Annotated in this window: 193 protein-coding genes and 3 pseudogenes (2 of these 196 cut by a window edge); 90 read left to right on the top strand and 106 right to left on the bottom strand. The window is 69.5% G+C overall.

Annotation, left to right across the window (positions count from 1 at the left end; translation table 11 throughout):
- Window positions 1-218, top strand: partial view of a TetR/AcrR family transcriptional regulator gene (locus F9C11_RS16990; RefSeq protein ID WP_409185839.1) — the end only. Its footprint begins 379 nt before the window's first position; only the last 218 of its 597 coding nucleotides appear in the window; the start codon falls outside the window, past its left edge; the stop codon is at window positions 216-218.
- Between the two features lie 4 nt (window positions 219-222).
- Here F9C11_RS16990 and F9C11_RS16985 read toward each other — a convergent pair whose 3' ends face one another.
- Window positions 223-1,422 (bottom strand): MFS transporter, encoded by a 1,200-nt coding sequence (locus tag F9C11_RS16985; protein ID WP_409185838.1) that lies wholly within the window; start codon window positions 1,420-1,422, stop codon window positions 223-225.
- A 97-nt stretch (window positions 1,423-1,519) separates the two neighbouring features.
- On the opposite strand from F9C11_RS16985, the gene F9C11_RS16980 reads away from it, so the two are divergent.
- Complete coding sequence (locus F9C11_RS16980) at window positions 1,520-2,161, top strand: hypothetical protein (protein WP_409185837.1); 642 nt, start codon at window positions 1,520-1,522, stop codon at window positions 2,159-2,161.
- Between the two features lie 446 nt (window positions 2,162-2,607).
- Here the strand turns inward: F9C11_RS16980 and F9C11_RS16975 are convergent, their stop codons facing one another.
- A complete protein-coding gene (locus F9C11_RS16975; protein WP_409185836.1) occupies window positions 2,608-3,927 on the bottom strand; it encodes a carboxylesterase/lipase family protein in 1,320 nt (439 codons plus the stop codon).
- A gap of 14 nt (window positions 3,928-3,941) precedes the next feature.
- The gene (locus F9C11_RS16970; protein WP_409185835.1) at window positions 3,942-4,847 is read right to left on the bottom strand and encodes an MBL fold metallo-hydrolase; all 906 of its coding nucleotides are present in this window, start codon (window positions 4,845-4,847) and stop codon (window positions 3,942-3,944) included.
- A gap of 102 nt (window positions 4,848-4,949) precedes the next feature.
- On the opposite strand from F9C11_RS16970, the gene F9C11_RS16965 reads away from it, so the two are divergent.
- On the top strand, window positions 4,950-5,819 hold the full coding sequence (locus tag F9C11_RS16965; RefSeq protein WP_409185834.1) for a helix-turn-helix domain-containing protein: 870 nt from the start codon (window positions 4,950-4,952) through the stop codon (window positions 5,817-5,819).
- Window positions 5,820-5,843: 24 nt separating this feature from the next.
- On the opposite strand, the pseudogene add reads toward F9C11_RS16965, so the two are convergent.
- Both add and F9C11_RS16955 read right to left on the bottom strand, forming a co-directional pair.
- Window positions 5,844-6,865, bottom strand: a pseudogene (gene add / locus F9C11_RS16960) (adenosine deaminase).
- Window positions 6,866-7,003: 138 nt separating this feature from the next.
- Window positions 7,004-7,402 carry a hypothetical protein gene (locus F9C11_RS16955; RefSeq protein ID WP_409185833.1) on the bottom strand — a complete coding sequence of 133 codons (399 nt, stop codon included), beginning with the start codon at window positions 7,400-7,402 and terminating at the stop codon, window positions 7,004-7,006.
- Window positions 7,403-8,336: 934 nt separating this feature from the next.
- On the opposite strand from F9C11_RS16955, the gene F9C11_RS16950 reads away from it, so the two are divergent.
- The 4 genes from F9C11_RS16950 (at window position 8,337) to F9C11_RS16935 (ending at window position 12,261) form a co-directional block, all read left to right on the top strand.
- Complete coding sequence (locus tag F9C11_RS16950) at window positions 8,337-8,567, top strand: DUF397 domain-containing protein (protein ID WP_409185832.1); 231 nt, start codon at window positions 8,337-8,339, stop codon at window positions 8,565-8,567.
- Window positions 8,568-8,714: 147 nt separating this feature from the next.
- Window positions 8,715-9,617 (top strand): Scr1 family TA system antitoxin-like transcriptional regulator, encoded by a 903-nt coding sequence (locus tag F9C11_RS16945; protein ID WP_409185831.1) that lies wholly within the window; start codon window positions 8,715-8,717, stop codon window positions 9,615-9,617.
- A 30-nt stretch (window positions 9,618-9,647) separates the two neighbouring features.
- Window positions 9,648-10,535, top strand: a complete 888-nt coding sequence (locus F9C11_RS16940) for an SAM-dependent methyltransferase (protein ID WP_409185830.1) — start codon at window positions 9,648-9,650, stop codon at window positions 10,533-10,535.
- 145 nt (window positions 10,536-10,680) lie between these two features.
- Window positions 10,681-12,261, top strand: coding sequence for a hypothetical protein (locus F9C11_RS16935; RefSeq protein ID WP_409185829.1), 1,581 nt, complete (start codon window positions 10,681-10,683; stop codon window positions 12,259-12,261).
- On the opposite strand, the gene F9C11_RS16930 is transcribed toward F9C11_RS16935, so the two are convergent.
- The 3 genes from F9C11_RS16930 to F9C11_RS16920 all read right to left on the bottom strand — a co-directional run bounded on the left by F9C11_RS16930 (window position 12,236) and on the right by F9C11_RS16920 (window position 16,321).
- On the bottom strand, window positions 12,236-14,434 hold the full coding sequence (locus tag F9C11_RS16930) for an ATP-binding protein (RefSeq protein ID WP_409185828.1): 2,199 nt from the start codon (window positions 14,432-14,434) through the stop codon (window positions 12,236-12,238). The two genes, F9C11_RS16935 and F9C11_RS16930, sit on opposite strands and share 26 nt — an antisense overlap.
- 140 nt (window positions 14,435-14,574) lie before the next feature.
- Complete coding sequence (locus tag F9C11_RS16925) at window positions 14,575-15,210, bottom strand: response regulator (protein ID WP_409185827.1); 636 nt, start codon at window positions 15,208-15,210, stop codon at window positions 14,575-14,577.
- On the bottom strand, window positions 15,203-16,321 hold the full coding sequence (locus tag F9C11_RS16920) for a sensor histidine kinase (RefSeq protein WP_409185826.1): 1,119 nt from the start codon (window positions 16,319-16,321) through the stop codon (window positions 15,203-15,205). The genes F9C11_RS16925 and F9C11_RS16920 overlap by 8 nt, the downstream gene beginning before the upstream one ends.
- 183 nt (window positions 16,322-16,504) lie before the next feature.
- Here F9C11_RS16920 and F9C11_RS16915 point away from each other — a divergent pair, with 183 nt between their 5' ends.
- Entirely contained in the window at window positions 16,505-17,086 is a 582-nt protein-coding gene (locus F9C11_RS16915; RefSeq protein WP_409185825.1) for a GlcG/HbpS family heme-binding protein, read from the top strand.
- Window positions 17,087-17,185: 99 nt separating this feature from the next.
- Here the strand turns inward: F9C11_RS16915 and F9C11_RS16910 are convergent, their stop codons facing one another.
- A complete protein-coding gene (locus F9C11_RS16910) occupies window positions 17,186-17,794 on the bottom strand; it encodes a TetR/AcrR family transcriptional regulator (RefSeq protein ID WP_409185824.1) in 609 nt (202 codons plus the stop codon).
- An 81-nt stretch (window positions 17,795-17,875) separates the two neighbouring features.
- Here F9C11_RS16910 and F9C11_RS16905 point away from each other — a divergent pair, with 81 nt between their 5' ends.
- The gene (locus tag F9C11_RS16905) at window positions 17,876-18,610 is read left to right on the top strand and encodes an oxidoreductase (RefSeq protein WP_409186922.1); all 735 of its coding nucleotides are present in this window, start codon (window positions 17,876-17,878) and stop codon (window positions 18,608-18,610) included.
- A 135-nt stretch (window positions 18,611-18,745) separates the two neighbouring features.
- Here F9C11_RS16905 and F9C11_RS16900 read toward each other — a convergent pair whose 3' ends face one another.
- The 5 genes from F9C11_RS16900 to F9C11_RS16880 all read right to left on the bottom strand — a co-directional run bounded on the left by F9C11_RS16900 (window position 18,746) and on the right by F9C11_RS16880 (window position 22,152).
- On the bottom strand, window positions 18,746-19,201 hold the full coding sequence (locus F9C11_RS16900) for an NUDIX hydrolase (RefSeq protein WP_409185823.1): 456 nt from the start codon (window positions 19,199-19,201) through the stop codon (window positions 18,746-18,748).
- Window positions 19,201-19,698, bottom strand: a complete 498-nt coding sequence (locus F9C11_RS16895) for a nitroreductase family deazaflavin-dependent oxidoreductase (RefSeq protein WP_409185822.1) — start codon at window positions 19,696-19,698, stop codon at window positions 19,201-19,203. The genes F9C11_RS16900 and F9C11_RS16895 overlap by 1 nt, the downstream gene beginning before the upstream one ends.
- 73 nt (window positions 19,699-19,771) lie before the next feature.
- Window positions 19,772-19,948, bottom strand: coding sequence for a hypothetical protein (locus F9C11_RS16890; RefSeq protein ID WP_409185821.1), 177 nt, complete (start codon window positions 19,946-19,948; stop codon window positions 19,772-19,774).
- A 69-nt stretch (window positions 19,949-20,017) separates the two neighbouring features.
- Window positions 20,018-20,602, bottom strand: coding sequence for a TetR/AcrR family transcriptional regulator (locus F9C11_RS16885; protein WP_409185820.1), 585 nt, complete (start codon window positions 20,600-20,602; stop codon window positions 20,018-20,020).
- Between the two features lie 164 nt (window positions 20,603-20,766).
- Complete coding sequence (locus F9C11_RS16880) at window positions 20,767-22,152, bottom strand: cytochrome P450 (RefSeq protein WP_409185819.1); 1,386 nt, start codon at window positions 22,150-22,152, stop codon at window positions 20,767-20,769.
- A gap of 80 nt (window positions 22,153-22,232) precedes the next feature.
- Between F9C11_RS16880 and F9C11_RS16875 the strand changes: the two genes are divergently transcribed.
- On the top strand, window positions 22,233-22,814 hold the full coding sequence (locus tag F9C11_RS16875; RefSeq protein ID WP_409185818.1) for a TetR/AcrR family transcriptional regulator: 582 nt from the start codon (window positions 22,233-22,235) through the stop codon (window positions 22,812-22,814).
- A gap of 284 nt (window positions 22,815-23,098) precedes the next feature.
- On the opposite strand, the gene F9C11_RS16870 is transcribed toward F9C11_RS16875, so the two are convergent.
- The 8 genes from F9C11_RS16870 to F9C11_RS16835 all read right to left on the bottom strand — a co-directional run bounded on the left by F9C11_RS16870 (window position 23,099) and on the right by F9C11_RS16835 (window position 31,122).
- Window positions 23,099-23,476, bottom strand: a complete 378-nt coding sequence (locus tag F9C11_RS16870; protein ID WP_409185817.1) for a Rieske (2Fe-2S) protein — start codon at window positions 23,474-23,476, stop codon at window positions 23,099-23,101.
- Window positions 23,473-23,757 (bottom strand): hypothetical protein, encoded by a 285-nt coding sequence (locus F9C11_RS16865; RefSeq protein ID WP_409185816.1) that lies wholly within the window; start codon window positions 23,755-23,757, stop codon window positions 23,473-23,475. Before F9C11_RS16865 ends, F9C11_RS16870 begins: the two co-directional genes overlap by 4 nt.
- Before the next feature lie 2 nt (window positions 23,758-23,759).
- The gene (locus tag F9C11_RS16860; RefSeq protein WP_409185815.1) at window positions 23,760-25,025 is read right to left on the bottom strand and encodes an amidohydrolase family protein; all 1,266 of its coding nucleotides are present in this window, start codon (window positions 25,023-25,025) and stop codon (window positions 23,760-23,762) included.
- Between the two features lie 22 nt (window positions 25,026-25,047).
- Window positions 25,048-26,211, bottom strand: a complete 1,164-nt coding sequence (locus tag F9C11_RS16855; RefSeq protein WP_409185814.1) for an ABC transporter ATP-binding protein — start codon at window positions 26,209-26,211, stop codon at window positions 25,048-25,050.
- A gap of 38 nt (window positions 26,212-26,249) precedes the next feature.
- Complete coding sequence (locus tag F9C11_RS16850) at window positions 26,250-27,365, bottom strand: ABC transporter substrate-binding protein (protein ID WP_409185813.1); 1,116 nt, start codon at window positions 27,363-27,365, stop codon at window positions 26,250-26,252.
- A 16-nt stretch (window positions 27,366-27,381) separates the two neighbouring features.
- The gene (locus tag F9C11_RS16845) at window positions 27,382-29,142 is read right to left on the bottom strand and encodes an ABC transporter permease (RefSeq protein WP_409185812.1); all 1,761 of its coding nucleotides are present in this window, start codon (window positions 29,140-29,142) and stop codon (window positions 27,382-27,384) included.
- Window positions 29,143-29,303: 161 nt separating this feature from the next.
- The gene (locus F9C11_RS16840) at window positions 29,304-30,353 is read right to left on the bottom strand and encodes a pyridoxal phosphate-dependent aminotransferase (RefSeq protein ID WP_409185811.1); all 1,050 of its coding nucleotides are present in this window, start codon (window positions 30,351-30,353) and stop codon (window positions 29,304-29,306) included.
- A gap of 88 nt (window positions 30,354-30,441) precedes the next feature.
- Window positions 30,442-31,122 (bottom strand): FadR/GntR family transcriptional regulator, encoded by a 681-nt coding sequence (locus F9C11_RS16835; RefSeq protein WP_409185810.1) that lies wholly within the window; start codon window positions 31,120-31,122, stop codon window positions 30,442-30,444.
- Between the two features lie 165 nt (window positions 31,123-31,287).
- Here F9C11_RS16835 and F9C11_RS16830 point away from each other — a divergent pair, with 165 nt between their 5' ends.
- A complete protein-coding gene (locus F9C11_RS16830; protein WP_409185809.1) occupies window positions 31,288-32,478 on the top strand; it encodes a M20 family metallopeptidase in 1,191 nt (396 codons plus the stop codon).
- A 200-nt stretch (window positions 32,479-32,678) separates the two neighbouring features.
- On the opposite strand, the gene F9C11_RS16825 is transcribed toward F9C11_RS16830, so the two are convergent.
- Window positions 32,679-34,331 (bottom strand): thiamine pyrophosphate-binding protein, encoded by a 1,653-nt coding sequence (locus F9C11_RS16825; RefSeq protein ID WP_409185808.1) that lies wholly within the window; start codon window positions 34,329-34,331, stop codon window positions 32,679-32,681.
- 32 nt (window positions 34,332-34,363) lie between these two features.
- Between F9C11_RS16825 and F9C11_RS16820 the strand changes: the two genes are divergently transcribed.
- Together F9C11_RS16820 and F9C11_RS16815 are read left to right on the top strand one after the other, a co-directional pair.
- Window positions 34,364-35,515 (top strand): PucR family transcriptional regulator, encoded by a 1,152-nt coding sequence (locus tag F9C11_RS16820; RefSeq protein WP_409185807.1) that lies wholly within the window; start codon window positions 34,364-34,366, stop codon window positions 35,513-35,515.
- A gap of 74 nt (window positions 35,516-35,589) precedes the next feature.
- Complete coding sequence (locus F9C11_RS16815) at window positions 35,590-36,966, top strand: aldehyde dehydrogenase family protein (RefSeq protein ID WP_409185806.1); 1,377 nt, start codon at window positions 35,590-35,592, stop codon at window positions 36,964-36,966.
- Between the two features lie 60 nt (window positions 36,967-37,026).
- Here the strand turns inward: F9C11_RS16815 and F9C11_RS16810 are convergent, their stop codons facing one another.
- The 10 genes from F9C11_RS16810 to F9C11_RS16765 all read right to left on the bottom strand — a co-directional run bounded on the left by F9C11_RS16810 (window position 37,027) and on the right by F9C11_RS16765 (window position 48,518).
- On the bottom strand, window positions 37,027-38,637 hold the full coding sequence (locus F9C11_RS16810) for an FAD-dependent monooxygenase (RefSeq protein ID WP_409185805.1): 1,611 nt from the start codon (window positions 38,635-38,637) through the stop codon (window positions 37,027-37,029).
- A gap of 11 nt (window positions 38,638-38,648) precedes the next feature.
- A complete protein-coding gene (locus tag F9C11_RS16805; protein ID WP_409185804.1) occupies window positions 38,649-39,611 on the bottom strand; it encodes a flavin reductase in 963 nt (320 codons plus the stop codon).
- 4 nt (window positions 39,612-39,615) lie between these two features.
- Complete coding sequence (locus F9C11_RS16800) at window positions 39,616-40,254, bottom strand: 4-carboxy-4-hydroxy-2-oxoadipate aldolase/oxaloacetate decarboxylase (protein ID WP_409185803.1); 639 nt, start codon at window positions 40,252-40,254, stop codon at window positions 39,616-39,618.
- On the bottom strand, window positions 40,251-40,898 hold the full coding sequence (locus F9C11_RS16795; RefSeq protein ID WP_409185802.1) for an RraA family protein: 648 nt from the start codon (window positions 40,896-40,898) through the stop codon (window positions 40,251-40,253). Before F9C11_RS16795 ends, F9C11_RS16800 begins: the two co-directional genes overlap by 4 nt.
- The gene (locus F9C11_RS16790; RefSeq protein WP_409185801.1) at window positions 40,898-41,566 is read right to left on the bottom strand and encodes an RraA family protein; all 669 of its coding nucleotides are present in this window, start codon (window positions 41,564-41,566) and stop codon (window positions 40,898-40,900) included. Before F9C11_RS16790 ends, F9C11_RS16795 begins: the two co-directional genes overlap by 1 nt.
- Window positions 41,567-41,568: 2 nt before the next feature.
- Window positions 41,569-42,585: a hypothetical protein gene (locus F9C11_RS16785; RefSeq protein ID WP_409185800.1), complete on the bottom strand. Its 1,017-nt coding sequence runs from the start codon at window positions 42,583-42,585 to the stop codon at window positions 41,569-41,571.
- Between the two features lie 11 nt (window positions 42,586-42,596).
- Window positions 42,597-43,598 (bottom strand): amidohydrolase family protein, encoded by a 1,002-nt coding sequence (locus tag F9C11_RS16780; RefSeq protein WP_409185799.1) that lies wholly within the window; start codon window positions 43,596-43,598, stop codon window positions 42,597-42,599.
- A gap of 18 nt (window positions 43,599-43,616) precedes the next feature.
- Window positions 43,617-45,071, bottom strand: a complete 1,455-nt coding sequence (locus F9C11_RS16775; RefSeq protein ID WP_409185798.1) for a 4-hydroxyphenylacetate 3-hydroxylase family protein — start codon at window positions 45,069-45,071, stop codon at window positions 43,617-43,619.
- 151 nt (window positions 45,072-45,222) lie between these two features.
- Window positions 45,223-46,671, bottom strand: a complete 1,449-nt coding sequence (locus F9C11_RS16770) for an aldehyde dehydrogenase family protein (RefSeq protein ID WP_409185797.1) — start codon at window positions 46,669-46,671, stop codon at window positions 45,223-45,225.
- Between the two features lie 227 nt (window positions 46,672-46,898).
- Window positions 46,899-48,518 carry a thiamine pyrophosphate-binding protein gene (locus F9C11_RS16765; protein WP_409185796.1) on the bottom strand — a complete coding sequence of 540 codons (1,620 nt, stop codon included), beginning with the start codon at window positions 48,516-48,518 and terminating at the stop codon, window positions 46,899-46,901.
- 157 nt (window positions 48,519-48,675) lie between these two features.
- Here F9C11_RS16765 and F9C11_RS16760 point away from each other — a divergent pair, with 157 nt between their 5' ends.
- Window positions 48,676-49,584 carry an SAM-dependent methyltransferase gene (locus F9C11_RS16760; RefSeq protein ID WP_409185795.1) on the top strand — a complete coding sequence of 303 codons (909 nt, stop codon included), beginning with the start codon at window positions 48,676-48,678 and terminating at the stop codon, window positions 49,582-49,584.
- 242 nt (window positions 49,585-49,826) lie between these two features.
- Window positions 49,827-51,521, top strand: coding sequence for a bifunctional diguanylate cyclase/phosphodiesterase (locus F9C11_RS16755; protein WP_409185794.1), 1,695 nt, complete (start codon window positions 49,827-49,829; stop codon window positions 51,519-51,521).
- A gap of 575 nt (window positions 51,522-52,096) precedes the next feature.
- Here the strand turns inward: F9C11_RS16755 and F9C11_RS16750 are convergent.
- Window positions 52,097-52,618, bottom strand: a complete 522-nt coding sequence (locus tag F9C11_RS16750) for a phosphoribosyltransferase family protein (protein WP_409185793.1) — start codon at window positions 52,616-52,618, stop codon at window positions 52,097-52,099.
- Window positions 52,619-52,667: 49 nt separating this feature from the next.
- The gene (locus tag F9C11_RS16745; protein WP_409185792.1) at window positions 52,668-53,066 is read right to left on the bottom strand and encodes a VOC family protein; all 399 of its coding nucleotides are present in this window, start codon (window positions 53,064-53,066) and stop codon (window positions 52,668-52,670) included.
- Between the two features lie 84 nt (window positions 53,067-53,150).
- On the opposite strand from F9C11_RS16745, the gene F9C11_RS16740 reads away from it, so the two are divergent.
- On the top strand, window positions 53,151-54,149 hold the full coding sequence (locus tag F9C11_RS16740; protein WP_409185791.1) for a helix-turn-helix transcriptional regulator: 999 nt from the start codon (window positions 53,151-53,153) through the stop codon (window positions 54,147-54,149).
- 423 nt (window positions 54,150-54,572) lie between these two features.
- Here F9C11_RS16740 and F9C11_RS16735 read toward each other — a convergent pair whose 3' ends face one another.
- The gene (locus F9C11_RS16735) at window positions 54,573-54,992 is read right to left on the bottom strand and encodes a MarR family winged helix-turn-helix transcriptional regulator (protein ID WP_409185790.1); all 420 of its coding nucleotides are present in this window, start codon (window positions 54,990-54,992) and stop codon (window positions 54,573-54,575) included.
- 67 nt (window positions 54,993-55,059) lie between these two features.
- Here F9C11_RS16735 and F9C11_RS16730 point away from each other — a divergent pair, with 67 nt between their 5' ends.
- The 8 genes from F9C11_RS16730 to F9C11_RS16695 all read left to right on the top strand — a co-directional run bounded on the left by F9C11_RS16730 (window position 55,060) and on the right by F9C11_RS16695 (window position 65,373).
- Window positions 55,060-55,821, top strand: coding sequence for an alpha/beta fold hydrolase (locus F9C11_RS16730; RefSeq protein ID WP_409185789.1), 762 nt, complete (start codon window positions 55,060-55,062; stop codon window positions 55,819-55,821).
- 323 nt (window positions 55,822-56,144) lie between these two features.
- Entirely contained in the window at window positions 56,145-58,223 is a 2,079-nt protein-coding gene (locus F9C11_RS16725; RefSeq protein ID WP_409185788.1) for a hydantoinase/oxoprolinase family protein, read from the top strand.
- Window positions 58,220-59,932 (top strand): hydantoinase B/oxoprolinase family protein, encoded by a 1,713-nt coding sequence (locus tag F9C11_RS16720; RefSeq protein ID WP_409185787.1) that lies wholly within the window; start codon window positions 58,220-58,222, stop codon window positions 59,930-59,932. The genes F9C11_RS16725 and F9C11_RS16720 overlap by 4 nt, the downstream gene beginning before the upstream one ends.
- A gap of 40 nt (window positions 59,933-59,972) precedes the next feature.
- Window positions 59,973-61,301, top strand: coding sequence for an MFS transporter (locus tag F9C11_RS16715; protein ID WP_409185786.1), 1,329 nt, complete (start codon window positions 59,973-59,975; stop codon window positions 61,299-61,301).
- A complete protein-coding gene (locus tag F9C11_RS16710) occupies window positions 61,298-61,849 on the top strand; it encodes a cysteine hydrolase family protein (protein WP_409185785.1) in 552 nt (183 codons plus the stop codon). The genes F9C11_RS16715 and F9C11_RS16710 overlap by 4 nt, the downstream gene beginning before the upstream one ends.
- Window positions 61,846-63,009: an aminotransferase class I/II-fold pyridoxal phosphate-dependent enzyme gene (locus tag F9C11_RS16705; protein WP_409185784.1), complete on the top strand. Its 1,164-nt coding sequence runs from the start codon at window positions 61,846-61,848 to the stop codon at window positions 63,007-63,009. Before F9C11_RS16710 ends, F9C11_RS16705 begins: the two co-directional genes overlap by 4 nt.
- Window positions 63,006-63,800, top strand: a complete 795-nt coding sequence (locus F9C11_RS16700) for an SDR family NAD(P)-dependent oxidoreductase (protein WP_409185783.1) — start codon at window positions 63,006-63,008, stop codon at window positions 63,798-63,800. The genes F9C11_RS16705 and F9C11_RS16700 overlap by 4 nt, the downstream gene beginning before the upstream one ends.
- A gap of 85 nt (window positions 63,801-63,885) precedes the next feature.
- Window positions 63,886-65,373: a CoA-acylating methylmalonate-semialdehyde dehydrogenase gene (locus F9C11_RS16695; RefSeq protein WP_409185782.1), complete on the top strand. Its 1,488-nt coding sequence runs from the start codon at window positions 63,886-63,888 to the stop codon at window positions 65,371-65,373.
- Between the two features lie 45 nt (window positions 65,374-65,418).
- Here F9C11_RS16695 and F9C11_RS16690 read toward each other — a convergent pair whose 3' ends face one another.
- Window positions 65,419-66,222: a GntR family transcriptional regulator gene (locus F9C11_RS16690; RefSeq protein WP_409185781.1), complete on the bottom strand. Its 804-nt coding sequence runs from the start codon at window positions 66,220-66,222 to the stop codon at window positions 65,419-65,421.
- A gap of 63 nt (window positions 66,223-66,285) precedes the next feature.
- Between F9C11_RS16690 and F9C11_RS16685 the strand changes: the two genes are divergently transcribed.
- Both F9C11_RS16685 and F9C11_RS16680 read left to right on the top strand, forming a co-directional pair.
- The gene (locus F9C11_RS16685; protein ID WP_409185780.1) at window positions 66,286-67,431 is read left to right on the top strand and encodes a pyridoxal phosphate-dependent aminotransferase; all 1,146 of its coding nucleotides are present in this window, start codon (window positions 66,286-66,288) and stop codon (window positions 67,429-67,431) included.
- An 84-nt stretch (window positions 67,432-67,515) separates the two neighbouring features.
- The gene (locus tag F9C11_RS16680) at window positions 67,516-68,361 is read left to right on the top strand and encodes an SAM-dependent methyltransferase (protein ID WP_409185779.1); all 846 of its coding nucleotides are present in this window, start codon (window positions 67,516-67,518) and stop codon (window positions 68,359-68,361) included.
- 78 nt (window positions 68,362-68,439) lie between these two features.
- Here F9C11_RS16680 and F9C11_RS16675 read toward each other — a convergent pair whose 3' ends face one another.
- The gene (locus F9C11_RS16675) at window positions 68,440-70,035 is read right to left on the bottom strand and encodes an MFS transporter (protein WP_409185778.1); all 1,596 of its coding nucleotides are present in this window, start codon (window positions 70,033-70,035) and stop codon (window positions 68,440-68,442) included.
- Window positions 70,036-70,078: 43 nt separating this feature from the next.
- A complete protein-coding gene (locus F9C11_RS16670; RefSeq protein WP_409185777.1) occupies window positions 70,079-70,705 on the bottom strand; it encodes a TetR/AcrR family transcriptional regulator in 627 nt (208 codons plus the stop codon).
- Window positions 70,706-70,800: 95 nt separating this feature from the next.
- Between F9C11_RS16670 and F9C11_RS16665 the strand changes: the two genes are divergently transcribed.
- The 5 genes from F9C11_RS16665 (at window position 70,801) to F9C11_RS16645 (ending at window position 74,591) form a co-directional block, all read left to right on the top strand.
- Entirely contained in the window at window positions 70,801-71,430 is a 630-nt protein-coding gene (locus F9C11_RS16665; RefSeq protein ID WP_409185776.1) for a DUF5701 family protein, read from the top strand.
- 52 nt (window positions 71,431-71,482) lie between these two features.
- Entirely contained in the window at window positions 71,483-72,091 is a 609-nt protein-coding gene (locus tag F9C11_RS16660; RefSeq protein ID WP_409185775.1) for a CatB-related O-acetyltransferase, read from the top strand.
- Window positions 72,092-72,109: 18 nt separating this feature from the next.
- Window positions 72,110-72,949 (top strand): hypothetical protein, encoded by an 840-nt coding sequence (locus F9C11_RS16655; protein WP_409185774.1) that lies wholly within the window; start codon window positions 72,110-72,112, stop codon window positions 72,947-72,949.
- A 128-nt stretch (window positions 72,950-73,077) separates the two neighbouring features.
- The gene (locus F9C11_RS16650; protein WP_409185773.1) at window positions 73,078-74,109 is read left to right on the top strand and encodes a MerR family transcriptional regulator; all 1,032 of its coding nucleotides are present in this window, start codon (window positions 73,078-73,080) and stop codon (window positions 74,107-74,109) included.
- Window positions 74,106-74,591, top strand: coding sequence for a hypothetical protein (locus F9C11_RS16645; RefSeq protein ID WP_409185772.1), 486 nt, complete (start codon window positions 74,106-74,108; stop codon window positions 74,589-74,591). Before F9C11_RS16650 ends, F9C11_RS16645 begins: the two co-directional genes overlap by 4 nt.
- 225 nt (window positions 74,592-74,816) lie before the next feature.
- Here F9C11_RS16645 and menC read toward each other — a convergent pair whose 3' ends face one another.
- Both menC and F9C11_RS16635 read right to left on the bottom strand, forming a co-directional pair.
- The gene (menC, locus tag F9C11_RS16640) at window positions 74,817-75,926 is read right to left on the bottom strand and encodes an o-succinylbenzoate synthase (protein ID WP_409185771.1); all 1,110 of its coding nucleotides are present in this window, start codon (window positions 75,924-75,926) and stop codon (window positions 74,817-74,819) included.
- Window positions 75,923-76,777, bottom strand: a complete 855-nt coding sequence (locus tag F9C11_RS16635) for a hypothetical protein (RefSeq protein ID WP_409185770.1) — start codon at window positions 76,775-76,777, stop codon at window positions 75,923-75,925. The genes menC and F9C11_RS16635 overlap by 4 nt, the downstream gene beginning before the upstream one ends.
- Window positions 76,778-76,869: 92 nt before the next feature.
- On the opposite strand from F9C11_RS16635, the gene F9C11_RS16630 reads away from it, so the two are divergent.
- A complete protein-coding gene (locus tag F9C11_RS16630; RefSeq protein WP_409185769.1) occupies window positions 76,870-78,444 on the top strand; it encodes a PucR family transcriptional regulator in 1,575 nt (524 codons plus the stop codon).
- Between the two features lie 390 nt (window positions 78,445-78,834).
- Here F9C11_RS16630 and F9C11_RS16625 read toward each other — a convergent pair whose 3' ends face one another.
- On the bottom strand, window positions 78,835-80,196 hold the full coding sequence (locus F9C11_RS16625; protein WP_409185768.1) for a serine hydrolase domain-containing protein: 1,362 nt from the start codon (window positions 80,194-80,196) through the stop codon (window positions 78,835-78,837).
- A gap of 530 nt (window positions 80,197-80,726) precedes the next feature.
- Entirely contained in the window at window positions 80,727-82,346 is a 1,620-nt protein-coding gene (locus F9C11_RS16620) for a sigma-54-dependent Fis family transcriptional regulator (RefSeq protein ID WP_409186921.1), read from the bottom strand.
- Between the two features lie 184 nt (window positions 82,347-82,530).
- Between F9C11_RS16620 and F9C11_RS16615 the strand changes: the two genes are divergently transcribed.
- The gene (locus F9C11_RS16615; RefSeq protein WP_409185767.1) at window positions 82,531-84,867 is read left to right on the top strand and encodes a molybdopterin cofactor-binding domain-containing protein; all 2,337 of its coding nucleotides are present in this window, start codon (window positions 82,531-82,533) and stop codon (window positions 84,865-84,867) included.
- A gap of 14 nt (window positions 84,868-84,881) precedes the next feature.
- Entirely contained in the window at window positions 84,882-85,358 is a 477-nt protein-coding gene (locus F9C11_RS16610; protein WP_009081955.1) for a (2Fe-2S)-binding protein, read from the top strand.
- Here the strand turns inward: F9C11_RS16610 and F9C11_RS16605 are convergent.
- The gene (locus F9C11_RS16605) at window positions 85,333-86,298 is read right to left on the bottom strand and encodes an EamA family transporter (RefSeq protein ID WP_409185766.1); all 966 of its coding nucleotides are present in this window, start codon (window positions 86,296-86,298) and stop codon (window positions 85,333-85,335) included. The genes F9C11_RS16610 and F9C11_RS16605 overlap by 26 nt on opposite strands.
- 135 nt (window positions 86,299-86,433) lie before the next feature.
- On the opposite strand from F9C11_RS16605, the gene F9C11_RS16600 reads away from it, so the two are divergent.
- Window positions 86,434-86,913: a carboxymuconolactone decarboxylase family protein gene (locus F9C11_RS16600; RefSeq protein ID WP_409185765.1), complete on the top strand. Its 480-nt coding sequence runs from the start codon at window positions 86,434-86,436 to the stop codon at window positions 86,911-86,913.
- Window positions 86,914-86,992: 79 nt separating this feature from the next.
- Here F9C11_RS16600 and F9C11_RS16595 read toward each other — a convergent pair whose 3' ends face one another.
- The 5 genes from F9C11_RS16595 to F9C11_RS16575 form a co-directional block, all read right to left on the bottom strand.
- Window positions 86,993-87,226 carry a biotin/lipoyl-containing protein gene (locus F9C11_RS16595; protein WP_409185764.1) on the bottom strand — a complete coding sequence of 78 codons (234 nt, stop codon included), beginning with the start codon at window positions 87,224-87,226 and terminating at the stop codon, window positions 86,993-86,995.
- Complete coding sequence (locus F9C11_RS16590) at window positions 87,223-88,257, bottom strand: alpha-ketoacid dehydrogenase subunit beta (protein WP_409185763.1); 1,035 nt, start codon at window positions 88,255-88,257, stop codon at window positions 87,223-87,225. The genes F9C11_RS16595 and F9C11_RS16590 overlap by 4 nt, the downstream gene beginning before the upstream one ends.
- Window positions 88,258-88,280: 23 nt before the next feature.
- Window positions 88,281-89,261 carry a thiamine pyrophosphate-dependent dehydrogenase E1 component subunit alpha gene (locus F9C11_RS16585; RefSeq protein WP_409185762.1) on the bottom strand — a complete coding sequence of 327 codons (981 nt, stop codon included), beginning with the start codon at window positions 89,259-89,261 and terminating at the stop codon, window positions 88,281-88,283.
- A gap of 89 nt (window positions 89,262-89,350) precedes the next feature.
- On the bottom strand, window positions 89,351-90,088 hold the full coding sequence (locus F9C11_RS16580) for an IclR family transcriptional regulator (RefSeq protein WP_409185761.1): 738 nt from the start codon (window positions 90,086-90,088) through the stop codon (window positions 89,351-89,353).
- Between the two features lie 318 nt (window positions 90,089-90,406).
- Entirely contained in the window at window positions 90,407-90,808 is a 402-nt protein-coding gene (locus F9C11_RS16575) for a RidA family protein (protein ID WP_409185760.1), read from the bottom strand.
- 92 nt (window positions 90,809-90,900) lie between these two features.
- Between F9C11_RS16575 and F9C11_RS16570 the strand changes: the two genes are divergently transcribed.
- From F9C11_RS16570 to F9C11_RS16560, 3 genes are all read left to right on the top strand, one after another.
- A complete protein-coding gene (locus F9C11_RS16570; protein ID WP_409185759.1) occupies window positions 90,901-91,875 on the top strand; it encodes a helix-turn-helix transcriptional regulator in 975 nt (324 codons plus the stop codon).
- A 105-nt stretch (window positions 91,876-91,980) separates the two neighbouring features.
- A complete protein-coding gene (locus tag F9C11_RS16565; RefSeq protein WP_409185758.1) occupies window positions 91,981-93,288 on the top strand; it encodes a lipase family protein in 1,308 nt (435 codons plus the stop codon).
- 447 nt (window positions 93,289-93,735) lie between these two features.
- Window positions 93,736-94,104, top strand: coding sequence for a hypothetical protein (locus F9C11_RS16560; protein WP_409185757.1), 369 nt, complete (start codon window positions 93,736-93,738; stop codon window positions 94,102-94,104).
- Between the two features lie 215 nt (window positions 94,105-94,319).
- On the opposite strand, the gene F9C11_RS16555 is transcribed toward F9C11_RS16560, so the two are convergent.
- From F9C11_RS16555 to F9C11_RS16535, 5 genes are all read right to left on the bottom strand, one after another.
- Window positions 94,320-97,058 (bottom strand): bifunctional YncE family protein/alkaline phosphatase family protein, encoded by a 2,739-nt coding sequence (locus F9C11_RS16555; RefSeq protein ID WP_409185756.1) that lies wholly within the window; start codon window positions 97,056-97,058, stop codon window positions 94,320-94,322.
- A 4-nt stretch (window positions 97,059-97,062) separates the two neighbouring features.
- Window positions 97,063-98,418 (bottom strand): ABC transporter permease, encoded by a 1,356-nt coding sequence (locus F9C11_RS16550; RefSeq protein ID WP_409185755.1) that lies wholly within the window; start codon window positions 98,416-98,418, stop codon window positions 97,063-97,065.
- On the bottom strand, window positions 98,415-99,344 hold the full coding sequence (locus F9C11_RS16545) for an ABC transporter ATP-binding protein (RefSeq protein ID WP_409185754.1): 930 nt from the start codon (window positions 99,342-99,344) through the stop codon (window positions 98,415-98,417). Before F9C11_RS16545 ends, F9C11_RS16550 begins: the two co-directional genes overlap by 4 nt.
- A gap of 131 nt (window positions 99,345-99,475) precedes the next feature.
- Window positions 99,476-100,429, bottom strand: coding sequence for an MsnO8 family LLM class oxidoreductase (locus tag F9C11_RS16540; RefSeq protein WP_409185753.1), 954 nt, complete (start codon window positions 100,427-100,429; stop codon window positions 99,476-99,478).
- Window positions 100,430-100,504: 75 nt separating this feature from the next.
- Entirely contained in the window at window positions 100,505-101,896 is a 1,392-nt protein-coding gene (locus tag F9C11_RS16535) for an APC family permease (RefSeq protein ID WP_409185752.1), read from the bottom strand.
- Between the two features lie 163 nt (window positions 101,897-102,059).
- Here F9C11_RS16535 and F9C11_RS16530 point away from each other — a divergent pair, with 163 nt between their 5' ends.
- The 14 genes from F9C11_RS16530 (at window position 102,060) to F9C11_RS16465 (ending at window position 116,958) form a co-directional block, all read left to right on the top strand.
- Window positions 102,060-102,671, top strand: coding sequence for a TetR/AcrR family transcriptional regulator (locus F9C11_RS16530; RefSeq protein ID WP_409185751.1), 612 nt, complete (start codon window positions 102,060-102,062; stop codon window positions 102,669-102,671).
- Entirely contained in the window at window positions 102,668-103,741 is a 1,074-nt protein-coding gene (locus F9C11_RS16525) for a P1 family peptidase (RefSeq protein WP_409185750.1), read from the top strand. The genes F9C11_RS16530 and F9C11_RS16525 overlap by 4 nt, the downstream gene beginning before the upstream one ends.
- Before the next feature lie 683 nt (window positions 103,742-104,424).
- Window positions 104,425-105,870, top strand: coding sequence for a fumarylacetoacetate hydrolase family protein (locus tag F9C11_RS16520; protein ID WP_409185749.1), 1,446 nt, complete (start codon window positions 104,425-104,427; stop codon window positions 105,868-105,870).
- A complete protein-coding gene (locus F9C11_RS16515) occupies window positions 105,858-106,550 on the top strand; it encodes a GntR family transcriptional regulator (RefSeq protein WP_409185748.1) in 693 nt (230 codons plus the stop codon). The genes F9C11_RS16520 and F9C11_RS16515 overlap by 13 nt, the downstream gene beginning before the upstream one ends.
- On the top strand, window positions 106,547-107,491 hold the full coding sequence (dapA, locus tag F9C11_RS16510; RefSeq protein WP_409185747.1) for a 4-hydroxy-tetrahydrodipicolinate synthase: 945 nt from the start codon (window positions 106,547-106,549) through the stop codon (window positions 107,489-107,491). Before F9C11_RS16515 ends, dapA begins: the two co-directional genes overlap by 4 nt.
- A 2-nt stretch (window positions 107,492-107,493) precedes the next feature.
- Window positions 107,494-109,002 carry a 5-carboxymethyl-2-hydroxymuconate semialdehyde dehydrogenase gene (gene hpaE / locus F9C11_RS16505; protein ID WP_409185746.1) on the top strand — a complete coding sequence of 503 codons (1,509 nt, stop codon included), beginning with the start codon at window positions 107,494-107,496 and terminating at the stop codon, window positions 109,000-109,002.
- Window positions 108,999-110,051: a 3,4-dihydroxyphenylacetate 2,3-dioxygenase gene (gene hpaD, locus F9C11_RS16500; protein ID WP_409185745.1), complete on the top strand. Its 1,053-nt coding sequence runs from the start codon at window positions 108,999-109,001 to the stop codon at window positions 110,049-110,051. The genes hpaE and hpaD overlap by 4 nt, the downstream gene beginning before the upstream one ends.
- Before the next feature lie 83 nt (window positions 110,052-110,134).
- On the top strand, window positions 110,135-111,076 hold the full coding sequence (locus F9C11_RS16495; RefSeq protein ID WP_409185744.1) for a helix-turn-helix domain-containing protein: 942 nt from the start codon (window positions 110,135-110,137) through the stop codon (window positions 111,074-111,076).
- 155 nt (window positions 111,077-111,231) lie between these two features.
- Entirely contained in the window at window positions 111,232-111,999 is a 768-nt protein-coding gene (locus F9C11_RS16490) for a MoaF C-terminal domain-containing protein (protein WP_409185743.1), read from the top strand.
- 11 nt (window positions 112,000-112,010) lie between these two features.
- Window positions 112,011-112,397, top strand: a complete 387-nt coding sequence (locus F9C11_RS16485; protein WP_409185742.1) for a nuclear transport factor 2 family protein — start codon at window positions 112,011-112,013, stop codon at window positions 112,395-112,397.
- Between the two features lie 94 nt (window positions 112,398-112,491).
- Window positions 112,492-113,670, top strand: coding sequence for an ABC transporter substrate-binding protein (locus F9C11_RS16480; protein ID WP_409185741.1), 1,179 nt, complete (start codon window positions 112,492-112,494; stop codon window positions 113,668-113,670).
- A 30-nt stretch (window positions 113,671-113,700) separates the two neighbouring features.
- Window positions 113,701-114,561, top strand: a complete 861-nt coding sequence (locus F9C11_RS16475; RefSeq protein ID WP_409185740.1) for an ABC transporter permease subunit — start codon at window positions 113,701-113,703, stop codon at window positions 114,559-114,561.
- Window positions 114,548-116,266, top strand: coding sequence for an ABC transporter permease subunit (locus F9C11_RS16470; protein WP_409185739.1), 1,719 nt, complete (start codon window positions 114,548-114,550; stop codon window positions 116,264-116,266). The genes F9C11_RS16475 and F9C11_RS16470 overlap by 14 nt, the downstream gene beginning before the upstream one ends.
- A complete protein-coding gene (locus F9C11_RS16465; protein ID WP_409185738.1) occupies window positions 116,263-116,958 on the top strand; it encodes an ABC transporter ATP-binding protein in 696 nt (231 codons plus the stop codon). The genes F9C11_RS16470 and F9C11_RS16465 overlap by 4 nt, the downstream gene beginning before the upstream one ends.
- A gap of 46 nt (window positions 116,959-117,004) precedes the next feature.
- Here the strand turns inward: F9C11_RS16465 and F9C11_RS16460 are convergent, their stop codons facing one another.
- Together F9C11_RS16460 and F9C11_RS16455 are read right to left on the bottom strand one after the other, a co-directional pair.
- Window positions 117,005-117,334 carry a nuclear transport factor 2 family protein gene (locus F9C11_RS16460; protein ID WP_409185737.1) on the bottom strand — a complete coding sequence of 110 codons (330 nt, stop codon included), beginning with the start codon at window positions 117,332-117,334 and terminating at the stop codon, window positions 117,005-117,007.
- Window positions 117,335-117,361: 27 nt separating this feature from the next.
- A complete protein-coding gene (locus tag F9C11_RS16455; protein WP_409185736.1) occupies window positions 117,362-118,117 on the bottom strand; it encodes an SDR family oxidoreductase in 756 nt (251 codons plus the stop codon).
- Window positions 118,118-118,197: 80 nt separating this feature from the next.
- On the opposite strand from F9C11_RS16455, the gene F9C11_RS16450 reads away from it, so the two are divergent.
- Window positions 118,198-118,875 (top strand): TetR/AcrR family transcriptional regulator, encoded by a 678-nt coding sequence (locus tag F9C11_RS16450; RefSeq protein ID WP_409186920.1) that lies wholly within the window; start codon window positions 118,198-118,200, stop codon window positions 118,873-118,875.
- A 115-nt stretch (window positions 118,876-118,990) separates the two neighbouring features.
- On the opposite strand, the gene F9C11_RS16445 is transcribed toward F9C11_RS16450, so the two are convergent.
- From F9C11_RS16445 to F9C11_RS16435, 3 genes are all read right to left on the bottom strand, one after another.
- Window positions 118,991-119,404 carry a hypothetical protein gene (locus F9C11_RS16445; RefSeq protein WP_409185735.1) on the bottom strand — a complete coding sequence of 138 codons (414 nt, stop codon included), beginning with the start codon at window positions 119,402-119,404 and terminating at the stop codon, window positions 118,991-118,993.
- 75 nt (window positions 119,405-119,479) lie between these two features.
- Window positions 119,480-120,277 (bottom strand): SDR family NAD(P)-dependent oxidoreductase, encoded by a 798-nt coding sequence (locus F9C11_RS16440; protein ID WP_409185734.1) that lies wholly within the window; start codon window positions 120,275-120,277, stop codon window positions 119,480-119,482.
- A gap of 15 nt (window positions 120,278-120,292) precedes the next feature.
- Window positions 120,293-121,009: an SDR family NAD(P)-dependent oxidoreductase gene (locus tag F9C11_RS16435; RefSeq protein WP_409185733.1), complete on the bottom strand. Its 717-nt coding sequence runs from the start codon at window positions 121,007-121,009 to the stop codon at window positions 120,293-120,295.
- A 142-nt stretch (window positions 121,010-121,151) separates the two neighbouring features.
- On the opposite strand from F9C11_RS16435, the gene F9C11_RS16430 reads away from it, so the two are divergent.
- From F9C11_RS16430 to F9C11_RS16420, 3 genes are read left to right on the top strand one after another with little or no spacing between them, the layout of a single operon-like run.
- Complete coding sequence (locus tag F9C11_RS16430; protein WP_409185732.1) at window positions 121,152-123,023, top strand: primary-amine oxidase; 1,872 nt, start codon at window positions 121,152-121,154, stop codon at window positions 123,021-123,023.
- Between the two features lie 23 nt (window positions 123,024-123,046).
- On the top strand, window positions 123,047-123,835 hold the full coding sequence (locus F9C11_RS16425; RefSeq protein ID WP_409185731.1) for a molybdenum cofactor biosynthesis F family protein: 789 nt from the start codon (window positions 123,047-123,049) through the stop codon (window positions 123,833-123,835).
- Window positions 123,836-123,838: 3 nt separating this feature from the next.
- On the top strand, window positions 123,839-125,449 hold the full coding sequence (locus F9C11_RS16420; protein WP_409185730.1) for an amidohydrolase: 1,611 nt from the start codon (window positions 123,839-123,841) through the stop codon (window positions 125,447-125,449).
- Window positions 125,450-125,464: 15 nt separating this feature from the next.
- Here the strand turns inward: F9C11_RS16420 and F9C11_RS16415 are convergent, their stop codons facing one another.
- A complete protein-coding gene (locus tag F9C11_RS16415) occupies window positions 125,465-126,952 on the bottom strand; it encodes a hypothetical protein (RefSeq protein WP_409185729.1) in 1,488 nt (495 codons plus the stop codon).
- Between the two features lie 30 nt (window positions 126,953-126,982).
- Window positions 126,983-128,422 carry a GMC family oxidoreductase gene (locus F9C11_RS16410; RefSeq protein WP_409185728.1) on the bottom strand — a complete coding sequence of 480 codons (1,440 nt, stop codon included), beginning with the start codon at window positions 128,420-128,422 and terminating at the stop codon, window positions 126,983-126,985.
- Between the two features lie 141 nt (window positions 128,423-128,563).
- Here F9C11_RS16410 and F9C11_RS16405 point away from each other — a divergent pair, with 141 nt between their 5' ends.
- Entirely contained in the window at window positions 128,564-130,009 is a 1,446-nt protein-coding gene (locus tag F9C11_RS16405; RefSeq protein WP_409185727.1) for an aldehyde dehydrogenase family protein, read from the top strand.
- 45 nt (window positions 130,010-130,054) lie between these two features.
- Here F9C11_RS16405 and F9C11_RS16400 read toward each other — a convergent pair whose 3' ends face one another.
- The 5 genes from F9C11_RS16400 to F9C11_RS16380 form a co-directional block, all read right to left on the bottom strand.
- The gene (locus tag F9C11_RS16400) at window positions 130,055-131,029 is read right to left on the bottom strand and encodes a hypothetical protein (RefSeq protein ID WP_409185726.1); all 975 of its coding nucleotides are present in this window, start codon (window positions 131,027-131,029) and stop codon (window positions 130,055-130,057) included.
- Window positions 131,026-132,306 carry a hypothetical protein gene (locus F9C11_RS16395; RefSeq protein ID WP_409185725.1) on the bottom strand — a complete coding sequence of 427 codons (1,281 nt, stop codon included), beginning with the start codon at window positions 132,304-132,306 and terminating at the stop codon, window positions 131,026-131,028. Before F9C11_RS16395 ends, F9C11_RS16400 begins: the two co-directional genes overlap by 4 nt.
- Window positions 132,303-136,079: a tetratricopeptide repeat protein gene (locus F9C11_RS16390; RefSeq protein ID WP_409185724.1), complete on the bottom strand. Its 3,777-nt coding sequence runs from the start codon at window positions 136,077-136,079 to the stop codon at window positions 132,303-132,305. The genes F9C11_RS16395 and F9C11_RS16390 overlap by 4 nt, the downstream gene beginning before the upstream one ends.
- 60 nt (window positions 136,080-136,139) lie before the next feature.
- Window positions 136,140-137,495: a serine hydrolase domain-containing protein gene (locus tag F9C11_RS16385; protein ID WP_409185723.1), complete on the bottom strand. Its 1,356-nt coding sequence runs from the start codon at window positions 137,493-137,495 to the stop codon at window positions 136,140-136,142.
- 84 nt (window positions 137,496-137,579) lie between these two features.
- Entirely contained in the window at window positions 137,580-138,767 is a 1,188-nt protein-coding gene (locus F9C11_RS16380; RefSeq protein WP_409185722.1) for an amidohydrolase, read from the bottom strand.
- Window positions 138,768-138,913: 146 nt separating this feature from the next.
- Here F9C11_RS16380 and F9C11_RS16375 point away from each other — a divergent pair, with 146 nt between their 5' ends.
- A complete protein-coding gene (locus F9C11_RS16375) occupies window positions 138,914-139,783 on the top strand; it encodes an oxidoreductase (RefSeq protein WP_409185721.1) in 870 nt (289 codons plus the stop codon).
- 191 nt (window positions 139,784-139,974) lie between these two features.
- Window positions 139,975-140,526, top strand: coding sequence for an HAD family acid phosphatase (locus F9C11_RS16370; RefSeq protein WP_409185720.1), 552 nt, complete (start codon window positions 139,975-139,977; stop codon window positions 140,524-140,526).
- A 39-nt stretch (window positions 140,527-140,565) separates the two neighbouring features.
- On the opposite strand, the gene F9C11_RS16365 is transcribed toward F9C11_RS16370, so the two are convergent.
- Window positions 140,566-141,300: an SDR family oxidoreductase gene (locus tag F9C11_RS16365; protein WP_409185719.1), complete on the bottom strand. Its 735-nt coding sequence runs from the start codon at window positions 141,298-141,300 to the stop codon at window positions 140,566-140,568.
- Between the two features lie 133 nt (window positions 141,301-141,433).
- On the opposite strand from F9C11_RS16365, the gene F9C11_RS16360 reads away from it, so the two are divergent.
- From F9C11_RS16360 to F9C11_RS16340, 5 genes are all read left to right on the top strand, one after another.
- Entirely contained in the window at window positions 141,434-142,300 is an 867-nt protein-coding gene (locus F9C11_RS16360; RefSeq protein WP_409185718.1) for an RNA polymerase sigma-70 factor, read from the top strand.
- A 20-nt stretch (window positions 142,301-142,320) separates the two neighbouring features.
- On the top strand, window positions 142,321-142,683 hold the full coding sequence (locus F9C11_RS16355) for a DUF5313 family protein (RefSeq protein ID WP_409185717.1): 363 nt from the start codon (window positions 142,321-142,323) through the stop codon (window positions 142,681-142,683).
- Window positions 142,684-142,725: 42 nt separating this feature from the next.
- Entirely contained in the window at window positions 142,726-143,082 is a 357-nt protein-coding gene (locus F9C11_RS16350; RefSeq protein WP_409185716.1) for a metalloregulator ArsR/SmtB family transcription factor, read from the top strand.
- Window positions 143,079-143,582, top strand: coding sequence for an SRPBCC family protein (locus F9C11_RS16345; RefSeq protein WP_409185715.1), 504 nt, complete (start codon window positions 143,079-143,081; stop codon window positions 143,580-143,582). Before F9C11_RS16350 ends, F9C11_RS16345 begins: the two co-directional genes overlap by 4 nt.
- Before the next feature lie 212 nt (window positions 143,583-143,794).
- Window positions 143,795-144,592 carry a sigma-70 family RNA polymerase sigma factor gene (locus tag F9C11_RS16340; RefSeq protein ID WP_409185714.1) on the top strand — a complete coding sequence of 266 codons (798 nt, stop codon included), beginning with the start codon at window positions 143,795-143,797 and terminating at the stop codon, window positions 144,590-144,592.
- 313 nt (window positions 144,593-144,905) lie between these two features.
- Here F9C11_RS16340 and F9C11_RS16335 read toward each other — a convergent pair whose 3' ends face one another.
- Both F9C11_RS16335 and F9C11_RS16330 read right to left on the bottom strand, forming a co-directional pair.
- A complete protein-coding gene (locus F9C11_RS16335) occupies window positions 144,906-146,198 on the bottom strand; it encodes an IniB N-terminal domain-containing protein (protein ID WP_409185713.1) in 1,293 nt (430 codons plus the stop codon).
- Window positions 146,199-146,701: 503 nt separating this feature from the next.
- Window positions 146,702-150,145 carry an indolepyruvate ferredoxin oxidoreductase family protein gene (locus F9C11_RS16330; RefSeq protein ID WP_409185712.1) on the bottom strand — a complete coding sequence of 1,148 codons (3,444 nt, stop codon included), beginning with the start codon at window positions 150,143-150,145 and terminating at the stop codon, window positions 146,702-146,704.
- Between the two features lie 174 nt (window positions 150,146-150,319).
- On the opposite strand from F9C11_RS16330, the gene F9C11_RS16325 reads away from it, so the two are divergent.
- Together F9C11_RS16325 and mftR are read left to right on the top strand one after the other, a co-directional pair.
- The gene (locus F9C11_RS16325; RefSeq protein WP_009082060.1) at window positions 150,320-150,778 is read left to right on the top strand and encodes an Lrp/AsnC family transcriptional regulator; all 459 of its coding nucleotides are present in this window, start codon (window positions 150,320-150,322) and stop codon (window positions 150,776-150,778) included.
- A 95-nt stretch (window positions 150,779-150,873) separates the two neighbouring features.
- Window positions 150,874-151,506: a mycofactocin system transcriptional regulator gene (gene mftR, locus F9C11_RS16320; protein ID WP_409185711.1), complete on the top strand. Its 633-nt coding sequence runs from the start codon at window positions 150,874-150,876 to the stop codon at window positions 151,504-151,506.
- Window positions 151,507-151,549: 43 nt separating this feature from the next.
- Here mftR and F9C11_RS16315 read toward each other — a convergent pair whose 3' ends face one another.
- The 5 genes from F9C11_RS16315 to F9C11_RS16295 form a co-directional block, all read right to left on the bottom strand.
- Window positions 151,550-152,359: a vWA domain-containing protein gene (locus tag F9C11_RS16315; protein ID WP_409185710.1), complete on the bottom strand. Its 810-nt coding sequence runs from the start codon at window positions 152,357-152,359 to the stop codon at window positions 151,550-151,552.
- A 125-nt stretch (window positions 152,360-152,484) separates the two neighbouring features.
- Window positions 152,485-153,423, bottom strand: a complete 939-nt coding sequence (locus tag F9C11_RS16310; protein WP_409185709.1) for an AAA family ATPase — start codon at window positions 153,421-153,423, stop codon at window positions 152,485-152,487.
- Entirely contained in the window at window positions 153,420-154,541 is a 1,122-nt protein-coding gene (locus F9C11_RS16305; protein WP_009082064.1) for an NDMA-dependent alcohol dehydrogenase, read from the bottom strand. The genes F9C11_RS16310 and F9C11_RS16305 overlap by 4 nt, the downstream gene beginning before the upstream one ends.
- Before the next feature lie 28 nt (window positions 154,542-154,569).
- Complete coding sequence (locus F9C11_RS16300; protein WP_409185708.1) at window positions 154,570-156,069, bottom strand: aldehyde dehydrogenase family protein; 1,500 nt, start codon at window positions 156,067-156,069, stop codon at window positions 154,570-154,572.
- 63 nt (window positions 156,070-156,132) lie between these two features.
- A complete protein-coding gene (locus F9C11_RS16295; RefSeq protein WP_409185707.1) occupies window positions 156,133-157,776 on the bottom strand; it encodes a sigma-54-dependent Fis family transcriptional regulator in 1,644 nt (547 codons plus the stop codon).
- Window positions 157,777-157,904: 128 nt separating this feature from the next.
- Between F9C11_RS16295 and F9C11_RS16290 the strand changes: the two genes are divergently transcribed.
- The gene (locus tag F9C11_RS16290) at window positions 157,905-158,474 is read left to right on the top strand and encodes a YdcF family protein (protein ID WP_409185706.1); all 570 of its coding nucleotides are present in this window, start codon (window positions 157,905-157,907) and stop codon (window positions 158,472-158,474) included.
- A gap of 518 nt (window positions 158,475-158,992) precedes the next feature.
- On the opposite strand, the gene F9C11_RS16285 is transcribed toward F9C11_RS16290, so the two are convergent.
- Window positions 158,993-160,030: a TetR/AcrR family transcriptional regulator C-terminal ligand-binding domain-containing protein gene (locus F9C11_RS16285; RefSeq protein ID WP_409185705.1), complete on the bottom strand. Its 1,038-nt coding sequence runs from the start codon at window positions 160,028-160,030 to the stop codon at window positions 158,993-158,995.
- An 82-nt stretch (window positions 160,031-160,112) separates the two neighbouring features.
- On the opposite strand from F9C11_RS16285, the gene F9C11_RS16280 reads away from it, so the two are divergent.
- From F9C11_RS16280 to F9C11_RS16230, 11 genes and pseudogenes are all read left to right on the top strand, one after another.
- Window positions 160,113-161,579: an FAD-dependent oxidoreductase gene (locus F9C11_RS16280; protein WP_409185704.1), complete on the top strand. Its 1,467-nt coding sequence runs from the start codon at window positions 160,113-160,115 to the stop codon at window positions 161,577-161,579.
- 380 nt (window positions 161,580-161,959) lie between these two features.
- Window positions 161,960-163,582, top strand: a complete 1,623-nt coding sequence (gene abc-f, locus F9C11_RS16275) for a ribosomal protection-like ABC-F family protein (protein WP_409185703.1) — start codon at window positions 161,960-161,962, stop codon at window positions 163,580-163,582.
- On the top strand, window positions 163,579-165,195 hold the full coding sequence (locus F9C11_RS16270) for an ABC-F family ATP-binding cassette domain-containing protein (RefSeq protein WP_409185702.1): 1,617 nt from the start codon (window positions 163,579-163,581) through the stop codon (window positions 165,193-165,195). Before abc-f ends, F9C11_RS16270 begins: the two co-directional genes overlap by 4 nt.
- Window positions 165,196-165,274: 79 nt before the next feature.
- Window positions 165,275-166,402, top strand: coding sequence for a serine hydrolase domain-containing protein (locus F9C11_RS16265; protein WP_409185701.1), 1,128 nt, complete (start codon window positions 165,275-165,277; stop codon window positions 166,400-166,402).
- Window positions 166,403-166,467: 65 nt separating this feature from the next.
- Entirely contained in the window at window positions 166,468-167,649 is a 1,182-nt protein-coding gene (locus F9C11_RS16260) for an SPFH domain-containing protein (RefSeq protein ID WP_409185700.1), read from the top strand.
- Between the two features lie 25 nt (window positions 167,650-167,674).
- The gene (locus tag F9C11_RS16255) at window positions 167,675-168,808 is read left to right on the top strand and encodes a hypothetical protein (protein ID WP_409185699.1); all 1,134 of its coding nucleotides are present in this window, start codon (window positions 167,675-167,677) and stop codon (window positions 168,806-168,808) included.
- A gap of 175 nt (window positions 168,809-168,983) precedes the next feature.
- The gene (locus F9C11_RS16250) at window positions 168,984-170,081 is read left to right on the top strand and encodes a methyltransferase (RefSeq protein ID WP_409185698.1); all 1,098 of its coding nucleotides are present in this window, start codon (window positions 168,984-168,986) and stop codon (window positions 170,079-170,081) included.
- A 63-nt stretch (window positions 170,082-170,144) separates the two neighbouring features.
- Window positions 170,145-171,413, top strand: coding sequence for a sensor histidine kinase (locus tag F9C11_RS16245; protein ID WP_409185697.1), 1,269 nt, complete (start codon window positions 170,145-170,147; stop codon window positions 171,411-171,413).
- A 215-nt stretch (window positions 171,414-171,628) separates the two neighbouring features.
- On the top strand, window positions 171,629-172,003 hold the full coding sequence (locus F9C11_RS16240) for a helix-turn-helix domain-containing protein (RefSeq protein ID WP_409185696.1): 375 nt from the start codon (window positions 171,629-171,631) through the stop codon (window positions 172,001-172,003).
- An 86-nt stretch (window positions 172,004-172,089) separates the two neighbouring features.
- A pseudogene (locus tag F9C11_RS16235) lies at window positions 172,090-172,719 on the top strand (NB-ARC domain-containing protein); the annotation flags it as partial.
- 562 nt (window positions 172,720-173,281) lie between these two features.
- On the top strand, window positions 173,282-174,055 hold the full coding sequence (locus tag F9C11_RS16230) for a tetratricopeptide repeat protein (protein ID WP_409185695.1): 774 nt from the start codon (window positions 173,282-173,284) through the stop codon (window positions 174,053-174,055).
- 221 nt (window positions 174,056-174,276) lie between these two features.
- Here F9C11_RS16230 and F9C11_RS16225 read toward each other — a convergent pair whose 3' ends face one another.
- A complete protein-coding gene (locus F9C11_RS16225; protein ID WP_409185694.1) occupies window positions 174,277-175,497 on the bottom strand; it encodes a hypothetical protein in 1,221 nt (406 codons plus the stop codon).
- A 191-nt stretch (window positions 175,498-175,688) separates the two neighbouring features.
- On the opposite strand from F9C11_RS16225, the gene F9C11_RS16220 reads away from it, so the two are divergent.
- Window positions 175,689-178,670 carry an AfsR/SARP family transcriptional regulator gene (locus F9C11_RS16220; RefSeq protein ID WP_409185693.1) on the top strand — a complete coding sequence of 994 codons (2,982 nt, stop codon included), beginning with the start codon at window positions 175,689-175,691 and terminating at the stop codon, window positions 178,668-178,670.
- 310 nt (window positions 178,671-178,980) lie between these two features.
- On the opposite strand, the gene F9C11_RS16215 is transcribed toward F9C11_RS16220, so the two are convergent.
- Genes F9C11_RS16215 through F9C11_RS16195 form a run of 5 tightly spaced genes read right to left on the bottom strand, consistent with a single transcriptional unit; the run spans window position 178,981 to window position 182,001 of the window.
- A complete protein-coding gene (locus F9C11_RS16215) occupies window positions 178,981-179,178 on the bottom strand; it encodes a ferredoxin (RefSeq protein ID WP_409185692.1) in 198 nt (65 codons plus the stop codon).
- Window positions 179,175-180,272: an NADH-ubiquinone oxidoreductase-F iron-sulfur binding region domain-containing protein gene (locus tag F9C11_RS16210; protein ID WP_409186919.1), complete on the bottom strand. Its 1,098-nt coding sequence runs from the start codon at window positions 180,270-180,272 to the stop codon at window positions 179,175-179,177. Before F9C11_RS16210 ends, F9C11_RS16215 begins: the two co-directional genes overlap by 4 nt.
- Before the next feature lie 12 nt (window positions 180,273-180,284).
- Entirely contained in the window at window positions 180,285-180,848 is a 564-nt protein-coding gene (locus F9C11_RS16205; RefSeq protein WP_409185691.1) for a ferric reductase-like transmembrane domain-containing protein, read from the bottom strand.
- Complete coding sequence (locus F9C11_RS16200; protein WP_409185690.1) at window positions 180,845-181,762, bottom strand: FAD:protein FMN transferase; 918 nt, start codon at window positions 181,760-181,762, stop codon at window positions 180,845-180,847. The genes F9C11_RS16205 and F9C11_RS16200 overlap by 4 nt, the downstream gene beginning before the upstream one ends.
- A complete protein-coding gene (locus F9C11_RS16195) occupies window positions 181,759-182,001 on the bottom strand; it encodes a hypothetical protein (protein WP_409185689.1) in 243 nt (80 codons plus the stop codon). The genes F9C11_RS16200 and F9C11_RS16195 overlap by 4 nt, the downstream gene beginning before the upstream one ends.
- 104 nt (window positions 182,002-182,105) lie before the next feature.
- Here F9C11_RS16195 and F9C11_RS16190 point away from each other — a divergent pair, with 104 nt between their 5' ends.
- The 3 genes from F9C11_RS16190 to F9C11_RS16180 all read left to right on the top strand — a co-directional run bounded on the left by F9C11_RS16190 (window position 182,106) and on the right by F9C11_RS16180 (window position 186,521).
- The gene (locus tag F9C11_RS16190; protein WP_409185688.1) at window positions 182,106-183,194 is read left to right on the top strand and encodes a glycosyltransferase; all 1,089 of its coding nucleotides are present in this window, start codon (window positions 182,106-182,108) and stop codon (window positions 183,192-183,194) included.
- A 157-nt stretch (window positions 183,195-183,351) separates the two neighbouring features.
- Window positions 183,352-184,800, top strand: coding sequence for an argininosuccinate synthase (gene argG / locus F9C11_RS16185; protein WP_409185687.1), 1,449 nt, complete (start codon window positions 183,352-183,354; stop codon window positions 184,798-184,800).
- A 119-nt stretch (window positions 184,801-184,919) separates the two neighbouring features.
- The gene (locus F9C11_RS16180; protein WP_409185686.1) at window positions 184,920-186,521 is read left to right on the top strand and encodes a DUF885 domain-containing protein; all 1,602 of its coding nucleotides are present in this window, start codon (window positions 184,920-184,922) and stop codon (window positions 186,519-186,521) included.
- On the opposite strand, the gene F9C11_RS16175 is transcribed toward F9C11_RS16180, so the two are convergent.
- A complete protein-coding gene (locus tag F9C11_RS16175; RefSeq protein ID WP_101438277.1) occupies window positions 186,518-186,940 on the bottom strand; it encodes a Fur family transcriptional regulator in 423 nt (140 codons plus the stop codon). The two genes, F9C11_RS16180 and F9C11_RS16175, sit on opposite strands and share 4 nt — an antisense overlap.
- 118 nt (window positions 186,941-187,058) lie before the next feature.
- On the opposite strand from F9C11_RS16175, the gene F9C11_RS16170 reads away from it, so the two are divergent.
- Window positions 187,059-187,457: a Fur family transcriptional regulator gene (locus tag F9C11_RS16170; RefSeq protein ID WP_409185685.1), complete on the top strand. Its 399-nt coding sequence runs from the start codon at window positions 187,059-187,061 to the stop codon at window positions 187,455-187,457.
- 3 nt (window positions 187,458-187,460) lie between these two features.
- Here F9C11_RS16170 and F9C11_RS16165 read toward each other — a convergent pair whose 3' ends face one another.
- A complete protein-coding gene (locus F9C11_RS16165) occupies window positions 187,461-187,586 on the bottom strand; it encodes a hypothetical protein (protein WP_409185684.1) in 126 nt (41 codons plus the stop codon).
- An 83-nt stretch (window positions 187,587-187,669) separates the two neighbouring features.
- Here F9C11_RS16165 and F9C11_RS16160 point away from each other — a divergent pair, with 83 nt between their 5' ends.
- The 3 genes from F9C11_RS16160 (at window position 187,670) to F9C11_RS16150 (ending at window position 189,995) form a co-directional block, all read left to right on the top strand.
- Window positions 187,670-188,536: an alpha/beta fold hydrolase gene (locus F9C11_RS16160; protein WP_409185683.1), complete on the top strand. Its 867-nt coding sequence runs from the start codon at window positions 187,670-187,672 to the stop codon at window positions 188,534-188,536.
- A 4-nt stretch (window positions 188,537-188,540) separates the two neighbouring features.
- A complete protein-coding gene (locus F9C11_RS16155; RefSeq protein ID WP_409185682.1) occupies window positions 188,541-189,134 on the top strand; it encodes a TetR/AcrR family transcriptional regulator in 594 nt (197 codons plus the stop codon).
- 345 nt (window positions 189,135-189,479) lie between these two features.
- Window positions 189,480-189,995 carry a lytic polysaccharide monooxygenase auxiliary activity family 9 protein gene (locus F9C11_RS16150; protein WP_409185681.1) on the top strand — a complete coding sequence of 172 codons (516 nt, stop codon included), beginning with the start codon at window positions 189,480-189,482 and terminating at the stop codon, window positions 189,993-189,995.
- A gap of 54 nt (window positions 189,996-190,049) precedes the next feature.
- On the opposite strand, the gene F9C11_RS16145 is transcribed toward F9C11_RS16150, so the two are convergent.
- The 12 genes and pseudogenes from F9C11_RS16145 to F9C11_RS16090 all read right to left on the bottom strand — a co-directional run bounded on the left by F9C11_RS16145 (window position 190,050) and on the right by F9C11_RS16090 (window position 205,102).
- Window positions 190,050-190,847: a nuclear transport factor 2 family protein gene (locus tag F9C11_RS16145; RefSeq protein ID WP_409185680.1), complete on the bottom strand. Its 798-nt coding sequence runs from the start codon at window positions 190,845-190,847 to the stop codon at window positions 190,050-190,052.
- 31 nt (window positions 190,848-190,878) lie between these two features.
- On the bottom strand, window positions 190,879-191,121 hold the full coding sequence (locus tag F9C11_RS16140) for a PLDc N-terminal domain-containing protein (RefSeq protein ID WP_409185679.1): 243 nt from the start codon (window positions 191,119-191,121) through the stop codon (window positions 190,879-190,881).
- Window positions 191,122-191,242: 121 nt separating this feature from the next.
- A complete protein-coding gene (locus F9C11_RS16135) occupies window positions 191,243-192,358 on the bottom strand; it encodes an FAD-dependent oxidoreductase (protein WP_409185678.1) in 1,116 nt (371 codons plus the stop codon).
- 2,004 nt (window positions 192,359-194,362) lie between these two features.
- Complete coding sequence (locus tag F9C11_RS16130) at window positions 194,363-197,713, bottom strand: TM0106 family RecB-like putative nuclease (RefSeq protein ID WP_409185677.1); 3,351 nt, start codon at window positions 197,711-197,713, stop codon at window positions 194,363-194,365.
- A gap of 718 nt (window positions 197,714-198,431) precedes the next feature.
- Window positions 198,432-199,397 carry an alpha/beta hydrolase gene (locus tag F9C11_RS16125; RefSeq protein ID WP_409185676.1) on the bottom strand — a complete coding sequence of 322 codons (966 nt, stop codon included), beginning with the start codon at window positions 199,395-199,397 and terminating at the stop codon, window positions 198,432-198,434.
- A gap of 242 nt (window positions 199,398-199,639) precedes the next feature.
- Window positions 199,640-200,850, bottom strand: a pseudogene (locus tag F9C11_RS16120) (RNA polymerase sigma factor).
- The gene (locus F9C11_RS16115; RefSeq protein ID WP_409185675.1) at window positions 200,847-201,170 is read right to left on the bottom strand and encodes a YciI family protein; all 324 of its coding nucleotides are present in this window, start codon (window positions 201,168-201,170) and stop codon (window positions 200,847-200,849) included. Before F9C11_RS16115 ends, F9C11_RS16120 begins: the two are co-directional and overlap by 4 nt.
- Before the next feature lie 24 nt (window positions 201,171-201,194).
- On the bottom strand, window positions 201,195-201,815 hold the full coding sequence (locus tag F9C11_RS16110) for a dihydrofolate reductase family protein (RefSeq protein ID WP_409185674.1): 621 nt from the start codon (window positions 201,813-201,815) through the stop codon (window positions 201,195-201,197).
- 131 nt (window positions 201,816-201,946) lie between these two features.
- Window positions 201,947-202,156, bottom strand: a complete 210-nt coding sequence (locus F9C11_RS16105; RefSeq protein ID WP_409185673.1) for a hypothetical protein — start codon at window positions 202,154-202,156, stop codon at window positions 201,947-201,949.
- Window positions 202,153-203,061 (bottom strand): ribonuclease Z, encoded by a 909-nt coding sequence (locus tag F9C11_RS16100; protein WP_409185672.1) that lies wholly within the window; start codon window positions 203,059-203,061, stop codon window positions 202,153-202,155. Before F9C11_RS16100 ends, F9C11_RS16105 begins: the two co-directional genes overlap by 4 nt.
- A 110-nt stretch (window positions 203,062-203,171) precedes the next feature.
- Window positions 203,172-204,137, bottom strand: coding sequence for an NAD-dependent epimerase/dehydratase family protein (locus F9C11_RS16095; protein WP_409185671.1), 966 nt, complete (start codon window positions 204,135-204,137; stop codon window positions 203,172-203,174).
- Window positions 204,134-205,102 carry a ScbA/BarX family gamma-butyrolactone biosynthesis protein gene (locus tag F9C11_RS16090; protein WP_409185670.1) on the bottom strand — a complete coding sequence of 323 codons (969 nt, stop codon included), beginning with the start codon at window positions 205,100-205,102 and terminating at the stop codon, window positions 204,134-204,136. Before F9C11_RS16090 ends, F9C11_RS16095 begins: the two co-directional genes overlap by 4 nt.
- Window positions 205,103-205,285: 183 nt before the next feature.
- On the opposite strand from F9C11_RS16090, the gene F9C11_RS16085 reads away from it, so the two are divergent.
- On the top strand, window positions 205,286-205,906 hold the full coding sequence (locus F9C11_RS16085; RefSeq protein WP_409185669.1) for a ScbR family autoregulator-binding transcription factor: 621 nt from the start codon (window positions 205,286-205,288) through the stop codon (window positions 205,904-205,906).
- A 511-nt stretch (window positions 205,907-206,417) separates the two neighbouring features.
- On the opposite strand, the gene F9C11_RS16080 is transcribed toward F9C11_RS16085, so the two are convergent.
- Entirely contained in the window at window positions 206,418-207,035 is a 618-nt protein-coding gene (locus F9C11_RS16080) for a ScbR family autoregulator-binding transcription factor (RefSeq protein WP_409185668.1), read from the bottom strand.
- Window positions 207,036-207,310: 275 nt separating this feature from the next.
- On the opposite strand from F9C11_RS16080, the gene F9C11_RS16075 reads away from it, so the two are divergent.
- Window positions 207,311-208,078 carry a BTAD domain-containing putative transcriptional regulator gene (locus F9C11_RS16075; RefSeq protein ID WP_409185667.1) on the top strand — a complete coding sequence of 256 codons (768 nt, stop codon included), beginning with the start codon at window positions 207,311-207,313 and terminating at the stop codon, window positions 208,076-208,078.
- A gap of 313 nt (window positions 208,079-208,391) precedes the next feature.
- On the opposite strand, the gene F9C11_RS16070 is transcribed toward F9C11_RS16075, so the two are convergent.
- From F9C11_RS16070 to F9C11_RS16050, 5 genes are all read right to left on the bottom strand, one after another.
- Entirely contained in the window at window positions 208,392-208,964 is a 573-nt protein-coding gene (locus tag F9C11_RS16070) for a hypothetical protein (protein WP_409185666.1), read from the bottom strand.
- Window positions 208,965-209,042: 78 nt separating this feature from the next.
- A complete protein-coding gene (locus tag F9C11_RS16065; RefSeq protein ID WP_409185665.1) occupies window positions 209,043-209,915 on the bottom strand; it encodes a nucleotide disphospho-sugar-binding domain-containing protein in 873 nt (290 codons plus the stop codon).
- A gap of 100 nt (window positions 209,916-210,015) precedes the next feature.
- Complete coding sequence (locus F9C11_RS16060) at window positions 210,016-212,571, bottom strand: ABC transporter permease (protein ID WP_409185664.1); 2,556 nt, start codon at window positions 212,569-212,571, stop codon at window positions 210,016-210,018.
- Complete coding sequence (locus tag F9C11_RS16055; protein ID WP_409185663.1) at window positions 212,568-213,308, bottom strand: ABC transporter ATP-binding protein; 741 nt, start codon at window positions 213,306-213,308, stop codon at window positions 212,568-212,570. The genes F9C11_RS16060 and F9C11_RS16055 overlap by 4 nt, the downstream gene beginning before the upstream one ends.
- A 26-nt stretch (window positions 213,309-213,334) precedes the next feature.
- Window positions 213,335-213,565 (bottom strand): hypothetical protein, encoded by a 231-nt coding sequence (locus tag F9C11_RS16050; RefSeq protein WP_409185662.1) that lies wholly within the window; start codon window positions 213,563-213,565, stop codon window positions 213,335-213,337.
- A 411-nt stretch (window positions 213,566-213,976) separates the two neighbouring features.
- Here F9C11_RS16050 and F9C11_RS16045 point away from each other — a divergent pair, with 411 nt between their 5' ends.
- A complete protein-coding gene (locus F9C11_RS16045) occupies window positions 213,977-214,606 on the top strand; it encodes a ScbR family autoregulator-binding transcription factor (protein WP_409185661.1) in 630 nt (209 codons plus the stop codon).
- Window positions 214,607-214,785: 179 nt separating this feature from the next.
- Here F9C11_RS16045 and F9C11_RS16040 read toward each other — a convergent pair whose 3' ends face one another.
- Window positions 214,786-215,388 carry a ScbR family autoregulator-binding transcription factor gene (locus tag F9C11_RS16040; RefSeq protein ID WP_409185660.1) on the bottom strand — a complete coding sequence of 201 codons (603 nt, stop codon included), beginning with the start codon at window positions 215,386-215,388 and terminating at the stop codon, window positions 214,786-214,788.
- 338 nt (window positions 215,389-215,726) lie between these two features.
- Between F9C11_RS16040 and F9C11_RS16035 the strand changes: the two genes are divergently transcribed.
- Window positions 215,727-216,437 (top strand): BTAD domain-containing putative transcriptional regulator, encoded by a 711-nt coding sequence (locus F9C11_RS16035; protein WP_409185659.1) that lies wholly within the window; start codon window positions 215,727-215,729, stop codon window positions 216,435-216,437.
- A gap of 122 nt (window positions 216,438-216,559) precedes the next feature.
- Here the strand turns inward: F9C11_RS16035 and F9C11_RS16030 are convergent, their stop codons facing one another.
- The 4 genes from F9C11_RS16030 to F9C11_RS16015 form a co-directional block, all read right to left on the bottom strand.
- Entirely contained in the window at window positions 216,560-217,387 is an 828-nt protein-coding gene (locus tag F9C11_RS16030) for an ABC transporter permease (RefSeq protein ID WP_409185658.1), read from the bottom strand.
- The gene (locus F9C11_RS16025; RefSeq protein ID WP_409185657.1) at window positions 217,387-218,310 is read right to left on the bottom strand and encodes an ATP-binding cassette domain-containing protein; all 924 of its coding nucleotides are present in this window, start codon (window positions 218,308-218,310) and stop codon (window positions 217,387-217,389) included. Before F9C11_RS16025 ends, F9C11_RS16030 begins: the two co-directional genes overlap by 1 nt.
- A gap of 113 nt (window positions 218,311-218,423) precedes the next feature.
- The gene (locus F9C11_RS16020; protein ID WP_409185656.1) at window positions 218,424-228,761 is read right to left on the bottom strand and encodes an SDR family NAD(P)-dependent oxidoreductase; all 10,338 of its coding nucleotides are present in this window, start codon (window positions 228,759-228,761) and stop codon (window positions 218,424-218,426) included.
- A 33-nt stretch (window positions 228,762-228,794) separates the two neighbouring features.
- Window positions 228,795-230,686, bottom strand: the final stretch of a protein-coding gene (locus F9C11_RS16015; protein WP_409186918.1) for a type I polyketide synthase. Its footprint extends 2,875 nt past the window's final position; 1,892 of the gene's 4,767 nt are visible here — the last part of the coding sequence; the start codon falls outside the window, past its right edge; its stop codon occupies window positions 228,795-228,797.

Genomic DNA, 230,686 nt, shown 5'->3' with positions numbered 1-230,686 from the left:
CCGGCCTGAACCACGACGCGTACGTCAACGTCGTACGCGCTATCTCGGGCGGCGAAGAATTCCAAGAGTCCGGAGGTGCTCCGCTGTCGCGAGTCCGCGCCCTGGTTCTGTTGGGAGGACTGGGAAAACTAGCCGAGGATGCGCTGCAGCACGGCGAAGCGGCAAGCACGCACCTTGAGGAAGCGGTACGGGCCGCGCTTCTTCTTGCCGCTTCGTGATGTCTCAACTCACCGGAGCTGATACCGCATCGGCCCGCGTCCGGTAGGCCAGGGTGACCACAGCCGCGCCCGCGATCACCGCCGCGGTGCTGAGGGCCGTCAGCGGCCAGCCGATCCGCTCCGCCGCCGTCGCGCCGAAGGCGGTGCCCAGGCTTCCCCCAGCGAAATACACCACCATGTACGCACTGTTGAACCGCGCTGGCGCGTCCGGCTCGATCGCCAGGACCGTGCTCTGATTAGCGACCTGCGCGGCGAAAAGACCGGCGTCGAAGAGAGCCAGACAGACCAGCGTCGAAACAGTGCTCGGCAGCGCGAAGGCAAGCACCGCACTGGCAACGCCAGCGAGAATCAGTCCACAAAGGACGACCCGGCGAGCACCCACGCGGTCGGTCCAAGCGCCCGCGACCCGGGTGGCGAGAATTCCTGATATGCCAGCGAAAGCGTACAAGCCGATGCGTTCGGCGGAATACGAGAACGGCGGTTTGGACAGAGCGACCGCGATCCCGGACCACACCGCGCAGAACGCGAAGAACCAGAGCGTGCCGCGCACTGCCGCGAGCCGAAGAGCCGGATAACGCAGGTATAGTCCGGGAATCGAGCGCAAAGTGGCGAGGTAGCCACGATTGTTCGCACCGGCCACCGGCGGAAGCACAAGCAGCACTGCGACCGCGACCACCGCGCATCCGGCGGCGAAAACGCCCAGCATCGCGCGCCAGCCGATCAGGTCGGTCAGCCAGCCGCCGACGATCCGGCCCGCTAGGATTCCCGCTGAGATACCAGCGGTGACGATTCCCAGCGCGGTAGCTCGCCGGTCCGGGCTCGCCAGCCGGGCAGTCACCGAACTCAGTCCGGCGCCGACCGACGAGCACGCGCCAAGCACGCCGAGCACCAGGCCGAGCAACCACACCTCGCCGACGATCGCGTTCAGTCCCAACGCGATGGCGAGCGCGCCGAACTGTGCGGAGAGGACGTAGCGCGGCGGAAACTGATCGACGAGCGGCACCAGCAGCGCGAGTCCGCACAGGTAACCGATCGGCGCGCAGGCGAGCGCGATCCCGACCGCGCCGAGCGACGTGCCGAGCGCGTCGGCGACCTCGGCGATGGCGGGCTGCAGCGGGTAACTGGCGGCGGTGCCCAGCGCGGCGGCGAAGGAGACGAACCCGACGACCGAACCGCGAAGACGCGGGGTGAGATCTGAATGCACGGGCCGAGCGTAGAAAGGACGGAACGGCAAGCGCTGGCGAGAAACCGCCATCACCCATGCTCGCGCGAAGGACCGGACAAGGTGCCGCGGTTGTGGGATGATCGAGTTCCATGACGACGCCACCACCTGTGTCCGCCGAGCTGCTGGGGTCCAGACAGTTGGCCGGGTCATGACCGGCGAGCGTGCGCGGCAGGTCGACGTCGGACGGCTTCCCGCGGACGTCGTGGACCTCATCGACGCACTCGGCCCCGGCGAAAACCTCGTCCTCACCAGGGACGGCGACCCGGTCGCGACGATCTCCAGCGCTGGTTCGCGGCCCGGGCCCCCGCGGACGGAGTACGACGACGTGACGGTGGTCGCCACCGCGATGAAGCTCTCGGCCTCGGCCCGGATGTCGCTGTCCGCCGAACTCGGCCCCGACTATCTCGTGCTCGACCTGCACTCCGCGCCGGCCACCGCCGACGTGCTGCTCGTGCCGCCGGTCAGCCCGCAGCTGATCGGGAACCTGCGGGCGAAGTTCCCGAAGGCCCGGGTCGTGCTCGCCGAGGTCGAGGACGCGGAACTGGGCGTCAGCTACCACGGTCCGGTCCGGCGGCTGCTCGACGCCGGCGCGGAGACCTACCTGACCTCGGCGAACGTCCCGCACCTGGCGCGGCAGCTCGACCACGCCGTCACCCAGCGGCAGCAACTCGCCGCCGGGACTGCCGCGCCGTTGGAGATCGGTCCCGCGGATTCGTGATGTTCCAGCTCCCCATCTCTGCCGCTCGGTTCGGTGCCGCCAGGCCAGGGCGGCGAGACCGAACCGAACCCGTCAGCCGGGTCGCGGAGACAGGTGCGGAAGCCGGGTTCGACGTTGTCGTGCATCCGGTAGCCGGATCCGCGGCGCGACGAACCCGATGGCCTCGCGGGCCACGCGCCGACGTGCGTGTGCGCGTTCACCGACCACTCCGCGCCGCTGTCCGATCATCGTCGGGAGCACCTGCTGGGAGCAGCGGAAGGAACCGACGGTTCAGCGCCCAGCCACCCGCCAATCAGGACGGCGCCGCCGAGGTCGCGCGACCTGGTCCGGCGTCGGTGAGATTTCGCCGCCCCGCAGCGACTGGTCCCGAAACAGCTCCGGACCGTTGTCGCGTACCGCATCCGAGATAGCGAATTCGCCGCCCCGCGGTTTCCCTGCTCCGACTTTCAACCGCCAAACCGACGTATCTCACGCCGCCGCTCGTCATATGCCACCCACCCCGGTTTCCCCTCCTTCGCGAACGCGACCCACGCGCCATGCACCTCCGCGGCGAGACCGGCCGGAGCGGCGTCCGGGCCGAGCAGGCCGGTGTCGCCGTGCAGCCACGGTTCGTCCGCGACATCGAAGACGAACGGCAGCTCGACCGTATGCGCCGCACCGAGCCGTCCGTCCAAGGCAGTGGAGCGGTAGCCGAACGAATAGACATAAGTTCGGCTCGTTGATATCTCAGCGTGCGCCTGTGCCATCCGAGCGGTGCCAGCTCCGAACAGCAACTCGCCCAGCTGGTCGGCGGGACCGTCCGGTTTTCCCTGCGGCACCAGGTACAGCCGCCCCTCCTCGGTGTTCGTGCCGATCAGCAGGTCGACGTCGTTGACCAGGTTGTCCGCCGGCTGCACCGGCAGCACCAGGCTGAACGCGCTCAGCCCGGCAAGCGGGTCCGCGGCGGTGGCGGTACGCAAGTCCAGCCCGGCGAGGGCGGGCAAGATATCCAGAAACCGTTCGTCTGAGATCTCAGCGAACGCCGCTGGAGTCGCTTCAACACCCAGCGCGGCAGCCGCAGCGGTAGTGACCCGGCGCGCCTGCTCCGGAGTGAACGCACCCGTGCCGCTTCCACTTTGGACAATCGCGCGGCGGAACAGCCCCTGCGCTTCCGGAGTCGCGAGCAACGCACCGGTGAGCGTGGCCCCGGCGGATTGCCCGAACACCGTGACGTTCCGCGGATCCCCGCCGAACGCGGCGATCGAGTCGCGCACCCAGCGGAGCGCGGCGATGACGTCGAGCAGCCCGCGATTGTCCGGAGACCCTTCCAGAGCAAGGAAACCAGGAATGCCGAGCCGGTAGTTCACCGTCACGAGCACGATGCCGTCGCGAGCGAAGGCGCTGCCGTCGTAAAGCGCGGCGCGGGTCGAACCGGTGACGAACCCGCCGCCGTGCACGAAGACCATGACCGGGCGGTTACCAGCGTCCGCGGCTGGCGTACGAACGTCGACCGTCAGATATTCCTCGCCACGCACCCAGCCCGGACCGAAGTACGGAGTCAGGTCGAGTCGCCCGAAGTCGCGGACGGGCTGCGGAGCGGTCGGCGACGGCTGAGTACCGTCGCGGACTCCGGACCAGCCCGGATGCGGTTCGGGCCGAGCGAACCGGCCGGGCCCGACCGGGGCCGCCGCGTAGGGAATGGCCCGGTAAAGCTCCCCTGCTTCGTCAACAATGCCGCGCACCGCGCCCGCCGCGGTCTCGACAATCGGATTTTCCCACTGAGACACCAGAATCACTTCCTTCAGGAGATCCGGGAGAACCCGGCCCACTTCTTGATCGCGAACTTCGCCCCGTCCCGCTCGACCTCCGCCGCTCCCGATCCGGGAAAGTGCGCGGGGAAGAGCAGCGCGTTGTCCTCCGCGGCCCGGCCGAGCAGGGTGCGCCGAGTCGCCCGCGCCTCGGCCGGGTCCTCGCAGAAGCAGGAGTTGGTCTCCGGCTCCGCGATCTGCAGCGGGGTGTGCACCAGATCGCCGACGAACAGGGCCCGGTCGCCGCCGGATTCCAGCGTCAGCACGGACGAACCAGGAGTGTGCCCGGGAGCGAGGTCGAGGCGGAGATTCTTGTCGATCCGCCAGGTCCCGTCCCACAGCTGGACCTGCCCCGCCTCGCGCACCGGGGCGACGCTGTCCTCGAAGACGTTCTGGTTGCCGCGGCCGAGCACGGTCTCGTTCTCGTTGGCCGGGTCCCAGAACTCGAAGTCCCGCGCCGGCATCAGGTACGTGGCGTTCGGAAAGGTCGGCACCCAGTCCCGGCCCTCGAGGCGGGTATTCCAGCCGACGTGATCGATATGCAAGTGGGTGTTGATCACGACGTCAACGTCCTCGGGTGAGATACCAGCGGCGGCGAGGTTCTCCAGGTAGCTGGTGTCGAGGCGGCTCCACACCGGCGCGTACGGCCGGTCCTTGTGGTTGCCGACGCCGGTGTCGACCAGAATCGTCCGGCCCTCGCTGCGCAGCAGCCAGGACTGGATCGCCGACTGGCATTCGCCGGTGTCCGGGTCCCAGAAATCGGGGGCCAGCCAGCCGCGGTGCTCGTCCCACGCGCCCGCCGGGCTGTCCGGGAAGAACTGGCCCGGACTCATCTCGACCGACCCGTAGAACTCCTTGACGCGGGTGACCGTGACGTCGCCCAGAATGATCTCGTCCATGCGACCGAGCCTGGGCGGCCCGGGCGGCCGGGACCACTCCCGCGTTTTCCTACCCCGCGCAGGGAGTGGCAGTGATATCTCACGCGGTGGATAGTGGAATCCATGACCGCCGGCCCACTCGGAGACTTCCTGTACGCACGACGCGCCCGGCTGCGCCCCGAGGACGTCGGCCTGCCCGACGTCGGACCGCGCCGCCGGGTCGCCGGCCTCCGGAGGGAGGAGCTGGCGCACCTGGCCGGCGTCAGCGTCTCGTACTACACCCGGTTGGAGCAGGGCCTCTCGCGCGGCGCGTCAGCCGAGGTACTCGACGCGATCGCTCGCGCCCTGCGCCTGGACACCCACGAACGCGCCCACCTCGACCGCCTCGCCGACGCGGCCCGCCGCACTCCTCAGCCACGCCGTCCCCGCCCGGAGAAACTGGCCGACGAAACGCGCGACCTCCTCCGCGCGGTCGACGGCGTCCCCGCGCTGGTGCTCGGCCGCCGGACGGACGTGCTGGCCTGGAACCGCCTCGGCCACGCCCTGCTGGCCGGGCACCTGGACCTGGCCCAGCGCCCAAACCTGAGCCGGATGCTGTTTTTGGACCCGCACTGCCGCGAGCTGTACGCGGACTGGAAACGCAAGGCCCGCGCAGTGGTCGGCAACCTGCGCATCGCCGTCGGGAAACACCCGGACGACCCGCTGCTGGCCGAGCTGATCGGCGAGCTGACCATGAAAAGCCCGGAGTTCGTCTCGCTGTGGCGGGACCACCGGGTCGGCCCCTGCGACGCCGATTCGTACGAACTGCGCCATCCGGTGGTCGGCCGGGTGACGGTGACGCAGCAGACGCTTTCGGTGGCTCGGTCGCCGGAGCAGGTGCTGATCGTGTGCACGACGCCGGCGGGGTCGGCTTCGGAAGAGGCCTTGAGCTTGCTTCGGCAGGTCAGCGAACAAGCGACGGACGCGGCCGAACCGGTGCGCACCGCGAGCTGAGCGATCCGCTCCACGACCTGCGGATCAACCAGGTTCCCCGGTCCCGCTCACCAGGTCGATCTCGGCCGTCACCTGCGACTTGGCCGCCGCCCCTAGGAACGAAGCCTCCACCGCGTTCTTCGCCAGCTGAGCCACCTCCGCCGCCCGCAGGCCGAGCGCCGTGGCCACCGCAAGGTACTCGCCTTCGAGCGTCGCGCCGAACATCGGCGGGTCGTCGGTGTTGAGGGTGACGACCAGGCCGTGGTCGAGCATGCACCGGACCGGGTGGGCGGCGATCGAGGGCGCCTGGTGGGTCCGGACGTTCGAAGTCGGGCACACCTCGAGCGGGATCCGGTGTCCGGCGAGATATCTCAGCAGCTCCGGGTCCGCCGCGCAGCTCGTGCCGTGGCCGATGCGTTCCGCGCCGAGGTCGTGCACCGCCGACCAGATCGTCGCCAGGCCGCTCGTATCGCCGGCGTGCGGGACGCTGTGCAGGCCTGCCTCGCGCGCGGCGGTGAAAAACGGCTCGAACTGTGCTCGGCCGACGCCGATTTCCGGGCCGCCGAGGCCGAAACTCACCAGTCCGTCCGGGCGTTCCCGCAGCGCGAACACCGCGGTCTCCCGTCCGGCTCGGACGCCGTTTTCCCCGGGAATGTCGAAGCACCAAGCCAATTCCACGCCGTGCTCCGCCTTCGCGCCGGCGCGGCCTTCGACGAGCCCGGTGAGCAATTCGTCGCCCGGCATGCCGTCGAGGACGGCGTGAGAGTCACTTCGGCGTAGCGGACGTTCTGGCGGGCGAGTTCAGCGGCGAGGCCGAGCACGAGCGTGCGGATGTCGTGGCGGTCTTTCAGCATCGATTGCACCGCCCGGTACACCGTGAGGAAATGCTCGAAATCGCGAAATGCGAAGAAATGTTCCAGCTCCGCGCGATCCGCGGGCACGCCCGCTTCCGGATGGCGGCGGGCGAGAGCGAGAACTGTGTCCACGCCGGCGGAACCGACGAGGTGGACGTGCACTTCGGCTTTGGGCAGGGCGTGGATGAAGGCGCGCAGGCTTTCGCCGGGCATGAGGAAGCTCCCTGAGAGAGGAAGAGGTGTCGGAGAACGAAAAACGGGACGACTCAGGGAGCGAGGTCGGCTCCGTAGAGCGGCAGCTGAAACTCCGGCACGGGATCCACTGCAACGGAGCGCCCGGAAGAGAAAAAGCTACCGGCGATGGCTGGGCCGGGCCTGGTTGAACAGCACCGCGCTGCAGATCAGCACCAGCCCGGCGACCGCGACCCCGACCACCGGGCTGATCAGCAGCGCCACGGCGCTGATCACGCTCGCCGCGAAAGTCACCTGCACACACCCCCACAACACCGGGGCCAGCCACGACAGCGTCTCGGACGCCGCGCACACCCACCGGCGCCGGGCGACCGGCTTGCGATGCCGTCCGGGGCCGCGGCGGGCGAAGACTTTCGTCGCGGCGGCCAGCATCTCCTCGCGGGTGGCGATGCGGCGGCCGCCGCGCGCCGGGGCGACCGCCGCCCCGAATTCGACGCGTTCCACCCGTCCGGCGCGGTCGTCGTCTAGCGGGCCGGTGTTCTCCAGCGGTACAGTCATCCGGTCTGTTCCTTTGCCTAGAAGGGGATAGCAGACGTCCGCGTGGCCCCCTGTTCCAGCAGGGGGCCACACCTTTTTCTCCGGGCGCGTGTCCCAGTTCCCATCTTGGTCACGAGTGCGCGCAGACCTCGATACCCACTGACGGTTGTCTCGCCAAGCGGCGCGCAGCCGTCGGTTAACGGCAAAGAGACACGGCGAACTACGGTGCGCGAGACCAGTCCACCGGTTCAGCGCGGCAGTCGCGGTAACTTCGGCGAACACGAACTCCCCGGCCTAACTTCGGATCTCCGCCGGCGAACCGCGTTCCGACCTGCCCCTGCCTGCGTTAACAGCCGCGCCGCGGCATTGCACGCGAAGCCCTCGGCAGGGGCGGAAACGCTCGTCGGACCGGGAGACAGCGGCGATTCCTAGCGCATCGGGAACACATTTTCATCACTCACAAGAGTGGTAAGGTGCGGTTGCCGTCCAGCGCTCGCAGCAGAACTGCGACACCCCGCCACCGAGAGCCCTGACCAGTGATTTCCCCGCGAAAACCCGGACCGCCGGAGAACATTGGCATTCCGCCAACCCACCGCGAAGTTCCCCGCTCATCGCATCCGTCACGACATCTGCCGACTGGAATATGCATGGCTGACCGGCCTGGGCAGAATATTCTGACATGCCTGGCCGCGACGGCTTCCGGCGCCCCGGCCCCGGCTCGCCGGAAAGCCGCCGAGCAGCCCATAACCCGGTCCCGGCGGGCAAATCCCGGCCAGGAAAAGGACAGAGCCGGTATCCTCGATCACCGCGAGAAAAGTGTCCCGACGCCAAACAGGTGAACCTATCGGGCCATTTCGGCATGGCACAAGTCCTCGCCTTGCCTTCGGCATATTCCGTCCTCGATGCTGAGGTTGAATATTCCGGAAAAGGTCAACGGCTTGACAAGGACGAAACCATGAGTTCTTACGATCCGAACACCGTGGGTTCTTCGCTCGACGACACCGCCTGGCAGCGGCCGTCGGCGTGCGGCGGCAACGGCGGAGACTGCGTCGAGATCAATCTCAGCGATCCCGACGTCGTCGCGCTGCGGGATTCCAAGATCGGCCGTTCGCCCGCGCTCGTCTTCGACAACCGGGAATGGGCGGCATTCGCCGGCGCGCTGCGCGAGGGGCAGTTCGACCGCTGAGCGCGCCGATCGCCCGCCCCGGTCCCCCATTCGGCACCCCGTCCGGGCTAGCCCGTCCGTCTTGGCCGCGCGTAATACGAGGGACTATCATGAATTCGTGCCCGGAAAAGGTGTCGTTTTCTCCCCCGATCGGACGGCTCGCGTCTCGTGAGCCGGCTTTCGGTCGAGGCCCAGCTTGTCGAACTGGGCAGAACTCTCGTCGCCGCCCGCGTCGAACGCGGGCTGACCCAGGGCGAACTCGGCGACGCCCTCGGCTACACGCAGCCGAACATCAGCAAGATGGAGCGCGGCAAGACCCGGATCCATCCGCATTTGCTCGACAAATGGATCGACGTCCTCGGGATCGATTCCGCCGAGGCGGAGCGGATGCGGCAGTACAACCAGGCCGCCCGCGCCGACCGGGTGTGGAACGCCCGCAGGCTCGCGGCCAGCCCGGCCTGGTTCCATCCGGTGTTCGAAGCCGAGCAGGAAGCCGCGATCGTCCTGAAGTGGACCGGCGAGCGCATCAGCGGGATGCTGCAGACCGAGGACTACATGATGGAGCAGTTCCAGGCCTACGGCCGCACGGACGTGACCGACGCCGTGCACGAGCGCAAGCTGCGGGCCAAGCTCCTCGACGACTACCCGGACCGGACGTACAAGTTCATCCTCAGCGAAAGCGCGGTCCACCGGCTGACGCGGGCGCGCACGGACAATCCGTACGTCGCGCTCGGCCAGGTCCGGCATCTGCTGAACCTCTCCCGGAACCATCCCGGGGCGACCATCCGGTTCGTTCCGTTCGACAAAGGCCCGTTGCACGTCGGCCCCGATTTCACCATTTTGCAATTCGCCAACAACAAGCTCGACCGTTCGTTCGCCGAAACGTCGAACGGCGTCCAGACGTTCATGAACGACACGGAAACCTACGACACCGATCTGCAATCGTGGGAATCCCTTTCGAGTGTCGCCCTTTCGGCGGAGGAATCGGCAATTCTGCTGGAAGAGGCCGAGGCGGATCTGCTCAGCACCCGTCCGCCCGCTCCCCGCAGGCCCGGAGAGACGCTACGCTGATCCCGCGCCGTCGACCACGAGGAGAAACTGGTGACTGGCCTGGAGCACGAGTCTTTTCCGCCGCCGGGGATCGATCTCAGCCATCCCAGCGTGGCCCGCGTCTACGATTATTATCTCGGCGGTACCGCTCATTGGGAAATCGACCGGCAGTTCGCCGGGCGCATGCTGCGCGATTATCCGATGGTGCGCCCGATCGCGCGGGCCAACCGCCGTTTTCTGCACCGGGCGGTCCGGCATCTGGTGCGCGCGGGAATCCGGCAGATCGTCGACCTCGGTTCCGGCCTCCCCACGATGGGGCACGCGCACGAAATCGCCGAGCAGATCGCGCCGGGCGAGGTGCGGGTCGCGTATGTCGACAGCGAACCGGTCGCCGTCGCGCATTCCACCAGCCTGCTGCGGGAAACCGGCGACCCCGCCCGGCAGGTCGCCCTGCACGCCGACCTGCGCGACCCGCGGCGGCTGTGGTCCCTGCTCGCCGGGTCCGGCGTCATCGACCTGGACCGGCCGATCGCGCTGCTGCTCGTCTGCGTCCTGCACATCCGGCAGCCGCCCGCGCCCGGCAGCGGAAGCACCGCCGACCTCGGGCCCAGTCTCACCGCCGAGTACCGCGATCTCCTGGCGCCCGGGTCGTACCTGGCGCTGTCCCACGTCACCCACGAGGGCGTCCCGCCGCACTGCGAGCAGCTGCTCGCCGACGCCAAGGAGCGGTACGCCGAGGCAGGCATCGACCTGATCTACCGCAGCCGGCGCGAGATCGCCGGCCTGTTCGGGGATTTCGCCCTGCTCGAGCCTGGTATCACCTGGACCCCGCTGTGGCATCCGGAGGAGGGCGGCCCGGACGACCAGACCTTCCCGCCGGAGAAGGCCAACGAGGCGCTGCTGCTCGCCGGGGTGGCGCGCAAGGAGCCGCGACACTGATCTTCCGACCACGGGCGGTGGTCGCGGGCGCTCCCGCGGCGGCCCGGCGCGGCAGGTAGGCTTCACCAGTGTTTCGCCAGGTGATGTGCCCAGTTTGATGGCCGATACCTACCCCCCCCCCGGACTTTTGTCACGGAGAGTGCCCGTGGATCCTGGGTTCGCCCACTGGTTGACCGTCGGTTTCGAGCGCCGGGTCCTGGTGGTTGTGCGGACCGTGACGACGCTCAACCGGTTGCTGGACGTGCTCACGCTCTTCGGCGGCGACCACCGCGTCCAGATCGTGTTCACCTTCGACCGGGAGCGTCCGGCCATCCTCGGGGCGGGGGTTCCCCGGCTGCTGGAGCGGCTGGGCGCCGCGGTGCTCCCGTGGCGGCAGGCGGTCGCCACCGAGTTCGATCTCGCGATCGCGGCCAGCGAGAACGACGATCTCCACCTGCTCCGCGCCCCGGTCGTCCTGCTGCCGCACGGGATCGGGCACCAGAAGTACTACCCCGGCAGTTCGGTCGTCGCCGGGCTCAATCCGGAACGGCTCGTGCACGACGGCGAGGTCGTCCCGGCGCTGATCGCGGTCGCGCACGCCGAGCAGCGCGACCAGCTCCGCGCGGCGAGCCCGGAGGCGGCGGAGCGGGCGGAGGTCGTCGGCGATCCGTGCCTCGACCGGCTCGTGGCCGGCGCGCACCGGGCGGACGAGTACCGCGCGGCGCTGGCCGGACGGGGCAAGCGGCTCGTGACGATCGCGTCCACCTGGGGTCCGTCCTCGGTGCTCGGACAGCGTCCCGACCTTCCGCTCCGGCTCGTCGCCGAGCTTCCGGTCGACACCACGACGGTGTGCGCGATCCTGCATCCGGGCATCGCGGCGGCGCACAGCTCGTGGCAGCTCGACGCGTGGCTCGCCGAGGCGAAACAGGCCGGGCTGCTGGTGATTCCGTCCGAAACCGGGTGGCAGACCGCGATTACCGCGTCCTCGTGCGTGATCGGTGACGAAAGTTCGGTGTCGCTCTATGCCGCGGCACTCGATCGGCCGATGCTGATGGCCGGGAGCCCTTCTCCGGCAACGGTTCCCGGCTCTCCCGCCGCGCTGCTCGCCGCGCGCGCGGACTCGCTCGCCGACGACCGTCCGCTGGCCGCGCAGATCGACGACGCGATCGACCGGCACGTTCCGGGGAGCTACGAACCGATCGCCAAGCAGGCGGTCGCGGTCCCCGGGAAATCGGCTGAGCTGGTGCGCGCCGCGTGCTATCGCCTGATGAAGCTGCCGGAACCGAGTTCGCCCGCGGAATTCGCCAGCTACCCGGTCACCCCGTCCGACCGGACGGAACCTGCGGCGTTCGTCGCGGGCCTCCGCGCACACGGGTCGACGGAGGTGCTCGTCCGGCTGCCCGCGACCGAGGTGCCGCAGCGACTGCATCATCTGCACGTGCTCGCGCACCACACCCGTGCGTCGCTGCGCGAATTGTCGGCGGCGGCCGTCGTGTTCACCGACGACGCCGAGGTCGACTTCCCGGACTGGGCCGCCGCCGTCCTCAAGCAGTGGCCGGACGCGCGATTCGCCGCTGCCCGGCTCGAAAACCGTTGTCTTGCCGCGGATCGGAGCGGTCGCCGGTACGAACTGATCCCGGCGTCTCGCCAGGTCGATCCGCTCGCGACGGTTTCGATGCTCTACTTAGGACTGTCCGAACTGGACTTCGGACGGCAGCGGGTCAGCGTAGCGATTCGAATTCAGTGAAATACTCGTTCGTCCGCGGGTGACCGAGCTTCCAGGCGTCGCCGGCCAGCTGTCCCCACGCCGTGCGAGCGGCCTCCAGCTGGCCTTCCTCGGCGAGGAGGCGCGCCTCGATTTCCCTGACCTCCCACTGGTATTGGTCCGCGCCGGTGGATTTCAGCTCGGCGCGGGCCCGGCTCCAGCACTCACGTCCGCGCCCCACGTCGCCGAGCGCGAGGAACGCCCGCGCGGCCACCATGTCCAACCGGCTGAGGTTGCGTCCGGTGGCGTGACGGCGGCCGCTGTCGATCTCGGCCATCGCTTCCGCCGGACGTCCGGCCTTGATCAGCACCGAAGCGAGCATTCGATGGTGAATGCCGAGCGCGTAACCGTGTTCGAGGTGCTGGTCGAGCGCGATGGCTTTCCGCAGCCAGCCCTCGGCTTCGACGAGCAGGCTGGCACGCTCGGCGGCTCCCGGAGCGAGAGTGTCGGCCCGTTCCTCGAAGAACCGCGCCCGGAATTCCGCCACTGACGCCTGCAACCGCTCCCGCCGCGCCGGTCGGAGGTGCACGACTTCGGCGATCTCCCACGCCTGCCGAAGATCGGCCTCGGCGGTGTCGAAAGCCCTTGCCAGGAACCAGGTTTTGGCGCGCATGGACAGCGTCCGCGCGTAGAGCGCCTGCGGCTCGCCGTCGGCGAGCGCTGCCGCCGCGCGCACCGCGAGGTCGCTGATTTCGGCGTACTCGCGCCACAGCCAGCGCGCGGTGATCAGCACTTCCAGCGCGCCGGCGAGCTGACACACCTCCACGTGCTTCCCCCGCCGAGCGGCCGCGCGCACCACCTCGGTAATCAGGCCCAAATGCCGGTGCAGCCAATCGATCCGGTTTTCCGCGAGTGTCCACGACAGACCGGGCGGCACCACGTACTCGCGCAACCGTCCGGCGTCGCCCGCGAGATCGGCGGCAACGGCTCGGTCCCGGACATGGCTCAACAGCCGGAGAAACGCCGCGTCGCGGTCTGCCGGAAGCTTTGCCGCATACTGAGATACCAGTGCGGTGAGCCGGTGCCAGCCGCCGACCTGTTCGGTCAGCATCGCGCTGACGACCGCGTCGAATACATCGTCCGGCATCCCGAGATAGGCGACCGCGGTTTCCCGGGTGAACCAGTGCCCGGGGAATCCGGCCAGCAACGCGACCGCTTCCGCAGTTTCCGGTGCCAGGGAAGAGAAAGTCTGGTCGAGCGAGTCCTTGACGACTCCCTCGGCGTCCACGATCCCGTTCGCCCGGTAATGCTCGAGGACTCCGTTGACCGGATACGGATCCCCGCTATGCCGCGCGAGACTCAGGCCCACTTCGCGAATCGCGGACGGCATCCGGCCGGACATTTCCAGCAGCGCGTCGGCCGCTTCGGGTTCGGCATCGAGCCGGACCGCCCCGCAGTAGTGCGCGAGCATTTCCCGCGCGCCCTCGGGTTCGAGGCCGCCCAGCAGGATCGGCGAGGGGTCGAGCGCGTCGAGGTCCCGGGTGCGGACGGAAGAGGTGGCCAGCACGAGGTTCATCCGGAAGGGCCGGAAGAGTTCGACTTCGCGGGCCGAAACGACGTTGTCGAGGATGACGGTGAACAGCCGGGTCGCCAGCACGGAGCCGAACTGCTGGTCCAGACCAGCGTCGTCGGTGGCGATCTCGCCGCCGGGAATGCCGAGCTTCAGCAGTGCCTGGCGTTTGACGAGCGCCAGATCCACGACCGCGCCCGTGCGCATTTCCGCGATGTCGATCTCGATCCAGCCGCCCGGGAACCGGTTGCGCAGGAGCCCGGCGATCTGCCGGGCAAGCTCGGTTTTCCCGGACCCGACCGGACCGTAAATGAGGCAAACCCCGGATTCGCGCGGCGCACGAAGGTGTTCGGCGTGATTGAAAAACGGCTCGACACCCTCCGCCGCCGGCGGCCGCCGCTCCGCCGCGTTCACCAGCGCGACGGCCTCCATCAGTTCGGCGCGGAACACCGGATCGTCCTGGCAAGCGGCCAGCACCTGTTCGCGAAGATCGGCCACGGTGCCCGGCCCGGAGCCGAATTTCGCCCCGAGCTTGGCCCTGGCGATGCCCGCCAGCCTCCCCAGCCCTTTGTCGACCCGCCCGACCAAGGCGGTGGCCAGCAGTTTTGCCGCCTCAGTGGAAAACACCGCAACCGCGTCGATCAAGCCCCACCCCTAGTTCCTCGTACGCGCGCAACCACGCTAGCAGTGCGAAGGGTGCGCGTCACCCCACGTCACACCCGCGCGCCCGGCCCTCCGTGAAGGCCTTCCTGGAATCCGATCCCCCGCCCGACCCGTCGAGCGCTTCAGGACAACAGCCGCTGCTCTTTGGCCACCGCGACCGCGCCGGCCCGGGTGTCCACCCCCAGCTTCTCGTAAATCCGCCCCAAATGGGTCTTCACCGTAGCCTCGCTGATAAACAACCGGCGCGCGATCTCCCGATTCCCCACCCCTTGCGCAAGCTGCCCGAGAATATCCCGCTCCCGATCGGTCAAGGCCGGCCGAGGAGCCCGCAACTGCGCCATCATCCGGTCCGCCACCGGCGCCGACAACGCAGTACGGCCCGCCGCGGCAGCCCGAATAGCCGCGTACAACTCATCCGCGGACTCAGCCTTGAGCAAATATCCGGTCGCCCCAGCCGCAATAGACCGCGTGATATCCGCGTCGGTGTCGTAAGTAGTCAATACCAGCACCCGAGGCGGCTCCGCGGCGGACCGAATCCGCCGAATCGCCTCCACCCCGTCCATTCCGTCGCCCAGCTGCAAATCCATCAACACCACATCCGGCCGCAACGCGGCGGCGAGACTGATCGCCTCCTGCCCGGTCGCGGCCTCGCCGATCACCTCGATCCCGCCGGCACCGGCCAGCAACGCACGCAGGCCGGCCCGGACCATGGCGTGGTCGTCGCAGAGCACGACCCGGATGAGCTGGTCGTCAGACATGGCTTGGTCCCAACGGAATCGCGGCCGAAATGGCGGTGCCCTGTCCGGGCGAGGATTCGACGGTCAACCGGCCGCCGAGCTGCGTCGCCCGCGCGCGCATGGCGGGCAGGCCGTGGCCCCGGCCGTCGGCGGTCGGGGCGGCCGGGTCGAAACCGCGGCCGTCGTCGGTGATGTCCAGCACGACCTCATCGTCGAGGTAGGTGAGGGTGAGCGCCACTCCCGACGCGTCGGCGTGTTCGCGCGCGTTGGCCAGCGCGCCTTGCGCGATCCGCACCAAAGTGGACTGTACCCGGCCGGGCAGCGGCCGCGCGGGCCCGTCGACCTGGACGCGCACCGGCTGCGGTTCGCGCTCCGCGACGTTTCGGAGGGCTTCCTCGACCGAATGCCCGTCGAGGTCGGCGGGGGCGAGGTCCTGCACGAGACCGCGGGCTTCGGCGAGGTTTCGCGCGCCGATCTGTTGTGCCGCACGCACATGCTCCCGGGCCAGATCCGGATCGGCCCACGCCCGGTCGGCCGCTTGGAGCAGCATCGCCTGGCTGGACAGACCTTGCGCCAGCGCGTCGTGGATCTCACGGGACAGCCGCTGGCGTTCGTCCAGCATCCCCGCGCGCCGCTCGGTTTCGCGCAGCCGCACCGCCTGCCGCCGCAGGTACGTGATCACCGCGGCGGTCACGGCGGCGACGGCCACCGGCACGATCGTCAGGTTCGGGTCGAAGCCGCTAGAGAGCCGGTTCTGCGAGATCACCACCAGCGCGGTCACCAGCGTCACGAGCACCAGCGCGGGTCCGGTGGGCAGCGTGCGGAGGCCGGTGACGAACAGCGGGACCGCGCACCACGCGAAGCTCGGTGCGAGCAGCACCAGCACCACCCACAGCACGGTCACGACGGTCAACCAGGCCAGATATGGCACGGTCACCTGCTCCGGCCCGGTGACCCGCAGCACCAGGCCGACCGCGTAGACCGCGGCGAGGCAGCCGGTCAGCGCGATCACCCAGGGTGCGGCCGGTTCGCTGTGATGGTGGTCGAGGTACCGCACGATCGACGCGACCAGCAGCAGGAAGAACGCGGTGTGCATGGTCGCGGCCAGCCACCGCGCGTCCCGATCGGTCATCGCCGCCCTCCGTTTCCCGTTCCGCTCCGGAGCCTGACCGGTGCGAACCCGGTCGGCATCAGCCGATCGGATGACCCGAGTGTCGGCCGTTCCGCGCCGCGAGGCGAGCCGGGACTCCGATCCGGTGAGGGCGGCCGGCGACGCACGATGACTGCGTCAGCCGGACAAGCCAAGGAGCGCCCGATGAAGAACTTCACCGCCAAGACCCGCATCGCCACCGTCGTCGGCGGACTCGCCGTGATCGGAGCCGCGACCACCGGGGCGCTGGCCGCCAACGCCGCCACCCCGGCCGCTTCGGCCGCACCCGCCGCACCCGCCGCCGCTCCCGCCGCCGCGCCCGCGCAGGCCGCGCCGAAGGGCTTGGTCCAGACCACTCATCTGTCGATCGCCGCCGCGCAGAAGGCCGCGCAGGCCGCGCTCAACGCCGCCGAGAAGGCGGGGCAGAAGGTGTCGGTCGCGGTGGTCGACCGCGACGGCAACACCATCGTGACCCTGCGCGGCGACGGCGCGGGCCCGCAGTCGTACTCGTCGGCCGAGGAGAAGGCGTTCACCGCGGTTTCGTGGAACGCCAAGACCTCGGAGCTGACCGGCCGGCTGCAGCAGACCCCGACCCTGAAGGACATCAAGGGCACCCTCTTCCTCGCCGGAGCGGTTCCGGTGGACGCGAACAACGTCCCGATCGCGGCGGTCGGCGTGGCCGGTGCGCCGTCGGGTGCGCAGGACGAGACCTTCGCGCAGGCCGGGGTGGACGCGCTCGGCAAGTAGGCCCCGCACAGGTGAGCCCGGCACTGGTTCGGTGGGTCTCGTCGTTCCCGGCGAGGCCCGCCGGCGACCGGCTCTGTCACTGGCCGATGCGCAGTCAGGTCAGCCGGATTCTCCCGGTCCAGTTCGGACCCGGCCGCTCGCGCGCGCCCGGTACCGCAATCCGTCCAAGAGGATTTCGGTGATCCGGACCGCTTCTTCCTCCCACCCCTCCGCGAGCCGCATCCCGCAGATCCCGCCGAGCGCGCGCAGCACCGTGCGCCCGCCCACATCGGCACGGAGCGTCCCGTCCGCCGCCCCGGCTTCGAGCAGCTGGCCCAGAGCATCGGCCAGCTGAGCACGGGCGTCCTCGAAGACCGGCGAATCCGTCGCCATGATGCTCTCCAGCGCGACCGCCATTCCCTTCCCGACGGCCGCGTGTTCCACCAGCCGCAGCAGGAAATATCTCAACGCCTCGGCTGGCGCGTGCTGCCGGAGCAGTTGAGATGGCACAGCACACAACTGGTCGACTTCCTGCCGGTAGACCTCCTCGACGAGGGCTTCGCGCGTCTCGAAGTGCCGGTAAAGCGTCCCGACCGCCACCCCGGCCCGCTTGGCGATTTCGTCCACATGCGCGTCGGCCTCTCCGGCGAGAAACGCTTCGCGCGCGGCGGCGAGGAGCGCGTCGCGGTTGCGTCGTGCGTCGGCGCGCAGCGGTCGTGAGGAAGGCACCGCACCTCCATAAGGTGAGTCAGGTTCAGTTTAGGGTAGAGTTTCCGGAGTCCGGACGAGGGTCTCGCCGGCCTCCGAGTACTGGTCACCGGCGGCAGCCGCGGTCTCGGCGCGGCGACGGTCCGCCGCTTCGCCGCCGCGGGCGCGACTGTGCTGACAGCCTCGCGCAGCGCTCCGCCGGACGATCTGCCAGCGACATTCTTCCCCGCGGACCTCTCGTCCGAAGCCGGCGCGGCCGACCTCGGCCGCCGGATAACCGAGAGCGTCGGCGGGGTCGACGTGCTGGTCAACAACGCAGGAGCAGCGACCGGCCCGGCACCGACGTTGGAGCGGACCGACGCGTCCTGGCTCGCCGATCTGGAGATGAACCTGCTGGCCGCGGTCCGGCTCGATCGGGCGCTAGTGCCGGGAATGACCGAGCGCGGGTCGGGCGTGGTGGTGCACGTGTCGTCGATCGCGAGCCACCTGCCGCAACGTGGCGGAGCTTCCTACGCGGCGGCGAAAGCGGCGCTCAACGCGTACAGCCGCTCACTGGCGACGGAGGTCAGCACACAGGGTGTCCGGGTCGTGTGCGTGGTGCCGGGGTTTGTCGCCACGGAGGGCGCGGTCGCACATCTTCAGCAGCTCGCGGCGCGGGAAGGCGTTGGCGTGGACGAAATTCAGCAGCGGATCGTGGACCGGCTGGACGTTCCGATGGGACGGCCGGGCGATCCGTCCGACGCGGCGGAGATGATCGTGTTTCTCGCCTCCAGCCGGGCGAAATGGCTGACGGGCGCGGAATTCCGGGTCGACGGCGGGATCCTCCCGACGGTCTGAAATCCGCGCCAAGCGGCCGCCGCCGGGTCCACCGACTCCGGCACTCGCCCCCGACGCCGCATTCAACAAAACGCCCCACCCACACCCGGCCGAGCGCATTACCCCAGCATTCCTCGTCGCGGACAACCGCCCCGTCTACCCGCCGAACCGCTTCGCGTAGTCCTCCACGATGGGCCGTTCCGGGGAGATGAGGTCGTCCGGGAGCCGGTCCAGTGCGAAGAACTCGTAGCCGGTGATTTCCGTGCCGTCCACGGTGACCTCGGTGTTTTCGACGGTCGCGGTGAACGCGGCGGTGACGTTGTGGACCTCGTCGCCGTGCGGGTACCGGTAGAAGTACTCCGGTCCGGAGTAGACGCCGAACAGTTCGAGGTCCCGCACCGTCAGGCCGATTTCCTCCCGCACCTCGCGGCGGCCCGCGTCCTCGAAGGACTCGCCGGGGTCGAGGAATCCGCCGGGCAGTCCCCAGTCCTGGCTTTCCCCGCGGAACACCAGCAGCAGCCTGCCGCGCTCGTCGGCGATCAGCACCGACGTTCCGGGCAGGATCAGCGGGCGGGCGCCGACGAGTTCGCGCAGTTCGGCGATGTAGTTCATCAGTGGTCGGTACCTTCTTGATCGGATGTGGTCGCGCCGCGCGGGCGGAAGGCGACGATCGGCAGCTGCTGGACCATCCGGAGCCGCGCCGCGTCGGAGCCGTCGTAGCGCCAGCCCAGCAGTTTGCTCAGCACCGGATGCAGAATCGGCCGCAGCAGCCGGTTGCGCCGTTCGTAGTCGGCGATCGCGTCGGCTGCTTCGGATTCGTCGAGGACGCGGTGCGCGGGGACGAATTTCCGCCGGCCGATCGCGACCTCCGCCGCCGGGGCTGCCTGGAGGTTGCGGTACCAGTCGGACGACGGGCCCAATCCGGCGATGGCCAGCACTTCGCCGGTTCGCGGACGGACTCCAATCACCTCCAGCACCGTGCGGTACCGGCGGCCGGATTTGCGGCCGACGTGGGTCAGGCACAGGAAACGCTTGCCCAGCAACCATCCCAGTTCACGGTCGTACAGCTTCGCCGGCGCCTTGAAGACCGTGCGCGCGATCGGGTTCACGGGCGGACTCCTTCCCTGGCCGAATGATGCGGGTTCGTCATGAGCGCGGTGGATTTCCCGGTCGAACTCCCGGCTACGAATCGGTCAATTCCCGGCGACCGACGGGACGCCACAGCCGTTCGCATCCCAACAGTCCTTCGGAAATCGACGACGCGCGGTTCAGCTGATCGGCCAGTACGGACATGCCCAGCGACGCTCCCTGTCCGGCCAGCAGCGACAGTGCACGCCGCGTCTCCGACCAGCGTGGCACGGCCTGTGCTCCACGTTGATATCTCAACCTGGGCGGTCTGGTCGCAGTCCAGCAGAGACCTCCGGATTCTCAGCGCACTTCGCCTCCCTGGGATCGCGTGACCAGCCCCCGCAGGACAGCGTTGACCGCCGCCGGGTCTCCCCCGGGAGCGAGACCGCGGTGCAGGAGCAAGCCGTCGATGGTCGCCACCAGCACCTCCGTGGTCGCGTCCGGTTCGGGAACTCCGCGTTCGGCGAGCCAGCGGCTGAGCTGCGCGCGGAACGCCAGGAGCAGTCCCCCGATCTGGTCCCGAAGCTCGTCGTCGCGCCGCGCCGCCAGATACGCCTCGACGAACAGCACCGACAACGGGTCCACCCCGGTGTACGGCTCGACCGACCTGAACAGCGCAGTCACCAGGTCAGCCGGGTTCTGCGTCGCGGCCAGCGAGGGGCCGACGCTCTCCAGCACCTCGCGCATCGCGTCGAGAACCGCCTCGCGCAGCAACGCCTGCAGCGACGGGAAGTGGTAGTGCACCACGCTCGGCGTCACCCCGGCCCGGTCCGCCAGCACCCGGGTGCTCACCGCCGTCCAGCCGCGTTCCGGCACCAGCTCGGTGGCCGCTGCCAGCAGCCGCTGCCGCACGTCGCGTCCGCGTGCCGCCGCCGGTGAACTCATCCGCTTTCTCCTGGTCGATCGCCCTGGGCAGCCGTACAGGGCGATCGTCCTGTACGACTGCCCTGATCGTAGCGCGGCGGCTCTGCCCGGGAAAGGTGCACTACTCGGCAGACTGAAACAGAAACAGCGTCCCGATGCCCGAAACGCTGTCCGGGGAACCAGCGTCAGCTGGCCAGCACCGCCGCCCGCTGCCGGATTCGCGGCCGGACGGTGAACCCGCTCGGCTTCAGCGTCAGAGATTCGACGATCTTCAGCTCGTACGCCGGATCTGCTTCGAAGTCGTAGCGCTGCAGCATGATCCCCAACGCCAGCACCGCTTCGTGCAGCGCGAACTGGCGGCCAATGCACGCGCGTTCCCCGGTGCCGAACGGTTTGTACGCTTGCGCCGGACGCTTCCGCACCGCAGCCGGCTCGAAGCGGTCCGGGTCGAATTTCTCCGGATCCGGCCCCCATACCGTCGGGTCGCGGTGGAGCATCGGCAGCGGGACGATGACCGAATCGCCCTTGCGCATCGGGTATTTCCCGCCCAGCACCACGTCTTCGCGCGCTTCCCGGGAGTAGCCGGGCGCGGTCGGCCACAGCCGCATCGCCTCGTCGAGCACCCGGCGGACGTACCGCAGCTTCGCGACGTCCCCGAAGGCCGGTTCGCGATCGCCCCACACCGCGTCGACTTCGGTGCGGGCCTTCTCCATCAGCTCGGGGTGGCGCGTCAAGTAGTACAACGCGAACGACAGCGCGCCGGACGTCGTCTCGTGGCCCGCGACGACGAACGTGATCGCCTGGTTGCGAATGTTCACCGGATCGAGCTGCTCGCCCGTCGCGGGGTGGCCCTCGGTAAGCATCAGGCCGAGCAGATCGCGGGCTTCGCCGCCCTCGCGTCGGCGCGTCTCGATGACCTCGTCGACCAGATCCGTCATGGTCGCGATGTCAGCCTGGTTCTGCGCCGCCGACCCGGCCAGCACGCGCCGTACGAACGGGATCTTCACGTTCTCCAGCTGCGCGAACCGCAGCGCCCGGATCATCGCGGTGACGAACGGATGCGGTTCAGCGCGTTCGAACGACCCGAACCGGTAGCCGAAACCGGCGAGGCCGATCGTCTCGAGGGTCAGCCGCGTCATGTCGGCGGCGACGTCGACCGGCCCGGTCGCGCGGTCCCACGCCGCGGTCAGCTCGCCGACGACCTCGAGCATCGTCGAGTGGTAGCGGCGCATCGATTCCGCGGAGAACGCGGGCTGCAGGATGTCGTGGGCCAGCCGCCAGTTCGGCTCGCGGGTGTGCGCGGTGAACAGCCCGTCGCCCGCGACCGCGCGCAACCGCTCGACACCGAGCCCGACGTGCTTGCCGAACTTCGTCTCGTCGTTCAGCTCGGTGACCAGGCCGACCCCGGTGACGAACACGATCTCGAGACCGAAGAACTTGCGGGTGAAAATCGGCCCGAGCTTCTCGCCGGCGCGCATGGTCCCCTGCAGCGGTGTGCGAAAACTGGCCCCGAGCAGGTCGCCGACGACGGGCAGCCGCCCCGGACGGTGCGGAATCGCGGTGGTGTCCAACGTGTCGCTCCCCTACTGAACCCACATCCAATAGGGTCACGATCCCCCGCTGCTGAACCGGTGTCAAGTAAGCTGGGAGGATGCGGACGCGCCTGAGCACGGAGCAGCGGCGCGAACAGCTGCTGACCATCGGAGCAGGCCTGTTCGCGGGCCGCCCGTACGACGAGGTGTGGATCGAAGAGGTAGCCGAAATCGCCGGCGTCTCGCGCGGTTTGCTGTACCACTACTTCCCCACGAAGAAGGATTTCTTCGCCGCGATCGTCCGCGAGCAGCGCGACCAGCTGCTGAAGATGAGCGAACCCGACCCCGCGCTGCCAGTGGCCGAGCAGCTGCGCGCCGGACTGGAGGTATACCTCGAGTTCGCCCGCACCCACCCCGACGGCTACCGCATCGTGCACCGAAGCGCAGGCGACGCCGACCGCGAGATCCGGGAAATCTGCGAAGCAGGAATGGCAGCCAACGCCGAGCGAATCCTGTCCGCGGTGAGCCTGCTGCGCCCAGTCACGCCAACGACCCGCCTGGCAGTCCGAGGATGGCTTTCGTTTGTGGCGACACTGATTCTCGACTGGCTGGACGAGCCCAAGATCAGCACGGAAGAACTGCGAGATCTTTGCGCGAGAACCCTTTTCGCCGCAGTAGAAATAGACCCGAACACACTCTGACCCAGAAGCAAAGCGTCCGCCAGGACGCCTCTCCCCCACCCCCCAACCGCACCCAAACAAACGCGGCACCCACCCCCAACCGCACCGGTGCACCCAAAAGCGAGGCACCCACCCCTCCCCCACCCCCGATACACAGCCAAAAACACGGCGCTGGGGTGCTTGTCAAGGCATCTTTCCCGCCTTGACAAGCACCCCAGCGCCGTAGTCACACTAAAAAATCGGGGGGCCCACGCAACCACCCGGGCGCAATGTCGCCGCCAGGCGACGAGCCGCCGCCCCACACTTCACACAGTCACCACAACCTCATCCCCCACCACCCGAACCGGAACCCCCCGCAACCCCACCCGCCCATCCGCCGGATGCCGCCCAGTCAACACATCGAACTCAAACCCATGCCAAGGGCAAACAATATTCCGATCAGCCGGATGAAACGCAGGCCCAGCGCTCTTCCGATCCTCCCGAACCGGCTGAACAGTCCGAGGCATGATCTTCCCCTGGCACACCGGCCCGCCCTGATGCGGACACACATTATGCCAAGCCCGCACCTCCCCGGCATGAAAGTAAACCCCCACCTCCAGCCCGTCGACCTCCACCACGATCCGCCCCCGCGCCTGGAGATCCGCGAACCCGGCGACAACGACCTCTCGCCGCACCGCACTCATTCGGCCCTCCGATACCAGATCGCCATATCGAAAAGATTGACATCCGCGGCGTCCAGCAACGCGGTAACCAGAACCACAGTCTCCGTAGCAGTCAACGCGTCCTCGCGAATCGGCCAGGAAATCTTCCCCACCCGATCAGTCTTGGCGGAGAACAACCGAGCCGCCGCGTACAACACATCAGCGATCTCCTCATCGGCCACCGCGGCGGCTTGGTCCCCGGAAGCGATCTCAGATGTCAACGGCCCGAGCCGAGATACCAACGACGTCAGTTCAGATGTCATGATCACGAAACCCCCGGACGCTCACGGAGCACGCTCTGCGCGGCGGGCTTCCGGCGGTCAGTAGGAAGATTGAAAACCCGGGCGGCGTTAAGCCCAAGGATGTTCCGCTTGGCCTGCTCAGACAAAAACGGCAGCCGCGTGATGGTCGACGGCGCGTCCCAGTCCCAATGCGGCCAGTCCGACGAATACAACAACTGCGTCTCCGCGTTGAACGCCTTCATCCCGGCCTCCAGCAACTCCATGCTGGTACGCTCCATCGGCTGGCTCGTATACCACATGTCCTTCATGTACTCGCTGGGCAACCGAGTCAGCCCCGGTGCCTCGCTGGGACGCATCAGCACCTCGTGGTCGAGCCGCTGCATCAGGAACGGGATCCACGCGAGCCCGCTCTCCACCCACACCATCTTCAGCCGTGGGAACCGCTCCGGCATCGCGTTGATGATCCAGTTCGTCACATGAATCTGGTTGTAATGCGTAAAGGACAACGCGTGCATCGACAAGAACCGGTTCAGCTGAGCGAACGACGGATCCCCCCAGTGATACCCGGAGTGGAACGCGAGCGGCTTACCGCTGTCCTCGATCAGCTTGTACAACCGGGTGTAGACATCCGAATGCACTGGATTGTTGCGCGTCGAACACACCGTGTACCCGATAATCCCGGCGTTGTCGGCGTACTTCTCGACGAGCTCCTCGCAAACCTCCGGCGTGTTGTACGGCAGATACAACATGCCCTTGAGCCGATCGTCCTGCGGCAGAACGACTTCAGTCAGCCAGCGGTTGAACGCCCGGCCGAGCACGACCTCGATCTCGTCCTGCGGATGCATGCCCAGCAACAGCATCGCGCTCGGGAACACGACCTGGTAGTCCAGCCCCATCGCGTCCATGCCGCGGCGAGCAGCGGCGACGAAGGGATGCCCGTCCACCCCGTCGAGCGGCTCTTTGCGGCCCTGGTGCCCGATCCGTCCGCCAACGCTCTGGTGTGACATACCAGGCTGGATGTTCAGCAATGCGTTGTTGCCGGCGAACTTCCCGAACTGGTCCATGCCGATCTGGCGCCACACGTCGTTGTCGATGAGTTCCAGCACCTCGCCCCAGAAATGGTCTTCCGAGACGTGCGCGTCGATGTCGACGATGAAATAGTCGTCGTACTCCCGTTCGGCCTGTTTGGTCGCGTGGGCGAGCACGTCGCGGGTGTCGGTGCGCCCGCCGATCTCGGCGAGTTCACGGATCCGCGGCCCGTCGGAACGAGGAGTGGGCAAAGCGGGCACGGATTCTTCCCTTCGTCCGGCGTCAGCGGGGCGCGACGGCGGCATCGGTCATCGTGGTCAGGTAATCGTCGTCGGAGGGAGCCGCGTTCTCGTGCGGGATGACGACGGCGCGGTCGGGGCTGACCGCGAAAGTGTGTTCCTCGCCCGCGGTCGGGACGGATTCCGCGGACAGTTCGGCCGTTTCGGTGCGCACGCGCATCGGGAGGCCGTCCGCGCGGACGAGGAGGTTGACGGCGCTGCCGAGATAAGTGGTGCGCTCGACAGTCCCGCGAAACGCGCCGGGAACCCCCGAACCCTCCGAGGACAGCCGGGCGTGCGCCGCGCGGAACGCGATGTCGGCCCGGTCCCCGAGCGAAACTTCGCCGGTCGTGATCCCGGAAAAGACCAGCGAGGTGTCGTCGACCCGCACCTCGGCGGTTTTGCCGCGCACCCCGGTGACGGTTCCGGGAAGAATGTTCTGAAATCCCATGAAATCCGCGACATACGCCGAATTCGGGCGGTCGTACAGGTCGCTCGGCGTGCCGGACTGGACGATGACGCCCTCGCTCATCACGATGATCCGGTCGGACAGCGTGATCGCTTCCTCCTGGTCGTGCGTCACGTAGACCGACGTCGTCTCGAACCGGTTGTGCAGCGAGCGCACCTGCTGGCCCATCTGATACCGCAGTTTGCTGTCCAAATTGGACAACGGTTCGTCGTAGAAAATGATCCCCGGCCGGGCGGCCAGCGCACGGGCGAGTGCCACGCGCTGCTGCTGACCGCCCGACAAAGCGGTGACCGAACGTTTCCCGAGATCGGAAAGACCGACCGCGTCCAGCATTTCCCGCACCCGCTGCGCGCGCTCCCGGCCGGGCATCCGGGCCACCTTCAGCGGATACGCGACGTTGTCGGTGACGCTCAGGTGCGGCCAGAGCGCATAGCTCTGGAACACCATGCCGACCTTGCGTTTGTCCGCGGGCACGAACGTGCGCCGCGCGGTGTCGACCACGACCCGGTCGCCCATGACGATCCGGCCGGACGTCGGCCGCTCCAGCCCGGCCAGGCAGCGCAACGTCGTGGTCTTGCCGCAGCCCGAGGGGCCGAGCAGCGTCACGAACTGCCCCGACTCGATCGTCAGGTCCAGTTCGTGCAGCGCCGCCTTCGCGCCGTACTTCTTGGTCAGTCCGGATACCTGGACCTCGGTCATCGTGACCTGCGCTTTCTCTTCGGCCGGGAGGCGAGGTGCTACTTCTTGAACGCCTGGGTGATGAAGTCGAAGTAGGGCTTGTTGAACGCGGGGTCCGGGTTCGAGAACGGCAGCCGCGGCAGCTTGTCCAGCGACGGCAGTCCGGGCGGGCCGGGCGCGGTCGGAGTGCGGCCGTAGGAATTGTCCTTCTCCGCCAGGGCTTTCTGGCCTTCCGGCGAGTACAGCCAGTTGACGTACAGCTGGGCCGCCTGGGAGTGCGGCGCGTCCTTGATCACGCACAGCGCCGAGCGCGCCATGTAGTTTCCGCCGTCCTCGAGCGGGAACACCATCTCGATCGGCGCGCCCTTCTGCTTCTGCGCCTCGAAGTAGCCCTGATATACCGCGATGCCGACCGGGAACCGGCCGCTGGCGACATCTGTGGGCACCATCGGCTCGGATTGAGATATCTGCAGATCCTGCGCGGCGAGCTTCTCGAGGTAGGAGCGGCCCCACTTCTTCTCGTTCTCGGGCAGCATCAGCGATTCGAGGATGTACCGGATGCCGCCGGGCACGGTCATGTCGCCGACCGCGATCTTGCCCTTCCACTTCGGGTCGAGCAGGTCGTGCCAGTTCTTCGGCGCGTCCTGCTTCTGCACCTGGTCGGTGTTGTAGACGAACCCGAAGTAGCGCAAGGCGAAGTAGGTGAGCCTGCCGTCGTTGTCGGTCGGGATCTTGAACCCCGGATCGGCCGTGCGCACGTCCGCCGGAGTGCAGATGTTCGGTTTCGCGGCCGCCTGCGGGGATTCGCCGCCGACGTAGATGTCCGCGATCCGGTTGCCGCTCTGCGCCTCGGTGTCCAGCTTGGTGAGGATCTGCGCGTCCGCCTGGTCCTGCGGGAGCAGCTTGATCCCGGGGAAGCGTTTGGTGAACACGTCGTTCATCGCCTGGTTCGCGGTCACGCCGGGTCCGTACAGCACGAGCTGGGTGTGGTTGGCCGCGAACGCCTTGTCGTACAGCTCGTTCATATATTTGTTGGCCTCGGCTGACGCACCAGGGACCTCGACTGGAGTACTCGACTTGGTCGCGCCCGCCGACGCGCAGGCGGTCAGCGAGGCGAGCAGGCCGGCGGTGAGCGCCAACGCCGGCGCGCGCAGTTTCGTACGGGAGAACTTCATTGTTCTTCCTCTCGGATCAGGGGGTGAGGCGGGAGAGCGGACCTGCGGAACGGTCGCGGCCGAGGAACCGGCCGCCGAGCTTGACGGACACCGCGGCGAGCGCGAGGACGGCGAACGCGGCGAGGAGGATGATCATGAACAGTGCCGCGCCCCGTGACATCTCACCGGTGAGGAACTGCTGGAAGGCGGTCAGCGACACCGGTTCCAGGCCGGGCGGCGCGAGCAGCATCGGCACGGCGAGGTTGCCCGAGATGAACAGCGCGGAAAGGAACCAGCCGGCCAGGAAGCTCGGGATCACCAGGCGCAGCACGATGGTCACCAGCACCCGTCCCGCGCTCGCGCCGGACATCCGGCCGGCTTCCTCGAGTTCGGGGGACAGCTGGGCGAGCGCGCCCTCGGCGATCCGGCTCGACACCGGGATCGTGGCGACGACCAGCACGAGCGTCATCAGGAACGCCGAACCGTAGAGCCCGCGGAAGGCCGGGAGGTAGAGCACGGCGAACATGTAGGCCAGGCCGAGCACGACCCCGGGCAGCGCCCACGGGATCCAGACCGCGAACGAGGTGTAGCTGCGCAGGAATCCCCGGCGCCGCGCGGTGACGTAGGTCGTGAGCAGCGCGATCGAGATCGACCCGAAGCCGCCGATGACCGCGAGCCACGCGGTGAGCGCCAGGCTCGAGCTGAACTGCGGGTCGGTGAGCATCGTGACGTAGTTGTCGAGGGTCAGCCCGGTGCTCATCACCCCGAAGATCGGCTGGAGGCTGCCGAGCACCATCGCGAACAGCGGCAGCAGGAAGTTCAGCAGCACCACCACGACGATCAGCGCGGACAGCACCCACCGGATCGGGCCCAGCTCCTGCGGATCGCGCCGGGACGTCTTGCCGGTGAGCGTGGTGAAGCTGCGGCCGCGCAGCATCCAGCGCTGCGCGAGGAACAGCAGCAGCACCAGCAGGATCAGCACGAGGGACAGCGCGAACGCCTTGGTGTATTCGGCTGGCGCCTCATCCCGCACGTAGTGATATATCTGCGTCGAGAACACGTAAATCCCCGCCTGCCTGCCGATCAGCTGCGGTCCGTCGAACGACTGGAACACCAGCACCGCGATCAGCAGCGCCGCGCCGGTGATCGCCGGGCCGACCGACGGGATGGTGATGGTGAAGAACGTCCGCACCGTTCCCGCGCCGCTGATCGCCGCGGCCTCGTCGAGCGACTGGTCGCGGTTCTTGAACGCGCCGAGCAGCAGCAGGTACGCGAACGGCATATAACCGAGCGAAGTCAGCAGGATCAGCCCGCCCCAGCCCTGGATGTTGATCAGCGGCCCGTGCGTGCCGAGCGCGCGGCCGAGCTGGTTGAGCAGCCCGTTCTGCGCGTTGCCGAGCATGATCCAGCCGAGCGTGTGAAACAGCGGCGGGACGAAGAGGTTGATCACCATGATCGGGGTGAGCAGGGTGCGGCCGGGCACGTTCGTGTTGGCCGCGATCCAGGCGAACAGGCCGCCGCCGGCCACCGAGATCGTGCCGCACACGACGACCAGCACGATCGAGTTCCACAGCGTGTGCCACGTTTCCGGGGACTCGAACGCGGCGAGCAGGCCGCTCGTCGTGAACGGCATGTTGTCCGAGGGCAGCCCGTCGCGGAAGGCGCCGAGCACGATCATCGCGACCGGATAAACGAAGATCAGCGTGAGCCCGGCGAGCAGGGTCGCTTTGAGCACGCCGCCGGTCACCGAGCGGCGCGTCGAGGCCCGCCGGTCGTGCTCGAATAGGCGCTCCGTCACTGCAGTCGTTCCTTCCTGCGAGCGGCCGGTTGCCCGCCGCGGGGACGAACCGCTCCGTCCGTCCTGCCGGTTAGCGTAAGAACTCGGGTGCGGCGGCTCATCGAGCGGCTCTCCGAAGTCCTTCCGGTTTCCTCCGACACGGTGTCGGAGGAAACCATTGGTCACCTGAGAGCGGAAAGCACCGCGTCGTTTTCTTCGGGCAGCCCGATCGTCACGCGCGCGCCGCCCGCCTTCGGGAACGGCCGGGCGAGCACGCCGCGAGCCTCCAAACGGGACAGCAGCTCGGCGGCATCTCCGGGCAGGAAAAGGAAATTCGCTTGGCTGGGCAGATACGCGACGCCGGCCGCGGTCAGCTCGGCCTCGACGCGGGCGCGCTCGGAGACGATGACCGCGGTTCTTTCCTTGGCCACAGCCAAACCTTCCGCGCTCAACGCCGCGATGACCGCCGCCTCGGCCACGCTGTTGAGCGCGAATCCGACGGACGTGCGACGCAGCGCTTCCGCGATCCGTGGCGCCGCAGCGGCATAGCCCACGCGGATGCCCGCCAAACCGTGTGCTTTGGACAATGTCCGCAGCAGCACGAGATTCTCGAACTCGTCGAGCAATCCGACAGTCGCGTCCACCGGTTCGGCAGACACGAACTCGCGGTACGCCTCGTCGACAACAACCAGCACGCGCGCCGGGACGCTTTTCAGGAATTCGCGGATATCCTCGACACCGCGCAGCCCGCCCGTCGGGTTGTTGGGATTGCAGAGGTAGACAATGCGGGTTTCCGGGCCGACGGCGGCGAGCATCGCGTCGAGATCCATCGCGCCGTTCGCGTCGAGACCGACCTCTGTGGACTCCGCGCCGGCGAGCGAAAGCGCGGCCGCATACGCCTCGAACGACGGTGCCGGACGCACACCGTGCACGCCGGGTTCGCACACCAGCCGGGCGAGCGCGTGCAGCAGAGTGCCGGAGCCGTTGTCGATCGCGATGCGCCCGGCGTCCAGGCCCATCGCCTCGGCGACGGCGGCACGGGCCGCGGCCCGGTGGTAATCGGGGTAGCGATGGGCGTTCCGGGCCGCGTCGGTCATCGCGGCGACGATGACGTCGGCGGGAGCCCACGGCATTTCGTTCTGGGACAAGCGGATCGGCGGCTGCGCACCGCGGGACGAGCGATCCGGGGCGGCGAGCACGCGGTCGACCACACTGCGGAGCTCCAGCAGCATGCATCCTCCTCAAGCCGAGCGATTAACTGTAATGAATATACATAATTCTGAGCGCGTGTACATCCATCAAGTTCGCCCGCTTGAGATATCAGGAAGGCCGGGCTGCCACAGCAGGTCGGCGGTGCCGCGCGATCGCCGACTCCGCCAGGTCGTGGTCGCGCTTCATGACCGCCTCGGCGAAATCGAGGTGCGTCCGCAACCGCTCCTGAGTGGTCGGCGCGGTGACGCCTTCGAGCCGTGCGGCGATGATGTAGTCCACGAGATTCGTGTACAGGCTGCGCAAAAGCTCATTCGGCGACACCTGCGCGATCCGCGCGTGCAGCGCCCAGATCGCGGTGGGGGCCTCGGCGGAATCCCAGGCCGCCTTCAGCGTCTCGGCACACGCTGAGATATCAGCGATGTCCTCGTCGCTCGCGTTCTCGACCGCGTCGTGCAGCACCGAACCGTCGAGCGCGTCCAGGACGCGCAGACAGTTCTCCACGGTCGCCTTCCCCTCCCGCAGCTGGAGCAGCTGATCGCTCAGGTGCGTGAACGGCGAGCGCGTCGCGACGAAGATCCCGCCGCCCGGGCCGGGCTTCGCGTCGACGATGCCGCGGGCGCGCAGCAGCTGGATCGCCTCGCTCAGCGTCGCCGGAGCGACTCCGAAGCGCGCCATCAGTTCTTGGCGGCGGCCGACGAAGTGCCCGGCGCTCCAGCCCTCCGAGACGATCTCGTCCTCGAGCGCGCGAGCGACCTGGACGGCTGCGGCGGTGTTCGTGATCTGCGGCAAGGGTCCTCCGAAGTACTCGGTCCGGTGACGTCGCCGACGCGGGTCACGCGTAGTGACAGATTAGAGGCGCACCGGAACCCCGAACACCCGGCATCGTCTATATTGATTGTAGACATTAGACGCTGGCGTCACCAGCGCGGCACGCACCGTCGCCTAAGGAGCCCCATGCCGGTTTCCGCCTCGATCCTCGCCGACTCCGCCGCCCTCCTGCCAGACCTGATCGCCCTCCGGCGCACCCTCCACGCCCAGCCCGAAGCCGGGTTCGCCCTCCCCCGCACCCAGCGGACAGTACTGAACGCGATGGCCTCACTGGACCTGGAAGTGACGCCCGGCCCGCACGATTTCACCTCGATCGTCGCGGTACTGCGCGGCACCCGGCCCGGACCGACGGTCCTGCTGCGCGCGGACATGGACGCGCTGCGCGTCACCGAGGAGACCGGACTGCCCTTCGCCTCGCAAACGCCCGGATTGATGCACGCGTGCGGCCACGACCTGCACACCGCAGCGCTCGTCGGCGCAGCGAAACTGCTGAGCGCCCACCGCGACGAAATCGCCGGCTCAGTGGTCTTCATGTTCGAACCTGGCGAGGAAGCCGGCGGCGGCGCACAACGATTGATCTCCGAGGGGGTGCTCACCGGCGTCGAGGCGGCATACGGCATCCACGTCCTGCCCGGCCGCGCCGGCGTGTTCACCACCCGCCCCGGCCCGGTCATGGCAGGAGCCAGCAGCCTGACCGTACGCGTACTCGGCCGCAGCGGACACGGATCACGCCCGCATCAGGCAGTGGACCCGGTTCCCGCAGCAGCACAGATCATTTCGGCACTGCACACCTATGTCACCCGGCGGTTCCCGGTATTCGACCCCGTGGTGCTGTCGGTGACCAAAATGCACGCGAGCGAGATCATCAACGCCATCCCCGACGAAGCAACGCTCGGCGCAACGATCCGCGCCCTCTCCCCGGAGAGCGTGGAGACCCTGTCCCGCGAACTGCCTTCACTGACCGACGGGATCGCATCAGCCTTCGGTTGCCGAGCAGAAACGGAATTCAAGTCGGTTTACCCAGTCACCTCAAATGATCCAAAAGCAGCCACCCATGCGCTGAACGTACTCGGCGACCTGTTCGGCGCAGAACGGGCCGTGCCGCTAGAACACCCAATAATGGCGTCAGAAAGCTTCTCCGCAGTACTGAACGAAGTCCCCGGCGCCTTCATCTTCCTGGGCACCACCCCAGAGGGAGAAAACGCGGACACAGCGGAAATGAACCACTCCCCCCGCGCAGTCTTCGACGACAACGTCCTAGCCGACCAGTCAGCAGCCCTGGCAAGCCTCGCACTAAGCCACGTCCACCACCCCTGAACCCGCACCAGCGCACCCAAACAAGCGAGGCACCCACCCCTCCCCCACCCCCGATATACAGCCAAAAACACGGCGCTGGGGTGCTTGTCAAGGCATCTTTCCCGCCTTGACAAGCACCCCAGCGCCGTAGTCACACTAAAAAATCGGGGGGCCCACGCAACTCAAGACGCGGCAAGGTCGCCCGCCAGGGCGACGAGCCGTCAACGCTTCTCGTGAATCAACGGCCAAGGCGAAGGAAAAACCCCGACCGGCACCTTCACCACCGCAGGCCGCCGAGCCGCAACCGCCGCCCCCACGCACTTTTCCACCGCGGCAGCATCCTCCGCCAGCGCAAAATCCAGCCCAAACGCCCGCGTAAGCAGCTCAAAGTCCGGATTAGTCAAGTCCGACCCGATGAACCGCCCCCCGTAAGTATCCCGCTGAATCCGCCACACATTCCCAAACCGGGAATCCTCGAACAATACAGTCACCAGCGGAATCCCGTACTTCTTGGCCGTAGCGAACTCCTGCATCGACCACCCGATCCCCCCGTCCCCGGTAACCGCGACCACCGGCCGCCCGCCAGCCCCCACCGCGGCCCCCAGCGCGGTAGGCATCGCATACCCGAGCGTCCCCTGATACCCCGGCCACACATAAGACCGAGGCGCCCGCACCGGAAACCCATACGTCGACACATACCCGATCTGCGTCAGCTCGTTGACGAAAACCCCATCCTCCGGCAACGCGGCCCGGATCGCGTCCACGAACTCCATCTGCGGCCCAGCCTGCTTCCGAATCCGAGCGTTGCAATCCTCGCGCAACCGAGTCAGCTCGGAACCCCACGCAACCCGGGGCGAGAGCCGTTCCACCAACGCCGCCAACACCGCCACCGCATCAGCATTGATCGCGAGATCCGGACGACGAGGCGCTCGAAGATCAGCAGCGTCGATATTGACCAACGCAAGCCGTGCGTCGCCGATATTCAACTGCTGCCCGAACGGTGTCAGGAACCGGCTGCCAAACGACACCACCAAATCCGCCGTAGCCCGCAACTCCCACAACGCGAACGCGGGCAACGCATGCGGATCCCGGGCATCGATCGCCCCTCGCCCGTTCTCGCTCATCACCACCGGCGCGTCCAGCAATTCAGCGAGCCGGGCCAGCAGTTTGAACGCGCGCGGGTCACGCATCCCCCCGCCGACATGAATCACCGGCCGCGCGGAAGCCGCCAGCAACCGAACAAGGTCCGCCACCTCCCGCTCCGGAGCCTCCGGCTCCCGCACCCCGAACGGCTCCCCCGGATTGAGATCCGCCACCGCGTGCAGCAAGTCCGGCCCCAGCTCAAGCGCGACCGGCCGCGGCCGCCCGGTCCGCATCTGCCGGAATCCCTCGTGCACGAGGTCCGGAATCTCTTCGACCCGCTTCGGCCGCGCCGACCATTTCGTCAGCCCCTGGACCGTGTCGGTCTGCCGGGGAATCTCGTGCAATGCCCCGAGCCCGGACCCGACGAGCGGCGACGGGACAGTCCCGGCCAACAGCATCACCTGCGAGGAACAGGCATAGGCCGTTGCCATACCAGCGCCGGCGTTCAGTACTCCAGGCCCCGGCACGACCATCGCCACGCCGGGCCGCCCGGAAGCGCGGTAGTAGCCGTCCGCCATGTAGCTGGTCGCCTGCTCGTGCCGCGGGACGACCAGTTCCAGCTCGTCGCGCTCGCGGTACATGCCGTCGGTGAGCCCGTCCAGCTGGACCCCGGGAATGCCGAAGACCGTGTCGACGCCCTCGCTGATGAGCGCCCTGGCGAGCGCGTCACCGCCTGTCATCTGTGCCATGCGGAGCCCTCTCGTCAAATGTCTATAATGAATATAGATCAAATCTCCGGCAGCTGGCAACGGAAGAGGCGGGCATGACTCTCGAAGGACAGGTGCAGGCCTACGCCGACCGGCTCGGGCGGCCGGTCATCGTGTTCGACGTCGACTTCACGGTGATCGCGTTCAGCGTGCACGACCAGGACGTCGACCACGCCCGGCTGGCGATCATCCTGTCCCACAAAGGATCTTCGCGCGCCCGGGAGTCCATTAGGGACTATCGGGTCGGCCAGGCGCGGGAGCCGGTCCGGATCCCGCCGCTCGACGGCGGGCAGTCCCGGCTGGTCGCGCCGGTGCGGCACGAGGGGCGGCTGGTCGGCTACCTCTCCTCGACAATCCCCGAGGACGACGAATCCGCCTACGAGGACGACGACGAGCTGCGCGAACGCCGGGACCAGATCGGATTGCTGCTGGCCGCCATGGCGCTCGGAAACCGGGAAGACGAGGACCGGGCCCGACGCCTGCTCGCCGCGCTTCTCGAGGGCAACGAGGACCAGCGCGTCCGCGCCGCCGACGAACTGCTCGCGAGCGGCCTGCTCTCCCCCGTCCCGCACTACACGGTCATCTCCATCGCGACCCCGCCGCGGGCCGAGCCCAGTTCCGCGACACTCCGGCTCGTGCTGGACCGGGCGTTGTCGAGCATTCCGGTCTTCCCCACATTGAAAGCGGCCGGTGCGGTGCTCGGCAGCGAAGCGGTCTTGCTGGTGCCGTACGAAATCGACACCGCCCGACTGTCGGCCCTCCTTGCGCAGCCCGCCTTTTCCGGACTGCACGCGGGAGTCGGCGGGGCGCACGCGCCGCTGTCCGCGGCGCACCGGTCGCTGCGGGAAGCCCGGATTGCCTTGCGCGGCGGCGACACCGGCTGCGTGGTCCACTGGTCCGAGCTGGGATTGGACCGGCTGTTGTTGCAACTCCCGCTCGAAGACGTTGATATCTCAGATCTCCCCGATGCTGTCCGCCGGCTGCTCGCCGCGCAGTCCGGACCGGATCTCGCACAGACCCTGGAGACCTATCTCGACTGCGGCTGCGATGCCCAGCGCACTGCGCTGACGCTGCACGTCCACCGCAGCACCCTCTACTACCGGCTGGATCGCGTCCGCGCGGTCGCGGACGTCGATCTTGCCGACGGGAAGGTGCGCCGCGAACTCCACACCGGACTGCGGATCGCGACGCTCGCCGGCCTCCGGTAGCCGCGCTAGTCGCGCCTGGTCCTGCCGCCCGCAATTGACTATATTCAATGTGAACTTTTACGGAAGGGTCCCGCATGAACGCACTGCTGACCACCGTCTCGGTCGCCGACGACCGCGGGCGGCCCGTCTTGGACGCCGCGACCAGGGAAGTCGTCGGCCACGCACCGGTGCACACGGTCGACCAGCTGAACGCCGCGGTCGCCGCCGCGGCGGCCGCACAGCCGTCTTGGGCCGCGCTGGGACACGCTGAACGGTCGCGAATCCTGCACGTCATCGCGGACGACATCGACGCGCACGCCGAAGAACTCGGCGAGATCATCACCGCGGAGCAAGGCAAGGCCGGCGGTGCCGGTGAGGCGCACGGCGCCGCGCATTGGCTCCGGGCCGCGGCGGACACGGTGCTCGAACCGCAGCCGCTTCCGGATGGCGCGGAACAGCACTACGTCCCGCTCGGCGTCGTAGCGTCGATCGGCCCGTGGAACTTCCCGGTGATGATCGCGGTGTGGCACGTCGCGCCGGCGTTGCGGATGGGGAATACGGTGGTGCTCAAGCCTTCCGAGCACACGCCGCTGAGCGTGCTCGCGCTCGCGGAGATCTTCCGCCGCCACCTTCCCGCGGACGTGCTGACCGCGGTCTCCGGGGATCGCGAGGTGGGCGCCGCGCTGGCCGCGCATCCGCGGATCGCCAAGATCGTGTTCACCGGCTCGACCGCGACCGGACGCCGGATCGTCGAAAGCTCGGCGGGCAACCTCGCGCGGCTCACCCTGGAACTGGGCGGGAACGACGCGGCGATCGTGCTGCCCGGCACGGACGTGGAAGCCGTCGCCGACAAGCTCTTCTGGGCGGCTTTCATGAACACCGGCCAGGTGTGCGCCGCGCTCAAACGGCTTTACGTGCACGAATCGCTTTACGACGACGTCGTCTCCGCGCTGGCCGAACGCGCCGAGAAAGCGCCGATGGGACCGGGACGGGACAAGGCGAACCGGCTCGGGCCGGTGCAGAACCCCGCGCAGTTCGAGATCGTCTCCCGGCTGGTCGAAGAAGCGCGGGCGCGCGGTGCCCGGATCGTCACCGGTGGCATGCCAGCGACCGAACTGGGGCCGCTGTTCTACCGGCCGACGATCATCGCGGACGTCGAGGACGGCGCCGCGGTAGTCGACGAGGAGCAGTTCGGACCGGTGCTGCCGGTGATCCGCTACACCGACGTGGACGACGCGGTGCGCCGCGCCAATGGCACTGACCAGGGGTTGGGCGCTTCGGTCTGGGGTGCCGACGCGGACCAGGTGAACGCGGTAGCGCAGCGGCTGGAGGCGGGCACCGTGTGGATCAACCAGCACGGCGGCGTCGACCCGGCGATCCCCTTCGGCGGCACGAAGGCGTCGGGATACGGGCTGGAGTTCGGCGTGGAAGGCCTGAAAGCCATGGCGGCCAGCAAAATCATCCGCCGGTGAAACCAGTGAAGGCCTCCTCGAGGGATTTCCTCGAGGAGGCCTTCACTGGGGGCCAAGGGGTCAAGCGCCGCGAAGCTTTTCCCACAACTCGGCCGCAGCCGCCCGGTCGGGCGGAGCACCTCGCCAGACCACAGTCTGGTCCTGACGTACCAACGTGACAGGACAAAGATATTCAGCTGGCAGCGTGGTCACTTCAACAACCGCGAATGGGATACCTCGGTGTGCCGCTTCACCGGTCAGCGTTGAGATATCAACGCCGCGCCCGGTGATCGCCGTGTAGCCGGGTGAGAAGTGGTCGTACAGCGAGGAGCCGTCCGCCAGCGTGAAGTGCGGGGCACGGCAACCGGGCACAGTGGACGGTGTGTAGCTGCCCATCGTGTAGCCGGGTGCTTCTTCGCCGTCGTAAGCGATGATCGGTGAATCGTGGTACGCATACCCGTAATTCAGCCCAGCGGCGGCAAACTGCGGCTCGTTCAACTCCCGTACGGCAGCGCCGAACGCCATGCGCGCCGCGTCACCGGCCGGGGTGTCGTCCTCCAGCTCCGCGGGAAGCCCTGGCCGGGCAAGCTTTCGCTGGTGGTTCATCGCGAAGTGCGAGACCTGTTCGGTGATCGGCCGCCGTTCGGCTTCATAGGCGTCCAGGATCCCTTCCGCAGCCCAGCCACCAAGGTGGGCACCGAGCAACCAGGTCAGATTGAGCACGTCCGCGATGCCCGCGTTCATCCCGAATCCGGCGAACGGCACCCACAGATGCGAAGCGTCCCCGGCGAGGAACACCCGCCGGTCGCGGAACCGGTCGGCGAGCAGACGGCGCGCGATCCAGTCCTCTTTGGACACGACGGCGTACTCGAACGCCTCGTCCACACCGAGAATCGCGCGGATCGCCGCATCCCGGTCGACGGTTTCTTCCGGCGATGAAAGGTAGGTGTGCACGAGGAAGGTTTCAGTGCCGTCGATCGCGTACACGTGCCCGACCCGGCGTGAATTGAACGTGTAATACCCCCACGCCCGCGGTTCGTCGGCGGACATCAGCGAGTACAGCTTCGGTGCACGGATGCAAGTGGACTGCACATGCTGGAGCACTGGATCGCCGCTGAGCTTCGCGCCGATCTGCTTGCGCACCGCCGAACGGCCGCCGTCCGCTCCGATGAAGTACCGCGCGCGCAGAGTCCGTTCGCCCGTGCCGTCGGACACTATTGCCGAAACGGACGATTCGTCCTGGCTCACCGCCTGGAACCGGGTGCGGTTGAGCAGGGTCACGCCGGGGGCGGCAGCGGCGTTCCGGGCGAGAATCGGCTCCAGGAACGTCTGGTTGATCCGGTGCGGCGGCTCAGGCGTCGCCCAGTTCGTGTCGGGACCGACCCGGGAGGTGTACCGCTCCCCGCTCGCCGGGATCGGGATGCGCGACAGTTCCCGCCCGGTCAGCGAGGTCCGGAACGCGACGTCCTGCGGATAGTCGCGCGGCAGTCCGGCGGCGCGCACCTCCGCGGCGATTCCGAGCCGGCGGAAGCTTTCCATGGTGCGCGAGGCGACGTGATTGCATTTGACGTTCGGCGGTTCGAGAAACTCCCGTTCCTCGACGACGATCACCGACACCCCGCGGCTGCTCAGGTCGAGTGCGGCGACCAGGCCGACCGGACCGGCCCCGACGATGAGGACGTCTGCGTCCATGGTTTCTCCGTTCAGCACGGCATTCCTTGCGCCACCACGCCAAGGTGCTCGGTCATCAGCCGACGTGCGGCCTCCTCGTCACGGTCCTCAATGGCCTGAAGGATGCGGCGGTGCGCATCGACCGCACGGGTCGCCCGCTCGGCGTTGGTGTGCACGGCATAAACGCTTTCCCGAGGGCGGTTCAGCGCGCCGACCGACGCGGCGATCGCCGGATTTCCGCTGAGCAAGCCGAGCCGGGCGTGGAATTCCAGCGACAACGGGTTGTACCGGCTGGCGTCGTGGACGTGCTTCTCCGATTCCTCGACCAGTTCCCGCAATTGTGCGACTTGGTCGTCGCCGGCCGCCCGTGCGGCGAGCGCGGCGGCCGCTGGTTCAACCGCGTGCTGTGCCTCCAAAAGCTGTTCGGTGCGCATGCCGTGCAAATGCAGCTGGATGGAGAGCGAATCGGCGATCCGCCCGATGTCCGCCTCGGCCTCTTCCGCCGTGCTGAGTTCGCGGTATTCGCCGGACCAGTACAGCAGCGGCTGCCCGGTTCCCCCGCCCGCGGAAACGACTTCGCCGACGAGGATGATGTGGTCGCCGCCGCCCAGCATGGTGTGCACAGTGCAGTCGAACCAGCTCAGCGCACCGGTGACGACTGGCGCGCCGGTGGCTTCGGTGTGCGTCTCGACCTCGTCGAACCGTTCCTTGCTCCGGCCGCGTCCGCGTCGAGCGAAGCACGCGGAAACGTCCTGTTGATGGCGGCCCAGCACGTTGATCGCGAAGACTCCGCTCGCGCGGATTTCGTCGAGGATCGGGCTGTGCGAATTGATCGAGACTGTCACCAAAAGGGGGTTCAGCGAAAGGGAGACGAACGACGTCGCGGTGATTCCGTAAAGGTGACCGTCGAGCGCGGTAGTCACCACCGTGACGCCGGAAGCGAATCGCCCAGCGGCCTGGCGGAAACTGTCGATCCGTTGCTGGTCGGAGGTCATCGGGTCACCTCCCTTCGTCCGGGACGCCGAGGCCGCGAAAGTCGTAGACGTCCAAAGTGGTCTCGCCGGAACGGAGCCGGTCCAGATAGGACTCTTCCTTCTCGGCACGGGCGCGGGACGCGGCCAGGACCCGGTCGTACTCTCCGGCCGGGAGCACGACGACGCCGTCCCGGTCGGCCACGACGATGTCACCGCGGCGAACCACCCGGCCGCGCAAGGTGATCGGGCGGCCGACGGTGCCTGGCCAGTTCTTGATCGTGCCGCGGATCGAGATCGCCGTGCTGAACACCGGGAATCCGAGCGACGCGAGCTGCCGGGTATCGCGGACGCCGCCGTCGATGACCAAGCCATTGATCCCTCGGGCCTGCGCCGCGACCGCCATCACCTCGCCCCAGTACCCGAACGGCGCGCCACCGGCGTCGACCACAAGCACGTCACCTGGGCCAGCGGCCTCGATCCCGTGGTGCAGCGCGAGGTTGTCGCCGATTTGCGCCGACACCGGCACCGCGCGCCCCACAATCTGCGCGCCGTCCCAGGCTGGCCGGAACGCGGCGTCCAGGAAGCAGTCGAGGCCAGAAGCTTCGTACAGGGTGGCCGTGCCGAGCGTCAGCAGTTCCTTGGTGTCTTCGGCCAATGTGGTCATGCGTCCGCCCGCTGCAGATCGTGGTAGCCGTACTTCGCGCGGGCCTCGGCGATCGTCGCGCCACCGAGCGCCGCGGCGAGGATCGCTTCCTCCCGCGCTTGGATCATCTCGGCGACTTCCAACACGTCGTCCTCGCAGTCGCGCGGAATCGCCACGACCCCGTCCGAGTCGCCGAGCAAGATGTCGCCGTGCCGGACTGTTACGCCGCCGATCGTCACTGGCCCGCGTTCCTCGGCCACCTCGACCCGGTCCTTGCCGGTGCGCATGAACCGACCGCGGCTGTAGATCGGGTAGCCGATGGACAGCGCGCGGTGTGTATCGCGGCAGACCCCTTCGATGACCGTGCCTGAGATACCACGTTGGTGCGCTACTGCGGTCAGGATGTCGCCCCACACGGTGCAGTCGAGCCGTCCGTCGTTGTCGAGCACGATCACCTGGCCCGGTTCGACCTGGTCGATGAAGTCGCCGACGGTGCCCGCGGGAACCTGCGCACTGATGTACCGCACGGTGAAGGCGCGGCCGACCATGCGCTGTCCGTCCGCGAGCGGAGCGAGACCGAGCAGGCTGCCCGGGCGCTTGAGCTTGTCGAGGGCGTCGGAGACCGTCGCGGTGCCGAGCGCGGAGAAGCGGTCAAGGAGAGACATCAGTGCTGCTCCACGGTGACTGAGGGGAATTGGGAATCGTGCATGACTTCTTGCACGTCACGACCGGACCGGACCGCCTCCGCCATCCGGGCTTCCCGATCGGCGATCCGCTGCGCGAGTTCGATGACGCGTTGAGCGGCTCCGGCGGCGACGAAAACGACACCGTTGACATCCGCGAGCACAAAGTCTTGCGGGGCAACTGAGATACCAGCGATCTGGATACGCTCGTCCATAGCGGCCTGGACGATGCGGCCCCGCGCGCTGACCGGAACAGCCGTGCGCGCGAAGACCGGAAGCTTCCGCGCTTCGCTCTCTTGGACGTCGCGGCAGGCACCGTCCACGATGACGCCGGCTACGCCGCGCCGGACCGCGGCCTCGGTGAGCAGGCCACCCCAGCACGAAACATCCGTGCGGCCGTGGTTGTCGATCACCACGACGTCGTCCGGCTCGGTGATCGCGACCAGCGGGGTGGCGATGTGCGTCGCCGGTCCGGCGGTCGCCTTGGGCGCGGCGGTGACCGTGCGCACCCGACCAGCCAGGACCGTTCCCACAGGCCACATCGGCTTCAGCGCGGTGACCGCGCCGGGCAGGCCGAGGGTGTCCAATGCGTCCGAAACCGCGCAGCTGTCGAGTCCGCGCAGCGCGGTGATGATCTCTTCGGGAGACATAGTCACTTCCGTTCCCAGGTAAGGAAACCCATCGCGTTGCCGGTGCCAGCTTCCGTTCGGTAGCACGGTTCGTAGTCCACGCTCGTCACCTCGAGCCCGGCTTCGTCGGCGATACCGGCAACCGCGATCCAGTTGCGCAGCTCCGAGGCACCGGATCGCATCTCGGCGGCTGGGACGCTCGAGAGGTAGCCAGCGTCGTGGTCCCGCAACGCTTGGAGGAACTCCTGGTCCAGCTTCTCGTCGATCACGAAGTGGCTGAGCCCGCCCGACGCGACGACGCCGACGCGCAGGTCCCCGGGAAACGACCGGATCGCCCGCGCGACCGCGCGACCGAAGTCGTAGCAGCGTTTGGCCCCCGGCGGATTGGGCTCCCAGAAGGTGTTGATGAAGATCGGCACCATCGGCAGCGTCGATTCCTGGCCGAGGAACCGCTGGTAGATGAACCCGAAGCCGTGCGGAATGGCGTGGTTCTCGTACCGCCCGGCCGGGATGACCTCGGTGGCGCCGGTGTCGAAGTCCTCGGCCTGGGTGGACTGGATGAGGTGCTTGCCGAGCGCGCGGTGCGTGGGCCGCATGATCGTGCGGTCCGGGACGTCGCCGGCCGCGGCCTCGGCCAGGCCCGGCGCCATCGCGTCGAGCTGCGCCTGGGTGAACGGCACATGCGCGACCTCGTCGCCCCAGAACACCGAGAACGGGGCGAGCCATTCGTCGCCGTAGGTTTCCTTGTGGTCGCTGGAAACGATGACGACGACATCGACGTCCTGAGCACGAATGAAGTCCGCGAGCCGGTCCATCGACCGCTGGCAGCTCTCCCAGCGACGCGCCATCACCTCCGGAGTGATCTCCTGCGAGAAGTCTTCCCGCAGCTCGCGCAGTTCCTCGTAGCGGTAGGTCTCGCCGCGGAACTTCAATGCCTTGCTGGCGCGGTCCGCCGTACCCCTGATATCCCAGGCGTGCGGTGGTGGCGCCTTCAGCTGCGGTCCGTGCGAGGTGCCGAATCCGGCGACGATCTCCGTCATGGTCGTCCCCCTCAGAGCTGGAAGAGCGCGCGGGCGTTGTTTTCGAGGACGTCGGCGCGCTCCTTTTCGCTGAGCCAGGCGATGTCGTCGATGAGCAGGTGGATGTCGTCGAACCAGCGGCCGGTCTCCGGGTCGATCTGCGATCCGGTGCCCGGTTTCTCCGAGCCGAACAGCACCCGGTCGGTGCCGACGACCTTCATCAGCAGCTCCAGGCTGTCCTGGGTGTAGAGACAAGAGTCGAAGTGCAGCCGGCGCAGTTTGTCCAGATAGGACACTCCGGTGCGCACCACCGACGGCAGGAACCGGCCCACCTGGTACGGAATCGCGCCGCCGCCGTGCGAGACGATCACCTTGAGGTCCGGGAAGTCCTTCAGCACTCCCGAGTTCACGAGGCTCCACACCGCGACGGTTTCTTCCTGGATGAAGTGCAGGCTGTACGGTTCGCGCGCGGGCGGCTTGCACCCGGCCGCGTGCAGCAGCACCGGCACGTCAAGTTCGCACAGCACCTCGTACACCGGGTACCAGTACCGGTCGCCGAGGGCGAGCGGGGTTTCCGTGCCCTCGTACGGATCGGTATTGAGCATCGCGCCGACGAAGCCGAGCTCCGTCACCGTGCGGCGCAGTTCAGCGGTCCATTCCCGCGGCGTCAGGTCCGGGCTCTGCGGCAGCCCGGCGACGCCCTTGAACCGGCCGGGGAACAGTTCGGTCGCGCGGTGGATGAGGTTGTTGGTCTCCTCGGTGAACCACTGCACGAGCTTGGCCGGCCGTTCGCTGTGCATCATCTGGAACGGACGGGGCGAGATCATCTGCAGGTCGATACCGGCGCCGTCGAGGTGCGCCAGATGTGAGATATCACCGAAACTCGGATGCGGGTGGTGGTACGCGGCGGCGAGCGCGTCGTCGCTGATGGCCGGGGGTTTGCCGCCGTGCGCGCCGCGATGCGACAGCAGCGAGGCTTTCCAGGCGTAGTAGGCGTCCGGCGCGGACATGTGGCCGTGGACGTCGATGATCACGGAAGGCTCCTTGCGGTCTCAGGCGAGCGGCTTGCTGATGAGTTCGTCGACGCGCGCGTCCGTCGCCGACGTGTCGTAGAAGCGCAACAGCCGGGTGCGGCCCGCGCCGGGGTCGCCGCGGTGCAGGTACTCGTACAGTTCCTGGCGCATCCCGAAACTCGAGCCGGCGAGTTCCCAGCCGAGCCGGAACAACCGCGCCTTCTCCGCGGCTCCGATGTCGTGGCCGCGCATGTAGAGGTCCAGGAACGGGCGCAGTTCCGGATTCGCCAGGTCGGCTTCGGTTGGCTGCATGATGAGGCCGGACGCGGCGACCTGGCGCAAGATCTGAACCATCCGCGCTGAGATGTCAGCCGACCAGAAGCCGACGCCGTTGGTGTTGCTCGGGGCGAGGTGCCCGCCGGGCGTCACGACCGCGTCCGACTCGGCGCCCTTGATCGCCAGTTCGAGCGTCTGGACGTAGGAGAGGAGTTCGCCCAGCTGTTCCTGGATGCCGCGGAAGGTGTCCACGCCGATGGAGTGCGCGAGCTTCTTCGCGACCGAGGCGAAGAACTTCATCCGGGCGAGGAAGCGGATGTGCGTGCTCTGCAGGCTCCAGACGTTGATCCGGCCGAGGCCCTTGAGCGCGCGCAGGGAGTCGCCGAGCAGGAAGATGCGTTCGCGCGGCAGGAAAACGTCGTCGAAGAACAGCATCGCGTCCTGCTCGTCGTACCGGTTGCCGAGCGGGTGCGAATGCCCGCTCTCCGGCGCGCCGAGCGGTTCGCGCAGCAGGATTTTCAGGCCCGGCGTGTTCATCGGCAGCGCGAACCAGATGACGAAGTCTTCCGCGCCGCGCGCGGCAGTCACGCCGTTGAGATATACCAGCACCTCGTGCGAGAACGGCGCGAGCGTGGCGAGTTGCTTCGCGCCGCGCAGGACGACGCCGTCCTCGCGCTCCTCCACGACGCGCAGGGCGAGGTCCGGGTCGTCGAGCGGGCTGGCGCTGCGGTCGATCTGCGGGTCGCCGAGCGCGTGCGTCAGGACCAGGTCGTGCTCCATCGCGAACCGGCGGTAATCGCGCGCGTTCTGGCCGAACCCCTCGCGGTTCTGTTCGAGTTCGTCGGCGTAATCGGCGAGTCCGGCGGCCACATTCGACATGAAGTCGGGCGAACGACCGAGCTGCCCGAGGCTTTCCCGCATCCACCATTCCGACGCGGCGAATTTGGCGCGCAATTCCTCGGGGGTCTTCGGCAGCGAAAACGCGTAACTGACCTCGTTGCCGGTCTCCTCGGACTTGAACAGGGTCGCCGCCCGCCCCTCGGGAGTGGCGAACCGCAGGTCGAGCAGCCGGGCGAACTCGTCGACAGTCGGCTTCAGCGCCGGGTGCTCCGCGACGTTTTCGATGCGCTTGCCGTCGAGCCAGACCTCGCGGCCGTCGTTGAGGCTCTTTTTGTACTGCTCGCCGGTCAGCGCCCCGGTGGCACCGGAAATGTCCATGTACTCCGACTCCTTTGTCTGTGACGGGCCCGCGCCGGGCGACAATGCGAAGCTACGGAAATCGCGACGCCAGGTAATCGGTCCGCCGCGGGAATCTCCGCCGCGGGCGTCCGACACCGTGTCGGAAAGTCCGACACGGAGTCGGAAACGTTCAGTGCTGGATCGTCGGCACCGTCACCCATTGCCAGTAGGTGAACTCGTCCAGGTTCCAGTGCCCGCCGTGCCGTCCGCCGTTGCCGGACGCGCCGAGGCCGCCCATTGGGATGTGCGCGGCGTCGTAGATGGTCTGGCCGTTGAGAGCGACCATTCCGGCACGCAACCGGGAGGTGAAACCGAGTGCGCGCGCGACGTCGCGGCTGTGGATCGCGGCGGACAGGCCGTATTCGGTCGCGTTGGCCAGTTCGAGCGCTTCTTCCTCGGTCGAGAACCGGGTTACTGGCGCGACCGGACCAAATATCTCACTTCGGAAAGCTGCGTTGTCAACTGTTACGCCGTCCAGCACGGTCGGTTGGTAGAACGCACCGTCGTGTGCAGCACCGTGCACGACCCGCGCGCCCCCGGCGACCGAGGCCTCGACGATGTCGTGCACCCGCTCGGCCTGCGCGGTCGTGATCAGCGGACCGAGCGTCGTTCCAGGGGCCTTCGGATCGCCGAGCCGCAGCTTCTGCGCCGCCGATTTGAGCCGTTCCACATACTCGTCGGCAATGCTGTCGTGCACCAGATGCCGTCCGGTGGCCATGCAAATCTGGCCTTGGTGCCGGAAAGTCCCGCCGGCGCCAGCGGCCGCGGCGAGCTCGAGATCCGCGTCCGCGAACACGATGAAGGCGTTGTTGCCGCCGAGTTCGAGCACCACGCGCTTGAGCAAGCCGCCCGCGATCTCGCCGACCCGGCGGCCAGCGGCGGTTGATCCGGTGAACGAGATCGCGTTGGTGTGCGGCGAACGCACCACCGCCTCGCCGGTCGCCGCACCACCGGGCAGTACGTGCAGCACACCGTCGGGCAGACCGGCTTGCTCGAAGATGTGCGCGAGCACCGCACCTCCGGAGAAGGCGGTCTTCACGTCCGGCTTGACCAGCACCGCGTTGCCGAGCGCGAGCGCCGGGGCGACCGAGCGGATAGCGAGCATCAACGGCGCGTTCCAGGGGGCGATCACCCCGACGACGCCGACGGGGATCCGCCGGGCCATTCCCAGCGTCATCGGGTCTTCCACGGGGAGAAGGTCGCCTTGCGACATCGTGACCAGCCCCGCCGCGGCGATCAGTTCGTCGATCGCTTTGTCGACTTCGTGCTTCGCCTTCGCGGGCAGCGAGCCGCTCTCGCGCACGAGGACGTCCTCGACGTCGACGCGGATGTCGCGCAACGCGTCCGCGGCCCGGGTGAGGACGTCGGCCCGCTCGCGGTACGACGCACGGCTCCACTCAGCCTGCGCTTGCGCGGCACGCGCTCCGGCCCGCTCGACGTCGTGCTGATCGGCAAGGCCAGCCAGGCCGACTTTCCCGCCGTCGCCCGGCGAGACGACCGGCTGCGTGCCACCGCCGCCGGTACGCCAACCGCCGGAGTAGATATGCCCGTCTGCCTCGCTGATATCCCACCGGGCCATCGTCGTCGCCTGCCAATCCTGGTGCGGGTGCGGAGATCGCCGCGATGCTAGGTCGGCGCGAGCACTCGCTTCATCGCTTCGGCGACGCAAATCCCGGGCCCGCGACTGGACACGGTGTCGGAATCAGGCGGTCGGGATCACTGCCGCAACTGGCCATTCACCCGGGCATCAGGCCGTCAGGATCACCGCCGCAGCTGGTCATTCACCCGGGCATCAGGCCGTCGGGATCACTGCCACAGCTGGTCATTCACCCGGATTTCGATCAGCCGCGGACCGTCTTCCGGCCCCGGGTCCTCGGCGAGAGCGGCCCGCAACTCCTCGGCTCCGTCGACCGTCGTCGCCTGGATGCCGAACGCCGTCGCCAGCGCTGATATCTCAACGCCGCTGATGTCGGTGAGCGGATACTCCTCTCGTTCGCCTCCGCTTTTCCGCATACCAGCGACCACGGCTTGGTATCTCCCGTTGTTCACCACGAGATATGTCACCGGCAGCCGGTGGCGTACCACGGTCCAGAACGCGGGTACGCCGAACTGGACCACGCCGTCGCCGACAACCGCCAGCACGCGCTCTCGCCGGGCCATGGCGACCCCTGCCGCAGCGCCCATTCCCCAGCCGAGCGAACCGCTCGCGGTGGCGAACAGCGAATCCTCCCGAGTGCGCTGGAGAAAACGCAGTAACGGCAGCGTCGAGGTGACCGCGTCGAGGACCAACAACCGTTCCCCGCCGATGACGTCCGCCACAGTGCGCATCGCGACCGCGGCACTGAACTCCCCGGCTAAGCAGACTTCGGCTTCCCAACGGGCGCGCCGGTCCTCGCTGTCCTTCCGTACCCGGGCGAGCCACTCGCTCCGCGACGGTGCGCACTCCGGACGAACCCCTTCGGCCAGCCCGCGGAGCACCGCTGCGGTATCGCCTACGACAGCACCCGCTGGGACGTACCGGCGACCGGGCTCAGCAGCGTCTTCGGAGAGATGCAGGATCGGCACGCCCGGCGGTAGCGCCGCGACCTCGGCCGAGAACTCCACCGGTGTCGGCATGCCAGCCAGCACCAGCAGATCCGCTTCCGCCAGCAACGGTGCGCGGGGCTCGAATAGCCCGGCGTAGAGCGGATGATCCGTGCGGAACGACCATCGTTCGAGATCCCGCCGGGACTCCACGAACACCGGTGCGCCGAGCTGTTCGGCCAACCCCGCCAAGTCTCCGGTGGCTCCGCGCCGCGCGACGTCCGACCCGGCGACGACCACTGGCCGCCGGGCGGCATCGAGCAACGCGCTCGCATGCCGAACCGCTTCCGCGGCTGGGCCCTGCCGCGCACCCCAGCGGACCGGAGGAGCGACACCGGGTTCGGCAGTCAGATGGTCTTGCGGGATCGCGAGAATCGCCGGTTGCTCCGGGACGACCGTGGTATGCCACAGCGTCCGGCTGATATCTTCCAGCAGGTCTTCAGCGCGCAGGTTCTGCCAGGAATAACCCACGTACGGCGCGGCCGTTTCGAGCAACCGCGGCGAAGTCGTCAACGCGCGGTGCGGAAGGGTCGCTGTTCCCTTGATGCCAGCGAGAATCGCGACGCTGCTGCGCGCGACCTGCGCCGCGTACAGATGCGCCAAACCGTTCGCGACACCGACGTTCGTGTGCAGATAAGCCACGCCGATCCGTCCGGAGGCGCGCGCGTAACCGTCGGCCATGGACACCGAGATCGCCTCGTGGGTGGTCAGCACGAACTCGGGACCGCCGCGACTGGTGACAAGAGCTTCGAGCACTGGTATCTCAGTGGTGCCGGGACAGCAGAAAACGTGCTCGACTCCCCACTGCGCCAGGGTTTCCAGCAACCGTGCGGCAGCCGTCATGTCGTCTCCTCACCGCATCGACGGCCCCGCACGTTACGCAGCACGCCGGGCGGTGCGCTCCGACGCGGCGACGGAAGAACCCTCGCGGACTGTGCGACACGGTGTCGAGATCGGAGTAAGTTGCGGTCTCGACACCGGCGAAAGGCAAGGCGGCTCAATGACTTCTGCCCGGCACGACGGAGACACCTGGGATCTGGCGTCCAGCGTCGGCGCGACCGCGACCATGGCCGCGGCGGCGCGAGCGATCGCGACCCGCGAGGACAGCACGCTGTTCTCCGACCCGTTCGCCGAACCGCTCGTCCGGGCAGTCGGCGTCGACCTGCTCGCCAAGCTGGCGTCCGGCGAGACCGCCTCGAGTGCTCTGGTCGGGCAGGTCTGGATCGACGCGGCCAAGATCCGCGGCAAGTTCTACGACGAGTTCTTCCTCGACGCGGCCGCGGCGGGCATCGCACAGGCGGTGATTCTGGCGTCCGGATTGGACTCCCGCTCCTACCGACTGCCCTGGCCGGACGGAACCGTGGTGTACGAGATCGACCAGGAGCCAGTGGTCGAGTTCAAGTCCCGCGCCCTGGCCGACCTGGGCGCCGAGCCCACCGCGGACCGGCGGCCGGTCGGCGTCGACCTGCGCGACGACTGGCCCGCCGCCCTGCGCGCCGCCGGTTTCGACCCGGCGCGGCCGACCGCGTGGAGCGCCGAAGGCCTGCTGGGATATTTGCCGCCGGAAGCACAAGATCTTTTGCTGGACACCATCACCGAACTCAGCGCGCCGGGAAGCCGCGTCGCCACCGAAAACCGGCCCAACCCGCGCCCAGGCGACGAGGACAGGACGAAGGAACGCCTCGACCGCATCTCCGAACAATGGCGCGGCGAGGGTTTCGACACCGACATGACGAGGCTGCGCTACTTCGGCGAGCGCAACGAGGCGGCTCCGTACCTGACCGGCCTCGGCTGGACGGTGCGGGGAAGCACAGTCCGGGAGTTGCTCGCGGCCAACGGTCTGCCGCCGCTGGAGGACGACGATCTGCGCATGGGCGACCTTCGGTATATCAGCGGGATCCTCGCTTAGACGTCTCGCGCAGCCGACCCCGCCGTCGGCAGTGGTCAAACCATCACGCCTGGTCACAGACGCTTCGCGACCGGATTGTGAGGGTGGTCACGAGGCATACCGCCGGTTTGCTCCCGGCTCGCGAGAATCCCGAGCACAGCCCCCGATCCCGAAGAGTTTTCCGGTTCGACCGCCCATCAGCGCAGGTCAACGGGAGATAACGGTTTCATGGAGATCCGTGCGTTCCGGGCGAGGATCTGCGTGTGCTCGCGCCCGCCGACCAGGTTCGTTTCGCCTTCGAGCCGCTGTACAGCCTCTACAGCGGCTCGGCTGTCGCGGTCGAAGCGGTCGGGCATCCGGCGGCGGGCTGGGTGCAGGATCTTCTCGACGCGGCGGGCGACCAGGCCCAGCTCGTCGACGCGGACCTCGACCTCGCGGCCCGCGCGGCCGCGGCGGCCGGACGGACGGCAGCCGGGGTGTCGTTGCATCTCAACCTGAGCGCCAGTGCCGCGGGCGCGCCCGCCGAGCGGTTCATCCCGCTGCTCCAGACCCTGGAACGCACCGGCCGCCGCCCCGCCGACGTCGTGCTGGAAGTCACCGCGCCGCTCGCCCTCCCGAAGCCGGGAACCCTGCTGCGGGGCCTGCACCGGCTTCGCGACCTCGGCTTCCGGCTGGCCTTCGACCGGCTCGGGGCCGCGGGCCTGCCGATGAACCTGCTCGCCGAAGCGCCGATCGAAATGATCAAACTGGACCGTGCGACGCTGCGCCGGCTCCCGGCGAACGCGGCGACCGTCGCGCTGGTGGAGGCGCTGGTCCAGTTCGCCGCGCAAACCGACCTGCGGCTCGTCGCGACGGGAATCGAGAACGACGCGGAACTCGACGTCGCCCGGCGCTCCGGAATCCGTCTCGTGCAAGGGAATCTGTTCGCCACCGCCGCTCCGGAGCGCGTGCTGCCCGCCGCCGAACGCGGCGACCAGCCGGGCACCATGGTGGTCTCGCCCGCCGCCGGACTGCGGATCCCGGAATTCCTCCGGCAGGCCAAGACCCTGCCGGACGACGCGACCTGCGACGACGTCCACGCGATCCTGTCCGCCGAGCACGCGCCGAAGGCGATCGTCGGCCTCGACCAGCAGGCGCGTCCACAGTGGACGATCGACCGGATGCGGTTCCTGCTGGCGGTGACCGGCCGGTACGGGCACGCGCTGTACTCCGGGAAACCCGCGGCGAAACTGGCCGGTCCGCCGCGGCTGGTCCGGATCGACACCGGCACCCGCGAACTGCTGGAACTCATCGCCGACGGCGGAGCCGAGCACAGCGGCGACGACCTCGTCGTGACCGACGCGTCCGGCCGGTACCAGGGCGTGGTGCGGCCGAACGAGGTGATGCGCCGGATGGCTGCGGTGAAGGTCGAGGCCGCGGTCGCGCTCAACCCGCTCACCCGGCTGCCCGGCAGCGACGCGATCGCCCAGGACGTCGCCCGCCGGGCCCGCGCCGGACGGCCGTTTGTGGTGGCCTGGCTGGACATCGACCACTTCAAACGGCTCAACGACACCGCCGGGTTCGCCGCGGGCGACGACCTGATCCGCGCCATCGGCCGGGCGTTGACCGACCACGCCCGGCGGCTCGGCGACGTCACCGTCGGGCACGTCGGCGGCGACGATTTCCTTGTGGTGTGCGGAGTCGAGGACATCACCGCCCTCGCTGACGCCGTGCTCGGCCAGGACTGGTCGGCCGACGGAGTGCCGGTCACGCTTTCCCTGGCGAGCCTCGTCCAAACCGGTGCGTCGGCGAGCACGTACCGCGAAAGCGCACGACTGCTGGCACCGTTGAAGAAGCAGGCCAAGGGGATCCGGGGGTCGAGCTGGGTCAACAGCTGGCCCGGTGCCGGGCGGGCGCAGGTTCTCCGTGGCGGCAAGGAAACGAGCAGTCGGTCGCCGATGCTGATATCTCAGCAGTAGTCGACACTGATACCTGCGGCCCGGCAGCGAAAACCGCCCCGGCCACGGTCAGCACTCCGGCAGCTCACCCGCAGACAGCAACCCATGCAACCGCCCAAGCCGCGACCGCACCGCCGCAGCAAGCTGATCGAAAAGAAACCAGCAGCCACTCGCCAACGCTGATATCTCAGCAATAGCCGACACAGATACCGGCAGCCAGGCAGTAAAAAACCGCCCGGCCGCAGTCAGCACCCCGGCAGCTCACCCGCAGACAGCAACCCATGCAACCGCCCAAGCCGCGACCGCACCGCCGCAGCAAGCTGATCGAAAAGAAACCAGCAGCCACTCGCCAACGCTGATATCTCAGCAATAGCCGACACAGATACCGGCAGCCAGGCAGTAAAAAACCGCCCGGCCGCAGTCAGCACCCCGGCAGCTCACCCGCAGACAGCAACCCATGCAACCGCCCAAGCCGCGACCGCACCGCCGCAGCAAGCTGATCGAAAAGAAACCAGCAGCCACTCGCCAACGCTGATATCTCAGCAATAGCCGACACAGATACCGGCAGCCAGGCAGCGAAAACCGCCCGGCCGCAGTCAGCACTCCGGCAGCTCATCCGCAGCCAGCAACGCATGCAACCGCCCAAGCCGCGACCGCAGCGCCGGAGCGAGCTGATCGACCAGCACCGCGCAACCGGCCAGCTCCGCGCCCGCCTCGGTCACCAAGTCGCGCACGGCCAGCGCCTGGCTGCCCGTCTCGATCCAGTCGTCCACCAGCAGCACGCGGTCGCCGGGCGAGAGCGCCGACCGCTGCATCCGCAGGACGTGCCGGAAACCCCGGTAGTCCGGGTCCGTTTCGCGGGTCAGCTTCTCGCCGGGGAACAGCCCAGCCGCCTTCCGGACCGCGGCGAACCCGACGCCCAGTTCCAGCGCGACGGCACCGCCGAGCAGGAAGCCCCGCGATTCGATTCCGCACACCGCGGTCACGCCCGCGTCGCGGAACGGCTCGGCCAGTGCCTTCACCACCTCGGCGAACGCCTCGCCGTCCCGGAAAACCGGCCAGAGATCGGCATGTCCGCCAGTCCAGCGGAACCGCTCCAGCAGAAGAGCACGTGTCATTCGGCGATCCTGGCCGGTCACCCGGTCGTCAGGCGAGGCGATTTCCCCGTCACCTGGCGAGCCGGGCGCGGGCCTCCTCGGTCTGCGGCGCGAACAGGTTGACCAGGTTGCCGTCCGGGTCGCGGAACAGCAGCGAACGGTTGCCCCACGGCATCGTCGTCGGCTCCTGAACAACCTCCGCGAGCAGCGGCCGCAACCGCGCGAACTCCCGGTCCACGTCCTCGACCAGGAACTCCAGGATGACGGTCCGGTTCGATTCCGGCACCGCCGCGCCCGCGCTGAACAGCGCCATCGTCTCGGCGCTGCCGATCGCCAAGGTCGCGGTCTCGCCGGCGAACTCCGCGAACTGCTTCGCCGGACGGCTCGCCACGAGGCCGGTCACCTGCTCGTAGAAGGACGTCAGACGGTCGACGTCGCTGGTGATGATTCGGACAGAAGTCAACTGCACGGCCATATTCCTCTCTAGGTGTCTGCCGGCCACGCTAGAAGCAATAGTGGACAGGATCCGCCCGGTATTGCGAGAATTCCCGCCATGACCCGGCCGATCGCCCGCGTGCTGGCGCTGCTGGAAATCCTGCAGGGCGGCGGCACCCGGACGGTCGCCGAACTCGCCGGGCGGCTGGACGTGGACGAGCGCACCGTCCGCCGCTACGTCGAGCACCTGCTTGACCTGGACATCCCGGTCCGTTCGGTACGCGGCCGCTACGGCGGGTACCGGCTCGCCCCCGGTTACCGGATGCCGCCGCTGATGCTCACCGACGAGGAGGCGCTCGCCGTCCTGCTCGGCCTGGTCGCGGGACAGCGCGCCGGCCTGGTCACCACGTCGGTCGCGGCCGTGGAAAGCGCAGCGGCGAAGGTCCGCCGGGTGCTGCCCGAGGCGCTCGGCCGTCGGCTCGACGCGTTGCTGGAGGTCGCCGATTTCACCGCACCCGCCCGCACCTCGCTCACCGCGGAGGCCGAGGTGCTCCTCGCCGTGGCCGAGGCAGCCCGCGACCAGCGGCCGATCAAACTCGCCTACACCGCGGCTCACGGGCGAAGCAGCGAACGCGTCGTCGAACCGTACGGTGTCGTGGCACACTCCGGCCGTTGGTATCTCACCGGCTTCGACTCCAGTGCCGGACAGGTGCGCACATTTCGCGTCGACCGCATCGAGCGCGCCGCACCGCAGGACGGAACCTTCAGCGCCCCAACGGATTTCGATCCCTCGCACCAGGTGCTTACCGGGATCGCCGAGGCACCGCACCGGCATGACGTAGCAGTGCGGATCCACGCGACCGCGGAGGAGATCCGGGCGGTGTTCCCGCCGTCCATCGCCATCCTCGAGGCGGACGCCCCATGGATCCGGGCGCGCATCCGGGCCGAACGCCTGGACTGGATCCCGCCGCGACTAGCCGCGCTCGACCGGCCGTTCGTCATCGAGCAGCCGGACGCGCTGCGCGACCAGATGCGCGCCCTCGCCGACCGGCTGGCGGGTTACGCCGGAGCAGATTCGGGCGCGGTCTCCGGCATCGCACCTGACTCGGCGGACTGAGCGACCGCACCTCGACACCACGCCGACTGGCTCTTGGACTCCACGGAGCCGACTCGAACGCGGTCTCCCGCAACGCCCCCTGGCGCGGCGAGCTGAGCCACCCCCGACTCGGCACCATCCGCCCCACTCCACGACTGCGCCAGAGCAGACCGGAACGCGGTCACTGAGAACGCACCCCACCGGCGAACTGAGCCCATCCCCAAGTCGGCACCACCCGACTGGCTCCCGGACTCCGGCGGACCAGACTTAAACGCGGTCCCCCGCAACGCACCTGGCGCGGCAAGCCGAGCCACCCCCGACGCACCATCCGCCCCGACCGGCCCTTCGACTACGCCAGAGCAAACTCGAGCGCGACTTCCCCAACCCACCCAACCCGGCGAGCTGAGCAGCCGCCACCTCGACACCACCCCGACGGCTCCCGGCCTACGCCGAATCCGCCTCCAAAGCGATATCCAGCAACGCACCCAGCTCATTGAGCTGCGCCGCCGAAAGCCGGCTGAACGACTCCTTCACCACGACGTCCACGACTTCCTGCCCCGCCGCCCGCAGTTCCGCGCCCTTCTCCGTGAGGCGGTGCCGCACTGCGCGGCCCGGTCCCGGCACTCGTTCGATCAGGCCGCGATCGACCATGCGCGCGGCCAGCGTGCCGAAGGACTGGTCGGTCTGGAAGGTCAGCACGGCGAGGTCGTGCAGCGACGCCTCCGGGTGATTGTCCAAGTGCCGCAAGGTATCCCACTGCACCAGCGACAAACCGAGCGGCTGCAGCGCCTGGCTCAGCGCACGGTGATGGCGGTGCTGCAGGCGCTTGACGGCCAGAGCGACGTCGGCGTGGCGGTACTTCATGGCCGCGCAGCCTACCCGGCCACAGCACAGGTTGCTTATCTAAGGTTGTTTATATAAGGTTCCTGATATGACTTTCTCCCAGACCCTTCAACTCCGCTCGCCCGGCCCGGTCGACATCACTGTCCAAGACCAGGACCGCACCCAGACATTCCTGCTCCTGCACGGCGGAGGCGGAGTCGCGACAATGGCCGGTTTCGCCGATCTCCTGGCCGAACGCACCCGCTCGCGAGTCCTGCTGCCCACCCACCCGGGGTTCAACGGCACGCCGAAAGCCGCCGAACTCACCGACGTCACCGCGTTGGCCAGGGCCTACGTCGCGATGCTCGACCACCTCGACGTCTCGAACGTCACCGTGCTCGGCAATTCCTTCGGCGGCTGGCTGGCGGCGGAAATCGCACTGCTGCACAGTCCGCGGGTCAGTCGCGCGGTGCTTGTCGACGGCATCGGCATTGAGGTCGACGGCCATCCGCTGGCCGACGTCCGCGGCAAAACGGTCGCGGAAATCCAGCAATTTTCCTTCCACGACCCGGCGAAGGCACCGACCCCGCCAGCGGGCGGCAGTGGTCCGAGCCCGGATGTCCTGGCACTGGTCGGCTACACCGGTCCGTCGATGTCCGACCCGACACTGGCCGAACGGCTGGGCAAAACAGACCTCCCCGTCCACGTCCTGTGGGGCGAAAGCGACCGAATCGCCGATCCGCAGTACGGCGAGGCCTACGCGGCCGCGATCCCGGGCGCGACGTTCACCGTGCTTCCCCGCACGGGACACTTGCCGCAGGTCGAAACTCCGGAAGAACTGCTCGACGCACTGCTCGCCCTTGACGCATAACCACACCGCCCGGACGAGCACTCCCGCCCACTGCGCACATAGCGCCACGGCCCGCTGCCCTGCTCGACGCCCCTCGCACCGAGCACCTGCCACCAAGCCGGAGCCGTCCCGGAACATCTGCCCGGGACGCCCAGACGATCACCGGGGCCAGGAAATCCGCAGGTCCACGCCCTGCTCCGGACAACACCCGCAGGCTTCAGCAATACCTCCGGTCATCTCCTGCTACGACCAGTTAAGGATTAAAAAATGGCAACTACTGCTTGCTGATATCTCAACTCAGACCTACTGTGATCCCAGTCGCTCGCTGAACGAAGGAGATCGCAGTGCCTCGCAGTCACGATCCTCGACCGGCCGGCTGGCGGGTCGGCGCCGACATCGGCGGCACGTTCACCGACGTCATCGCGCTGGGCCCGGCCGGGGAGGTCGTCCCGATGAAGGTGCCGTCGACGCCGCCCGACTACGGCGCGGGCGTCGTGACGGCGACGACCGCGGTGCTGTCTTCCGCCGGAACGCGGCCGGAGTCCGTCGTCGCGATGTTGCACGGCACGACCGTGGCCACCAACGCGATCCTGTCGATGAGCGGCGTCCGGACCGCGGTGGTCACCACCCGGGGTTTCCGCGACGTGCTGGAAATCGGGCGGCTGCGGCGGCCGAAGCTCTACGACCTGTCCTGGTCGAAGCCGGAACCGTTGGCCCGCCGGAGGAATCGCTACGAACTCGACCAGCGCATCACCGCCGACGGGCAGCTCTCCCCCGCGACCGACGCGGGCGAAGTCCGCGCGCTGGCCGAGCAATTGCGCGCGGACGGCATCGAAGCAGTCGCGGTGTGCCTGCTCAATTCTTACGTCCGGCCGGACGAAGAGCGGCGGGTCGCCGAGCTGCTGCGCGCAGAGCTGCCGGGGGTCTACGTCACGGCGTCGGTCGACGTTTCCCCGCAGCCGCACGAATTCGAACGCACCAGCACGGCGACGGTCAACGCTTACGTCGGCCCGGCGGTGCACGGCTACCTCACGCGGCTGGAAGCGGGGCTGCGCGCCGAAAACGTCCACGCACCGCTGCTGGTCATGCAGTCCAGCGGCGGCCTGCTCGACGCCGCTTCGGTCGCGCAACGGCCGGTGCAGATCATCGAATCCGGTCCGGCCGCCGGGGTCACCGCGGTGCAGAAGCTCGCGCAGCTGATCGGTCTGTCCACAGTGGTCGCTTTCGACATGGGCGGAACCACGGCGAAGGCCTCGCTGATCGAGCACGGGGAACCGTTCGTCTCGGCAGATTACGAGGTCGGCGGCGGGATGAACGTGGCACGCGGGCTCAGTTCCGGGGCCGGCTACCCGGTGCGGGCCCCGTCGATCGACATCGCCGAGGTCGGTTCCGGCGGCGGCAGCATCATCTCCGTCGACCCGGCGGGCGCGCTCCACGTCGGACCGGCCAGCGCCGGATCGCGGCCAGGCCCGGCCTGCTATGGCCAGGGCGGCGAGCTGCCGACTCTGACGGATGCCAACGTGACGCTGGGATATCTCAGCCCGCAGTCCCTGGCCGGCGGCCGAGTAGCGATTCACCCGGACCTTGCCGAAAAGGCCCTGTCCACAGTGGCCGAACAGCTCGGCGATGACATCCCAGGTACCGCACGCGGGGCATATCAGGTCGCGGTCTCTAGTATGACAACCGCGGTCAAAGCGGTCACCAGTGAACGGGGCCGGGACCCGCGAGAGGCCACGATGGTCGCGTTCGGCGGCGCAGGCCCGCTGTACGCCGCCGCGCTGGCCCGCGAACTGGGCATCGACACCGTGCTCGTCCCGGTGCACCCCGGGCTGTTCAGCAGTCTCGGCCTGCTCGTCGCCGACACCGAACGCCACGAACTCTCGCCGTACCGCGCCGAATTCGCGGAGATCTCCGCGCTCGCCAAGGAATTCGCGCGACTGTCCGAAAAGGTCCGCGAGGAACTCGGCGAGGACGCGGTCGTGGACCGGCTGCTGGACATGCGCTACCGCGGCCAGCGCTTCGAACTGCGGATCCGCGTGCCCGACGGCGAACTCACCGAGGACCTGCTCGCCGAGACCCGCGCCCGGTTCCACGCCGAGCACAAGCGCACCTACGGCCGCGCCGGCACCGACGATCTGGTCGAGCCGGTCAACCTCCGCGTACGCGGCAGGCAGCCCACCCCAGTGTCCATTTCGGAGGTACTGACGCTCCCCGAGGACGAGAGCACGGCACCGAAGACCCGCGAATGCCGTTTCGCCGAAACAGTTTCCGCGCCAGTTCTCACCCGGTCCGCGCTCGGCGCCGAGCCGGTGGACGGTCCGATGATCATCGAGGACATGGACGCCACCACCCTCGTCCCGCCCGGCGCGCAGGCGCACCGAGACCGGTTCAACAACATCGTGATCACCTGGAGTGCCGCATGATCCGCGACGCCGTGACGTTCGAGGTCTTCCGCAACGCCGTCACCGGGATCGCCGACGAAATGGCGATCACCATCCTGCGCACCGCGCATTCGCAGCTCGTCGCGTCCAGCATGGACTTCTCGGCCGCGCTGTGCGACGCCCGCGGCCGCGTCATCGCCCAGGCGAACACGCTGCCGGTGCACCTCGGGTCCATTCCGGACGCGATGGAAGCGATCTTCGTCGAGTTCGGCGATTCGGTGCGCCCCGGCGACCTCTACCTGCTCAACGACCCGTCGCTCGGCGGCATGCACCTGCCGGACATCTTCGCGGTCTCCCCCGTGTTCACCGGGGAAACGCTGCTCGGCTTCGCGGTCACCGTCGTCAACCACACCGACGTCGGCGGCTGGGCGGCCGGGTCGATGGCAGTCCAGTCCACTAATATCTTTGCCGAGGGAATTCAGATCCCACCGGCGCGGCTGATCGACGCGGGTGCCACGAACGAAACCTTCCTGCGGGTGCTGCTGCGCAACGTCCGCGAGCCGGAACTCCTGCGCGGCGACCTGGAATCTCAACTGGCCGCCTGTCATACCGGAGCCGAAGGGCTGCGCGCCCTCGCCGAGCGCCACGGCGTCGAACGGCTCACCGAGCTGATCGACGAACTGCTCGACTACTCCGAAACCCTCCTGCGTGCCGCGCTCGCCGAAGCCGTGCCCGGCACCTACGAGTTCACCGATCACATCGACGACGACGGCCTCGGCTCCGGGCCGATCCCGATCCGCGTCAAGGCGACGTTGTCGGAGTCCGGAATCGAACTCGACTTCACCGGTTCCTCGCCGCAGGTCGGCTCCGCGCTCAACGCGACCGCGTCGTTCACCCGCTCCGCCGCCTACGCCGCGCTGCAAGGCGTTCTCGCCTCCGACATCCCGGCCAACAGCGGCTTCTACCGGCCGTTCAGCTTCGTCATCCCAGACGCGTCCATCCTCAATGGACAGCGCCCGGCCGCTCGCGGCGCCCGCGGCCTGGTCGGCTTCCGGATCATCGACGCGGTGCTCGGCGCGCTCGCGCCGGTGTTCCCGGACCGGGTGCCCGCCGCGGGCGAGGGCGGTCCGGACGGAATCGCGATCGGGCTCGTCGGGCCGGACGGCGAATCCATGGTGCTGTGGGATCCGCTCGCCGGCGCGTGGGGCGCCCGGCCCGACCGCGACGGCGTCGACGGGATCAGCTCGCTGGGCGCGAACCTGACGAACACGCCGGTCGAGGAGCTCGAACGCTCCGGGCACCTCCGCATCGACGGTTACGGCTACTTGCCCGACAGCGGCGGAGCGGGACGCTGGCGCGGCGGGCTCGCGACGTTCCGCGACATGACGCTGCTGGCTCCCGAGGCCAGCGTGCAGATCCGGTCCGACCGGCGGAAGTTCCTGCCGTACGGGCTGGACGGCGGCGCACCGGGGACTCCGTCGCTCAACGTCCTCGACCTGGGCGGGCCGGGCGAACGCGTGCTGGAGTCCAAACCGCACTTCACCATGACCGCCGGCGCCCGGCACCGGCACGTGACCGCGGGCGGGGGCGGCCACGGACACCCGTTCGGCCGGGAGCCGGAGCGGGTGCTCGAAGACGTGCTGGACGGCAAGGTCACCCGCGAAGGGGCCGTCCGGGACTACGGCGTCGTCATCGACGACGGGGGGATCGACCAGGCCGCCACCGCTGCCATACGAGGCGGAGCGCGCTGACATACCACCACTCCCATTCCCCGACAGATCGGACTTCGCCATGAGTTCCCATGTCGCCGTCGGCCGGAGCACCGTCTCGCCGCGCACCTGGCGGAAAGCGGGCCTCCGGATCATCCCGCTGGTCGGGCTCGCCTACGTGGCCAGCTACATCGACCGCGCCAACGTCGGCTACCTCGCCGCCCCGATGTCGCGCGACCTGCACCTGAGCACCGGCCAGATCGGGCTCGCCGCCGGGCTGTTCTTCATCGGCTACATCCTCGTCGAGGTGCCGAGCAACCTGGCGCTGCGGCGGTTCGGCGCGCGGAAGTGGATCGCGCGCATCATGGTCACCTGGGGCCTGGTCACCGCGGCGACCGCGGCGGTGAACTCGGCCGCGACGCTCTACCTGGCCCGGCTTCTGCTCGGGTTCGCCGAGGCCGGGCTCGCCGCCGGGATCCTGCTCTACCTGACGCTGTGGTTCCCGCGCCGCCAGCGGTCCTGGGCGTTGTCGGCGTTCTTCCTGATGACGCCGGTGTCCTCGATCATCGGCTCTCCGCTGGCCGCCGCGCTGCTCGAATGGGGCCGGCAGTTGTTCGGCATCGCGGGCTGGCGGTCGCTGTTCCTGGTCGAGGGCATGCTGACGGTGGTGGTCAGCATCCTGGTCTTCGTCTTCCTTCCCGACCGCCCGGCCACCGCGCGCTGGCTCGACGACGACGAGAAGGCCGCGATCGAGGCGACGCTGGCCGCGGAAGCCGAGGAACACCGGGCCCACGGCGCGCTTTCCGGTCTGCGCGAGGCGCTGACCAGCCGCCGCGTCTGGATCATGGCCGTGACGTGGTTTGCCATCGCGTTCGGGCTCTACCCGCTCCAGTTCTTCCTGCCGACGATGCTCCGGTCCATCACGCACAGCATCGGCGGCGCGGGAGACGTCAGCAGCGTCCTGTTGTCCGCGATCCCGTACGCGGTGGCCTTGCTGGCGCTGCTGGTATGGGCACGTTTCGCGGCCCGGCGTACCGCAGTCACCGCCACTGCCATACCAATGGCCGTCGGTGTTGTCGGCCTGCTGCTGGCGACGTTCACCAGCAGCGGCACGCTGTTCGTGATCGCGGTCTGCCTGAGCGTCTCCGGTATTCTCACCGCGATGCCGCAGTTCTGGCGCATCCCGGCGATCGGGCTGACCGGCGCGGCCGCCGCGTCCGGGATCGCGCTGATCAACTCGGTCAGCAATCTCAGCGGGTTCATCGGCCCGTACTTCACCGGCGCGGTCGCGTCGGCGACCGGCAGTTTCACCTATGCGCTGCTGGCGATCGCGATCATCATGACGGCAGGACTGGCCGCCCTGCTCACCACGGGACGGCGGATGGAACGACTGGACGGGAATCTTTCATGACCACTGCACTGATCGTCGGCGACCTCCAGCGGGGCATCACGGACGGCTACCCGTTCGCCCGCCAGGTCGTGCCTCCGCTCAGCGCCCTGCTGCCGCAGGCCCGGAAGGCAGGCGTGCTCGTCGTCTTCGTGCACTTCGCCATGCGGGGCAACGGAACCGACCTGCCCGACGGCGCGCTGTACCGCTCGTTCTTCGACGCCGGCGACGCGTTCCACGAGGGTTCGCCGGGCACCGAGTTGACGCTGCCGACCGCGGATGAGGACGTCGTCGTCCTGAAGCGGCGGGCCAGCGCCTTCGCGGGCACGGACCTCGACCTCGTGCTCCGCGCCCGGGGCATCCGCGAGGTCGCGGTCGCCGGGGTGGCGACCAGCGCGATGGTCACCGCCACCTGCTACGACGCGGCGGATCGCGGCTACCAGGTGACCGTGCTGCGCGACGGATGCGCCGACGGCGACCAGACCGTCAACGATTTCTTGCTGGACAAGGTCTTCCCCAGCCGGGGGTTCGAGGTCGTGTCCTGTGCCGAGTGGACCGGAGGCAACGCGTGAACACCGCGTTGCTCGACCGGCTCCGCACCGATCTCGAGAGCCGCCGGCTTCGGCGCGACCTGGTGGTCTCCGGTGCGCAGGGGCCGACGCTGACCGTGGCTGACGAGGTGCTGGTCAACCTCGCTTCCAACGACTACCTCGGTCTCGCCGGCTCCCCGGAAGTCCTTGCCGCGGCCCAGGAAACGCTGCGAGACCAAGGGCTCGGCGTGGCCGCGGGACGGGTGCTCTGCGGCGGCCGGAGTGTCCACAGTGCACTCGAAACCGCCATCGCCGACCTGGTCGGCGCCGAGGACGCGGTGTTGTACAGCTCGTGCTTCGACGCGAACCTCGGTGTCTTCGCCGCCCTGCTCGGCCCGGACGACGTGATCTTCAGCGACGCGCTCAACCACGCCAGCCTGATCGACGGCATCCGGTTGGCGCAGGCCCAGCGGCGCGTCTACGCCCACTCAGATCTCAACGAGCTGGAGCGATATCTCAATGAGAGTGCGCAGGCACGGCACCGGCTGATCGTGACCGACGGCGTGTTCAGCATGGACGGCGACCTCGCCGCGCTCCCCCAGCTCGCCGAACTGGCGCGCCGCTACGACGCGGTGCTGCTGGTCGACGATTCGCACGCGACCGGGGTGCTCGGCGGCGGCACCGCGGAGCACTTCGGGCTCGTCGGCGAGGTCGACCTCGTGACCGGGACACTCGGCAAGGCGCTCGGCGGCGCGGCCGGAGGCTTCGTCGCCGGGGCGCGCGCGGTTACCGAGACCCTGCGCCAGGTCTCGCGGCCGTACATCTTCACCAACGCGATGGCACCTCCGCTGGCGGCCGCCGCACTGTCCGCGATCCAGCTGGCCACTCGCCGTCCGGAGCTGCGGGAACGCTTGGCCGCCAACACTTCCTGGCTCCGCAGCGCATTGCAGGGGCTCGGGTACGAGGTGCTGCCCGGCGAACATCCGATTGTCCCGGTGATGCTGCGCGGCGGAACGCTCGCCGTTGATATTGCAGCAGCGCTGCGGCGCGAAGGCGTCCTCGTCTTCGCGCTCGCGCACCCGGTCGTCCCGGCTGGTGAAGAGCGGATCCGGGTGCAGGTCTCGGCCTCGCACACGATGGAGCACCTCCAACGGGCAGCCGCTGCTTTCGGCCGGGTGCGCAGCTTGGTGGCGGCCGCATGAGCGCCGTCGAAGGCCTCCGCGCGCCTACCCGCGCCGACAGCAGCGAACTCGCCGGCCGGGTCGCGATCGTGACCGGCGGCGCGAGCGGCATGGGACTGGCGACAGTGCACGCGCTGGCCTCCCGGGGAGCGACCGTCGCGGTGTTCGACCCCGCCGCGCGCGCCGTCGAAGAACTGGCGGCGACGCTCTCGGTTCCGGCTGAGCGGCTCCGGTCGATCGCGGTGGACGTCACGGACGCCGACCGGGTCGGCCGCGCGTTCGACGCGGTGCTGGCCGACCAAGCCCGGCTCGACATCCTCGTCAACGCGGCCGGTATCGCACCACCGACGGCGTTTGAAGATATCACCGAGGCCGAGTGGAATCGCGTGCTCGCGGTGAGCGTGCACGGGACTTTCCTGTGCTGCCAGCGCGCGCTGCCCGCGATGCGAACCGGCGGCTGGGGCCGGGTCGTCAATTTCTCCTCCACCGCGGGCAAAACGATCAGCACGGCGGGCGGTGCGCATTACACGACCGCCAAGCACGGCGTCCTCGGCCTCACCCGGCACCTCGCGAAGAACTACGGCCCGGACGGAATCACGGTCAACGCCGTCTGCCCTGGCCTGATCGACACGCCGATGGTCCGCGGCCTGCTTTCCGCGGAAGCGCTCGACGAAGCCACCCGGTCGTTCCCGGTCCCGCGCGCGGGGCTGCCGTGGGAAGTAGCGGAACTCGTCGCGTTCCTCGCCTCCGACCGGGCGGCCTACATCACCGGGGCCGCGATCGACATCAACGGCGGCGACCTGATCGTCTGAGCCTCCCCCGGCGAAAACCCTTGCCCCGCATCAGCATCGGCGTCCGATGCTGCCCCGAAACCCTGACCAAGAAGGCGAGCCCCTCGTGCATCCCATCATCCGACACCGCATCGGCGGCCGGGAAACCACCGGTCATTCGACCCGGACCGCGCCGGTGTGGAATCCCGCGACCGGCGAGCGCCAAGCCGACGTGCTGCTCGCCGAACCCGCCGACGTCAACGCCGCGGTGCAAGCCGCGCGCATCGCGCTGCCGGACTGGGCCGACACGTCGGTCATGCGCCGGTCGCGGCTCATGTTCGCGTTCCGCAATCTGGTCGAGAAACGCCTCGACGATCTGGCCCGGATCGTTTCCGCCGAACACGGCAAGGTTTTCGAGGACGCGAAGGGCGAGCTGGTCCGCGGCCTGGAGGTGATCGATTTCGCCTGCGGCATCCCGCAATTGCTCAAAGGCGAGTACTCCGACCAGGTCTCGACCGGCGTCGACCTGTTTTCGTTCCGGCAGCCGCTCGGCGTGTGCGCGGGCATCACGCCGTTCAATTTCCCCGCCATGGTCCCGATGTGGATGCACCCGGTCGCCATCGCGACCGGGAACACGTTCGTGCTCAAACCGTCCGAACGCGACCCTTCCGCGGCCAATTTCGTCGCCGAACTCTACGCCGAAGCGGGATTGCCGGACGGCGTTTTCAACGTCGTGCACGGCGACAAGGTCGCGGTCGACGCGGTGCTGGACCATCCGGACGTCGCCGCCGTGTCGTTCGTCGGCTCGACGCCGATCGCGCGGTACGTGCACGAACGCGCGACCGCGAACGGCAAGCGCGTGCAGGCGCTCGGCGGCGCGAAGAACCACGCCGTCGTCCTGCCCGACGCCGACCTCGAAAACGCCGCCGAGCACCTGGTTTCCGCCGCGTACGGATCGGCCGGCCAGCGTTGCATGGCGATTTCCGTCGCCGTCGCGGTCGGCGACGTGGCCGAGCCGCTGGTCAAGCTGATCGGCGAGAAGGCGCGGACAATCAAGGTCGGTCCGGGGCTGGCGCCGGGATCCGAGATGGGGCCGGTCGTGTCGCCGGAAGCGCTCGACCGCGTCCGCGGCTACATCGACGCCGGGGTCGCCGCGGGTGCCGAACTCGTGGTCGACGGCCGGGACGTCGCCGTCAAGGAGAGCGGATTCTTCGTCGGGCCAACGCTTTTCGACGCCGTGACCCCCGAAATGAGCGTGTACCGCGACGAGATTTTCGGCCCGGTTCTCGTGGTCGTGCGCGCCGATTCGCTGACCGAGGCGATCGAGCTGATCAACGCGAGCGAATGGGCCAACGGCACCGCGGTTTTCACCGGCAGCGGCCGGGCAGCCCGGCAATTCCAGCGTTCGGTGCAGGTCGGGATGATCGGCGTGAACGTGCCGATTCCGGTGCCGATGGCGTTCTACTCGTTCGGCGGCTGGAAACAGTCGCTGTTCGGCGCGCACCACATGCACGGCCCCGAGGGTGTCGCTTTCTACACCCGGGCCAAGGCGGTGACCAGCCGCTGGCCGGAATCGCCGGAGGAGGCGAGCCTGCATTTCCCGACCGCGGTCTGAACCGGGCGGCGGCCCGGGGAGAGCGCTCTCCCCGGGCCGCACCGGTCAATTCAGCGGGATTTCGATGTTGGCCCTGCTGACCGACGTGCTCTTGGTCAGCACCTGGAGCACGTCGCGGCGCACTCGCTCGCACCGCGCCTGCATCGCCATGCGCGCTGCTTTCGGGTCACGGTCGCGCAGGCTCTCGAAAATCGCGTGCAGCTCGCCCGGCGGGCTCGCGACGTCCGGCGCGATCATCAGCACCATCCGCAGCACCCGCTCCAATTCGTCGAGCACCTCGACGAGCGATTTCGTGAGCCGGTTGTTGCCGCTGAAATGGGCCATGATGGCCTCGAATTCGATCCCGACCGGGAGCCAGTCGTCGAGTCTCGTCTCGGCCGGGACGTAATCGGACGCGATTTCCGCCAGTATTCCGAGCCGTTCGAGCGCCGCCGGCGGGACTCCGTTGCGTGCTGCCTCGGCAGCCGCCTCGGAGGCCAGCAGCGACCGCAGGCCGCACAGATCGTCGGTGTCCTGCAACGTGATCGAACTGACGATGTAGCCCGCGCGCGGAAGCGCGCTCACCAGTCCGTCGCGCCGCAGCCGCGCCAGTGCTTCTCGCACCGGCGTTTTGCTGATCTTCCACTGCTGCGCGAGCGACGTCTCGGTGAAGCTGCTGCCGGGCCGCAGGGTCAGATCGATGATCTGGCGCCGGATCGCCCGGTACGCCTGACTGGTCCGGTCTAGGGCGGATTCGTCCTTGCCCACCAGCAACAACGCGGGAATGTGCGCAGTGCTGGGAAGGACGTCGTGGATGTCGGACACCCGTTGAGAATACCAGTACGACCCGTTGATATAGCACTCAGACATCTCTAGACACCTCCAGAGATATCTACTATTGATACTGATATCTCAGTGTGCGAAGCTGGTGTCATGCCGCGAAGCAGCTCGACCTCCTGGGTTCTCCCCGCTTCCCGCGAGGTCCCGGCGCTGGGCGCACTGAGCGCCCGCGACCGGGCCCGCCGGACCGGAATCCCGATGCTCCCGCTGGTGGGCGCCCCGGTCCTGCCGATGCCCGAGCACGTGCGCGAAGCGGTCCTCCGCGCAATGGACAAACCGGACCCGCGCGACAGCCGCGGCCTTCCCGAACTCCGGTCGGCCATCGCCGCGGAAATCGGCCCGGACATCGACCCGGAGCGCAGGCTCCTGGTAACGCACGGTGCGCAGCACGGCCTTTCCCTGGTGCTGCGCACCGTCCTCGAACCCGGCGACGAGGTGCTCGTGCCGACCCCGGCGTACTTCTTCGACGGCGCCATCCGCGAATCCGGCGCGGTGCCCGCGTATGTCCCGTCCCGAGAGGACTGGAGCTTCGATCTCGACGGCATGGCCGCCGCGATCACGTCCCGCACCCGCGCCCTTCTCCTGTGCAATCCGGTCAATCCCACCGGCTACCTCCCCGATGCCGAAACCGTCGCCGCGGTGGTCGGTCTCGCCGCCCGCCACGGCCTTGTCGTGATCTCCGATGATTCGTGGCGGCAGTTCGCCTTCGATCAGAACGAACACCATCCGATCGAGCGACTTTCCGGGCAGTGGCCGTATCTGATCACCGTCACCAGCCTCAGCAAGTACTACGCGCTCGCGACCTGGCGGATCGGCTATGTGCTGGCGCCGCCGGAAATCGTCGACGCGATGGAACGCCGGCTGCAATGGGAAGCCGTGTGCTGCGGCGCGGTCGCGCAGTACGCGGCGACCGCCGCGCTCACCGGGCCGCGCGAATGGCTCGACCGGGAGCTCGCGACGTACCAGCGGAAACGCGACCTCGTGTGCGACGGCCTCGCCGCCAGCGGCCTGCCCGCCCCGGTGCGCCCCGGCGGCGGCGCGTTCCTGCTGGCCGACTGCGGCCGGCTCGGCGCAACTCCGGAAGACATCGACCGGGCCTTGCTGCGCAACGGAATCACCGCGATCCCCGGCGCCGACCTGCACGCGCCGGAGACCCACGTCCGGCTCACCTTCGGCGCGGCGGAGCCGGTGCTGGAGGCGCTGGTCAGCGCGGTGAAACAAGCCGTCGAAGAGGCATAACCGAACCGGTTTCGCACTCCGCGGGAAGTCCGCTACTCTCGGTACGGCATCTATCACCGTGTCAACACGCGGGAGGTACGCGTCGTGGCCGACGCACTCAACGCACCGCCGGGGGTCAACCCGAACCAGTCGAGCGCCGCCCGCGTTTACGACTATCTGCTGGGCGGGAAAGACAATTACGAGATCGACCGCCAGGTCGCGCGGGAAGCCGCCCGGGTGATGCCGGACATCGCGGAAACCGCGCGGGTCAACCGGCACCTGATGACCCGGATCTGCCGGTTCCTCGCCTACCACGCGGGCATCCGCCAGTACATCGACTGCGGTTCCGGGATGCCGACCTCGGAGAACGTGCACCAGATCGTGCAGCGCGCGGATCCGACCGCGAAGGTCGTCTACGTCGATTACGACCCGGTGGTGGCCAGCCACGGCCGCGCGCTGCTCGACGAAAACGAATTCACCGAATACATCCAGGCCGATTTCTTCGACCCGCCGAGCATTCTCGACCACCCGACGGTCAACGAGCACCTCGACTGGAACCAGCCGATCGCGGTCCTGTTCCTGCTCGCCCTGCACCACCAGACCGGCGACCGCGAGCTGCCGGGAAAGGTCACGAAGGAATTCATCGACCGGCTCCCCTCCGGTTCCTACGTGGCGATCTCGCACCTGCTCGACGCCCACGACGGCTCCGAGGACGACCACGTGGTGCAGGGCATCATCGAATCGGTCCACAATGGATCGATGAAGGACGTCTCGTCCCGCACCCGCGCCGAGATCAAGGCGCTGTTCCACGACCTCGAGCTGATCCCGAGCGGACCGAACAAACCGGCCGAAATCGTGCCGGTGGTGGAATGGTGGCCGGACGGCCCGCTGCTGGGCGAGCCGACGGTCGCGCAACGGATCGTGGCGGTCGGGGTCGCGCGGAAACCCTGACCCGGCAACGGATTCCCGACCGCGGGCCGATGCTCCGGCCGAGCAGACCGCTCGGCTGGAACACCGGCCCGGACCGGTTCACGACGCGACCGGCACCGGTTCCTCCGCCTTCGCCGCCGGGGACCGCCGCAGCGCGACCATCCCGACCACCGCGAACACCACCACGACCGCCGCGCCGATCCCGGCGACCGTGTGCAGCCCCGAGCTGAACGCGTCCCGTGCGGCAGCCAGCAACTGCCCGCCGAGAGAACCGGGCAGCGTCGCCGACGCCTCCATCGCTCCGGCCATGCTGTCGGTCGCCTGCGCAGCGGCCCCGGCGGGCACGTGGACCGGGAGCGCGATCTGGTCGCGATACACCGCTGTCGCGACGCTGCCGAACACCGCGATCCCCATGGCGATCCCGAATTCCGCGCTGGTTTCGGACATCGCCGAAGCCGCGCCCGCCCGCTGCGGCGGAACCGAACCGACCACCATTTCGGTGCACAGCACGCCCTGCGGCCCCATTCCGAAACTGGCGATCGACATGCCCAGCACCACGAACGCCACCCCGCCGGATCCGCCGGCGAGCGTGAACAACACGATTCCCCCGGCCGCGATCAGCATTCCGAAGCCCAGCACGAATTCCGGGCGGAACCGGCGCGCCAGTCGCGGTGCGATCATCGACCCGGCGACCACCGCGAGCGCCTGCGGGACCAGCAGCAGCCCGGCCTCGGCGGCGCTCAGCCCGGCGACCAGCTGCAGATACTGGCTGACCAGCATGAACACCCCGCCCATGGTGACCGCGCCGACCAGCATGATCGCCACCGCCGCGCTGAACGCGCGCACCCGGAACAGCTGGAGGTCCAGCAGCGGATGCTCGAGCCGCCGCTGCCGCCGGACGAACGCCGCGCCGACCGCGAGACCCGCGGCGAGCACGGCGATTTCGGTCAGGGACAAGCCGTTCTTGGCGATTTCCTTGAGCGCGTAAATGACCGGCAGGATCGCCGCGAGCGACAGCGCGACGCTGGCGAGGTCGAGGCGTCCGGCGGCGGCGTCGCGGTATTCCGGCAGCAGTTTCGGCGCGGTCGCGAGGAGCAGGAGCATCACCGGCACGCCCATCAGGAACACCGAACCCCAGCGGAAATGCTCCAGCAGGAACCCGCCGATGACCGGGCCGGCCACCATGCCGCCCATGAAACAGCTCATCCACACCGCGATCGCGGTGCCGCGCTGTTTCGGGTCGGGGAACATGTTGCTGATCAACGCGAGCGTCGACGGCATGAGCGTCGCCCCGGCGATCCCGAGCGCGGCCCGCGCGGCGATCAGCATCTCCGGGCTGGTCGAGAACGCCGCCGCGACCGACGCGAGCCCGAACGCGCCGCCGCCGATCATCAGCAGCTTCCGCCTGCCGATCCGGTCGCCGAGGGTGCCCATCGTGACCAGGAACCCGGCGATCATGAAGCCGTAGATGTCGATGATCCACAGCAGTTGCGTGCTGGACGGCCGCAGATCCGCGGCGAGATGCGGAACCGCGAGGTGCAGCACGCTCATGTCCAGCGACAACAGCACGGTCGGCAGGGCCAGCACCGCCAGGCCCAGCCACTCGCGTCGTCCGGCACTCATACGTCTCTCCCCTGAAGTCGTCTCGTCGGTGGTCTCACTGACGCGACGATCGGGGCGCGCGCGGATCGACATCCCCCGGCAAACTCTTCGAGCGAATTCGGGGGACGGTTTCGGCTCAGGCCACGGCGTAGTCCCCGAGCGAAGGTTCCAGCAGGTCAAACGCCTGCGTGGCCTCCGCTGCGACCGTCTCCGCGACCTCGTCGACCGGCCGTCCGGCCAGGGTGAGTTCTTCGATTCGCCGGAAAAGGATGTGGTGCACCGCGCCCAGCAGCCCGGCCGCGGTCCGGACCGTGATGTCCGACCGGGAGCCGCCCACCGCGTCCGCGAGTGCGTCCGCCAAGGCTCGTTCCCGCTGTTCGTGCAGGCCGCGCAGGCACGCGGACAGCGTCGGGCTCTCGGCGATCATCCGGCTGAACTCCAGCCCGGCGAACCCGACCACCGGATCCCTCGCCTCGACCGCGGCCTCGAACGCCCGCCGCAGCGCCGCGAGCGCGGACTCCCCGGGTTTCCGCGCGGACACCGCGTCCGCCAGGGTCGCGACGAACTCGTCCTGATGGTCGAGGACCAGGTCTTCCTTGCGGGCGAAGTAGTTGGTCACCGTTTTCTTCGCGACCCGCGCGGCCGCCGCGACCTGGGCGATCGTCGTCTCCTCGAAGCCCTGCTCGAGGAACAGCCGCGTCGCGTGGTCGGAGATCAGCTGGCGCGTCTCCTGCTTCTTGGCTTCCCGCAGGCCCAGCTCCATGGAAACTTACCTCCGACGTAATTTTACCTTGACACCCTTCTGGCGTCTCGGCATACTTTTACTACCGACGTAAATATAGCCCGAAGGAGCCCCTCTTGTCGATCGCCGCTCTCCCGTCGCTCGCGGACCAGGCGGACCAGCTGATCGCGCTGGGAGTGCCCGAGATCGCCCGGATTTCCGCCGCCGAGCTGCGTGCTTTCGCCGCGGACCGCAGCGGCGCGGACGGCGCGCTGCTGGCGGTCCACCCGGATCGGGCGCCCGCGTCTGCGCTCTCGCCGCTGCTTCGCCGCGAAGGGAAAGCCGGGTTCGTCGTCACCGACATGCCAGACGTCGACCAGTTCGCGCCCACCGGCATCGAGCTGCCCGACGCGCCGCTGTACCTCGTCACCGGCGTGGACCGCGGCGACGAGATGGCCAACTGGAGCCCGGAGGAAGCCCTGCCCGCGATCACCAAGGCCGGACGCAGTCCGCTGCTGCTCACCGAGGGGATCCACTGGGTGCTGCAGCAGCCGGCGGCACTCGAGCGCAATCATTGCTTCATGACCATCGGCTCCCGGCTGCGCAAGGAAAACGGCAAGTTCGACGCCCGCACGCCGGCGCTGTGGATCAGCAACGGCACCGGCCGCGACGGCAGCGAGCGCCGCGACGCCCCCAAGGTCGGCTGGTGCTGGTGGGGCAACCGGCACACGTGGCTGGGCTTCGCGTCGGCCACCGGCCGTCGTTGACATATCACCGAGGAGAGTTCCCATTTTCCCTGATCCGAACGTCCTGCACCCGATGCCCGGCCAGCCGCGGGTGGTGCTGCTGAAACCGCTGGTCGCCTCGCCGCTGATCGACGTCGGCGAGTTCTCCTACTACGACGACCCGGACGATCCGACCGCCTTCGAGACCCGCAACGTGCTGTACCACTACGGGCCGGAGAAGCTCGTGATCGGCAAGTACTGCGCGCTCGGCGAGGGCGTGCGGTTCATCATGAACGGCGCGAACCACCGGATGGCCGGTCCGTCGACGTTCCCCTTCCCGATCATGGGCGGCGACTGGGCCGAGCACTTCGACCTCATCACCGGCCTGCCCGGCCGCGGCGACACGGTGCTGGGCAACGACGTCTGGCTCGGCTACCGGGCGACGGTCATGCCGGGCGTCCGCATCGGGCACGGCGCGATCGTCGCGTCCGGCGCCGTCGTGGTCGACGACGTGCCGGACTACGGCATCGTCGGCGGCAATCCGGCCAAGCTGATCCGCCGCCGGTACCGCGACGAGGACGTCGAGCGGCTGCTGGCGATCGCGTGGTGGGACTGGCCGCTGGACCACCTCGCCAGGCACGTCCGCACAGTGATGTCCGGCAGCGTCGACGACCTGGCGAGAGCCGCGGAGGGGCTCGCGTGACTCGGTAACGTGGCAGGCGTGCCCAGTGAGATACCAGAGGAAGCCCGCCGAAGCACCGCGCTTTTCCTGTCCACAGTGGACCGAGCCGCTCCCGGACTGGTGACCGGGTTCTACCTGGTCGGCTCGGTCTGCTTCGGCGACTTCCACGCCCCCGGCGCCGGACGCGGGCGGCTGGGCACGGCCAGCGACATCGATTTCGTCGCGGTCACCGAGCGCCGCCCAGGGCCTGCTGAGATATCAACCCTGGCGCAGGCGCATGCCACCACGGTGACGCGGTTCCCGAGGCCGCATTTCGACGGAGCGGTGCTGACCTGGGCCGACCTCGCGGCCGGACCGGATGCCTGTCCGGACGTTCCGTGCGCGCAGGAAGGGCGGTTCACCGCGGCGGGCCGGGACGGCGTCAACCCGGTGCTGTTCTGCGAACTCGCCAGCCGCGGGATCGCGCTGCGCGGACCGGAACCGTCCGACGCGGACGTCTGGGCGGATCAGGGCGCCTTGCGCGAGTTCACCGCCGGGAACCTGAGCGGCTATTGGCGGCCGTGGTGGGAGAAGCACCGGAAGATCAGCGCACTGTCGCTCGCGGTCGGAACCAGCCCGTGGTTCCCGGTGTGGGCGGTGCTGGGCGTGAGCCGGCTGCACCACCTGCTGGCCACCGGGGAAATGACGTCCAAGACCGGCGCGGGCCGTTATGCGGCAAGGGAATTCGACTCGCGCTGGCAGCGCATCGTCGCGGAAAGTCTGAGCCTGCGCACCGGAGGCGCGGAGGGACGGCGCGGCTACCGGAATCCCTTGGCTCGGCGCCGCGACACGCTCGCGTTCCTCGACGCCACGATCGACGACGCGCTCGCGCTGGCCTAGCGGAATGGGTGACGGTGTCCCGCTGGCCGAGCGGGTGAGGGAGCTGGCCCCCGGCTGCCCCGGGGCCAGGGAACTCCGGCGGCCCCCGCGGTTGACCTTCAAGCTGCTTGAAGCCTGATGATGGGCGGGTGCCTGACCTGCTCACCATCGGGGCGTTCGCCCGCCGTTGCGGCCTGACCGCCAGCGCGCTGCGCTTCTACGCCGATTCCGGCCTCGTGCGGCCAGTCCGCGTCGACGAGGACTCCGGCTACCGCTACTACTCCCCCGACCAGGTCTCGGCCGCGCTGCTGGTCCGGCGGTTGCGGGAGATCGGCCTGCCGCTGGAGCGGGTCGGCGCGGTCCTCGCCGCCGAACCGGCCGAGGCGGCGCGGATCGTCGACGACCACGTCGCCGGGTTGATATCTCAGGTCCAGCAGGCGCGGGAGGCCGCCGCGGCGGTGAAGGCCACGCTGGGCTCCCCGGCCCCCGCACCGTCGGTCCAGGTCACCGGGGCCGTGTTCACCGCTGCCGTCGAACAGGTGCTGACCGCTACGACGCAGGACCTGCCGGTGCTGAACGGCGTGCACCTGGAAGTCTCCCCCGAGGCAATCGTGCTCACCGCCACCGACCGGTACCGGCTCTCGACCCGCACGCTGGTCCCCGCCAAGCCGGGCACTGCCGAATGGACCGCCACCGTCGACGCCGACGACCTGCGGCTCGCGATGTCTTGGACGCGACGCCAGCACGACCTTCGCCTCAGCCTCCGCGCCGCCGGGGTCTGCTTCCAAGGCGACGAAGCGGAACGAACCTGCCGCACGGTCGCCGACGACTTCCCCGACTACCGGTCAATGCTCGCGGCCTTGCCAGAAGTCCTTACGCGGGCAGTGATATCTCGAAACGCGCTCGTGGCATGTCTAGAACGCCAGTACACCCCGCAGATCCGGCTGGACCTCTCCGCCGCCGCGGTCACGGTGGGCACCGAAACGCTCCCGGCAGCCGTCACCGGACCGCCGATCTCGCTCTCCTTCGCCGTGAGCACGCTGCATCCGGCGATCAGCACTGCCGTCGGCCCGGACGTGATGCTGGACGTCGCGGCCCCGCACCTGCCGGTCGTCGTGCGCTCGGCCGATGACGGCGACCTGACCACCCTTGCCATGCCAGTGAAAGGAACTGCCAGATGACCGACACGATGGCTGAGATCACCGCCGCGGTGACGCAGGGCCGAACGGGGTCGGCGGATGCCGCACGAGCGCGTCTGCAGGAACTGTGGGATGAGATCGGCCCGGGCGGAGATCCGTTCTACCGCTGCGTGCTCGCGCACTACCAGGCAGATCTGTTCACTGACCCGGCAGAGGCCCTGGTGTGGGATATCAGAGCCCTGGATGCCGCGGCGACGGTGACCGACGAACAGGTCCAGGCCCACCACGCCGGGCTTGGGATCGCGGGCTTCTACCCGTCACTGCACCTGAACTTGGCGGACAACTTCCGCCGCCTGGGATCCTTTTCCGCGGCGGCGGAGCAGATCGAGGCAGCGCGCGATCGACAGGACGCACTGGCCGACGACGCGTACGGTGCGATGATCCGCCAGGCGATCGACGGCGTCGCGGAAGCCATCGAACGCCGGTCCACCGAACGACGTCCGACGGCACCGGGAGTCGAATAGTGGGGACCGTGGCTGTCGGGTTGGTATCGCACAGCCCACGGCTGCCAAGTGCAGGACGAGCACCGCGGTCCAGGCTTTGGTGTTGCTGCTGATTTTTGAGTGTTCGTCGCCGGTGCTCGTGCGGCCGGTCTCGACGGCGGCTTTCCCTGGCCGCAGGAACACGCGACCGCGGAAGCCGTGGGCGCTAGTGCCGCGGTCACAGCGCTCGCCCAAGCTCGCATCTCCTCAGGCTGCGAAGAGAGTTTGCGAAGCGACGGTGTGCTCGCGCAACGCGGCCGGATCGACTGTGACGCCGCTGCCTGGGCCATCTGGAACGGACAGACAGCCGTCCTCGAGTTCGAACGGCACGGTGAGATCTGTGGCGTAGTACCGGTTCGACGCTGAGATATCATTGGGAAGCACGAAACCGGGCAGTGCGGCGAGGGCGAGGTTCTGCGCGCGGCCGATCCCGGTTTCGAGCATTCCGCCGCACCACACCGGGATTCCGTGTGCGGCACACACGTCGTGGATCCGGCGTGCTTCGAGGTATCCGCCGACGCGGCTGGGTTTGACGTTGACGATCCGGCACGCGCCCAGCCGGATCGCGAAGGCGGCGTCGCGGGCGGAGCGGATCGATTCGTCCAGGCAGATCGGGGTGCGCAGGAGTTTCGCGAGTTCGGCGTGCCCGCCGAGGTCGTCCGCGGCGAGCGGTTGTTCGAGCTGGACCAGGCCGAACTCGTCCAGCCGGCGCAGCCGGTCGGCGTCGGAGAGGGAGTAAGCGGTGTTCGCGTCGGCCTGCAATATCACGTCGGGGCCGAACTCGGCACGGACGGCGCGCACTGGTTCCAGGTCCCAGCCGGGTTCGATCTTCAGTTTGATCCGGACGTATCCCTCGGCCAGGTATCCGGCGACGGTGTCGATCAGTTCCGGCACGGTGTCGGTGATCCCGACCGAAACTCCGGCGGGGATGCGATCGCGCACGCCGCCCAGATAAGTCGACAACGGCATCGCGTAGGCGCGGCATTCGGCGTCGAGAATCGCGGTTTCCAGCAAGGCTTTCGCCAGCGGGTTTCCCTTGACCGGAGCCATCGCGCCCGCGACCCGGGCAGCGGTCAGCTCCGGCAAGGCGGTGACCCGCGGGACGAGATGGTCGCGCAGCAGCCGTTCGGCCCCGGCCGCGAACTCCGGGCTGTATACCGGTTCCGGATCGCCGCCGAATTCCGCCCAGCCCTCGCTGACGTCGGTCGCCACGTGCAGCAGCAGCGTATTGCGTTCGGTGTCCACCGAGCACGAAGTCCGAAATGGACGGATCAGCGGGAGGCTGACCTCGATCAGGTCGATCCGTTCGATTTTCACGCCAGCTCCCCTTCGGCCAAGCGGTACCACCCGGACCGGCTGAACCCGGTCGCCGTGCAACCTTCGGCGAACAACGGAACCAACGCGTCCCGGATCGCGTAACGCCACTGCGCGCTCAGCCGCGCGTCCAGGCGGCGGAGGTCCACGATGTCGGCCGGGACCCGGCACCAATACCCGGAACTGTCGCGGGCCAGGAACGGCTCGCCGTCGGGCGCGCGGCGCGGGTCGACCTCCGCGGCGGCCAGATCAGGGCCAGTGAGCCGGGCGGGATTCGGTTCCCGCAGCGGCCATACCGCGGTCAGCCGGTCGGTTTCGTCCGTCCCGTTGAGGCCGTCCTCGATCTGGCCGTAGAAGTCCACTGTGTACTCGGTCCCGTGCGCTCCGAGCTTCGCCAGGTTGAAATGCGCGTTGCGGCTGACGAGCGGATCAAAGGTCCAGACCATGGTTTCCGCGCCTCGGTCGAGTGCCCATACCCGCTGAGCCTGTTTCAGCGCGAAGCCCACTCCCCGGTCGCTCGCGCGCGCGGCGGCGATCAGCGAGTAAACCGCGCGGGTCGCCGGCGGGCAGAAAATGAGCGCCGAGGCCGCCAAGATGCCCTCGTCGTCAGCCGCGTAATGCACCGCACCGCCCGCGTGGACCACCCCGCGCAGCACGTCCGCGCCGAACGGCGCCTGGGTTTCCGGCGTCTGCCACACCCGGGCGAAGAACCGCGACACCGCTTCGAGCGTCCGGATGTCCTCGGCCAGCCGGATCCGGACGCCGGCCCGGTTCGCGGCGCGCAGGGCGGTCGAGACGGCCGAGTCCGGGGCCGGAGGGGGTACGGTCGCGGGTGCGCCTGGTGAAACGTGCATGCTGACAGCCTCGCGGCCGGACCGTCCGGGTGCGTGCAGTGCCGGTCCAGAGATTCCGCGGATGTTTTGTGCGTCTGGCTAAAGAGGTGAAGATGCTCGATCCGGAGGCGCCCGACCTCGGACAGGTCCTCGACGCGCTCGGCGCTTCGCTGCTGCGGCCGGTCACCCCGCTGCCGGACCGGCCGGTGCCGGTGTCCGGCGTGCTCATCCACGAGCGGCGCGGCGGCGCACCGCCGGGGCAGGACACGATCCTGCTCGCGGTCGGAGCCGATCCGGCCGAGGTGAAAGATCTCATCGGCTCGGCGGTGAGATATGCGGCGCTGGTCGTGAAAAGCTTCGGCGAACCCCTCACCGAGCTTTCGGCCGCCGCGCAGGACGCCGGTGCGGTGCTGCTCGCCGCCGACGAGGCGGTGCCGTGGCACCACCTGGAGGCGATGATCTCCGCGGCGCTCGCGCCCGCCGTGCGGACGCCCGGCGCGCCGGCAGCGGGCGATCTTTTCGCGCTGGCCAACGCCATCGCCGGGATGGTCGGCGGCGCGACCACGATCGAAGACCCGCACCGGCGGATCCTGGCGTACTCGACGCTGCCCGGTCAGCCCATCGACGAAGGCCGCCGCCAGAGCATCCTCGGACTGCAGGTGCCGGAGGTGCCGGTTTTCTACGAGAACCAGTACCGCGAACTCGCGCGGGTCCGGCGGACCTGCCGGTTCCGGTCGCTGCCGGGCTCGCTGCCCCGGCTCGGCGTCGCGGTGCGGGCGGGCAGCGAAATGCTCGGGTCGATCTGGGTGGTCGACGCCGAGGACAACCTCGACGAGGCCGCCGAACAAGCGCTGTTCAACGCCGCCGAGATCGCCGCGTTGCATCTGCTGGCCGCGCGCACCGCGGTCGACGTGGTCCGCCGGCGGCGCGCTGACCTGCTGCGCCGCCTGCTGGCCGACCCGAGCAGCGTTACCGCCGTCGCTCCGCAGCTCGGTTTGGACCCGGACACCCCGGTGGCGGTCGCCGCGTTCACCGTCACCGATCCCGAAGACGTCCTGGCCGCGCACGCGGCGACGCGGCTGGCCGATTTGGTGAGCCTGCACTGCGAGGCGCACTACGGCAAACACGGTTGCGCGCTGATCGACGGCACGGTCTACGCGTTGCTGCCGAAGGGTCCCGCGCACCGCGAACTGGTCGCCGACATCGCCCGGCGAGCACACGGCGCGCTGCGGATGCCGGTGCAAGCCGGGCTCGGGTCGACCGTCCCGGGGCTCCGGTCGATCGCGTCCTCCCGGGCCGACGCGGACCTGGTCCTGCGGACGCTGGCGGAACAGCGGACCTCGCCGGAACCGTGCCAGGTGGCGGCCATCGAGGAGGTCTGGGCCGGGGCGACGTTGTCGGTGCTGGCGCAACTGCTGGCCGGGGACTCGGCGCTGCCTCGCCGGCTGGGTCCGGCCGTGCGGGCCCACGACGTCGAGCACGGGACCACTTACGCGCCGACGATCCTGGCTTACCTCGACACGAACGGCGACATCGCGGCCGCGTCGGCGCGCTTGTCGGTGCATCCGAACACGATCCGGTACCGGCTCTCGCGGGCGGAAGAGATCTTCGGGTTCGACCTGTCGGATCCGGACGAGCGCCTGGTGATGTGGCTGCGGTTGCGGTTGGGGGATCAGCTCGGCTGGTAAGGCTGCGTTCCGGTTGGGGAACCAGCTCGGCTGGTAAGGCCGCGCTCCGGTTCGGGAACCAGCAGCCGCGGCGAACGCGAGGGGTCGGCGCGGTGGGAACCGGCATGGCCGCACGACCCTTCCGCGCCGCCCGGCCCGCGAGCACTCCGGTCGGGTTGCCGTCCTGCAGCGCGTTCGCAAACCCGGTTGGTGTTCGTGTCGAGTACAGCCGCTGTCGAGGTTGACCGCTTAGTTGGCGAGACAAGCGGTCCGGCCGTCCTGGAATTTCGCGCTGGTGCGGAGTGTCCACGCCACGTCAGCGGCAGTGACGCCGCCAGCCGTCAGCCGTCAGCACACGACGGCCAGCAGCGCCACTGCCGCGCGGCGAAAACAGTTTCTCCGCAACGCCGCCTAGGGCGTGAAGGTGCGGTAGAGCGGGCATCCGCAGTAGTCGGCGCGGACCGCGACCCCGTTGAGCACGACGTCGAACTTCAGCCGTTCCGGCAGCCGTTCGTCCTCGCCGACGCGGAACGAGCCGTCCGGCAGCGGGACGAGTTCCTCCGGCGGGCGGCCGGCGATCGACACCCACAGCCGGTCGTCGTGGGCGTAGACGCGCAGATTGGACAGCCACGGGTTGTGGCAGCGGTAGTGCCCGACAATCTCGGCCCACTGCGCGGGCGGGTCGTCCGGGGCCGGCGGTTCCGGACTTTTCCCTTCCGGCAGAACGAATTCCGGCACTGGTTCTCCGCTCCGGGCGGCTCGCGTCGCGGCGATGAGGTGCACGACGGTCTCCTGCCACGGTCCCCTGCCGTTCGCCAGCACGACGGCCCCGATTCCGGCGTCGACGTCGCAGGCGATCGCCGCGGAGTAGCCGATCATGCCGCCGGTGTGCCAGACGTGCGGGCGGCCGTCGAACTCGCTGATCAGCATGCCGAGGCCGTACGAATAGTCTTCCCCCTCGATCCGGATCTCCGGGCTCGTGAGATCTTTCAGCGCTTCGCTGGAAAGCACCGCGGACCCAGAGCCCATCAGGAGCCGCAGCCAGGCCGTCATGTCGCGAGCGTTCGCGACGACGCTGCCGTCCGCGGTGGCGGTCTCGATCCAGGTCGCCGGGACCAACCCGTCCTCGCGAACCGGGAAGCGGTCGTCGTAGCGCGGCTCGTATCCCACGGCACTGCGGGCTCGGATCTCCTGGGTGACCGCGGGGACGGCGTCCGGCATTCCGGCTTCGGCCAGGAAGTCGCCGAGGATTTCCTGATACGGCCGTTGATATATCACTTCCAGGACCAGCCCGAGCGCCTTGTAACCGGCGTTCGAGTAGTGGAACCAGGTTCCCGGCGGCGTCGTGGCTTCGGTGTCGCGCAGCGCCCACACCTCGAAGGCGGAATCGCCGGAAACGTCGGTGCCCCCGACGATCCCGGCGGTGTGGGACATCAGATGGCGCAGGGTGATCGGCGCGTGCGCGGACCGGACGGAGAACCACGGCAGGTATTCGGTCAGCGGCCGGTCCAGATCGACCAGCCCGGCGTCGCGCGCCCGCAACAGCAGCGCGGCTGTCATGCCTTTGGAGATGGAGCCGATCTGGAACAGCGTGTCTTCGGTCGTCGGCCGGGCGGCGGCGAGATCGGCGTGTCCGAACGCACCGGACGCGAGAATCCCGTCGCGGTCGGTGACCGCCATCGAGAGCCCGCCGGCGAACGACTTCTCGTGCAACACGGTGCGACAGGCCTGGTGAAGCGCCTCGTCCACGGTCTGGGGCAGGGGCGGCGTCATCTGCTGGGAACCTCCGGAGCCTCGATGTCCCGACCGCGGCGGGTCGATGGGCGCAAGTATCGATCCGGCCTGATCGCGGCAGCCTTGGACGGAAGCCCAGAGATTCGGCCCGGGCGTTGTGGCGGTCGCCAATGCAGGGGGGAGCTACCGCGTCCCGGAACAATGTCAACTGAACGCCGGTGAGATCTCACGCGGTCACAACTCGCCGACGAAGGCAGCGTTGTTCGACCCGGTGCGGCTGATTCGCGCGGGCGTCGCCAACCGTCGCACCGCCGAGGCTGACATCGACCTCATCACGGGCCGGTTGGCCGTGCCGGGACCGTCCTTTGTGGACCGCGTCGAATGGGCGTGGCGGTGGGCGAAGACCGAACGACTCCTCGCCGCGTCACCCGATCGGGTAGAAAACCGCGCGAGGCCGCCCGTTAACCGCCAGCTAGCCTTGCCCGGCCAGAATCCGGCGATCCGGGACGCCTCCCCAGCAACCACAACGCCCCGGCAACCAGGGTCCGCGCCTTGACCCGCGAGCCGAACTAACCCGGCACCTTCAGCGCCCGCATCCGCGCATACAACGTCGTCCGCGAAATCCCCAGCGTGCTCGCCGCCCGCACCTTGTTCCCCCCGGCCGAGCGCAACGCCGCGACGATCGCGTTTCGTTCGGCTCGCTCGATCGGGGCCAGTTCGGGTCCCGAAGCGTCGGCCACCAAAGCGGGCGGCAGGTCGGCCGGGCCGATCGCGCCCGCCGAGCGTTTGCGGATCGCCTGGCTCAGCACGCCGCGCAGTTCCGGCAGGTTGCCCGGCCAGTCGTACGAGCCGAGGATCCGCAGCGCCCCTGGCGTGATGTTATGCGTGCGCGAGGCTCCGAGTTCGGCCAGCATTCGTGCCGCGACCTCGGGAAAGTCCGGCCGGTGCGCCAGCGGCAGCAGTTCGACGTTCTCCGCGCACGACGCGATCAGCGCCCGTTCCGGGCCGGTCAGCCCCTCGCGCGGGCCGGTCGTCAGCACGAGGTGCGGGCCGACTCCGCGGGCGGCGTGCGTGGCGACCAGGTCGACCAGTTCGGCGGGCAGCAGGTCCGCGCCGTCCACGCAAATGCTGCCGGAACCCGTCTCGACCGCGGCGGTGAAGCGCGCGGCCCAGGCCGCTGACCCGCCGAGCACCGCTTCCGAGCCGGTCAGCGTGGTGCACGGTTCCTCCGGCACTCGCAACCGCGCCTCGGTGGTGCGGCCGGTCCCGGGCGGGCCGGAAATGTGCACGTGACCAGCCGTCGGACGCGGCTCGACAGCACCGCGACGGCGCGTGCGCCGGGCCTCGGTCGCGCTCAGCGGGCGGATCTCGACCAGCACTCCGCCCCGGGCGCCGGGCACCGGTTCGGCCCGGACCCGGGCGCGCTGGCCGGAGCGGAGTTCGGTCTCCATTTCGGACGGTCCGGCCGCGTCGCCCGCCAGGTTCCACAGCAGCGCGACGTCCGCGCCTTCCAGCAGGTCCGCGGCGGCTTGGTTGCACAGCAACAGGTCCGGGCCGATCGCGACCACCGGACGGGTCGGCCGCGACGCCGCCTGGAAAGCGGCCAGCAGCGACCGTTCCGAGACCCGGCTGCCCTCCAGCAGCTGCCGTTCGATCTCCTCCACGGCCTTCGCGACCAGCGGCGCGAGCAGCGGATTCGCCTCGGCGGCCAGCAGCGTGATGTCGAGCGCGCCTTCCAGCCTGCGCGTGACGGGATGGAAAATCGGGTGCCCGTAGCAGCTGAATCCGCGCAACGCCTCGGCGTAGTGCTCCTCCCCGTGCACCACGATGCTCGACCGGGTTTCCAGCGCGGTGCCCGGACCGGTGGTCCCGACCTCGTCCTCCAGCAGGCAGGTGCCGACCCCGATGCCCAGCCGGTCGAGGCAGTCTTCGACGGCGCGGTCGGCGCTCCACCGGTGCACGAGCCTGCCGTCGTGGTCGACGAGCACCGTGGACATCGCGGTTCCGGCGAGCCGGTCGTCGAGGTCCGCCAGCACCGGCGCGGCCGCCGAGAGCAGCCTGCTGGCCGGGTCGACCTCCTCGGACCGCAGGTCGAGCAGCGCGGTTTCGGGACGCACTCCGGCGAGCGAGGCACGCCGCCAGGACTGGGCGATCGGTTCCCGCAGCACCACGCTGCGCGAGGACGTCATCGAGCTCACGCGGATCTCCACCTTCGTTGGTGACGCGCAGCAGGATAACCATCGCTCTCCGCTGCCGCTGTACAGAACTTGAACACTCACACCCCGATTCACCCGGCAAGGTGGTCCCTCACCACCACCCGCGTGCACGTGTTGCCTTCCGGCACGCGGTCCTTACCTCGAAAGGGGAATCAGCGTGACTCTCAGTCACTCCGAGCCGGACACCGGGAAGGAGCGCGCGGGCGTTTCCCGGCGCGGGTTCCTCGGGTACGTCGTCGCGGCCGGGACCCTCGTCGTCGCCGCGGACGTCGGGCTCTCCACCCCCGCCGCGGCCGCCGTCCCGTCGGCTCCGCAGCCGCCCGAGCTGTACGACCTCAACGACGCGCTCACCGACGCCGGGCTCCCGACGTCGCAGCTGATCACCGTCACCATCAACAAGGACGGCAGCGCCTCGTTCGAAATCCCGCGCGCCGAGGTCGGCCAGGGCATCACCACCTCGACCGCGATGATCATCGCCGAGGAACTGGACCTGCCGGTCGAGAAGGTGCACGTCACGCTCGCCCCGGCGCGCCCGGAACTGCTGTTCAACCAGCTCACCGGCGGGTCGAACACCACGGTTTCGACCTACACGCCGATCCGCGTCGCCGCCGCGATCGCCAAGCAGCAGCTGCTCGAAGCGGCGGCCGTCCTGCTCGGCGGGACCGCGGAACGGTTCATCGTCAAGGGCGGCGTCGTCACCGCGCCGAACGGCAAGACGGCGACGTACGGCGAGCTGGCGACGAAGGCCGCGTCCAGCACCACCAAGCAGGTGCAGCTGGACCCGAGCAAGCTCAAGGGCTCCAGCGAGTTCAAGGTGCTCGGCAAGCCGCAGACCCGGCTCGACGCGCTCGACATCGTGACCGGCAAGAAGCAGTTCGCGATGGACCTGGACATCCCCGGCGCGCTGCCGACGATGATCTGCCGTCCGCCGACGCTCAACGGCACGCCGAAGGCCATTCGCAACAAGGCCGACGTGCTGAAGCTCCCCGGCGTCACCGACGTCGCGATCATCCCGACCGGCGTCGCGGTCCGCGCGGAGACGTTCGGCCAGTGCATCGACGGCGTGCGCGCGCTGCGGGTCGACTGGGGCCCCGGCAGCGTCGAGGGCGAGAACGACGAATCCGTGCTCGCCAACCTGCGCCGCGCCGAGCTTCCGCTGGCCGTGCCGAAGGTTCCGGTGCTGGCCAAGACGGTCGAGGCGGATTTCGAATTCATGTTCCGCTCGAGCGCCGCGCTGGAGCCGTACTGCGCGGTCGCCGACGTCCGCGACGGCAGCGCGGAGATCTGGGCCGGGCTGAAGTCGCCGATCGTCGCCCAAGGCGAGGTCGCGCAGGCGGTCGGCTTGCCGCAGGGCAAGGTGAAGGTCCACGTCGTCACCGGCGGCGGTTCCTTCGGCCACAAGCTTTTCGGCAACCACGCGGTCGAAGCGGCGCAGGCGTCGAAGGCGTTCGGCAAGCCGGTGCGGCTGATGTGGCACCGCGCCGACGAACCGCGGCAGGGACGGCTGCACCCGATGGCGACGTCGCGGATCCGGGCGACCGTGCTCGCCGGGAACGTGCTCACCTTCGAGCAGCGGCACACCTCCGTGGAGACGTCGTTCCGGCACGGGCTCGGCGAAATGCTGACCTCGGTCGCCACGAAACTCCCGACCGGGCTGGGCAACCTCGGGGTCGCCGAGGCGGTTTTCGTGCTGAGCCAGGAAATGCCGTACAACTTCGGCGTCGTCGACCAGACGCTCACCGAAACCGACCAGCGGTTCAACACCGGGTCGATGCGCAACGTCTACTCGCCGGACGTCGGCTGCGCCAACGAGCTGGTGGTGGACATGCTCGCCAAGGCGATGGGCAAGGACCCGTACGACTTCCGGATGGAATTCCTCAAGAGCGACAAGGTGAAGGGCGTGCTGCGCAAGGTCGCCGAGGTCGGCGGCTGGGGCAGGAAGATGGCCCCGGGCACCGCGCAGGGCATCGCGATCCACAAGGAATACAAGGGCGCGAGCGCCTGCCTGGTGGAAATCGACTGCCGCCCGGAAACGGTCAACCGCAAGGTGCGCGACGGCGTCACCGGGCCGCGCGTGACGAAGGCGGTCATCGCGATCGACGCCGGGCTGGTGATCAACCCGCGCGGGCTCGAAGCGCAGATGATGGGCTGTTTCTCCGACGGGCTGGCGCTCGCGCTCACCAGCAGTGTCCACCTGAAGGACGGGCATTTCCTGGAAGCCAGCTGGGACAACTACTTCTACACCCGCCAGTGGAACATCCCGCACGACTTCACCGCGATCGCGATGCCGTCCAACGGCGAGCAGCCCGGCGGCGGCGGCGAGGCGGGCGTCGCTTGTTCCGTGGCGGCCGTCGCGTGCGCGTACGCCCGCGCGACCGGGAAGGTCCCGAAGCGGTTCCCGATCAACCACGACGACCCGATCGGCTTCGAGGTCAAGTCGTTCGTTCCGCCCGTTCCCGAATCGCCGACCGACGGCCTCGACTGGACCTTCTGAGGAGCACGCCACCGATGAGCAAGCACACCTTCATCCTCAACGGGAAGCCGGTGTCCGTCGACGTCGACGACAATGTGCGGCTGCTGTGGGTCCTGCGCGACGTGCTCGGCGTGCGCGGCCCGAAGTACGGCTGCGGCATCAACGTGTGCAAGGCCTGCACGTCGCACTTCAACGGCAAGGCGTTCAACCCGTGTTCGGTGCGGGTGGCCGACATCAAGGCCACCGACGAGATCACCACGATCGAGGGTCTGCCGGACACGGTGAAGGCCGACCTGCACCCGATGCAGGAGGCCTGGCTGGAGCACGACGTCGCGCAGTGCGGCTACTGCCAGCCCGGCCAGATCATGGCGGCGGTCGCGAAGGTCAAGGAGGCCAAGGCGAAGGGCCGCGAGATCACCGACGCCGACCTGGACGAGATCCGCAACGTCTGCCGCTGCGGCACCTACTCCCGGATCCGCGAGGCGATCAAGGCCGGCGCGGCGAAGATGTAACCGGGTTCGCTTGCCCCGCAGCCGGTTCCGGCCGCGGGGCAAGCTTTCCCGTCTGCGCCAACGTTCCTCCGCCGAGCAGCACCGCCACCCCGAGCAGCTGCACCGGACCCAGCGCCTCGCCCAGCAAGAGCCACGCGAGCAGGGCGGCGACCAAGGGTTCGGCCAGCGCCAGGACTCCGGCCAGGGCGACCGGCAAGCCGCTCAACGCGTGCAGCCCCGCCAAATACGGCAGCACAGTGCCGAAGACAGCCAGAATCAGCAGAACCAGCCAGACCGGGATCGTCGCGCTGCCAAGCGGCACCGGGCTCGAGGCGATCGTCAACGTCCACAATGGACTTACCGCGATGGTCGCCACCGCCCCGATCGCCAGCCCGGCCGCGGTCATCCCGAGCGGATCGTGCCGCCGCGCACCGCGTTCGCCGAGCAGGAAGTAGCCCGCGGAGCACACCGCCGACGCCACTCCCGCCGCGACGCCCAGAAAGTCCAGCCTCGCACCCGGTCCGAGACCGGCGATCAGCACCAGCCCGGCGATCGCCAGCGCGATGCCCAGCCACACCGCCGCCGGCAGCCGCGTCCGCCGCACGACGCGCACCCACAGCGCGACCAGCACCGGCGACAGGTTCACCAGCACCATCGCCACCGCGACCGGAATCCGGGACACCGCAAGGAAAAAGAACAGCTGCACGCCCGCGACGCCGAGTAGTCCGTAACCGAGCGGCAGCCACCATTCCCCGCGCCCGAACCGCAAGGCCCGAGGCCGCAGCAGCGCGACGCCGGGTACGAGCAGAACCGCGGCGAGGCCGATCCGGACCGCCGTGACCGCCGCCGGGCTCCAGCCCGCGTCCAGCACCGCCTTGGCGAGCGGGCCGGAACTCGCGAACAGCGTCCAGGAGACCAGGCTCAGCCCGGTCGCCCGCGCGGTCCCGCCGTGGTCGGCCATCTCCGCATTCTGCGTCCCGTCCCGGCGGCCGGGCCACCCGTTTTCCGGATGCGACGCGGGTCACAGCCAAAACTGTCACATCCGGCGGGCGGCCGGCATCTCATGGGCATCCGCTTCACCACACTGGAGGATCTGATGAGCGCACGGTTCGACCTGATGAACAACGACCTCGGCAAGTCGCTCGCCAAGCGGTTCGCCGGGCTGAGCATGCTGCTGAACAACGCGCCGCTGCCGAAGGCGACGCAGGAGCTGGTTTCGCTGCGGGCCAGCCAGATCAACGGCTGCGGCTTCTGCACCGACATGCACACCAAGGACGCCACCGCGGCCGGCGAGACCGCGGAACGGCTCCACCTGGTCGCCGTCTGGCGCGAGGCGACCGTGTTCACCCCGGCCGAGCGGGCCGCGCTCGCGCTGACCGAGGAAGCCACCCGGATCGCCGACCGCGGCGAGGTTTCGGACGAAGTGTGGGCGCAGGCGCGCGAGCACTACGACGACGACCAGCTCGCCGCCCTGATCTGCCTGATCGGGCTGATCAACGCGGCGAACCGGATGAACGTCATCGTGCGCACGCCGGCCGGGCTGTACCAGCCGGGCCAGTTCGCGAACGTCGTCTGAACGCGACACACGGGCCGCCGCCGGGCAACGGTGGGACCCGGCGGCGACCCGTCGCCAGCACGGGGCGACCCGTGCGTCTTCATTCGATGCGGGCGATCGGCGCGCCCTGCTTCACCACCTCGCCCTCCCCCACCAGAAACCGCACCACGCCGGAAGCCGGGGCCGGCACTTCCGCGTCGACCTTGTCCACCGCGACCTCCGCGATCAGCTCGCCTTCGCGGACCGTCGCCCCGTCCGAGGCGAACCAGGTGGCGAGGACGCCCTCGCCGTCCGGGTCGTTGTCGGACAGGACGGGGAACGGAACGTCGGTCATGCGCCCACCAGGTTGAGCACGGCCTGGCGGATCCGCGCCGGGGTCGGCAGCACCGCGTACTCCAGCGGTCGCGCGTACGGAATCGGCACGTCCGGTACCGCTACGCGCGCCGCGGGGGCGCGCAGCAGGGTCGGATCCCGCTCCACGACGCGGGCGATCACCTCGCCGGACAGGCCGAACGACAGGTAATCCTCGTCGACCACGAGCAACCGGCCGGTTTTGCCGACCGAGCCGAGGATCGTGTCGGTGTCCAGCGGGACCAGGCTGCGCAGATCCACGACCTCGCAGTCGACGCCCTGTCCGGCCAGCTCGTCGGCGACGTCCAGCGCGTGGTGGACCGACAGCGACAGCGTCACCACGGTGACGTCGCTGCCCGGGCGCACGACGTTCGCCTTGCCGATCGGAACCTCGTGGTCGCCTTCCGGGACCGGGCCGATGGAGCGGCGGTTCTTCGCCATCCACGGCAAGCCCATGACTCCCTTGTGGAACAGGTACACCACCGGGTTGTCGTCGCGGATCGCGGAAGTCATCAACCCCTTGGCGTCCGCGGGATTGCTCGGCACGACGACCTTCATCCCGGGCAGATGCGCGAACGTTCCCCACAGGCATTGGGAATGCTGTGCCCCGTCCGAATATCCGCCGCCGACCGCGGCGGTCAGCACCATCGGCACGGACACGTTCCCGCCGGATTCGTAATGGATTTTCGCCATGTGGTTGTAGATCTGGTCCATGCAGACGCCGAAGAAATCGACGAACATCAGCTCGACGACCGGCCGCAGGCCCTCGACCGCCGCTCCGATCGCGGCGCCGATGAAGGCGGTCTCGGAAATCGGCGTGTCGAGCACCCGGCGCGGGCCGAACCGGTCGAGCAACCCCGTGGTGGAGCTGAAGATCCCGCCGTAGGACCCGACGTCCTCGCCGAGCACGAACACCCGCTCGTCGTGCTCCATTTCCCGCGCGATGGCCTCGACCATCGCTTTCGCGGTGCTGAGTTTCCGCCCGGCGGGCGCGGAGGGTTCGGTGAGCGTCATTGCTGCGTCTCCTCGCTGTGTCGTCAGGCTCGCGCGAATACGAAATCCAGCGCGGTGGCGGGGTCCGGCTCGGGGCTTTCCTTGGCGAACGCGATCGCCGCTTCGACTCGTTCGCTGGCCGCGGTTTTGCATTCGGCGACCTTCGCGTCGTCGAGAGCGCCGTCGGCACGCAGCTGGTTCTCGTAGGTGGGCAACGGATCCCGCCCGGGTACACCGTCCAAATCGGACCGATAACCCTGTGCGTCGCCCTCGAAGTGGCCCCACAACCGCAGTGTGTGCACCTCGAGGAGGCTGGGTCCCGCACCAGCACGAGCACGCGCGACCGCCTGGCCCGCTGCTTCGTGGACCGCCTCGACCGAGTTGTCCTCGACGCGTACGCCCGGAATCCCGTACCCGGCGGCGCGGTCCGCGTTCGACGTGACACACGTGGACGCGCTGCGCGGCACCGAGATGCCCCAGTCGTTGTCCTCCACCACGAAGACCACCGGCAGCTTCCACAACGCCGCGAGGTTGAGCGATTCGTGGAACGCGCCCTGGTTCGCCGCGCCCTCGCCGGTGACCGCGACGGCGACCCGGTCCGTGCCGCGGCGCTGGAACGCGAGCGCCTGCCCGAGCGCGGGCGGGTAGCCCTCGGCGATGATGCCGGAGCAGGAGAAGTGCACGGCGGGGTCGAACAGGTGCATATGCCCGCCGCGGCCGCTGCCCAGTCCAGCTGCCCGGCCAAATATCTCAGCGGTCATCCGGTGGAGATCGACGCCGTGCGCGATGGCGAAATGGTGCGGCCGGTGCGTCGCGGTGACCGCGTCGTCGCCGGTGAGATGCGCGCAGACGCCCGCCGCCACCGGTTCCTGCCCGGCGGACAGGTGCATCTCGCCGGGGATCAGGCCGGCGCCGATGTCGAAGACGGGTTTCTTGTCGGCGTGGTACTCGCGGAGGATGGCCTCCTCGTAGGTGCGGATCAGGACCATCGTGCGGTACAGGGCCAGCCTGTCCTGCGCTTCCATCGGACCTCCCGTTCGCTCTGGAGGCCACTTTCGCCGGGCTTTCCCCGGCGGACAACGGGCGGGATTTCAGATGGTGATAACGGGCCGGTTCAGCGCGTGACGGCCAGTGCGCGAGACACCCGTTGGGCTGCTCGGCGCAACGACTGCAACGGCGCGGAGCCCAGCCGTCGCGCGGGCAGGGAGATCGCGACCGCACCCAACGCACCCGGCGTGCGGACCATCGTCGCCAAGCACGCGGTGCCGAGCAGATACTCCTCGCGGTCGTTGAATACATCACCGCTCTGCGACAGCCGCTGCTCCAGGACCCGGCTGTCGGTGATGGTGTGCGGCGTGAGGTCGGCCAGCTGATGGCGCGACAGATAATCCCGGCGGCCCTCGCTGTCGAGACCGGACAGGATGCACTTGCCGAACGCCGTCGCGTGCGCCGATTCGTGCACGCCGACCCACAGGTCGACCGACGGGGCGGCCGGGCCGTCGGCGATGTCGATGAGCTTGATGTCGCCGTCGGAGTAGAGCGAGAGGTAGGCCGCGCCGTGCACCTCGTCGCGCAGGGCTCGCAGCACCGGGCGGATCTTCGGCAGCAAGGCGTGCAGCGACGTGTGCTGGCGCAGTTCGCTGACCTGGCTGCCGAGCGCGTAGCCGTCTTCGAGTTTGCGGAGATATCCCTCGTGGACCAGGGTGCGCAGCAGGTGATACGTCGTGGGCAGCGGCAGCCCGACTGTCCGGGCGAGCACCTTGGCCGGCACCGGCCGTTCACTCGCGCCGACCGCGTCGAGCAGGTGCAGCGCGCGCTGCACGGACCCGATCAAGGTCGGCTCAGCCGCCATGGGTGTCACCTCCGCCGCGTCCCTGCGGAGTCCAGCATGCGCTACCGCCCTGACCTGGGCAAGAGCGGTTCCACCGGACGGCTCACGGGGTGCCGCGGCGGGTTCGTTCGGCGGCGATCAGGGTGGCCAGCCGACGACACCCAGCCGCCACCGGTGATATGGCACAGACCGTTCCGAGAGATCCGCTGCCTGCCGCTTGGATCGCTGCTTGGTCGCGGTCGGCGAACCGGGCGTCGCTGGCCAGCCGCCGAAGCGACCGGCCAGCGCGCCATTTCCGGCCTGCCTCGTCTTATCCGCGGGCGGGCCGAGGCAAGGGAGCTACCGGTCGGCGACCGCGGTTCCCTCCAGTTCGACCAGCAGGGTCGGGATCGCCAGCCGGGTCACGCCGAGCATCGTGGTCGCCGGGGCGGCGCCGGCCGCGGCCAGGCGGGCGGCGAGGACGCCGTAGTGCTGGAAAAGCAGGTCGACGTCGGTCGTGTAGACGTTGAGCCGGACCAGGTTTTCCAGCGACATGCCCGCTTCGGCGAGCACTGCTTCCACGTTGTCGAGGCTCAGCGCCACCTGCTTCGCCATGTCCCCGGCGTGCTGGGGTTCGCCGTCGCCGTTCATCGCGGTCTGCCCGGAGCAGTACAGGGTCCGGACCGGCCCGGAGACCAGTTCGCCCTGGTTGTATCCCATCGCCGTCGACCACGCCCACGGGTTGACAGTCGTTCGCTCCACCACTTGCTCCATTCGCGTTCTCAGCAGTACCCGGAGCAGCCTCGCAAGCAATAGACGACATCTTGTGTCACGTATTAGGTAGAGTTTCCGGCATGCGCGCCGACCGGTTGGTCTCGCTGGTCCTGCTGCTGCGCCAGCGCGGCCGGCTGTCCGCGGCCACCCTCGCGCGCGAGCTGGAGGTGTCCACTCGCACCGTGCTGCGCGACATCGACGCGTTGTCCGCGGCGGGCGTCCCGGTCTACGCCGAACGCGGGCGGAACGGCGGTTTCGCGCTGCTGCCCGGATTTCAGACCGAGCTCACCGGGCTGAACCACGACGAAGCACTCGCCTTGCTGGTCGCCGGGTCGCGGCGCGGCGCGCAGGCGTTCGGTCTCGGTTCGGCGCTGGCTTCGGCCATGCTCAAGGTGGTCGACGCGCTGCCGGAAAGCCATCGGGCGACGGCCGCGGGCGTGGCCGAACGATTGCTCATCGACCCGGAAACCGACCTCCTCTCCCGCCGCGCGGTCGCCGACGAGGTGCCGGACGCCGTGGTCGCCGAGATCCGCCGCGCGGTGTTCGCCGGACACCAGGTGCGCATCCGCTACCAAGCGGTGAACCAAGCCCCGAAATGGCGCACAGTGCACCCGATTGGACTGGTCACCGTGCGGAAGCTGGGATATCTGCTGGCCACGCGCGACGGTGCGGACCGGATCTACCGGCTGTCCCGGGTGCTGGCCGCAGAGGAACTCGACGAACCCGCGCAGCGGCCGGATCGAGTGGACCTGGGCCGGGCGTGGCAGGAACGCAGCACCCGGTTCCGCACCGGAGGCGACCGCATCGTCGCACTAGTCCGAATTCGCCCGGAGCAGCGAGAAGAATTGACCCGCACCGCGCTCGCGATTCACCGGGAAGAAACCAGTACCAACGGATGGCTTCAGCTGGAGGCGGCTTTCCAGGATTCCCGGCACGCCGAATGGGCGCTGTGGCAGCTCGCCGGGAACGCGGAAGTCCTTGCCCCGCAAGCGTTGCGCACCGCGATCCACGACCGCGCCGCCGCGCTCGCCGCCGCCTACGCCGGGCCCGCCTGAGCCTCCCGCGCCGGCCCTGCCTGCACCTTCCGTAGTTGTGCGAATACCTACTCGCTGGTAAGTTACCCGCCAGTCGTGATCCACTTCATGGTTCAAAGGGGAGTCATGATCCCGAAACCCGTCCGTGCGCTGATCGCCGCCGCCGCTCTCGCGATCACGTCCGCCGTCGCGCTGCCCGCCGCGGCCTCGGCCGATTCCTTCTACAGCTACGACGGCAGCACGCCGCTTTCGTCGTACGCGCCGGGCACCGTATTGAAGACGCGGACGTTGACATATCACGTCTTCGGCTTCCCGACCCCAGTACAGGCCACGCAGCTGCTCTACCGGACCGCCGACGCGCGCGGCAACCCCACCGCGAACGTCACCTCGGTCGTCCGCAATCCCTTGAACAACAACGGAAAAGCCGTGTCGTACCAGTCCGCGTACGACTCGCTGGACCCTGCGGACGCACCGTCCCGCGCGATCGCGGGCGACGTCCGGCTCGGCGGCCTGCTGCCGAACGCCGAGTCGCTGCTCATCGCGCCCGCGCTCGCGCTCGGGTACAGCGTCGTCATCCCGGACACCGAAGGCCCGACCGCCGATTTCGCGGCGGGTCCGGAATACGGCAAGACCACTTTGGACTCCATTCGCGCCGCGACGCACGCGTCCGGAACCGGAATGACCGAAAACACCAAATTCGGCCTCCTCGGCTATTCCGGCGGCGCGATCGCGACCGGCTGGGCGTCGGCGATCGCCGGGAGCTACGCGCCGGAGGTCGAGAAGAACCTCGTCGGTTTCGCCGAGGGCGGGGTGCTCGTCGACCCCGCGCACAACCTCAAGTACGTCGGCGGCAGCCCGGTCTGGTCCGGCGTGATCCCGATGGCGTTGATCGGGGTCGCGCGCAGCTACGACATCGACCTCAAGCCGTACGCCAGCGAGTACGGCCTCAAGGTGCTCGCCGAGCTGGAGCACGCGTCGATCGCCAACGCGCTCGGCCACTACCCCGGGCTGACCTGGCAGAAGCTCGTGAAGCCGGAGTACGCGGACCCGGATTCGGTGCCGCCGTTCGTCGACGCGGTCAACAAGGTGAACATCGGCTCGGCGGCGACGCCGTCGATTCCCGGATTCATCGCGCAGGCCAACAACGGCGCGCTCGAAGGCACGGTCAGCAACGAGCCGGGCATCGGCACCGGCGACGGCGTGATGGTGGCCGGGGACGTCCGGGCGCTCGCGAATCAGTACTGCGACACCGGAAACACCTCGATCAAGTACACGCAGTACGACGCGCTCAGCCACGCCACCGCGGTCCCGGTGTGGGCCCCGGCCGCGATCGCCTGGCTCAACGACCGCTTCGCGGGCAAAGCCGCGCCGTCCAGCTGCGGGCACATCCCGCCGGGGAACTCGCTGGAACCGGAGCAGCACACCGGGTCCTGACCGGCTGATTCCGGGCAACGGTTCGGCGACGAAATCCCTGCGACTGCGTCACCTTCGTCGCCGAACCGCCCGTCCAGCCGCACACTGACCGCATTCCGCCCGGCCTGCCCCGGGACCTTCGACCGCCCTCGCGGCGGCTACCCAGGCAGGCGCGTCATGAACACCACTCCTCCACCGCTGCGCAGACTTCCCCTCCGGTGCGCGCTCCCGGCCGGGATTCTGCTCCTTTCCGCGTGCGGCGGGCCTACTGCCGTCCCAGCGCCGTCGAGCATCGCCGCTCCCAGTACCACGGCAGCCCAGAAGGCGACCGCAGGACCGTCCCGTTCGGACGGTCAGCCCTCCTGCACCTCGACGCGGAATTGGGGCACCGGAAGCAAAGAAAGCTCCGGTTCGACCACGAATGCGTTATACCTGGTCACGGTCAGCTGGCATGAGTGTTACGACGAAGTGGTATTCACCGTCAATGGCGCGGGCGCAGCCGGATTCACCGTGCGGTATGTGCCGCTCGTGACCGCCGATCCTTCCGGGAAGCCTTTGCCAGTTCCCGGAAACGCAGTCCTGCAAGGTGTAATTCGCGCACCTGCGCAAGGCTTCGATGACAGTGGACACCAACCCGGTCGCGTGCTCGCGCAAATCGGCGATTATTTAGCACAGCCAACCGGTTGGGCGTCCTTGCGCGCGGTCCGTTTCGCGGGTTCTTTCGAAGGTCAGTGCACTTTCGCCATCGGTGTCCGGGATCGGGTGCCATTCCGGGTGAGCAGCCAGGAAGTGCCTGCCGACCAGATCCGCCGGGTAGTAGTCGACATCGCGCATTGAGACCCGGATCAGTGGCGCAACGCGTCGGCGTGCGGGCCCTCGAGTGCCAACAGTGCCAGCCGCCGCCAGTGCTCCACCACCGCATGCACGTTGAGATATCACGGTGGCCACCTGGAAAGCGGGGCGTCCGCGACTTGCCCGCCCCCGCGGCGGGGCTGAAACCGAGAAAGCCTCTGCCCGCACACCGGCGGACAGAGGCTTCCCCAGCTACCGGATCAGCCGTCCGAATCGGCCGACGGGATGAACGCACCCGGCACCTGATCCGGCGCGAAGATCTTGTCCTCGCCCGGATACGGCTGGGTCCATCCGTGCACCTGGTACCACGTGAAGTGGTCCATCTGCGCGGGGTTGGCGTAGTCCGCCGTGGCGTTCGGGCCGGTCAGCTTTTGCTGGGCCTGCCATTGCTGCCACTGCTGCGCCAACTGCTGCTTGTCCGCGGGCACCGCCGCCGAGGCCGCTGCGGTGGAGGCGGTCGGGACGTTGTCCGTGCCGCACGGCGGCGGGGTCTTCAGTCCCGCGGTCAGCGACGTCTGGTTCGGCACCGCGGTGAACGGCGTGTAGTCCGGCCGCGGCGTGAACGCGGTCGCCATCGGGGTGGCCGCGCTGTCCTTCTGGTTCATCGGGTGGATGCCGAGGATCTGCTCGATGGTGCGGATCATGGTGATCTGCGAGTAGTACCGGCTGTCGGTCAGCTTGCGCTGCGCGTACGGGCTGATGATCTGGACCGGGGCGCGGTGCCCGTCGACGTGGTCCAGTCCGGCCTGGGAATCGTCCTCGACGACGAAGATCGCCGAGTCCTTCCAGTACTGGCTGTGCGAGATCTTGTCCACGATCTTGCCGACGGCCAGGTCGTTGTCGGCGACCTGCGCGGCCGGGCTCGGCGGTCCGCCGGTGTGGTCGCTCGACAGCCAGAACATGTTCAGGTCCGCCGGGCCGTTCTTCTCGAAGTCGTTCTTCCAGATCTCGTACCGGTACTGGTCCGGCACCGCGGTGTCGAACTTCGGGAAGCCCGGCACCGAAACGCTGTTCAGCGACGGGATCGGCGACGACGAGACCAGCGGGTAGGCGGTCGGCGCGCCGGTCGCGGCCATGTTCTTCGAATCGCAGTACAGGTTCTGCCAGCTCGCGCCCGCGGGCTTGGTCAGGAACTGGTGGAACTCGCCGAAGTCGCGGACGGTCTTGCCCGCCGCCTGCGCCCCGGTCCACAGGAAACCGCTGCGCTGGTGTCCCAGCGCGTCGTCCTCAGTATCGTAGCTGCGCTTGTACTCGCCCGCGGACGACTCGGTGTACTCCGGGTTGTCCGCCTGCATCAGCCAGTTGTGCCCCTCGGCCGAGTTCGTGCCGATGTCGTAAGTGTTGTCGTACAAGCCGAACTGCTCGGCCAGCGCGTGCTGATTCGGCGTGACCGCCTTGCCGAACTGCGCGAGCGCCGGGTCGCCGTTGCCCTTCGCCATGTCGCCGAAGAGCTGGTCATACGTCCGGTTTTCCTTGACCAGCAGGAAAACGTGCTTGATCGTCGACGGGTCGCCGAGCCGCCGCGGCACCGGAACCGGCTTGACGTCGCGGTTGCCGTACGCATTCTGCACCGAACCCGGCGTCCAGCCGTTCTGCTTGAACACCCGGGAGGTCTGCGTCCAGGTCTGCCAGTCGGTCGGCAGGGTGAACCGCTGCAGGCTCGACGTGGTGTCGTGCGTCGCGTGCCCGGCCGCGGTGGTCGGACGGCGGGCGTCGATGCCGCGGGTGTTCGCGACGAGGATGTTGTTGCCCGAGGCTGAGATACCAGACGGGAAGTAGTCCGTCGGCAGCAGTCCGATGAAGGCGGCGGGGGCCTGCGGGAACCAGTAGCGGTAGACCGCGACCGCGTTCGCCCGGCCGAGGGTCACCAGCAGGTGCCCGTCGTCGGTGAGCGCGATGTCGGTCGGTTCGTAGCCGACCGTCGCTTCCGGCCACGGCTGCGTCGCGATGGTCTGGACCACGACGTCGCGCTGGGCGTCGATCACCGAAACGCTGTCGCCCCCGGTGTTCGCCACGAACAGGGTGTTGTTCTTGGCGCGCAACGCGGTCGGGTGCAGGCCGACGTCGATGCTCTTCACCGGAGCGGACGGGTTCGCCAGGTCGATCACGCTGACCGTGCCGGTGGTGGCGGCCGCGGTCTTCGGGTCGGCGACGATGTCGGTGCCGTACGAATTGATCGTGGTGTCGCCCGGCTTCGCCGCGCGGCCGCCCTCGTTGCTGACGTAGATCCGGTTGCCGATCCGCACCAGCGCCCGCGGCGCGTTGCCGACGGTCCAGCTCTGCTTGAGCTGGCCGCTGGCCGCGTCGATCGCGACGACGCGGTTCTGGCCGTTCACCGCCGAGTACACAGTGGACCCGTCCGCGGAGAAGATCGCGCCCGCGGCAAGGGAATGCTTGTCCCCGTCGGCCGGGATCGGCACGAACGCCGGGTTCGCGACGCTGCCGTCCGGGTTGACGGCGAACTTGCGGTAGCCGTCGATCTGGCCCAGCCACAGCGTTGTGCCGTCCGGCGAGTACGTCGGGCCTTCCTGGCCGACGTCGTTTCCGGGCAGCTGCAGGTCGGCCTTCTTGTCCTTGCCGACGAGCTGCTGCACCTTCCAGCTCTTCAGGTCGACGATGGTCAGCGCGATGCCGCCGTCGGCGGTCAGCGCGGCGAGGTGGCTGCCGTCCGGGCTGACCGCCGACGACATGATCTTGCCGCCTCCCAGGACCAGCCGCTCGCCGATCGGCTTGAGGTACTGGTCGCTGGAGATGGTCAGGCCGTTTTCGGTTTCCTGGCCGACCTGGTCGGTGCCGAACTGCTTGGTGGAGGCGAGGCCGATGCCCGAGCCGGCGGCGACGAGAGCGACCGCGGACGCCCCCGCCGTGACGAAGCGCAGCTTGCGGGATCTGCGGAGTCCGTTCTTCCCGCCACGCCTGCGACGGCGCGTTACTTGCATGTCCTCATCCCTTCGTGGAGGAGAGCAGCTCGACGTTGCCGTCGAACTGCCACAGCGGGTTGGGCCGGTCCCCCTCCGGGGTCCGCACCTGGAAGTAGCCGTTCACTTCCTTCGGTCCGTCGCCGTCGGCGACATACCGCCCGTCCGAGGTGACATCGAGCTGGTAGATCGCCTGCCCGGTCGCTGAGATACCAGGGAGATGCCACGAGACGACGCACCGCCAGTCGTTGCCGGGGCCTTCGGCTTCGACGAGGCCGCCGCCCTTCGTGCATTCCGTGCTCGCCGCGAGCTGCTCCTCCGTGACGTCCGGCCGGTGCAGCTGGGCGGCCTGGATCCGGTAGAGGTGCGCGAACTCGGTCGACAGCGACTGCTGCAGCTTCGCCTGGTCGATGCCCGAACCGGACGCCGGCGTCGCGACCGCGACAACCACCGCCGTGACGCCGATCAGCGCGGCCAGCGGCAGCAAGCCCGCCGTTAAGATGCGACGACCCGCTCCGTCATATGTCAGATCGGTGAAGTCGCGTCTCAGGAACAGCACGTAGGCCAGTGCAGTCGCGACCACTGCCCAGACCAGGCTCACGCCCACGCCGATCAGCAACGGACCGAGCTGGGCGGGATCGGTGAAGAGCCCGTTCCACGAGATGAACGCGTACGTCGGCAACGCGAGCCGCACCACGACCGGCAGCGGCAGCAGCTGCGCCACCGCCATCACGAGCGCGACCATCGCGGGCAGCAGCAGGCCCATCGGCGACCGTCCTAACGCGACAGAGCCGAGCAAGCCGATTCCCGCCAGGGCAAGGGTCGGAGCGAGCACGCAGATCCACGCGAGCACGACCTTCACCGCCGCGTCGCCCGAGGACAGCAGGTGTCCGTCGAGCCCGATCAGCGGTTGCCCGCCGACCGCGACGAGGCCGCCGACCGTGCTGGACACCGCCAAGCCGAGGACCAGCAACAGGATCACGGTGAGACTGGCGAGTGCCTTCGAGACGAAAATCCGCCGGTACGACCGCATCGCCACCAGCAGATGCCGCCAGGTGCCGAGCCGGTCCTCGGCGGCGAAGACGTCCCCGGCGACCAGCGAGGTCAGCAGCGGAAGCGCGTAGCTGCCGGCGAATCCGAGCAGTACCAGCGGGCCCGCCCAGCCGGTGAGGTTCATCAGACGGCCGAAGAGAGTGTCCACCGGCAGGTCGCTTTGCTGGCTGACCGCGGCGACGAACACCGCGGGCGCGAGCCAGCAGGCAAGCAGCAACACGCGGATCCGCCACTGCGACACCAGTTTCACCAGCTCGAACCGGTAACCGCGGCCCAGTCCGACCGGGCGGACGGAGGCCGGTGCTTCCGGGGCCTCGAGGACGGTCATCGCTTCTCCCCCTGCTCCGTCAGCTCCAGGAATGCCGCCTCCAGCGGCGAAACGACCGGAGCCAGCTCCCGTACGCCGATGCCCTTGCCGACGACCCGCGCGACCAGGTCGTCCAAGGCGGGCACGAGGCCGCTCACCACCAGGATGTCGGCCTGTCCGCGCGGGGTCTGGGTGTCGTCGATCCGCAACCCGGGGACGTTCGCGGCGATCTCGCGCGCAGCTTTCTGGTCCGAAGTGACCAGACGGTAGGCCAGCTCTCTGTCCTCTGAGGACAGTTTCGCCAGCGGGCCGGTGAAAACCACGCAGCCGGCGGACAGGATGGTGACCTCCGAGCAGAGCGCTTCGAGGTCGTCCATCCGGTGGCTGGACAGCACCACCGCGGTGCCCTCGTCGGCGAGCCGGGTGAGCACGCTGTGCACGTGTTTCTTGCCCGCCGGGTCGAGGCCGTTGGCGGGCTCGTCCAGGATCAGCAGCCGCGGTTTGGTCAACAGCGCGGCAGCGAGGCCGAGGCGCTGGCGCATGCCGAGGGAGAACCCGCGCGTCCGGTCGTCGGCGACGTCGGTGAGCCCGACCTGCGCGAGGAGGTCGTCGAGGTCGACGGTCTGTCCGCGCAGCGAGGCCAGCGCGGCGAGGTTCTGCCGCGCGGTGAGCGAGGGGTACAGCCCCGGCCCGTCCACGAAACCGGAGATGCCGTCCGGGGTGGCGAGCGCACGGCCGACCGGACGGCCGAGGATCTCGAGTTCGCCCTCGTCCGCGACCGCGAGTCCGAGCAGCAGGCCGAGCAGGGTGGTCTTGCCCGCGCCGTTCGGTCCGACAAGCCCGTGGATCTCGCCGTACGCCACGTCGAGATCGACGGCGTCCAGCGCGAGCACGTCGCCGAAACACTTGGTGATCGCGCGGGCTCGCACCGCGTCGCTGGTGTTCATGATTCCCCACTTTCCGAAGCCGTGAGGAACTTAGGCACGACAAGTGACATGCGAACCCGCGCCAGGTTGAACGTTGGGGAAACCCCGTGCGCCGGAGCCGGTTTCGCGGCGATCAACCGGACAAAACGGGATCAATCGCGCGACGGCAAGGCGTCCGAGATCTCCCGGACCAGCGCATAGGACCGTTTCCGCTCCGCGTGGTCGTGCACCGCAGTGGTGATCATCAGCTCGTCCGCGCCGGTTTCGGCGATGACTGTGCGCAACGAATTCCGCAGTGCCGCCGGGGCTCCGGCGAGGACCGGGCCGGGGCCGACCGCCGGGTCCACGACCGCGTCTTCCGGGCGCGGCAACAAGATCCGCTCGCCGCGCGAACGGCTCAATGCCTTAGCCCGAATGGACCTGGCCAGCCATTCGGCCCGGTCTTCGGTCGCCGCGGCGACGACCGCGACGCTGACCACAATGGACGGCTCGAGTGTCCGACCGGGACGGAAGTTTTCGCGGTAGATCCGGGTCGCGGCGGCGGCTTCGGCGGGGCGGAGGTGGTAGGCGAACGCGTAGGGCAGACCGAGTTCCGCAGCGAGGTGTGCGCTTGCCGTGCTTGAGCCGAGCAGCCAGATGTCCGGAACGTTCCCTTGGGCGGGAGTCGCGCGCAGCGGCTGGTCGGTATCGGCGAAGTATTCCAGCAATTCCTTAACGCGGCGGGGAAAGCTCTCCGCCAGGCCGGGTTTCAGGGCTTCCGCCACCCGTTGCGGACCGCCGAGCGCGCGGCCGAGTCCGAGGTCGATCCGGCCCGGATGGAACGCGGCGAGCGTGCCGAATTGCTCGGCGACGACGAGCGGCGGATGGTTGAGCAGCAGGACTCCGCCCGCGCCGACGCGAATCCTCTTCGTCGCGTCCGCGATCCGGGCGGCCGCTACCGCGGGCGCGGCGCTCGCGACCCCGCGCATGCTGTGGTGTTCGGGCAGCCAATAGCGGTGATATCCCAGTTCGTCGGCCAGTTCGGCGAGGTCGACCGTGCGCCGCAGCGCCTCGCGCGCGGTCGATCCCGCGACGATCGGCGACGTGTCCAGCACTGAAACCCGCACCCGGGCATCATCCCGGACCCGGCGCGGCAGGACAACCGGACCGCCCACGTCCTCAGTGGACGGTCCAGCCGCGGCTTAGGTGGTCTCCCGCACCGGCGCGGGCTCGGCCTCTTCCTCCACCGCCTCGCTCAGCTGCCAGCCGCCCCGGCGACGCAGCACCACGAGGTAATATCCCAACGCCAGCAACGCGATCCCCGCCGTGACGATGAGGCTCGGCCGCCCGATCACCGGGTCGGTCGCGTTCACGTACAGCACGAACGCCAGCGCCACCAACGCCACTACCGGCGCGATCGGGAACCCGGGCATCCGGTACTTCGCCCCCGCCGTCGCTCCGGAGCGGCGGCCGAAGATCGCGCCGAGGCACAGCGCCGCGTACACCACGACGATCGACGTGCTGGTCACGACTGTCAGGATTTGCGGGTCCACAAAGCACAGTGCGGCGGCGATGAAGCCAGTCGCCAGCGTCGCGACCCACGGGGTGCCGAACTTCGGATGCACCGCGGACAGCGCGCGGTTCATCGCCTTCGGCCACGCGAGGTCGCGGCCGCTGCTGAACACCAGCCGGGAGCTGATGAGCACGATCGCGAGCACGGCGTTGATGATGGCGAGCGCGACCGCGAGGCTCAGCACAGTGTCCAAAGTGGTCCCGCCGCGGGCCTGCACGAAGTACGACAACATGTTGGGAGAGCTGAACAAAGCGCCGAGATCCGGTGCGCCCATCAGCACCGCGGTGACCGGGACCAGTTCGGCCAGGACGGTGACCCCGAGTCCCATGAGGACAGCGCGCGCCACCCCGCGTCCGGCGTCCTTGGTCTCCTCTCCGAAGTAGACAGCCGAGCCGTAGCCGTTGTAGGCGAAAATCGCGATCGCGGTCGCGATCATCACCGCGCTGATCGTCGCCGGACCGCCGCCCGGCGCGACCGGATGCGCGAGCAGATCGGTGAACGGACGCGCCGGGCTGGCCAGCCCGAGCACCGCCACCACGGCCAGCGCGAGCAGCTCCACCGCGAGGAAAACGCCGGTGACCCAGGCGTTCAGCTTGATGTCGAACACCGCGACGATCGCGGCGAGCACGCACGTCACCGACGCCACGACCGCCGGGGACACGCCGGGCAGCACCACGCTCAGGTAGGTGCCGACGCCGAGCGCGATCACCGCGACGATCAGCACCTGCGTCACGATCATGATGCCCAGCACCATGAAACCGGGCAGTTTGCCCAGCGTGCGGGCGGCGATCGTGTACTCGCCGCCCGCGCTCGGGAAGGCCGAGCCCAGTTCGGCGTACACGAAGGCCATGAAGATGCCGACCACGGCGGCGGCGAGGAACGCGTAGAAGGCGCCCGATCCGGCGCCGGCGAGGACGCCCGGCGCGATGACGAACACCGAGGACGCCGGGCTGATCGCGGAAAGCGTGATCAGCAGCATGCCGAGGGTGCGCAACCCGCGGCGCAAGACAGGGGTGGACAACGCTGGCCTCCATCACGTCGTTGCTGAAGTCCGTTGTTTGAATGGAACTCAAATAACCAGCTGGGCGTTCAGCTAAGGCCCTCGCGCCCGCCACGTCAAGACTATGGCGGTCTCGATCCGATCGGGGGTTGCGTTTTTCGCGATTTGTTCAAAGAATCAAGGCATGGCAAGACCGAGCAAGGCCCCCGAGCGGCGGGCGGAACTGGTCGCGGCGGCGCGGCACACGGTCGTCGAACGCGGCGTGCTGAACCTGAAGCTGCGCGACGTCGCGGACCACGCCGGCATGTCGCCGGGTTCCCTGTTGTACTACTACCCTTCCCTGAGCGACCTGCTCGAAGACGTGCAGCAGGAGGCCGTCGAACGGTTCTGCGTGGCGCGCGAAGCCGCGGTCGCGGCCGAGTCCGACCCGCGCGCCCGGATGCGCGCGATGATCAGCAGCGGGCTGCCGAACGGCAAGAACGACGAGCTGTGCGTGCTGCTGTACGAACTGGGCACCATCGCCCGCCGCGAACCGGCGTACGCCGCGCGGCACATCGCGCTGTACGAACGCCAGGTCCGCGGGTATGTCGGCATCCTGGAAGCCGGTGCGGCGACGGGGATTTTCGACCTGACCGACGACCCGGTCACCATCGCCCGCAACCTCGTCACCCTCGAAGACGGGTATGGACTGCACCTGACGCAAGCAGTCCCGCCGCTCGACCGGTCCGTCGCCGAGTCGATGGTGCTGTCCTACGCCCGCGTTTCGACCCGATGCTCCCTGGAGGACCCCGCATGACCCGCGCCCGCGACCTAGGACTCGCCCTCGGCGGCAAGCCCGGACCGCACAACGCGATCACTGATATCCCAGGCGTCGAGGTCGGGTACACCACTTTGATCGAAGGCGATTCGGTGCGGACGGGCGTCACCGCGATCCTGCCGCGCGGCCGCGACCAGTTCGACGTGCCTTGCTCCGCGGGCACCTTTTCGTTGAACGGCAACGGCGAAATGACCGGCCGCGCCTGGCTTGCCGAGACGGGTTCGCTGACCCTGCCGGTTCTGATCACCAGCACGCACTCGGTCGGACAGTGCCATCGGGGGACGATCGACTGGGTCGTCCGCGAGCGCCCGGACGCCGCCGCCGAGTGGCTGCTGCCAGTTGTGGCAGAGACGTGGGACGGATATCTCAACGACGTCAACGCCCCGACCATCCGAACCGAGCACGCCGTCGCCGCCATCGACGCGGCGACCTCCGGCCCCATCGCGGAGGGCTCGGTAGGCGGCGGTACCGGCATGACCTGCTACGGCTTCAAGGGCGGGACCGGCACGTCGTCGCGGGTGGTGGCGCATGGCTCGGACAGCTACACCGTCGGCGCGCTGGTGCAGGCGAACTTCGGAAGCCGCTCGGAACTCACCGTGGCCGGCACGCACCTGGGCGGCGAACTGGCCGACGACAACCCCATGGCCGACACGAGCTGGCTCGCTCCGGCCGGCGCGGGGTCAGTGATCGTCGTGATCGGGACCGACGCGCCCCTGCTGCCTGGCCAGTGCACCGCGCTGGCCCGCCGGGTGCCGCTGGGCCTGGCGCGGACCGGAACCACCGGGTCGCACTTCTCGGGAGACCTGTTCCTGGCCTTCAGCACGGCGAACGCGGGGGCTTTGACCAGCCATTTCCCGCGACCGGACGACGAACCTTACGAGAGCCTGCGGTTCGTGCCGTGGGGAGCGATCGACCCGTTCTTCGAGGCGGTGGTGCAGGCGGTGGAGGAGGCGGTGCTGAACGCGCTGGTGGCGAATGAGGAGATGGTCGGGCACCGGGGGCACCGGGTTCCGGCGCTGCCGCTGAGCCGCTGGCAGGAGGGGGCCTAGAGCAGGCGCGGCGGGCTCGCCCGGGCGCTTGGCTGGGTATGCGCCGCGCCTGGGCGAGCCGGAGCTTCACAGACCCGCCCCCGCCGAAAAAAGCCTCGTGAGCGCTTGTCACGGTTCTCACCGGGATGAGCGCTCACGAGGCCCATACCGACACACCCGCTGGCGGCGACCGCTGAAGACTCGGACCGATCACCCCGCAGCTCCACGTCCTTGCCGAGCACATCCGCAGCGGTAAGTGCCGCCCAACCGCACCTCGCCTCCGCCGCGCGGCCCACCCGCACGACCCTGCCTCGCCGCGACAGACCCCCCGGCCCAGGCACATCGGCCAGCACTTCACCGGCAGACCTGCGTCACCGCCACGCGCTCTCCGGCCAATTCGCGACCCCACCGCGGCCCTGCTCACGCGCAGACCCGCCAAACCGCATCACCACCACACGCCCTCAAGCCAAGCCGCCCACCCGCCGGCAGCATGCTCACGAGCGGCCCGCCAAGCCTCGCCCGCCGCCCATCCCGCAGGCCCCGCAGCCGTACCCCAGCCGTCCGCTCATCGACCAGCCGCTCATCTCAACCCGCCGCCCGCCCGGGAAGCCGGCACCCGCCCGAACCCTTGCCCAGACCCGCCAGGATCGTATATCTTTTGAGATATCTTCCTCTCCCGACGACATCCGGGCAGGTCAACCCCCATGAGTCCCGCATCGAGCACCACCCCGCCGGAGCGGCCGGGCAAGGTCATCGCGCTTCATCTGAACTATCCGTCCCGCGCCAGGCAGCGCGGGAGGGTCCCGGCGAAGCCTTCCTACTTCGTCAAGCCGGCCACCTCGATCAGCGCCTCCGGCACCCCCATCGAGCGTCCGGCGGGCACCGAACTCCTTGCCTTCGAGGGCGAAATCGCTCTCATCATCGGCAAGCAGGCCCGGCGCGTCACGCCCGAGGAAGGCTGGAGCTGCGTCGAGAGCATCACCGCCGCCAACGACTTCGGCGTATACGATCTGCGGCACGCCGACGGCGGATCCAATCTCCGTTCCAAGGGCGGCGACGGTTTCACCCCGCTCGGGCCCGCCACGATTCCCGCCGCTGAGGTCGACCCGCGGAACCTTCGCGTCCGTACCTGGGTCAACGGAAAGCTCGTCCAGGACGACACCACCGAGGACCTCATTTTCGACTTCGGCACCCTCGTCGCCGACCTCTCCCAGCTGAGCACCCTCGAACCCGGCGACGTCATTCTCACCGGGACGCCGGCGGGATCGTCCGTCGTGAAGCCGGGCGACGTGGTCGAGGTCGAGGTCAGTCACGGCGAGAAGACCACCGGGCGGCTGGTCACGCCGGTCACCGAGGGCACCACGCCGCTCCCGGAGTTCAGCGCACAGCCCAAAGTGGACGACAAGCAGCGCGAACAGGCTTACGGCGACCGGGAATCCGCGGGGCTCCCGCCGGAATTCGAACTCACCGAAGAACTCAAGACCAAACTCACCAGCGTAGGCACCGCAACGCTTTCCGCCCAGCTGCGCAAAAACGGCTACAACCATGTCTCCATCGACGGTCTCGGCTCCACCCGCCCGGACAAGAAACTCATCGGCCGCGCCAGGACACTCCGCTATGTCCCGTTCCGCGAGGACCTCTTCAAATCCCACGGCGGCGGCTTCAACGCCCAAAAACGCGCCATCGACTCCCTCAACCCCGGCGACGTCCTGGTCATTGAAGCCCGCGGCGAAAAGGGAACCGGCACGATCGGCGACATTCTCGCCCTGCGCGCGCAGGTCCGCGGCGCGGCGGGAATCGTCACCGACGGCGGCGTTCGCGACCTGGCGGCGGTGGCAGCGCTGGACATTCCGACCTACCACTCCGGCCCGCACCCCGCGGTGCTCGGCCGCCGGCACGTTCCGTGGGACGTCGACATCACCATCGCCTGCGGCGGCGCGACAGTGCAGCCGGGCGACGTGATCGTCGGCGATTCCGACGGCGTGCTGGTGATTCCGCCGCATATGGCGGAAAAGATCGCGGACGCGGCGATCGAGCAGGAGCGGCAGGAAACGTTTATCGCGGAACAGGTCGCGAACGGCGAAAGCGTCGACGGCCTCTACCCGATGAACGAACACTGGAAGGCCAGGTACGCCCAGTGGCGCCCGTAGCAGGCGAAAGCAAATCCCAGCGCGCGTACCGCTGGATCAAGGACCGGATCGCCGACCGGACTTTCGGTCCCGGCTACCGTTTGGTGCTGGGGCAAATCGCCAAGGAACTGGACGTCAGCGTCGTCCCGGTGCGCGAAGCGATCCGGCTGCTCGAAGCCGAAGGGCTGGTCACCTTCGAGCGGAACGTCGGCGCACAGGTGGTGATGGTCGACGAGACCGCGTACGAGCACACCATGCAAACCCTTGCCCTGGTGGAAGGTTTCGCCACCTCGCTGTCCGCGCCGAAACTGTCCACAGCGGACATCGAACGGGCGCGCGCGGTCAACGAGCAAATGCGGCTGTCGCTGGAAAACTTCGAACCGCACCGGTTCACCGAACTGAACCAAGAGTTCCACTCCGTCCTTTTTGAACCGTGCCCGAACCCGCACGTGCTCGACCTCGTGCACCGCGGCTGGCACCGGCTGGCCTCGCTGCGCGATTCGACCTTCAGTTTCGTCCCGGGCCGCGCGCACGAATCGGTCAAAGAACACGAACAGCTGCTGGTGCTGATCGAGCAGAACGCCGACCCGCTCGAACTCGAACTGGCCGCGCGCCGGCACCGCACCGCCACCCTCGACGCCTATCTCGACCGGCGGGCCGCCCCGCCCGCCGAAGCTACCCGGAAGGACCCCACCCCATGAGGTTCCGCAGTACCCCGAACGCCATCACCGGCTCGATCGCGCCGCTGATGACCCCGTTCACCGCGGACGGCGCGGTCGACCACGAGAGCCTGACCAACCTGGTGAACTGGCAGCTCGCGTCCGGTTCGCACGGCGTCTCGATCGGCGGTTCCACCGGCGAACCCGGCGCGATGACGGTGGCCGAGCGCGCGGAGACGATCCGCACCGTCGCCAAGGCGGTGGACGACAAGGTGCCGTTCATGCCCGGCACCGGTTCGGCGAAGCTGGACGAGACGCTGGAACTGACATCTCAGGCGCGGGACGCTGGTATCGACGCCGCGCTGATCATCACCCCGTACTACGCGCGGCCCACCCAGGAAGCGCTCTACCGCTGGTATGCCACGGTCGCCAAGGAATTCCCGGACCTGCCGATCGTCGCCTACAACGTGCCGAGCCGGACGTCGGTCGACCTCGCCCCGGAGACGGTCGCGCGGCTGTTCCGCGATTTCGACAACTTCGTCGGGATCAAGGAGACCACCAAGGACTTCGAGCACTTCTCCCGCGTACTTCACTTGTGCGGCAAGGAATTGCTCGTCTGGTCGGGCATCGAGCTGCTGTGCCTGCCGCTGCTTTCCCTCGGCGGCGCCGGGTTCGTGAGCGCCACCGCCAACATCGCCCCGGCGGCCAGCGCCGAGATGTACCGCGCGTGGACCGAGGGTGACTTCGACCGCGCCCGCGAGATCCACTACGGCCTGCACCCGCTGGTCGACCTGCTGTTCGTGGAGACCAACCCGGCGCCCGGCAAATGGGTCCTGGAGCAGCGCGGGCTCATCCGGTCCGGCTTCGTGCGCCCGCCGCTGATCACGCCGACCGAACCGGGCCTCGCCCGGATCACCGAACTGATGCGCCAGGGCGAGCAGTACCTCTCGCCCGTCGACGGCTTCACCGTGGAAGGAAAGTGACCATGACCGCGCACTACGTTCCGGACAACCTGCCGGAGCACATCCGCCACTACATCGGCGGCGCGCCGGCCGACAGCGTCTCGGGCGAGACCTTCGAGGTGCTCGACCCGGTCACCAACAAGCCGTACCTGACGGCCGCGGCGGGCAAAGCCGAGGACATCGACCTCGCCGTCGCCGCGGCGAAAGAGGCGTTCGACCACGGCCCGTGGCCGAAAATGCTGCCGCGCCAGCGCGCCCGGATCCTCAACAAGATCGCCGATCTCGTGGAGAGCCGCGACAAGCAGCTGGCCGAGCTGGAAACCTTCGACACCGGCCTGCCGATCAAGCAGGCCCTCGGCCAGGCACAGCGCGCGGCCGAGAACTTCCGGTTCTTCGCCGACCTGATCGTCGCGCAGGCCGACGACGCCTACAAGGTGCCCGGCAAGCAGGTCAACTACGTCAACCGCAAGCCGGTCGGCGTCGCCGGGCTGATCACGCCGTGGAACACGCCGTTCATGCTGGAGAGCTGGAAGCTCGCGCCGGCGCTGGCGTCCGGCTGCACCGTGGTGCTGAAGCCGGCCGAATTCACGCCGCTGTCGGCGAGCCTGTGGGCGGACATCTTCCGCGAGGCCGGCGTGCCGGACGGGGTGTTCAACCTGGTCAACGGCCTCGGCGAGGAAGCGGGCGACGCGCTGGTCAAGCACCCGGACGTCCGGCTGATCTCGTTCACCGGCGAAACCACCACCGGCGAAACGATCTTCCGCAACTGCGCGCGCGGCCTCAAGGGCATGTCGATGGAGCTGGGCGGCAAGTCCCCGGCGGTCGTGTTCGCCGACGCGGACTTCGAAGCGGCGCTGGACTCCACGCTGTTCGGCGTCTTCTCGCTCAACGGCGAACGCTGCACGGCGGGCAGCCGGATCCTGGTCGAGCGCCCGATTTACGAGGAATTCTGCGCCCGGTACGCCGAACGCGCGCGCAACATCGTGGTCGGCGACCCGCACGACCCGGCCACCGAGGTCGGCGCGCTGGTGCACCCGGAGCACTTCGACAAGGTGATGAGCTACATCGAAATCGGGAAGACGGAAGGGAAACTGCTCGCCGGCGGCGGCCGTCCGGAGGGCCTGGAGACCGGGAACTACGTGGCCCCGACGGTGTTCGCCGACGTGAAGCCGGACGCGCGGATCTTCCAGGAGGAGATCTTCGGCCCGGTCGTGGCGATCACGCCGTTCGACACCGACGAGGAAGCGCTCGAGCTGGCCAACAACGTCAAGTACGGCCTGGCCGCCTACGTCTGGACCGCCGACCTGACCCGCGCGCACACCTTCGCGCAGAACATCGAAGCCGGAATGGTCTGGCTGAACTCGCACAACGTGCGCGACCTGCGCACGCCGTTCGGCGGGGTCAAGGCGTCCGGCCTGGGCCACGAAGGCGGCTACCGCTCGATCGACTTCTACACCGAACAGCAGGCCGTGCACATCACGCTCGGCGACGTGCACACGGCGCGCTTCGGGGCCGGGAAGGACAACGCATGACCACGACCCCGCCGGACGTCATCCGCTGCGCGTACGCGGAACTGATCGTCAGCGACTTGAAGGCGTCGCGAGAGTTCTATGTGGACGTTCTCGGTCTCGTCGTGACATACGAGGACGACGAAGCGATATACCTGCGCGCGTTCGAGGAATACCTGCACCACTCGCTGATCCTGCGCAAGGGCGCGGAACCGGCGCTGGCCGTGCTTGCCTACCGCGTGCGCGGCGAGGGCGAACTCGACGTCGCCGAGGCGTACTACCGGGAACTCGGCGTCGAGGTGCGCCGCGTCCCGGCGGGCACCACGCGCGGTATCGGCGAGGCGGTGCGCGTACTGGACCCGCTCGGTTTCCCGATCGAGTTCTTCTACGAGGCCGAACACGTCGAGCGGTTCACCCAGCGCTACGACGTGCACGGCGCGGGCGCGCTTTCGCGGCTGGACCACTTCAACGTGAACACGCCGGACGTCCCGGCCGCGCGGGCGTACTACGAGGGCCTCGGCTTCCGGGTGTCAGAAGACATCCGCGACGACGAAGGCACCGTGTACGCGGCGTGGATGTTCCGCAAACCGACCGTGCACGACGTCGCGCTCACCGGCGGCGCGGGCCCGCGTCTGCACCACATCGCGTTCGCCACGCACGAGCGGCACCAGATCCTGCACATCTGCGACCACCTCGGCGCGGTGCGGAAATCGGACCAGATCGAGCGCGGCCCGGGCAGGCACGGCGTGTCGAACGCGTTCTATTTGTACGTGCGTGACCCGGACGGGCACCGGATCGAGATCTACACCCACGACTATTACACCGGCGATCCGGACAACCCGGTGATCAGCTGGGACGTGCACGACAACCAGCGCCGCGACTGGTGGGGCAATCCGGTGGTGCCGAGCTGGTACACCGAGGCCTCGCGGGTGCTCGACCTCGACGGCAAGCTCCAGCCGGTCGTCGAACGCACGGAAACGAAGGAAATGGACGTGACCATCGGCGCGGACGGGTTCTCCTACACCCGCGCCGACGGGGCCGAGCAGGGTTTCAAACTGGGCGAACAGGTCTAAGGTGCGTCCCGTCCGGGGAAGGGGCGCCAGGTCCCTTCCCCGGGCACGCAGCGGTACCGGCACTTCGACGGAGAGGTGACATGATGACGGCAATCTTGCAGACGCCGACCACGGTCGCGCAGGACTTCACGGAGTTCCGGTCCGCTGTCCTGCGGTCGTTCGTGCCGCTGCAGGTGAGCACCGAGCACCGCGACCGCTTCCACGGCAGGCTCCGCACGCACGAGGCGGGCGAGATCGCGCTGACCGAGATCACCGCGTCGCCGCACGCGGTCGAGCGCACGCCGGAACTCATCGCCCGCGCCGACCGGCCGTGCTACAAGCTGAGCGTCATGCTGGCCGGCACCGGAATCCTCACCCAGGACGGCCGCGAGGCGGTGCTGCGTCCCGGCGACGTCGCGCTGTACGACACGAACCGGCCGTATTCGCTCGTGTTCGAGGAGAATTTCCGGACGCTGGTACTGATGTTCCCGCAGCAGCAAGTTGACCTTCCACGCGACCTGGTTGGTCAGCTCACCGCGGTGCGGATGTCCGGGCGCTCCGGGGTGGGGAACGTGGTGGTGCCGTTCCTCGCGCAGCTGGGCGGGAATCTGGACGTGCTGACGAGCCCGGTGGGAGTGCGGCTGGCGCACAACGCGGTCGACCTGCTGACCACGATGCTGGCAACCGAACTCGACCTGGACCGCACGGCGGCTGACCCGCACCACGACCTGATGCGGCGGATCCGCAGTTATATCGACGCGAATCTGTCGCGGTCCGATCTCGGGCCCGCGCAGATCGCGGCGGAGCATTACATTTCCACCCGGCATCTGCACGGGTTGTTCCAGGAGCAGGGGACGACGGTGGCGGGGTGGATCCGGCAGCGTCGGCTGGAGCATTGCCGCCGGGATCTGCGGGATCCGTTGCTGGCGGCCCGCCCGGTGGCGGCAATCGCGGCGCGGTGGGGATTTGTCGACGCGGCGCACTTTTCCCGGGTTTTCCGGGCCGCGTTCGGCCAGTCGCCCAGCGAGCTGCGCGCCCGCGGCTGACCGCCTCCCCACCACGCACGGCGCTCCCGCTCGCCCGGGGGCGCCGCTTGTCGTTTCCGGCCCGAACCCGCTGGTATTGACCGCGAGCGTCCGGCAGTTGCCCGCCAGCGCATGAACGTTCGCTCCCGGGGCGGGGCGCGGCGAGCATGATGGGCATGTCCGACCCTTCCCCTGACGAATGGCGCACCTACGACGAGTTCGCCGCCGGGATCGACACCTACCGGCTGCCCAACGCGGACCTCACCGGGCGGCAGCTCACCGTCACCCAGGATGACGGTACGAAGCTCGAACTGCGGTTTCTCGACAGCGAACGGCTTACCTGCAACGGCGTCGAAGACCCGTACGACGCGGTCGCCGTGCGTCCCGACGTCTTCTTCGTGAACCTGCCGCTGACGAGCGTCGAGGGCGAATCCCTCACGATCGTCTACTCGACCACCACGCACCGCGCGCTGACCGTGCGGTCGGTGATCGGCGACGAGGACGTCGAAGGCACGCCGCGGGTTTCGCAGACCTTCCACGCCGGCACCACCGACGGCGGCGAGCCGACCGGCGACGTGCCCGGTCCGTCGCGGGACCTCATCGGCAAGCGCAACGTCTACCGCTACAGCCCGAACCACCTGTACGAGCACGTTTACCTCTCCTCCGAACGGTACTGCTGGCAGTGCGTCGAGGGCGTGCAACGCGGACACGGCGACGTTGATATGTCAACCGTCTGGAAGTTCGCCGACGGCCTGTACCTGTTCTGCTTCCGGGAGTTCCGGATCGCGGTGGCCAGCGTGTGGCTGCACGACCTCGGCTACGACCTGCGCACCACCGGCGTTTTCCTCGGCATCACCGGCGACGGCCGGTCCGAGCATTCCCGCGCGGGCGGGCACATCTACCCGCTCGGCTCGATCAGCTACCCCGACGTCCAGCCTGTCTAAGGAGATTCCCCGTGTCCAATATGGACGTGATCACCGCGCACTACGAGGCCAGCGACCGCGGCGACCTCGACGGCATGCTCGCCCCGATCGGCCCCGAGACCACCTGGACCGAGGCCGCCGGATTCCCCTACGCGGGCACCTACACCGGCCCGGACGAGGTGCGGCGCAACGTCTTCGAGGCGATCGCCCGCGACTGGGACGGCTACAAGTTCACGCTGTCCGCGCTGCTGGACGCCGGCGATTCGATCGTCGGGCTCGGCACCTACACCGGCACGAACCGCAAGTCCGGCAAGGCGTTCACCGCGCGCGTGGCGCACGTGTGGAAGTTCGACGGCGGCAAGGTCGCGAGCTTCGAGCAGATCGTCGATTCCGCCCCGGTCGCCGCGGCGACCGACTGAGCCTCCCGCGAACGGCGGTGCCGGCCCTTCCTCCGGCACCGCCCCCGTTCTCCCTCCCCTCCCCTCTGGTCACTGTGGACCGGAAAGCCGAGCCATGATGAGAAAGTTCCTGCCCGCGCTCGCCTCGGCCGTGCTGGTCACGCTGGTCGCGGCGGGCTGCGCGGGCACCGCCGACCCGAACGGCCCGATCGTGGTCGGCTCGGTCAACGCGCTGAGCGGACCCGCCACCTTCCCGGAATCCTCCCAGGCCGCCAAGGCCGTCTTCGACGCGGCGAACGCGGCGGGCGGCGTGCACGGGCGCAAGATCGAATACCACGCCATCGACGACAAGGGCGACCCCGCCGCCGCGGCGGCCGCGGCCCGCGAAATCGTGGGCGGCGACCAGGCGGTCGCGCTGGTCGGTTCGTCCAGCCTCATCGAATGCCAGATCAACGCCAAGTACTACCAGCAGGAAAAAGTCCTGTCCATCTCCGGCATCGGCGTCGACCCGTCGTGCTTCACCAGCCCGAACATCGGCCCGGCCAACGTCGGGCCGTTCCACGACATGACGCTGACCCTGCTGTACGGCTCCGAAGTGCTGCACCTGCAGGATATGTGCGCGCTGCTGGAAATCGCCGGGAACACGCTGCCATACTACCGCGCGGCCATCGACGAATGGTCGAAAATCACCGGCAAGAAGCTGAAGTACGTCGACGCGACCGTGCCGTACAACGGTTCCGACTACACGCCCTACATCGTCAAAGCCCGCGCGGCCGGGTGCAAAGCCGTGACGGTCAACCCGGTCGAACCGGACTCGATCGGGCAGCTGAAGGCCGCGCAGGCACAAGGTTGGAAAGACGTGACCTGGCTGCTGCTCACGAGCGTCTACAGTGAACAGTACGCGAAGGCGGTTTCCGAAGCGGGCAAGGGCGTTTACGTTCCCGCCGAGTTCTACCCGTTCACCGACCCGTCGAGCCCGCGCACCAAGGAGTGGCGGGACCTCATGACGCGCAACAACATTCCGCTGACCTCGTTCAGCCAGGGCGGTTACCTCGCGGCGAAGTACTTCCTGCAGGTGCTGAACGGCATGCCGGGCGAAATCACGCGGGAAACGGTGACCAAGGCGCTGCGCGAGATGAAGCCGATCTCCGACCCGATGGTCGGCACACCGTACGTGTTCGGCCCCGGGCAGGCGCACCACGACAACATCGCGGGCTGGCCGGTCAAGCTCGCGACGGGCACGAACCGGTGGCAGATCGCCGGTACCGACTGGCTGCGGATCCCGCGGCGCTAGCCCGATCCATTCTGGACAGAGGAGACTGCAATGGTGCAGGGAGCGCTGGCCGGGCTGGCCGCCGGCGGGCTTTACGCGGTGCTGGCGGTGTGCCTGACCCTGATGTCGCGGCTGGTCCGGGTCGTCAACTTCGCCCAGGCGGCCACCGGCATGTTCGGCAGTTACGTCGGGGTGGCGCTGTCCGTCCACGGCGGACTGCCGGAGTGGCTGGCAGTGGTGCTCGGCGTGCTGCTGGGCGGTTTGCTGAGCGTGCTGATCGGCTGGGTCGTCTCGACCTGGCTGGCCGAAGCAGGCACCGGCACCCGCTCGGCGGTCACGGTCGCGGTGCTGCTGCTGTTGATCTCGTTGTCGTTCATCCTGTTCGGCAACAAACCGCAGCCGTTCCAGGCGCTGCTGGCCGGTCCGGCCTTCACCGTCGGCGGCGTGGTGGTCAGCCAGGTGACGGTCGTGACCGTCGCGCTGGCAGTGGCGATCGCCTTCGCCGCACGGCTGATCCTGACAAAGACGCCCGTTGGCATCTCACTGCGCGCGTTGTCGGAACGCCCGACGACCGCTGAACTGCTGGGCATCCCGGCGAAACGGCTCAGTGCCGCCGTGTGGGGCGCCACCGGGCTGATCAGCACCGTCATCATCGTGATCGTCGCCCCGTCCCAGTCGAACGACGCCACCTCGCTGGCCATGCTGGTCGTGCCCGCCGCCGCGGCGGCGCTGCTCGGCGGGTTCCGCCGGCTGGACCTCGCCGTCGTCGGCGGGCTCGTCCTCGGCATGCTGCAGGGCGCGCTCGCGCAGGTCGACCAGCTTTCGGTAGTGCGGAATTTCGTCCCGTTCCTGGCCATCGTCGGCCTGCTCGTGTGGTCTCAGCGCAAGGAGGTGTGGGATGCAGCTCGCTGACCGGGCCGCGGGGTCCCGCTTCGGAACCCCACTGGTCGTCGCGGTGGTCGCGGTGCTGGCCGGAATCGGCCTGACCGTCGGCCTCAACGGCTACTTCGCCTACCTCGGCGTGAGCGTCGTAGTGGCTGCCATCGCGCTGCTCGGGCTGGGGGTGGTCACCGGCAGCGCGGGCATGATCTCGTTGTGCCAGTTGACCTTCGGCGCGATCGGCGCGTGGGTCGTGTCCGCGCTGAACGTCGCGCACGCCCCCGGCGGCTTCCTTTTCTGGCTGCTGCTGGGCGGTCTCGCGGCGGGCGTGGTCGGTGTCCTCATCGGACTCCCCGCGCTGCGGCTGCGCGGCATCAACCTGGCGGTGGTGACGCTCGGCCTCGCCGCGGCCGCCGACGTCACCCTGGTGGAAATCCAGTTCCCCGGCACCACCGAAGGCGTTTCGGTGGACCGCCCGTCCTTGGTCGCCGACGACAACGCGTACTTCCTGTTGTGCGTCATCGTTCTGATCATCTGCGCCTTGCTCGTGCACTTCCTCCGGCGTGGTCCGTGGGGTAGCAGCTGGGCCGCGGTGGCGTTCTCCGAACGCGGCACTGCCGCGGCAGGGGCGAGCGTCCGCACGGCCAAGCTCTCCGCCTTCGCGGTCAGCGCCACTCTCGGCGGCATCAGCGGCGGTCTGCTTACCGCGCAGGTCGGGTTCGCCTTCCCGACCAGCTTCGCCCCGCTGCAGTCGCTGGCGTTGTACGTGCTCGCGATCATGTCCGGCGCGCACCTGATTGATATGGCAGTGTTCGGCGCGGTCCTGTGGGTCGCGGTACCGGAGCTGCTGAAGCGATGGGGCGTGCCGCAGGACTGGGGTTACGTGATCTTCGGCCTGCTGGGCATCCAAGCGCTGGCCGGACGCGGCAACCTGGGCACCGCGATCCGCGAACTGCGGCGTCGTCGTTCGAGGGCCAGCGCCGGGGTCCAGATCACCGCGCTGGACGAGGAACCTCCGCGCCTGCCGCCTGGCGAACCGGTGCTGGTGGTCCGCGGGCTGAGCGTCACCTTCGGCCAGGTCAAGGCACTGTCCGGAGTGGACTTGGCGGTTCCGAAGGGCGGAGTCCTCGGCGTCATCGGGCCGAACGGCGCGGGAAAGTCCACTTTGGTCGACGCGATCAGCGGTTTCCTGCCCCAGGCCGAAGGAACCGTCGTACTGGCCGACCGTCCGCTCACCGGCAATCCGACGCAACGAGCCCGTTCCGGTCTGCGCCGGACGTTCCAGCAGGACCGAGTCCCGGCAGGACTGACCATCGAGGCGTACGTCCGTTTCGTAGCCCGCCGTCGCCCGCCTGCCGCCGAAGTCGCCGCCGCACTGGAGTTCTTCGGCTGCCCGCCGGCGGCAACGCCGCTGGACCGGGTCGACGTGGGCGCGCGCCGGCTGGTCGAAGTCGTCGGCCACCTGATGGCCAAGCCGAAGGTGCTGCTGCTCGACGAACCGGCGGCCGGTCTCCCGCACGAGGAACACGTCGCCTTCGGTGAACGCCTGCGCCAGGTGCCGGCCAGATTCGGCGTTTCGGTGCTGATCATCGAACACGACCTGGACCTGGTCCGGTCGGTCTGCGACACCCTGACCGTGCTCGACTTCGGCGAGGTGCTGGCGAGCGGCCCGCAGGCGGAGGTGCTGGCGGACCCAGCGGTTCTGAAGGCCTACCTCGGCGAAACGGAGATGCTGTGAGCACGCTGCGAATCGAGAACCTGACCGTAACACGCGGTGCGGGCCCGGTTATCGCCAACGTCGGCCTGACCCTGGAACCAGGCAAGATCACCGCGCTGGTCGGCCCCAACGGCGCGGGCAAGACCAGCCTGCTGGAAGCGCTGTCCGGAGTGATTCCCGCGTCGGCCGGTTCGATCCACATCGGACATACCGACGTGACGAAACACTCGCGAGTGGCCAGAGCGCGGCTCGGACTGGCACACGTCGAGCAAGGCCGGGCGGTCTTCCCCAGCCTGACCGTCCTGGAAAACCTGCGTCTGACCGCCAAAACTCCCGCCGGAATAGAAGAAGTCCTCGCCCTCTTCCCGGAATTGGAGAAACGCAAGAACTCCCCCGCCGCACTGCTGTCCGGCGGCGAGCAGCAAATGGTGGTGCTGGGCCGGGCTTTCGCGGCGAAACCCCAATTCCTGCTCATCGACGAGATGTCGCTGGGCCTGGCTCCCGCCGTCTTCACCCGGCTTCTCCCGGCGGTGACCGAATTCGCCGACGCGGGCGCGGCGATCCTGCTGGTGGAACAGTTCACCCACCTGGCGCTGAAAGTCGCGCAGGAAGCCCTGGTCGTCTCCTCCGGCAAGGTCACCTACGCCGGCGAGGCGCAGCCTCTGCTGGACGACCCGGACACCTTGCACCAGGCGTATTTGGGCACCAACTGACCCGGGGTGCGGGCGTTCCGCGGTGGGACGCCCGCACCCCGGCCGGTCAGCCTTCCCGGATCGTCATCTTGGCGATCCGATCGCCCTCGACGGCGAACACGAACTTCGACCGGCCGTTGGCGTGGTTGCTCCGCCAGTCGCCGACCACGGTGATCTCGTCGCCGGAAACCGCGACCTCTTCCGGGGTCAGCACGCCGCGCGAGCCGATGAACTCGACGTCGCTCCACCCCTTGATCGCCGCGCGTCCGGCGAATGAGCGGCCCCAGTCGTCCACGACGCCGTTTTCGGTGAACGCGTCCAGGAACGCGGCGTCGTCGTGCCGGTTCACCGCGTTGACGAACGACGCCACCGGTTCCGGAATCTCCACTTCGGACATTGCGCTTCCCTTGCTGTCGCGGCGAAATCAGCGGGTAGTGTAGCCGCCGTTGGCGAAAATCGTCTGCCCGGTGATCCACCAGCCGGACGTCGCCAGGAACGTCACGATCGGCGCGATGTCCTCGATTTTCGTCAGCTGCCCGCCCATTGCCTGCGACTTGTGGAATTCCACCCGTTCCGGGGTTTCCTGGCCGTAGAAGAACGGCGTGTCCATCGGGCCGGGCCCCACCGCGGTGACCGAAATCCCGCGCGGCGCGAATTCCTTGGCCGCGGCACGGGTGAAGTGCTCGACCGGGCTCTTGCCGCCCGCGTAGGTCGAGTAGCCGTCGGTGAACGCGGCGAGCAGGCTGGTCACGATCGTGATGATCTTGCCGCCGTCGGCGACGTTCTTGCCCGCTTCCTTGATGAAGAAATACGCCGCCTTCGAGTTGATGTCGAACATCGAGTCGTACTCGTCCTCGGTGGTCTCGGTGATCGGCTTGCGCAGCACCTTGCCCACCGTGTTCACGGCGACGTCGATCTTTCCCAGCGCCGCTTCGGCGTCCGCGAACAGCTTCTCGACGTTCGCCGGGACGGTCAGGTCGCCGGTGAGGACAACGCCCTTGCCGCCCGCCGCCTCGACCGCGGCGAGAGTCTCCTCCGCCTGCGGCCGGGTCGACTCGGAGTTGTAGTGGATCGCCACGTTCGCGCCGGCCTGCGCCGCCTGCCTGCTGACGAGGCCGCCCAGGTTCTTCGCCCCGGCGGCGACCAGGACGTTCTTGCCCTTGAGGGTGTGGTCGGTCATGCGGAACTCCTCCATCTCTTTATCGCTGATATGCATCACTATATCACTGGAACAGTAGCTACTATAGCGATGTGACACAGATGGCGAACGCGGATACCCGGACCCGGCTTCTGGACGCCGCCGCCGAGCAGGTCGCCGCGACGCCGGGCGAGGACATCTCGCTGCGCGCGATCTGCGCACAGGCCGGGGTGAAGATGCCGACGCTGTACCACTTCTTCGGCAGCAAGAAGGGCCTGCTGGACGCGGTCGTCGAGCGCGGTTTCGACCTGTACCTGGCGGAAAAAGGCGCGCGCGAACCGTCCGGCGACCCGATCCAGGACCTGCGCGACGGCTGGGACGCGCACGTCGCCTTCGGGATCGCGAACCCCGGCTTCTACACGCTCATGTACGGCCAGGTCCACCCCGGCCACGCGCCCGAGGCGCAAGAACGGCCCAGCGCGATGCTGCGCGCCCTGACCCAAGCCGCCGCCGACCAGGGCCGCCTGACGGTCCCGCCGGACCAGGCGGCCGCGCACATCCTCGTGGCGAACATCGGCGTCACGCTGCGCCAGATCATCCTCGCCGAGGAGGACCGCGCACTGTCGGTGGCGGTCCGGGAGGGCGCGATCGCCGCGATCACCGGCACTTCGGCGGCCGGTGATCGGCACGCTGAGATCCACCGGGTGCTGGAACACGCGGCGGCGCACCCGGAAGTCTTGGGGGCCGCGGAAACGCAGCTGCTCACCAAGTGGCTGCGAACGCTGGCGGAATCAAGCTGACATACCTGTCGATGCCGCGTCGGATCTCAAGCACAGACCCGTCAGAAGTTCTCGCATAACCGGCGGGTGCGAAGAATTCCGTCTCGACCGGACCTCGGCTTGCGCCGTCACGTCGTCACGTCGGCCGACCGGCGGATCCGGGGCGTCCGCTCGCCTCGCGGAGGACTTCGGCGGCGGCGTTGCGCACGTCGTCCAGGACCCCGGTGGCCCACTGCCGGGTGTCGGCGTCCTTGCACTCGCTGTCCACCACGCCGGTGAGAACGGTCGCGGCCCGGGCCATCGCGGCGGCGAGCGTGCCCGCGGCGTCGGCTACCTTCTCGACCCAGTCGTCCCCGTATGCGTCGGACACGACCGCCACCGGCACCTGTTCGACGTGGTAGAACGTCCGGCTGGCGTCGCGGGCCGCGGCCAGGATGGCGAACACCCGGTCGGCGAGCGCCTCGCGGGCGCGCGCGACCGGGTGCTGCGGATACGTCATGGCCTCGCGGCCGAGCAGAACTTCGACTTCCCGGGCGATCGCGACGGCCAAGCCCCGCGAACCGCTGGTTGGCCGTCGCGGTCTTCGCCGCCCAGTCCCCCTCGAACGTCACCCGGCCAGTAGGAACTACATCCCGGCGCGCTCAAAGGCCAACGTGGGCAAGTCGACCGCGTGCGCCCCGCCGTCGGCGACCAACACCGCACCGGTGACATACGAGGACTCGGACGAGCCCAGGAAGCGCACGATGGACGCGATTTCCTCCGGCTCGGCAGGACGGCGCAACGGCACCTCGGCGGTCACCCGCCGGTATCCCTCGTCATGTCCGCCGTCGAACCCGGCCGCCTCGGCGAACTGCTCCATCTCCCCGTCCGCCATCGGCGTCCGCACCCACCCCGGGCACACCGCGTTCGCCCGGACGCCGCGCGGCCCGTAATCCCGCGCGATGGAACGAGTCAGCCCGATCAACGCGTGCTTGGCCACCGTGTACCCCGCGACATTGGGTCCGGCGAACAACCCGGCCAGCGAAGAAACAATGACGACCTGCCCGCCGCTCTCCACGAGAGAAGGCAACGCGGCCCGGCAGAACACGAACGCACTGGACAAATTGGACCGGAGCGCGATCTCCCATTCCTCGTCCCCGGTGTCCACCACCGAAGAAAGCCCGTGCCCGCCGGCATTGGCCACGATCACGTCCAGCCGGCCGAACTTCTCGAGCACCTCCGCGATCGCCGCCTCCGCGTCCTCCCGGACGCTGGCGTCGCAAGCGATCACGTGCGCGCCGGTCTCCGCCGCGACCTTCTCCAGCGGCTCCCGCCGCCGCCCCAGAACCACGACCTGCGCACCTTCGCCGGCGTACCGCCGAGCAACCGCAGCCCCAATGCCCGTCCCTCCGCCGGTAATCGCCACGATCCGCGTGTCTGCCATCGTCATTTCTCCCTTTCAAGCAGGAAACCCAGACCGAGCCGAAAAGCCGAAGTCGGCGAGCAAGGCCTGGCCGTTCACCGTCCGCGCCCGCGCGGAAGCCAAATACAAAACCTGCTGGGCGACGTCGTCGGCCGCTTGCACCGGAAAACCCGGTTCGTCCAGCAGATCCCCCAAATCCCCGCGCGCCATCGGCGTATCGACCACCGACGGGCATACGCAATTGACCCGGACCCCGGCGAATTCGACCGACAGCGCCCGCGTCAGCGACACCACCGCGCCCTTCGACGCGCAGTAGGGCACCATCCCCGGCGCGCACACGAAGGCCGAATCGCTGGCCAGGAAGACGATCGAACTCCCGTCTCCCAGCCACGGCCGCGCGTGCTTCGCGACCAGGAACTGCCCCAGCACGTTCACCGACATGACCTCGGTGAAGTCCTCGGCGCTGGTCTCGGTGAGCGGCCGCCCGACCGGCCCTGATATCCCAGCGCAGCCGACTACCACGTCAATCCCGCCGAACTGGTCCGCCACGAGCCGGACCGCCGCGGCGACCTGCCCCTCGTCGGTGAGGTCCGCCCGCGCCGCGACGACGTCCCCGGCCAGCGACGGCGGCCGCGCCCGGTCGACCACGCCGACCCGCGCACCCTCCTCCAGGAACGCCCGCGCGCAGGCCAGCCCGATCCCGGACGCGGCGCCGGTGATCAGCACGGCCTTGCCGGAAAGGTCGAGTCGCATTCCGCAATCCTGCAGCAACGGCGCAGCCGGGGATTGGCAACGAGTGCATCCTTGTTGTCAGCGGCCGCACGACCCCCGGAGCGTGGCTACCGCTACCCCCGGGCCACCGCGAACACTGCGGCGAGGAGCGCGAAGGGACACCATGAGCAACGCACACCCGCACCCGCTTGACCCGCTGACCGCCGAGGAGCTGACCGCCGGCCGGGCCGTGCTGGAGGCACGGGGGCTGATCACCGAGACGACCCGGTTTCCGCAGGTCCTCCCGGTGGAGCCGGACAAGGCCGCCGTGCTGGCCGGCGCCGAGACCGACCGCCGGATCCAGTTCACCCTGCTCGATACCGCGACCGGCGAATCGGCCGACGCGGTCGTCTCGGTGACCGCCGGGGAGCTGGTCAGCCACGAGAAATGCGGCGAGGGCCAGCCGCCGTACCTCTTCGAGGAGTACGACCTGGCCGAGGCCATCACGAAGGCCTCCCCGGAGTGGCAGGCGGCCATGCGCCGCCGCGGCCTCGGCGACCGCATCGAGCACGCGTTCTGCGCGCCGCTCGCCCCCGGTTACTTCGGCCGCGAGGACGAGACCGGCCGGGTCATCCGTTCGCTCACCTTCCTGCGCGAGGACAGCACCGACAGCCCCTGGGCGCATCCGGTCGAGGGCCTGGTCGCGCACCTCAACCTCACCGAACAGCGCGTCCTCCGCGTGGAGGACGAGGGCGACACCCCGGTCCCGGCGGACTCCGGCCGCTACGGCCACCACCCCGCGCGGACCACGCTCAAGCCGATCGAGATCACCCAGCCGGAAGGCCCGAGCTTCCAGGTCGACGGTTCGCTGGTGACCTGGGAGGGCTGGCAGCTGCGCGTCGGGTTCAACGCGCGCGAGGGCCTGACCCTGCACCAGCTGACCTTCCAGGACCGCTCGGTGCTGTATCGGGCGTCGGTGCCTGAGATGGTTGTTCCCTACGGTGATATCTCAATCGGCCGGTTCTGGATCAGCTACTTCGACGCCGGGGAATACCTGCTCGGCAAGAACGGCAACAGCCTGCGGCTGGGCTGCGACTGCCTCGGCGTGATCCACTACTTCGACGCCTTCCTCGCCGACGACCACGGCCAGCCGGTGCGCGTGCCGAACGCGATCTGCATGCACGAGGAGGACTACGGGATCCTCTGGAAGCACACCGATCTCGACGGCAATGCCGAGGTCCGCCGTTCGCGCCGGCTGGTGCTCTCGTCGATCTCCACCATCGGCAACTACGACTACGGCTTCTTCTGGTATCTCTACCTCGACGGCACCATCGAATGCGAAGCCAAGGCGACCGGCATCGTGTTCTCCGGCGCGGGCGAGCCCGGATCCGCACAGCCGCACGCGTCCGAGATCGCACCCGGCCTGTTCGCGCCGGTGCACCAGCACCTGTTCTGCGCCCGGCTCGACTTCGCCGTCGACGGGCAGCGCAACTCGGTATACGAGGTGGACGCCGTTGGCATCCCAGTCGGCCCCGAGAACCCGTATGGCAACGCCTTCACCTGGAAGGCCACGGAACTGCGCACCGAACAGGAAGCGAAACGGCACGCGAACCCAGCGACCGCGCGGGTGTGGGAGGTCCGCAGCACCGAGCACACCAACCGGCTCGGCGCGCCGACCGCCTACCAGCTCGTGCCGCGGCCGTCGGCAACCCTGATGGCGCAACCGGAATCGACGGTGTACCAGCGCGCGACCTTCGCCACGAACCACCTGTGGGTCACGCCGTACGCGCCCGACGAACGCTTCCCCGCGGGCGACCGCCCCAACGCGCACCCGGGCGGAGCCGGGCTGCCCGCGTGGACGGCGGCCGACCGCTCCGTCAGCGACACCGACATCGTGCTGTGGCACGTCTTCGGCCCGACGCACATCCCACGTCCGGAGGACTGGCCGGTGATGCCGGTCGACTACTCCGGATTCATGATGCGCCCCTACGGGTTCTGCGACCGGAACCCGGCACTCGACCTGCCCTCGGCCGCCCACGGCCACTGTGCCCACTGATGACGAACCCTGAGGAAGGCTCCATGCCCGCGACCAATCTGTCCGACACCTCCACCTGGCTCCCGCTCGACGGTCTCGCCCCCGGCTTCGACGCCAACAAAGCGGCCACTGTGGACGATCTCGACAACCAGTCGTTCACACTGGACTGTGCCGACGGCGGCACGTTCTCGATCAGCTTCTCCGGCGGCCGCGCCTCGTGGAATGAGGACGGCAGCACCGGCGAGACCGCTTCCGAGACGTTCCTCGTCGACGCCGGACTGTTCTACGTGCAGTTCCACCCCGGCGCGGAAACCTCGTACAGCCTGCTGCTGGACGTGCGCCAGGGCCGGGCGCTGGTCGTCACGAGCACGATCGGCGACGGACTTCCCCGGGTGACGCAACGATTCCGTCCCGCGACCATCCAGGGCCGCGAGGCGCACGGCGAGGAAATCGCGCCGAGCACGGCGTTGATCGGCCGCCGCGTGCAGTGGGTCTACAGCGAAGAGCACGCCTACGAGCACGTTTACCTGACCCCACACTGGTACAGCTGGCAGTGCCTGTCCGGTCCGGAGCGCGGCCTCGCCGACACCGACGAGAACTCCGTCTACCAGATCCGGCCCGGGATCTACGTCTTCACCTGGCGCGAGAAGGTCATCCCGTGCGCGTCGGTGACCGTGGCCGACCACCGGAACGTGCGGGAGCTGCGGTCGCACGGTTCGCTGTTCGGGCTCGCCGAGGACGGCAAGACGCCGACGCACTTCACCTTCGGCGCGTACGGCAGGCTGCTCAGCAACACCGTTTACTCGCCGGACTACGACCCCGCTGGACAGTGACCCGTGGCGCCTGAACTGCTCCTCACCAACGCCACTGTGTACACAGTGGACGAAGACCGGCCGTGGGCGACCTCGCTCGCGGTGGAAAACGGCCGGATCACGACCGCCGAGGCCGGACCGGACACCGAGGTCGTCGATCTCGGTGGCGCTTTCGTGCTGCCGGGTTTCGTGGACGTGCACAGCCACCACGCCCTCGCCGGACGGGAATTGTTCGAGCTGCGCCTGAAAAGCGGGGCGGGCCTCGACGAAATTCTCGCCGCGGTAAGGGAATGGTGCGCGGGGCTCGGTCCGGACGAATGGGTCGTCGGCGGTGCTTGGCCGTCCACTTTGGCCCCGGAACTCGGCCGCGATTCCGTGCGGCGCGCGCTGGACGAGGCGGCGGGCGGACGTCCGGTGGTGCTGATCGAGGACAGCAGGCACAACCGGTGGGCGAGCAGCCGGGCGCTGGAACTGGCCGGGATCACCGCGTCCACTCCGGACCCGGCGGGCGGGACGATCCACCGCGATCCGGTCAGCGGCGCGCCGACCGGTCTGCTGATCGAGACCGGGGGCTTGGCGGTGGAGCGGGCGATGCGGGACACGCGCACGCTCACCGCCGAGCAGCACGCCGAAGCGTCGCGCCGGGCGATCGAAATCCTGCATTCCTACGGCATCACGGCGTTCCAGGACGCCGGGGCCACTTTGGACATTCTCGCCGCGCTGAAAACCCTGGACGACGCGGGCGAACTGGCCGCGTGGGTAGTGTCGTCGATGCTGGTCAACGATCCGATCTTCGGCGCGGACCCGATCGGCAAACCGCTGCTCGACCGTGCCGCGAAGTATCGCAGCGAACACCACCGGCCGGACTTCGTGAAGATCTTCCTCGACGGCACCCCGCCCGCGCACACGGCGGCGTTCCTCGAGCCGTACCTGAACCACGAGTGCTTCTGCGGCGACACCACGATGCCGCCGGAGGAACTCGCGGAATGGCTGGACGTCGCGGTCGCGGCCGGGCTCTCGGCGAAGATCCACTGCGCGGGCGACGCGGCCGTCCGGGCCACTTTGGACGCTGCCGCCGCCCTGCGCGCTCGCGGCGACCACACGACGAAAATCCAAGTGGCGCACGGGCAGTTCATCCACCCGGACGACCTGGAACGGTTCGCGACGCTCGACGTGTCGGCTGATATCTCACCGTTCCTGTGGGTGCCCGGGGTGATCCCGGACGCGATCGCGCAGGTGATCCCCGCCGAACGCGCGGCGCGCATGCAGCCGAACCGGACCCTGCTGGACACCGGCGCGCTGGTCGCCGGCGGTTCGGACTGGCCGGTGAGCGAATCCCCGAACGCCTGGGAGGGCATCGAGGGCCTGATCACCCGGCAGGACCCGTACGGCAAGCACCCGGGAAGCCTGTGGCCGGAGCAGGCGATCACGCTGGCCGAGGCGATCCAGGTGTTCACGCTGAACTCGGCGCGGGCCTGCGGGCTGGACGACGTGACGGGCTCGCTGACGCCGGGGAAGTCGGCGGATTTCCTGGTGCTGGACGAGGATCCGTTCAAGAAACCGGCGAACGAACTGGCCGGGATCACGGTGCGGGAGACGTGGTTCGGGGGGAAGCGGGTCTTCGCGCGGGACTGAGGACGTCGTGCGTGGTTACGCCGGGTCTAACCGTGCATAACCACGCACGACTTCCTCCACCGTCTCGCCGCTCTCCCCGCGCACCAGCAGCACCAGGCGCGCGGGTACGCCTGCCGCGGCGTAGGCGGCCAGCCGGTGGTGCCCGTCAAGGATGATGCCCAGCACGAATCGTTCCGGCCACTGGGCGCTGACGTACCGGTCCTCCGCCCACGCCAGCAGCAACGCCGCCGGACGCTCGCCGCGGTCGATCGCTTCCGCGTACCGGTCGACTGTCGCCGGGTCCAGCGCGTCCAGCGGTTGCGACGGAACCACGCTGCCGTACGTCGGCATCTCGCCGGGAATCGCCCGCGGGAGCTGGAAATGCTCGATGCCCGGCCAGTCCGGGTCTCCCTCCCACGCACTGCGCGTCTCGGTTCTGCGCACCCACCACCACGACTGCTCCGCCGTCCGCACGCGTTCCAGCGGCAGGTCGGCCAAGAGCATCCGGTAGTGCCCGGTCTCCAGTTCCTGGAGCAGTGGTTCCAGCGCACGCACTGTCGCGGTGCCGAGTTCGCGCGGCTCGGCGAGGACTTCCCGCACCTGTGCCGCGCCTGCCAGCGCTTCGGCGGGACCGAAGCCAAGCAGGCGCAGCGTTGTTTCGCAGGTCTCGCACCCGGAACCGACGCCGTATCTCGCCTGCTCCCCGACGCGGAGCGTCTGGTCCCAGCGCGGCCACATCGACCCCGGCAACGCCGGGTCGAACTCGACGCGCACCCGGGCCCGGCCCTCGTCGACGGAAAAGCGCAGCGCGGAAGGAGAATCGACGGCGACGTCCCGCACCCGCGGGACCGGCTCGGCGGTGAGATCGAGCCCCGCCCACACCTGGCGGATGTCGGCGGACGACGGGAGCAACGGCGACCGTCCGGAGAGCCGGACCAGCGCCCGGTGGACGTCCCCGGCCGGCAGCTCCGGGCCGTTCGCCAGCCAGTCGAGCAGCACCGGAACCGCGGCCGGATCGCCCATCTCCTCCAGCGCGACCGTCAGGAAGACGTGCTTGAGCCCGGCGAACGCGGAAAGCCGCCGGGCGATCGGCACCGTCCATTCGCGGGCGCCGAGCCGGGCCAGCGCGAGCGCCGCCCGGCCGCACAGGTCGTCGTCTTTCAGCAGCGCACCGAGCGCCTTCGCCCGCCGGCGGTCCCCGGACAGTCCTGCCGCGTCAATGACGGGCGGCTGATATCCCAGTTCCTTGACCAGCTGGTCCAGCACGGGCTCGGGCACCGGCAGGCCCCGGCGCACCACCTCCGCCAGCAGCCTGGCCGTGCGGAGCCGGGCCAGCAGGTCGAGCAGGACCGCATCGCCGTCCGTCCCGAGCAAGTCCAGCAGGTACTCGAGACGCCGCCGCTGCTCGTCGTTCGCGGCCGGGTACTGCTCGCCCGCGCGCGCGGCCAACGCGGCCGGTCCCGCGGGCGGGTCGGCGGCCAAGGCGTCGAGCATCGAGCAGTCGGCGGCGAGAAGGTCGTCCACCCGGCGAGCCTACTGACTCCCGCGCCCGAGTTACGCCAGCAGGAATTCCGCCACCCGCTCCCCCATCAGCACCGCCGGCGCGTTCGTGTTCCCGCTGATCACCCGTGGCAGCACCGAGGCGTCCGCGACTCGCAGGCCGGACACTCCGCGCACCGCGAGCGTCGGGTCCGTCACCGCCAGCTCGTCGGTTCCCATCCGGCAGGTGCCCACCTGGTGGTGATACGTGATCGCCGTGCGGCGGACGTACTCCCGGACATCCGCCGGTCCTGGGTACAGCTCCCGCGCGCCCCATTCCTCGGCCAGCGCCGGGGCGCGGCCGATCAACCGGCACTGCTCCACCGACGCGACCAGGCTTTCGAAGTCCGCCGGGTGCGCGAGCGCGGCCAGATCGATCAGCGGCATCTCGGCCGGGTCCGCGCTGCGCAACCGCAACGTTCCCCGGCTCTGCGGCGTGATCATGCCCGCCATCAGCGAAAACCCGGTCGGCGGCCCGGTCATCCACGGTTCGTACATCGGCACGCTGAAGTGAATCGGTTGCGTGTCCGGCACCGCCAAACCCGGGCGGCTGCGCCAGAACAGGTGCGTTTGCGTCACCGAAAGCCCGGTTTGCGGCGGTGCAACCTCGCGCCGGTCGGTGGCGAAGATGACCGGCGACAGCAGGTGGTCGTGCAGGTTTTCGCCGACGCCCGGCAGGTCCGCGACGACGTCCAGGCCCAGCGCGGCGACGTCGTCGGCCGGGCCGATTCCGCTGCGCAGCAGGATCGCCGGGGACGCGAGCGCACCCGCGGCGAGCACGACCTGGTCGGCGAAAAGCGGCTGCAAGTCGCCGTCGATCTCCGCCAGTACGCCGATGCAGCGGTCGCCCTCGAAAAGCACGCGGTGCACCAGAGCGCCGGTGTGCACAGTCATCTGGTCGGCGACCGGCTGGGCGTAGCAGAGCCAGGTGTTACGCCGCCGTCCGCCGGTCATCGTGACCTGCTGCACGGAGATGCCGTCGAGGACGCCGCTGTTGTAATTGTCGTTGAACGGCAGGCCGATCTCCCGCGCCGCGTCCACAATGGACTGCTGGATCGGCTGCAGCGGATCGTGCCGTTCCAGGTCGAGCAGGTCGTGTTCGATCCGTTCGTAGACCGGGCGCACGTCGTCCCAGGTCCAGCCGGGCAGGCCCCATCCGTCGTAGTCCGCCGCCGCGCCGCGGACCCAGATCATCGCGTTCAGCGAATGCGAACCGCCGAGCACCTTGCCGCGCGGCAGGTGCAGCCTGCGGTTCCCGGCGTGCGGCTGCGGCACCGTGTAGTAGTCCCAGTCCTCGGCGGCGTGCCACAGTTCCGCCGCGCGCGACGGGTCGTGGATCGCCGCGTTCGTGTCCGGTCCGCCCGCCTCCAGCAGCGTCACCTTCGCGCCCGCGTCGACCAGCCGCCGGCACACCACCGAGCCCGCCGAACCCGCACCTACCACGATCACGTCCATGTCCTGATCCTGACCGGTCCCCTGCCCGCGCCCGGCATTGTCTTCACTCGCCGACAACGGGCGTGCCTTCGCGGACAAGACCGCCGGGCCGCCGCGCGCCGATACTCGAACGCGACCAGAAGATCGGGACTAGGGAGCACCATGGCGACACGGCCGACACGCCTGTTCATCGACGGTCAGTGGACCGAGGCCGGCGGGGAGCCCATCCCGACCCGCGATCCGGCCACCGGCACGGTTCTCGAAGACGTCGGGACGGCGACGCGGGCCGACGTCGACGCCGCGGTCGCCGCCGCGCGCCGCGCGCTGACCTCGCCGGAGTGGGCCGGGCTCGCGCCCGTGCAGCGCGCGAAACTGCTGTTCCGCCTCGCCGACCTCGTCGACGAGCACCACGAGGAACTCGCCGCGCTCGAAACCCGCGACCAGGGCCAGCCGATTGGCATCTCCCGGCAGGTCAGCGTGACCGGCGCGGCCGAGCACCTGCGGTATTTCGCCGGCTGGGTCACGAAAATCCAGGGCACCACGAACCCGGTTTCGTTCCCGGACACCCTGCACTACACGCGGCGCGAGCCGGTCGGCGTGAACGCGCTGATCACGCCGTGGAACTTCCCACTGATGATCCTCGTGTGGAAGCTCGCGCCCGCGCTCGCCACCGGCAACACCGTGGTGATCAAGCCGAGCGAGGTCACTCCGCTCACGAGCATCCGGCTGGTACAGCTGGCCGAGCAGGCTGGTATCCCAGCGGGCGTGGTCAACCTCGTCACCGGCGACGGCCCGGTCGGCGCGATGCTCAGCTCGCACCACGACGTCGACCACGTCTCCTACACCGGTTCCACCGCGGTCGGGAAGCTGATCACCACGGCTAGCGCGGAGTCCAACCTCAAGCGGCTGACCCTCGAACTCGGCGGCAAGGCGCCGAGCATCATCGCCGCCGACGCCGACCTGGACGCCGCCGTCGCGGGCAACCTCGCGGGCGCGACGCTGAACACCGGGCAGGTCTGCGCGGCGTACACGCGGTTCTACGTCGACCGCAAGCGCGAGCAGGAGTTCGTGGAGAAGATGGCCGCGGGCCTCGCCGGACTGCAGATCGGCCCGGGCCTGGACGAAACGACCCAGGTCGGGCCGCTCGTGTCGGACAAGCACCGCAAGCACGTGGCGAACCTCGTGGCGACCGGCCGTTCCGAAGGCGCGGACCTGATCACCGGCGGCTCGGAGGTCGACCGCGAGGGCTACTTCTACCAGCCGACGCTGTTCGCGGGCGTCACCGACACCATGACGATCATGCGCGAGGAGATCTTCGGCCCAGTGCTGGCGGTGACGCCGTACGACGACCCGGACGAGCTGGTCGCGCGCGCGAACGACACGCAGTACGGCCTCGCCGCGACCGTGTGGACCCGTGACATCCGTACCGCGCAACGCTATGCGGACGGGATCCGCGCGGGTGCGGTGTTCGTGAACATGCCGCCGATCCCGGACATGGCCGCGCCGTGGGGCGGATACAAGGCGTCGGGCTGGGGCCGCGAAATGGGTCCGTGGGCACTGGACGCCTACACCGAGACCAAGGCAGTGTGGCTGCACTACGGTTACTGAACGCTTTCGGGGCTCGATGGTCCACTTAGGACTGCCGAGCCCCGATCAGCGGGCCAGTTCGGCCAGCGACAGCAGCAGATGCGCCGACTCCGGGTACCAGATGTCCGAATGCGCCCCGGCTGGATTCCACCACCGCCCGCGCCGGAACCGCCATCGCGACTCGAGGTTGACGATCCGCCGGTCCATTTCGGACCGTGAGTACTCCGTCTCCACCTTGTGCAGCACCGTGTTCGCCACGTCCTCGGCCGGGGCCCGCACCCCGACGTTCCCGATCCCCGGCACGCCTTCCGCCAGCCGGTGCCACAATCCGGTGGCCCGGTCGAAACGGGAACGGGTCAGCACGATCGGCCCGTTGATCGGGGCGTCGCGCAAGACCGGGGCGAACCGGCCGGTGAAGATGTCCGGCCGGGCGGCCATCTGGAATACCAGCAGAGTGTCCACAGTGTACGGGTAACGCGGGTCGGCGCGATCCCAGCCGAGCACCGGCGGACCGTCCCCCGCGGCAGCCTGCACCGCTTCCACCACGAACCGGCCGCCGAAGGAATGGCCGACACAGTGCAGGTACTGGCCGGTGACGGTCCGCAGGCTCGGCGCGCTGCCGGGCAATTGGCGTTCCGCGTTGAGATATCCCAGCAGCTGGCCGAGCGCCTCCGCGGCCCGGCCGTCGGTGGTCATCTTGTGCGCCCGGTCGCGGATCCTCCGGTAGCCGGTCAGGAACGGGTTGCTCATCGACGGCCAGCGCACCAGGACGTAGAAGCCCTGCCACGCGCCGAGTCCTTCGTAGGAACCCGCCGCATAGCGTTCTTCCAGGAGGCCGAAGAACTGCCGGGCCCGCCGGTCCGCGGTTTCCCGGTTGTTCTGCCAGCCGTGCACGAACACGACGATGTCGGTCGCTGTCTCCGGAACTTCCAGCCACCGGGCCAGAAACCGCGGAGTCGCCTCGGCGGGCACCGGCCCGCCGGTTTCCGGGTCCACGAAATCGCCGCGCTCGTCGAGGTCCAGGATCACCGGTTCGGTCACGGCCGCCCTTCCTGCCACAAATGCACGTCGATCCCGCGGTACAGGGAGAACATCAGCCCCAGCGGATTGTGGTGCTCGTCGGCGAACGACCGGGCCAGCGAACGCACGATGTCGCCCAGTTTCGCGCCCGAATCGATGAATTCGGTGAACAGCCGCCTCGAATACTCGCACGCGAACGCGGGCGGCAGGTCGATCTGCGGGCCGATCAGGCAACGTCCGCCGTTGCCGAGCAGCGCTTTGCCGAAGGCCGAGTAGAACGCCGACGTCACCTGTCCGCCCTGGCAGGCGCCGACGTACACGAACGGCCGCGTCGGCAGCGGCGCTTCCGCCAGCCACGCCATCAGGTCGGTGCCGTAAATCCGTTCGCCGTCGCCGAGTTTCAGATACGGCTGCTCGACCAGGCCGCCGGAACCGCTCACCTTGCCGTGACAGCCGAAATACGTGACGTGGTCGGCGAAATCGCGGCTGCGGAAGTGCGCGGCCAGCGTTTTCTTGTCCGGCCGCAACACGACTTCCGCCCGGCCGTGGAAGAAATCGACCACCGGCGCGATGTAGGGCGTGTCCGGGAATTGCCGGTCGACACCGTGGTCGACATTGAGCCCGACGACCGGTTTTCCGCCGTCCACGGTGATCCGCGCGTCGAAGTCGTCGACCCGGGAAAAAGTGTGCTCCACGACGTGCCGGTAGCCCCAGAACCCGGCGAGCGACCAGTTTTCCTCGTCCGGATACTCGTCCGGCCGCCGCGGCGACGTGTAGAGCATTCCCCACGGCACGATCAGGCTGTCCGATTCGATGCTGATCACGTTTTCGCCCTCGGCGAGCGCCAATTCCAACAGCGCACGGATCCGCCGCAACCCGCGATCGGGACCGGCGAACAGCAGCCGGTACATCAGGTGTCCCGCGTCCGCGAGGGCCAATCCGGCGCGCTGCAACAGCTCCGGCCGTGCGGAAAGATCCCAGCCGTCGGCGAACGGATGCCGGCGAGGCCCGCGTTCGGTCCGCTCGGCGAGGTCCACGACGTGCCGCTGCCACGTTTCGCGCAGGATGTCGATCCGGGAGTTCAGCTCGCCGAGGCTGTGCGTGATCCGGCCCTGGTACCCGCCGCCGCCGTCCTCCGGGAACGCGCTGCCCCACGCCTGCACGAGAAGCCCTGGTACGCCAGGGAATTCGAGGAAGCGCAGGTTGACCGTCCGCGCCCGGTTGTACGGCGGCACCGCGACGCGGCTCAGCCCGGCGGTGTTGTCGACGGTCACCTCGGCGCTCAGCTGACGGGTCATGACGGCACCTCCACCGGCAGCACGGCCGCGATTTCCAGGAGCAGCTGGGCGTCATGCTCGCGGTAGATCCGGAACACCAGCCGCAACGGCCCCGGCGCGGCCGGGACCACGACGAACTCCGCCGGATCGCGCAGGCGGTCCCCGGTGATCCAGCCGATCCGCGACATCGGTTCGGCCGTCCCGGGCACGGCGTCGAGCAGCACGCGCACCCGCACCACCCCGGACGGCGCGGTCGCGGGATCCTTGCGCCGCACCGAAACCGCGACCCGCACCGGCTGCCCGACGACGACCGGATCGTCGGACCGGCATTCGACGGTCGCCGCCAGCAAGTCCGCCGCCGGTCGCGGGACGTCGTCCGGCACCCTCGCGGCGAACCCCCGCCGGTCCGCCCAGAGCACGCGCCGGGAGTAGAGCGGCGTCACCCCCAGATCCAGATCCAGGCCCTCGCTCGGCGCCGGATGCCCGGCCCGGCCCGCCCGCCAGGTCGCGGGCCCCGAATCCACCCGCCGGGAGTCGACGCGACGGGAATCCACCCGGCGCGAATCGACCCGCCGGGAGTCCACCCGCCGAAACTCCACGCGCCGCGAGTCCACCCGGCGAGAATCGACCCGCGAGCTGAGCACCGTCCCGTAAACAGCCGAATCGGGCGCCTCGACGTCCTCGTCCGCCGCGGGCACGAGCTCGCTCGAAACCACCGTCCGCACCCGCGACGGCACCGAAAGCCGCTCCGAAAGAAACTGTTCCCCGGTCAGCGGTCCGCGAAGGCTGACCAGCCCGTTCTCCGCGTCGACGAGGTCCACCAGCAACCGCAGCCGGCCCAGCACCGCCTCGTTGCCCTGCGCGGTCGCCAAAGCCGCCGCTGAACCCAGCGCGTCCAGCGTGGCGCCCAGATTCCCGTCCTGGTACGCGGAAACCGCGGCGTCCACCGCGGCCCCGAGACCGAGGTGCGGACCGGCCGGCGCTGCCGCCAGCCGGACCGGATCGTCGGTCAACCGCACCGAAACCGTCTCCGCCTCCGACTGCACGGAGTCCTGCTGCGCCCACATCGCGACCAGCTGCTGCTCTCGCTCGGCCGCCAGGCCCGACGGCACGAGCAGGCTCAGCGCGTAATCCCTGGTCTCCCCGGCCGCCCATTCCCCGAGATCGAGCACCAGGTCGCTGCTTCGCCGCTGCGGCAACGGCATCGGCACTTCCACCGGGGCCAGCAGGGCGACCCGGTACACCACGCACCCCGGCGAATCCCGCACGAGCAACCGCAGCGGACCGCCGCCGGAGCCAGCCGTGACAGTGACCTTCACGGTCGTGCTGGAAGCCCGCGACGGCAGGTAGCGGGGATGGTGCACCACGACTTTCGGCTGCGCGGCCGAAACCGGGGCCGGCACCTCGAGACCGCGCACCCGGCTCGCGTGCTCCCGCAGGATCGGCCACGCCCGGTCCGCGTGCTCCCAGTAGAGCTGCGCGAGGTCGTGCTTCACCTGCCGCAGATCCGGCAACCGGCTGACGGGCTGTTCGGCGGCGAGCCGCAGCAGCGTTTCGCCGACCACCGCGGTGAGCCGGTCCTGTTCGTCCTCGTCCAGGTCCAGCTCGCCGAGCCGGGACCAGGCGGCGGCGGCTTCGTCCGGGCTCGGCAGCGGCACTCCGCCCGGCACGATCGCGGCGAGCGCTCGCACCGCGCCGACCCGCGCGGCCGTGCCGGATTCCGTGCCCAATTCGCGGCTGGCGGCGGGCACCTCGTCCAGAACCGCGGCCGCCCCCACCCGATCGCCCCGCGCGAGCCGGGTCCGGGCGAGCCCGAAGGCCGCCGAAACCACTTCCCGGTCGCGCGCCCACACCGCTTCGTAGCAGCGCGCCGCAAGGTCGGCCGCGCCCCGCATTTCCGCACAGAAACCCAAGGCCAGCCACGGAACCAGCTCGCCGGGCGCCAGCCGGGCGAGCTGGCGGAACTGGTTCTCCGCGTTGTCGAGGTTTCCGCGCTCCATCGCGAGGTAAGCAGCGCGCCAGGGCCCCGCCAGTTCTTCCGCCGCGGCCGGAAGCAGCGACGGCAAGGCGATCGCCACGTCGTGCGTCTCCGGGGCGCCGTCGGCACGCAGCGGAGGTCCGTCCGTCCAGTCGCCCCATTCAGGCACGCCGAGCCCCGCCGCGACGAGTTCGCCCGGGGAGCCGAACGCCTGGGACGCGGCCGGATGCGGCACGCGAGTGCGCTCGCTGAGCAGTTGCCGCAGCACCCCGCGCAGCTGTTCGGCCATGTCGGCGGCGGTGGCGAACCGGTCGGCGTAGTCCGCGGTCGCCCGATCGAGCAACGCCCGCAGCATTTCCCGGCCGAGACCGTCGCCGGACTCCGGGCAAGCACGCAGCAATTCCTCCAGCGTGCGGCCGATCGAGTAAAGGTCCGAGCGGACGCTGATGCCCTCCCGGTCCAGCTCGGCCCGCGGCGGCTGGTAACCCGGGGTGCCGACGATCGCGCTGTCCCGGTCGTCCTCGCGGCGCACCGAGCCGAGGTCGACGAGCGTGATCCGATCGCCGTCCTGCAGCACGTTGTCCGGTTTCAGATCGACGTACAACAACCCGTGCCCGTGCAGGTAGCCGACGGCGTCGAGCAGCTGCAGCCCGTACTCGGCGACGTGTTCCGGGCGAAGCCGCCGCGCGAGCCGGAACACCGTCCGCAGCGAAATCCCGCGCACGTACTCCATCACCAGATAGCCGATGGACCGGCCGGTTTCCGGGTCGGGATGCTCGACGTGCGCGAGGGTGCGGACGACGTTCGGATGGTCCAGTTCCAGCAGTTCCGGGACGACGGCGGACTGCGCGGCGGCCAGCGCGCCGCCGCGGTCCCGTTCGCCGATCAAGCTTTTGAGCACCACGAACCGGCCGCCCTCGGCCTCGTCGCGGGCGAGGTAGATCCAGCTGAACCCGCCGTGCGCGATGCAGCCGAGCACCGCGTACCGGCCGGCGACGACCGTGCCCTGCTCCAGCGTCGGCAGGAAGGCGAACGGGGTGCCGCAGCGCACGCAGTACCCGCGCACCCGGCCGGGCCGCCCTCCCTCGCCGCGGCCCACCGGATGGCCGCACTCCGCGCAGAACCGGTGCCGCTCCGGCAGCGCCGCGTCGGGCAGCACGGCCTCCAGCGGATCCGGCGGCGTCGCCTTCGGCAGCGAGACCCGCAGGTCCCCGGCGCCCGGCACCGGATGGCCGCCGGTGCGGACGAGGAGTTCGTCGAGCCGGTCCTCGACGGCCGAATCGTCGGTCACCCATTCGCGCAGCTGCGGGAAGTACTCCAGCACGGTGTCCGCCGGGACCAGCCGCACCGCGTAGTCGACCACCACGATGCCGAGCAGCCGCCCGGTGGCGCGGTCGAACGCGGGACAGCCGGACAGGTCCGGGTCGGCGCGGCCCTCGAGCAGAGTGAGCGGAACCCGTTCCCCGTCCGCCGCACCGGTGGTGGCCCGCACCCACATGCCGTAGCCGAGGCGGAGCGGAAGGCTGTGGATCCGGACTTCCCGCCCGGATCCGACCTTCCGCCGGAGCGTGGCGCCGTGCCGCACCGGCGTTTCCAGCTCGAGCAACGCCAGGTCGCCGCGGCCCGCGCGCGGCGGGACCAGCCCGGCCAGCGCCGCGGAACCCGCCGACTCGACCTCGAACGCGGTTTCGTCGCGGGCCGCCCGGGAGCAGGTCAGGACGTACCGGCCGCCGATCAGCACGCCGGCGCCGAGGAGGCGGCCGTCGGCAGCGCGGATGCGCGTCTGCCCCGTATTCCACCCCAGATCAACGGCCACGAGGTAAAACCTTACCCGGGAAAGGCCGCCGGATCGTTCGGTTGCGGCAAAGCCGTCCGGTCACTCGGCGCGACGGGTCGCCCTCCCCGAATGGACGTACCGCGCGCGGCCGGTGCCGTCGTCGCCGAGGAAGACCAGCGGCAGGTGGATCCCGGCCTGCGCTTCGCGAAGGATCAAGATGTCGCCTTCGAGGTGAACCAGTTCGGACTTGCTGGCGGCGCCCAGTTCCGCGGCTGTCCCTTTAGGACGTTGCTCCAGCCAGACCCGGCCGTCGTCGTCCTGGGAGACCACGAGATCGGCGACCGTGCTGGCGTAAGTGCCGAGATACCGGTCCGCGGCGAACGGCTCCGGCTCGGCGGGCGGACGCGGCGGCAGCGGCACCTCGACGCCGCCGAATTCCTTGAGCAGCGCGGGAACGAGATCGGCGTACAGGCTCATCGCGTCGCCGCCGTTGGTCAGCAACGCCACCACGAGATCGCGTTCGGGCACCAGCCGCAGGAACGCCGCCTGGCCGACGGTGTTGCCGTCGTGGCCGTAGACCTGGCCAGCCGGCGGGTCGAACAGTTCCCAGCCGAGCCCCCACGCGTCGCCCATGATGCCGAGCGGCGGAAGGCTGACCTGCCGTTCCACCATGGCCGCGGCGCTCTCCGCGCTGACCACTCCGGCGCCGCCCGCGAGGTGCATCCGGGCGAAGGCGAGCAAATCCGCCGCGGACATCGCGAGCGACGACCCGGCCGGCCCGTTGGACCGCAGCATCGACCAGAACGGCGCGGGCACGAGATCGGCGCCCGGCTCGGGTTCGAGATGCCCGATCGCGGCGCGGAAGCGGATCGCGTCGAGGGCGTTCGGGCAGAACCGGGCGAGTCCGAGCGGTTCGGCGAGGTGCTCGCGCAGGCAGTCCTCGTAATGCTTGCCGCGCAACACTTCCACCAGCCGCCCGAGCACGACGTACCCGGCGTTGTTGTAGGAGAACAGCTCCCCGGGCGGGAACAGCTGGGCGACGCCGTCGAGGGTCGCGACGAACTTCTCCACCGCGTCGTCGCCGGGTCCGGTGTCGGTGAAAAGGTCGCCCTCGAACCCGGCGGTGTGGCTGAGCAGCTGGCGCACCGTGATGGCCGCGTCGCCGAGTTCGAGATCGGGGAGGTACTGCCGGATCGGGGCGTCGAGGTCGACCCGGCCCTCGTCCACGAGCTGCAGGACGAGGGTGGCCGTCCACACCTTGGTGATCGAGCCGATTTGGAATACCGAATCGGCGGTGGCGGTGACGCCGGTGCCGAGATTCAGCACCCCGGCGGCCGCGGTGGCGGTCTCCTCGCCGAGCCCCACCGCCAGCACGGCAGCGGGGACCCGGTGGTGTTCCAGCAGTGCGGGCAGGTCTTGCTCCAGCCGCCTGCGGAGAGCGTCGAGCTTGTCCATCCCGGGACGGTATCGCCGCCGCGGGACCGGAAGTTCGTCGCCGCGGACGGAAAATCCGCGCGCGACTGGAGCCCCGGACGAACCTCAGACGAGCACCTCGCCGTCCCGCGCCACGACCCGGCCGCCCGCGATCACCAGGGCGCGCACCGGCACCCGCGTCAACGCGTCCGGCACGTTCTCCGCCGCCACCAGCACCACGTCCGCCCGGCAACCCGGCGCTAGATCGTGCCGCTCGCGGTCCACGAACGACGCCGCCCGGCGCGTCGCCAGCTCCACCGCCGCCGTCAGGTCCTCGTCCGTCCGCAGCCCGTGCAGCCGGGCGAAACCGAGCGCGATCCGCAGGAGGTCCCCGTCGCCGTACGGGGACCACAGGTCGCGGATCCCGTCCGTGCCAAGGCCGACCGGGACCTCGCGGGCGGACAATTCCGGCCACGGCAGCGGGGCCACCCGCACCGGCGCGACAGTCGCCAGTGAGATGCCCGCCTCGGCGATCCGGTCGAGCAGAGCCGCCTGCCGCGCCGGGGGAACCTCGCCGAGCGCGAAGCCGTGCGACACGGTGACCTTGCCCTGCAAGCCGGCCCGCACGGTCCGGTCGGCGATCAACTCGTACTGGAACGCGCCGAGTTCGCCGCCGTCGTGCAGGTGAATGTCGAGGCCGACGCCGCGTCGCTCGGCGATCTCGAACAGCCCGTCGAGCTGGCCGACCGGGTCCCGGTCGATGCCCGCCGGGTCGAGCCCGCCGATCCGGCCCGCACCCGCCGCCGCGGCTTCGTCGAGCAGCTTGAGCACGCCCGGCCGCCGCAGCACGCCGTCCTGCGGGAAGGCCACGATCTCGACCTCCACCGCGCCGCCCAGCCGTTCCGCGGCTTCGCGCACGATTTCGATGCCGCGCAGGCCGAGTCCCAGGTCGACGTCCACGTGGCTGCGCACCGCGGTGGTGCCGTGCCGCAGGAACTCGCGCAGCACCGTCTCGGCGGTCTCGACGCTCGGGATCCCCAGCGCGTCCCGCTCGGCCCGCTCGTGCGCGATCCGGCCTTCAGTGGTCGCGACGCCGCCGTAAGACACCCACGGCTTGCCCCACCAGCTCTTGTCCACGTGCGCGTGCGAGTTGACGAACCCGGGCAGCGCGAGCAGCCCGGCGCCGTCGATCCGGTCGCCCTCGACCGGGGCCGAACCGGCGGGCCGGACGTCGGAAACGCGGTCGCCGTCGAGGACGAGGTCGGCCGGGTCCCCGCCCCACGGGCGCACGCCGGTCACGGTGAGAGAAGCCATGCTAATGGTATACCAAATTATCCGACGACTGTCCCGCGAGCCTGGCCCTGACACTCCCAGGACCGACGGGTACTGGCCGCGCCGCGCGGCGGCCAGCACCATGGACGGCAGCCGCGGCGGCGCGGCGAGGAAAGAAGGGCGGAACATTGACCGACAACTTCCCCGGCGGGACGTTCACGTTGGCCGGGCGCACCGTCGCCCGCCTGGGATACGGCGCGATGCAGCTGGCCGGACCCGGCGTCTTCGGGCCGCCGAACGACCGCGACGAGGCGCTCGCGGTCCTGCGCACGGCCGTCGAACTGGGCGTGAACCACATCGACACCGCCGATTTCTACGGGCCGTACGTGACGAACGAACTGCTCCGCGAAGCGCTCGCGCCCTACGACGGGCTGCAGATCGTCACCAAGGTCGGCGCGGTCCGCGACGACCAGGGCGGCTGGATCCACGAGCGCTCGCCCGAGCAGCTGCGCGCCCAGGTGGAATCGAACCTGCGCAACCTCGGCGTCGAGGCGCTCGACGTGGTGAACCTGCGCGTCGGCGGCGGACCGGACGGGCACTCTCCGGTGCCCGGTTCGCTGGCCGAACCGTTCGGCGCGCTCGCCGAACTGCGTCAGGAAGGCAAGATCAAGGAACTCGGCGTGAGCGTGGTCGACGCCGAGCAGGTGGCCGAGGCCCAGTCGATCGCGCCCGTGGTCACCGTGCAGAACTGGTACAACGTCGCGCACCGCGGGGACGAGAAGCTGATCGAATCCCTTGCCGCGCAAGGAATTTCCTACGTCCCGTTCTGGCCGCTCGGCGGGTTCAGCCCACTGCAGTCCTCGACGCTGGACGACGTCGCCGCCCGGCTCGACGCCAGCCCGAAGGCGGTCGCGCTGGCCTGGCTGCTGCACCAGTCGCCGAACATCCTGCTGATCCCCGGCACGTCGTCGGTCGCGCATCTGCGGGAAAACGTGGCGGCGGCCGACCTGGAACTGCCCGAGGACGCTCTGGCCGAATTGGACACTATCGCCGGATAACACCCGGACCGGGATGCCGGCTGTCCGGTGCGCGGACGGCCGGCATCCCGCTGAACCCGGCGGCAGTTTCCGGTGAACAACCCGCGAATTCCCTTCGCTCGGTTACCCGACTAACGACGGTGCACCAGCAGTCCCGGCGCGATTAGCGTGATCGACGGCAGTTTCCGCCACGCTAAGGAGAAACCGCGCCGATGAATGTCAAAAGCGCCTGCGCCGCGATTCTCGCCGGCGCCGGGCTGATCGCCGCCCCTGGCGCCGCCTCGGCCTCGGTGTCCGCATTGCCCAGTTACGAACAATGGCAGGCCGACGTGCGCGAAGCCGTCGACCCGGCCATTCCGTGGCTGACCGACCGGGTCGCGCGGGGCGGGTCCGGGCTGGCGATCGTGCTGGACATCGACAACACCTCGCTCGAAACGGAATACCACCCCGGCGAACCGAACCGGCCGGTGCTCGCGGTCGCCCAGTGGGCGGGCCAGCACCACGTGTCCGTGCTGTTCGTGACGGCGCGGACCAGTTCCTCCTCGGCGCGCACGCAGCTGCGCGACGCCGGCTACCCGATCGACGCGATCTGCACCCGCAAATCCGGCGAGGGCACCGCGGAAGGCAAGCAGCGCTGCCGAGCGGACCTGACCGAACAGGGCTACACGATCACGGCGAACATCGGCAACCGGCCCACCGACTTCGCGGGCGGGGACTACGAAAAGGGCTTCAAACTGCCGGACTACGACGGCGAGCTTTCGTAACTCCTGAATGGCGTTGCCGGTTCTGACCAGCAACGCCACTCACGAGTTCAGCCACTCCGCCAGCCCGACCTTCCCGCGCCACGAACCTTCCGCGGGCACCAGGCTGTCCTTGCCCAGCACCGTCCCGAAGTACTTCGCATTCGGATCGGTCACCACCTCGCGCGGGTCCTTCCGCGCGGTCAGCACCCGCCGGATCCACTCGTCCATCGGCAGCACGTCCGGCCCGCCGATCTCGACGATCCCGCCGGCCGGCGGCTCGCCCGCGGCCCGCGCGACCGCCACGGCGACGTCCTCCGCCGCGATCGGCTGCGTGCCGCCGTCGGAAAGCCGCACCACGCCGTCGACCGTCGAGGCGTCCGCGATCGCGACCGCGAACTCCAGGAACTGCGTCGCGCGCACGATCGTGTAGTCCACCCCGCTTTCCTGGATCAGCTTCTCCTGCGCGGCCTTCGCCCGCAGATACCCGGAATCCGGCAGCTCGTCCGCGCCCACGACGGACAGCGCGACGAAATGCCCCACCCCGGCTTCCCGCGCGGCCCGCACCAGATTCCCGGTCGAGCGCTGGAAGAACTCCATGACGTCGTCGTCCGCGAACGACGGCGAGTTCGACACGTCCACCAGCACGTCGGCGCCCCGCAGCACGTCGGACAGCCCTTCGCCGGTCAGGGTGTTCACGCCGGTGCTCGGCGCGGCCGCCACCACCTCGTGCTCCTTGAGCAGCCGCACGACCTGCGAACCGATCCGCCCGGTCCCGCCGATGACGACGATCTTCATGCTCGTTCCCTCCTGTTCCGCCGCGACGGTCGCCGCGGCGTCGCCAGTCAGGACCGGACAGCGCGCCGATTTGTGACACCCCTGCCCGCTAAGCTCGCGAATGCCCGCCGGACCAGGAAGGAACGCGCCGCTGATGGAGGAAATCGCCGAGGCCGCCTCGGTGTTCGCACAGGTCCGGCCGCGGCTGTTCGGAATCGCTTACCGGATGCTGGGCAGCGTCGCCGACGCCGAGGACCTCCTGCAGGACGTCTGGCTGCGCTGGCAGACCTGCGACCGTTCGGCCGTCCGCAACCCCGGCGCGTTCCTCGCCACCACCACGACCCGGCTGGCCATCACCGCGAGCCAGACCGCGCGCGCCCGGCACGAAACCTACGTCGGCCCCTGGCTGCCCGAACCGATCGACACCTCCGCCGACCCGCAGCTCGGCGCCGAGCGAGCCGCCGCGCTCGAGGTGGCCGTGCTGTTCCTGCTGGAGAAGCTGCCGCCGACGGAACGGGCCGCGTACGTGCTGCGCGAGGCGTTCGACTATCCGTACCAGCAGATCGCCGACATCGTGCAGACCACCGAGGTGAGCGCGCGTCAGCTGGTCAGCCGCGCACGCAAGCACCTCGCCGCGGAACGCCGGACGCCGGTCGAACCGGCGGAACAGCGGCGGCTGCTCGAAGCGTTCGTGGACGCCGCGCGCTCCGGAGATCTGGCGACGCTGGAGAAACTGCTCGCCGAGGACGTCGTCAGCTACTCCGACGGCGGCGGCGCGGTCCGCGCGACGCGGATTCCGGTGGTCGGCGCGCTCACGGTGGCGAAGTACGTCCGCGCGTTCGCCGACCGGTTCTGGTCCGGCACGAAGGTGCGCTGGAGCGAGGTCAACGGCCAGCCCGCGGCGGTGGTGAGCCACGACGGAACGGTGACCGCGGTGCTGACCGTGTCGGCCTCGGCCGAGGGCATCCACCGCGTGTTCTGGCTGATGAACCCGGCCAAGCTCGGGGCGTACTCCGCCTGAGCCCGGGGTACCCGGCGGGGATGAAGCGACCCGGCCCGGTGCGCTGGCTGCACTACGTCTACGGCGGGGTGCTCCCCGAGGAGTACCGCGAGTGGGTGCTGCTCGACGCGACGGCGAAAACCTGGGTGCTGCGCTTCGCGTTCCGGATCTTCGTCGAGGCGCTGCCCTGGCTGATCGCGGGGTACGTCGTCCTCACGCTGGTCACGCCGATGCCCGCCGGGATGATCGTCGCCGCGTTGCTGATCAGCCTGCTGCTGAGCCTGTTCCTCACCGTCACCAGCGCCGACGAGCTCGCCGAGGTCCGGCTCACCAAGCACGGTTTCCCGCCCGGCACCGGGAAAGAGGTCCGCAAACGCCGCGGCGGCGCGTCGACCTGGCCGTGACGAGCTTGCCGGACGCGTAACCGCTGGGTTACGCTTCCCGCCGTGGACCTGGCCGCCAGCGCGATCGCCGACCCGGTGCGGCGGGACATCCTGGCGCTCCTGCGGCACCAGCGGCTGCCCGCCGGGGAGATCGCCGCGCGCTTCGCGATCAGCCGGCCCGCGGTGTCACGGCACCTGCGCGTGCTGCGGGAAAGCGGGCTGGTCCGCGACGAACTCGCAGGCAGGCAACGGTTTTACTCGCTCGACCCGGAAGGCTTCGCCGAACTCGCCGCCTGGCTCACCCAGCTCCTCGCCCCGCCGGCCTGGCAGCAGCGGCTCGACGCGCTGGAGACCGAGGTCCACCGCACCCGCCGCGAACGCCGCCGGGACACCTCCTCCGGAGAGGAACACAGCGCATGAAACCCGTGCCCACCGCGAGCGCGCACCGGCTCGCCGACAGCATCGACCTCGTTCTGCCGCGCACCTTCCGCGCGCCGATCGACGACGTGTGGGCGGCGATCACCGAACCCGAACGCACCGCGCGCTGGTTCGGCCCGTGGGAGGGCGACGGGACACCCGGTCGGATGATCCGCGTCCAGATGGCGTTCGAGGAAGACGAGCCCTGGATCGACCTCCGCGTCGACGCCTGCGAACCGCCGCGGCGGCTGGCTGTTTCGTCCGCCGACGAATCCGGAGGGTGGCGGATGGAACTGCGGCTCGAGTCCCGGGGCGCGGCAACGGAACTCCGGCTGGTGCACCACCTGGACTCCGCGGACAAGATCCCGGACGCCGGCCCCGGCTGGGAGTACTACCTCGACCTGCTCACCGCCGCTTTCGAAGGTACCCCGAAGCCGGACTTCGCCGACTACCACCCGGCGATGACGCCCTATTTCACCGAATTGGCCGGAAAGTTTTCCTGACCGCCCGTCAATAGTCCACTTCGGACAGTCGGCGGCCGAACGAAATGTCGTTGAGCGGCCACGGCTTCCCCGTTCGGCTGACAGCGGAATCCGTCGCGGAATCGCGCGGCCGACTGGCCGATCCTCGGCGGCGTATGGAGTACACTGCTGTACCAGTTACTTTCAGTAGTCCCGCGTGACGAGGTGTGGGCCGGTCCGGTGGGAGGTGCACGGTGGACACGACACTGGGCAGCACGCTGGTCGCCGATGCGGACGAGGACGAGCGCACCGACGCCGAACTCCTCGCCGCCGTACGCGCCGGAGATTGCCAGGCGGGCGGCGAATTGTTCCGGCGGCACGTCACGCTGATGCGCCGCGTCGCCGCCGGTTTGGTGCGCCAGCAGGCCGAACGCGACGACCTGGTCGCCGAAGCGTTCGCCCGGGTGCTCAGCACGGTCGCGGCAGGCGGCGGCCCGGAGTCGAACGCGCCGGCGTATCTCGTGGCCACCATGCGCAATCTCTTCGCCCGGTGGAGCCGCCACGAAAATCGTATCGATCTCTACGCGACAGTTCCGGAACCGGTGACGCTCGACGGCGGAGCTGACGAACTCGCCGTGATGCGCTCGGAAGACCGCCTTGTGTGGTCGGCCTACCGAACCCTGCCCGGCCGCTGGCGCACCGTGTTGTGGCGCATGTCCGCCGAAGGCAACACCCCGGCGGAACTCGCGCCGCTGCTCGGCGTCTCCCCCAACGGCGTCGCGGTGCTCGCCCGCCGCGCCCGCGAGGGATTGCGCCAGGCGTACCTGCAAGTCCAGGTGCCGGACGCGAAATTGCCGCAGTGCCAAGAAGTCCGCCGCCGGATGGGCGCGTGGCTGCGCGGCACCCTGCCCGCCCGCCGGGCCGGAATCCTCGCCGAACACCTCGCGGTGTGCGAACCGTGCCACGCGGTCGCCGCCGAACTGGCCGAGGTCAACCGCGAACTGCCCCGCATGACGGGTTGCTGCGATCCGGCGATCCCGGAGCCCCGCTAGCCGGACCCCGGTGCGCTCAGGCAGCGGAGGCGAACAACACTGGTCCGTCGCCATCGACAGGCAGCGGAGGCGAACAGCGCTTTGTCCGCCGCCATCGCCCGGATAACCGGGGCCGCGGATCAGATGCCCTCGGAATGCTCAACGCCGCCCGCACTTCGCCGGAGCCAGCGGTGCCGCCGCGCTCGGCACGGTGCTTGTCGCTCGCCGGACCGGCCGCTGAACTGGTTTTCGGCCTCTGCGGGCACGAAAAAACCGCGGGCCCGGACCGTGACCGGTCCGAGCCCGCGGCGGGAAAACCCTTGGTGCGCCAGGATCAGTGACCCAGGTGCAGGTTGTCCAGGTGCACGTTGCTCGCGTGCGACTCGAGGCCGCCCGCCACGTCGTGCAGGTGGTTCTGGACCTCGTTGAGCGGCGCGGTGTGCGCGGCTTCCGGCAGGTCGCCGGTAGGCGCGTGCTGGGCGCCGGTCTCGACCGCGTCCTGGACGGTGTTCGCGACGTGCTGGACCGCGGTGTTGACGGCCGGAGCGTGCGCGGTCGCACCCTCGATGGCGTGGGTCAGCGAACCCGCGTTCGGGGCGGCCGGCAGCGCCGGAGCGTGCGGCAGCTCGCCGACGCCCGGGACCGACGGGGCCTGCGGCAGCGCGCCGACACCCGGCACGGCCGGAAGCGAACCGGCGCCCGGCACCTGCGGGAGCGAACCCACGCCCGGGACCTGCGGCAGCTCGCCCGCGCCCGGCACGGCCGGGAGCGCGCCGGTGACGTGGTCCAGCGTGCCGGACAGGTCGCCGGCCGAGGTCAGGTCGCCGGTGGCCTGGGTCAGGTCGGCGCGGACGTCGTCGCCGTGGACGCCGACCGGGGTCGAGCCGATCGCCTCGTTGACGGTGCCCAGCAGGTGCGAGCCGCCCTGGCGGACGTCCTCGACGACACCGCTGACCGGGCCGCCGACGAGCGGGAGCTTGCCGGTCTCGGACACGACGGCCTTCCAGGTCAGCGCGTCGCCGAGGTGGTTGGTGGTGGCGTCCACCGCGGAGCCGACGAGCTTGCCGTCGAAGACGTGCTCGCCCACCGCGTTGACGGTGTTCTGCGTGTCGATCGCGGCGGCGTCGACGATCGGGCCGACGACCGGGACCGAGTGGGTCGCGGCGGCGACGTGGTCCAGCACGCCGGAGACCGCGCCCAGCGCGCCGTGGGTGACGGTGTTCAGGCCGGTCGCCTCCGCGACGTGGCTGACGCCCTCGAAGACCGGGCTCAGGTTCGGCAGGCCGCCGGCGAGACCGCCGAGGGCGTCGCCCGCCTGGTGCGCCACCGGCTCGGCGGCGGCGTTGGCCTGGTCGAAGGCCCGGCCCAGGTCAGCGGACGGAACGCTCGGCGCGGCGGGCACGCCCGGAACGGCCGGGATGCTCGGAGCGGCCGGGACGGCGGGGGCGGCCGGCAGCGGGGCGCTGTCCATGACCAGCGGCATGATGTCCTGCACGTCCGACGGGTTCAGCTCGCCCAGGCCGGCGCCGTTCAGCACCCCCTGCGGGTCGGCCTTGTACTCCGCCAGGGACTGCGGGTCGTTCAGCAGGTTCAGCGCGAATTCGTGCAGGGTCTGCACCGGGCCCATAGTTCGTATTCTCCTGTGGTCACAACGGATCGGGGTGGGGTGTCCGAGAAGCGGACGAGCCGGCCCCAGAGCCGGCTCCTTTTCCGAACATAGGACTCCGCCGAATGCCAGCCATCGGGGGGTCACCCGGGTTAGCCGGGGCACCCACTAGGGACTTTGCCCCTCCCCCGATTAGGGGCATTAGGGGATTCGGCGCGTCCTCGCTGGTCACGGGGCTGGCGGCGAGCCACCCCGCCGGGCGCCGCCCACCCCACTGATCGGGGGACGGACGCGGTTCGCCCGAAGAGGTTCGCCAGGACCACCCAATGGTGTGACACCTGCCAGGCTTTCCGGATGCGGCCGGAAAGCCGGAACGGCGAGAAGACCGGGGTTTGCCCGGCTTCTCGCCGTTTCGGAGACTTCCCGGGAGTTCGGCGCGGAATCCGCGTTGAATGCCGTTCGAAGCGGTTGAGCACCCTTCGCTTAAGGCGATTCTTCGCGGAATCCGCCGCCGGACGCGGGGCTCAGGCGGTAGCGACCCGCACCGAGTCCGGCATCTCCAGTTCCCGCAGCAACTCCTCCTGCCGCCGCCGGTAGGCCGCCACGTTGGCCAGCTTGATCTCCTCGTATCCGCGCACCGAGTACGGCAGCGCGGCCAGTTCGACCAGCCGGGCGTCGCCCCGGTCGGCCACCTCGAGCGCGCGCGTGAGCGCCTGCCGGTACTCCCCGATCAGCGCCCGCTCGACGCGCCGGACCTCCGCGCGGCCGAACGGGTCCAGCTTCGTCCCGCGAAGCTTGCGCATGGCCCGCAGCGCCGCGAACGCGGGCCGGAAGCTGCGGCCGCCGAGGCTGATCTTGCGGTTCATGCCCAGCGCGCGCAGCACCGGCGGGTGCAGCCGGTGCGCGAATCGCGTGCCGACGCCGAACTGGGCTTCGATTTCCGCGGTCAGCTGCGGGTCCAGCGACAGGCGGGCCACCTCGTACTCGTCCTTGTAGGCCATCAGCTTGTACAGGTTCCGCGCGACCGCCTCGGTCACCGAAGCGCTGGCGCGGGTGCGGACCCGCTCGACGAACTCCGCGTACTCCCGCGCGTATCGCTCGTCCTGGTACGCGATGAGGTCCGGGATCCGCAGGTCGAGCACCCGGGCGAGTTCGCCGTCCGCCTGCACCAGCGCGCGCACGCGGCGGACCGCTTCCGCGTCGACCGCGGCCGGAGCCGCGTCGTCCGAGGACGGGGAGAGTTCCGCGTTGAGCGCGTCCGGGTCGGCGACCAGCTGCCGGCCGCGCCGGAACGCCTGCAGGTTCGTCTCCACCGCGGTGCCGTTAATCTTGATGGCCTGTTCCAGGCTTTCCGCGGTGACGGCCAGCGAGCCGGTCTGGTAGGCCGCGCCGAGCTGGAGGATGTTGGCGAACTGGTCGTCGCCGAAGATCTGCTCGGCGAGGCCGCGCGCGTCGAGGTAGTGCCCGGCGGCGGTCGCGTCGCCGAGCGCGCCGCGGATGCTCGACTGGTCCGGATAGGAAACTTCCTTGTCCACCACCATTCGCCCGGTCGGAACCTCCGAAGTGGACACGACGGCGACCGTGCGCTCCGGGTCGGCCACGCCGAGGTAGGCGGGATCGGCGGCGACCAGCGCGTCGCAGGCGAGGTAGAGGTCGCACTCGCCGTTCGCGAGTTTCGGGGCCTGCTCGACCGGACCGGTGGAGATCTTCACGTCCGAGACGACCGCGCCGCCCTTCTGCGCGAGGCCGGTCTGGTCGAGCGTGCGCACCTGCTTGCCGTCGAGAACCCCGGCGACGCCCAGGATCTGCGCCACGGTGACCACGCCGGTGCCGCCGATGCCGGTGATCCGCACGGCGACGTCGGACAAGGTCTTCGCCGGTTCCGGCAGCGCCTCCGCGCTGATCGGGGCGAGATGCCGCCGCTTGACCTCGCCGGTCGGGACGACGGTCAGGAACGACGGGCAGTCTCCGTCGAGGCACGAGTAGTCGACGTTGCACGACGCCTGGTGGATCTGGGTTTTGCGGCCGAACTCCGTCTCGACCGGTTGCACCGAAAGACAATTCGACTTCACGCCGCAGTCGCCGCAGCCTTCGCAGACGCGTTCGTTGATGAACACCTTGCGCGCAGGCGTTTCCTGCTTCCCCCGACGACGCTTGCGGCGCTTCTCCGCCGCGCACTCCTGCTCGTGGATCAACACTGTGACCCCGCGGTGCGCGGCCAGTTCTTCTTGCGTGCGAAGAAGTTCCGAGCGGTCCCGCACCTCGACCCCGCGCGGGAGCTTGCGCTTGCGCAGCCGACGCGGAGCGTCCGAAGTGATCACGACCTTGGCCGCGCCCTCGGTCAGCAGCAGCGCGGCGACCTTCTCCACGGACAGCCCGCCGACGGCGTCCTGACCGCCGGTCATCGCGACCGCGGAGTTGTAAAGCAGCTTGTAGGTGATGTCGACGCCCGCCGCCACCGCCGCGCGCACGGCGAGGCTGCCGGAGTGCATGAAGGTGCCGTCGCCGATGTTCTGCATCAGGTGCGGCGTCTCGACGAACGGGGCCATGCCGATCCACTGCGCGCCCTCGCCGCCCATCTGGGTCAGCCCGACGACCTCGCCGACCTGCTCCGGTTCCATGAACAAAGCCATGGTGTGGCAGCCGATTCCGGCACCGACGAGCGTGCCGTCCGGGACCTTGGTGGACGAGTTGTGCGGACAGCCGGAGCAGAAGTACGGCGTACGGGCCAGCAGCGGCACGGAAATCCGCTCGCGGCGCCGCCGCGCCTTCCACGCCGCGACGGGTTCCGCGTCGGGAAGGCGCTTGGCCAGTCCGCTGGCGATGCGGTCCGGGTCCAGTTCGCCGAGTTCGGTGAACAGCACCTGGCCGTGCGGATCGGACTTGCCGTACACACGCGGCGCACCGGTGCGGCCGTAGAGGATTTCCTTGATCGCCGGTTCGACCAGCGCGCGCTTCTCCTCGATCACGAGGATTTCGTCGAGGCCCTCGGCGAAATCCTTGATGATGCCGGGTTCGACCGGGTACACGACGCCGAGCTTCAGCAGCCGGATGCCGTAGCGGGACAGTTCCGCCTCGTCGAGGCCGAGCATCCGCAGCGCCTGCCGAAGGTCCAAATAGGACTTCCCGGCGGTGACGATGCCGACGCGGTCGCCGCGTCCGGACCGGACGATCCGGTTGATTCCGCTGGCGCGCACGTACTCCATCGCGAGCGGCAGCCGGACGCGGTGCAGGCTGTGCTCGAGGGTGATCAGCTCCGGCCCGAGCAGGCGGCTGTTCGGCTGGTGCTTGTACGCGCCCTCGGGCATCTCCGGCGCGGTCCACTCCGAATCGACCAGCGCGGTGCCGCCGGAGTCGGCGACGTTCGCGACGATCTTCATCGAGGACCACAGCCCGCTCGCGCGGGAAAGTTCGACCGCGTGCCTGCCGTGCTCCAGCACGTCCTGCGAATCGGCCGGGAAGAACACCGGCATCGCGAGGTCGGCGAGCGCGTGCTCGGACGCACACGGGATGGTCGAGGATTTCGCGTTGGGGTCGTCGCCGACCAGCGCGACCGCGCCGCCGCGCGGATCCGTGCCGGCGAGGTTGGCGTGCCGCAGCGCGTCGGTTGCCCGGTCCAGGCCGGGGGCCTTGCCGTACCACATGCCGACCACGCCGTCGTGCCGCATCGTGCCTGCTCGGGCTGCCAGCTGGCTGCCCATCACCGCGGTCGCGCCGAGTTCCTCGTTGACGCCCGGTTTGTGCACGATGTTGTGCTCGGCCAGCAAGGCCGCCCGCCGCGCCAGCTCCAGGTCGAACCCGCCGAGCGGCGAACCCTGGTACCCGGAGACGAAAGCGGCCGGATCGGCGCCGTTGTGCCGGTCCAGCCGGATCCGGTCGAGCAGGACGCGCACCAGCGCCTGGACCCCGGTCAAGTAGACGGTGCCCGCTTCGCGCACGTACCGGTCTTCCAACGTGAAGGCGTTCATCCGCACTTCCCTTCCGCACGCCATCGAGCCCACGGGCGCCCGCCGCCTGGACGTGAGCCACCTCACCCCACGCCTGAGCCCGGCGCAACGTGCCCGGCCACTGTAGTGGCAAGGACGCAAAGGATGACGCGCGAGAGGCCCGATCGGGCGGATCCGTTGCGTACGATGCCGCCCATGGCCGAAGAACTGCTGGACGCGACCGACCACGAGATCATCGCGTTGCTCCGCGAGGACGCCCGGCGCACGTTCTCGGACATCGCCGCGCGGGTGTCGCTCTCGACCGCGGCGGTGAAGCGGCGCGTCGACCGGCTCCGGGAGAAGGGCGTGATCACCGGCTTCACCGTGCAGGTCGACCACGCGAAACTCGGCTGGGGCATCGAGGCGTTCGCGCAGCTGAGGTTCTTCGGCAGCACGAACGTCGCGGAGATCGTGGAGACGACCACCCGGATCCCGGAGGCGCAGGCGGTGTTCACCATCGCCGGCGACCCGGACGCGGTGGTGTGGCTGCGCAGCCGCGACATGGCGCACCTGCAGAGCACGATCGACGAACTGCGGCGCAGCCACCGGATCACCAGCACGCGCACGTTGATCGTGCTGGATTCCTGGGTGCGCGGGGAGGAGCGGCCGGAGTGAGCGGATGCGGTCCGGGCGGAGGCCGGGCGGGTCGCCGGGGGTGCGTGACCGAGTAGTGTCACCGGGTGACAGAAGCGTTCGCGGGAGGGGGCGGCATGGCTGCTGATCCAGGCGCCGAGGCGCGGCCTCGGAGGGGGCGGCCTCGCGGGACCAGTGCGCGGCAGCTCGAGGAGATCGCGTTGCGGCTGTTCACCGAGCAGGGGTTTCACGAGACGACGGTGGATCAGATCGCGGCCGCGGCCGGGGTGAGCCGGCGGACCTTTTTCCGGTATTACGACGCCAAGTCGGACGTGTTGTGGAACGAGTTCGATTCCGAGGTCGAGACGATTCGGGAACTGCTTGCGGAGGCGCCGGAGGATGTTCCCGTGCTGGAAGCCGTCCGGCGGGCGGTTTTGGCTGCCAACCATTATCGGGCCGAGGACGTGCCTGAGTTGCGGATGCGGATGAATTTGCTCAGTACTGTCGCCGAGTTGGCGGCTAGTGCTACTCGGCATTATGACGCCTGGGAGCGGGCGGTGATCAGTTTCGTGGCGCGGCGGACTGGGCAGGCAGAGGATTCGTTGTATCCGTTGGCGGTGGGGCGGGCGGTTCTGGCTACTTGCCGGGCGGCTTACGAGCGGTGGTCGGCTCGGGCTGATGCGGATTTGACTTTGTATTTGGATGCCGGGCTGCGGGCGTTGGCGGCTGGGTTCGCGGATGAGGTTTTGGTGGGGGATCCTGGGGTTTGACGGGGTCGCCCCCAACCGGCGTCAAGGGCTGCGCGGGTTCCCCTCACGGGCGGTCCAGCAGGGCGGCTAGGGCCGCGGGGGCCGCTGCGGCTCCGCTCAGCGGATGCCAGCGGGCTCCTGCTGCCTTGGCGAACCGTTCCGCTTCTCCGCAATCCTCGGCTGGGGCCAGGATCAGGAGATCTTCGCACGCGCGGGCGGGCGGTAGCGGATCCTGATCATCTGTTGCTCTGCAGTCCGACAGCAGCAGGACTGTTTTTCTCGCCGCGCGGGACGAAGCGAGTTGTTCGTTCGCCTTGTGCAAAGCGGCTGCCAATGCGGTCACTCCGTGTCCTCGCAAGGACAACACTGAATCCACTACCGCTGCCTTCGTTCTGGAGGACCATAGCGGGCGGATTACTTCTGCTGTTCGGGCGAAGGACACCACTGCGTGTTCCGCCGGGGCTCGCCACGCGCATGCTGCTGCGGTGAGGGCAGCGGCGGCCAATCGAGTGCCGGTCATGGAACCGCTGGTGTCGATCGCCAGGCAGAGGGCCAACTCTGGGCGGGCCCACCTGCGGGCCACCAGCTCGTCCAGTGCTGGGACTCCTCCGGTCGCAGCCGCGTCCAGCAGCGCGGGCAGGGAGCGGTCCAGGTCCAGTTCGCCGCCTCGGTCGGCGCGGTCTCGGCGTAGTTTTCCGACGCCCCTGGCCCTCGCCACCCCGCGGCGGGCGACGTCGATCATCAGGCGGCGGGCCAGGTCCCGGGCGGCCGCGCGCAGGGATTCGTCGGTGGCTTTGCTCATCTCGACCAGCAAGGCCATGGCCTCGTCGGCGTCCTCGCGGAAGGCGGTGCTGAACGCTTGCTCGTCCAGCACACCTACCTCAGGCGAGATTTCCGCGAAGCGGGCGTTGCGGGACAGTTCGGAGCGCGGCGTGGTGCTGCTGCGCGCCGAACCTGGCCGGGGTGTGCGTGGTCGCGGGGGGCCCGCCGGCGGCGGGCTCAGGCTTCCCCCGGCGGATCACCGCCTTCTGAACCAGGTGGCGGGGATTCCGTTCCGAAGATGGCGACATACAGTTCGTCGATCACCGATTCCGCGGTGCGGCCGCTGGATTCGTGCAAGGCGATCCGACCGGACAGAGCGGCCAGCGCGGCGTCGTGGCCGATCCGCCAGTCGGTCGCCGAAGCGCCGCGGATGCGGGCGAGCGAGACCGCCAGCCGTACCACGTCGATCGCGCCGCGTACGGAGGAGCCGACTCGGACATCGGCGTGCTCGCGCGTGCGGCGCACCAGATCCACGACGTTGTCCCGCCATTCCACCGGGACGGACGGGCTGCGGCGGGCGACGATGTCGCTTTCCTCATCCTGGGTTTGGTAGCCCATCACGATCCGGCAGACCCGGTCGTAGATCGCCGACGAGATTCGGGCCGTGCCGACCGCGTCGAACGGGTTCATCGCGGCCACCAAGCGGAATCCGTCCGCGGCGCGTACCCGGCCCAGGCGGGGCACGTGGAGTTCGGCCTCGGACATGACGGTGATCAGGACGTTGAGCGTCTCCTCCGGGATCCGGTTGACTTCCTCGACGTACAGCAGGCCGCCGGTGCGCAGTGCCTCGATCAGCGGACCGTCCACAAAGGTCTCCGGCACGTAGCCTTCGGCCAGCACTCGCGAAGGATCGAACTGTCCGACCAAGCGAGCAGGGGTCAGTTCGGCGTTGCCTTCGACGAACACGAACGGTGTGCCGCCCGCCTCCGCGACGGCGCGCAGCAGAGTGGTTTTGCCGGTGCCGGGCGGGCCTTCGAGGACGACGTGCGCGCCGCAATCCAAGCCGGCCAGCAGGAGTTCGATTTCGCGTTGCCGGCCGACCACGTCCGCGGCCAGGAGGGGAACCGCGGGCTGCGGACCGGAAACCGGCCCGCAGCTCGCGGACAAAGCCGTCACGGCGCGTCGTGGACCAGCACGCCGCGCACGTTCCGGCCCTCCAGCAGATCGTCGTACCCCTGGTTGACCTCTTCCAGGGTGTACGTGCGGGTGATGATCTCGTCCAGCTTCAGATCCCCGCTCTGGTACAGGCCGAGGATCTTCGGGATGTCCGTGGTCGGGTTGCAGTCGCCGAACAGGCTGCCCTTCACCGTCTTCTTGAACAGCGTCAGGATCGAACCAGGCAGATTGACGTTGTTGACCGACAGTTTGTTCAGCCCGGTCAGCACGATCGTGCCGCCCTTGCCGGTGGCGTTGAACGCGCCGGTCACGATCTCCTCGGTGACGATGCCCGCGGTGACGATCGTCTTGTCCGCTCCGTTGCCGTTGGTGAACGACTGCGCCAACTCGGCCGCTTCCTCCGGCGTCGCGACCGCGTGCGTAGCACCGAGTTCCATCGCCTTTTCGCGCTTGTTCTCCAGCGGGTCCAGCGCGATCACGTTCTTCGCGCCGGCGTAGCGCGCGCCCTGCACCGCGTTGATGCCGATGCCGCCGACGCCGGACACGATCACCGTTTCGCCCGGGCGGACGTTGGCGGCGTTGACCGCCGAACCCCATCCGGTCGGGACGCCGCAGCCGACCAGCACCGCCTTGTCGAGCGGGAGGTCGTCGTCGACCTTCACCACCGAGTTCTGGTGGATGGTCGAGTACTGGCTGAACGTGCCGAGCATGCACATCGCGCCGTATTCCTTGACCGGGCCGGGGCCGCTGAACGGGAACCGCTCGCCCGGCAGGTAGCCCTCGAGGATCGTGGCGCCCATGTCGCAGATCGCCTGCTGCCCGGTGGAACACCAGCGGCACACGCCGCAGTTCGGGATGAACGAGCACACCACGTGGTCGCCCGGCTTGACCCGGGTGACGCCGGGGCCGACGTCCTCGATGATGCCCGCGCCCTCGTGGCCGAGCACCATCGGCAGCCGGGCCTCCAGGTCGCCGTGCGCGATGTGCACGTCCGAATGGCACAGGCCGGCGTGCGTGTACCGGATCAGCACCTCGCCCTCGCCGGGGCCTTCGAGATCGAGTTCGACCACCTCGATCGGCTTGCCCACCTCGTAGACGACCGCTGCTTTCGTCTTCATCGGGAACTCCTTTGTTCGAGCGGGCGGATCACAGCGCGATGTTCACGGACTTGGTCTGCGTGTAGAGGTCGAGCGCGGCCGCACCCAGTTCCCGGCCCCAGCCGGACTGTTTGTAGCCGCCGAACGGCATCGCCGTGTCGAAGCCGTTGTACTGGTTGACCCACACCGAGCCGGCCTTCAGTTCCTTCGCAGTACGGTGCGCCTTCGCGACGTCGCGTGTCCAGACCCCGGCGGCCAGGCCGTATTCACTGTTGTTGGCCGCGGCGGCCACGCCCTGTTCGGCGTTGAACGGCATGGCCGCCACGACCGGGCCGAAGATTTCTTCGCGGACAATGCTGAATTCCGGTTTCACGTCGACGAAAACGGTCGGTTCGATGAAGTATCCGGTTTCGCCCCAGCGTTTTCCGCCGGTGAGCGCGCGGGCGCCGTCGGCGAGCCCCTCGCCGAGGTAGCGCGAGACGCGGTCGAACTGCTCCTGGGAAACCATCGGGCCCAGCTGGGTTTCCGGGTCGAGGCCCGGTCCGATCTTCACCTGGCTCGCCGCCTGCGCGACCGCCTGGGTGAACTCCTCGAAGATCGTGTCCTCCACGTACAGCCGCGTTCCGGCGACGCAGCACTGGCCGTGGTTGAACATCCACGCGTTGACCGAACCGGGCACCGCGAGGTCGAGATCGGCGTCGGCGAACACCACGTTCGGGCTCTTTCCGCCCAGCTCCAGGGAAACCTTTTTCAGGTTTCCGCTCGCCGCCTGGACGATCTTCTTGCCCACCTCGGTCGAACCGGTGAAGGCGACCTTGTCGACGCCGTCGTGCGCGGCCAGTGCGGCCCCGGCGTCGCCGAAACCGGTGACGATGTTGACCACGCCGGGCGGGAATCCGGCCTCCTCGAAGAGCTGGCCCAGCAGCAGCGCGGTCAGCGGCGTCTGCTCGGCGGGCTTGAGCACCACGGTGTTGCCCGCGGCGAGCGCCGGCGCGATCTTCCACGCGGCCATCAGCAGCGGGAAGTTCCACGGGATGATCTGCCCGCACACGCCGACCGGCTCGCGCAGCGTGTAGGCGTGGAACTGCGCGTCCGGCGCGAACGGCATCGACACGTTTACCGTGCTGCCTTCGATCTTGGTCGCCCAGCCCGCGTAGTAGCGGAAGACGTCGGCGGCCCAGCCGGTGTCCACGGCCGTCGCGATCGCCGCGGACTTGCCGTTGTCGAGCGCCTCCAGCTGGCCGAAAATCTCCGCCCGTTCGGACAGCAGATCGCCGATGCGCCAGATCAGCCGTTCGCGCTCGTTGGGCTTCATCGCCGCCCACGGGCCCTCGTCGAACGCCTTGCGCGCGGCGGCGACGGCGCGGTTGACGTCCTCGGCCTCGCCGTGTGCGACCTCGGCGATCTTCTCCCCGGTGGCCGGGTCGTAGGTCGGGAACGTGCGGCCCGACGCGGCCGGGACCCAGCGTCCGCCGATCAACAGCTCAAGCGGACCTGATACGAACTCGCGGACCTCGGTGTGCAGGGGGAATTCCACCGTTGCGGTCACCTGACGCCTCCTCACTTCGTTGTGACGGAGGTCATCGTCACCCGGCGGACCGGGGGCGGAGTGTTACAGAAGTGGACAGTCGTCGGTCACGCCGAGCGCCTGCATGCGGCGGTAGAGCGTGGTGCGGCTGATGCCGAGTTCGCGGGCCGCGCGCAGCTTGTTGCCTTCGCTGGCGCGCAACGCCGTGACGATCGCGTTCCGTTCGGCGAGTTCGCGCCCGCCGAGCTGCCGCGTACGGGAGCTGCCGCGGTAGGCGGGCGGCAGCTGGGCGAGGTCGATCACGCCGGTGTACGGAAGACGGGACACCTCGCGCATCGCCGCGCGCAGTTCGTGCAGGTTGCCCGGCCACGGATGAGTCCGCAGCGCGGCCAGCGCGGTGCCGGTGAAGTGGGGTTTCCGGTCGGGATATTCGTCGCGGAGCATCGCCACGGCGATCCCCGGCAGGTCGTCGAGCCGCTCGCGCAGCGGGGCGAGGGCGACGGTTTCCGCGCACCTCGCCGCGATCGCCGCGACGGCTGGGGACATCGCGGCCGAGGGGACGGAAGTGAGCAGCAAGCGGGCCGATCCGGGGTTGTCCAGCGCCTCGCCGACCAGCGGGAGCAGGCTCTCCGGAAGCAGGTGAACGTCGTCCAGGACCACGGCGGTGCGCGGCTGCGCGACGAGGTCGGCGAATCTCGTTGCCCAGGCTCGCGGTTCCTCGCGCAGCGCGGCGGCGGCGTGCAGGACGACCGGATCGTCCGCACCCGCTCGCGCGCGGGCTTCGGTGGTCCGGCCGGTGCCCGGTTCGCCGGTGATAAGGACTGAGCGGGCGGGTTTCACGGCTGTGGGCGTGGGTTTTCGGCTGCTGGTGCTCCGCGCGATCCGGAAGACGGCGCCGTCCGTCGAACCCTCGACGCGTTCGGCTACGACCGAAAGACTGATTCCGTCACCCACTTCGAGGCGAGTGTCGAATACTCCGCGTTCCGGGACTTGCGGCAGCAACGTGCGCAACAGGGTCGGATCGGCCGGGCGGAGCTGTTCGATGCAGGTTTCGTTGGCGAACACCAGATCCCCGCCGAGCACCGCGACCGGCACGCTGCGGTGGTGCGTGGCCTGCTGGAAAGCCAGGAAGAGCCGCCGTTCGCAGGCGCGGGCGCTCTCCAGCACGAGCTGCTCGATGTCGCCGACGACGCGTTTCACCAGCGGCCCGAACAGCGGGTTGCTGCTGTCGCTTTCGCCGGTGATGTCGAGAACGCCTTCGAGCCGTCCGGTGAGCGGATGCCGGATGGGATGGCCGTAGCAACTGAACCGCTTCAACGCGTCGGCGTAGTGCTCCTGACCGTGGATTTCCACCGCCTGGCGCGATTCGTGCGGCGTGCCGAGCGCGTTCGTGCCGACGCGGCCCTCGCTGAGCTGCGAACCGTGCAGCACGCCGATCTCCTCCAGCTGGCGCTGCAGGCCGCGGTCGCCGAACCAGCGGAAGACGAGCCGGCAGTCGCGGTCGGCGAGCAGAATGGAGAACCGGGTGCCGGTCAGCTGCTCGACGAGCTGCTCCAGCACCGGCCGGGCGGCGGTCATCAGCCTGCTGCGCGGATCGACCTCGCCGATCGAAATCGCGGCCTGGTCCAGCTCCGGCTCCACGCCGAACAGCCGGGACCGGCGCCACGAATCGGCGATCGGCGGCCGCAGGACGGCGGAGCCCTGCGACGGTGTTCCTCCGAGCGACACTGCTCCTCCCGACTACCGACGACGACGTAGCGGTTCGTGTGACAGTACCGTCGCGGATCGACAAGTTCCAGACGTGCGTCCTCTCGCGACCCGGATTGTCCTTTGTGGACACTGGTAGGATCGGGTGAGTGCTGCGCCGTTTTCTGCTGCTTTTCGTCGCGTTGGCCGGCTGGGCCGAATGGGAACACTGGCGCTCCTCGCGCCGCGGAATGGGCAGCCGCCCCGGGACGTCGGGCACCGGCGAGGCGGTGGTCGTGCTCGGCTACCGCAACCGCGGGTCGCGAGCCAATTTCGTGAACCGCTGGCGAGTACGGGCGGCAGTACGTTCCCAGGCGCCAGGACCGTCCCGCTTGGTGCTGTGCGGCGGGGCTGTCGGCGGCCCGGAGCCGGAGGCCGCGCTGATGGCCCGGTACGTCCGCTCGCACGGCTACCGCGGTTCGCTGGTGCTCGAGACGGAGAGCCGGTCGACGTGGGAGAACGTGCTCCACGCGACGCCGCTGATCGAGGACGCGGACCGGATCAAGATCGTCTCGGACCCGTTGCACGCGGAGAAAGCGCGGCTTTACCTGCGGAAGCACCGACCGGATCTGGCGGAGCGACTGGTGCCCGCACGGGACTACCGGTTCGGGGAATGGACGGCGGTGAAGCCGGTACTGGCGGTGCTGGGGAAACGGAGTTTGCGGCGGCTGCGGCGTTGAGCCTGGGGGGTTGAGCCTTGGGGGGTGAGCGTGCGCGTGCGGGCTGGCATCGCGAGCGCGGCAAGCTAGCAAACGCGAGCCGGGCGCGGTCGCCGCGCACTGACCCCGCGGGCAAGCGCGAGCCGGGCGTCGTCGCGCGCTCCGCATCGCCAGCACCACGAGCCGGAGACGTCTCGACGCACTGCCACGGCGAACATCACGAGCGAGCAAGCCCCACCGCACCACCGCCGACCTCGCCCGCCGAAGTGGACGGGGCTCATAAGCGGCAATCCCGGCCACAACCGACGCCGCCGCTAGCGAGCAGACCCCGCCCGCCGAAGCGCACAGTCTCGTGAGCGGCAATCCCGGCCCTAGCCGACGCCGCCGCTAACGAGCAGCCCCAACGCACAGTGTCGTGAGCGGCGATTCCCGAACCCAACCGACGCCGCCACTAACGAGCAGCCCCCACCGCACCGCACCACCGCCCCGCCAAAGCGCACGGCCTCGCGAGCGACCCTTCCGGTCCCCACCGCCACCCCTCACGAGCCACCGGGCAGGTGCGCGTTGATCTTGGCCACCGCCGCCTCCAGTCCGGCCCGTTCGTCCCGGTCGAGCGGGGCGAAGACCATCTCGTCGGCTTCCGCCAGCACCGCGTCGAGGCCCGCGACCACGGCGAGCCCGGCCGAGGTGGCGTAGACCCGCTTGCGCCCGCCCTCCGTGCGCCGCTCGACCAGACCCCGGCGTTCGAGCCCCTTGAGCAGCAGGGAGACGTTCGCGGGCGTCGTGCAGGTCATCTCCGCGACGTCCCGCTGGATCATCCCGGGCTCCCGCTCCAGATACCCGAGCACCATGGCCTGCTCGAAGGTGAGATCGCGCGTGCGGCTCCATTCCTCGACCCGCTTGCGCTGCCCCCACCGAATCGAGCGGAAAAGGTCGCCGCGCATCGGTTCCGGCCGAGCTCCATCCCGATAAGTTAAGTCCTTAACTGAAGAATTCGGTTGCACCAGCGGCAGGAAAAGGTCGTCGACGATCGACCGGATCCGCGCGGGCCGCAGCGGGGCGAGGTCCATCAGCAGGTCGTGCCGGACCAGCTGGAACGGCATCTCGAGCACCGTCCCGGACAGCCGCGTCAGGTCGATCTCGCCGCGGGCGTGGGCGCGCTGGTAGAGGTCTCGCGGAAGCAGCCGGTCGCCGATGATCTGGTCGCGGACCTGGGCGGGAGTGGCGCCGAGACTGGCCGAGAATCCGGAGTGGGAGGCAGCGACGACGATCGCGAAGAACCCGGCCAGGGCTTCGCTCACCGCGGTCAGGTACGCGAGCAGGTCGCCGCGCAAGCTCCCGGTGTCCGGCATGGCGATCGGGTGGTCGTCGCGGTGCCGCCGCATCGCGGCCAGCACGAGTTCGTCCTTGTTGGCCCATCGCCGATAGAGCACGGCCTCGCTCGTGCGGGCGCGGACGGCGACCGATTCCATGGTCAGCCGCGCGTACCCGGCTTCGACCAGTTCGTCCCATCCGGCCGCCAGCAGCGCGGACTCCAGCTGCTCGCCATGCCGGCGACGGACGCTTTCAGGGGCCACGCCTCCCATCATAGAAAGGTTTGTCTTTCTTAGCAAGCTGCCCTACTATCGCGGACAAGAGTTCGAACCAGGGGGAATCGAAATGCTGCTCGAAAACCTGTCCGCGCCGGAATTGCCGGTCCTGATCGCCGGAGCCGGCCCGACCGGGTTGACGCTGGCCTGCGAACTCGCCCGGCGCGGCGTCGCGTTCCGGCTGGTCGAAGCGTCCCCCGGCCCGCGCCCGGGCTCGCGCGGCAAGGGGCTCCAGCCGCGCACTCTCGAGGTGTTCGACGACCTGGGCGTCATCGACCGCATCCTCGCGAACGGCCGGTCCGCGATGCCGATCCTCCGAACCGACGCCGAGGGCACGACCAGCGGCGGCCCGGCCTTCGAGGAGCGTCCCGATGTTCCTTACCCCGCAACGGTGATCACCCCGCAATGGCGCGTCGAAGAGACCCTCGGCCTCCGCCTCGAAGAACTCGGCGGAGAGGTCGAATTCGGCACCGCGCTGGAGAGCTTCGACCAATCCGCCGACGCGGTGACCGCAGTGCTGCGCACCGGCGACGAGACCGAAACCGTCCGCGCGCAGTGGCTGGTCGGCTGCGACGGCGGCCGCAGCGTCGTCCGCAAACAAGCCGGAATCGCCTTCGCCGGCGAGACAGACGAGCAGATGCGGATGATCATCGCCGACCTGGCCGTCGACGGCCTCGACCGCGACGCCTGGCACATGTGGCGCTGCGAGGAGGGTTTCGTCAGCCTCTGCCCGCTGCCGTCGACCGGACAGTTCCAGTACCAAGCGCCCATCGGCGACGAAACCGACCTCGACCTCGCCACCCTGCAGGCGATCTTCGACCGGCGAAGCGGCCGCACCGACGTCCGCCTGCACAGCCCGGAATGGACGTCCGTGTGGCGCTCCAACACCCGGCTGGCCGACCGCTACCGCACCGGCCGCGTCTTCCTCGCCGGCGACGCCGCGCACGTGCACTCCCCCGCCGGCGGCCAGGGCATGAACACCGGCATCCAAGACGCGCACAACCTGGGCTGGAAACTCGCCGCCGCCTCGCCCGCCCTGCTGGACACCTACGAGTCCGAACGCCGCCCGGTCGCCGCCGGCGTGCTGCAGCTGTCGACCGCGCGACTGGCCGAAGCGGTCGCGCAGAAGAGCATCCCGATCCGCAGCGACCGGGACACGACCCAGCTCAACGTCAACTACCGAGGCTCCGTCCTGGCCCGCGACGACCGCGCCGAATCCGCCCAGCTCCGAGCAGGCGACCGCGCCCCCGACGCCCCCGGCCTCACCACCACGGCCGGCGAACGCCGCCTGTTCGACCTCACTCGCGGCGGCCAGTTCACCCTGCTGAACTTCGGCCCGCGGTGCGACTCGGCCGTCCGCACCTTCCACGTCGTCGCCCAGCCCGCCGCCGACGACGAGATCGCCGATTCCGCCGGCCACCTCGCCCGCGCGTACGCCCCGACCGACCGCACCCTGATCCTGCTCCGCCCCGACGGCTACGTCGGCCTGATCTCCGACGCGGGCGACTTCTCCGCCGTCGAGCAGTACCTGCCCTAGCCTCGTCCGTCCACAGTGGAACCCGGATGCGCTTCCTCCGCTTCCTGGTATCCTGGCCAGCGGACCGCAGAGTCGATCAAGAGGATTTCCATCGTGGCAGGTGAAGACGACATCTCCGGGTGAGCCCGGGGCACGGGCCAGTACGGCACCGGCCCCTCGCTGATCCCTGCGCGGCCTCGAGCCGCGCGCGGAGGTTCCCGCGCTGGTCAGGCGACATGCGCCACCGGACCCGCGGGCTGCGAGGCAACCGACCGAGGCAGGCGGGTCAGCACGCCGCCGGGCAGGTCGGGCATGCGCTGGTTCCGCATGGGCTCATCCACGTCGTCCACATCACCGACCAGCAGAGGGCGCCCCTCTGCCGATCCACCGCGAGGCCTCACATGTCCGATCTCCGCATCGTCCTGTCCGGGATCTCCTTCTCCTGGCCCGACGACACCCTCGTCTTCGACCAGCTCTCGGCCACCTTCCCGGCGGGCCGCACCGGGCTCGTCGCGCCCAACGGGGCCGGGAAGTCCACTCTGCTGAAGCTCATCGCCGGGCAGCTCGCCCCGGCCAGCGGCAGTGTCAGCGTGGACGGGGTGCTCGGGTATCTTCCGCAGGACCTGCCGCTCACCGCGGAGCGCACGGTCGCCGAGGTGCTCGGCATCGACGCGATCCTCAAGGCCATCACGGCGGTCGAGGGCGGCGACGCGGCCGAGGAGCACTTCACCACCATCGGCGCGGACTGGGACATCGAGGACCGCACCCGCGCGCAGCTGGACCGGCTCGGGCTCGGCGATCTCGCGCTCGACCGGCTGCTCGGCACGCTCAGCGGCGGCCAGGTCGTCTCCCTCGGCCTCGCCGCGCAACTGCTGCGCGGCCCGGACGTCCTGCTGCTCGACGAGCCCACCAACAACCTCGACCACACCGCCCGCCAGCAGCTCTATTCGGTGCTTTCCGACTGGTCCGGCTGCCTGCTCGTGGTGAGCCACGACCGCGCGCTGCTGGACCGGATGGACCGGATCGCCGAGCTCGGCGCGGACGAAATCCGGTTCTACGGCGGCAATTTCACCGAATACGAACAGGCGGTGCAGGCCGAACGGGAGGTCGCGGAAAAGAACATCCGCAACGCCGAACAAGAGGTCAAACGCGAGAAGCGCGAAATGCAGCAAGCCCGGGAACGCGCGGCGAAACGGGCCAGCAACGCGCAGCGAAACCTGTCCAGCGCCGGTTTGCCGAAGATCTTCGCGGGCACGATGAAACGCAACGCGCAGGAATCCGCGGCGAAGGCGGACGGCACGCACGCGGCGCGGGTCAGCGCGGCGAAGGCCAAGCTCGACCAGGCTGAACGGTCGTTGCGCGAGGAGCAGAAGATCAGCCTGGAGCTGCCCAAAACCGCGGTTCCGGCTGGGCGGACGTTGTTTTCCGGCAAGCATCTCCGGGTGCGCGAGCTGTTCGCGGGCGACGGTGCGGAGCTGTCGATCCGGGGTCCGGAAAGAATTGCGCTGACCGGCCCGAACGGGGTGGGCAAGTCGACCTTGCTGCGGCTGATGCACGGCACGCTCGCGCCGGACGCGGGCGAGATCAGCCGAGCGGACGGGCGCATCGCGTATCTGTCGCAGCGGCTCGATTTGCTGGATTCCGAACGCACTGTCGCGGAAAATCTCGCCGACGCCGCGCCGGAAATGCTGCCCGCGGATCGGATGAATCTGCTGGCGCGCTTCCTGTTCCGCGGCGCGCGGGCGCATCTGCCGGTCGGCGTGCTGTCCGGCGGCGAACGGCTGCGCGCGACGCTCGCGTGCGTCCTGTTCGCCGAGCCGGCCCCGCAACTGCTGCTGCTCGACGAACCGACGAACAACCTCGACCTGGTCAGCGCCGGCCAGCTGGAAAGCGCGCTGAACGCTTACCAGGGCGCGTTCGTGGTGGTCAGCCACGACGAGCGGTTCCTGGCCGAGATCGGCGTCGACCGCTGGCTGCGGCTGGAAAACGGGCAGCTCCGGGAAACGGCCGGGATCGCGGAATGACCGCCCTGCGCGCGCACGAGATCGTGCGGGTGCTCGGGGGACGGCGCGTGCTCGACGGAGTGTCGGTCACCGCCGCCCCCGGCCGCCGGATCGGGGTGATCGGCGAGAACGGCACCGGGAAATCGACCCTGCTGAGAGTGCTCGCGGGCGTGGACGCGCCGGATCGCGGCGAGGTCGAGCGGCCGCCGGAGCTGGGTTTCCTGCACCAGGAAATGCCGTTCGACCCGGCACAGACGGTCGCCGAGTTCCGCGACCAGGCCCTCGCCGCGGCCCGCGAAGTGCTGGCCGGACTCGACCGGGTCGCCGCGCTGCTCGCCGAAGCGCCGGAAGACGCCGCCTTGCTGGCCGAGTACGCCGAATTGCTCGACCAGGCGCAGCAACACGAGGCGTGGGACGCCGACCGGCGGGCGGAGATCGTGCTCGCCGGGCTGGGGCTCGCCGAGATCGAACCCGAGCGCACGCTCGGTTCCCTCTCCGGAGGCCAGCGCGGACGGCTCGCGCTCGCCGGGCTGCTGGTGCGCCGTCCGTCCGCGATGCTGCTCGACGAACCGACCAACCACCTCGACGCCGAAGCCGCCGCGTTCCTCGAAGCCCAGCTGCGCGAACTGCCCGGCGCCGTGGTGTTCGCCAGCCACGACCGGGCGTTCCTCGACGCGGTGTGCACCGACATTCTCGACCTCGACCCAGCCCCGGACGGCCCGGTCCGGCACGGCGGCACCTACACCGAGTACCTCGGCTGGAAACGCGCCGAACGCGAACGCTGGGAACGGCAGTACCTCGAAGAGCAGGAAGAACTGGAGGAACTGCGCGACGCGCTCGGCGGCACCGCGCATCGCGTCGCGCCGGGCCGGCTCGCTCCGGACAACGAGAAAATGGGCCTCGGCCGCAGGTCCGGCCGGGTGCAGAACCAAATCTCGCGCCGCGTCCGGGCCACCACGCGGCGGCTGGACGAACGGGAACGCACCCAGCTGCCCGCGCCACCGCCGCCGCTCCGGTTCCGCCCGCGCGCGCTGGCCGTCGAGAACCCGCGGGAAACCCTTGTCACGCTGGAGAACGTGCATCTTCCGGCCCGGCTTTCCGTCTCCCGCCTGGAGATTCGGGCGGACACCCGGCTGCTGGTCACCGGCCCGAACGGCGCCGGAAAGTCAACGCTGCTGCTCCTCCTGGCCGGAGATCTCAACGCGGAAGGCGTGACGCGCCAACCCGGCATCACCACCGGAATCCTCCGTCAGGACACCACTTTCGCGCGCCCGCAACGCACCGCCCGCGCCACCTATCTCGCGACGCTAGGCCCGGAGCGCGTCGCGGCCGTGCCGTTGAACTCGTTGGGGCTGCTGACAAATCGCGAAGCCTCGCGGCCGGTCGGCGAACTGTCCGTCGGGCAACGCCGCCGTCTCGCGCTCGCGCTCCTCATCGCCGACCCGCCGCACCTGCTGCTGCTCGACGAACCGACCAACCACCTTTCCCCCACGCTGTGCGACGAACTGGAGGACGCACTCGGCACCAGCCCGGGCGCGATCGTCGCCGCCACCCACGATCGGCGGCTGCGCGAAAACTGGACCGGGCAAGTCGTGCACGTCGGACCCGACCACCGCGTTACGCCGTTAGAGTGAGCCGCGCCGGGCGGAGGTCCGGCGGAAAGGCCCGGCAGCGACCACCCCGCGGAACATCCGCCCGCGAAGGGAACGACCGATGATGCACGAAGTCCTGCGCCGCCACGTCGAGTCCGGGTTCATCCCCGGCGCGGTAGCCCTCGTCGCGCGCGGCGACGACGTCGAGGTGACCGCGGTCGGGCAGCTCGCCGTCGAAGACACCGCGCCGATGACCCGCGACTCCATCTTCCGCTTCGCCTCCATCACCAAGCCGATCACCGCCGCGGCCGTGCTGACGCTGGTCGAGGACGGCCGGTTCGACCTGGACGCCCCCATCGCCGAATGGCTGCCCGAGCTGGCGAACCCGCTGGTGGTGCGGACGCCGCGAAGCCCGGTCGACGACGTCGTACCCGCGCGGCGGCCGATCACCGTGCGAGACCTGCTGACCTTCCGGGCGGGTTACGGCTTCCCGTCGGACTTCTCTTTGCCGCAGGTCCAGGAGCTGCGCACGGTGCAGACCGACGGCCGCGAGGTCCGGCTGCGCCCGGAACCCGGCGAATGGCTCGCCCGGCTGGCCCGCATCCCGCTGCTGCACCAGCCGGGCGAGGCCTGGCTGTACGACACCTGCTCCGACCTGCAGGGCATCCTGATCGCGCGCGCGTCCGGCCAGTCGCTGCCGGACTTCCTCGCCGAGCGGGTGTTCAAGCCGCTCGGCATGGTCGACACCGCGTTCGAGGTCCCCGCGGCCAAACGGCACCGCTTCGCCAGCTACTACCGCGGCGGCGAAGCCGGTCTGGAACTGGCCGACGCCCCGGACGGCCAGTGGCGCGAGGTGCCGCCCTTCCCCGCGGGTTCCGGCGGACTGGCCGGCACCGCGGACGATTGGCACCGCTTTGCCCGGATGCTCCTTTCCGACGGGGAAGGACTGCTGTCGAAGGAATCCGTCCGGCAGATGACCGCCAACCACCTGACCGCTGAACAAATCGCGGCCAATCCGGTCTTCCTCGACGGACAGGGCTGGGGGTTCGGCGGGGCGGTCGACGTCGCGCCGACGCGGCCCTGGCAGGTCCCGGGCCGCTACGGCTGGGTCGGCGGCACCGGAACCAGCGCCTACCTGACGCCTTCGACCGGTTCGGTGGCGATTCTTCTCACCCAGCGCGGGGTGGACGGACCCGGCGGCATCCCGCAGATGCAGGACTTTTGGCGGGCGGCGGCCGCGCCGGAATGATCCGGCGGGGGCCGCGCACTGTACTGTGGCCCGCGGGCACGAGGCAACGCGACGAGGGGTCAGACGTGGGCATCTTCGACAAGATCCGCGGCGAGTTCATCGACATCATCGAGTGGACCGACGACAGCCGGGACACCATCGTGTGGCGCTTCCCGCGCTACGACAACGAGATCAAGATGGGCGCCAAGCTCACCGTCCGCGAATCGCAGGCCGCGGTGTTCGTCAACGAGGGCCAGGTCGCGGACGCCTACCCGCCCGGCATGTACACGCTGCAGACGCAGAACATGCCGATCATGTCCACCCTCAAGGGCTGGAAGTACGGCTTCAACTCGCCGTTCAAGGCCGAGGTGTACTTCGTCAACACGCGGCAGTTCACCGACCTCAAATGGGGCACGCAGAACCCGGTGATCCTGCGCGACGCCGAATTCGGCATGGTCCGGCTGCGCGCGTTCGGCGGCTACGCGGTCCGCGTGGTCGAACCGGTCGCGCTGCTGAAGGAACTGGCCGGCACCGACCCGCAGTTCCGCACCGAAGAGGTGTCGGACTACCTGCGCAGCATGGTCATCAGCAAGCTGGGGCCCGCGATCGCGGCCGCCCAGGTGCCGATGCTCGACCTGGTCACCCAGCAGGAGCAGATCTCCGGCAAGATCGCGAACGCGCTGAACCTCGAACTGCGCGAGGTCGGCATCGAGATCTCGAAGTTCCTGATCGAGAACATCTCGGTGCCGCCCGAGGTCGAGGCCGCGATGGACAAGCGGACCCAGATGGGCGTGGTCGGCGACCTCGACCAGTACACGAAGTTCCAGTCCGCGAACGCGATCGAGGCGGCGGCGAACAACCAGGGCGGCGCGGGCGAGGGGCTGGGCATCGGCCTCGGCATGGCGCTCGGCCAGCGCGCGGCCGGACCGCAGCAGCCCGCCCCGCAGCAGTATCAGCAGCAGGCTCCCCAGCAATACCAGCAGCCGCAATACCAGCAGCAGTCCGCGCCGCAGCAGCAATACCAGCAGCAGGGCCCGCCGCAGATGCCGCCGCCGCTGCCGCAGAGCGAGCAGTGGTTCATCGGCTCGAACGGCCAGCAGCTTGGCCCGTTCGACCGCGCCGGCCTCGGCCAGCAGATCTCCTCGGGCACGCTCGCGCGGGACACGCTGGTGTGGAAGGCGGGCATGGCGCAGTGGACGCCGGCCGCGCAGGTGCCGGAGGTGTCGGCGCTGTTCGGCGCGACCCCGCCGCCGCTGCCGCCGTCCTGAGCCGCGTCGACCTTCTGGGGGACCCATGACCGATCCACGTTCCCAGCAGAGCGGCGTGGCCAACACGACGTATCCGTGCGGCGGCTGCGGCGCGCGGCTGGAGTTCGCGCCGGGCACCACGGCGATGCAGTGCCCGTATTGCGGGTTCCGGCAGGAAATCGCCGCGGGCGACCGGCAGATCCGCGAGATCCCGTTCGCCGAGCTGGCGAACCTGGCACGCAAGCCGGTGGGGTCGATCGGCAAGTACGTCTTCGTGTGCCAGCGCTGCGCGGCGAGGACGGAGACCAACGAGACCGCCAGCATGTGCCAGTTCTGCGGCGCGCCGCTGGTGATCGACCCGGGCGCGTCCGGGCAGCTGGTGCCGGAGGGCGTGCTGCCGTTCGCGTTCGACCGTTCCGCGGTGAGCACGCATCTGAAGAAGTGGACGTCTTCGCGCTGGTTCGCGCCGACCGCGCTGAAGAAGGTCACCACCGCGGAGTCCACGAAGAGCACGTACATCCCGCACTGGACGTATGACTCGCAGACCGTCTCGGTGTACACCGGCGCGCGCGGCGAGTACTACTACGTCACCGAGACCTACTACGACAACGGCGAGCGCAAGACGCGTCAGGTGCGGCATACCCGCTGGTACCCGGCGCGCGGGCAGGTCGCGCGGAACTTCGACGACGTCCTGGTTCCGGCGAGCACCCAGCTGCCGCTGCCGGAGCTGGACAAACTCGCGCCGTGGCCGCTGCTCGACTCCGCGCCGTACCAGCCGGAGTTCCTCTCCGGGCATTTCGCGCTGCGGTACGACATCGAGCCGGAAAACGGCTTCGAAGAGGCGAAGAACCGGATGGCCCCGGTCATCGCCGACGACTGCAAGAACGACATCGGCGGCGACACGCAACGGCTGAATTCGGTCGATACGCAGCACAACAACGTGACCTTCAAATTGATGTTGCTTCCGGTGTGGGTCGCGACTTATGTGTATGCCGGGAAGAACTGGCAGATCCTGGTCAACGGCCGCACCGGCGAAATCCACGGCCAGCGCCCGTGGAGCAAGGTCAAGATCGCCATCGCGGTGGTGCTCGCGCTGATCGTGGTCGCGGTGATCGTCTATCTCGTCGCGACGAAGGGGCACAGCACCGGCACTACACACCATTCCGTTACGCACCACTGAGTTTCCCCGAAGGAGGTGAAGTGCCGTGCTGATGGGCATGGTTCTCGGCGACCGCCGCTCCCGCGTTTCGCGGGAGCACGCGGGTTCGCCGCTGTCTTGACCGGCGGGAATCCCTGCCTGCTCTTCGCGAAGCGTCGACGGCTGACTGGCCCTTCGACCCTTCCCGGGAGCATTCATGTCCACCGTTCAGTGGACCGAAAACGGAATCACCCGCACCGCCCGCTGGCATTCCGAGAACGGAACTCCGCCGCCGGGCCGCATCGTCGTCGTCGATGACCGGCTGGCCGCTGCCGCCGCTTTGCGGTTCGCACGCGCTGGCACCGGAATGCTGTGGCGCGGCGATTTTCCCAACGCCCGGCAGCTCGTACGCGCCATGGACCGCCGGATTCCGCGACCGCCGAGCTCCTTTCCCGAGATGCGCGCGGCTCGGGCTCGACGCGCGATTCTGCTGGGAAAAGTCCTGGTCTTCGTGGAGCACGACCATTCGCTGCACCTCCGGAGAGCCCCCGACATCCGAGCCGCCTGTGAGCACGCGTTCGGCGGTATACCCGGCACGCTGCTCTCGTTGCGTGAGCTGCTCGGCGCCCTGAGCGCTTATCAATGGCATCAGAAAGGCATCTATCTCAAGGCTTTGGACGCGCGGATCTTTCCGTCGTACAGCGTGTTCGCGCCGACCCGAAGCGAGTACCTCGATCTCGTCGCGCGGGAACCGTTGCCCGGCAAAGGGTCTCCGGTCGCCTTCGATCTCGGCACCGGTACCGGCGTGCTCGCCGCGCTCCTCGCCCGGCGCGGTGCCGCCGAGGTGGTGGCGACCGACCTCAACCCGCGTGCGGTGCGCTGTGCCCAGGACAACCTGCGCCGGCTCGGCCTATCCGGTCGGGTCCAGGTCCTCGAAGCCGACCTGTGGCCTTCCGGCCGGGCTGACCTGGTCGTCTGCAATCCGCCGTGGCTGCCCGGAAACCCGGTGTCGGCGCTGGAACTCGGGATCTACGACGCCTCGTCCGCCATGCTGAACCGGTTCCTCGCTGGTCTGCGCGACCATCTGACACCGCACGGCGAAGGCTGGCTGATCCTGTCGGACCTGGCCGAACATCTCGGCCTCCGGACCCGCGCCGAACTGCTCGCGCGGATCTCCGCCGCCGGGCTCGAGGTCGCCGGACGTCGCGAAACCACGCCAAGGCACCGGCGCGCCACGGACAGTGCCGATCCGCTGCACGCCCAGCGCTCCCGCGAACGGACGACGCTGTGGCGGCTGACCATGTCCAGAGCGTGACCCGGCGTTTCCACACTGGACTACACCAATCGAATATCCTCGCCGAAGACACGGGGAGGGACGATGCCCGGACCGGGTTTTGCCGTACCACGCGGGGAATTCGTGCGGACGCTGCTGCATCGCGGCAGCCCGCCGGAGCGGCCGGACACCGGCGGGGACCTCGCCGCGGTCGGCGACGCGACGCTGGCGCGGGCCGCGCGGTACTGGGTCGTCGTGCCGGTCGCCTACCGGATCGCCGCGTTCGTGAAGGTGTTCATCGGGTTCGCCGCGGCCAACGGCAGCGTCGGGTTGTTCCCGGTGCTGCCCGCGGCCGCGCTGGGCGTCGCCGCGAACGCCGGGTTCCTGTGGTGGCTGCTGCGCTCCGGCGGCCTGCCCGCGCGGCGCACGCGGCGGGTGCTCACCGCGGACCTCGGCGCGGGGCTCGTGCTGAACCTGCTGACCGCGGTGCTCGCGCCGGACGCGGTGCAGCCGTTCGCGATCGACGTCACCTGGACGTGGCTGGTCGGCTCGGTGGCGATGTGGGCCGGGACGTCCGGACTGCCCGCGGCGCTGCTGCTGCTCGTCGCGGCCGTCCCGGTGCGCGTGCTGCTGACCGTGGCCGGCGGGCTGCGGCCGGACGACCCGCTCGCGCTCAGCCGGTCGATCGGCTGCCTGGTCGCGCTGGCCGTGGCGATCGTGGTCGCGTGCGGGATCCTGGTGCTGCTGGGCGTCGGCACCCGGTTCGCGCTCGACATCGGCCTGCGCCGCGGGCAGGAAGCCGAACGCAAGCGCACCCAGCGGCTGCTGCACGACAGCGTGCTGCAAACCCTGGAAGCACTCGCCATCGCCCCGGCCGACGACGCCGACCACGCCGCCGAACGGCTGGCCCAGCTGCGCTCGGTCGCCCACGCCGAGGCGGCCGAACTCCGCCGGAGCATCACCGAGCCGGTCGAACCGCGCAAGGGCCGCGGTTTCGTGGTCGAACTGGCCGACGTCGCCGCCGAAATGGCCCGCGAAGGCCTGCGCACCCAGCTCGTGGCCGCCGACTTCGCCGACGACGACCGCCTTTCCGCCGACCGGCGCACGGCACTGTGCGAAGCGGTGCGGGAGGCATTGCGCAACACGGTGAAACATGCCGGGACGAGCCGCGTCGTGCTCCGGGTGGAGGAACGCGACGGCGGAACGGCGGTAGTCGCCCGAGACCAGGGCCGCGGCTTCGACGTGCGCGAACGGGGCCCGGGATTCGGCATCCGGCAGTCGATCGAAGCCCGGTTGGCGGAGGTCGGAGGCACCGGACAGGTGGAATCGACGCCCGGGCACGGCACCCGGGTGACCCTGTGGGTGCCGCACTGAGCGGGCCGCGGATTTTCCCCGGATCGAGGGGAATCGATGCGCTTTCCGAAGCCGCCTGCCCGAGTTGGCTGAATATTCAATTCGGCCGGCCCGCTTGGTGTCGCCATTTGCGGACAAAGAACCTCGCGCGCATGCACCCCGTTCGTAGGTTCACACTCCGGCTCCGCGACGCCGATAATGGAGGGTCTCGCACGCCCAGTGGTGGGAGCGCTTGCATGGACACGCCGGACGACGCGCGCACGAATCGGATCGAGCGGAATCGCCGCATGCTCGAATCCTGGCGGGCGGGCGCGTCGATCACCGAGATAGCCAGGGAACACGGCCTGTCCCTGAGCTGGACCGGACGGCTGCTGCGCCAGGAAGGCGCGGTGCTGCCGGAAATCCGCCAAGGCGTGCGCCGCGAACTCGACGTGCCGAGGATAGTCCGCGAGTACGAGTCGGGGTCCACTATTCAGAGCATCGCGGACGCGCATCAGGCGTCCTATGGCACTATCCGTCGTTTGCTGCTGCGGGAAAAGGTGACGATCCGCCCGCATGGCGGCCAGAACGCTCTCGATCGGCGCAAGCCCGGTGACGCACCGCGGCATTGATCATCACATCGGGAGGGTGATTCCCGACTCGTTCAGGTTTCTTTTACCGCCCGCAGCAGGTAGGGAGGAATAATCGGGGGTGCGGAATGAGTGAAGCGCGGCCAGGGTCAGCGACGTCAGACAGACCGGTGCGCGCACCGGTCCAGCTGCCGCCCGCACCGACCGTGCTGCTCGGCCGCGGCCCGGAACTGGCCCAGCTGGACGAAATCCGGCTCCGCCGCGACCCCGCCCCGTCCGTCGTCGTGCTCACCGGCGTCGGCGGGATCGGCAAAACGGCGCTCGCCCTGCACTGGCTGCACACCCACCGCGACCGGTTCCCCGACGGCATCCTCTGCGCGAGATTTTCCGCCGAGGGCACCGAAACCACGGAGCCCGCGAGCGCGGTACTGCACGGTTTCCTTGCCGCACTGGGCATTCCCGCCGACGACATCCCGGCCTCGCTCGCCCAGCGAGCCGCCGAATTCCGTGCGGTGACGGCCGATCGCCGGTTCGCCCTGCTGCTCGACGACGTCGTGCACAGCGCCGACGCCCGTGCCGTGCTGCCGTCCAGCGCGCACGCGTTCGTGCTCGTCACGAGCCGGTCCCAGCTGACCAGCCTCGCGCTGGACGGCGCGGAAATCCTTCCGCTCAGCCCGCTTCCGGACCGGCCTGCCCGCGAAGTGCTCGCCCGCCGCTCCGGGCAGCGGCAGTTCAGCCCGGAGGACGCGGAAAACCTGCTGACCGCGTGCGCCGGTCTCCCGCTGGCGCTCACCATCACCGGAGCGAGGCTGCGCGTCCGGCCGAGACGGAACCCGGACCAGGAGGCCCGGCGCGGCCGGCGCTTCGGCGGTTTCACTGGTTTGGCAACGGTTTTCGACGCCGCCTACGCCACGCTCGACGATTCGGCGGCCCGGCTCTACCGGACGTGCGGCATCCTGCCCGGCCCGCACCACGCGGTCGACGCGCTCGCCGAAACCCTGCAGAGTTCGCCCGCCCACCTGGACGACGCCGTCGACGAACTGATCGAAGCCAACCTCCTGCACGAACTGGAGGACGAAACCGTGGCACAGCACGACGTCGTCCGCCACGACGCACGCGTGCGCGCGGAACGCCAGGACGCCGAGGCCGACCGGCGTTATCTCGTTCACCGGTACACCCCGCTGGTATCGCGACCAGACCGTCACCGCGAGCGCCCTCATCCACCCGTTCCGGCCGAGCTTCGCGTCCGAAACCGTTGCGGCGACGGAATCTTTCGCCGACCGCGACCACGCGGTGAACTGGTGGCGCCGGGACCGATCGGTGATCAACGCGGTCGCGAAAGCCGCCGAGGCACACGGCTGGGACGAGGAACTGTGGCAGCTCGCCGAAGCGTCGTGGGGATTCTTCCTGCACCACCGGGATTACGAATCGTTCCTCGAACTGTGCACGGCGGGGATCGCGGCCGCGCGGCGGTGCCAGCTGCCGCTGGTGGAGGCCCGGATGCACAGCCAGGCCGGGTACGTGCACGAGCGGCTGCGGCGCTTCGAGCAGGCCGCCGCCCATCACGCCGCCGCACTCGAGATCGGCGAACGGGAACAGCACGGACCGACCCAGGCCACCGCGCTTTCCCGGATGGCCAGGGACGCACGCGCCCGAGGCCACGTTGAAGCCGCGCTGGAGTTGTACGAGCGCAGCGCCGAGAAACACGCCGAAATCGGCAGACCGCGCGGAGTCGCCATGGCCCGGCGCCGGCGCGGTGACCTGCTGGCCGCCTTGGGCCGAGAGGACGACGCGGTGCGCGAGCTGACCGAAGCGGCCGCCATCATGGAGGAAGCGGGCGACGCGAGCCAGCTCGCGCGCACTGTCATCTCGCTCGCCGCGATCCACGCCCGGCGCGGCGACTACCACCGCGCGCACGCCGAACTGGTGAGTGCACTCGAGGGGGTGGAACGGCTTCAGTCACCGCATTTCCAGGCCGAAGTCCTCACAGCACTCGCCGGGCTCGAACGCGGCCACGGCGACGAGGCAAGCGCTGAGCGCCGTCTCGAGGAAGCACGCCTCCTCAGCCGCGACGCCGCCGAGCCGCCGCACTGACCACACCGTCCCGCCGGACCAGCGCACTGCCGCGGCGATCGCACCGGGCCACGCCGAGATCAGGTCGTCGGCATCGCCAGCGGTCGCGGCCCTGGCGCGGGACCGGACCACGACATCCGCGCTGGCCGCCCAGCGGGGAGCGGCCAGCCCGACATCCGCGACCAGCACCGGCACCGCGCGGCGGCCGGGCAACGCGAGCCGGACGCGCGCGACCCCGGTGCTCACGCCTTCCGCCCAGGCAGCGACTGGGGCAGGGCAGGCGACGGCGGATACGCCGGCGCGCTCGGTTCGGACAACTGCAGCAGCCGGTACATCGCCGACCGCAAGATCCCGGCCGAGCAGTCGATCCTCCCGCTGACGACCGGCAACACCGCCGCGGCGAGCCTCGGCGCCGCGGCGATCGCGGCTTTCTCCTGGGGTTCGAACGGCTGGTCCAGAATCAGCGGTTTCGCGTGCGCCCGCACCGCCTCCGCGACACTGCCGGCCTGCGGTTGCCCGTCCGGCATCGACGCGAGCGTCACCGGCCGCCCCATGGCCGCCGCGTAGCCCGTGGTCGAGCCGTGGTCGCCGATCACCCAGTCAGCCGCGATCATCGTCGCCTGCCACCCCTGTTCGGGCGGGATCACCCGCAGACCCGCTTCCTGGCACCGGCCGAGCCACGCCACGACCTGACGCCGCCCGTGGACCGCCCAGATATTCGGATGCAACACCGCCGCCACCGCGTAGCGGTCTCGCGGAAGCCCGGCCACGATCGCCTCGTACATCGCCGGCATCCGACCGAACACCGAATCAGTGAACCAGGTCGAACTCACTACCACCAGCCGCCGCGAGCCGACGCCCAGCGCTCGCCGGTACTGGTCGCGCCGCCCGCTCGCCGCCCGCATCCCGTCCAGGCAGAGGTCTCCGGCCACGACCGCGACGGGCAGCGCCTCCGGACACCGCTCGCGCAGCACCTCGACCTCGGCATCAGTACCGAGACCCAGCACCGAGGGGAGCACGCGCCCGCGAAACGTGAGCGACTGCCGCTCGATCGCGGTCGTCGCGACGGTCGCCCCGCCCGCCTGCCTGCTGAACCGGCGCCCCGGCACCCGCCCGACCCCGTGCCCGATCAAAAGCAGCGGCCCCCGCACTTGGTCGATCTGCTGATCGGACGCGGCCAGCACCAGATCGAACCGGTGCGCCACCGCCTGCTCCCAGGGCAGCACCAGGCCGTGCTGCGCCCGCACGTACTCCTCGGCCCCGGCCCACCGGTCGACGCTGTGCGGCACGGTGAACATCACCTGCACCCGCAGATCCCGTTCGAGCAGCGAGATCAGCTCGACCAGCCGCGTCCCCGCCGTCACGGTCGGGACGACCGCCAGCACGGTGCGGCACCCCGGCCGCGTCACCCGTGTCGCGGCGTCGAGACCGATCGGACCGCGTACCCACACCTCGTGCGCCATCTTCATCCCCTCCGTCCGGAAACCGACGAACCGAGGCTGCGGCGCGGTCCTGACCGAGGACTTCCCGTCGCTGGACACAAAGCGGACCGAAACCGGACAAGACAATTCCCTCCGATGATCGTTGCCCCGCAACGGTCGCCGATTCGCCGGATCAATGCGAAACTGGGCAATCGACGAGGGAGGGGCGTCGAATGGACTTCGCCTACGGAATTCTCGGGCAGACTGCGGTGCGGATGCACGGGAAGATGAATGAGCAATGGGGGCGGCGGCAAAGCCGGAATATTCTCGGAATCCTGCTCACTCGGCCGGGCCAGCGCTTTTCCGACGACACCCTGATCTCCTGGCTCTGGGACGACGACCTGCCCGGAAACCCCCAAGACGCCCTGTACAAGGCAGTCCACCGGCTGCGGCCCGCACTGGACGAGGCGGACGTGCCCGTCTCGGTCATCCGGTCCGGCGACGGCTATCTGGCCGATCTCGACGAGGGTCTCGTGGATGTCGCCGTGTTCCGGGAAATAATGCGAAATGCGCACTTGGCGGAGCGTTCCGACGATCATGAAACGGCGTATGAATCAGCTGCGGCCGCACTTTCCTTATGGCGCGACGAACCGCTGGCGGGTCTCCGCACCGAACGCGCGGACAATTGGCGCGAGGACAGAATAAAGTCCATGTTGCTTCCCGCGCGAGAATTCCTGACGAGCCAATTGCTGGCGCTCGGCCGTCCCGACGAGGCCGCGGGATGGATGCAGGAGCTGACCCCCGACCACGCCGGCCGCCTGGCCTTCGTCAAGCTCCAGATCCAGATCTACTACGCGCTCGGGCAGTCCGAGCAGGCCCTGACCCACTACCTCGACGCGCACCGGCGCTTCCACGAGGCCGCGGACGACACCGCCGCGGCCTTGCTGCGCACCTTCCACGACAAGGTCCGGGACAGCTACGAAAACCCGGTTTCCCCGTCCGCCGCCGCCCCGGCCCGCCGGGCCGTGCCGCCGTCTCATCCGCTCCCCCGCGACCTCCGCGGGTTCATCAGCCGCACCCGCGCACTGGACACACTGGACCAGTGGCTCCGGCCGGACTCGCCGACCCGCTCGCCCGCCGTCGTGCTCAGCGGCCCGCCCGGCATCGGGAAGACGAGCCTCGCGGTCCACTGGGCGCACCGGGCCGCGAACTGGTTCCCGGACGGGACGATCTACCTCGACCTGCACGGCTTCGGCCCGGCCCCGCGGCTCGAACCGTCCGACATAGTCGACCGCCTGCTCCCCGAGTTCGGCTACCCGGTAGACCACGTGGTGGACCCGGCGGCCAGGGCCGCGGTGCTGCACCAGCAGCTGACCGACCGCTCCGTGCTGGTGATCCTCGACGACGCGGAGAACTCCGAGCACGTCGACCAGTTGCTGAACGTGCTGTCCGCCTGTTCGGTGATCGTCACGTCGCGCCGCCGCCTCAGCGCGCTGGTCCGCAGGCACGAACTCGCCGAACTCAGCCTCGACCGGCTCGACGACCACGATTCGCTGGAACTGTTCGTCCGGCGCTTGCGCGGCCGCGGAGAACGGGAACCCGACGCGGCGCGCCGGATCGCCCATCTCTGCGACGGCTTGCCGCTCGCGCTCACCCTCGTCGCCGAGAGCGCCGCGCGCCGGCCGGGACTGAGCCTCGGCACGATGCTCGACCAGCTGCGAGACCCGGAGATGCTCCTGAGCATTGGCGACGACGGCGACGACCAAAGCCTGCGCGCGGTGTTCTCTTCGTCGTATCGCATGCTCGAACCTCCGAGCCAGGCCATTTTCCGGCTCTTCGGCCACCATCCCGGCGCGGAGATCCACGTCGACACCCTGCTGTCCGCGGCCGGGCGTCCCGCCGCGGAAACCCGGCGGGCACTGGAAACCCTGGTCGCCTTGCACTTGATCGACCAGCCCGGCGACACCGACCGCTACCGGATCGTCTCCATTTTCCACCGGTACGCCCGGACGCTGAGCGACCAGGACCACGACTCGCGGCCGTTGCGGCGCTTGCTGTCGCATTACTACTGCACCGCGCACCACGCGCACCGGATGGCACACCCGCACCGCGACCGCCCGCCGCGACCGGATCCGGAACCCGGCATCCGCCCGACCGAGTTCAGGACGCCGGACGCCGCGACGCGATGGTTCTTGCTTGAGCGTACAAATATCGTCGCACTAACCGCTCTGGCCCTGAAGCATCGTCATTTCGAAATAGCCTGCATGCTGCCCCACCTGATTGCCGATACCCTTGATAAATTCGGTTTTTACGACGAAATGAGCACCGGTTTCGCCATTGCGGCACGGGCCGCACGGGCGAACCACGATCCGCACGCGGAAGCCTCCACCTTGAACGACCTCGGCGAACTCAATCTCACGCTCAGCAATCACAAAACGGCCGAACAAGCTCTGACGCGAGCACGGGAGCTCGCCACGGCCGACGGATCGCCCATCGGGGTGTTGACAATCAACATCAACTTCGCACAGTTGTACCGGCACACCGGATGCCCCGCCGAAGCGATCGCGCTGTTCCGCCGCTGCATCACGCACGCGCAGCGCAACCGCGACCTGGTCCGCGAGGCGAAGGCGGAGCAGTATCTCGGCGAGACCCTCGCCGAACTCGACCAGTACGAAAAGGCGCTGCCGCACTACCATCGCGCACTCCACCTGCGTGCGCTCACCGGCGACCCCGCCGGTCAAGCCACGACCTACACGACGCTGGCGGAACTCCATCTCCGCGAGGAACAATTCGCCGTCGCACACCGGCATTGCCAGCTGGCACAAGCGCAGATCGCCGGCGACCTCACCGCCACGATGCGGCTGCGCACCGTACAAGCCCGACTGGCGGCGGCCGAACGGGACGACCGGGCTGCTCTGCGGTTGTCACAGGAAGCGGTCGAACTGGCCGAGCGGGCGCACAACGCGACTGGCCAGGCTCGGGCGCTGGAGGCATTCGCCGAAATCCTCTACGCACGCGGGAATCATGAAGACGCTGTCGACGCGTGGGGACGCGCCGCGGCCTTTTACCGGGGTCGAGGCAAAGACGCCAAGGCCGACCGCGTCGAAGAACGGCTGGCGGCGGCTCAGGATCCGCATGCGATTCCGCAAGCCAGGGGCGGCGAAAGCACTGTCGCCATGCCCGCGCCGCAGAGGTCCTCCATCACGAATGGGTGAATCACTTCCAGCTACTGGATGAATCCCCCGTCCTGCGAGAGGATTCGCTCCGCTGGGTTGTCATCAAGTGCAGACAACGACTCTCAGTAGAGTCCCTGACTCCGAGTTTCGTTCCGCACGATAGCTTGGCGTTGCAACATCCATGTTACTGGCCGGGAGCCCGGCCAGTCTCGCTTTGAGGAGCAATTGTTGATGCACTTCGCGTCGTCCTACGCCGAGTATGCCCCGTGGATCGCAGCTGCCGCGGGAATGATTTCGGCGTGGTGGCGCTGCTGAATCACGGCTGAATCCGGCGTTGGCGCTGCAACAACTACGATTTCCGTAATCGCAACGCCAGCGCCGGACAAGCCCCGGCCGCCCTTCGGGCCTCGGGCAGCAATGGCGGCGGAACCGTTTCCCCGCGTACCACCGGATAACCCCATTCGTCCAGCGTGATCAACTCCGGCAGGATCTCCGCGCACAACCCGTGTCCCCGGCAGGCGATCGGGTCGACCGTCAAGCGGTTCATGCCGCACCTGCCGTGGTTCGGCACGCGCCTGCTGCCAGGTGGGCTTGGACGTCGGAGGCGAAGACTCGCATGGCGCTCGCGGCCAGGCGGACCGCTCCGTCCGGGTGGGCGCACGCGCCCCGTCCACTGAGGAGCGGGAGGCGGCGGGCCAGGCGGGCGGTTGCGTCCCGGCCGGACAGCAGGTCGGTGAAATCCGCGGCGATGGCCGGGAGTCCGAACATGCACGGTCCACATTGGCGGGCCGATTCTCCTGCCAGGGCATGGAGAATATTCCGGGTCAGTTCTATGCCGCACTGAGATTCTGGGAGCAAGTGCAGCGAGGACAGGCCCGGTTCGCGACCGAGAGGCAAGGGGTCGGCCAGGGAACGCGGCATCCAGGTGCCGCCGTAGCCGCCGATCAGGATTGTTTGGGCGGTACCGGATCCACCGGCTCGGGCGAGGATCGCGGAGATCGGGGTGTCCGCCGGGACTTCCAGTACGCCGGGGCGGGCGACGGCTCCGGTGACGGTGACCAGATCGGTGTGCACAAAACGGTCCGCGCCGGTTCGGGCGACGAGCGCGAATCGGGCCAAGGTTTCGACATTCTGGACCAAAGTGGGGCGTCCGCGCAGGCCGCGTTCGGTGGGGCGCGGGGATTTGCCGGTCGGGCGGGCGTCGCCGGTGCCCAGGAAATGCACTAGTGCGGTTTCTTCGCTGGCGACGTACCGGTGCGGGACCACAACGACTTCTACCGGAACGGCGTCTCGGCGTTCGGCTAGAGCGGCCGTTACGCGTCGGTTTTCCTCGTGCATGCAGAGGTAGGCCGCCGTAGCGCCGACGGCTCGAGTGGCGACCTGGATTCCGTCCAGCACCAGGTGCGGAGCGAGGTCAAGCAGGGCACGGTCCTTGCTGCTGAAGGGATCGCTCTCGCAGCCGTTGGCGACCACAATGGACCGTCCTGGTGCGACAGAGCGCAGTTTCGTCGCGGCGGGGAAGCCAGCTCCTCCGCGGCCGCGGATACCGGCGGCGTCGATTTCGCGGAGCAGTGCGGTACGATCCAGGACAGGCAGTCCACCGTGGACAGACAGGTGGGCAGCAAGGTTGTTGCGGTGCAAAGGAAGCAAGAGTCACCTCCGAAGTGGAGAGAGGCGGCGCGCCTCGGTGTCGGGGCTGGTACTGCCGAAACGCACGCTCGCGGCGGCCAGGACAGCGATAAGGCACGCGATATCGAGCGAGATGAGCAGCGGACGCGCACTGTCGGACGCGACGAGACCGACGCTGTGCGCGAGCGCAACAGGCCAGCACAGATAGGCGAGCCAATGCACCGCGCGCCAGAGTCGCGGCGGAATGCGGGTTCGCAGCAGGCTCGTCACCACAATGGCGAGTAGCAAATCTACCGCTACCGCACCGATTCCGCTCCAGAACGGCTCGTAACCCGAGATAAACGGGACGACGACGGAGAGCCAGCCGAGGTCCACATAGCCGTCGACGACGGCGAAGACGATGTGTGCGCCCAAGAAGACGAGACTGACCAGCGCCAGGTTCCGATGCAGGTCCGCGAGAGCGAAGCGCGGCCAGCGGCGGGGCGAAAACCGGGCAGAGTTTAGGAAACCGAGTACCACGACAGCCGTCGAGAAGACCAGCGCGACGATTCCGGTGGCCCGGCTGAAATACCACAGCGCGGAACTCACGATGCGTGCTCCCGGCGTTCCGCGGGCCAACCAGCCGTCGTCCGGACCGCACCGCGCGAGGTCACCAGGCGCGCGGGCAATCCTCGCGAATTCAGCCAGTCCAACGCTGCCACGCCGAGTACGACCGAGGCGGTGCTCGCCGTGTTGGCGTCCACACAGGACTTCGCGGCTACCGAAACCGTTCGCCAGCAGGGATCCGCCGGTTCGCCCGTGCGCGGGTCGACAATGTGGTGCACCACGCGTCCGCCACGCCGCCAGGTCCGCCGCGCGACGCCGGACGTTGCCAAACCGCCGCCGGTGAGCGTGATCGTCGTATCGGCGGCGTCGGTGTGGTCGTCGCCGAGCGCGATTCGCCAACCACCTGCCGGTGCCGCACCCGCAACCGCGAGATCGCCGCCGAGGTTCACCAGCACACCGCAGCCGGTGCGGTGGGCGATTTCGGCGGCAGTCTGGTCCGCTGCCAGCGCTTTCGCCGTCGCGCCGAGGTCCAGCATTACCCCGCGCGGCAGCACGACAATCCGGCGGGCCGGTTCGAACAGCACCCAATGCGAGCCGGGCGCGGGGACTGGCGCCGCGGCGGGTCCGTCAGTGATCTCGGCGAAGTCGCGGTCGTAACCAAGCGCTGCCATCGACGCGCCGACCGTCGGATCGACCAGGCCACCGCTCAGCCACGACGCCCGCAACGCCGCCGACAGCGCGTCGGCCAGCAGCGGGCTCACCTCCACTTCCCGGCCCGCGGCACGGTGGAGTGACGAAATCTCCGAGTCTGTCCGGAATCGGCTGCATGCCCGGTCGAGTTCGCCGAGCCGCGTCCGCAGCAACTCGGTCGCCGGGCCGAGCGCGGCCTCCTCGGTGACGAGCACCCGCGCGGTCGTGCCCAGCGCGGGAAAAGCCGCCGAATACGGCCCGGTCACGACGCGCCCGATCCGGTGTGCGCGTGCCCGGAGCCGGAGCCGGGGTTCTCGGCGGGTGCCCGCAGCTGGTCCTGGCCCGAGCTGCTCGAGCTGCTCGACGGCGAAGCGGCCGCCGTCAGCCCGTATCCGATGCCGCCCGCTGCCGCGAGTCCGAGCACCGCCGCCACCGCCGTGACGACCGCGGTCCGGTGCCGCCCGCGTGCCCGTTCCTCTTGCCTTCTGCTGATGTCCGGGTCCATGCCGGGTGTCCTCTCCGGTGGTGGGAACACCCAGTCTCAGCCGCGAATCTATGAGCCCGCTGGGAACGACCTGTCAGTTTGCTGCCAGTCACTACACTCCGCGCATGAGCACGGTCCTCGCGTGGGCGACGCTGGCGGTGTGGGCCGGACTCGCGTTGTGCCACAGCTGGTTCTGGCGCACCGACCAACGGCTGCCCGAGCTGATCCGGCCGGAGCGCTGGCCGTCCGTCGCCATCGTGGTACCCGCTCGCGACGAGGCGGACCTGCTTCCGCAAACCCTCCCCACGCTGCTCGGCCAGACCTACCCCGGCGACGCGCGCGTCGTCCTCGTAGACGACGGCAGCAGCGACGGAACCGCGGAAGTCGCCCGGTCGCTGACTGTCCCCCATGGACTCCCGCTCACCGTCACGAGCCCCGGCGAACCACCGGACGGCTGGACCGGGAAACTCTGGGCCGTCGCGCACGGCGTCCGCAAGGCAGGCGACGTCGACTTCCTTCTGTTGACGGACGCTGATATCTCACACAGCCCCGATTCGCTGGAAACTCTCGTCGCCGCTTCCACCAGCGGCCGGGACCTGGTATCTCAGATGGCCGTTCTGCGCACCGCAACATTCTGGGAGCGGCTGATCGTGCCCGCTTTCGTCTACTTCTTCGCGATGCTCTACCCCTTCCGCCGCGTGAACTCCGCCCGCTGGCGAACCGCCGCCGCAGCAGGAGGTTGTGTACTCGTCCGACGCTCAGTGCTCGAGCGCGCCGGCGGAATCGCCGCGATCCGCGGTGCGGTCATCGACGACGTCGCGCTGGCCCGCGCGGTCGCGTCCGCGGGCGGCCGGATTTGGCTGGGTTACGCGTCGAAGGCCTGGAGCGTCCGGCCGTATCCCCGGCTCGCGGACCTGTGGCAAATGGTGGCCCGCAGCGCCTACACCCAGCTCCGGCACTCACCGCTGCTGCTGGCCGGGACCGTCGTCGGCATGGGCACCGTTTTCCTCGCCCCGCCCGTGCTGGCCCTGACCGGCTCGTGGCAGGCCGCAGTCGCGTGGCTGCTGATGACGGCGACGTTCGTCCCGGTCGCGCGGTATTACCGGCAACCCCTGGTCGCGGGGCTGCTGCTGCCGTTCACCGCAGCGCTCTACACCCTGATGACGATCGACTCCGCCCGCCGCCGGACCGGCTGGAAGGGCCGCACGTACTGACGGAGGAGCTGAACGAGACGGCTCATCCCCCAGCCCCCGGCATGCCGCGGCGTGGCGGCGGCGGCAAGAGCGGCGAAAGACCTGGACAACCGCACGGAGAGCGAGTTCACACCACCCGGGGATGCACGTTCATACATCGTCATGCATAATCATTCCTATGTCCAAGGTGCTCACTTCCCTTCCCGTCGGCGAGCGGGTCGGCATCGCGTTCTCCGGCGGCCTCGACACGTCCGTGGCGGTGGCGTGGATGCGCGACAAGGGTGCGGTTCCGTGCACCTACACCGCCGACATCGGCCAGTACGACGAACCCGACATCGCGTCCGTCCCCGGCCGTGCGCACGCCTACGGGGCGGAGCTCGCGCGGCTGGTCGACTGCAAGGAAGCCCTCGTCGAGGAAGGGCTCGCCGCGCTGACCTGCGGTGCGTTCCACATCCGCACCGGCGGCCGGGCCTACTTCAACACCACCCCGCTCGGCCGCGCGGTCACCGGCACCCTGCTGGTGCGCGCGATGCTGGAGGACGACGTCCAGATCTGGGGCGACGGCTCCACCTACAAGGGCAACGACATCGAGCGCTTCTACCGCTACGGCCTGCTGGCCAACCCGGGCCTGCGGATCTACAAGCCGTGGCTCGACGCGGCGTTCGTCGGCGAGCTCGGCGGCCGCAAGGAGATGTCGGAGTGGCTGCAGGCGCACAACCTGCCCTACCGCGACAGCACCGAAAAGGCCTACTCCACCGACGCGAACATCTGGGGCGCCACGCACGAGGCGAAGTCGCTCGAGCACCTGGACACCGGCATCGAGATCGTCGAGCCGATCATGGGCGTGCGGTTCTGGGACCCGGAAGTCGAGATCGCGCCCGAGGACGTGACCATCGGCTTCGAACAGGGCCGTCCGGTGACGATCAACGGCAAGGAGTTCGGCACCGCGGTCGAGCTGGTCCTGGAGGCCAACGCGATCGGCGGGCGGCACGGGCTCGGCATGTCCGACCAGATCGAGAACCGGATCATCGAGGCCAAGAGCCGCGGCATCTACGAGGCCCCGGGCATGGCGCTGCTGCACGCGGCGTACGAGCGGCTGGTCAACGCGGTGCACAACGAGGACACCATCGCCAGCTACCACAACGAGGGCCGGCGCCTGGGCAGGCTGATGTACGAGGGCCGCTGGCTGGACCCGCAGGCGATGATGCTGCGCGAATCGCTGCAGCGCTGGGTCGGCACCGCGATCACCGGCGAGGTCACGCTGCGGCTGCGGCGCGGCGAGGACTACTCGATCCTCGACACGTCCGGCCCGGCGTTCAGCTACCACCCGGACAAGCTGTCGATGGAGCGCACCGAGGACTCCGCGTTCGGCCCGGTCGACCGGATCGGCCAGCTGACCATGCGGAACCTCGACATCGCCGACTCGCGCGCCAAGCTGGAGCAGTACGCGAGCCTCGGCATGGTCGGCGGCACCTCGCACCCGAAGCTGATCGGCGCCGCGCAGGCGGCCGCGACCGGCCTGATCGGCGCGATGCCCGAGGGCGGGGCCGAGACGATCGCGTCCCGCGGCCGGACCGACGACGTCGAACTGCTCGACCGCGCCGCGATGGAATCCGGCACGGACTGAGGCTTTTCTCCCGAGGATGCCCGCGTCGGCTCACCGGCGCGGGCATCCCCTCTATACCAGCGACCGGACCCCGCTAACGTCTCTATATTCCGGCGGCGGCTCCCGGCTAACGTGACGGCGTGACCCCGATTTTTCAGCTGTCCGCCGATCACGTCACGGCGGAGGCAGCGCTCGACCCGATCGCCGCGACGCTGGACGGCGTGACCACCGACGCGACCGCGCTGACCGACCTCACCCCGGACGGTTTCGCGGCCCGCGCCGAGCTGGCCCGGCGCACACTCGCCGCGCTCGCGAAGCTGTCCCCCGAGTCCCGCGCGGACCGGATCGCGTCCACGCATCTGCGGAACAGCCTCGAGGCCGAGCTGGCCTGGCACGAGTCGGGCGAGCCGTTCCGCCAGGTGCAGGCGCATTTCGGGACGCTGAACAGCATCGCCGATTCGGTCCGGCTGCTGCCGCGTCGCGACGCGGACGACTGGCACGTCCTCGCGGTCCGGATGGCCGGCGTCGAAACGATGCTCGCCGGATGGCAGAAGACGCTGCAGGCCGGTCTCGACCGCGGGCTGCGCGCGGCCCGTCGCCAGGCGCTGGAAACAGCGGCACAGGCCGAGCGGTACGCCGGTGTCCACAATGCACTCGTCGAGGAGTACGGCGACGGGCCGCGGGCGGCCGAACTGCGCGCCGCCGCCGATGCTGCCCACCGCGGTTACGCGGCGCTCGCCCGGTTCCTGCGCGAGGATTACGCCCCGCACGCCACCGAAACCGATGGCGTCGGCGCGGAACGCTATGCGATCGCAGCCCGGCTTTCGCTCGGCGCGGACCTCGATCTCGCCGAGGCGTACGAATGGGGTTGGGCGGAACTTCAGCGCATCGAAACGGAAATCGCCGCCGAGGTCGCGAAAATCCAGCCCGGCGCGAGCGTGGCGGAAGTCCTCGCCCGGCTGGACGTCGAATGCTCGGTGGCCGGCGAAGAGTCCTATTTGGACTGGCTGCGCGCGGCGCACGAGCGCGCGCTGGAAGCCGCGAGCGAGCACTTTGACATCCCAGAACCGTTGCGTGCCTTGGACGTCGTGCTCGCGTATGGCTCGGCGTCGGGTTCGCCGTACTACACCGGACCCGCGGAAGACGGCACCCGGCCCGGTCGCACGTGGTGGCCGCTGGGCGGACGGGAACGCTTCGCGACCTGGTCCGAGCTGACGACGGTGTTCCACGAAGGGGTCCCCGGACACCATCTGCAGATCGGCGTCGCGGGGCTCGCCGGAGACTCGGTCAGCCGGTACGCCCGCGTCCATTCAGTGAGCGGGCACGCGGAAGGCTGGGCGCTGTACGCCGAACGCCTCGCCGACGAACTGGGCTGGTTCTCCGAGCGCGGCACCCGGCTCGGCATGCTCGCCGGTTCCGCGCTGCGGGCCGCGCGCGTCGTGATCGACCTCGGCTCGCACCTCGACTTGCCGCTGCCGGACGGTTCGCGCTGGGACTTCGCCACCGCGTGCCGGTTCCTGCACGAGCGCGGGCTGGCCGCACAACACCGGGTGCACGCTGAGATCGTGCGCTACCTCGGCTGGCCAGGCCAGGCCATCTCGTACAAGATCGGCGAACGCGCGTGGTTGCAGGCGCGCGCCGAAGCGGCCGCCAAACCCGGATTCACCTTGCGCCAGTGGCACCGCGACGTGCTGGCGGTCGGCCCGGTCGGGCTCGCCGCGCTTCAGGACGCGCTGCGTTAGGCCTTGGCCTCGCACTCCGCGCACATCCCCCACCACGTGACCTCGGCCTGGTCCACCCGGAAACCGGGCACCGGACCGGGTTCGAGGCACGGCGCGGCTCCGATCGCGCACGGCACGTCCTGGATCCGGCCGCAGCCGCGGCAGACCAGGTGATGGTGGTTGTCGTGGGTTTCGAGTTCGAACCGCGCGGGCGAGCCGGCCGGTTCGAGCGGGCGCAGCAGCCGGGCGCCGACGAGGTCGTCGAGCACGTTGTAAAGGCCCTGCCGGGACAGCGCGCCGACAGCCCCGTCGGCGTCGAGCACCGTCGCGATCTCCGCCGCCGTGACGTGCGGGGTCCGCGCGACCGCGGCCAGCACCGCACGCCGCTGCGGCGTGTTGCGCAGACCTTTGTCGCGCAGGCGCGCCCCGAACTCGTCCATGGCCCGGATGGTACCCGCAGAGTTGACCGAATCAATTCTGGCGTGCAGTGGCTCACAGTTCCAGAGTTGACCCGTTCTTACATTTGACTGGATCAACTGTGCGGACTACAAAGGGTACGTGCTCACGACCTCCGCACCCCTCCCGTCCAGCGCCGACGCCGGAACCCGGCTCCGGCGCGCCGGCCTGCGCGTGACGACCGCCCGGCAGGTCGTGCTGGAAGTGCTGGCCGAAAACCCGCACGTGACCGTCGCGGAACTGCTGCCGCTGGTCCGCGCACGGCTGTCGATGGCGTCCACGAGGGGCGTCCACGACGTGCTGACCACCGGCGTCACCGCCGGTCTCGTCCACCGCTTCGACCACGTCGGCGTCGCGCAACGCTACGAGCTGGCCGGTTTCGACCACGCCCACCTGCTGTGCCGCCAATGCGGCCGGCTGGAAGCGACGCCCGCCACTCCTCCGGATTCGACCGAGGAAGTGGTGTCCGGCCTGTGCTCGCGCTGCGAACCGGCGGAGTAAGCCTCAGCGGAACGCGGCGATCTTACGGGCCAGTCGGCGAAGACTCCGTTCGCCGGACGCACTGACGCGCAGTTCGGCCAGGTTTCCGGCGCGCCGCTGGACGAGGTCCTCGACCGGACTACCCGGCACCCCTCGTACATTTCCCCTGGTCAGCCGGGGCATTACCGCAGAGGTAATTTACATACAGACTGCATGTATGTATCTTCGTCGGCATGACCGCACACGAGAAACTCGGCACCGCCCGGCACGTCAACCTCCCCCAGGGCGAACTCCGGTACTTCGAGCGCGGACGCGGCCGCCCGGTCGTTTTCGTGCACGGCGTGCTCACCAACGCCCTGCTCTGGCGCAAAGTCGTCCCCACTGTCGCGGACGCCGGATTCCGTTGCCTCGCACCGGATCTCCCGCTGGGCGCACATCCGGTCCCGATGCGCTCGGACGCCGACCTCAGCGCCCCCGGCCTCGCCACCCTCCTCGGCGATTTCCTCAGCGCGCTGGATCTGGAAGACGTCATCCTGGTCGCCAACGACACCGGCGGCGCCATCACGCAACTGCTGCTCGCGCGGTACCCGGAGCGGGTCGGGCGGGTGGTGCTGACGCCGTCGGACAGTTTCGAGTACTTCTTCCCGCCGATCTTCCAGCCGCTGCCGACGATCGCGCGGGTCCCGGGTTCGATGGCGGTGCTCGGCCAGCTGCTGCGGATGAAGGCGTTGTACCGGCTGCCGCTGCTGTTCGGCTGGGTCACGAAGCGTCCCCTTCCGCCGGACATCGCCGAGGAATACCTGGGCAAGCTGCGTACATCTCCTGGCCGGCGAAGGGATTTGCGCAAGTTCCTGCGCACCGTCGACTCGAACCTCACCCTGGCCGCGGCGGAGAAACTGCGCCAGTTCAAGCGTCCGGTGCTGCTGGCGTGGCCGCCGGAGGACAAGCTGTTCCCGATCAGCCTCGCGCACCGCCTGGCGGAGGTTTTGCCGGACGCGGAACTCGTCGAAATCCCGGACTCCTACACCTTCGTCTCGGAGGATCAGCCGGACGCTCTGGCCGGGCACATCACGCGCTTCGCCGCCGCCATGGCAGATTAGGTGCGTGCGACGTACCCAGCAAGAACGCTCCGACGCGACGCGAGCCGCACTGATCAAGGCCGCCCGCGACCTCTTCGGCGCCCGCGGCTACCACGAGGTGCCGGCCGAAGAAATCACTCGCACGGCAGGCGTCACGCGGGGCGCGCTGTATCACCACTTCGGCGACAAACAGGGCCTCTTCCGGGCCGTCGTCGAAGTGCTGGAACGGGAATTGACCGCGGAGGTCTCGGAAGTTCTTGACGGCGCACCGGATCCGCTTTCCGGGCTTTCCGCCGCACTGCGGGTTTTCCTGGACGCTTGCCTGCGCCCGGACGTCCGGCGCATCTCGCTGACCGACGCGCCCGCCGTGCTGGGCTGGGACGCCTGGCGGGACTTAGAGGCCGAGTACGGGCTGGGGCTGGTCGCGGAAAACCTGGCGGCCGCGCGGGAAGCCGGGCTGATCGTGGACACGCCGGTGGATGCCTTGGCGCAACTGGTGCTGGCCGCGGTGATGGAGGCAGCGCGGATGATCGCCAACGCGGACGATCCGGACCGGGTGCGGGAGGATGTGCAGCAGGTGTTTTCGGGGTGGTTGAGCGGGCTGCTGCGGATCTCTTAGGGCAGAGTCCGCTGAGCCTCGCCGCGCTTGGCGATGTACCTCGAAAGGTTCTCAGCTCGGCGACGTCCGCCGCCCGTTCCTCCACCGGACAGGCTCGCCAGCTGCGATATCCGTGGCCGATGCGCCCGATCGCCGCGCAAACCTCCGATCCCGTGCCGTGGCCCCGTATCAAATAACACAGCGTAGCCGATTCTTGACCGAGCGCGGGCACCCGAGTATGGTCTAGACCACAATTCTCCCCACCCCTCCGCCCGCGCAGCACCCCACCGCGGGCTCGCCGGTCGTGCCGAGGCTCGCCCGGCCGCCCTCCGGCGCGGGAGCGGGCCCGGCTTCGAAGGAGCCATCATGTCCCGCAAACGCACGATGCTCGCCGCGCTCGGCGGCGCGGTCCTCGCTCCGGTGCTGATGCTGATCGGCCCCGGCATCGCCAGCGCGCACGGCTACGTCAACTCCCCGCCGAGCAGGCAGGCCCAATGCGCGGACGGAACCGTGTCCTGCGGCGACATCAAATGGGAACCGCAGAGCGTCGAAGGCCCCAAGGGCCTGCAGAGCTGCAGCGGCGGCAACGACCGGTTCGCCGACCTCGACGACGACAGCAAGGGCTGGAAGGTCACCCAGGTCGGCAGCCAAGTGACTTTCACCTGGGTGTTCACCGCGCGCCACCGCACCAGCGACTACCAGTACTTCATCGGCGGCACCGAGGTCGCGAGCTTCAGCGGCAACGACCAGGCCCCGCCGGAAACCGTGTCGCACCAGGTCGACCTGAGCGGCTACCCGGGACAGCAGAAGGTGCTCGCGGTGTGGAACATCGCGGACACCGGCAACGCGTTCTACGCCTGCATCGACCTGAACGTTTCCTGACCGCGCGAAATGCCGGGCAGCCACGCGGAAACACCGCTCCGGCTGCCCGGCGTTTCATTCGGCGAACGCCTCGGCGACGGCGAGGCTGTCTTCGTATACGTGGTACCGCCTGATCAGTCCACCGCCCACGGTCAGAGATACCGCAAAGCTGGTCGTGAAATGTTTGCCGGTCGATTTGACCGTTTGGGCACTGGTCCCGGCGAGCACCGCGTCCGCGCCATCGACCAGGATCCGGTCGACCCGGACCTCGCTTTCCTCTGGTACACAAGCACTTCCGAGCGTCCGGAAGTGTTCCGCGACGTCCGCCCGGGTGGAGCGAGGGCGGATCCACGGCACGACCGGATGCTCCGGTTCCGGCCAGCTCACCCACCAGTCGACCGGTTCCGCGAAAAGCTCCGCGATGCGATCCGGGTCCCCCTGTTCGAGCCTGCGCAGGAATTCGTCCGCCACCGCCCGGACGTCCGGGGACGCGGGGCGCGGCGGCTCGGCGAACTGGAAGTCGCGCCGGATGCGGCCGTCCTCGCCGAGTTCCGCCACGACAAAGCCGGTCCAGGCGATCTCGCCGCCCGCCGCGGGGACCATCTGGGTAGTGAACCGGACCATGCCGTGATGGCCCACCGCGTCTCCGGCGTACCGGAAGACGAACCCCCCGCCAGCGACGAATTCCTCGAAAGCCTCGCCGACCCGGCGCTCCAGCTCCTGCTGGCCCCGGTACTCCGCGGACTCGGTGCACTGCACGCCGTCCTCGGCCCACAACGAGGCGATCATGGTGCGCCGGGCGGCCGGGTCGGATTCGTTCCATACTGCGACATACCGGTCGGCGAACTCGCCGGCGTCGATTACGTGATCCATGCTGGGACGCTAACCGCGCCCCCCTGACATCTTATGTCAGCGAAGCTTCCGCACTCCGCTTGCCGACCAGGAACCACAGCATCGGTCCGAGGAACGGCGCGCAGAACGCGAAAACCACCCACACGAACTTCATCCCGAAGCCGAGCGGGCTGCCGAGCACGCTCACCAGCGCGCCGATGAACAGCAAGACCGGAAACGCCACCAGCAGCGCGATTCCGGCGATGGCGGCGAACTGCAGGCCTTCGTGGACGGTGTCGGCCAGGACGGCGGTCATCGGAAAATTCCTCTCTCACAGCGGGTCGAGACCCAGTGTGCGAGAGGAACCGCCCGGCCCGGATCGGCTTGACGGCTCGATCCGGGTACCGCTTAAGTCGTACTCAGGTCCACTATGGACGTCAGGCTCCGAACAGCTCGAGCAACGCCGCCGGCGCGTCCGCGTTGAAGCAGCTCTCGAGACTTTGCGCCGACTCCGAAGCTGATTTCGCGCTGCGCGGGAACAACGCGGCCTCGTACTCGGCGAGCGCGCGTTCGACGTCGCCCGGGTGCCGAGCAAGCGCGAGTCCCAGCTCGGCACCGTCGAGCATGGCGAGGTTCGCGCCCTCTCCGGCGAACGGCGACATCAGGTGCGCGGCATCGCCGAGCAGCGTGACGCCGGGCACCCGCGGCCACGAATGCTCGACGGGGAGCGCGTGGATCAGCCGGGGGGTCAGGTCGCCGTCCGCGTCCGCGACCAGGGCGCGGAGCCGGTCGGACCAGCCGTCGAAGTGGCTCAGCACGGCGGCCTTGGCGGCGGCCCGATCGGTGAAGTCGACGGACGCGGTCCAGCTTTCCGGAACGCGCACGGCGGCGTACACGTGCAGGCTGCCGTCCGGTTCACGATGCGCGAGGAACCCCTTGTCCTCGCCGAGCGCGAAACTCATGCCGCCGCCGAGGAGAGCTGCCGCGTCCGGGTGCCGGGTGTCGGCGTCGAGGAGGTCGACCTCGACGAACGAGATCCCGGTGTACGCCGGTTTTTCCGGCGAAACCAGCGGCCGGATTCGCGACCAGGCGCCGTCGGCTCCGATGAGCACGTCCGTGGTGAGGGACGTGCCGTCGGCGAGCGTGAGCCGATGCCGCCCGCCGGGGAGGGGCTCCGCGGCAATGACCTTCGCGCCCCAGCGGACGGTTCCCTCTGGCAGCGAGCCGAGAAGGAGGTCGCGCAGGACCCCTCGGTCGATCTCTGGCCGCTCGCCGCCGCCGTCGTCCGCTTCGGAGAACAGGAGGGCCGCGGTGCGGTCGTAGACGCGGGCTTCCTGCCCGCCGGGGTGGATCAGGGTCCGGAACTCGTCGTGCAAGCCAGCGGCGCGGAGGGCGACCTGGCCGGAATCCTCGTGGATGTCGAGCATGCCGCCCTGCGCGCGGGCGGACGGGGAGGCGTCGAGGTCCAAGACGGTGGCTTCGAGGCCGTGCACGTGCAGGACGCGGGCGAGGCTGAGACCGCCGAGGCCGGCGCCGACGATGGTGATGGTCATGGGTTTGCTCCGTTTCTTCCGTGGGTGACTTGACCTAGGGTAACGAACATGTTCGTTACGAACAAGTTCGTTGTTGGGTGACATCGCTCGGCACCGTGCTCCTGAGTGGGGCTTTGGCAGGTTGGCGGTCCCGCTCCGAACGCCCAGCGGCACTACCTGACCTGGTTGATTCCTGCGATCACTCGATTGGTGGCGATCCAGATCACCTGATGGGGCCGGAACATTCGAGCGGTCCACGCGTTGTACAGGGTGTCGGTACGGAGGTGCCCCCGGGCCTCACCTTCTGCCTTCCAGGAATACCGGTTCGGCCGGAGCCTGGTCGTGCCACTCGCCGCGAGGCGGCCCCCGTACCGGCGCATAACTACCCGCTCCGCGCGACTGCTCCCCCCAGACGCGGAACGGGATCCGGTGCTCCTGCTCCCGCCGGCCGGTAACCCCCAGCCGGTCCGGACGGAGCGGGAGCACACCCCCGGCCGCGGGAATGTTCTTGGCCCGCAACGAGTTGTACTCGACAGAGTGGTCCCGAACAGCGGCACTTCCGCCGCCGCAGGAACCGTCCTTTTCGATCTGCCGGACAGTCCCGGTGAGACTGTCCGCACCGAACCACCCGGTTTTTTCCCAGCCACCCCGTCCGCTGCGGCATCTCCCCCCAGTGCCCCGCGCGGACGGGGACCCCGCGCCCCCGCTCCGGTTCCCGCAAGCCGGACGCGCGGGGCGCTCAAACCGCCTCGCTCGCCGCGCCACCCCTCCCCCACGGTCGCGCGAGCGAGGACATATACCCGCCCGGCCACCGGCTCCCGACCAGAGCGGCCGGGCGGGTATCCCGCACAGTGATCGCCTTGCTGTGCGGGATTGCTCGCTCTTGCCGAGCTTCCGGCTCAGCCAGCGCAGGTGACCGCGGACTGAACCGATTGCAGCGCAGGCGTATGCGCCCGTCACCGAATGCCGCACCACGACGCAGGCGAGCGCGACGCTCGGCAGCGCTGATCACCAGCCCGCGGCTCCCGCTGAGTGCCGCCATCACGCCGCAGAGCTACGCGCCCTTCGCCAGCGTCCGATGCAACCGATCGCAGCAGGCATACCCGTGCTTCGCCAAACGTCCGGTCCATCCGACCGCCGCACAGGCGTACGCGTCCTTCTCCCGCCACTCGACCGCGGCGCAGGCATAAGCACCCGTCACCGAATGACGCGTCGCGGCACGGGTTTACCCGTCCTTCGCCAGCGACCGACCCAGCCGACCGCAGCACAAGCGCGCACGCCCGTTACCCGGCCGACCACGGCGCACGTATGCGCGCCCGCCACCACAGGCCCCGACGCAGCCGACCACAACGCAGGCACGCACGCCCGTCACCGACGCCCGACCACAGCGCAGGCATGCGTTGCCTGCCGTCAAACGCGGGCCCAGCCGAGCATCGCGCACGCGTGCATGCCATCGCCCGCCGTCCGATCCAGGTGATCACAGCGCAGGCATCCGCGTCCCCGTCGCGGGATCGCACGCGACGCAGGCCCACCCACCTTCGCCAGCATCCGACCCAGCCGACCACAGGCACCCGCGCCTGTCGCCACACGACGCATCGCGACGCGGACTACCCGCCCCTCGCCAGCATCCAACCCAGCCGACCACAACGCAGACACCCACGCCCGTCACCGAATGGCGCATCGCGAGGCAGGCCTACTCGCCCCTCGCCAGCATCCGACCCAGGCGACCACAACGCAGGCGTCCACGCCCGTCACCACACGACGCATCGCGAGGCAGGCCTACCCGCCCTTCACCAGCATCCGACCCAGGCGACCACAGCGCAGGCACCCACACCCGTCACCACACGACGCATCGCGAGGCAGGCCTACCCGCCCTTCACCAGCATCCGACCCAGGCGACCACAGCGCAGGCACCCACGCCCGTCACCAAATGACGCATCGCGAAGCAGGCCCACTCGCCCTTCACCAGCGACCGACCCAGCCGACCACGGCACAGGCGTGCACACCCGTCACCGAACGCCCGGCTCAGCCGATCCACTCGCGAGCGTCACGCAGCAACCCGAGCATCCCGGAGACCAGCCGCATCTGGTCCACCGTTCTGATGTCGGCTTCGAGCAGCCTCGGGGAGCACACCAGGACCGCGACGGACTGTGCGCGTGACAGAGCAACATTCAAGCGGTTGCGCGACAACAAAAAATCGAGGCCTCTCGGCAAGTCTACCGCCGACGAGGACGTCATTGTCGTCACCACAACGGGTGCTTCTTGGCCCTGGAACCGGTCGACGGTGCCGACTCGGACGTCGCCGAAACCGGCGTCGGCCAGGGCACGCGTCACCACACGTGCCTGCAGGTTATACGGGGCCACGACAAGGAAATCGGCGTCCGTGAGCGGCCGGCCTTCCCACGAACGGCCGTGCAGCGACTTGATCACCGAGACCACCTGCTCGGCTTCTTCCACGGAACGCGTCGTGTTCCCGCGATGCTCGACCGAGGCCAGATAGAGACCTGACGGGAAGCCGTCGATCGAACGGTTCGCGGTGGGATGCGAGTGCAGCAAGCCCGCGTACGACAGGTTCGAGACCGGCGCGCAGACTTCGGGGTGCATGCGGCGCGTCAGGTCGAGGAAATAGCCCAGTTCCGGCGGGATGATGTCTGCTTCGCCGATCAGGTGGCCCAGCGCCGACGCCTCCGCTCCGGCCGGGTGCGTGCCCTGCACTACCTGCGGCAGTTGCTGCGGATCTCCCAGCAGCACAAGGTTTTTCGCGCACATCGACACCGCCAGCGCGTCCGCGAGGGCGAACTGGCCGGCTTCGTCGATCACGAGAACGTCGAAGGGCTCCTCGCGCACGGCGGCGTTGGCGAACGTCCAGGCCGTGCCGCCGACAAGGTGACCGGTGTTGTTTTCTTCACGCCAGCGTACCAGCGCCGTGTTGCTTTTCGGCTGTTCCCAAGGCAACGACGGGTCCGGCGTCCGCTTCGCGCGCTTGGCGCAGGCCATCTCCGGCGCGTTCTCCATAGCCGCCGAAAGCACGTTCTCAACCGCTTTGTGGCTGTTCGACGTGACGCCGACGGTCCGGCCCGAACGCACCAGGTGCGCGATGAGTTTCCCTGCCAGGTAAGTCTTTCCGGCTCCCGGCGGGCCTTGGACGGCGAGCACGGAACCGTCCAGCCGGTCGACCGCGGTGATCACGGTCGCGACCAAATCTTCCCCCGGTTCGGGCAAACCGCCGCGCAACCGGGGGATGCGGCGCAGCAGGTCGACGCCGGGGTGTGACGGCAGCGCGGGCAGATTTTCCCCGACCAGCCGGGCGAGATCGGCCACCGCCTCGTCCTTCGGCGACGGGCGGACCGGGCTGCCGGGCAGGACCGCCGCGGGGAGGTCGTTGGACGTCCGGTCCGGCGCGCTGCTCTCCTCCAGGGTCACTTCGACCGCCGTCGTGGACACGACTTTCGCGTCGCGAGCTTCGGCGCCGTAACGCAATCGCACGTCGTCACCAGGCGCGAACGGGTGCGGCCGGTCCGGATCGCACCTCACGGTCAGCGAGCGTTTCGCGGTGCGCAACCGGCCGGACGGCGGCACCCATTCGCCCGCAGTCACCGATACCGGGACCGCGCAGGTCGTGTCGACTTCAAGGTCGCTGAGCGGCGCGGCCAGCTGGCGGAAGAACTCCCACCACGCCGGGTTCGTCTCGCGGCGGTGGTAGCCGACCGACGCGGCGAGCAGCGCGCGGGCGTGGTCGTCGGGGGTGAAATCCGCGGGGTCTTCGGGGAGGCCGTCCAGGAGCGGGTCGACCAGCGCTGCCATCGCGGCGGCGCGCTCGGCTCGGCGCTGGGCGGCTTCCTCTTCTTCGGTGCGGCGGAGCAGAGCGTCCACTTCGGACTCTTGCTCCGGCTCAGCCAGTTCGATTCCGGCTTCGGCGCGCACGCGGTGCAGGAATTCGTGCAGGCGCATGGTGGAGACGCAGTCGTACTCATTGTAGTCCGCGATGCCACGCAGCACTTCGTCGGCCTGCTCGGTGTCTCCCGCGGCGGAGAGCGTCAGGTAATCCTCGTACGCCTCGATGCTCGACGCCGCCGTTTTTACCTCGCCAGCGCGGGCTTCCGGCATGTACAGTGGTTCTAAATACTTGATCGAATACGACCGCTGTCCTACTCGCAAAGCCTTGCGTACCACGGCATACAGGTCGATCATCGCGCCGCTGCGCAGCAACTCGTCCACGGCTTCCTCCCGCGTGCCGTGGATCGCGGCGAGCCGCTTGATCGCCGTGACCTCGTACGGCGCGTAGTGGTAGACGTGCGCGTCGGGGTGTTCCGCGAGTCGTGCGGTGGCGAAGTCGATGAACTCCTCGAACGCTCGTTTCTCCTGCGCGCGCGAGTGTGCCCAGAACGGGGTGAAGCGCTCGTCCGGAGTGACCGCGCCGAAGAGGTACTCTAGGCCGGTGCCGGCCAACGCGTACGGGTCGCCTTCCATGTCGAAGAAGACGTCGCCGGGGCTGGCCTCGGGCAGTTCGGCGAGCGCGTCCGGGGCGATGATTTCGTAGGCCAGCTCACCGGTTTCGTCCTGCCGGACCTGGATCGCGGCCTGCGCGCGCAACGAGGCGAACGTGCCCTCGGACATGTCGCGCGGACGGTCGGCGGGCTCGGCGGCGGCGAGCGCGTCGATGGTGCCGAGCCCGGCGGTCACCAGCTTGCGCCGCTGCTCGCTGCGCATCCCGGCGACCAGCGACAGGTCGCGGTCAGCCTCGCGCGCGGACGAACAGTGGTCGGCGAACGCGCATCCGGTGCACGCCGGACGTTCGTCGGCCCAGATGCGGTCGGGCAGCTGCGGAGGACGGTCCTGCAGCCGGTCGCGGAGCCGGTCCACGAGCGGGAGGAAGTCGTCGACGCGGAGGCTGCGCGTGCTGCCGTCGCCCAGAAGCAGGTGCATCTCCGGCCCGGCGGGCCAGCCGGCGCGGCGCAGAGCGTCGGCGTACGCGGTGAGCTGCACGACCGCGGACGGCTTCGCGTGCCGGGCGAGTTTCGTGTCGTAGACCTCGTAGCGGCCTTGGTCGTCGCGCAGGAGGAAATCGGCGCGGCCGGAGAACTCGCCGTCGTGGAACACCGCCTGGTAGATCACCGGCGCGCCCGCACGCAACGCTTCCTCGGTCGCCTTCGCCGCGACGACCGGATCGTGCTCCTCGATCTCGACGACCTGCGTCCGCTCGTTGCGCAACCGCCCGAGCGTGGCCACCTCGTGCGCCCGGCCGTGCTTCACCGCCAGCCGATCGGGTGCGGAAGTGGGCCGCGGCGCGCCGGGTATCCCCGCCGCCAGCGCCTGCTTGAGGATGCTCCGGTGCTCGCATTCGAGCAGGTCAGCGAGATCAGACGGCGTGTACATCGCCCGGCAGTCTGTCACGCCTCCGGGCGGGCTCCGGCCAACCGGGCGCCGACACGCCGCCCGGAATTGTCGGTGGTGGGTGGGATGATCTTGGGGTGGCTAGGAGCGGGTGTGATTGGAGGTGAGTGCTGGGGTTTTGGGATGACGGTGAGCTGGTCGTGCTGGTGGTTGGAGGTTGTGTTGGGGTGAGGAGGTTCTGGTTTGGAGGCTGTGCTGAGTAGTGCTCGGTGACCTGTGGGCTGGTGGGGTTGGCGGTGACGTCGGTCAGGCACGCACCTCGACGGGAGGTCGTCGGACACACCGGCCCATAGCGGCTGCCGAGCACGTTTCGCGAGGAACGCGCCACCCCGACGAGCTGGCCAGGGCGCGCGCCGGTCCGCTACGGGCGTGCTCGGGCGAGCACCCGCTCAAGCCACGACTCGCGAGAAACGCGCCACCCAAGCGGACAAGCCAGGACGGCACACCGTCCCGCTACCGCCGTGCTCGGGCGAGCAGCCGCTCAAGCCACGGCTCGCAAGAAAACGCACCACTCCAGCGAACAAGCCAGGACGGCACGCCGGTCCGGAAGAATTCGTCCTCGGCAACGCCCGGATGTGGGCCGCGAATCTGGCCCCGTGGATCGACAGTATCGCCGCCGCGACCGCCCGCCCGGTCGACGAGACCACGCTGGAGCCGGTCGCCCTCGCCAGCTACCGCTACAGCCACCAGGTCACCGCTGCTACCGCCGTGCTCGGGCAAAGAGCCGCTCAAGCCACGACTCGCGAGCCGCGACGCACGCCGCACCCGCTGAGGAGTCTGGGGCGAGGTCGTAGAAGCCGTGGAAGGCACCGCTCCAGACGTGGAGTTCTGCGTTGCCTCCGGCGGCCCAGATGGCGCTCGCGAAGGCTACGTCCTCGTCTCGGAAGACCTCTGCCTCGCCGACGTCGATGAAAGTTGGCGGTAGGCCGCTCAGGTCGGTTGCGCGTGCGGCAGCTGCGTAGGGCGAGACGGCGGCCGTTCCCTGGCGGGTGCCGAGGACTGCTGTCCATGCGGTCAGGTTGCTAGTCCGGTCCCAGACGCCGGTGCCGTCGTACTGGCGCGACGACACCGTTTCGTTGCGGTCGTCGATCATCGGGCATTGGAGCAGTAGGCCGAGCAGTGCCGGGCCGCCGCGGTCGCGGGTCAGCAGGGCCGTTCCGGCGGCTAGGCCTCCTCCGCCGCTGCCGCCGAACATCAGCAGGCGGGTGGGGTCGAATTGCAGCGCGTCCGCGTTGGCGGCCGTCCAGCGCAGGCCTGCGTAGCAGTCCTCTACCGGTACTGGGTCCGGATGCTCCGGTGCCAACCGGTATTCCACGGTGACGGCGACCGCGTCGTATTTGAACACCCATTCGATCAGTGGGGCTGCCGCGGCGAACCGGTCTCCCATCACCATTCCGCCGCCGTGGAGGTGGTAGATGCCGGGGCCGGGCGTCTCGTGGTCTACGCGCGACAGAACGGTGACCTCGATCTGCGCTCCGTCGTAACCGGGGATCGTGTGGTGGGCGCAGCGGACCGGGCGGTCGCCGATTTGTTCTTCGATACTGGGGAAAGGGAGGCTTCGGTAGTACGGCAGCTGGTCCGCGGTCATGCCGACCGGGGCGCGGCCGTCGAGTGTCGGCAGCACTGCGGCGAGTTCTGGATCGTAGGGGGGACGTGGCAGTTCCATGGGTGCTCCTGAGCATCATCGGTCCCTTCGCTGCCAGCGCACAGTGGAGCGCACGCCAAAAGCGCGAAAAAGGGAATTCGGTGGGAGAGAGTCATGGCCGAGGGCACGCGTCGGCGGTGGCCGCCGAGAACCCGGCGGCTAGTCTCTGTCCACCTCGATGAGCATGTCTCGAGAGTACCCCACAGCTCAGGCTTCGGCGACCGAAAACCCGGTACGGCAAGGACTTTGCGTCCGCTGGCGGGCTACCGCAGTTCGTCGCGTCGGCGAGACAGCGCGGCGGTCTCCGCGGTGTTGCCCGCCAGCTCGATCGCCCGGTCGTAAGCCGCGCGTGCCTCCGAATCTCGGTCCAGTCGGCGCAGCAGGTCGGCGCGAGTGGCGTGGTATGGGTGATATCGGCCAACCGGTCCGCAAGCTGGTCGACCACGGCCAGCGCTGCCTCGGGGCCGTCGAGTTCGGCGAGCGCGATGGCGCGGTTCAGCACGACGATCGGCGACGGGTCGACGAGCTGGTCGTACAGGGCCAGAATCTGCGACCAGTCGGTCTCGCGCATGTCCCGCGCGGACGTGTGCACGGCGTTGATCGCGGCCAGAATCTGGTACCGGCCCGGAGCCACCCCGGCGGCGAGGCGTTCGCGGACCAGGCGGTGGCCTTCGGCGATCAGCGCCGGGGTCCACAAAGCACGGTCCTGTTCGTCCAGAGCGACTAGTTCACCGGCAGCGGATACGCGGGCGGGGCGGCGGGCTTCGGTGAGGAGCATCAGGGCCAGCAGGCCGGTCACCTCGCCATTGTCGGGCAGCAGGGCGCGGATCAGGCGGGTCAGCCGGATGGCTTCGGCGGTCAGGTCCTGGCGCACCGGATCGGTGTCCGGGCCAGTGGCGAGGTAGCCCTCGTTGAAGGCCAGAAAAAGGACGGTGAGGACGCCGGACACGCGGGTCGGCAGGTCTTCGGCGTCAGGCACGCGGTACGGGATGCGGGCGGCCTTGATTTTGGCTTTCGCGCGCGTGATCCGTTGCCCCATCGTGCTTTCCGAGACCAGGAAGGCCCGCGCGATCTCCGGCACGGTCAGGCCGCCGACCATGCGCAGCGTCAACGCGACCCGGGCCTCCTCCGCGAGCGCCGGGTGGCAGCAGGTGAAGATCAGCCGGAGGCGGTCGTCGTCGATGTGGTGGGGAGGGTCGGCGTCGTACACCGGCTGGGCCTCCCGTTGTTTGTCGTCGCGCTTGTTTTCGCGGCGGATCCGGTCGATCGCTTTGCGGGTGGCGGTGGTGGTCAGCCAGGCGCCGGGGTTGGGCGGCACGCCGTCGGAAGGCCAGCGTTCGACGGCCGTCGCGAACGATTCGGCGGCGGCTTCTTCGGCGATGTCCAGGTCGCCGAAGCGTTTGGCCAAGCTGGCGACCACCCGGGCCCACTCTTCGCGGTGGACCCGGGTGATCGCCTCGCGGACGTCGCTCACTGGAACGGCCGGACCTCGACCTTGCGGTTGCACGCCTTCGACCCTTCGGCGGCGAGTTTGAGCGCCACGTCGAGGTCCGACGCCTCGATGACCCAGAATCCGGCCAGGTATTCCTTGGACTCCAGGAACGGGCCGTCGGTGACCATCGCCGCCCCGCCCCGGTTGTCGATGACGGTCGCGGTTTCCGGCGCGGCCAGGCCTCCGGCGAAGACCCAGTGGTTTTCGGTCTGGAGCCGCTCGTTGAAGACGTCGATCGCGGCGTCCTCCTCCGGCGTGGAGTGCGTGGGCTGGTCGTGGACCACGGAAATCAGGTACTGCATCCGAGTCTCCCGTCGTTGTCGAGGTCAGCGGCCCGCGTACTGCGGACGTCCGGCCGGGTGCCAGACCTGGGTGGTCACGCCGTTGGCGTCCACTCGAGACTCAACCAGATCCAGTGCCAGATCCGGGCCGTTCTCCGGGAAAAGCCGCTTGCCCTGTCCGACGATCACCGGGATCACGAGGAAAATCATCTCGTCTACCAGGCCCTGTTCCAGCAGCCACTGGACCAGGGTGCCGCTGCCGTGCACCTGCAGTTCGCCGCCCGGTTCGGCCTTGAGGTCCGCGACGGCGGCCGCCAAGTCGCCGGACAGGACGCTGGTGCCGGACCACTTCGGCTCGGTGAGCGACGCCGAGGCCACGTACTTCGGCCGGTCGTTCAGCGCCCGCAGGATGCGCTCCCGGCCGGGGGCGTCCTCGGCGCGCATCGTTCCCCACGAGGCCGCGAACAGGTCGTACGTGCGACGGCCGAACAGGAAAGCGTCGGCGCGCTGGTAGGTCTCGTTGATGAACTCCAGCGTGTCGTGGTCGCCCTTGCCCAGCGCCCAGCCGCCGCGTTCGAATCCGTTCCGGCGGTCCTCTTCCGACGCGCCGCCGTTGCCCTGGACGACTCCGTCGATGGTCAACTGGGTCACGGTGGTGAGCTTCATGGTCGCGGTTCCTTCGCTTCGGTGTCGCCCCTTTCGGGCGGCTTCACCACTGCTACGAACGCCGGAGACCCGATCCGACAGCGCGGCCGAAAAATTTCTGGGGAGTCGTCAACCTCGTGCATTCAGCCAGGTCACGGCGGTGCGGACGAAGCCAGCTCCGCCCAGCCCAGGCCGTTGGCATATCTGCGCGGCCGGTGAAGAACGGCTTCGAGGTCCGGTGAGATCTCAACCTCGCGCAGCGCGGACAGCAGCGGACCGAACGCGACTGGATCGCCAACGCCTTCCGGCAGCCCCTCGCCGTCGACCCACGAAACCGGAACATCCCGGGCGCAGCTCCTCACCGGCGCGGAGGCAGCGGCACCACGTCCAGGTCGCGGGCCACGTGGATCTCCCCGTCGAATACCTTCGCCGCCTCGTCGCGGAACCTGTCCGCCTCCTCGTACGGATAACGCTGCGAGAAGTGCGTCAGCAGCAGCTCCCGGGCACCCGACTCGGCGGCTAGCCGACCGGCGTCGGTGCTGGTCAGGTGGCCGTAGCGGTAGGCCAGGTCGGCGTCGTTGGCGCGGAAGGTCGATTCGGCGATCAGCAGGTCCGCCTCGCGCGCGCAGGCGAACGCGCCCGCGCACAGGCGCGTGTCCATCACGAACGCGACCACCTGGCCCCGGCGCGGCACGCTTACCTCCTCCAGCCGGACCACCCCGTGCGGGGTCTCCAATACGCCCCCGGCCTGGAGTTTTCGGATTGCAGGGCCTTGGACGCCCGCGGCGGCGAGTGCGTCCGGCAGCATCCGGATTCCGTCCGGTTCGGCGTAGCGGTAGCCGTAGCAGTCGATGCGGTGTTCCAGCGGGTATGCCGACAGCGCGCCGCCCAGCGGGCCCGGTGCGGAGATCGGCAGCGGGACCAGCTCGGCGCGTTCGTGGAACGACGTCGAGTGCCGCAGCCGGTCGAAGTACTCCTGGCCGGACGCCGGGTAGTGGCAGCGCACCGGATGCGCGACGGCGTCCAGGGAAAGCCGCTGGATGATGCCGGCGAGGCCGAGGCTGTGGTCGCCGTGGAAGTGGGTCACGCACAGGTGCGTGAGTTCGCTCGCCGTCGCGCCGGCGTACATCATCTGCCGCTGAGTGCCCTCGCCCGGATCGAAGAGGACGCCGTCGGTGTCGAAGCGCAGCAGGTAGCCGTTGTGGTTGCGGTGCCGGGTCGGCGTCTGGCTCGCCGAGCCCAGCACGACCAGCTCGCGTCGGGACATGACGATCATCTTCGCGCCGCGCCCGCCGCTCTCGCCACCGAAATGAACTCCGCGGAGAGAGCGGCGATCGCCGGATGAATTCGTACGGTCACTTTACGTGAATTCGATCTTCAGTCCATATCGGAAATCGCCAGCGTTTCCCGATACCAGTTCCGGGATTGGGCCAACCGGACGCGCAGGCCCGGTCCCGGGGACACTCCGGTGACCTTCCAGACCTTGTCGCTGGCATACCAGTGGTCCCGGGTGAGCAGCGACCATTGGTGCTCGCTGAGCCACGGCGTGCGCGCCCGGTGTTCGTCCAGCGGCAGGTCCGCACGAGGAACCGGCAGGTCGAGCAGGCCGCAGACGGCTTCGAGCAGCTCGCGCATCCGCACCGGTTCCGGATCGGCCACGTGGAACACCTCGCCGGGTTCGCCCAGCGCCGGGTCCAGCGCGAAAGCACTGAGCACGGCGGCGAGATCCCACGAGGACACCACTGATGTCCGCGCCGTGCCGCCGTCGGCCCACGCCGGCACCGCCCGCAGCCATTTCGCCAGCGCCGGGACCACGTGCCGGTCGCCGTCGCCGTACACCAGATGCGGCCGCAGGACGATCCCGCCCGCGGCGCGGACCTGCTGCTCCCCGGCCAGCCTGGTGCGGCTGGTGGCCGAAGCGGGCCCGAGGTCGAGCGTGTCCTCGGGCGCGCCTCGGTGCTCGCCGTCGCGGTAGACCGCGCAGGTGCTGAGGTGCACGATGCGGCGCGTGCCCGCGCGGTGCGCCTCCGCGAGAAGCCGGGCCGTGCCGCGCTCGTTGACCTCGGCGCATTCCTCTTCGGTGCCGCCGATCCGGGACGCGGCGTGCACGAGCGTCGTGACGCCCGTGCACGCCCCGGCCAGTCCGGCGGCGTCGGTGAGGTCGCCTCGGTGGATCCGCGCGCCGGATCGCGTGATCCACTCCGGCACCGCACCGCGCGCCAGCACCCGCACGGCGGCGCCGCGGGCGAGCAACGCCCGCAGCACCTCCGAGCCGATGAACCCGGTCGCTCCGGTGACGAGGATTTCCCCCGCCGGGCTGTCCGCTCCCAGGCCGGCAGTCACGACCTGCGCATCGCCAGGATTCCGGTGGCGGCGGCGCGGCCCTTCTGCTCCAGGACCACCCGCACCACGCGGCATCCGTCCGGGTCGGCTTCGAGTTCCTCCGCCACCAGCAGGCATTCGGAGTCGAACTCGACGTAGGCGGAGAACTCGAAATCCGAACGCAACGGCAGCGCGTGCGGATCGCCGAGCGTCAGCAGCGCCGCCTGCCGCGCGCCCTCGAGCAGCACCATGCCCGGAACGTGGTCCACCGAGTGGTCGAACAGCGCCGGGTGGTCCGGGTCGAACTGCAGCGACCAGACGCCCGGGGCCGCGGTGTCCGCCACCAGCACGTCCTCCGGGCGGTCCCGGCCGACGAGCACCGGTTCCACCGTGGGCAGCGCGCGGGCCTGGAACGGCGTCGCCGCGAAGTGGTCGCCGCGCAGCCGGCGGTAGACCGCCGGGGACACGCAACGCCAGGTCTCCGAAGCGGTGCCGACCAGTTCGTCGTCGCGGAAGCAGCCGAACTCCGTCCGCATGCCGACGAGATTCTTGCCGCGGAACACCGGGTCGTGCGTGCTCGCCCGCAGCACCACGTCGATCGGCCGACCTGCGGTGACCAGCCCTTCGGGGGTGATAGAGCTGGTCTTGCCGTCGGAGATGAAGGCGTTGCCGAGCGAAACGCCGTAGGCGCGGTGCGCGATCAGCAGCGACGCCTGGCGGGTGGTTTCCGCGTACAGCAAGGGGTCGTGCGACCCCGGGGTGCGCGGGCCGAAGAAGCCGTGCCGGCGCGGCCACTGCGCGCCGACTTCGAACTGGCCCTCGCCCACGATGTTGAGATCGGTGACGAAAACCTCCGAGACGGCCGCGCGGTGCACGAGATTGCGCGGGATCGTCTGCTGGAAGTCGACCGGGCGTCCGCCCGGCGAACTTTCGCCATCGGTGATGAAGGTGCTTTTGACAGACTCCTCTAACAATGTACCGACCATGTCGGTCCTCCCAGAAAAAAAGAACTTCCCCAGTACCCCCACTACATTTTTAGCGGAAACGGGCAGACAAAACCATACCTACCTACCGGTTTTTTTCTCTGGCTCCGGGGGCCGGGAGGGAGGTAGACTGCCGTGCCACCGCGGCCGGTCCGGGCCCGCGGCTTCCCGAAAGGAGTGTGCGCAGTGGCTCGCCAGGAACGCGCGGAGCAGACCCGCAAGGCCATCCTCGACGCGGCCGCGTCCAGGTTCGACGCGGTCGGCTTTCTCGGTGCGAGCCTGTCGGACATCCTCGCCGAGGCGGGGGTGACGAAGGGCGCGCTGTACTTCCACTTCAAGTCGAAGGAAGAGCTGGCGGACGCGTTGATCCGCGACCAGTTCAGCGTGTGGGACCCGCTGGCCGACATCGAGAACCCGGGGCTGCAGACCGCCATCGACCTCACCCAGAACATGGGGCACAGCCTGCGCACCGACGTGCGCGTGCGCGCCGGCATCCGGCTGGTCATCGAGCAGGGCTCGTTCGTCACCCCGGCCGCGAACGCCTACAAGCAGTGGATCGACACCGTGCACGGCCTGCTGCTCGCCGCGAAAGCCGCCGGCGACGTGCGGAAAGACGTCAACGCGCACGATCTGGCGCAGTACGTGGTCGCGTCGTTCACCGGGAGCCAGCTCAGCTCGCAGGTGCTGACCGGGCGGACGGACCTGCACGAGCGGATCACGTTCATGTGGCAGACGATCCTGAACGCGGTGGTCCCGCCGAGGCGGCTGCACAAGTTCGATCCGGCGGGGACTCCTCCTGCGGAGTGAGATCGGGGGCACTTGGGGAACCGGGCGGTCGGTTTGCTTTCGGTGGGTTGCGGAGTTGGGCGGGGTTCCGGGTTCGTGGGGGTTGCGTCCGGTCGGCCCGCTTGGCCTCGTCGGTTTGCGACGCGGGGATTCTCGACTCCCGGCAGCGCTGCTGCTCAGGTGGCCGTCGCCTCGGCATTTGGCGAAAGCCGGTCGCGAAGCACCCGCCGCAGCCGGACGGCCGGTTCGCTTGGGCGGGTTGCGGATGTGGTGCGGTGCCCCGGGTTCCGTTGGCTCCGGGTTCGCGGGTCTCGCAGGCGGTCGGCCTAGCCGGTCGCGGCGCGGGGATTCTCGAACCCGGCAGCGCTGCCGCTCAGGTGCGCCGCCTCGGCAGTTGGCGAAAGCCGGTCGTGAAGCACCCGCCACAGCTGATGCCGGGCTTGCGCGGCACCCCGGATTCCGAACGCTCCAGGCCCGCGGCCGGTCGGCCCCACCGGTCGCGGTGAATCCCTCAACCCGGCAGCGCCGCCGGTCAGGTGCCCGTTGCCTCGGCGGCGGGCGAATCCGCTGGTTGCGAGGCCTCGATCACTCGCCACAGTTCGGAAAGGGTGCTCGCCAGGTCGGTGTCAGCCGGGATTGTGCCGCTCGCTGCGGCTGATTCCAGGCCTACGCAGGTCACCACGACCAGCAGCGCCGCCATGTCCGGACGGACGTGCGGGCTCAGCTCCCCCTCGCTGTGCGCCGCGGCGATGTGGGCGCGTACTTGGCCCAGCCATGCGCGGACGAACGCTACGAATCGCGGGTCGTTCGAGCCCATTTCGCGGGCCAGTCGGAAGCTCGCGCCGACCTTGGCGTCCTCGGCCAGCCAGCCCATCAGCGCCCGGCTCAAGTCGGCCAGTCTGCGCAGGTGCGGGCGGCGTCCGCGCGCTCGTGCGACATGCCGGTGCAGGACCGCGACCGCCGCCGACTGCACCTCGTCGCAGACCTCGTCCTTCGACGAGAAGTGGAAGTACAAGCCGCCCTTGGTCACGCCCGCCTCGCGGGCGATGTCCACCATGCTCGTGGCCGCGTAGCCGTCGCGGTGCAACAGCGCCGCCGCGGCGTCCAGCAGCAGGTGCCTGGTCAGCTCCGCGCGGGCCTGTTTAGCCACCGTCTTCCCCATCGTCTCGCGCCGGGAACGGCACGGCGTGCGCTCCGGCCGCCTCATCATGACATACCGACCGCCCGGTTTACCAGCATTCCGGGGTCCCCACCTGGGATACCGCAGGTCGGTGAAGATCGAAACAAACCAACCTACCGGTTTTACCTTGAAAACCGACCTCCCGGTTTGCTATGGTCCCATGGTGGACCCGGCTCGGACCGGCAGGCAGCGGCGCTGGGGGCGCCGCCGGGCGGGTCCGGCGCGAGAGACACCGGAGGGCAGTCATGCTGAACTACGAAATCCTCGGACAGATCAGAGTGAGCGGCCAGCCCGGCGTCTGCGCCCCGCGGGCCCGCAAGATCGAGACCCTGCTGGCCGTGCTGCTGGCGAAGAACAACCAGGTCGTGACCGCCGAGCACCTGATCGGCGAGATCTGGGGCGAGCATCCGCCGGCGCGGGCCAGCGCGGCACTGTATGTGTACGTGTCGCAGCTGCGGAAACTGCTGCGCGGCACGAGCAAGGATGCGGAAGAGAGCCCGGTGGTCACCAGTCCGCGGGGGTATTCGCTGCATGTCGGGATCGACGAGCTTGACGCTGACCGGTTCACCCGGCTTTACGAGCAGGGGCGGGCCCTGCATTGGGACCGTTGCTACGGGCAGGCCGCGAAGGTGCTGCGGGAGGCTACGGGTCTGTGGCGGGGGGCGGCTTTCGGCGGGTTCACCGACTCGCCGGATGTGCAGGCTTATGCCACGTTGCTGGAGGAGAGCCGGCTCGGGTGCCTCGAGTTGCTGATGGAGACCGAACTGCTGATCGGGCGGCATCGGGAAGTCGTCGGGCAGCTGTCCGCGCTGGCCAAGGAGCATACGCTCCGGGAGACGTTCACCGAGTATTTGATGACTGCGCTGGCTCGGTCGAATCGGCGGGCGGAGGCGTTGGAGACGTTCGCTTCGGCGCGGCAGAATTTGGTGCGGCAGCTGGGGATCGAGCCGGGGAGTTCGTTGCGGAAGCTGCATCACAGCATTCTTGCCGGAGAGATGTCGGACGTCGGGTGAGGGTTTGCGGTGGGGGCGGCCCGGTCTTCCTTTTTTGGGGGCCGGGTCGGGGTTTGTTCGGCTCGTCGCCTGGCGGCGACATTGCGGCCGGGGCGCCCCACCACCCCGAAGCCCGAGTGTGCTGACGGTTCGGGGGTGCTTGTCAAGGCGGGAAAGATGCCTTGACAAGCACCCCCGAACCGCAGGGAGGCTTCGTATCGGGGTTGGGGGGCGGTGTGGGTGGCTCGATCCTGGGTGCAGCGGTGCGGTTGTGAAAGTCGTGAGGGGAACCCTGGGCGAATCTGATTCGCCCAGGGTTCCTCTCACGGCACCCCTAGCTGCGGTAGACCGAGACTACGAAACCGCCGCAGGTTACTGGTTCTCCGTACCAGCCGCCCCATCTGCTGTCCAATGCCAGGCCTGCCAGTTCTGCCATCAGGTCCAGTTCCGCGGGCCATACGTAGCGGAGCGGCAGTGCGGTGTCGGCCAGGTGCACGATTTGCCGGACGTCGTCTACCGTGCGTACGCGGGCGTCTGCGGTCCAGCACGCCGGGTCCGGGTGCCGGCCCTGGACTACCAGGGCGCCGCCGGGGCGTAACAGGCGGCTGTAGCGGCCGATCGCGCGCAGCTGGTCTCGTTGGTCCGGCAGGCGGGACAGCACGTCCGCGCCCAGGTATCCGGCGTCGAAACGCGGGCCTGGTTCCAGGTGGACCTCGTAGCCTTCGCCGGCCAATGCGTCCGCTACTGGGCCGCCGCCGGGGACCAGGACTCGGCCGGCGCCTCGGGAGCGGGATACGCGGTCGGTTACTTCCGAGAGGAACGCGACCGCGCCCGCGGGGTCCTCCGCCAGCGGGGCCAGCCACGCGGCCACGGGATCGACCGGCTTTTCCATCACCCGGGTCGGCATTGCGCCACCTCACTTCACGCAGTGGTCCTCGCTACTCCACCGAGAGTGCCCGAGCGGTCTAAAGCCGACCTAGCGGGATCAGGGGGTCCAAGCGAGGGTGGCGACGACCTCGCGAGGAGCTGGCAATGCGGCCACCTCCGCGCGCAACGCTTCCGCACCGGCGCGGAGTGTTTCGTTCGTCAGCTGGGAGATCCCTTCCACCGAACCCGAGAGCCCGGCGCCGGCGGCGGTGACGCGAGTGCCGAAGGCGGACTCGGTCAGCGACAGTTGCGGCAATCCGTACGTCACCGCGGCTAGCGCCAGGGACTCGTCCCCGTCGTGGACTACCGCCACGCAGGTCGGCAGCACGGCGGCCGGAGGGGCGGCGTCGACGAGGCGCACCGTTTGCGGCACGGCGAGCCCGGCGGGCACCCCGGCGGCACAGACGAACTCCACAGTGGACAGTGCGCTGAAGACTCGTTCATACCAAGATGGATCGTTCAACGACAAAAAGATGCGCGGGCGGCATGCCTTGCGGCGCAGCCAACTCGGCACCTCGGCGGGGCCGAAGTACGGTATGTGCCGGAGCGGCCGTCCGGGAGAGTCGCGCAATGAAGGCGGCACGACATCGAGCGTGTGGTCGGCAGCGGTGTCCGGCTCGTCGAGAGGTCCCAGCACGCGCACCGCTTTCGCCTCCACCGCGCGGGCGGCGGTGATTCCAGCTGGCGCGTTCGACACGACCACCGCGGGACGCCACAGGCGCGCGAACTCGATCAGCGCGGTGGATTCGGTCAGTTCCGCGTCGCCGTCCTCCAGTTCGACCGCGACGCAGCCGGTGCGGAGGACGTTCTTGACCAAACCGGAGCGTCCGGCGATTTTCACGTCGTGTCCGGCGGTCCGCAATGCCCAGGCCAGCGGCACCAGGGCGTGCAGGCGGGCCGTCGAGGACGGGGCGGCCAGGAGTACGCGCATGGGATCACTCCAGATACGGCGGAAACCGGGCCGGCCCGGTGCGGACAGTCCCGGCGAGACTATCCACTCCGGACCGGCCCGGCGTACCCCGGGAAAACCGTTACTGGCCGGGCATTTTCACCGCTTCGATGGCATTGCGGCGCATCGCCAGCCGGGCCGAGAGCGCGGTCGCCGGCCACACGATCAGGAAGATCGCGACCACCACGGCGAGGAACACCCAGACCGGTCCGGACGGGATGATCTCACCGGTGGTCAGCGCCATCGGGAGCACGGTGAAGAGCGAGATCACGATGCCGAGCACGAGTCCGGTCACCGCCACGATCCCGCCTTCCACGAACAGCATCCGCCGCACCTGCCCGCGGTCCGCGCCGGCGAGCCGTTGCGCGCCGAACTCGCGACGGCGGGCCAGCACGGCCACCGAGAGCGTGTTCACCGCGGCGATCGCGGCATAGGCGATGGCGAGCACGGCCAGCAGGTAGTTGATCAACGCCTCGACGTCGGCGCTCGCCTGGAAGCTCGCGGCGAGCGTGCTGTCGTCGCCGACCGTGGCCCCGGGCCAGTTCTTCGCCCGGTCGGACAGCGCCGACATGATCGCGCTGGCGTCACCGCCCCGCACGAGCACCTGCGACGCCAGTCCGCTGGTGGTGTGCGCGGCCAGAAGTTCCGCGGGCAGCACCATGCTCGCGTAGCTGGACGGGCTGTCCAGCAGCGCGACCACGGTCACCGGGACCTGCGCTCCGTCACCGAGCCGCATTTTGAGCTGCGAACCGACCTTGACCTCGAGTTTCTCGGCCACCGAAACGGGCAGCGCCACGGAATTCCCGCGCAACGCGGTGAGCGAACCTTCGGTGACCTCAGTGGTGAGCACCGTGCCGCCTTGGTCCTGCGCGGCGACGCCCAGCAGCCGCAACGGGTCGCTTCCGTTGCCGTCGTAGGGTTCTTCGACCCAGCCGGAGCTGGTGACGAGCGGCGACGAGGTCGAAACCCCTGGCGTGCTGCGGATCTGCGCGAGCTGGTCCGGCGAGAACCCGCCCGCGGCCGAGGTGACCACCGCGTCCGCCCGCAACTGCCCGGCGTAAGCGCTGACCTGTGCTTTCTGCGCGGTGGTCTCGGAATACACGTTGCCGAGCGCGACCGCGCTGGCGAGCGTGATCGGCGTGAGCACCGCGGCGAACGCGACCGCCCGCGCCCGGGTGTTGATGACCGCGAGCGTGGCGTCGCGGCCGGCGACCCGGCGCACGAACGGACCGAACCGGTCCACCACCCAGGCGATGATCTCCGGGCCGAGCAGCGCGACGGCGATCGCGCCGGTCAGCAATGCCGGACCGCCGATCGCGGCCGCGCTGTCGGCGGGCATGAAAACCGTGGTCGCGGCGAGCAGCACGGTCGCCGCACCGCAGATCAGCGCGCCCATCCGGCGCACCGCGTTGACCTTGACGTCCGGGATCGCCGCTTCGGCCAGCGCCTGAACGGGCCGGGCGCGCGCGGCGGCCAGCGCGGCGAACCACGCGGCACCGAAGGTGATGGCGAACGTGACGACGATTCCCGCCGCGAACGCGATGATGTCCTGGGTGAAGGCGAGTTCGTCCGGCACGATGCCGAGCGAGCCGCTGGTGGTGAAAATCCAGTTCCCGAGCAGGCTGCCGAGGAACGCCCCGCACACCGCGGCGAGCGCGCCGACCGCCATCGTCTCCATGACGACCATGCGGTGCACCTGTTTCGGCGTCGCCCCGGTCGCCCGCAGCAGCGCGAGTTCCTGCTGCCGCTGCCGGACGGTGAGGCTGATCGTCGCGGAAACCACCAGCGCCATCACGACCAGCACCATGCCGCCGAACACCGCGGCGAGCAGGATCAGCGGCAGCTGGCTTCCGTTCACGCCAAGGAATTCGGCCGAACCGCGGTCGTCGCCGGTCAGCACGGTGAGCGCCGGAACCTGCGCCGAGATCTTGCCCGCCAGCTCCGTCGCGTCGACTCCGTCGGCCGGGAACACGCCGACGAGCCCGACGGTGCCCGGATGCGGGTTGAACCGCTGTGCGTCCGCGACGGAGAAGAAGAACGCGGGCGACTTCACGGTCTGCGCGGGCTGTGCGACACCGGAAACCTGGAACGACTGCCGCTGTCCGTTCACCGCCAAGTCGACCGCCGAACCCGCGTGCACGCCGGCCGCGGAGGCGGTGGTCGCGTCGAGGACGACCTGGCCCGGCGTGTTCGGGGCCGTGCCCTCGGTGAGCTTGTATCCGCCCAGCGAAGCCGAATCCCAGCCGTGTCCGGAAAGGACCGCCGCACCGGACTCGGCCGGCGCGCCGTCGCGCAGCAGGACGGTCGCGAACGAGACGTCCGGCACTGCCTGCCCGACGCCCTGCACCGCGGAGATCTTCGCGACCTGGTCCTCCGGCAGCAGTGCCCGCTCGGCGTACGGAACGACCTGGGATTCCTCGTCCGGCAGCTTGAACCCGGCGGATCCGCCGACCACGAGCGGAGCCGCGGACAGCCGCTGCGGGGCCGCCTTCAGCACGATCGCCGTCTCGAACAGCCCGGCACACGCGATCAGCAGACCGCAGCCGATGAAGATCGCGACGAACGACGCGAGCGACGCCGCCGCGCGGTACCGGAGGCTCGACAGCGCGAGCGCGAGCACCACTCGCCGCGATTTCACCGCTGCCTCCTCGCTTGCTCGCCGAGGTGCGCCAGAGTGCTCGCCACCGCGTCGACGCTGGGCGAGGCCATCTGCGTGACGATCCGGCCGTCGACCAGGAACAGCACGTTGTCCGCGTGGGACGCCGCGACCGGGTCGTGGGTGACCATCACGATGGTCTGGCCCGCGTTGACCAGCTCGCGCATCAGACCGAGCACCTCGAGCGCGGTGGTGGTGTCGAGCGCGCCGGTGGGCTCGTCGGCGAACACCACGGCCGGACGGGCGGCGAGCGCGCGGGCGATCGCGACGCGCTGCTGCTGCCCGCCGGAGAGTTCGCCGGGCCGGTGCTTCACGCGCTTGGCCAGCCCGACGCGCGCGATCACCTGGTCCACCCACGCCTTGTCCGGCGCGCGGCCGGCCAGCAGCGTGGGCAGCGTGACGTTCTGTTCCACGTTCAGCGCCGGCATCAGGTTGAACGACTGGAAAATGAACGCGACGTGCTCGCGGCGCAGTTCGGTGAGCTGCGTTTCGTTCTTGCCCTTGAGGTCGGTCCCGACGAGGGAGACCGTGCCCGAGGTCGGCGTGTCCAGCCCGGCCGCGCAGTGCAGCAGCGTGCTCTTGCCGGAACCGGACGGGCCCATCACCGCGGTGAAAGTGCCTGCCGGGAAGGCGACGGAAACGCCGGCGAGCGCTTCGACGGCGCTCTCGCCGCGGCCGTAGGTCTTGCGCACCGCGTCCAGCCGGACGGGCGTTGCCACGGAAGCAGTAGTGGTGGGCACGTCGTTCACTCCGATCCGTTGCCGGAACCGCGGCGGTCGAGCGACCACCACACCCCGAGCACGATGACGCCTCCGCCCAGCGTCCACAGCCAGAAGGGCCATTTGAACGACAGGCTGATGAGGCACATCAGCAGCCAGATCACGAACTGGACGCCGAGGACGGCGGCCCAGGCGATCGTGACGACGAGGCGAGCGGATCCGCTCTTCGAGCGGGTCTTCCCGGTGCTCTCCGACATGAGGCCCCCCAATACGGCTTCGGCGGAGTCGGACTTAATTGTGTAAGGCTTGAACAGTTTAGCGGACCGCCGAAGATCAGGGAACCCCAGCCCTGCGTACGGGGATATTCGGAAGATGCTGGCCGGCGGACATGCCGAGCCGATCAGTGTAAGACTTGCACAGTTTAGCGAAAGACCCGCCGAGGCGGAAGATGCCGATCGAATCCCGGATTCCGACCGTCCATTGTGGACACCGCAGGCCGCGCGGCACTGGTCCCCGCCGTCGTCCCAGCCCCACCGTACCCCTAGAATCATACCAACCGAGCGGTTTTTAGTGGCTTTCCCGGCCGCCGGGCCGTAGACTGATTCTCTGCGCGGAGTACTGCCGACTGGTCCGCAGGGGACCGATCCGCCCAAGCGAGAGGGGCCGCCGTGGCTCGCCAAGAGCGTGCGGAGCAAACGCGGAACGCGATCCTCGAGGCGGCCGCCTCACGGTTCGACGCCGTCGGCTTCCTCGGCGCGAGCCTGTCGGAGATACTGGCCGAAGCGGGCGTCACGAAGGGTGCTCTGTACTTCCACTTCAAGTCGAAGGAAGACCTGGCCGACGCGCTGATCGACGAGCAGTTCACGGTATGGGACCCGCTCGCGGCGACCGAAAGCCCGGGACTGCAGACGGTCATCGACCTGACCCAGGGGATGGCGGCGAGCCTGCAGTCCGACGTGCGGGTCCGGGCGAGCATCCGGCTGGTCGTCGAGCAGGGTTCGTTCATCGCGCCGGCGGGCACCGCGTACAAGCGGTGGATCGACACGATCCACGGCTGCCTGCTCGCCGCGAAGGCGGCGGGCGACCTGCGCAAGGAAGTCAACGCGTACGACCTCGCGGTGTACGTGCAGGCGTCGTTCACCGGAATCCAGCTGAGTTCCCAGGTGCTGACGGGCCGCGCGGACCTGCTCGAGCGCACGACGTTCATGTGGAACACGATCTTGAGTTCGGTGGTCCCGCCGCGGCGGGCGCACCGGTTCGCTCCGGAAGGGACGACGCGGGCGGCCGCCGCGGTCTGAGCTTTCGGGAAGGGCAGCTCGGCCGCGGTGCCCAGCAACGCGTCCTAGGCGATCAGCAGCAAGATCGAGGACACTCCGAAGCGACGCGCAGCCCGGTCCAGGAAGTGTTCCGGCACAACAAGAAGCAGCTGCCTCAGGCGGCTGTCCCGGCGTATCCGCTTTTCTTGCCGCGCAAGCGCTCAGGTCCGCGCCGACACCGGGCGGAAGGACAGTTCCAGCGACCGCCACAGCGTGCTCAGCGTGTCCGCCAAGTCGCTTTCCGGCACCACGATCCGGCTCGACACCGCCGACTCCAGACCCGCGCACGTCGCCGCCAGCAGCAGCTCCGCGGTCTCGACCGGCACGTCCGCGCCGAGTTCGCCGCTGGCCGCCGCTTCCGCCACGCACTGGCGGACCTGCGCCAGCCATGCCCGGGAAAACGCCGTGAACCGCTCGTTCGCCGAACCCATCTCGCGCGCCATGCGGAAGCTCGCGCCCACCTTCGGGTCGTGGTCCAGCCAGCACATCAGCGCCTCGCCCAACTCGGCCAGCCGCCGCAACGCCGGACGGGAAACCGGCTGACAGCGAACGTGCTCGCGCAACACCGCTGTCGCCGCGCCCTGGACCTCGTCGCAGATTTCGTCCTTCGAGCAGAAGTGGAAGTACAGGCCGCCCTTCGTGACTCCCGCCGCTTCGGCGATGCCCACCATGCTGGTGGCCGCGTATCCGTCCCGGCGCAGCAGCCTGGCCGCCGCCTCCAGCGCCAGGCGCCGCGTGTGTTCCGAGCGCGCCTGTTTGGCCACCGCCGGTCCCTCCGCTCGAGTCGTCCGGCGCAGGCGACTCTGCGCACGCGATCATGATTACATACCAACCGCCCGGTTTTCAAGCGAAGAAACCCGCAGACTCGGTCCTCGACAACGGAAACGTCGCCCACACGCGGGACAAACAGACCGACCTCCCGGTTTTGTCTTGAAAACCGGCGGGTCGGTTCAGTACGCTGTTCCGAGCAGGACCGGGCAGTGGGGCGCTGGAGAACACTGGGGGCGCCGGGCCGGGCAGATCCGATCGACGCGGACACCGGAAGGCACGGGAAATGGACTACGGGATACTGGGGCAGCTCAGAGTGGAAGGGCGGCCCGGCGTGAGCGCTCCGCGGGCACGCAAGATCGAGACGCTCCTGGCCGTGCTGCTGGTCAAGCGCAACCAGGTGGCGACCACCGAGCACCTGATCGGAGAACTCTGGGGAGAGCGTCCGCCGGCCCGCGCGAGCGCCGCGCTGTACGTCTACGTCTCGCAGCTGCGGAAACTGCTGCGCGGCACGGGTTCCGCCGACAGTCCCGTCGTCACCAGCCCGCGCGGCTACTCGCTGCGCGTGGCCGACGGCGAACTCGACGCCGACCGCTTCACCCTCCTCTACGAGCGAGGCCGTTCCCGGCACCGGGACCGCGACTACGAACCGGCCGCGGCCGTCCTGCGCGAGGCCGCGAATCTGTGGCGCGGCGCGGCGTTCGGCGGCTTCACCGACTCCCCCGACGTCCAGGCGTACGCCGCGCTGCTGGAGGAAACCCGGCTGGAGTGCCTGGAACTGCTGATGGAGACCGAGCTGCTGATCGGGCGGCACCGCGAGGTCGTCGGCCAGCTGTCCGCGCTGGCGAAGGAACACACGCTGCGCGAGACGTTCTACGAGTACCTGATGACCGCTTTGCTGCGCTCGAACCGGCGCGCGGAAGCCCTCGAGACCTTCGCTTCCGCCCGGCAGAACCTGGTTCAGCAGCTGGGCATCGAGCCCGGCAGTTCGCTGCGGAAGCTGCACCACAGCATCCTCGTCGGCGAGTTGTCGGACGCGGTCTGACCCGGCCCGCGTCCGGCTCCAGCGGCCCGGTCTTCCGCCACCAGCGGGGACCGGGCCGTTTCTCGCGCGCGAAAAGGCGGCCCGTGCTCGGGGGCACGGGCCGCCTTCGCCACCGCGGGGGGTCAGCCGCGGGCGCGCTGGTGGAACTTCCGGATCGCGAGGTACGCGCCGGCCGTGGTCAGCACGACCGACCAGGCGAGCGCCAGCCACACCGTCGACGCGACCGCCGCGCCGTTCATCAGGCCGCGCACGGCGTCGATCACCACCGTCACCGGCTGGTTGTCGACGACCGCCCGCAGCACCGACGGCATCGAGCCGGTGGGCACGAGCGCGCTGGTGGCGTAGGGGACGAACACGAAGATCATGCCGAGACCGCCCGCGCCCTCGACAGTCTTGGCGATCGACCCCACCAGCGTGGCGAACCAGAACACGCCGGCGGCGAACAGCACCAGCAGTCCGGTCGCGGCGAGCCAGCCGAGCACGCCGCCCGCCGGGCGGAATCCGATGGCGAAGCCGACCGCGACCATCACCACGAGCGAAAGCAGGCTGCGCAGCACGCCGGACACGACGTGGCCGACGAGGACGGCCGAGCCGGCCATCGGCATCGAGCGGAACCGCTCGACCAGGCCCTGCGTCAGGTCCGCGGCCACGCCGACCACGGTCGTCGTCGAGTTGAAGCCGATGCTGACGACCACGAGGCCGGGCACCAGGTAGTCGACGTAGGCCATGCCGGGCAGGTTGATCGCACCGCCGAACATGAAGCGGAACAGCAGCAGCAGCACGATCGGCAGCGAAACCGCCTGGATCAGCATCTCCGGGTTGCGGACGATGTGCTTGACGTTGCGCGCGACCAGCACCCGGCAGTCGGACAGCGCCAGCGCGAACGCCGAACGGCTCGGGGTGCCGGAAACCTGCGTCCCCGCGTGCTCCCTGGACAAAGTCTGGGTCATCAGTTCGCTCCCGCGGTTCCGGTGAGGGTGTGGAAAACGTCGTCCAGGGTCGGCTCGGAGAGCTCCAGCCCGGTGGTTGCGAGGCCCGCGTCGTCGATCCGGTTGAGCACCAGCCGGACCTGGGCGGGCTCGTCGATCGCGACGCTGACGGTGTCGCCGGTCAGCATCCCGCCGGCGACGTCGTGCGCGCGGGCCGCTTCGGCGGCGGTGGCGAAGGAGAGTTTCAGCCGCTCGGTGCCCACCTTGCGCTTCAGCTCGGCCGCCGTGCCCTCGGCGACCACACGGCCCTTGTCGATGACCGCGATCCGGTCGGCGAGCTGGTCGGCCTCCTCGAGGTACTGCGTGGTGAGCAGGATCGTGGTGCCGCTGTCGAGAAGGTCGCGAATCGCGTCCCACATCGCCGAGCGGCTGCGCGGGTCGAGGCCGGTGGTCGGCTCGTCGAGGAACAGCACCGGCGGCGAGGTGATCAGGCTGATCGCCAGGTCGAGCCTGCGCCGCATGCCGCCGGAATACGTCTTGACCTGACGCTGTCCCGCCTCGACGAGGTCGAACTGCGCGAGCAGCTCGCCAGCCCGCTCCTTCGCCCGCGCGGCGGACAGGTGGAACAGCCGGGCCATCATCTCCAGGTTCTCGCGGCCGGTGAGCAGCTCGTCGACCGCGGTGTCCTGTCCGGTCAAGCCGATCTGCTCGCGCACCGTCCGCTTGGACCCGGCGAGGTCGTGGCCGTTGATGGTCACGGTGCCGCCGTCGGCGTCCAGGAGGGTGCTGAGGATCCGCACCGTCGTGGTCTTCCCGGCGCCGTTGGGGCCGAGCAGCGCGAACATCGTGCCGCGCCGCACGCTGAGGTCGACGCTTTCCAGCACTTCCACGTCGCCATAGGACTTGCGCAGCCCCCGTGCTTCGATTGCGTAGCCGGTGACCATGGGGTTACCTCTCCTCGTTCGGGTCTTTCCAGTGGGCCACAGCCCGGCCGGCCCGGACAACAGTGGCCGGGGCCGGCCGGGTTAGGGGTTCCCGCCCCGCGCGGCCGGTGCGGTCAGTCGTCGCCGGCGCCGATCGCCATGCTGATCAGCGCGTCGGTGTCGAGGTCGTCGATCGACGCCTCTTCCCCGGCTTCCGGCTCCTCGGTCTTGTCTTCGGCCAGGCGCACTCCGGCCAGCTCCAGCAGCCCGTCCAGAAGCCCGGCCGCGCGCAGCTTCTCCAGCGAGATGCCCGCCAGCGCCTCCCGGACTCCTTGCTCCGTAACGGTTTCCTCCGCGACGGCTTCCTCGGCGGGGGCCAGTTCGCCGACGAGGAAGTCGGAAAGGATCCGCGGGGTCGGGTAGTCGAAGATCAGGCTGACCGGAAGTTTCAGCCCGGTGACGAGGCTGAGCTTGTTGCGGAACCCGGTGGCGGACAAGGAATCGAAACCGACCTCGTTGAACGAGCGGTCCGGTTCCACCGCCTCCGGACCCGCGTGGCCCAGCAGCGCCGCGGCGTGCGTGCGCACCAGGTTCAGCACCGTCGGGACCCGCTTGTTCGCCGCAAGGCCGGCCAGTTTCTTCGCCAGCGACTCGGTGTCTTCCACCGCGTCCTGCGCCGCGCGACGGCCGGGCGTGCCGGCCAGACCGCGCAGCACGGCCGGGAGGTCGTCGCCGCCCGACGAGGCCAGCACCCGGGTGTCGAGCGAGATCGGCACCAACAGGGGTTCGGGGGAACCCGCCGTCGCGTCCAGCAGCCGCAGACCGTCCTCAGTAGACAGTGCGGTGATGCCGGTTTCGCCGATCCGGTGCGCGTCCGCGTTCTCCAGCGCCGCGCCCATGCCGTCGCTCCACAGACCCCACGCCAGCGAGGTGCCGGCGAGGCCCTCGGCACGGCGCCGGGCGGCCAGTGCGTCCAGGAACGCGTTGGCCGCGGCGTAACTGCCCTGCCCTGGTGCGCCGAGGACCCCGGCGGCCGACGAGAACAGCACGAACGCGCTGAGATCCCGTTCGCGGGTCAGCTCGTGCAGCACTTCCGCCGCGTCCGCCTTCGCCCGCAGGACCTGGTCAAGGCGTTCCGGCGTAAGGGAAGTGAGCACGCCGTCGTCAAGGACACCGGCCGCGTGCACGACCGCGCGAAGGTCAACTCCGTCCAGCAGCGCGGAAACCGCGGCGCGGTCGGCCGCGTCGCAAGCGGCGAGCGTGACTTCAGCGCCGAGTCCGGTCAGTTCGTCCCGCAGTTCGGTCGCGCCCGGGGCATCCGCACCGCGACGGCTGACCAGCAGCAGGTTCCGCACCCCGTGCTCGGCGACCAGATGCCGGGCGACCGAACCGCCCAGCGCACCGGTCGCGCCGGTGATCAGCACCGTGCCGTCCGGATCCCAGACCGGCGCGGCGACCGCGTCCGCGGCCCGCTCCAGCCGCGGCGCCAGCACCGCGCCGGCCCGCAGAGCGACCTGCGGCTCGTCCGACGCCGACACCGCGGCGAGGGTGCGGCCGCTCGGGGTTCCGGTGCCGAGGTCGACCAGGGTGATCCGGTCCGGGTGCTCGGCCTGCGCCGAGCGCACCAGTCCGGCGACCGCGGCGCCGACCGGATCGGGGTTCTCCCCCGCCTCAGCGGCCACCGCGCCCCGGGTCGCCACGATCAGCGAACCGGTCGAGCCGGCCAGCCAGTCCTGCAGCAGGCCGAGCACGCGGTGCAGTTCGGCGTGGACGTCGTCCGTGCCGCCCGCCGGCAGCACGACCAAGCCGCTCGTCTCGGCGACCGACCCGGCCGCCGTGGCGCCCAGCGCCTCGGTGAGGCCGAAGGAGTCCGGGCCCAGCACGGTCCAGTCGGTGACCTCGGCGACGGCGTCGAGGTCGGTCTGCTCCCAGGCGACGCGGAACAGCGAGTCGCCACCACCGGCCGGAACCGCCTGCGGCACCGCGGACATCGGGCGCAGCAGCAGGGATTCCACCGAGGCGACCGGCGCACCGGTTCCGTCGGCGATCTCCAGCGCGGCCGCTCCCGAGCCGATCTGCTTCACGTGCACCCGCAGCGTCGTCGCCCCGACCGCGTGCAGCCGGACGCCTTCCCACGCGAACGGCAGCGCCGGTTCGTCGCCAGCCGCCCCGGAGACACCGATGGTGTGCAGGGCAGCGTCGAGCACGGCCGGGTGGATGCCGTAACGGTCCACATCGGACACCGAAGCAGGCAGCTGGATTTCCGCGAACGCTTCGCCGTCGCCCTTCCAGGCTGCCACGAGGCCGCGGAACGCCGGACCGTACGCGAGACCGTCGGCGGCCAGTTCCTCATAGGTGCCTTCGAGTTGCACCTGCTCGGCGGCGGGCGGCCACTCGGACAGCTCGAACTTACCGGCCTTGCCCGCCTTGGCGAGCTTGCCGATCGCGTGCCGCGTCCAGGCGGTGCTGTCGCCTTCCGGCCGGGAGTGCACGCTGAACGTCCGGGTGCCGCCGCTGTCGGGAGCACCGAGGGCGAACTGCACGCGCACGCCGGTCCGCTCCGGCACCACCAGCGGGTACTCCAGGGTCAGCTCTTCCAGCCGCGGGCAGCCTGCCTCGTCGCCGGCCCGGATCGCCATCTCGACGAAACCGGTGCCGGGGAACAGGATCGAGCCGCCGACGACGTGGTCGGCCAGCCACGGATGCGTGCCCACCGAAAGCCGTCCGCTGAACAGCAGCCCCTCGGCGTCGGCCAGTTCCAGTGCCGATCCGAGCAGCGGGTGGTCCTCCTCGCCGACGGCGCCGGAGGTGCTCTCCAGCCAGAAGCGCTGGCGCTGGAACGGATACGTCGGCACCGGCACCGGGTGCGCGCCGGTCGGTGCGTAGATGGCCGCCCAGTCGACGTCGACGCCGCTGACGTGCAGCTGCGCGACACCGGTCAGCGCGGCCACTGCCTCGTCGTTTTCCTTGTGCAGCAGCGAAGCCAGTGCTTCGGGTTGCTCGTCGAAGCAGCCCGCGGCCATCGCGGCGAGCGTGGTGTCCGGGCCCAGCTCAAGGAACCGGGTCACGCCGTCGGCGGCGGCCCGGGTGACCGCGTCGCGGAACTGCACGCCTGCGCGGACCTGGTTCACCCAGTATTCCGGCGAGGCCAGGTCGGCCGGGCCGCCGGTGACCGTGGAGATGATCGGGATTCGCGAGTCCGCATAGGACAGTCCTTCCGCGACAGTGCCGAATTCGGCGAGCATCGGGTCCATCAGGCGCGAGTGGAACGCGTGCGAGACCCGGAGTTGCTTGGTGCGCTCGAACTTCGCCGCCACTTCGGCAACCGCGTCCGCAGCGCCGGAAATCACGACCGCGGTCGGGCCGTTCACCGCGGCGATGTCCACAGTGTCCCCAGCGGCTTCCCGCACCGCTTCCGGAGTTCCGTCGATCGCGACCATCGCGCCACCGGTCGGCAGCGCCTGCATCAGCGCGCCCCGGGCAACCACCAGCTTCGCCGCGTCCTCCAGAGAGAATACGCCAGCGCAGTGCGCCGCCGCGATCTCGCCGATGGAGTGCCCGGCGAGCACGTCCGGCTTGATGCCCCATGCCCGGACCAGGCGGAACAGCGCGACCTCCAGCGCGAACAGCGCGGGCTGGGTGTAGCGGGTCTCGTCCAGGCCCTCCCCGCTGTCGATGACCGACCGGATGGGCCGGTCCAGGTGCCGGTCGACCGCGGCGCAAGCTTCGTCGTACGCGGCGGCGAACGCCGGGTACTGCTCGGCGAGCCGCGCGCCCATCTTCGCCCGCTGCGAACCCTGGCCGGCGAACAGGAACGCGGTGCGCCCGCCCGCGGTCGCGATTCCGCTGACGACGCCGCGGGCGTCCTCCCCGTCCACCAGCGCCGCGAGACCGCGCACGAACTGCGGCGAGCGGCTGCCGATCAGCACTGCCCGGCGGTCGAACGCACTGCGCGTGGTCGCCAGCGAGAGGCCGATGTCGGCGAGGCTGCCTTCCGGTTCCTCGTCCACATAGGACATCAGCTGCTCCGCCTTGGCCCGCAGCGCCACGGCGCCGCGTCCGGAGACCGGCCACGCGACCGGCCCGTCGTAGGACGGCACGCCGCTCTCGACCTCGGGACGGTCGCCTTCTTCCAAGATCACGTGCGCGTTGGTGCCGCTCACCCCGAAGGACGAGACGCCGACGCGGCGGGTGTGGCCGTTGGGCAGCCACTTCACCGGCTCGGCCAGCACCCGGACAGTGCCCGAGGACCAGTCGATCTCGCTCGACGGCTTGCCCACGTTCAGCGTGGCGGGCAGTTCGCCGTGGCGCATCGCCTCGATCATCTTGATGACCCCGGCCGCCCCGGCCGCCGCCTGGGTGTGCCCGATGTTGGACTTCACCGAACCAATCCACAACGGACGGTCCGCGGCGCTGCCGTAGGTAGCGAGCAGCGCCTGAACCTCGATCGGGTCGCCCAGTTTGGTTCCGGTGCCGTGTGCCTCGACCGCGTCCACTTCGGACGGATCCAGCCCGGCGTCGGCCAGCGCGGCGCGGATCACCCGCTGCTGTGCCGGACCGTTCGGCGCGGTCAGCCCGTTGGACGTGCCGTCCTGGTTCACCGCGCTGCCCTTGAGAATCGCCAGCACCGGGTGACCGTTCGCGCGGGCGTCGGACAGACGCTCCAACACCAGCACACCGACACCTTCCGACCAGGTGGTTCCGTCGGCGTCGTCGGAGAACACCTTGCACCGGCCATCGCGGGCCAGCCCTTGCTGACGGCTGAACTCCACGAAGGTCTCCGGCGTCGCCATCACCGTGACCCCACCGGCCAGCGCGAGCGAGCAGTCGCCGCCGCGCAGTGCCTGGGCCGCCATGTGCATCGCGACCAGCGACGACGAGCACGCGGTGTCGACCGACACGGCCGGACCCTCGAGTCCGAGGGTGTAGGAAATCCGGCCGGTGACGATCGAACCAGCGCTGTTCGCACCCACGTAGTCGTGGTACTGGACGCCGGCGTACACGCCGGTCGGGCTGCCCTTGAGCGACACCGGGTCGATGCCGGACCGCTCCAGCGCTTCCCAGGACGCTTCGAGCAGCAACCGCTGCTGCGGGTCGATCATCGGCGCTTCCTTCGGCGAGACACCGAAGAACGTCGGATCGAAATCACCGGCGTCGTAGACGAATCCGCCGCGGGCGACATAGGTGGTGCCGGGACGGCGGCCGGTCGGGTCCAGCAGGCCGTCGACGTCCCAGCCGCGGTCGGTCGGGAAGTCCCCGATCGCCTCGCGACCCTCAGCGACCAGCTCCCACAGCTGTTCCGGCGAGGTGACCCCGCCAGGCAGGCGGCAAGCCATGCCGACGATCGCGATCGGCTCTTCCGATTTGTCCTTAGTGGACACCGCCGCGATCTCGACGGTCGTGCCCGCCAGCTCGCCGAGCAGGTGCGCGGCCAGCACTGACGGGGTCGGATAGTCGAAGATCAGCGTTGCGGGCAACCGCTGCCCGGTCGCCGCAGTGAGCCCGTTGCGCAACTCGATGGCGGTCAGCGAATCGAAACCGAGCGACGAGAACTGGGCCGACGACTCGATTTCGTGTGCACCGCCGTAGCCGAGCACGGTCGCGGCGTGGCCGCGCACGAGTTCCAGCACGGCGTCGGCGCGGTCGCCCTCGGGCAGGGCCAGCAACCGCGCGGCGAAGGAGTCCGCCGGAGCGGCGGTCGCACTCGCCGCGACGCGCCGGGCTCCCCGGCCGGTGAGTTCTTCCAGGATCTTCGGGACGCGGTCGAGCTTGCGCAGCGTCGGCAGGTCGAGCTTCGCCGCGGCGACGGCAGGCTGCCGGATGGCCAGCGCCCGGTCGAGCAGGTCCAGCGCGGCCGCCGTGGACAACGGCACGATGCCGCTCGCGGCCAGGCGGGAAATCTCGGACTCGGCCAGGGTGCCGCCCATGCCGCCGGCCTCGCCCCACAGGCCCCAGTCCAGCGACACCGCCGGCAGGCCGTGCGCGACGCGGTCGGCGGCGAGGGCGTCGAGGAACGCGTTCGCGGCGGCGTATCCGCCCTGGCCGGGCGCGCCGAGCACGCCGGAGACCGACGAGAACAGCACGAACGCGGAGAGCGCGGTGTCGCGGGTGAGTTCGTGCAGGTTCAGCGCGCCGTCGACCTTGGGCCGGAGCACGGCGTCGACCCGCTCCGGCGTCAAAGCGGTGACCACGCCGTCGTCGAGCACTCCGGCGGCGTGCACCACCGCGGTGAGCGGGTGCTCCGCGGGGATCGAGGCCAGCACCTCGGCGAGCGCGGCGCGGTCGGCGACGTCACACTGCGCCAGGTCGACGTGCACGCCCAGCTCGGCGGCCAGGTTGGCCAGCTCGGGAGTGCCGCGCCGGCTGACCAGCAGCAGCCGGCGGACGCCGTGCTCGTGGACGAGGTGCCGGGCCACCGTGCCGCCGAGCGCACCGGAGGCCCCGGTGATCAGCACGGTGCCGTCCGGGTCGAAGTACGCCGGCTCGGTCGCGGAGGTGGTACGCACGAGCCGCGGGACGACCACGCTGCCGGTCCGGACGGCGAGCTGCGGTTCCCCGGTGGCGAGCACCTGCGGCAGGACTGCGCCCGCCTCGGTCTCGGCGTCGAGGTCCAGGAGCACGAACGTGTCCGGGTTCTCTTCCTGCGCGGAGCGCACGAGGCCCCAGACAGCGGAGGCGGCGAGGTCGGCGACCCCACCGGCGGCCGCGACGGCTCCGCGGGTCACCACGACCAGGCGTGCGTCCGCCGGGTGCTCCTGCGCGAGCCAGGTCTGCAGGGCGCCGAGGACGCGGGCGGTCAGTGCGTGCGTCTCCTCCGCCGTGCCAGTTTCGCCGAAGCAGTCGAAGATCTCGACCGTTGATGCGTCCACAGTGGACTCAGTGGGGATCCGCCGCCACTCGATCCGGTAGAGCGGCGCGGCCGCGTCGGTCGCGACCGGCGTAGTGGCAGCGCGGAACACCGCCTCGGCCACGGTGGCGACGGGCGCCCCGGTAGCGTCGGCGAGAGCGACTTCGTAGCCGTCCTCGGTGGTCGGCGTGAACCGCACCCGCAGCGCCGAGGCACCGGTGGCGTGCAGTTCGACTCCGGTCCAGCAGAACGGGACCCGGCCGACGCCGCCGTCCCCGCCGCCCGCGACGCGCAGCGCGTGGGTGCAGGCGTCGAGTGCGGCCGGGTGGAGGCCGAAGCGGGCAGCGTCGTTGTCCTCCGGCAACGCGACTTCGGCGAAGATCTCGCCCTCGCGCTGCCAAACTGCTTGCAGAGAACGGAAAAGCGGGCCGTAGGCGAGGCCGGTGTCGGCGAAGTCGTCGTACACGCCCTCGATCCCGACCGGCTCGGCACCGGCGGGCGGCCACTCGGCCAGCTCCACCCCGCCGCGGTACGACGGTGGCGTGACCGTGCCGCTCGCGTGCAGCGTCCACGGTTCGCCTTCGGCACCTTCCTCGCGCGAGTGGACCGTCACGGCGCGGACCCCGCGCTCATCCGCCGCCCCGACGGTCACCTGGACCTGAACGCCGCCGCGCTCCGGCACCACCAGCGGGCTGCTGAGGGTGAGTTCCTCGATCCGGCCGCTGCCGACCTGGTCGCCGGCGCGGACCACCAGCTCCAGGAACGCCGTGCCGGGCACAGTGATGACCTCGCCGAGCCGGTGCTCGGCCAGCCACGCGTGCGTCTCCGCGGAAAGCCGTCCGGTGAGTACCACGCCGTCGGTGTCGGCGAGCGCGACCGCGGCGCCGAGCAGAGGGTGCCCGGCGGAGGTCAGTCCAGCGGCAGTGACCTCGTCGCGGTTGGCGCGCGCGTCGAGCCAATAACGCTTGCGCTGGAAGGCATACGGCGGCAGGTCGACCCGCTGCGCGCCACGGTCGGCGAAGACCGCGGCCCAGTCCGGAGTCAGGCCGCTGACGAACAGCTCGGCCAGCGCGGTGAGCGCCGCCCGCGGCTCCGGCCGGTCCTTGCGCAGGACCGGCACGACCACCGCGTCGAAGCTCTGCCGGGCGAGCGCGGACAGCACGCCGTCCGGGCCGACCTCGACGAACCGGGAAACGCCCTGCGCGCTCAGCGCGGTCAGCCCGTCGTGGAACCGGACCGCGGCGCGGACGTGCGAGACCCAGTACTCCGGCGTGGCGATCTCCGCCCCGGCAGGTGCGCCGGAAACGTTGGAGAGCAACGGAATCGTGGGCGGGGAGTAGGTGAGCGTGCGGGCGACTGCGGCGAACTCCGCCAGCATCGGCTCCATCAGCGGCGAGTGGAACGCGTGTGAGACCTTGAGCTTCGAGGACTTCCGCCCCTCGAACTCCGCCACCACCGCGGCGACCGCGGCCTCGGTACCGGACAGCACCACCGAATCCGGACCGTTGATCGCGGCAATGCTGACCTCGGCGGTCAAATGCGGAGTGACCTCGTCCTCGGTCGCCTGCAAAGCCACCATCGACCCACCGGACGGAAGCGCCTGCATCAACCGCGCCCGGGCCGCGACGAGAGCACAGGCGTCGGCCAGCGACAGCACACCCGCGACGTGCGCGGCGGCCAGTTCGCCGACCGAGTGGCCGAGCAGGAAGTCGGGCTTGAGGCCCCACGAAGACAGCAGCCGGAACAGCGCCACCTCGATCGCGAACAGCGCGGGCTGGGTGTAGCCGGTCTGGTCGAGCAAGCGCGGCTTCTCGAAGATGACTTTCTTCAGTGGACGGTCGAGGTGCTGGTCCAGTTCCGCGCAGACCTCGTCCAGCGCCTGGGCGAACACCGGGAATGCGGCGGACAGCTCGGCCCCCATGCCCGCGCGCTGCGCGCCCTGACCGGAGAACAGGAACGCGGTCAGCCCTTCGACCTGCGTGCCGGTAATGACGTCCGGCGAGGCGACGCCGTCCGCTAGGGCGGCGACCCCGGCCTTCCCGTCGAGCACGACGGCGCGGTGGCTGAGCGGCGACCGGGAGGTCGCCAGGGAGAAACCGAGGTCGAGCGGGGTGGCAGCGTCCACAACGGACAGCAGCTGGGCTGCCTGCGCCTTCAGTGCCGCGCCACCGTGCCCGGCGAGCGGCCACGGGACGGGGACGTCTTCGGGCCAGCTCGGCGTCACCTCGTCCGCTTCGACGGCGGGAGCTTCCTCGACGATCACGTGTGCGTTGGTGCCGCTCACGCCGAACGACGACACCCCGGCGCGACGCGTCCGCCCGTCCGCGGCCCAGGAACGCTCCTCCGTGAGCAGCTCGACGTTCCCGGCCGACCAGTCGACCTCAGTGGACGGTTCGGTGATGTGCAGCGTGCGCGGCAGCAGACCGTGCCGCAGCGCCTGCACCATCTTGATCACCCCGCCGACGCCCGCCGCGCCCTGCGCGTGCCCGATGTTCGACTTGATCGAACCGAGCCACAGTGGACGGTCCCGGTCCTGGCCGTAGGTGGCCAGCACGGCCTGCGCCTCGATCGGGTCGCCCAGCGTGGTGCCCGTGCCGTGGCCCTCGACAGCGTCCACATCGGACGCCGACAGCCGCGCGTTGGCCAACGCCTGCCGGATCACCCGCTGCTGCGAAGGACCATTCGGTGCGGTAAGGCCATTCGACGCACCGTCGGAGTTCACCGCCGAACCGCGCACCACCGCGAGCACCGGGTGCCCGTTGCGCTGCGCGTCGGAAAGCCGTTCCAGCAACAGCGTTCCGGCTCCCTCCGCCCAGCCCGTTCCGTCGGCACTGTCGGAGAACGCCTTGCAGCGGCCGTCCGCGGCGAGCCCGCGCTGCCGGCTGAACGCCAGGAACGGCCCGGGGCGCGACATCACCATCACGCCACCGGCCAGCGCCAGCGAGCAGTCGCGCTGCCGCAGGGCCTGCACGGCGAGGTGCAGCGCGACCAGCGACGACGAGCACGCAGTGTCCACGCTCAGGGCCGGGCCTTCCAGACCCAGCGCGTAAGCGATCCGGCCCGAGATCACCGAAGCGGCGTTGCCGGTGCTCAGGTAGTCCGCCACCTCGCCCGCGAGCACGGACGGCGGCAACTCGTCGTAATAGTCCTGCTCGCCGCTGCCGACGAACACGCCCACCTGCTGCTTGGCGAGCGAATGCGGGGCGATGCCGGCTCGTTCGAACGTCTCCCACGCCAGCTCCAGCAGCAGCCGCTGCTGCGGGTCCATCGCGAGCGCCTCACGCGGCGAAACCCCGAAGAACGGCGCGTCGAACTCGCCCACGTCGTGGACGAAGCCGCCTTCGTTCACGTAGCTCGTGCCCGGGCTGTCCGGGTCGGCGTCGAACAGGGTGTCCAGGTTCCAGCCTCGGTCCGTCGGGAACGCGCCGATCGCGTCCCGGCCGTCGGCCACCAGCTCCCACAGGTCTTCCGGCGAGCGCACGCCGCCCGGGTACCGGCAGCCCATCGCCACGATCGCGATCGGCTCGGCCTCCGCCGCCTCGACCTGACGAAGCCGCTCACGCGTCTCCTGCAGGTTCGCGGTCACCCGCTTCAGGTAGTCGACCAGCTTGCTTTCGTCAGTCATCGCCAGAATCCTCTTGTCGCTGGGTGGGTGCGCTCAGGCGCCGAGTTCGTTGTCGATGAGGGCGAACAGCTCGTCCGTGGTCGCGGTTCGCAGGACGTCGGTGGCCTTGGTGCCGGCCTGGGTCTTGTGCAGGGCGGTCACGATCGCCTGCAGGCGGGCGATGATCCGGGACCGGTCGATCTCCGCGGCGTCCAAAGTGGACGTGACCGCCTCGAGCCGGTCCAGTTCCGTTTCCAGCGGGACCGCCGCTTCGCCGCCGCCCAGCTGCGTCCACAGGTGCTCGGCGAGCGCCCGCGGGTTGACGTGGTCGAAGGCGACGCTGGCCGGGAGCTTGAGCCCGGTGGCGGCGCCGAGCCGGTTGCGCAGGTCGACCGCGGTCACCGAATCGAACCCGAGTTCCTTGAACGCGCGGGCCGGTTCGACCGCCGAGGCGTTGTCGTAGCCGGCGACCACGGCGACCTGGCCGCGGACCAGGTCCAGCAGCGTCCGCTGCTGTTCGGCGGGCGTCAGCGAGGCCAGCTTCCCCTTGAGGTCGCCGGTGTCCTCGACCGGGCCGGTCTCCTCCTCGGCGACCTCGGCCAGCGCGCGCAGCAGCGGCCGCGGCCGGGCGAGCTGGTACACCGGGGCGAACGTGGCCCAGTCGATGTCGGCGACCACCAGGTGGGCCTCGTCGCGGTCCAGTGCCTGGCCCAGTGCCTCGGCGGCGAGTTCCGGGGCCATCTCGGCCAGGCCGATCCGCCGCAGCAGGTCGCTCGCTTCGGCGCCGACCATGCCCCCGCCGCCCCACGAGCCCCACGCGACCGCGGTCGCGGTGCGTCCGGCGGCGCGGCGACGGCGGGCGAGCGCGTCGAGGTAGGCGTTGCCCGCGGCGTAGGCGGGCTGGCCGGAGGTGCCCCACACGGCAGCGCCGGAGGACATCAGCACGAACGCGTCCAGTTCGGTGTCGCCCAGCAGCTCGTCGAGCAGGGCCGCGCCGGTGATCTTGGCGCGCGTGGCGGCAGCGAATTCCGCCGGCGTGACGTCGGCCAGAGCGGGTTCGTCGGTCAGCACCCCGGCGGCGTGCACCACCGCAGTGGGCGGATGCTCGGCCAGCAGCTTGGACAGCGCCGCCCGGTCGGTGACGTCGCAGGCCGCGACCGTGACGCGCGTGCCGGACAGCTCTTCCACCAGCTCACGCGCGCCTTCGGCTTCGAGTCCGCGACGACTGGTCAGCACCAGATGCTCCGCACCCCGTCCGGCCAGCAAGCGCGCGACGTGCGCGCCGACCGCGCCGGTGCCGCCGGTGATGAGCACGGTGCCGCGCGGCTTCCATTCCGTTTCGGTCGCTGCCAGCGGCGCGCGCACCATCCGCTTCGCGAACACCCCGGACGGCCGGATCGCGACCTGGTCCTCGTTGTCCGCTCCGGACACCACCGCGGCCAGCCGCGCGGCGTCCGCGGGCCCCTCGACGTCGACGAGACCGCCCCAGGTAGCGGGTTGGTCGAGCGCGACGACCGTGCCGAGGCCCCACACCGCCGCGGCGGCCGGGTCGGCGCTGGAGAAGGCGTCCACCGCGACCGCGCCACGGGTGACCACCCAGGCCGGGGCGTCGATCCCGGTGTCGCGCAGGGCTTGCAGCAGCGCGATGGTGGCGGCGACCGCGGTGCTGAGCGCGGGGTGCTCCGGGTGTTCGCGGGTGTCGAGGGCGAGCAGCGACAGCACGCCGTCGAACGAGCGCTGCGCTGTCGCCTCGGCGAGCAGCCCGGCCAGTTCCTCGCGGTCCGCCGTCGCGGTCACCCGCACGACGTCGCCCAGCGCGTCGGCCAATTCGGCCGCCTCGGGAACATCGGCGGGAACGACGACCAGCCAGCTGCCGGACAGCTCGCCCGCGACGCTCACCGGCGCCCACGAGACGCGGTAGCGCCACGATTCTATTGTGGACAGTT

The sequence above is a fragment of the Amycolatopsis sp. VS8301801F10 genome, from assembly GCF_046195355.1.
Taxonomy (GTDB): domain Bacteria; phylum Actinomycetota; class Actinomycetes; order Mycobacteriales; family Pseudonocardiaceae; genus Amycolatopsis.
The sequence above is the reverse complement of the archived record's forward strand: the minus strand, read 5'-3'. Positions and strand labels throughout refer to the sequence as shown.

What these genes read in the sequence shown, in the direction of transcription:
- F9C11_RS16815 (WP_409185806.1), top strand. Translation starts at nt 35,590, where the DNA reads ATGAACGCACTGCTGACCACCGTCTCGGTCGCCGACGACCGCGGGCGG.
- F9C11_RS16520 (WP_409185749.1), top strand. Translation starts at nt 104,425, where the DNA reads ATGAGTCCCGCATCGAGCACCACCCCGCCGGAGCGGCCGGGCAAGGTC.
- F9C11_RS16585 (WP_409185762.1), bottom strand. Translation starts at nt 89,261, where the DNA reads ATGGAAGCGCAGGACAGGCTGGCCCTGTACCGCACGATGGTCCTGATC.
- F9C11_RS16065 (WP_409185665.1), bottom strand. Translation starts at nt 209,915, where the DNA reads ATGCGCGTACTCCTGGCCGCCCCGTCCTCGACGGCCCGCCTGCACGCC.
- F9C11_RS16025 (WP_409185657.1), bottom strand. Translation starts at nt 218,310, where the DNA reads ATGGTCACCGGCTACGCAATCGAAGCACGGGGGCTGCGCAAGTCCTAT.
- F9C11_RS16435 (WP_409185733.1), bottom strand. Translation starts at nt 121,009, where the DNA reads ATGCGACTCGACCTTTCCGGCAAGGCCGTGCTGATCACCGGCGCCGCG.
- F9C11_RS16525 (WP_409185750.1), top strand. Translation starts at nt 102,668, where the DNA reads ATGACCCGCGCCCGCGACCTAGGACTCGCCCTCGGCGGCAAGCCCGGA.
- F9C11_RS16455 (WP_409185736.1), bottom strand. Translation starts at nt 118,117, where the DNA reads ATGACCGACCACACCCTCAAGGGCAAGAACGTCCTGGTCGCCGCCGGG.
- F9C11_RS16325 (WP_009082060.1), top strand. Translation starts at nt 150,320, where the DNA reads ATGGCCGAAGAACTGCTGGACGCGACCGACCACGAGATCATCGCGTTG.
- F9C11_RS16110 (WP_409185674.1), bottom strand. Translation starts at nt 201,815, where the DNA reads ATGAAGCTCACCACCGTGACCCAGTTGACCATCGACGGAGTCGTCCAG.
- F9C11_RS16365 (WP_409185719.1), bottom strand. Translation starts at nt 141,300, where the DNA reads ATGAAGATCGTCGTCATCGGCGGGACCGGGCGGATCGGTTCGCAGGTC.
- F9C11_RS16480 (WP_409185741.1), top strand. Translation starts at nt 112,492, where the DNA reads ATGATGAGAAAGTTCCTGCCCGCGCTCGCCTCGGCCGTGCTGGTCACG.
- F9C11_RS16550 (WP_409185755.1), bottom strand. Translation starts at nt 98,418, where the DNA reads ATGACCGTCCTCGAGGCCCCGGAAGCACCGGCCTCCGTCCGCCCGGTC.
- F9C11_RS16490 (WP_409185743.1), top strand. Translation starts at nt 111,232, where the DNA reads ATGTCCGACCCTTCCCCTGACGAATGGCGCACCTACGACGAGTTCGCC.
- F9C11_RS16570 (WP_409185759.1), top strand. Translation starts at nt 90,901, where the DNA reads ATGCGCGCCGACCGGTTGGTCTCGCTGGTCCTGCTGCTGCGCCAGCGC.
- F9C11_RS16280 (WP_409185704.1), top strand. Translation starts at nt 160,113, where the DNA reads ATGCTGCTCGAAAACCTGTCCGCGCCGGAATTGCCGGTCCTGATCGCC.
- F9C11_RS16430 (WP_409185732.1), top strand. Translation starts at nt 121,152, where the DNA reads ATGAGCAACGCACACCCGCACCCGCTTGACCCGCTGACCGCCGAGGAG.
- F9C11_RS16800 (WP_409185803.1), bottom strand. Translation starts at nt 40,254, where the DNA reads ATGACCACATTGGCCGAAGACACCAAGGAACTGCTGACGCTCGGCACG.
- F9C11_RS16050 (WP_409185662.1), bottom strand. Translation starts at nt 213,565, where the DNA reads ATGTCGGAGAGCACCGGGAAGACCCGCTCGAAGAGCGGATCCGCTCGC.
- F9C11_RS16335 (WP_409185713.1), bottom strand. Translation starts at nt 146,198, where the DNA reads ATGGGCCCGGTGCAGACCCTGCACGAATTCGCGCTGAACCTGCTGAAC.
- F9C11_RS16580 (WP_409185761.1), bottom strand. Translation starts at nt 90,088, where the DNA reads ATGGCGGCTGAGCCGACCTTGATCGGGTCCGTGCAGCGCGCGCTGCAC.
- F9C11_RS16875 (WP_409185818.1), top strand. Translation starts at nt 22,233, where the DNA reads ATGCGGACGCGCCTGAGCACGGAGCAGCGGCGCGAACAGCTGCTGACC.
- F9C11_RS16620 (WP_409186921.1), bottom strand. Translation starts at nt 82,346, where the DNA reads ATGACGTCCTCGCGCAGCGTGGTGCTGCGGGAACCGATCGCCCAGTCC.
- F9C11_RS16090 (WP_409185670.1), bottom strand. Translation starts at nt 205,102, where the DNA reads ATGGTCGGTACATTGTTAGAGGAGTCTGTCAAAAGCACCTTCATCACC.
- F9C11_RS16450 (WP_409186920.1), top strand. Translation starts at nt 118,198, where the DNA reads ATGGCGAACGCGGATACCCGGACCCGGCTTCTGGACGCCGCCGCCGAG.
- F9C11_RS16475 (WP_409185740.1), top strand. Translation starts at nt 113,701, where the DNA reads ATGGTGCAGGGAGCGCTGGCCGGGCTGGCCGCCGGCGGGCTTTACGCG.
- F9C11_RS16175 (WP_101438277.1), bottom strand. Translation starts at nt 186,940, where the DNA reads ATGGACGAGTTCGGGGCGCGCCTGCGCGACAAAGGTCTGCGCAACACG.
- F9C11_RS16530 (WP_409185751.1), top strand. Translation starts at nt 102,060, where the DNA reads ATGGCAAGACCGAGCAAGGCCCCCGAGCGGCGGGCGGAACTGGTCGCG.
- F9C11_RS16595 (WP_409185764.1), bottom strand. Translation starts at nt 87,226, where the DNA reads ATGACCGACGTTCCGTTCCCCGTCCTGTCCGACAACGACCCGGACGGC.
- F9C11_RS16770 (WP_409185797.1), bottom strand. Translation starts at nt 46,671, where the DNA reads ATGGCCCGGTGGGATATCAGCGAGGCAGACGGGCATATCTACTCCGGC.
- F9C11_RS16645 (WP_409185772.1), top strand. Translation starts at nt 74,106, where the DNA reads ATGACCGACACGATGGCTGAGATCACCGCCGCGGTGACGCAGGGCCGA.
- F9C11_RS16265 (WP_409185701.1), top strand. Translation starts at nt 165,275, where the DNA reads ATGATGCACGAAGTCCTGCGCCGCCACGTCGAGTCCGGGTTCATCCCC.
- F9C11_RS16460 (WP_409185737.1), bottom strand. Translation starts at nt 117,334, where the DNA reads ATGTCCGAAGTGGAGATTCCGGAACCGGTGGCGTCGTTCGTCAACGCG.
- dapA (WP_409185747.1), top strand. Translation starts at nt 106,547, where the DNA reads ATGAGGTTCCGCAGTACCCCGAACGCCATCACCGGCTCGATCGCGCCG.
- F9C11_RS16215 (WP_409185692.1), bottom strand. Translation starts at nt 179,178, where the DNA reads ATGAACCGCTTGACGGTCGACCCGATCGCCTGCCGGGGACACGGGTTG.
- F9C11_RS16135 (WP_409185678.1), bottom strand. Translation starts at nt 192,358, where the DNA reads ATGACCATCACCATCGTCGGCGCCGGCCTCGGCGGTCTCAGCCTCGCC.
- F9C11_RS16370 (WP_409185720.1), top strand. Translation starts at nt 139,975, where the DNA reads ATGAATGTCAAAAGCGCCTGCGCCGCGATTCTCGCCGGCGCCGGGCTG.
- F9C11_RS16760 (WP_409185795.1), top strand. Translation starts at nt 48,676, where the DNA reads ATGACTTCTGCCCGGCACGACGGAGACACCTGGGATCTGGCGTCCAGC.
- F9C11_RS16750 (WP_409185793.1), bottom strand. Translation starts at nt 52,618, where the DNA reads ATGACACGTGCTCTTCTGCTGGAGCGGTTCCGCTGGACTGGCGGACAT.
- F9C11_RS16855 (WP_409185814.1), bottom strand. Translation starts at nt 26,211, where the DNA reads ATGACCGAGGTCCAGGTATCCGGACTGACCAAGAAGTACGGCGCGAAG.
- F9C11_RS16820 (WP_409185807.1), top strand. Translation starts at nt 34,364, where the DNA reads ATGACTCTCGAAGGACAGGTGCAGGCCTACGCCGACCGGCTCGGGCGG.
- F9C11_RS16020 (WP_409185656.1), bottom strand. Translation starts at nt 228,761, where the DNA reads ATGACTGACGAAAGCAAGCTGGTCGACTACCTGAAGCGGGTGACCGCG.
- F9C11_RS16075 (WP_409185667.1), top strand. Translation starts at nt 207,311, where the DNA reads ATGCTGAACTACGAAATCCTCGGACAGATCAGAGTGAGCGGCCAGCCC.
- F9C11_RS16440 (WP_409185734.1), bottom strand. Translation starts at nt 120,277, where the DNA reads ATGGCAGACACGCGGATCGTGGCGATTACCGGCGGAGGGACGGGCATT.
- F9C11_RS16030 (WP_409185658.1), bottom strand. Translation starts at nt 217,387, where the DNA reads ATGACCCAGACTTTGTCCAGGGAGCACGCGGGGACGCAGGTTTCCGGC.
- F9C11_RS16410 (WP_409185728.1), bottom strand. Translation starts at nt 128,422, where the DNA reads ATGGACGTGATCGTGGTAGGTGCGGGTTCGGCGGGCTCGGTGGTGTGC.
- F9C11_RS16305 (WP_009082064.1), bottom strand. Translation starts at nt 154,541, where the DNA reads ATGAAGACGAAAGCAGCGGTCGTCTACGAGGTGGGCAAGCCGATCGAG.
- F9C11_RS16380 (WP_409185722.1), bottom strand. Translation starts at nt 138,767, where the DNA reads ATGGCTTCTCTCACCGTGACCGGCGTGCGCCCGTGGGGCGGGGACCCG.
- F9C11_RS16870 (WP_409185817.1), bottom strand. Translation starts at nt 23,476, where the DNA reads ATGAGTGCGGTGCGGCGAGAGGTCGTTGTCGCCGGGTTCGCGGATCTC.
- F9C11_RS16190 (WP_409185688.1), top strand. Translation starts at nt 182,106, where the DNA reads ATGAGCACGGTCCTCGCGTGGGCGACGCTGGCGGTGTGGGCCGGACTC.
- F9C11_RS16850 (WP_409185813.1), bottom strand. Translation starts at nt 27,365, where the DNA reads ATGAAGTTCTCCCGTACGAAACTGCGCGCGCCGGCGTTGGCGCTCACC.
- F9C11_RS16140 (WP_409185679.1), bottom strand. Translation starts at nt 191,121, where the DNA reads ATGACCGCCGTCCTGGCCGACACCGTCCACGAAGGCCTGCAGTTCGCC.
- F9C11_RS16635 (WP_409185770.1), bottom strand. Translation starts at nt 76,777, where the DNA reads ATGCACGTTTCACCAGGCGCACCCGCGACCGTACCCCCTCCGGCCCCG.
- F9C11_RS16955 (WP_409185833.1), bottom strand. Translation starts at nt 7,402, where the DNA reads ATGACTGTACCGCTGGAGAACACCGGCCCGCTAGACGACGACCGCGCC.
- F9C11_RS16920 (WP_409185826.1), bottom strand. Translation starts at nt 16,321, where the DNA reads ATGACCGATCGGGACGCGCGGTGGCTGGCCGCGACCATGCACACCGCG.
- F9C11_RS16355 (WP_409185717.1), top strand. Translation starts at nt 142,321, where the DNA reads ATGAAGCGACCCGGCCCGGTGCGCTGGCTGCACTACGTCTACGGCGGG.
- F9C11_RS16070 (WP_409185666.1), bottom strand. Translation starts at nt 208,964, where the DNA reads ATGCCGACCCGGGTGATGGAAAAGCCGGTCGATCCCGTGGCCGCGTGG.
- F9C11_RS16225 (WP_409185694.1), bottom strand. Translation starts at nt 175,497, where the DNA reads ATGGCGCACGAGGTGTGGGTACGCGGTCCGATCGGTCTCGACGCCGCG.
- F9C11_RS16805 (WP_409185804.1), bottom strand. Translation starts at nt 39,611, where the DNA reads ATGACCTCCGACCAGCAACGGATCGACAGTTTCCGCCAGGCCGCTGGG.
- F9C11_RS16250 (WP_409185698.1), top strand. Translation starts at nt 168,984, where the DNA reads ATGTCCACCGTTCAGTGGACCGAAAACGGAATCACCCGCACCGCCCGC.
- F9C11_RS16360 (WP_409185718.1), top strand. Translation starts at nt 141,434, where the DNA reads ATGGAGGAAATCGCCGAGGCCGCCTCGGTGTTCGCACAGGTCCGGCCG.
- F9C11_RS16470 (WP_409185739.1), top strand. Translation starts at nt 114,548, where the DNA reads ATGCAGCTCGCTGACCGGGCCGCGGGGTCCCGCTTCGGAACCCCACTG.
- F9C11_RS16600 (WP_409185765.1), top strand. Translation starts at nt 86,434, where the DNA reads ATGAGCGCACGGTTCGACCTGATGAACAACGACCTCGGCAAGTCGCTC.
- F9C11_RS16700 (WP_409185783.1), top strand. Translation starts at nt 63,006, where the DNA reads ATGAGCGCCGTCGAAGGCCTCCGCGCGCCTACCCGCGCCGACAGCAGC.
- F9C11_RS16565 (WP_409185758.1), top strand. Translation starts at nt 91,981, where the DNA reads ATGATCCCGAAACCCGTCCGTGCGCTGATCGCCGCCGCCGCTCTCGCG.
- F9C11_RS16605 (WP_409185766.1), bottom strand. Translation starts at nt 86,298, where the DNA reads ATGGCCGACCACGGCGGGACCGCGCGGGCGACCGGGCTGAGCCTGGTC.
- F9C11_RS16545 (WP_409185754.1), bottom strand. Translation starts at nt 99,344, where the DNA reads ATGAACACCAGCGACGCGGTGCGAGCCCGCGCGATCACCAAGTGTTTC.
- F9C11_RS16130 (WP_409185677.1), bottom strand. Translation starts at nt 197,713, where the DNA reads ATGTACACGCCGTCTGATCTCGCTGACCTGCTCGAATGCGAGCACCGG.
- F9C11_RS16670 (WP_409185777.1), bottom strand. Translation starts at nt 70,705, where the DNA reads ATGGAGCTGGGCCTGCGGGAAGCCAAGAAGCAGGAGACGCGCCAGCTG.
- F9C11_RS16630 (WP_409185769.1), top strand. Translation starts at nt 76,870, where the DNA reads ATGCTCGATCCGGAGGCGCCCGACCTCGGACAGGTCCTCGACGCGCTC.
- F9C11_RS16675 (WP_409185778.1), bottom strand. Translation starts at nt 70,035, where the DNA reads ATGTCGATCCGCGCGCGCCCCGATCGTCGCGTCAGTGAGACCACCGAC.
- F9C11_RS16690 (WP_409185781.1), bottom strand. Translation starts at nt 66,222, where the DNA reads ATGTCTGAGTGCTATATCAACGGGTCGTACTGGTATTCTCAACGGGTG.
- F9C11_RS16240 (WP_409185696.1), top strand. Translation starts at nt 171,629, where the DNA reads ATGGACACGCCGGACGACGCGCGCACGAATCGGATCGAGCGGAATCGC.
- F9C11_RS16115 (WP_409185675.1), bottom strand. Translation starts at nt 201,170, where the DNA reads ATGCAGTACCTGATTTCCGTGGTCCACGACCAGCCCACGCACTCCACG.
- hpaE (WP_409185746.1), top strand. Translation starts at nt 107,494, where the DNA reads ATGACCGCGCACTACGTTCCGGACAACCTGCCGGAGCACATCCGCCAC.
- F9C11_RS16830 (WP_409185809.1), top strand. Translation starts at nt 31,288, where the DNA reads ATGCCGGTTTCCGCCTCGATCCTCGCCGACTCCGCCGCCCTCCTGCCA.
- hpaD (WP_409185745.1), top strand. Translation starts at nt 108,999, where the DNA reads ATGACCACGACCCCGCCGGACGTCATCCGCTGCGCGTACGCGGAACTG.
- F9C11_RS16385 (WP_409185723.1), bottom strand. Translation starts at nt 137,495, where the DNA reads ATGGACAAGCTCGACGCTCTCCGCAGGCGGCTGGAGCAAGACCTGCCC.
- F9C11_RS16775 (WP_409185798.1), bottom strand. Translation starts at nt 45,071, where the DNA reads ATGGACATTTCCGGTGCCACCGGGGCGCTGACCGGCGAGCAGTACAAA.
- F9C11_RS16245 (WP_409185697.1), top strand. Translation starts at nt 170,145, where the DNA reads ATGCCCGGACCGGGTTTTGCCGTACCACGCGGGGAATTCGTGCGGACG.
- F9C11_RS16810 (WP_409185805.1), bottom strand. Translation starts at nt 38,637, where the DNA reads ATGGACGCAGACGTCCTCATCGTCGGGGCCGGTCCGGTCGGCCTGGTC.
- F9C11_RS16610 (WP_009081955.1), top strand. Translation starts at nt 84,882, where the DNA reads ATGAGCAAGCACACCTTCATCCTCAACGGGAAGCCGGTGTCCGTCGAC.
- abc-f (WP_409185703.1), top strand. Translation starts at nt 161,960, where the DNA reads ATGTCCGATCTCCGCATCGTCCTGTCCGGGATCTCCTTCTCCTGGCCC.
- F9C11_RS16795 (WP_409185802.1), bottom strand. Translation starts at nt 40,898, where the DNA reads ATGTCTCTCCTTGACCGCTTCTCCGCGCTCGGCACCGCGACGGTCTCC.
- F9C11_RS16660 (WP_409185775.1), top strand. Translation starts at nt 71,483, where the DNA reads ATGCCCGGCCAGCCGCGGGTGGTGCTGCTGAAACCGCTGGTCGCCTCG.
- F9C11_RS16495 (WP_409185744.1), top strand. Translation starts at nt 110,135, where the DNA reads ATGACGGCAATCTTGCAGACGCCGACCACGGTCGCGCAGGACTTCACG.
- F9C11_RS16150 (WP_409185681.1), top strand. Translation starts at nt 189,480, where the DNA reads ATGTCCCGCAAACGCACGATGCTCGCCGCGCTCGGCGGCGCGGTCCTC.
- F9C11_RS16425 (WP_409185731.1), top strand. Translation starts at nt 123,047, where the DNA reads ATGCCCGCGACCAATCTGTCCGACACCTCCACCTGGCTCCCGCTCGAC.
- mftR (WP_409185711.1), top strand. Translation starts at nt 150,874, where the DNA reads ATGGCTGCTGATCCAGGCGCCGAGGCGCGGCCTCGGAGGGGGCGGCCT.
- F9C11_RS16395 (WP_409185725.1), bottom strand. Translation starts at nt 132,306, where the DNA reads ATGACCCGTCAGCTGAGCGCCGAGGTGACCGTCGACAACACCGCCGGG.
- F9C11_RS16270 (WP_409185702.1), top strand. Translation starts at nt 163,579, where the DNA reads ATGACCGCCCTGCGCGCGCACGAGATCGTGCGGGTGCTCGGGGGACGG.
- F9C11_RS16195 (WP_409185689.1), bottom strand. Translation starts at nt 182,001, where the DNA reads ATGGACCCGGACATCAGCAGAAGGCAAGAGGAACGGGCACGCGGGCGG.
- F9C11_RS16785 (WP_409185800.1), bottom strand. Translation starts at nt 42,585, where the DNA reads ATGACGGAGATCGTCGCCGGATTCGGCACCTCGCACGGACCGCAGCTG.
- F9C11_RS16840 (WP_409185811.1), bottom strand. Translation starts at nt 30,353, where the DNA reads ATGCTGCTGGAGCTCCGCAGTGTGGTCGACCGCGTGCTCGCCGCCCCG.
- F9C11_RS16555 (WP_409185756.1), bottom strand. Translation starts at nt 97,058, where the DNA reads ATGCAAGTAACGCGCCGTCGCAGGCGTGGCGGGAAGAACGGACTCCGC.
- F9C11_RS16125 (WP_409185676.1), bottom strand. Translation starts at nt 199,397, where the DNA reads ATGGAACTGCCACGTCCCCCCTACGATCCAGAACTCGCCGCAGTGCTG.
- F9C11_RS16730 (WP_409185789.1), top strand. Translation starts at nt 55,060, where the DNA reads ATGACTTTCTCCCAGACCCTTCAACTCCGCTCGCCCGGCCCGGTCGAC.
- F9C11_RS16740 (WP_409185791.1), top strand. Translation starts at nt 53,151, where the DNA reads ATGACCCGGCCGATCGCCCGCGTGCTGGCGCTGCTGGAAATCCTGCAG.
- F9C11_RS16765 (WP_409185796.1), bottom strand. Translation starts at nt 48,518, where the DNA reads ATGACGGCTGCCGCACGGTTGCTGGAAACCCTGGCGCAGTGGGGAGTC.
- F9C11_RS16715 (WP_409185786.1), top strand. Translation starts at nt 59,973, where the DNA reads ATGAGTTCCCATGTCGCCGTCGGCCGGAGCACCGTCTCGCCGCGCACC.
- argG (WP_409185687.1), top strand. Translation starts at nt 183,352, where the DNA reads ATGTCCAAGGTGCTCACTTCCCTTCCCGTCGGCGAGCGGGTCGGCATC.
- F9C11_RS16915 (WP_409185825.1), top strand. Translation starts at nt 16,505, where the DNA reads ATGAAGAACTTCACCGCCAAGACCCGCATCGCCACCGTCGTCGGCGGA.
- F9C11_RS16590 (WP_409185763.1), bottom strand. Translation starts at nt 88,257, where the DNA reads ATGACGCTCACCGAACCCTCCGCGCCCGCCGGGCGGAAACTCAGCACC.
- F9C11_RS16710 (WP_409185785.1), top strand. Translation starts at nt 61,298, where the DNA reads ATGACCACTGCACTGATCGTCGGCGACCTCCAGCGGGGCATCACGGAC.
- F9C11_RS16965 (WP_409185834.1), top strand. Translation starts at nt 4,950, where the DNA reads ATGACCGCCGGCCCACTCGGAGACTTCCTGTACGCACGACGCGCCCGG.
- F9C11_RS16900 (WP_409185823.1), bottom strand. Translation starts at nt 19,201, where the DNA reads ATGAACTACATCGCCGAACTGCGCGAACTCGTCGGCGCCCGCCCGCTG.
- F9C11_RS16330 (WP_409185712.1), bottom strand. Translation starts at nt 150,145, where the DNA reads ATGAACGCCTTCACGTTGGAAGACCGGTACGTGCGCGAAGCGGGCACC.
- F9C11_RS16625 (WP_409185768.1), bottom strand. Translation starts at nt 80,196, where the DNA reads ATGACGCCGCCCCTGCCCCAGACCGTGGACGAGGCGCTTCACCAGGCC.
- F9C11_RS16100 (WP_409185672.1), bottom strand. Translation starts at nt 203,061, where the DNA reads ATGTCCCGACGCGAGCTGGTCGTGCTGGGCTCGGCGAGCCAGACGCCG.
- F9C11_RS16685 (WP_409185780.1), top strand. Translation starts at nt 66,286, where the DNA reads ATGCCGCGAAGCAGCTCGACCTCCTGGGTTCTCCCCGCTTCCCGCGAG.
- F9C11_RS16865 (WP_409185816.1), bottom strand. Translation starts at nt 23,757, where the DNA reads ATGACATCTGAACTGACGTCGTTGGTATCTCGGCTCGGGCCGTTGACA.
- F9C11_RS16160 (WP_409185683.1), top strand. Translation starts at nt 187,670, where the DNA reads ATGACCGCACACGAGAAACTCGGCACCGCCCGGCACGTCAACCTCCCC.
- F9C11_RS16925 (WP_409185827.1), bottom strand. Translation starts at nt 15,210, where the DNA reads ATGTCTGACGACCAGCTCATCCGGGTCGTGCTCTGCGACGACCACGCC.
- F9C11_RS16145 (WP_409185680.1), bottom strand. Translation starts at nt 190,847, where the DNA reads ATGGATCACGTAATCGACGCCGGCGAGTTCGCCGACCGGTATGTCGCA.
- F9C11_RS16885 (WP_409185820.1), bottom strand. Translation starts at nt 20,602, where the DNA reads ATGAGTTCACCGGCGGCGGCACGCGGACGCGACGTGCGGCAGCGGCTG.
- F9C11_RS16345 (WP_409185715.1), top strand. Translation starts at nt 143,079, where the DNA reads ATGAAACCCGTGCCCACCGCGAGCGCGCACCGGCTCGCCGACAGCATC.
- F9C11_RS16950 (WP_409185832.1), top strand. Translation starts at nt 8,337, where the DNA reads ATGAGTTCTTACGATCCGAACACCGTGGGTTCTTCGCTCGACGACACC.
- F9C11_RS16790 (WP_409185801.1), bottom strand. Translation starts at nt 41,566, where the DNA reads ATGTCTCCCGAAGAGATCATCACCGCGCTGCGCGGACTCGACAGCTGC.
- F9C11_RS16220 (WP_409185693.1), top strand. Translation starts at nt 175,689, where the DNA reads ATGGACTTCGCCTACGGAATTCTCGGGCAGACTGCGGTGCGGATGCAC.
- F9C11_RS16255 (WP_409185699.1), top strand. Translation starts at nt 167,675, where the DNA reads ATGACCGATCCACGTTCCCAGCAGAGCGGCGTGGCCAACACGACGTAT.
- F9C11_RS16980 (WP_409185837.1), top strand. Translation starts at nt 1,520, where the DNA reads ATGATCGAGTTCCATGACGACGCCACCACCTGTGTCCGCCGAGCTGCT.
- F9C11_RS16970 (WP_409185835.1), bottom strand. Translation starts at nt 4,847, where the DNA reads ATGGACGAGATCATTCTGGGCGACGTCACGGTCACCCGCGTCAAGGAG.
- F9C11_RS16735 (WP_409185790.1), bottom strand. Translation starts at nt 54,992, where the DNA reads ATGAAGTACCGCCACGCCGACGTCGCTCTGGCCGTCAAGCGCCTGCAG.
- F9C11_RS16405 (WP_409185727.1), top strand. Translation starts at nt 128,564, where the DNA reads ATGGCGACACGGCCGACACGCCTGTTCATCGACGGTCAGTGGACCGAG.
- F9C11_RS16720 (WP_409185787.1), top strand. Translation starts at nt 58,220, where the DNA reads ATGATCCGCGACGCCGTGACGTTCGAGGTCTTCCGCAACGCCGTCACC.